Annotated in this window: 200 protein-coding genes, 3 tRNA genes, 2 rRNA genes, 1 other RNA gene and 2 pseudogenes (2 of these 208 only partly in view); 110 read left to right on the top strand and 98 right to left on the bottom strand. The window is 61.5% G+C overall.

The window, feature by feature from the left end:
- Positions 1–542, bottom strand: partial view of a DUF2459 domain-containing protein gene (locus ABVV53_RS04270; RefSeq protein ID WP_353983143.1) — the 5' portion only. Its footprint begins 187 nt before the window's first position; only the first 542 of its 729 coding nucleotides appear in the window; its start codon is at positions 540–542; its stop codon lies beyond the left edge, outside the window.
- Positions 515–1,408 carry a 50S ribosomal protein L11 methyltransferase gene (locus tag ABVV53_RS04265; RefSeq protein WP_353983432.1) on the bottom strand — a complete coding sequence of 298 codons (894 nt, stop codon included), beginning with the start codon at positions 1,406–1,408 and terminating at the stop codon, positions 515–517. The genes ABVV53_RS04270 and ABVV53_RS04265 overlap by 28 nt, the downstream gene beginning before the upstream one ends.
- A 199-nt stretch (positions 1,409–1,607) precedes the next feature.
- Here ABVV53_RS04265 and sdhC point away from each other — a divergent pair, with 199 nt between their 5' ends.
- From sdhC to sdhA, 3 genes are read left to right on the top strand one after another with little or no spacing between them, the layout of a single operon-like run.
- Positions 1,608–2,003 carry a succinate dehydrogenase, cytochrome b556 subunit gene (gene sdhC / locus ABVV53_RS04260; protein WP_353983142.1) on the top strand — a complete coding sequence of 132 codons (396 nt, stop codon included), beginning with the start codon at positions 1,608–1,610 and terminating at the stop codon, positions 2,001–2,003.
- A gap of 23 nt (positions 2,004–2,026) precedes the next feature.
- Complete coding sequence (gene sdhD, locus ABVV53_RS04255) at positions 2,027–2,410, top strand: succinate dehydrogenase, hydrophobic membrane anchor protein (RefSeq protein WP_353983141.1); 384 nt, start codon at positions 2,027–2,029, stop codon at positions 2,408–2,410.
- 1 nt (position 2,411) lies between these two features.
- Positions 2,412–4,268, top strand: coding sequence for a succinate dehydrogenase flavoprotein subunit (gene sdhA / locus ABVV53_RS04250; RefSeq protein ID WP_353983140.1), 1,857 nt, complete (start codon positions 2,412–2,414; stop codon positions 4,266–4,268).
- 304 nt (positions 4,269–4,572) lie between these two features.
- Here the strand turns inward: sdhA and ABVV53_RS04245 are convergent, their stop codons facing one another.
- Both ABVV53_RS04245 and ABVV53_RS04240 read right to left on the bottom strand, forming a co-directional pair.
- On the bottom strand, positions 4,573–5,355 hold the full coding sequence (locus ABVV53_RS04245) for an enoyl-CoA hydratase-related protein (protein WP_353983139.1): 783 nt from the start codon (positions 5,353–5,355) through the stop codon (positions 4,573–4,575).
- Between the two features lie 12 nt (positions 5,356–5,367).
- Positions 5,368–6,348 carry an NAD(P)H-dependent flavin oxidoreductase gene (locus ABVV53_RS04240; RefSeq protein ID WP_353983431.1) on the bottom strand — a complete coding sequence of 327 codons (981 nt, stop codon included), beginning with the start codon at positions 6,346–6,348 and terminating at the stop codon, positions 5,368–5,370.
- Between the two features lie 206 nt (positions 6,349–6,554).
- Here ABVV53_RS04240 and ABVV53_RS04235 point away from each other — a divergent pair, with 206 nt between their 5' ends.
- On the top strand, positions 6,555–7,448 hold the full coding sequence (locus ABVV53_RS04235; RefSeq protein ID WP_353983138.1) for a M48 family metalloprotease: 894 nt from the start codon (positions 6,555–6,557) through the stop codon (positions 7,446–7,448).
- A gap of 144 nt (positions 7,449–7,592) precedes the next feature.
- A complete protein-coding gene (locus ABVV53_RS04230; protein ID WP_353983137.1) occupies positions 7,593–9,026 on the top strand; it encodes an aromatic ring-hydroxylating oxygenase subunit alpha in 1,434 nt (477 codons plus the stop codon).
- A 145-nt stretch (positions 9,027–9,171) separates the two neighbouring features.
- On the opposite strand, the gene ABVV53_RS04225 is transcribed toward ABVV53_RS04230, so the two are convergent.
- Entirely contained in the window at positions 9,172–9,966 is a 795-nt protein-coding gene (locus ABVV53_RS04225) for a LysR family transcriptional regulator (protein ID WP_353983136.1), read from the bottom strand.
- 71 nt (positions 9,967–10,037) lie between these two features.
- Positions 10,038–11,279, bottom strand: a complete 1,242-nt coding sequence (locus ABVV53_RS04220) for a CaiB/BaiF CoA transferase family protein (RefSeq protein ID WP_353983135.1) — start codon at positions 11,277–11,279, stop codon at positions 10,038–10,040.
- A 178-nt stretch (positions 11,280–11,457) separates the two neighbouring features.
- Between ABVV53_RS04220 and ABVV53_RS04215 the strand changes: the two genes are divergently transcribed.
- From ABVV53_RS04215 to ABVV53_RS04200, 4 genes are all read left to right on the top strand, one after another.
- A complete protein-coding gene (locus ABVV53_RS04215) occupies positions 11,458–11,844 on the top strand; it encodes a VOC family protein (protein ID WP_353983134.1) in 387 nt (128 codons plus the stop codon).
- A gap of 22 nt (positions 11,845–11,866) precedes the next feature.
- Positions 11,867–12,649 carry an SDR family NAD(P)-dependent oxidoreductase gene (locus tag ABVV53_RS04210; RefSeq protein ID WP_353983133.1) on the top strand — a complete coding sequence of 261 codons (783 nt, stop codon included), beginning with the start codon at positions 11,867–11,869 and terminating at the stop codon, positions 12,647–12,649.
- A 243-nt stretch (positions 12,650–12,892) separates the two neighbouring features.
- Positions 12,893–13,306 (top strand): hypothetical protein, encoded by a 414-nt coding sequence (locus ABVV53_RS04205; RefSeq protein WP_353983132.1) that lies wholly within the window; start codon positions 12,893–12,895, stop codon positions 13,304–13,306.
- A gap of 438 nt (positions 13,307–13,744) precedes the next feature.
- The gene (locus ABVV53_RS04200) at positions 13,745–15,025 is read left to right on the top strand and encodes an MFS transporter (RefSeq protein ID WP_353983131.1); all 1,281 of its coding nucleotides are present in this window, start codon (positions 13,745–13,747) and stop codon (positions 15,023–15,025) included.
- A gap of 39 nt (positions 15,026–15,064) precedes the next feature.
- On the opposite strand, the gene ABVV53_RS04195 is transcribed toward ABVV53_RS04200, so the two are convergent.
- The 4 genes from ABVV53_RS04195 to ABVV53_RS04180 all read right to left on the bottom strand — a co-directional run bounded on the left by ABVV53_RS04195 (position 15,065) and on the right by ABVV53_RS04180 (position 18,110).
- On the bottom strand, positions 15,065–16,234 hold the full coding sequence (locus ABVV53_RS04195) for a thiolase family protein (protein WP_353983130.1): 1,170 nt from the start codon (positions 16,232–16,234) through the stop codon (positions 15,065–15,067).
- Positions 16,235–16,639 carry a Zn-ribbon domain-containing OB-fold protein gene (locus tag ABVV53_RS04190; RefSeq protein WP_353983129.1) on the bottom strand — a complete coding sequence of 135 codons (405 nt, stop codon included), beginning with the start codon at positions 16,637–16,639 and terminating at the stop codon, positions 16,235–16,237.
- Positions 16,640–16,757: 118 nt separating this feature from the next.
- Positions 16,758–17,558 (bottom strand): alpha/beta fold hydrolase, encoded by an 801-nt coding sequence (locus ABVV53_RS04185; RefSeq protein WP_353983128.1) that lies wholly within the window; start codon positions 17,556–17,558, stop codon positions 16,758–16,760.
- 57 nt (positions 17,559–17,615) lie between these two features.
- Entirely contained in the window at positions 17,616–18,110 is a 495-nt protein-coding gene (locus ABVV53_RS04180) for a flavin reductase family protein (RefSeq protein ID WP_353983127.1), read from the bottom strand.
- 331 nt (positions 18,111–18,441) lie between these two features.
- On the opposite strand from ABVV53_RS04180, the gene ABVV53_RS04175 reads away from it, so the two are divergent.
- The 6 genes from ABVV53_RS04175 to mmsB all read left to right on the top strand — a co-directional run bounded on the left by ABVV53_RS04175 (position 18,442) and on the right by mmsB (position 24,447).
- Positions 18,442–19,866: an aldehyde dehydrogenase family protein gene (locus ABVV53_RS04175; protein ID WP_353983126.1), complete on the top strand. Its 1,425-nt coding sequence runs from the start codon at positions 18,442–18,444 to the stop codon at positions 19,864–19,866.
- 122 nt (positions 19,867–19,988) lie between these two features.
- On the top strand, positions 19,989–20,507 hold the full coding sequence (locus ABVV53_RS04170) for a YajG family lipoprotein (RefSeq protein WP_353983125.1): 519 nt from the start codon (positions 19,989–19,991) through the stop codon (positions 20,505–20,507).
- A gap of 20 nt (positions 20,508–20,527) precedes the next feature.
- The gene (locus tag ABVV53_RS04165) at positions 20,528–21,670 is read left to right on the top strand and encodes an acyl-CoA dehydrogenase family protein (protein ID WP_353983124.1); all 1,143 of its coding nucleotides are present in this window, start codon (positions 20,528–20,530) and stop codon (positions 21,668–21,670) included.
- A 25-nt stretch (positions 21,671–21,695) separates the two neighbouring features.
- The gene (locus ABVV53_RS04160; protein WP_353983123.1) at positions 21,696–22,739 is read left to right on the top strand and encodes an enoyl-CoA hydratase/isomerase family protein; all 1,044 of its coding nucleotides are present in this window, start codon (positions 21,696–21,698) and stop codon (positions 22,737–22,739) included.
- Positions 22,736–23,518 carry an enoyl-CoA hydratase-related protein gene (locus tag ABVV53_RS04155; protein WP_353983122.1) on the top strand — a complete coding sequence of 261 codons (783 nt, stop codon included), beginning with the start codon at positions 22,736–22,738 and terminating at the stop codon, positions 23,516–23,518. The genes ABVV53_RS04160 and ABVV53_RS04155 overlap by 4 nt, the downstream gene beginning before the upstream one ends.
- A 59-nt stretch (positions 23,519–23,577) precedes the next feature.
- A complete protein-coding gene (gene mmsB, locus ABVV53_RS04150) occupies positions 23,578–24,447 on the top strand; it encodes a 3-hydroxyisobutyrate dehydrogenase (RefSeq protein ID WP_353983121.1) in 870 nt (289 codons plus the stop codon).
- A gap of 247 nt (positions 24,448–24,694) precedes the next feature.
- Here the strand turns inward: mmsB and ABVV53_RS04145 are convergent, their stop codons facing one another.
- From ABVV53_RS04145 to ABVV53_RS04130, 4 genes are all read right to left on the bottom strand, one after another.
- A complete protein-coding gene (locus ABVV53_RS04145) occupies positions 24,695–25,237 on the bottom strand; it encodes an NUDIX hydrolase (protein WP_353983120.1) in 543 nt (180 codons plus the stop codon).
- Complete coding sequence (locus ABVV53_RS04140) at positions 25,234–25,905, bottom strand: TPM domain-containing protein (protein ID WP_353983119.1); 672 nt, start codon at positions 25,903–25,905, stop codon at positions 25,234–25,236. Before ABVV53_RS04140 ends, ABVV53_RS04145 begins: the two co-directional genes overlap by 4 nt.
- A 14-nt stretch (positions 25,906–25,919) precedes the next feature.
- Positions 25,920–26,681: a TPM domain-containing protein gene (locus ABVV53_RS04135; protein WP_353983430.1), complete on the bottom strand. Its 762-nt coding sequence runs from the start codon at positions 26,679–26,681 to the stop codon at positions 25,920–25,922.
- Between the two features lie 64 nt (positions 26,682–26,745).
- Positions 26,746–27,351, bottom strand: coding sequence for a LemA family protein (locus tag ABVV53_RS04130; RefSeq protein WP_353983429.1), 606 nt, complete (start codon positions 27,349–27,351; stop codon positions 26,746–26,748).
- A gap of 165 nt (positions 27,352–27,516) precedes the next feature.
- Here ABVV53_RS04130 and mscL point away from each other — a divergent pair, with 165 nt between their 5' ends.
- Together mscL and ssrA are read left to right on the top strand one after the other, a co-directional pair.
- A complete protein-coding gene (gene mscL, locus ABVV53_RS04125) occupies positions 27,517–27,996 on the top strand; it encodes a large conductance mechanosensitive channel protein MscL (protein ID WP_353983118.1) in 480 nt (159 codons plus the stop codon).
- Between the two features lie 58 nt (positions 27,997–28,054).
- Positions 28,055–28,397, top strand: a transfer-messenger RNA (tmRNA) gene (gene ssrA / locus ABVV53_RS04120).
- A gap of 53 nt (positions 28,398–28,450) precedes the next feature.
- On the opposite strand, the gene ABVV53_RS04115 is transcribed toward ssrA, so the two are convergent.
- Positions 28,451–28,750, bottom strand: a complete 300-nt coding sequence (locus ABVV53_RS04115) for a hypothetical protein (protein WP_353983117.1) — start codon at positions 28,748–28,750, stop codon at positions 28,451–28,453.
- A gap of 276 nt (positions 28,751–29,026) precedes the next feature.
- Between ABVV53_RS04115 and ABVV53_RS04110 the strand changes: the two genes are divergently transcribed.
- Complete coding sequence (locus ABVV53_RS04110) at positions 29,027–31,141, top strand: malate synthase G (RefSeq protein ID WP_353983116.1); 2,115 nt, start codon at positions 29,027–29,029, stop codon at positions 31,139–31,141.
- Positions 31,142–31,166: 25 nt separating this feature from the next.
- Here ABVV53_RS04110 and rsmA read toward each other — a convergent pair whose 3' ends face one another.
- The 4 genes from rsmA to ABVV53_RS04090 all read right to left on the bottom strand — a co-directional run bounded on the left by rsmA (position 31,167) and on the right by ABVV53_RS04090 (position 36,831).
- Positions 31,167–31,988, bottom strand: a complete 822-nt coding sequence (rsmA, locus tag ABVV53_RS04105) for a 16S rRNA (adenine(1518)-N(6)/adenine(1519)-N(6))-dimethyltransferase RsmA (RefSeq protein ID WP_353983115.1) — start codon at positions 31,986–31,988, stop codon at positions 31,167–31,169.
- Positions 31,985–32,992: a 4-hydroxythreonine-4-phosphate dehydrogenase PdxA gene (gene pdxA / locus ABVV53_RS04100; protein WP_353983114.1), complete on the bottom strand. Its 1,008-nt coding sequence runs from the start codon at positions 32,990–32,992 to the stop codon at positions 31,985–31,987. The genes rsmA and pdxA overlap by 4 nt, the downstream gene beginning before the upstream one ends.
- Positions 32,993–32,999: 7 nt before the next feature.
- The gene (locus tag ABVV53_RS04095; protein ID WP_419956749.1) at positions 33,000–34,301 is read right to left on the bottom strand and encodes a peptidylprolyl isomerase; all 1,302 of its coding nucleotides are present in this window, start codon (positions 34,299–34,301) and stop codon (positions 33,000–33,002) included.
- 232 nt (positions 34,302–34,533) lie between these two features.
- Positions 34,534–36,831, bottom strand: a complete 2,298-nt coding sequence (locus ABVV53_RS04090) for an LPS-assembly protein LptD (RefSeq protein WP_353983113.1) — start codon at positions 36,829–36,831, stop codon at positions 34,534–34,536.
- Positions 36,832–36,946: 115 nt separating this feature from the next.
- On the opposite strand from ABVV53_RS04090, the gene ABVV53_RS04085 reads away from it, so the two are divergent.
- From ABVV53_RS04085 to ABVV53_RS04070, 4 genes are all read left to right on the top strand, one after another.
- Positions 36,947–38,410: a leucyl aminopeptidase gene (locus ABVV53_RS04085; protein ID WP_353983112.1), complete on the top strand. Its 1,464-nt coding sequence runs from the start codon at positions 36,947–36,949 to the stop codon at positions 38,408–38,410.
- Between the two features lie 18 nt (positions 38,411–38,428).
- Positions 38,429–38,866: a DNA polymerase III subunit chi gene (locus ABVV53_RS04080; protein ID WP_353983111.1), complete on the top strand. Its 438-nt coding sequence runs from the start codon at positions 38,429–38,431 to the stop codon at positions 38,864–38,866.
- 80 nt (positions 38,867–38,946) lie between these two features.
- A complete protein-coding gene (ndk, locus tag ABVV53_RS04075) occupies positions 38,947–39,369 on the top strand; it encodes a nucleoside-diphosphate kinase (RefSeq protein ID WP_353983110.1) in 423 nt (140 codons plus the stop codon).
- Positions 39,370–39,474: 105 nt separating this feature from the next.
- Positions 39,475–39,720 (top strand): hypothetical protein, encoded by a 246-nt coding sequence (locus ABVV53_RS04070; protein ID WP_353983109.1) that lies wholly within the window; start codon positions 39,475–39,477, stop codon positions 39,718–39,720.
- Positions 39,721–39,883: 163 nt separating this feature from the next.
- Here ABVV53_RS04070 and purN read toward each other — a convergent pair.
- Positions 39,884–40,417, bottom strand: a pseudogene (gene purN, locus ABVV53_RS04065) (phosphoribosylglycinamide formyltransferase); the annotation flags it as partial.
- Between the two features lie 176 nt (positions 40,418–40,593).
- Between purN and ABVV53_RS04060 the strand changes: the two are divergent.
- A complete protein-coding gene (locus ABVV53_RS04060; RefSeq protein ID WP_353983107.1) occupies positions 40,594–41,664 on the top strand; it encodes an AI-2E family transporter in 1,071 nt (356 codons plus the stop codon).
- 3 nt (positions 41,665–41,667) lie between these two features.
- Here the strand turns inward: ABVV53_RS04060 and purM are convergent, their stop codons facing one another.
- Positions 41,668–42,783: a phosphoribosylformylglycinamidine cyclo-ligase gene (purM, locus tag ABVV53_RS04055; RefSeq protein WP_353983106.1), complete on the bottom strand. Its 1,116-nt coding sequence runs from the start codon at positions 42,781–42,783 to the stop codon at positions 41,668–41,670.
- 70 nt (positions 42,784–42,853) lie between these two features.
- On the opposite strand from purM, the gene ABVV53_RS04050 reads away from it, so the two are divergent.
- From ABVV53_RS04050 to ABVV53_RS04035, 4 genes are read left to right on the top strand one after another with little or no spacing between them, the layout of a single operon-like run.
- Entirely contained in the window at positions 42,854–44,140 is a 1,287-nt protein-coding gene (locus ABVV53_RS04050; protein ID WP_419956748.1) for a heavy-metal-associated domain-containing protein, read from the top strand.
- A 13-nt stretch (positions 44,141–44,153) separates the two neighbouring features.
- On the top strand, positions 44,154–44,765 hold the full coding sequence (locus ABVV53_RS04045; protein WP_353983102.1) for a P-loop NTPase family protein: 612 nt from the start codon (positions 44,154–44,156) through the stop codon (positions 44,763–44,765).
- A gap of 45 nt (positions 44,766–44,810) precedes the next feature.
- The gene (gene epsC, locus ABVV53_RS04040) at positions 44,811–45,524 is read left to right on the top strand and encodes a serine O-acetyltransferase EpsC (RefSeq protein WP_353983100.1); all 714 of its coding nucleotides are present in this window, start codon (positions 44,811–44,813) and stop codon (positions 45,522–45,524) included.
- A gap of 6 nt (positions 45,525–45,530) precedes the next feature.
- On the top strand, positions 45,531–45,893 hold the full coding sequence (locus ABVV53_RS04035; RefSeq protein ID WP_353983098.1) for a DUF2794 domain-containing protein: 363 nt from the start codon (positions 45,531–45,533) through the stop codon (positions 45,891–45,893).
- Positions 45,894–45,900: 7 nt separating this feature from the next.
- Here the strand turns inward: ABVV53_RS04035 and ABVV53_RS04030 are convergent, their stop codons facing one another.
- Positions 45,901–46,812 (bottom strand): SDR family NAD(P)-dependent oxidoreductase, encoded by a 912-nt coding sequence (locus ABVV53_RS04030; protein WP_353983096.1) that lies wholly within the window; start codon positions 46,810–46,812, stop codon positions 45,901–45,903.
- 137 nt (positions 46,813–46,949) lie between these two features.
- Between ABVV53_RS04030 and purS the strand changes: the two genes are divergently transcribed.
- Both purS and purQ read left to right on the top strand, forming a co-directional pair.
- Positions 46,950–47,186 (top strand): phosphoribosylformylglycinamidine synthase subunit PurS, encoded by a 237-nt coding sequence (purS, locus tag ABVV53_RS04025; protein WP_353983094.1) that lies wholly within the window; start codon positions 46,950–46,952, stop codon positions 47,184–47,186.
- Entirely contained in the window at positions 47,183–47,863 is a 681-nt protein-coding gene (gene purQ, locus ABVV53_RS04020) for a phosphoribosylformylglycinamidine synthase subunit PurQ (protein ID WP_353983092.1), read from the top strand. The genes purS and purQ overlap by 4 nt, the downstream gene beginning before the upstream one ends.
- 17 nt (positions 47,864–47,880) lie before the next feature.
- Here the strand turns inward: purQ and ABVV53_RS04015 are convergent, their stop codons facing one another.
- The 5 genes from ABVV53_RS04015 to ABVV53_RS03995 all read right to left on the bottom strand — a co-directional run bounded on the left by ABVV53_RS04015 (position 47,881) and on the right by ABVV53_RS03995 (position 55,078).
- On the bottom strand, positions 47,881–50,220 hold the full coding sequence (locus ABVV53_RS04015; protein WP_353983090.1) for a putative bifunctional diguanylate cyclase/phosphodiesterase: 2,340 nt from the start codon (positions 50,218–50,220) through the stop codon (positions 47,881–47,883).
- 47 nt (positions 50,221–50,267) lie between these two features.
- The gene (gene glmS, locus ABVV53_RS04010; RefSeq protein ID WP_353983088.1) at positions 50,268–52,091 is read right to left on the bottom strand and encodes a glutamine--fructose-6-phosphate transaminase (isomerizing); all 1,824 of its coding nucleotides are present in this window, start codon (positions 52,089–52,091) and stop codon (positions 50,268–50,270) included.
- Positions 52,092–52,270: 179 nt separating this feature from the next.
- Positions 52,271–52,489 carry a hypothetical protein gene (locus ABVV53_RS04005; RefSeq protein WP_353983086.1) on the bottom strand — a complete coding sequence of 73 codons (219 nt, stop codon included), beginning with the start codon at positions 52,487–52,489 and terminating at the stop codon, positions 52,271–52,273.
- A 75-nt stretch (positions 52,490–52,564) separates the two neighbouring features.
- The gene (greB, locus tag ABVV53_RS04000) at positions 52,565–53,044 is read right to left on the bottom strand and encodes a transcription elongation factor GreB (protein WP_353983084.1); all 480 of its coding nucleotides are present in this window, start codon (positions 53,042–53,044) and stop codon (positions 52,565–52,567) included.
- Between the two features lie 69 nt (positions 53,045–53,113).
- Positions 53,114–55,078: a lytic transglycosylase domain-containing protein gene (locus ABVV53_RS03995; RefSeq protein WP_353983082.1), complete on the bottom strand. Its 1,965-nt coding sequence runs from the start codon at positions 55,076–55,078 to the stop codon at positions 53,114–53,116.
- Between the two features lie 98 nt (positions 55,079–55,176).
- On the opposite strand from ABVV53_RS03995, the gene dapA reads away from it, so the two are divergent.
- From dapA to alaS, 6 genes are all read left to right on the top strand, one after another.
- Entirely contained in the window at positions 55,177–56,058 is an 882-nt protein-coding gene (gene dapA, locus ABVV53_RS03990; RefSeq protein ID WP_353983080.1) for a 4-hydroxy-tetrahydrodipicolinate synthase, read from the top strand.
- Between the two features lie 105 nt (positions 56,059–56,163).
- Positions 56,164–56,646 carry an SsrA-binding protein SmpB gene (gene smpB, locus ABVV53_RS03985; RefSeq protein ID WP_353983078.1) on the top strand — a complete coding sequence of 161 codons (483 nt, stop codon included), beginning with the start codon at positions 56,164–56,166 and terminating at the stop codon, positions 56,644–56,646.
- Positions 56,643–57,227 (top strand): DUF2062 domain-containing protein, encoded by a 585-nt coding sequence (locus tag ABVV53_RS03980; RefSeq protein WP_353983076.1) that lies wholly within the window; start codon positions 56,643–56,645, stop codon positions 57,225–57,227. The genes smpB and ABVV53_RS03980 overlap by 4 nt, the downstream gene beginning before the upstream one ends.
- Entirely contained in the window at positions 57,224–59,662 is a 2,439-nt protein-coding gene (locus ABVV53_RS03975) for a hybrid sensor histidine kinase/response regulator (protein ID WP_353983073.1), read from the top strand. Before ABVV53_RS03980 ends, ABVV53_RS03975 begins: the two co-directional genes overlap by 4 nt.
- Positions 59,663–59,903: 241 nt before the next feature.
- Complete coding sequence (gene recA / locus ABVV53_RS03970; protein WP_353983070.1) at positions 59,904–60,977, top strand: recombinase RecA; 1,074 nt, start codon at positions 59,904–59,906, stop codon at positions 60,975–60,977.
- A 200-nt stretch (positions 60,978–61,177) separates the two neighbouring features.
- Positions 61,178–63,847, top strand: coding sequence for an alanine--tRNA ligase (gene alaS / locus ABVV53_RS03965; RefSeq protein ID WP_353983068.1), 2,670 nt, complete (start codon positions 61,178–61,180; stop codon positions 63,845–63,847).
- A 34-nt stretch (positions 63,848–63,881) separates the two neighbouring features.
- Here the strand turns inward: alaS and ABVV53_RS03960 are convergent, their stop codons facing one another.
- The 4 genes from ABVV53_RS03960 to cpdR all read right to left on the bottom strand — a co-directional run bounded on the left by ABVV53_RS03960 (position 63,882) and on the right by cpdR (position 67,877).
- Positions 63,882–65,654 carry a cation:proton antiporter domain-containing protein gene (locus tag ABVV53_RS03960; RefSeq protein WP_353983066.1) on the bottom strand — a complete coding sequence of 591 codons (1,773 nt, stop codon included), beginning with the start codon at positions 65,652–65,654 and terminating at the stop codon, positions 63,882–63,884.
- Between the two features lie 215 nt (positions 65,655–65,869).
- Positions 65,870–67,093, bottom strand: coding sequence for an NADP-dependent isocitrate dehydrogenase (locus ABVV53_RS03955; protein ID WP_353983063.1), 1,224 nt, complete (start codon positions 67,091–67,093; stop codon positions 65,870–65,872).
- Between the two features lie 247 nt (positions 67,094–67,340).
- Positions 67,341–67,415 (bottom strand) — tRNA-Val (locus ABVV53_RS03950).
- 87 nt (positions 67,416–67,502) lie between these two features.
- Positions 67,503–67,877 carry a cell cycle two-component system response regulator CpdR gene (cpdR, locus tag ABVV53_RS03945; protein WP_353983061.1) on the bottom strand — a complete coding sequence of 125 codons (375 nt, stop codon included), beginning with the start codon at positions 67,875–67,877 and terminating at the stop codon, positions 67,503–67,505.
- 156 nt (positions 67,878–68,033) lie between these two features.
- Between cpdR and ABVV53_RS03940 the strand changes: the two genes are divergently transcribed.
- On the top strand, positions 68,034–68,975 hold the full coding sequence (locus ABVV53_RS03940) for an N-formylglutamate amidohydrolase (RefSeq protein WP_353983059.1): 942 nt from the start codon (positions 68,034–68,036) through the stop codon (positions 68,973–68,975).
- Between the two features lie 195 nt (positions 68,976–69,170).
- On the opposite strand, the gene ABVV53_RS03935 is transcribed toward ABVV53_RS03940, so the two are convergent.
- Together ABVV53_RS03935 and ABVV53_RS03930 are read right to left on the bottom strand one after the other, a co-directional pair.
- The gene (locus ABVV53_RS03935; RefSeq protein ID WP_353983057.1) at positions 69,171–69,944 is read right to left on the bottom strand and encodes a SapC family protein; all 774 of its coding nucleotides are present in this window, start codon (positions 69,942–69,944) and stop codon (positions 69,171–69,173) included.
- A gap of 111 nt (positions 69,945–70,055) precedes the next feature.
- Positions 70,056–71,477, bottom strand: coding sequence for an FAD-binding oxidoreductase (locus tag ABVV53_RS03930; RefSeq protein ID WP_353983055.1), 1,422 nt, complete (start codon positions 71,475–71,477; stop codon positions 70,056–70,058).
- A gap of 140 nt (positions 71,478–71,617) precedes the next feature.
- On the opposite strand from ABVV53_RS03930, the gene ABVV53_RS03925 reads away from it, so the two are divergent.
- Positions 71,618–72,232 (top strand): hypothetical protein, encoded by a 615-nt coding sequence (locus ABVV53_RS03925; RefSeq protein ID WP_353983053.1) that lies wholly within the window; start codon positions 71,618–71,620, stop codon positions 72,230–72,232.
- 166 nt (positions 72,233–72,398) lie between these two features.
- Positions 72,399–73,787: a DEAD/DEAH box helicase gene (locus tag ABVV53_RS03920; RefSeq protein WP_353983051.1), complete on the top strand. Its 1,389-nt coding sequence runs from the start codon at positions 72,399–72,401 to the stop codon at positions 73,785–73,787.
- Positions 73,788–73,944: 157 nt separating this feature from the next.
- Here the strand turns inward: ABVV53_RS03920 and ABVV53_RS03915 are convergent, their stop codons facing one another.
- The 3 genes from ABVV53_RS03915 to ABVV53_RS03905 form a co-directional block, all read right to left on the bottom strand.
- Positions 73,945–76,245 (bottom strand): ATP-dependent helicase, encoded by a 2,301-nt coding sequence (locus ABVV53_RS03915; RefSeq protein WP_353983049.1) that lies wholly within the window; start codon positions 76,243–76,245, stop codon positions 73,945–73,947.
- A gap of 837 nt (positions 76,246–77,082) precedes the next feature.
- Entirely contained in the window at positions 77,083–77,628 is a 546-nt protein-coding gene (rsmD, locus tag ABVV53_RS03910; protein ID WP_353983047.1) for a 16S rRNA (guanine(966)-N(2))-methyltransferase RsmD, read from the bottom strand.
- Positions 77,625–78,536 carry a pseudouridine synthase gene (locus tag ABVV53_RS03905; RefSeq protein WP_419956742.1) on the bottom strand — a complete coding sequence of 304 codons (912 nt, stop codon included), beginning with the start codon at positions 78,534–78,536 and terminating at the stop codon, positions 77,625–77,627. The genes rsmD and ABVV53_RS03905 overlap by 4 nt, the downstream gene beginning before the upstream one ends.
- A 95-nt stretch (positions 78,537–78,631) precedes the next feature.
- On the opposite strand from ABVV53_RS03905, the gene ABVV53_RS03900 reads away from it, so the two are divergent.
- Positions 78,632–79,975 carry an AmpG family muropeptide MFS transporter gene (locus ABVV53_RS03900; RefSeq protein ID WP_353983045.1) on the top strand — a complete coding sequence of 448 codons (1,344 nt, stop codon included), beginning with the start codon at positions 78,632–78,634 and terminating at the stop codon, positions 79,973–79,975.
- A 14-nt stretch (positions 79,976–79,989) separates the two neighbouring features.
- Here ABVV53_RS03900 and ABVV53_RS03895 read toward each other — a convergent pair whose 3' ends face one another.
- From ABVV53_RS03895 to radC, 10 genes are all read right to left on the bottom strand, one after another.
- Positions 79,990–81,288 carry a bifunctional folylpolyglutamate synthase/dihydrofolate synthase gene (locus ABVV53_RS03895; RefSeq protein ID WP_353983042.1) on the bottom strand — a complete coding sequence of 433 codons (1,299 nt, stop codon included), beginning with the start codon at positions 81,286–81,288 and terminating at the stop codon, positions 79,990–79,992.
- A 42-nt stretch (positions 81,289–81,330) separates the two neighbouring features.
- Positions 81,331–82,116, bottom strand: a complete 786-nt coding sequence (gene trpA, locus ABVV53_RS03890) for a tryptophan synthase subunit alpha (RefSeq protein WP_353983040.1) — start codon at positions 82,114–82,116, stop codon at positions 81,331–81,333.
- A 1-nt stretch (position 82,117) separates the two neighbouring features.
- Positions 82,118–83,362, bottom strand: coding sequence for a tryptophan synthase subunit beta (gene trpB, locus ABVV53_RS03885; protein ID WP_353983039.1), 1,245 nt, complete (start codon positions 83,360–83,362; stop codon positions 82,118–82,120).
- A 79-nt stretch (positions 83,363–83,441) separates the two neighbouring features.
- The gene (locus ABVV53_RS03880; RefSeq protein WP_353983037.1) at positions 83,442–84,086 is read right to left on the bottom strand and encodes a phosphoribosylanthranilate isomerase; all 645 of its coding nucleotides are present in this window, start codon (positions 84,084–84,086) and stop codon (positions 83,442–83,444) included.
- 57 nt (positions 84,087–84,143) lie between these two features.
- The gene (locus ABVV53_RS03875; protein ID WP_353983035.1) at positions 84,144–84,899 is read right to left on the bottom strand and encodes an SIMPL domain-containing protein; all 756 of its coding nucleotides are present in this window, start codon (positions 84,897–84,899) and stop codon (positions 84,144–84,146) included.
- Positions 84,900–85,005: 106 nt separating this feature from the next.
- The gene (pyrF, locus tag ABVV53_RS03870; RefSeq protein WP_353983033.1) at positions 85,006–85,686 is read right to left on the bottom strand and encodes an orotidine-5'-phosphate decarboxylase; all 681 of its coding nucleotides are present in this window, start codon (positions 85,684–85,686) and stop codon (positions 85,006–85,008) included.
- Between the two features lie 17 nt (positions 85,687–85,703).
- Positions 85,704–86,054: a LapA family protein gene (locus ABVV53_RS03865; RefSeq protein WP_353983032.1), complete on the bottom strand. Its 351-nt coding sequence runs from the start codon at positions 86,052–86,054 to the stop codon at positions 85,704–85,706.
- Positions 86,055–86,128: 74 nt separating this feature from the next.
- Positions 86,129–87,442 (bottom strand): adenylosuccinate lyase, encoded by a 1,314-nt coding sequence (gene purB, locus ABVV53_RS03860; RefSeq protein ID WP_353983030.1) that lies wholly within the window; start codon positions 87,440–87,442, stop codon positions 86,129–86,131.
- A gap of 50 nt (positions 87,443–87,492) precedes the next feature.
- Positions 87,493–88,227 (bottom strand): NRDE family protein, encoded by a 735-nt coding sequence (locus ABVV53_RS03855; RefSeq protein ID WP_353983029.1) that lies wholly within the window; start codon positions 88,225–88,227, stop codon positions 87,493–87,495.
- A complete protein-coding gene (radC, locus tag ABVV53_RS03850) occupies positions 88,227–88,952 on the bottom strand; it encodes a RadC family protein (RefSeq protein ID WP_353983028.1) in 726 nt (241 codons plus the stop codon). The genes ABVV53_RS03855 and radC overlap by 1 nt, the downstream gene beginning before the upstream one ends.
- Before the next feature lie 52 nt (positions 88,953–89,004).
- On the opposite strand from radC, the gene ABVV53_RS03845 reads away from it, so the two are divergent.
- The 8 genes from ABVV53_RS03845 to ABVV53_RS03810 all read left to right on the top strand — a co-directional run bounded on the left by ABVV53_RS03845 (position 89,005) and on the right by ABVV53_RS03810 (position 95,639).
- On the top strand, positions 89,005–92,193 hold the full coding sequence (locus ABVV53_RS03845; RefSeq protein WP_353983026.1) for an intermembrane phospholipid transport protein YdbH family protein: 3,189 nt from the start codon (positions 89,005–89,007) through the stop codon (positions 92,191–92,193).
- Positions 92,190–92,459, top strand: coding sequence for a YnbE family lipoprotein (locus tag ABVV53_RS03840; protein ID WP_353983025.1), 270 nt, complete (start codon positions 92,190–92,192; stop codon positions 92,457–92,459). Before ABVV53_RS03845 ends, ABVV53_RS03840 begins: the two co-directional genes overlap by 4 nt.
- Positions 92,459–92,863: a YdbL family probable chaperone protein gene (locus ABVV53_RS03835; protein WP_353983024.1), complete on the top strand. Its 405-nt coding sequence runs from the start codon at positions 92,459–92,461 to the stop codon at positions 92,861–92,863. The genes ABVV53_RS03840 and ABVV53_RS03835 overlap by 1 nt, the downstream gene beginning before the upstream one ends.
- Positions 92,864–93,058: 195 nt before the next feature.
- Positions 93,059–93,379, top strand: coding sequence for an AtpZ/AtpI family protein (locus ABVV53_RS03830; RefSeq protein WP_353983023.1), 321 nt, complete (start codon positions 93,059–93,061; stop codon positions 93,377–93,379).
- Between the two features lie 59 nt (positions 93,380–93,438).
- The gene (locus tag ABVV53_RS03825) at positions 93,439–94,227 is read left to right on the top strand and encodes a F0F1 ATP synthase subunit A (protein WP_353983021.1); all 789 of its coding nucleotides are present in this window, start codon (positions 93,439–93,441) and stop codon (positions 94,225–94,227) included.
- 39 nt (positions 94,228–94,266) lie between these two features.
- Complete coding sequence (locus tag ABVV53_RS03820; RefSeq protein WP_007013775.1) at positions 94,267–94,491, top strand: F0F1 ATP synthase subunit C; 225 nt, start codon at positions 94,267–94,269, stop codon at positions 94,489–94,491.
- A gap of 91 nt (positions 94,492–94,582) precedes the next feature.
- Entirely contained in the window at positions 94,583–95,077 is a 495-nt protein-coding gene (locus ABVV53_RS03815) for a F0F1 ATP synthase subunit B family protein (protein ID WP_353983018.1), read from the top strand.
- On the top strand, positions 95,070–95,639 hold the full coding sequence (locus tag ABVV53_RS03810) for a F0F1 ATP synthase subunit B family protein (RefSeq protein ID WP_353983016.1): 570 nt from the start codon (positions 95,070–95,072) through the stop codon (positions 95,637–95,639). The genes ABVV53_RS03815 and ABVV53_RS03810 overlap by 8 nt, the downstream gene beginning before the upstream one ends.
- A gap of 151 nt (positions 95,640–95,790) precedes the next feature.
- On the opposite strand, the gene gloB is transcribed toward ABVV53_RS03810, so the two are convergent.
- The 4 genes from gloB to aroA all read right to left on the bottom strand — a co-directional run bounded on the left by gloB (position 95,791) and on the right by aroA (position 100,586).
- Positions 95,791–96,552 carry a hydroxyacylglutathione hydrolase gene (gene gloB, locus ABVV53_RS03805; protein ID WP_353983015.1) on the bottom strand — a complete coding sequence of 254 codons (762 nt, stop codon included), beginning with the start codon at positions 96,550–96,552 and terminating at the stop codon, positions 95,791–95,793.
- 152 nt (positions 96,553–96,704) lie between these two features.
- Positions 96,705–98,558 carry a 30S ribosomal protein S1 gene (rpsA, locus tag ABVV53_RS03800; RefSeq protein ID WP_353983426.1) on the bottom strand — a complete coding sequence of 618 codons (1,854 nt, stop codon included), beginning with the start codon at positions 98,556–98,558 and terminating at the stop codon, positions 96,705–96,707.
- 79 nt (positions 98,559–98,637) lie between these two features.
- The gene (locus ABVV53_RS03795; protein WP_353983014.1) at positions 98,638–99,258 is read right to left on the bottom strand and encodes a (d)CMP kinase; all 621 of its coding nucleotides are present in this window, start codon (positions 99,256–99,258) and stop codon (positions 98,638–98,640) included.
- Positions 99,255–100,586, bottom strand: coding sequence for a 3-phosphoshikimate 1-carboxyvinyltransferase (gene aroA, locus ABVV53_RS03790; RefSeq protein WP_353983425.1), 1,332 nt, complete (start codon positions 100,584–100,586; stop codon positions 99,255–99,257). The genes ABVV53_RS03795 and aroA overlap by 4 nt, the downstream gene beginning before the upstream one ends.
- A 220-nt stretch (positions 100,587–100,806) precedes the next feature.
- Between aroA and ABVV53_RS03785 the strand changes: the two genes are divergently transcribed.
- From ABVV53_RS03785 to ABVV53_RS03750, 8 genes are all read left to right on the top strand, one after another.
- Positions 100,807–101,127: an FYDLN acid domain-containing protein gene (locus ABVV53_RS03785; RefSeq protein ID WP_353983013.1), complete on the top strand. Its 321-nt coding sequence runs from the start codon at positions 100,807–100,809 to the stop codon at positions 101,125–101,127.
- A gap of 141 nt (positions 101,128–101,268) precedes the next feature.
- Positions 101,269–101,344 (top strand) — tRNA-Ala (locus tag ABVV53_RS03780).
- Between the two features lie 253 nt (positions 101,345–101,597).
- On the top strand, positions 101,598–103,025 hold the full coding sequence (gene ffh / locus ABVV53_RS03775; RefSeq protein WP_353983011.1) for a signal recognition particle protein: 1,428 nt from the start codon (positions 101,598–101,600) through the stop codon (positions 103,023–103,025).
- Between the two features lie 30 nt (positions 103,026–103,055).
- Entirely contained in the window at positions 103,056–103,529 is a 474-nt protein-coding gene (gene rpsP / locus ABVV53_RS03770) for a 30S ribosomal protein S16 (protein WP_353983009.1), read from the top strand.
- A gap of 9 nt (positions 103,530–103,538) precedes the next feature.
- A complete protein-coding gene (gene rimM / locus ABVV53_RS03765; protein ID WP_353983424.1) occupies positions 103,539–104,042 on the top strand; it encodes a ribosome maturation factor RimM in 504 nt (167 codons plus the stop codon).
- Positions 104,032–104,832, top strand: coding sequence for a tRNA (guanosine(37)-N1)-methyltransferase TrmD (gene trmD, locus ABVV53_RS03760; protein WP_353983008.1), 801 nt, complete (start codon positions 104,032–104,034; stop codon positions 104,830–104,832). The genes rimM and trmD overlap by 11 nt, the downstream gene beginning before the upstream one ends.
- Complete coding sequence (gene rplS / locus ABVV53_RS03755; protein ID WP_353983006.1) at positions 104,829–105,197, top strand: 50S ribosomal protein L19; 369 nt, start codon at positions 104,829–104,831, stop codon at positions 105,195–105,197. The genes trmD and rplS overlap by 4 nt, the downstream gene beginning before the upstream one ends.
- 326 nt (positions 105,198–105,523) lie before the next feature.
- Positions 105,524–105,796 carry an HU family DNA-binding protein gene (locus ABVV53_RS03750; protein ID WP_353983004.1) on the top strand — a complete coding sequence of 91 codons (273 nt, stop codon included), beginning with the start codon at positions 105,524–105,526 and terminating at the stop codon, positions 105,794–105,796.
- Positions 105,797–105,912: 116 nt separating this feature from the next.
- Here ABVV53_RS03750 and ABVV53_RS03745 read toward each other — a convergent pair whose 3' ends face one another.
- The 4 genes from ABVV53_RS03745 to modA form a co-directional block, all read right to left on the bottom strand.
- The gene (locus ABVV53_RS03745; RefSeq protein ID WP_353983002.1) at positions 105,913–106,914 is read right to left on the bottom strand and encodes a zinc-dependent alcohol dehydrogenase family protein; all 1,002 of its coding nucleotides are present in this window, start codon (positions 106,912–106,914) and stop codon (positions 105,913–105,915) included.
- 114 nt (positions 106,915–107,028) lie between these two features.
- Positions 107,029–107,745, bottom strand: coding sequence for a sulfate/molybdate ABC transporter ATP-binding protein (locus tag ABVV53_RS03740; RefSeq protein WP_353983001.1), 717 nt, complete (start codon positions 107,743–107,745; stop codon positions 107,029–107,031).
- Positions 107,738–108,406: a molybdate ABC transporter permease subunit gene (gene modB, locus ABVV53_RS03735; protein WP_353983000.1), complete on the bottom strand. Its 669-nt coding sequence runs from the start codon at positions 108,404–108,406 to the stop codon at positions 107,738–107,740. The genes ABVV53_RS03740 and modB overlap by 8 nt, the downstream gene beginning before the upstream one ends.
- Positions 108,403–109,188 carry a molybdate ABC transporter substrate-binding protein gene (gene modA, locus ABVV53_RS03730; protein WP_353982998.1) on the bottom strand — a complete coding sequence of 262 codons (786 nt, stop codon included), beginning with the start codon at positions 109,186–109,188 and terminating at the stop codon, positions 108,403–108,405. Before modA ends, modB begins: the two co-directional genes overlap by 4 nt.
- 109 nt (positions 109,189–109,297) lie before the next feature.
- Between modA and ABVV53_RS03725 the strand changes: the two genes are divergently transcribed.
- Entirely contained in the window at positions 109,298–109,666 is a 369-nt protein-coding gene (locus ABVV53_RS03725) for a winged helix-turn-helix domain-containing protein (RefSeq protein ID WP_353982997.1), read from the top strand.
- A gap of 34 nt (positions 109,667–109,700) precedes the next feature.
- Here the strand turns inward: ABVV53_RS03725 and ABVV53_RS03720 are convergent, their stop codons facing one another.
- Together ABVV53_RS03720 and ABVV53_RS03715 are read right to left on the bottom strand one after the other, a co-directional pair.
- Complete coding sequence (locus ABVV53_RS03720; protein ID WP_353982996.1) at positions 109,701–110,624, bottom strand: DNA-binding response regulator; 924 nt, start codon at positions 110,622–110,624, stop codon at positions 109,701–109,703.
- Positions 110,621–112,276, bottom strand: a complete 1,656-nt coding sequence (locus ABVV53_RS03715; protein WP_353982995.1) for an ATP-binding response regulator — start codon at positions 112,274–112,276, stop codon at positions 110,621–110,623. The genes ABVV53_RS03720 and ABVV53_RS03715 overlap by 4 nt, the downstream gene beginning before the upstream one ends.
- 33 nt (positions 112,277–112,309) lie before the next feature.
- On the opposite strand from ABVV53_RS03715, the gene ABVV53_RS03710 reads away from it, so the two are divergent.
- From ABVV53_RS03710 to ABVV53_RS03690, 5 genes are all read left to right on the top strand, one after another.
- The gene (locus ABVV53_RS03710; protein WP_353982994.1) at positions 112,310–112,453 is read left to right on the top strand and encodes a hypothetical protein; all 144 of its coding nucleotides are present in this window, start codon (positions 112,310–112,312) and stop codon (positions 112,451–112,453) included.
- Between the two features lie 600 nt (positions 112,454–113,053).
- Positions 113,054–113,479 (top strand): c-type cytochrome, encoded by a 426-nt coding sequence (locus ABVV53_RS03705; protein ID WP_353982992.1) that lies wholly within the window; start codon positions 113,054–113,056, stop codon positions 113,477–113,479.
- Between the two features lie 56 nt (positions 113,480–113,535).
- Positions 113,536–114,021 carry a (2Fe-2S)-binding protein gene (locus tag ABVV53_RS03700; protein ID WP_353982991.1) on the top strand — a complete coding sequence of 162 codons (486 nt, stop codon included), beginning with the start codon at positions 113,536–113,538 and terminating at the stop codon, positions 114,019–114,021.
- Positions 114,018–116,198: a xanthine dehydrogenase family protein molybdopterin-binding subunit gene (locus tag ABVV53_RS03695; protein ID WP_353982989.1), complete on the top strand. Its 2,181-nt coding sequence runs from the start codon at positions 114,018–114,020 to the stop codon at positions 116,196–116,198. The genes ABVV53_RS03700 and ABVV53_RS03695 overlap by 4 nt, the downstream gene beginning before the upstream one ends.
- A gap of 203 nt (positions 116,199–116,401) precedes the next feature.
- The gene (locus ABVV53_RS03690; protein WP_419956747.1) at positions 116,402–117,892 is read left to right on the top strand and encodes a tetratricopeptide repeat-containing sulfotransferase family protein; all 1,491 of its coding nucleotides are present in this window, start codon (positions 116,402–116,404) and stop codon (positions 117,890–117,892) included.
- Between the two features lie 101 nt (positions 117,893–117,993).
- Here the strand turns inward: ABVV53_RS03690 and ABVV53_RS03685 are convergent, their stop codons facing one another.
- Complete coding sequence (locus tag ABVV53_RS03685) at positions 117,994–120,408, bottom strand: TonB-dependent receptor (RefSeq protein WP_353982988.1); 2,415 nt, start codon at positions 120,406–120,408, stop codon at positions 117,994–117,996.
- A gap of 313 nt (positions 120,409–120,721) precedes the next feature.
- On the opposite strand from ABVV53_RS03685, the gene ABVV53_RS03680 reads away from it, so the two are divergent.
- The 6 genes from ABVV53_RS03680 (at position 120,722) to ABVV53_RS03655 (ending at position 127,226) form a co-directional block, all read left to right on the top strand.
- Positions 120,722–121,447: an extensin-like domain-containing protein gene (locus ABVV53_RS03680; protein WP_353982987.1), complete on the top strand. Its 726-nt coding sequence runs from the start codon at positions 120,722–120,724 to the stop codon at positions 121,445–121,447.
- Positions 121,448–121,685: 238 nt separating this feature from the next.
- Positions 121,686–122,417 carry a response regulator transcription factor gene (locus tag ABVV53_RS03675; RefSeq protein ID WP_353982985.1) on the top strand — a complete coding sequence of 244 codons (732 nt, stop codon included), beginning with the start codon at positions 121,686–121,688 and terminating at the stop codon, positions 122,415–122,417.
- Positions 122,417–123,742, top strand: a complete 1,326-nt coding sequence (locus ABVV53_RS03670; protein ID WP_353982983.1) for an ATP-binding protein — start codon at positions 122,417–122,419, stop codon at positions 123,740–123,742. The genes ABVV53_RS03675 and ABVV53_RS03670 overlap by 1 nt, the downstream gene beginning before the upstream one ends.
- Before the next feature lie 181 nt (positions 123,743–123,923).
- Complete coding sequence (locus tag ABVV53_RS03665; RefSeq protein ID WP_353982981.1) at positions 123,924–124,613, top strand: carbonic anhydrase; 690 nt, start codon at positions 123,924–123,926, stop codon at positions 124,611–124,613.
- A complete protein-coding gene (locus tag ABVV53_RS03660; RefSeq protein ID WP_353982980.1) occupies positions 124,610–126,148 on the top strand; it encodes a SulP family inorganic anion transporter in 1,539 nt (512 codons plus the stop codon). The genes ABVV53_RS03665 and ABVV53_RS03660 overlap by 4 nt, the downstream gene beginning before the upstream one ends.
- A 226-nt stretch (positions 126,149–126,374) precedes the next feature.
- Positions 126,375–127,226 carry a TorF family putative porin gene (locus tag ABVV53_RS03655; RefSeq protein ID WP_353982979.1) on the top strand — a complete coding sequence of 284 codons (852 nt, stop codon included), beginning with the start codon at positions 126,375–126,377 and terminating at the stop codon, positions 127,224–127,226.
- A gap of 78 nt (positions 127,227–127,304) precedes the next feature.
- On the opposite strand, the gene ABVV53_RS03650 is transcribed toward ABVV53_RS03655, so the two are convergent.
- Genes ABVV53_RS03650 through ABVV53_RS03640 form a run of 3 tightly spaced genes read right to left on the bottom strand, consistent with a single transcriptional unit; the run spans position 127,305 to position 129,831 of the window.
- Positions 127,305–128,012, bottom strand: a complete 708-nt coding sequence (locus ABVV53_RS03650; RefSeq protein ID WP_353982978.1) for a hypothetical protein — start codon at positions 128,010–128,012, stop codon at positions 127,305–127,307.
- 5 nt (positions 128,013–128,017) lie between these two features.
- Complete coding sequence (locus ABVV53_RS03645) at positions 128,018–129,241, bottom strand: toxic anion resistance protein (RefSeq protein ID WP_353982976.1); 1,224 nt, start codon at positions 129,239–129,241, stop codon at positions 128,018–128,020.
- Positions 129,242–129,300: 59 nt separating this feature from the next.
- Entirely contained in the window at positions 129,301–129,831 is a 531-nt protein-coding gene (locus ABVV53_RS03640; protein WP_353982973.1) for a hypothetical protein, read from the bottom strand.
- A gap of 51 nt (positions 129,832–129,882) precedes the next feature.
- Between ABVV53_RS03640 and pdhA the strand changes: the two genes are divergently transcribed.
- From pdhA to ABVV53_RS03620, 4 genes are all read left to right on the top strand, one after another.
- On the top strand, positions 129,883–130,950 hold the full coding sequence (gene pdhA, locus ABVV53_RS03635; protein ID WP_353982972.1) for a pyruvate dehydrogenase (acetyl-transferring) E1 component subunit alpha: 1,068 nt from the start codon (positions 129,883–129,885) through the stop codon (positions 130,948–130,950).
- Positions 130,950–132,383, top strand: a complete 1,434-nt coding sequence (locus ABVV53_RS03630) for a pyruvate dehydrogenase complex E1 component subunit beta (RefSeq protein WP_353982970.1) — start codon at positions 130,950–130,952, stop codon at positions 132,381–132,383. Before pdhA ends, ABVV53_RS03630 begins: the two co-directional genes overlap by 1 nt.
- Positions 132,384–132,766: 383 nt before the next feature.
- The gene (locus tag ABVV53_RS03625; RefSeq protein WP_353982968.1) at positions 132,767–133,432 is read left to right on the top strand and encodes a squalene/phytoene synthase family protein; all 666 of its coding nucleotides are present in this window, start codon (positions 132,767–132,769) and stop codon (positions 133,430–133,432) included.
- Positions 133,433–133,456: 24 nt separating this feature from the next.
- Positions 133,457–133,918, top strand: a complete 462-nt coding sequence (locus ABVV53_RS03620) for an EF-hand domain-containing protein (RefSeq protein WP_353982967.1) — start codon at positions 133,457–133,459, stop codon at positions 133,916–133,918.
- Between the two features lie 6 nt (positions 133,919–133,924).
- On the opposite strand, the gene trmFO is transcribed toward ABVV53_RS03620, so the two are convergent.
- The 3 genes from trmFO to gyrA all read right to left on the bottom strand — a co-directional run bounded on the left by trmFO (position 133,925) and on the right by gyrA (position 138,496).
- Complete coding sequence (gene trmFO / locus ABVV53_RS03615; RefSeq protein ID WP_353982966.1) at positions 133,925–135,256, bottom strand: methylenetetrahydrofolate--tRNA-(uracil(54)-C(5))-methyltransferase (FADH(2)-oxidizing) TrmFO; 1,332 nt, start codon at positions 135,254–135,256, stop codon at positions 133,925–133,927.
- Between the two features lie 73 nt (positions 135,257–135,329).
- Complete coding sequence (locus tag ABVV53_RS03610) at positions 135,330–135,683, bottom strand: DUF952 domain-containing protein (RefSeq protein ID WP_353982964.1); 354 nt, start codon at positions 135,681–135,683, stop codon at positions 135,330–135,332.
- Positions 135,680–138,496, bottom strand: a complete 2,817-nt coding sequence (gene gyrA / locus ABVV53_RS03605) for a DNA gyrase subunit A (RefSeq protein ID WP_353982962.1) — start codon at positions 138,494–138,496, stop codon at positions 135,680–135,682. The genes ABVV53_RS03610 and gyrA overlap by 4 nt, the downstream gene beginning before the upstream one ends.
- Positions 138,497–138,804: 308 nt before the next feature.
- On the opposite strand from gyrA, the gene ABVV53_RS03600 reads away from it, so the two are divergent.
- On the top strand, positions 138,805–140,199 hold the full coding sequence (locus ABVV53_RS03600) for a hypothetical protein (RefSeq protein WP_353982960.1): 1,395 nt from the start codon (positions 138,805–138,807) through the stop codon (positions 140,197–140,199).
- Positions 140,200–140,257: 58 nt separating this feature from the next.
- Here the strand turns inward: ABVV53_RS03600 and ABVV53_RS03595 are convergent, their stop codons facing one another.
- Positions 140,258–140,923 (bottom strand): carbonic anhydrase, encoded by a 666-nt coding sequence (locus ABVV53_RS03595; RefSeq protein WP_353982959.1) that lies wholly within the window; start codon positions 140,921–140,923, stop codon positions 140,258–140,260.
- A gap of 65 nt (positions 140,924–140,988) precedes the next feature.
- Between ABVV53_RS03595 and lipA the strand changes: the two genes are divergently transcribed.
- Entirely contained in the window at positions 140,989–141,942 is a 954-nt protein-coding gene (gene lipA, locus ABVV53_RS03590; protein ID WP_353982958.1) for a lipoyl synthase, read from the top strand.
- The gene (locus ABVV53_RS03585; RefSeq protein WP_353982957.1) at positions 141,942–142,400 is read left to right on the top strand and encodes a type II toxin-antitoxin system RatA family toxin; all 459 of its coding nucleotides are present in this window, start codon (positions 141,942–141,944) and stop codon (positions 142,398–142,400) included. Before lipA ends, ABVV53_RS03585 begins: the two co-directional genes overlap by 1 nt.
- On the opposite strand, the gene ABVV53_RS03580 is transcribed toward ABVV53_RS03585, so the two are convergent.
- Genes ABVV53_RS03580 through ABVV53_RS03570 form a run of 3 tightly spaced genes read right to left on the bottom strand, consistent with a single transcriptional unit; the run spans position 142,361 to position 144,551 of the window.
- The gene (locus ABVV53_RS03580) at positions 142,361–142,864 is read right to left on the bottom strand and encodes a CinA family protein (protein WP_353982954.1); all 504 of its coding nucleotides are present in this window, start codon (positions 142,862–142,864) and stop codon (positions 142,361–142,363) included. The two genes, ABVV53_RS03585 and ABVV53_RS03580, sit on opposite strands and share 40 nt — an antisense overlap.
- A gap of 2 nt (positions 142,865–142,866) precedes the next feature.
- Positions 142,867–143,388 carry a hypothetical protein gene (locus ABVV53_RS03575; protein ID WP_353982952.1) on the bottom strand — a complete coding sequence of 174 codons (522 nt, stop codon included), beginning with the start codon at positions 143,386–143,388 and terminating at the stop codon, positions 142,867–142,869.
- An 11-nt stretch (positions 143,389–143,399) separates the two neighbouring features.
- Entirely contained in the window at positions 143,400–144,551 is a 1,152-nt protein-coding gene (locus ABVV53_RS03570; protein ID WP_353982950.1) for a bifunctional 2-C-methyl-D-erythritol 4-phosphate cytidylyltransferase/2-C-methyl-D-erythritol 2,4-cyclodiphosphate synthase, read from the bottom strand.
- A 75-nt stretch (positions 144,552–144,626) separates the two neighbouring features.
- On the opposite strand from ABVV53_RS03570, the gene dusB reads away from it, so the two are divergent.
- From dusB to hflX, 7 genes are all read left to right on the top strand, one after another.
- Entirely contained in the window at positions 144,627–145,643 is a 1,017-nt protein-coding gene (gene dusB / locus ABVV53_RS03565) for a tRNA dihydrouridine synthase DusB (protein WP_353982949.1), read from the top strand.
- Positions 145,640–146,773, top strand: a complete 1,134-nt coding sequence (locus tag ABVV53_RS03560; protein WP_353982948.1) for a two-component system sensor histidine kinase NtrB — start codon at positions 145,640–145,642, stop codon at positions 146,771–146,773. Before dusB ends, ABVV53_RS03560 begins: the two co-directional genes overlap by 4 nt.
- A complete protein-coding gene (locus ABVV53_RS03555; protein ID WP_353982947.1) occupies positions 146,770–148,185 on the top strand; it encodes a sigma-54-dependent transcriptional regulator in 1,416 nt (471 codons plus the stop codon). The genes ABVV53_RS03560 and ABVV53_RS03555 overlap by 4 nt, the downstream gene beginning before the upstream one ends.
- Before the next feature lie 59 nt (positions 148,186–148,244).
- Positions 148,245–150,488, top strand: coding sequence for a sensor histidine kinase (locus ABVV53_RS03550; RefSeq protein ID WP_419956741.1), 2,244 nt, complete (start codon positions 148,245–148,247; stop codon positions 150,486–150,488).
- A gap of 3 nt (positions 150,489–150,491) precedes the next feature.
- The gene (gene ntrX / locus ABVV53_RS03545) at positions 150,492–151,886 is read left to right on the top strand and encodes a nitrogen assimilation response regulator NtrX (RefSeq protein ID WP_353982946.1); all 1,395 of its coding nucleotides are present in this window, start codon (positions 150,492–150,494) and stop codon (positions 151,884–151,886) included.
- Between the two features lie 130 nt (positions 151,887–152,016).
- Positions 152,017–152,571, top strand: a complete 555-nt coding sequence (hfq, locus tag ABVV53_RS03540; protein WP_353982944.1) for an RNA chaperone Hfq — start codon at positions 152,017–152,019, stop codon at positions 152,569–152,571.
- Positions 152,572–152,614: 43 nt separating this feature from the next.
- Positions 152,615–153,934, top strand: coding sequence for a GTPase HflX (gene hflX, locus ABVV53_RS03535; protein ID WP_353982943.1), 1,320 nt, complete (start codon positions 152,615–152,617; stop codon positions 153,932–153,934).
- Here hflX and mazG read toward each other — a convergent pair.
- The gene (gene mazG, locus ABVV53_RS03530) at positions 153,911–154,702 is read right to left on the bottom strand and encodes a nucleoside triphosphate pyrophosphohydrolase (protein WP_353982941.1); all 792 of its coding nucleotides are present in this window, start codon (positions 154,700–154,702) and stop codon (positions 153,911–153,913) included. The genes hflX and mazG overlap by 24 nt on opposite strands.
- A 742-nt stretch (positions 154,703–155,444) precedes the next feature.
- Here mazG and ABVV53_RS03525 point away from each other — a divergent pair.
- From ABVV53_RS03525 to ABVV53_RS03510, 4 genes are all read left to right on the top strand, one after another.
- Positions 155,445–156,971, top strand: coding sequence for a PAS domain-containing sensor histidine kinase (locus ABVV53_RS03525; protein ID WP_419956740.1), 1,527 nt, complete (start codon positions 155,445–155,447; stop codon positions 156,969–156,971).
- Positions 156,961–157,575 carry a response regulator transcription factor gene (locus tag ABVV53_RS03520; RefSeq protein ID WP_353982939.1) on the top strand — a complete coding sequence of 205 codons (615 nt, stop codon included), beginning with the start codon at positions 156,961–156,963 and terminating at the stop codon, positions 157,573–157,575. Before ABVV53_RS03525 ends, ABVV53_RS03520 begins: the two co-directional genes overlap by 11 nt.
- 85 nt (positions 157,576–157,660) lie before the next feature.
- The gene (locus tag ABVV53_RS03515) at positions 157,661–158,077 is read left to right on the top strand and encodes a response regulator (protein WP_353982938.1); all 417 of its coding nucleotides are present in this window, start codon (positions 157,661–157,663) and stop codon (positions 158,075–158,077) included.
- A 209-nt stretch (positions 158,078–158,286) separates the two neighbouring features.
- Positions 158,287–158,802, top strand: a complete 516-nt coding sequence (locus ABVV53_RS03510) for a GNAT family N-acetyltransferase (RefSeq protein ID WP_353982937.1) — start codon at positions 158,287–158,289, stop codon at positions 158,800–158,802.
- Positions 158,803–159,435: 633 nt separating this feature from the next.
- Here ABVV53_RS03510 and ABVV53_RS03505 read toward each other — a convergent pair.
- Genes ABVV53_RS03505 through ABVV53_RS03465 form a run of 9 tightly spaced genes read right to left on the bottom strand, consistent with a single transcriptional unit; the run spans position 159,436 to position 167,565 of the window.
- The gene (locus ABVV53_RS03505; protein ID WP_353982936.1) at positions 159,436–159,618 is read right to left on the bottom strand and encodes a hypothetical protein; all 183 of its coding nucleotides are present in this window, start codon (positions 159,616–159,618) and stop codon (positions 159,436–159,438) included.
- A complete protein-coding gene (locus ABVV53_RS03500; protein ID WP_353982935.1) occupies positions 159,615–160,394 on the bottom strand; it encodes an MBL fold metallo-hydrolase in 780 nt (259 codons plus the stop codon). Before ABVV53_RS03500 ends, ABVV53_RS03505 begins: the two co-directional genes overlap by 4 nt.
- The gene (locus ABVV53_RS03495) at positions 160,391–161,167 is read right to left on the bottom strand and encodes a TatD family hydrolase (RefSeq protein WP_353982933.1); all 777 of its coding nucleotides are present in this window, start codon (positions 161,165–161,167) and stop codon (positions 160,391–160,393) included. The genes ABVV53_RS03500 and ABVV53_RS03495 overlap by 4 nt, the downstream gene beginning before the upstream one ends.
- Positions 161,167–162,732, bottom strand: a complete 1,566-nt coding sequence (gene metG / locus ABVV53_RS03490) for a methionine--tRNA ligase (protein ID WP_353982932.1) — start codon at positions 162,730–162,732, stop codon at positions 161,167–161,169. Before metG ends, ABVV53_RS03495 begins: the two co-directional genes overlap by 1 nt.
- Before the next feature lie 25 nt (positions 162,733–162,757).
- Positions 162,758–163,735: a DNA polymerase III subunit delta' gene (locus ABVV53_RS03485; RefSeq protein WP_353982931.1), complete on the bottom strand. Its 978-nt coding sequence runs from the start codon at positions 163,733–163,735 to the stop codon at positions 162,758–162,760.
- On the bottom strand, positions 163,732–164,358 hold the full coding sequence (gene tmk / locus ABVV53_RS03480) for a dTMP kinase (RefSeq protein WP_353982930.1): 627 nt from the start codon (positions 164,356–164,358) through the stop codon (positions 163,732–163,734). Before tmk ends, ABVV53_RS03485 begins: the two co-directional genes overlap by 4 nt.
- Entirely contained in the window at positions 164,355–165,500 is a 1,146-nt protein-coding gene (locus ABVV53_RS03475) for a D-alanyl-D-alanine carboxypeptidase family protein (RefSeq protein ID WP_353982929.1), read from the bottom strand. Before ABVV53_RS03475 ends, tmk begins: the two co-directional genes overlap by 4 nt.
- 60 nt (positions 165,501–165,560) lie before the next feature.
- Positions 165,561–166,547 carry a septal ring lytic transglycosylase RlpA family protein gene (locus ABVV53_RS03470; RefSeq protein ID WP_353982928.1) on the bottom strand — a complete coding sequence of 329 codons (987 nt, stop codon included), beginning with the start codon at positions 166,545–166,547 and terminating at the stop codon, positions 165,561–165,563.
- Positions 166,531–167,565 carry a lytic murein transglycosylase gene (locus ABVV53_RS03465; RefSeq protein WP_353982926.1) on the bottom strand — a complete coding sequence of 345 codons (1,035 nt, stop codon included), beginning with the start codon at positions 167,563–167,565 and terminating at the stop codon, positions 166,531–166,533. The genes ABVV53_RS03470 and ABVV53_RS03465 overlap by 17 nt, the downstream gene beginning before the upstream one ends.
- A 154-nt stretch (positions 167,566–167,719) precedes the next feature.
- On the opposite strand from ABVV53_RS03465, the gene ABVV53_RS03460 reads away from it, so the two are divergent.
- A tRNA-Ser gene (locus ABVV53_RS03460) sits at positions 167,720–167,809 on the top strand.
- A gap of 128 nt (positions 167,810–167,937) precedes the next feature.
- On the opposite strand, the gene ABVV53_RS03455 is transcribed toward ABVV53_RS03460, so the two are convergent.
- The 5 genes from ABVV53_RS03455 to ABVV53_RS03435 all read right to left on the bottom strand — a co-directional run bounded on the left by ABVV53_RS03455 (position 167,938) and on the right by ABVV53_RS03435 (position 177,362).
- The gene (locus ABVV53_RS03455; RefSeq protein WP_353982925.1) at positions 167,938–169,629 is read right to left on the bottom strand and encodes a hypothetical protein; all 1,692 of its coding nucleotides are present in this window, start codon (positions 169,627–169,629) and stop codon (positions 167,938–167,940) included.
- Between the two features lie 538 nt (positions 169,630–170,167).
- Complete coding sequence (locus ABVV53_RS03450; RefSeq protein WP_353982924.1) at positions 170,168–171,835, bottom strand: alpha-amylase family protein; 1,668 nt, start codon at positions 171,833–171,835, stop codon at positions 170,168–170,170.
- Positions 171,832–173,412 carry an alpha-amylase family glycosyl hydrolase gene (locus tag ABVV53_RS03445; protein ID WP_419956739.1) on the bottom strand — a complete coding sequence of 527 codons (1,581 nt, stop codon included), beginning with the start codon at positions 173,410–173,412 and terminating at the stop codon, positions 171,832–171,834. Before ABVV53_RS03445 ends, ABVV53_RS03450 begins: the two co-directional genes overlap by 4 nt.
- 234 nt (positions 173,413–173,646) lie before the next feature.
- The gene (locus ABVV53_RS03440; RefSeq protein WP_353982923.1) at positions 173,647–174,099 is read right to left on the bottom strand and encodes a tRNA (cytidine(34)-2'-O)-methyltransferase; all 453 of its coding nucleotides are present in this window, start codon (positions 174,097–174,099) and stop codon (positions 173,647–173,649) included.
- A 92-nt stretch (positions 174,100–174,191) separates the two neighbouring features.
- Positions 174,192–177,362: a helicase-related protein gene (locus tag ABVV53_RS03435; RefSeq protein WP_353982921.1), complete on the bottom strand. Its 3,171-nt coding sequence runs from the start codon at positions 177,360–177,362 to the stop codon at positions 174,192–174,194.
- Positions 177,363–177,619: 257 nt separating this feature from the next.
- Here ABVV53_RS03435 and ABVV53_RS03430 point away from each other — a divergent pair, with 257 nt between their 5' ends.
- On the top strand, positions 177,620–178,840 hold the full coding sequence (locus ABVV53_RS03430) for an MFS transporter (protein WP_353982920.1): 1,221 nt from the start codon (positions 177,620–177,622) through the stop codon (positions 178,838–178,840).
- Positions 178,841–178,872: 32 nt separating this feature from the next.
- Here ABVV53_RS03430 and ABVV53_RS03425 read toward each other — a convergent pair whose 3' ends face one another.
- Positions 178,873–180,039, bottom strand: a complete 1,167-nt coding sequence (locus ABVV53_RS03425) for a GGDEF domain-containing protein (RefSeq protein ID WP_353982919.1) — start codon at positions 180,037–180,039, stop codon at positions 178,873–178,875.
- 104 nt (positions 180,040–180,143) lie between these two features.
- The gene (locus tag ABVV53_RS03420; protein ID WP_353982918.1) at positions 180,144–182,135 is read right to left on the bottom strand and encodes a hybrid sensor histidine kinase/response regulator; all 1,992 of its coding nucleotides are present in this window, start codon (positions 182,133–182,135) and stop codon (positions 180,144–180,146) included.
- Between the two features lie 244 nt (positions 182,136–182,379).
- Between ABVV53_RS03420 and ABVV53_RS03415 the strand changes: the two genes are divergently transcribed.
- The 6 genes from ABVV53_RS03415 to ABVV53_RS03390 all read left to right on the top strand — a co-directional run bounded on the left by ABVV53_RS03415 (position 182,380) and on the right by ABVV53_RS03390 (position 193,880).
- A complete protein-coding gene (locus ABVV53_RS03415) occupies positions 182,380–183,402 on the top strand; it encodes an SDR family oxidoreductase (RefSeq protein WP_353982917.1) in 1,023 nt (340 codons plus the stop codon).
- 245 nt (positions 183,403–183,647) lie between these two features.
- Positions 183,648–186,773, top strand: coding sequence for a response regulator (locus ABVV53_RS03410; protein ID WP_353982916.1), 3,126 nt, complete (start codon positions 183,648–183,650; stop codon positions 186,771–186,773).
- A 10-nt stretch (positions 186,774–186,783) separates the two neighbouring features.
- Positions 186,784–187,650 carry a CheR family methyltransferase gene (locus ABVV53_RS03405; RefSeq protein ID WP_353982915.1) on the top strand — a complete coding sequence of 289 codons (867 nt, stop codon included), beginning with the start codon at positions 186,784–186,786 and terminating at the stop codon, positions 187,648–187,650.
- The gene (locus ABVV53_RS03400; RefSeq protein WP_353982914.1) at positions 187,640–189,490 is read left to right on the top strand and encodes a response regulator; all 1,851 of its coding nucleotides are present in this window, start codon (positions 187,640–187,642) and stop codon (positions 189,488–189,490) included. The genes ABVV53_RS03405 and ABVV53_RS03400 overlap by 11 nt, the downstream gene beginning before the upstream one ends.
- A gap of 658 nt (positions 189,491–190,148) precedes the next feature.
- Entirely contained in the window at positions 190,149–190,946 is a 798-nt protein-coding gene (gene purC / locus ABVV53_RS03395) for a phosphoribosylaminoimidazolesuccinocarboxamide synthase (RefSeq protein ID WP_353982913.1), read from the top strand.
- 87 nt (positions 190,947–191,033) lie between these two features.
- Positions 191,034–193,880 carry a M16 family metallopeptidase gene (locus ABVV53_RS03390; protein WP_353982912.1) on the top strand — a complete coding sequence of 949 codons (2,847 nt, stop codon included), beginning with the start codon at positions 191,034–191,036 and terminating at the stop codon, positions 193,878–193,880.
- Here ABVV53_RS03390 and ABVV53_RS03385 read toward each other — a convergent pair whose 3' ends face one another.
- Positions 193,881–194,762, bottom strand: a complete 882-nt coding sequence (locus tag ABVV53_RS03385; protein ID WP_353982911.1) for an isocitrate lyase/PEP mutase family protein — start codon at positions 194,760–194,762, stop codon at positions 193,881–193,883.
- A gap of 145 nt (positions 194,763–194,907) precedes the next feature.
- Here ABVV53_RS03385 and ABVV53_RS03380 point away from each other — a divergent pair, with 145 nt between their 5' ends.
- The gene (locus ABVV53_RS03380) at positions 194,908–196,782 is read left to right on the top strand and encodes a cation:proton antiporter (protein ID WP_353982910.1); all 1,875 of its coding nucleotides are present in this window, start codon (positions 194,908–194,910) and stop codon (positions 196,780–196,782) included.
- Positions 196,783–196,804: 22 nt separating this feature from the next.
- Here the strand turns inward: ABVV53_RS03380 and ABVV53_RS03375 are convergent, their stop codons facing one another.
- Positions 196,805–197,476 (bottom strand): HAD-IA family hydrolase, encoded by a 672-nt coding sequence (locus ABVV53_RS03375; RefSeq protein ID WP_353982909.1) that lies wholly within the window; start codon positions 197,474–197,476, stop codon positions 196,805–196,807.
- Between the two features lie 59 nt (positions 197,477–197,535).
- Between ABVV53_RS03375 and glmU the strand changes: the two genes are divergently transcribed.
- Entirely contained in the window at positions 197,536–198,900 is a 1,365-nt protein-coding gene (gene glmU, locus ABVV53_RS03370) for a bifunctional UDP-N-acetylglucosamine diphosphorylase/glucosamine-1-phosphate N-acetyltransferase GlmU (protein WP_353982908.1), read from the top strand.
- A 187-nt stretch (positions 198,901–199,087) separates the two neighbouring features.
- Positions 199,088–199,549, top strand: coding sequence for a hypothetical protein (locus tag ABVV53_RS03365; protein WP_353982907.1), 462 nt, complete (start codon positions 199,088–199,090; stop codon positions 199,547–199,549).
- A gap of 62 nt (positions 199,550–199,611) precedes the next feature.
- Here the strand turns inward: ABVV53_RS03365 and ABVV53_RS03360 are convergent, their stop codons facing one another.
- Positions 199,612–200,274 (bottom strand): outer membrane protein, encoded by a 663-nt coding sequence (locus tag ABVV53_RS03360; RefSeq protein WP_353982906.1) that lies wholly within the window; start codon positions 200,272–200,274, stop codon positions 199,612–199,614.
- 241 nt (positions 200,275–200,515) lie between these two features.
- Between ABVV53_RS03360 and rlmN the strand changes: the two genes are divergently transcribed.
- The 6 genes from rlmN to ABVV53_RS03330 all read left to right on the top strand — a co-directional run bounded on the left by rlmN (position 200,516) and on the right by ABVV53_RS03330 (position 206,604).
- Positions 200,516–201,784 carry a dual-specificity RNA methyltransferase RlmN gene (gene rlmN, locus ABVV53_RS03355; protein ID WP_353982905.1) on the top strand — a complete coding sequence of 423 codons (1,269 nt, stop codon included), beginning with the start codon at positions 200,516–200,518 and terminating at the stop codon, positions 201,782–201,784.
- Between the two features lie 174 nt (positions 201,785–201,958).
- Positions 201,959–202,288, top strand: a complete 330-nt coding sequence (locus ABVV53_RS03350; protein ID WP_353982904.1) for a glycine zipper 2TM domain-containing protein — start codon at positions 201,959–201,961, stop codon at positions 202,286–202,288.
- A gap of 225 nt (positions 202,289–202,513) precedes the next feature.
- Complete coding sequence (locus ABVV53_RS03345) at positions 202,514–203,269, top strand: SDR family oxidoreductase (protein WP_353982903.1); 756 nt, start codon at positions 202,514–202,516, stop codon at positions 203,267–203,269.
- Between the two features lie 139 nt (positions 203,270–203,408).
- Positions 203,409–204,656, top strand: coding sequence for a cyclopropane-fatty-acyl-phospholipid synthase family protein (locus tag ABVV53_RS03340; protein ID WP_353982902.1), 1,248 nt, complete (start codon positions 203,409–203,411; stop codon positions 204,654–204,656).
- A 71-nt stretch (positions 204,657–204,727) separates the two neighbouring features.
- Positions 204,728–205,942 carry an argininosuccinate synthase gene (locus ABVV53_RS03335; RefSeq protein WP_353982901.1) on the top strand — a complete coding sequence of 405 codons (1,215 nt, stop codon included), beginning with the start codon at positions 204,728–204,730 and terminating at the stop codon, positions 205,940–205,942.
- A 140-nt stretch (positions 205,943–206,082) separates the two neighbouring features.
- Positions 206,083–206,604 carry a septal ring lytic transglycosylase RlpA family protein gene (locus ABVV53_RS03330; RefSeq protein WP_353982900.1) on the top strand — a complete coding sequence of 174 codons (522 nt, stop codon included), beginning with the start codon at positions 206,083–206,085 and terminating at the stop codon, positions 206,602–206,604.
- Positions 206,605–206,778: 174 nt separating this feature from the next.
- Here ABVV53_RS03330 and acs read toward each other — a convergent pair whose 3' ends face one another.
- From acs to paoA, 4 genes are all read right to left on the bottom strand, one after another.
- Positions 206,779–208,728 (bottom strand): acetate--CoA ligase, encoded by a 1,950-nt coding sequence (gene acs, locus ABVV53_RS03325; protein ID WP_353982899.1) that lies wholly within the window; start codon positions 208,726–208,728, stop codon positions 206,779–206,781.
- Between the two features lie 75 nt (positions 208,729–208,803).
- On the bottom strand, positions 208,804–211,008 hold the full coding sequence (paoC, locus tag ABVV53_RS03320; protein ID WP_353982898.1) for an aldehyde oxidoreductase molybdenum-binding subunit PaoC: 2,205 nt from the start codon (positions 211,006–211,008) through the stop codon (positions 208,804–208,806).
- A gap of 4 nt (positions 211,009–211,012) precedes the next feature.
- Positions 211,013–211,963, bottom strand: coding sequence for an FAD binding domain-containing protein (locus ABVV53_RS03315; protein ID WP_353982897.1), 951 nt, complete (start codon positions 211,961–211,963; stop codon positions 211,013–211,015).
- Positions 211,960–212,592 (bottom strand): aldehyde dehydrogenase iron-sulfur subunit PaoA, encoded by a 633-nt coding sequence (gene paoA / locus ABVV53_RS03310; RefSeq protein ID WP_353982896.1) that lies wholly within the window; start codon positions 212,590–212,592, stop codon positions 211,960–211,962. Before paoA ends, ABVV53_RS03315 begins: the two co-directional genes overlap by 4 nt.
- Before the next feature lie 331 nt (positions 212,593–212,923).
- Between paoA and ABVV53_RS03305 the strand changes: the two genes are divergently transcribed.
- From ABVV53_RS03305 to fcl, 4 genes are all read left to right on the top strand, one after another.
- Positions 212,924–213,601, top strand: coding sequence for a TetR/AcrR family transcriptional regulator (locus ABVV53_RS03305; protein ID WP_353982895.1), 678 nt, complete (start codon positions 212,924–212,926; stop codon positions 213,599–213,601).
- Between the two features lie 186 nt (positions 213,602–213,787).
- Positions 213,788–214,081: a hypothetical protein gene (locus ABVV53_RS03300; protein WP_353982894.1), complete on the top strand. Its 294-nt coding sequence runs from the start codon at positions 213,788–213,790 to the stop codon at positions 214,079–214,081.
- Positions 214,082–214,322: 241 nt separating this feature from the next.
- Positions 214,323–215,387 (top strand): GDP-mannose 4,6-dehydratase, encoded by a 1,065-nt coding sequence (gene gmd / locus ABVV53_RS03295; protein ID WP_353982893.1) that lies wholly within the window; start codon positions 214,323–214,325, stop codon positions 215,385–215,387.
- A 3-nt stretch (positions 215,388–215,390) separates the two neighbouring features.
- Positions 215,391–216,374, top strand: a complete 984-nt coding sequence (gene fcl / locus ABVV53_RS03290; RefSeq protein WP_353982892.1) for a GDP-L-fucose synthase — start codon at positions 215,391–215,393, stop codon at positions 216,372–216,374.
- Between the two features lie 126 nt (positions 216,375–216,500).
- On the opposite strand, the gene ABVV53_RS03285 is transcribed toward fcl, so the two are convergent.
- The 4 genes from ABVV53_RS03285 to ABVV53_RS03270 are packed head-to-tail and all read right to left on the bottom strand — an operon-like array spanning position 216,501 to position 220,086.
- Entirely contained in the window at positions 216,501–216,935 is a 435-nt protein-coding gene (locus tag ABVV53_RS03285) for a nuclear transport factor 2 family protein (protein ID WP_353982891.1), read from the bottom strand.
- A gap of 24 nt (positions 216,936–216,959) precedes the next feature.
- Positions 216,960–217,535, bottom strand: a complete 576-nt coding sequence (locus ABVV53_RS03280) for an SRPBCC family protein (protein WP_353982890.1) — start codon at positions 217,533–217,535, stop codon at positions 216,960–216,962.
- Positions 217,532–219,235 (bottom strand): FAD-binding protein, encoded by a 1,704-nt coding sequence (locus tag ABVV53_RS03275; protein WP_353982889.1) that lies wholly within the window; start codon positions 219,233–219,235, stop codon positions 217,532–217,534. Before ABVV53_RS03275 ends, ABVV53_RS03280 begins: the two co-directional genes overlap by 4 nt.
- A gap of 38 nt (positions 219,236–219,273) precedes the next feature.
- Positions 219,274–220,086, bottom strand: a complete 813-nt coding sequence (locus ABVV53_RS03270; RefSeq protein ID WP_353982888.1) for a TauD/TfdA dioxygenase family protein — start codon at positions 220,084–220,086, stop codon at positions 219,274–219,276.
- Between the two features lie 179 nt (positions 220,087–220,265).
- On the opposite strand from ABVV53_RS03270, the gene ABVV53_RS03265 reads away from it, so the two are divergent.
- From ABVV53_RS03265 to ABVV53_RS03255, 3 genes and pseudogenes are all read left to right on the top strand, one after another.
- The gene (locus ABVV53_RS03265) at positions 220,266–222,110 is read left to right on the top strand and encodes a flavin-containing monooxygenase (protein WP_353982887.1); all 1,845 of its coding nucleotides are present in this window, start codon (positions 220,266–220,268) and stop codon (positions 222,108–222,110) included.
- 239 nt (positions 222,111–222,349) lie between these two features.
- On the top strand, positions 222,350–222,910 hold the full coding sequence (locus ABVV53_RS03260) for a TetR/AcrR family transcriptional regulator (RefSeq protein WP_353982886.1): 561 nt from the start codon (positions 222,350–222,352) through the stop codon (positions 222,908–222,910).
- Positions 222,911–223,139: 229 nt separating this feature from the next.
- A pseudogene (locus tag ABVV53_RS03255) lies at positions 223,140–223,610 on the top strand (recombinase family protein); the annotation flags it as partial.
- Between the two features lie 290 nt (positions 223,611–223,900).
- On the opposite strand, the gene ABVV53_RS03250 reads toward ABVV53_RS03255, so the two are convergent.
- Positions 223,901–224,098 carry a hypothetical protein gene (locus ABVV53_RS03250; protein WP_353983451.1) on the bottom strand — a complete coding sequence of 66 codons (198 nt, stop codon included), beginning with the start codon at positions 224,096–224,098 and terminating at the stop codon, positions 223,901–223,903.
- Positions 224,099–224,246: 148 nt separating this feature from the next.
- Here ABVV53_RS03250 and ABVV53_RS03245 point away from each other — a divergent pair, with 148 nt between their 5' ends.
- Complete coding sequence (locus tag ABVV53_RS03245; protein ID WP_353982885.1) at positions 224,247–224,429, top strand: hypothetical protein; 183 nt, start codon at positions 224,247–224,249, stop codon at positions 224,427–224,429.
- A 123-nt stretch (positions 224,430–224,552) separates the two neighbouring features.
- On the opposite strand, the gene rrf is transcribed toward ABVV53_RS03245, so the two are convergent.
- Both rrf and ABVV53_RS03235 read right to left on the bottom strand, forming a co-directional pair.
- A 5S ribosomal RNA gene (rrf, locus tag ABVV53_RS03240) occupies positions 224,553–224,667 on the bottom strand.
- A gap of 137 nt (positions 224,668–224,804) precedes the next feature.
- Positions 224,805–227,448, bottom strand: a 23S ribosomal RNA gene (locus tag ABVV53_RS03235) (it continues 147 nt past the right edge of the window).

Here is a 227,448-nt window from a genome sequence, read left to right as displayed (position 1 = left end):
AGATCTGAGGTGCCATATCCGGGGTGTCGCTGCAGCGTTCCACCAGAGAAACTACTCTCGATGGAGGCGACGAGTGCTGCATATTGCGCGGCAGATAAACGGACCGGGCGCAGATCTTCGGACGCTGCCGGTCGCATATAGTAGACCACGTGAGCCAAACCCTTGCCTCCGCCAGTCAGAATTCGAAGAATCGCGCTCGCAGAGAGGTCCCACCAGGTTGGCGTGTTGAGAAATACCTCGCGCTCGCCCCAGCTTATCGAGACGTGGGTATAAGGCCTATTCGGCTCCACCAGGTCACTTGATGGAAAGTCTTCCCGCCAGTCTTTGATCGGGGTGACCACAGGCAGGACCAGTGCAGTGTGGACGCCGTTCGTTTCTACGCCAACAACGTAGTCTGCCGAGGCCGGTTCTCTCCACGCTGCATTACGCGGGACGGAGGATCCGATCCAAGTCGCCAGCAGGTAAGATGCAAGCACAAGACCTAGCGCGGCGCCTATGAGCCGCAGCCACCGGATCAGCCGCGCAACCGGCGCCGCAGCCAAAGGATCGACCAGTCTCCCGAAACGATGCGGGCAGCCAAGCGTAGCCCGGCGCGTCGGCAGGCGGCGCGAACCGCGTCCTCCTGGCTGTTGAGCAAGCCCGCGAGCAACAAGTGGCCGCCCGGCACCAAAGCCTTGCCGAACTCGGGAGCGAGCTGGACAAGCGGGCCAGCTAGGATATTTGCGATTACCAGGTCATAGGGGCCTCGCGCGTGGATCAACGGATGGTCGAGCCCGTCTGCGATCGTCATGACGAGAGCGCCGGGTCGCGGTCCCAGGGGGATATCGTTGGCCTCCGCGTTCTCCGCGACGACATCGGCGCAGACTGCATCAATGTCGCTGGCAGTTGCACTCGCGCGCGGCCACAGTGCCATCCCGGCAAAGGCCAGCAACCCGGTACCCGTCCCTACATCCAGCATGTTGCGCACCAGCACGCCACGCTGCTTCATCGCATCCAACATGGCGAGGCACCCGGCTGTGGTCTGGTGATGTCCAGTGCCGAACGCCTGGCTGGCGGGGATGGTGAACTCTACTGTACCCGCGTCACTCTGCGGCAGATGCTCGGGCGTTCGCACGACGAACCGACCGGCGCGAATAGGCTCCAGGTCCGATTGGCTGCGCGCGACCCAATCCTCCTCATCCAGTGACTCAACGAGTATCTCCGGGACCCCGTCTACAAACAAATCGGCCACGGCAGATTTGTCTGCATTTGACGGCCTGCGTGGTAGCCAAGCTTCGAGCTTCCAGTCGTCCGGTCGGTCATCGGCCAGTTCTGTTCCGGCAAGCACGATCTCGGTATCCCAGTCGAGCTGGTCCTCGTGCGCCAGCAGCGCCGCTTCCACGGCCTCGCGCCCGGCGAGGATGGTCATCTTATAGGTGCGACTCACAGAACTTCTTGACTGATATGTGTGGGTGGGAGGGGATCTCTTACGTGTACCAGTAGCGGTTGGCCAGTGGGGTGCCCGAAAGGCTGCCGTGCAAGCCTTGCACGGTGCGGCAATTCGGCTAAGGGGTGGGGCAACAGAGCCGGCGCAGCTCTGCTGTAAGAATTAGGGGACTCGATCAAGCATGGCTCAGCAAGCCGGGACCAGGAACCGTCCGCTTTCACCGCACCTGCAGATCTGGCGTTGGGGGCCGGGGATGGTATCGTCTATCCTGCACCGCGCCACTGGCGTCGCAGCCAGCGTGGGCATCCTTGTGCTGCTCTGGTGGCTCGGTGCCTTGATTAGCGGCCCGGAGGCTTACGCAGACTTTGTCGCTTTGGCCACCAACCCGATCGGCATCATCGTGCTCGTAGGCATCAGCTATTCGGTGATCGCCCATGCTATCACCGGAATTCGCCACTTCGTGCTCGATACGGGTGCAGGTTACGAATTGGGCCAGAACAAGCGGTGGGCCAACATCAGCACTGCGGCGGGCATCGTGCTCACCATTGTGTTCTGGGTCTTGCTGCTGCTGCGCTGAGGTCGGGTTCAAGGAACGAGAAAATGGGCAACGGGACTTCAATCGGACGCGTTCGGGGCAAAGGCTCGGCGCATAATGGGGCGCATCACTGGCTGCTCTTCCGCTACACTTCAGTCGGCAGTCTTCTGCTGACCGTGTGGTTCGGTGCATCGCTGGTGATGATGCCGAGCCTCAACTATGTCGCGGTGCGCGAGTGGCTGCTTTCGCCCGTGGCGGCGACTGCCATGGCGCTCTTCATCGTCGTCAACATCTGGCATGCGCAGCTTGGCCTGCGCGTGGTGATCGAGGACTACGTGCATGAGGAAGGCAACAAGTTCGCCTCGCTCCTCGCGCTCAACCTGATTTGTTTCGCAGCGGCCGCTTTCGGTCTGTTCTGCGTCATTCGCCTTGCGCTTGGAGGCGCTTGAAATGGCCAATCCTTCGCCGACTACGCCTGACACCACTCCGCTCGGCGCTTCCGGGCGTCCCGCCTACCAGATCATCGACCACATCTATGACACTGTGGTCGTGGGTGCAGGTGGCTCGGGCCTGCGCGCCACGATGGGTGCTGCCGAAGCTGGCCTGAAGACGGCTTGCATCACCAAGGTTTTCCCGACCCGTTCGCACACGGTCGCGGCTCAGGGTGGCATTGCGGCTTCACTGCAGAACAATACACCGGATCACTGGACCTGGCACATGTACGACACCGTCAAGGGGTCGGACTGGCTGGGTGACCAAGATGCGATCGAATACATGGTCCGCGAGGCACCCCAGGCTGTCTACGAGCTGGAGCATGCGGGCGTTCCGTTCAGCCGTAATGCCGATGGGACGATCTATCAGCGTCCATTCGGCGGCCACATGCAGAACATGGGCGAAGGGCCCCCGGTGCAGCGCACTTGCGCCGCCGCCGACCGTACCGGTCACGCCATGCTGCACGCGTTGTACCAGCAGTCGCTGAAGTACGCGGCAGACTTCTTCATCGAGTACTTCGCGATCGACCTCATCATGGACGGCGGCAAGTGCGTCGGCGTGATCGCAATGTGCATGGACGATGGCACGATCCATCGATTCCGGTCGCAGTCCGTGGTGCTTGCGACAGGTGGCTACGGCCGCTGCTACTTCACGGCCACGTCCGCTCATACTTGCACGGGCGACGGTGGCGGCATGGTGCTGCGCGCCGGCTTGCCGATGCAGGACATGGAGTTCGTGCAGTTCCATCCGACCGGCATCTACGGTGCTGGCGTGCTCATCACCGAAGGCGCGCGCGGCGAGGGCGGGTACCTCACCAACTCCGAGGGTGAGCGCTTCATGGAGCGCTACGCGCCTTCCGCGAAGGATCTCGCAAGCCGCGACGTCGTGTCGCGCTCGATGGCGCTAGAGATTCGCGAAGGCCGCGGTGTGGGCCCAAACAAGGACCACATCTTCCTCCATCTCGATCACATTGATCCCAAGGTTCTCGCCGAGCGTCTGCCGGGCATCACCGAGAGCGGCAAGATTTTCGCTGGCGTCGACCTGACTCGTCAGCCGCTGCCCGTCGTGCCGACCGTCCACTACAACATGGGCGGCATTCCCTGCGATTATAACGGCCGGGTGATGACAATCGGCCCAGACGGCGACCCGGAAACACCGGTGCCCGGTCTGTTCGCTGTCGGTGAGGCGGCCTGTGTATCCGTCCACGGCGCCAACCGCCTGGGTTCGAACTCGCTGATCGACCTCGTCGTATTCGGACGTGCTACGGGGCTTTACCTCAAGGAGACGATCAAGCCCGGCGCTGCACAGCCGGAACTCCCAAAGAGCTCGGCGGACATGGCGCTTACCCGCCTCGATCACTTCCGTCACGCCAAGGGTGGGTCGCCGACCGCGCAGATCCGGTCCGAAATGCAGCGCACCATGTCGCAGCATGCGGCCGTGTTCCGCAATGACGAGTTAATGGCCGAGGGCAAGGCAAAGCTGGCGGCCACGTACAAGCGGATGGAAGACATCCACGTGACCGATCGCGGCCTGATCTGGAACTCCGACCTAATCGAAACGATGGAGCTCGACAACCTGATCAGCCAGGCGACCGTGACACTCCACGGCGCACACAACCGCAAGGAAAGCCGCGGTGCTCATGCGCACGAGGATTTCCCGAACCGCGATGATGCAAACTGGATGAAGCACACGGCAGCCTGGTTCGACGGCTGGGGTGGGAAAGGCGGCGAAGTGCGCCTCGATTACCGTCCCGTCCACGAATACACGCTTACGGACGATGTCGAGTACATCAAGCCGAAGGCGCGCGTGTACTAATCATGAAATCTCCTCACCGGTGTCTCGGGCGATCGAGTCTGGGCTGTCGGTGAGGTCTGATCTCACTACAGACTAGCGATTGTCGCCGTTTTTGCGGATCGGCATTGCCGATGGAGCCGTCGCATCCGGCGAAGTCATGTTCGCGACCTTCCGGGCGCCAGGACTGAGCTGGGCGTCTGACCTGCGTGCAGACTTCTGCACATATCCAGTACTCGCACCCTGGCCTCCGGGCTCACCGGCGCCGCTGCAGACGGATGAGTGGAAATGCTGTTTGCCCGCCTGCAGCCTCTATCCTGCCGGCGGTCTAGCGACCCTTGAAGCTGGGTTTGCGCTTCTCGACAAAAGCAGCGACTCCCTCAAGGAAGTCTTCCGTGCGGCCGGCATCGCGTTGCCCACGGCGCTCCGCATTGAGGGCAGTTTCAAAGTCGCAATCGAGCGCGTCCCAAGCCATACGTTTGATCATACCAAGAGAGCGCGGACCGTCTGCCAGTTGCTTCGCCAGGGTCATCGCCTCTTCATCGAGCTGCTCGTCGGGCACGACTTTGGTGGCAAGGCCCCACTCCAGCGCGGTCTTGGCATCGATCTTCTCGCCCAGAAGCATCATTCGCATAGCCCTGACCCGGCCAACGGCTTTGGCCAGCAGCCAAGTCGCGCCACCGTCGGGCACTAGGCCCACATGCGCGAAAGCGCAGAAGAAGAACGCGTTCTCGCTCATCAAAACGATGTCGCCCGCTGCCGCTAGTCCCGCGCCGTAGCCAGCCGCCGGACCGCGAATGGCGGTAATCACCGGCTGCTCCATGCGCTTGATCGCCATCTGTACCGGATTGAACACCCGGTCCAGCTGACCCCCGACGTCGCGACGGGAATCCGCCAGCATGTCCTTGGCCGCCGCGAGGTTTGCTCCCGAGCAAAAGCCTTTGCCTTCCCCGGTGATCAGCACGGCGCGCGATTCCTGCGCGGCGCGATCAAGCGCATCCACCATCTCGTGGCCCATTGCCTCGGTGACGCCGTTCATCGTGCTGGGGTCGTTCAGCGCAAGGCGTGCAACGCGATCTTCGAGCGAATAGAGGATGTGCTGGTAAGTCATGGCATCCGTCCTTTAGACGAGCATTGCGTTCATGCGAGCTTTCACGATCTCCTCGGCCCCACCGATGATCCGGTCCATCAATTCCTGGCAGGTGGGAATATCGTGGATCAGCCCTTGAACCATACCGGCCCAGAAGATCCCCTTTTCGAGGTCGCCGGTCTGCAGCAGCTCGCGCCCCACAGCGCCCGCGACGTAGGGTTGGATGTCGTCGAAGGTTGCGTCGGGGCGGGCGGAGATCTCGACCACTTTGTCGGACACCGAATTTTTGCCCACGCGCGCGGTATTCTTGAACTTGCGGAAGATGAGGTTTGTGCCGCGCTCATCGTTCTCGATGTATTTGAGCTTCACGTTCTCGTGAATGGGGGCTTCCTTGGTGGCGCAAAAGCGTGTTCCCATGTTGACGCCCTCTGCGCCGAGAGCAAGCGCCGCCACGAAGCCGCGGGCATCGCCAATCCCTCCGGAGGCCAGCATTGGGATCTTCACCTTGTCCGCAGCGGACGGGATCAGGATCAGGCCGGGAATATCGTCTTCGCCCGGATGACCCGCGCACTCGAAGCCGTCGATCGAGATGATGTCGCACCCGTTGCGTTCAGCGGAGAGGGCGTGGCGTACTGCGGTGCACTTGTGGAGGACCGTGATGCCGTGCGGTTTGACCATCTCCCAGATCTCCCGGACCTGCTGAGTGCCGGCCGTCTCGATGATCTTGACGCCGCCCTCAATGGCGGCCTGAGCATAGCCCTTGTAGTCCGGCGGCAGGATCGTCGGGAAGACGGTGATGTTCACAGCGAACGGCTTGCTGGTCATGGAGCGGCAGCGCTCGATCTCGTCACGCAATGCTTGGGGGCTGGGCTGCGTAAGCGCAGTCAGCGTACCGAGACCGCCGGCGTTTGAAACCGCGCTCGCCAGTTCGGCGTAGCCTACGCCCTGCATGCCGCCTTGGACGATAGGATGCTCGATCTCGAGCATCTCTGTGATGCGGGTCTTGAACGCCATGTTCGCCTCTTCCTCCCTGGCTATACTGCTGGTGTAGTGCCGATGCTGCAGCCTTTGTCCGTAGCGCGCTCCTGCTGCAAGTCCGTTCTCGCCCGCCATCGCACTGGCGGCGTCCGGGTAATTGAACGGCAAGTCTCGGTGCACGTTGATATCAACGGATCGCCTCCCAAATTTCAGTAGGTGCACATGCTGGAGGCTGACGCGAGGTGAATGGACTGAAGACGACGATGCTGCTGGCGGCGCTGACGGCGCTGTTTATGGCGCTTGGCTACCTGCTCGGCGGAAGTGGCGGTGCGTTGATCGCGTTGGTCGTGGCGGGCGGGATGAACCTCTTTACCTACTGGAATGCCGACCGGATCGTGCTGAAGCTGCACGACGCGAGAGAGGTCGATGCGCGCAGCGGGTCCGATCTTTACGGCATCGTGGCTGACTTGGCTCAGAGAGCCCGCTTGCCGATGCCGCGCGTCTACCTTGTGAAGAGCGACAACCCGAATGCCTTTGCCACCGGACGCAATCCGGAAAACGCTGCCGTGGCCGCCACTACTGGTCTGTTGCGGATGCTCAGCCGCGAAGAGATCGCCGCAGTGATGGCGCACGAGCTGGGGCACGTGCATAACCGCGACACACTGGTCATGACATTGGTTGCCACAGTCGCAGGCGCCATCTCGATGCTGGCCAACTTCGGCTTGTTCTTCGGTGGCAGCGGGGGCGAGGATCGTCCGAACCCGCTGGTGGCGATCGCGGCCGTCTTCATGGCGCCCTTCGCAGCGATGATCGTGCAGATGGCGATCAGCCGCACGCGAGAATTTGGGGCAGACCGCGCTGGCGCGGAGATATGCGGCGATCCGCAGGCCCTTGCATCCGCGCTCGCAAAGATCGCCGGCCCTGCGCAGCATGTCCCCAGCAATGCAGTCATCCGCAACCCCGCGGCGGCTCAACTCTACATCGTGCCGACAAGCGTGTCCGAGATGTTCTCGACCCATCCCGCCACTGAGCGGCGGATTGCTGCCCTGCAGGCAATGGGACCAGTCGTCACTTTCGCAAGTCGTGCTCCGAAGAGAACCGGTCGCTCCGCACTCGATCCAAACCGTGGGTCCTGATCAGGCATACGGCGGTCTGGTCGGGAGTGCTGCCGGGGAGAGGGATGAACGTCACGGCGATCCGTGCCGGCAGTTATTGCGTTGCGCTGTCTGTGCTATACACACGTTCAGCAAATCATGACTCGCAAAGAATGAGGTCCGGGAGTGCTCAAGACACCTGAAGGCGGCGTGCGTTCCGTCCCGTTTCCGATCGAGGATCCCGAACGGATTCCAGCTCAGCGCTACTACGATCAGGAGTTCTACGATGCGGAACTCGAGCATCTGTGGCCGCATGTATGGCAGATGGCCTGCCGTGAGGAGCAACTGCCCGAAGTCGGTGACTGGGTCGAATACGAGAACGTCGGCAAGTCCGTCATCGTGGTGCGCACGACGAACGGCATCAAGGCGTTTCACAACGCCTGCCGCCACCGTGGCGTGCCGATCGCCGGTGGCACCACGATCGGCTCCTCGCACGCGACGGCGCATGGCAACTGCGCCAAGAGCGGGTTTGTCTGCCCCTTCCACGGCTGGCGCTGGAACATGGATGGCGAAAACACGCTGGTTTATGGCAAGCACTTGTTCTCGGACAAGCAGCTTAACGCCGAGGAGATCAATCTGATCCCCTGCCGCGCTGAAGTCTGGGGCGGCTGCGTGTGGATCAACCACGACGACGATGCGCCGTCGGTGAAGGAGAGCCTGGGCCCGGTCGCCGACCGGCTTGAGGCGCACAACGTCCAGCATCTGAAGGCCGAATGGTGCTACGGCACCGTTCTGCCGGCCAACTGGAAGATCGCCATGGAAGCCTTCATGGAAGGCTACCATGTCATGCAGACGCACCCGCAGCTGCAGCATGCCGCGCCGATGATGTACGACTCCATGTACAAGATCGAGCGTGGCCCGTTCCCGCAGATGGCAGATCCCGAGCTCTCGCATGTCGAGAATCAGGAGCTTCAGGTCCGTTCAATGGAACTGCTGAGCGAAGGCATGTCGGGCATGATCCACGAAAAGGAAGTGGATATTGCCCGCAGCATGGTCGGCGTCGAGGAAGGTCTGCCTGAGGACAAGAACCAGGCGGTGTTTATGTGGCTGGGCATGGTCATGCACCAGATCAGCGAGCGGCTGAAGGAGAAGGGGGAACCGATCCCCGACTTGTGTGCGGTTTCTCAGACCGACCCGATCAGCGCGGTCGAGTTCCTGTTCCCACACTATTTCCTGCTGCCGTATTTCAGCAGCATGTCGGCGTATCGGATCCGTCCTCTTGGGCCGGAGAGCTGTTTCTTCGAGATTTGGTCGCTGACTTTCTTCCCGGAAGGGGAGGAGCCCGAGCCTGTTATGGAGGCGACAGTGCTGCCGTTCGACAGCCCGGACTTTCCGCCCATCCCGCGGCAGGACTATTCGAACATCCCGCTCCAGCAGAAGGGTCTGCATGCGAAAGGGTTCGAGTTCATGCGCCTGTCGAAGAACATCGAAGGCCTGATCAGCAATTACCAGCGGATCATTGACGGGTACTTGGCGGGCGTTCCGCACGAGAACCTGGCCAAGGCCAACCATCTGCTCGGCGGCAATTTCGACGGCAAGATCGAGGAACTCGGCTTCTAAAGAAGCTTGAACAAACTGGCGTCGCGCTGATGAACGGTGCGGCGCCAGATCGCGTTTCTTGCCACACGAAACGTCCGGCGGGCAAATCACCTTCGGGCAGCAGTGGGAGCCTGCGGCGCAAAACGCCACTCAGCCCCTTTTTCTTCTATGCGGGGTTATCTGTAAGAGCTGCGATCAGCGCACGCACTTTCTTCTGGCGCCACTGTGGCGGTGGCGCGACGAGCCAGTAGCCACGACGGCACGGCTCAGAAGGACCAAGCTCGGCAATCCGGCCCGCCGCCTGCATCTCCCGCGCGAGCAACGAAGGCACACGTGCCTTGCCCAGCCCGGCCAGCGCGGCAGACATCGCTTGCCCCGCATCGCCGACAATTATGCTTGGCGACTCTTCGCCCTCGCCGCCAGGTGCGGGGTCGCCGGGCCAGCCTATCCAGTCTCCCTCGCCCACGAGCACGCGCTCTGCCGCGCCGAGGGGCATCCCTTCGAGATCACCTGGACCTTCGGTCCAGCGGACGGCGAGGTCGAGGTTCGCTTCGGTGAAGTCCGTCATTTCTCCGTCCACCAAGATGAACCGGACCTGCGGATTGCCTGCCCGGAACGCCGCCAGCCGCGATGCCAGCCAAGCAGCAAAGAACTCCCGTGGTGCCGCAATCGTATAGACGTGGCTCGACTGCCCCGCCTGCATCGCTTGCACCGCGCCCTCGAAGTGCAGGAAACCGGTCCGGAGTGCCTCCAGCCCGGCGCCGGCTTCGTCGGTGAGTTCCAGTCCCTTGCTGGTACGGCGGAACAGAACCACTCCGAGTACGTCTTCAAGCGCGCGGATCTGCTGCCCTACCGCTGCGGGCGTTACAGCCAGTTCGTCCGCCGCCCGCGTGAACGACAGGTGGCGCGCGGCGGCGTCGAACACGCGCAAGGCGTTCAGGGGCAAGTGCGTGCGCTTCATGACATCTTACTACGGCTGCACGGCGGCAGGAGCAATGGATGGCCGTCCGCTACTCCCTCCGGCCGTTCCGATCAGATGACCTTGGCTTCCTGCAGTGCTTCGACGGCAGCAGCGTCATAGCCGAGTTCGCCCAGGATCTCGCGCGTGTGCTCACCCAGCATCGGCGGTGCCATGCGGATCGTGGCGGGGCTTTCCGACATTTGTGCAAGCGGGCTCTGGATCAGGTCTACGGAACCGCTTTCGGCATACGCGTGCGGCGTGGTCGCGCGCAGCTTACGATGCTGGACCTGCGGCTCTTCCCAGACGTCAGGCAGCTCATTGTACCTGGCAGCAGGAATACCGGCACCGTCCAGCTTGGTCTGAACTTCGGAGACCGTGAACGGGCGGCTCCAGGCATTGATGATCTCCATCAACTCGGCGCGATTGGTCTTGCCGCGCTTCAGGTTGGTATCGAAGCGCGGATCGCCATTAAGCTCCGGCTGCTCCATCAGCACCGTCAGCCGCCGCCAGTGCTCATCGGTGCCCGCCGTCAAATATATAATCCCGTCGGAGCAATAGATGAGATCGGCCGGACCGCCGCCGTTGCCCCCGTTCCCGAGGCGCGGCGGTGCGTTGCCGCTGATGAGGTAGTCCTGCATGATGTGGCTGACCATGGCGACGGAACTGTCGAGCAGGGCAATATCGATATACTGCCCCTCGCCAGTGCGGTTCCGGTACATCAGCGCACCCAGTATGGCGAGAGCGGTGTTGTGGCCCGTCACGAAGTCGACCAGGCTCGGCCCAGTCTTGAGCGGGCCGGCCCCGGGTTGCCCTTCGGGAATGCCGGTCACCGCCATCATGCCGCCTGTCGCCTGGAACAAGCCATCGTAGCCGGGCAGGGCGGCCATCGGTCCTGACTGGCCAAAGCCCGTCACCGAGCAATAGATCAGCCGCGGATTGATTGCTTTGAGACTTTCGTAATCAAGCCCGAAGCGCTTCAGATCGCCAACCTTGTAGTTCTCGATGAGCACGTCGGCGGTCGCGACGAGCTTGCGGATGATCTCCTGGCCTTCTGGCTTGGAGTGGTTGAGCGTGATGGAGCGCTTGTTGCGATTGGAAACGGTGAAGAAGCTGGAGTGCCGCGTCTCAAGGCCGTCCTTGCCTGGCACCCAGGAGAATCCATAGCCGCGCCCGTCGTCTCCCACGCCGGGCCGCTCCACCTTGATCACATCGGCGCCCAGGTCGCCCAGGATCTGCGCGCCGACGGGCGCTGCGAACACGCGGCTCATGTCAATGACGCGTATGCCTGCCAGTGCGCTCTTGTCGGTGCTCATCGGTTCCCCTCGCGTATAATCTTGTCTGACTCGTGACCTTCCTACTCGGCGCGCGGGGCGGGGTGAAGGGGGTAGCTAACCAACGCTGTTGTTCACAGCCTTCTCGACGGAGCAACGGCACGCCGCTATCAGTCCTGCGGAAACCAGAGGCCATTGCGGCCGTAGGCAGGAGAGAGACATGATCGGATACGTCCTCGTTGGCAGCAGCGACTTGCCCAAAGCGCTCGACTTCTACGACAAGCTTCTTCCGACAATCGGCGCCGGAAAGGTCTTCGATCATCCGAGCGGCGGACGTGTCTACGGCGTCGCTGCGGATAAGCCGATGTTCGGCGTCGTCGCACCGGCGAATGGCGAAGCGGCGAGCTTTGGCAACGGCACGATGATCTCCTTCCTGTGCGACACGCACGAACAGGTACAGTCGCTATACGACAAGGCTTTGGAACTTGGTGGCAGCAGTGAGGGTGCGCCTGGGTGGCGAGGCCCCGAGGATGGCTTCTATGGCTGCTACTTCCGCGACCTCGACGGAAACAAGCTCTGCGCCTACCGCACCGGCCCTGTCGCTTGAACGGACCGGAAGGGACACGGACATGAAGGTTGCCATCATTACCGGAGCAGGCAGCGGCATCGGCCTTGCCACAGCCAAGATCTTGCACGGAGAAAGCTTTGCAATCGTTGGCGTCGGACGCAGCAAGGACAAGCTCGCGACCCTCGAAGCGGAGATCGGCAACCCCGATCACGTGCTGTCGATCAGCGCGGACGTGACTGATCCGGCTGCTCCGAAGACGATCGTGCAACAGACGCTTGACCGTTTCGGACGCATCGATGCGTTGGTGAACAATGCAGGCGTCGGAAGCCCGAAGCCGCTGGATGAAACGGACGATGAGACGCTCGACTACTTCCTCGAGATAATGCTGACTGCTCCGTTCCGGCTATGCCGTGACGTCATTCCGCACTTGGGTGAAGGTGCAAGCGTGGTCAACGTCACCTCCACTTTTGCTCATATCGGGGGCCGGCGGGGCGGCGCTTACTCGGCCGCCAAGGGGGGGCTTAAGTCGCTCACTGAGCACATGGCTTGCGAGTACGGTCCTCGCGGCATTCGTTCGAACTGCGTTGCGCCGGGAGTTACCATGACGGACATGGTCGCGCATCGCTTCGAGGACGAAGTGTTCAAGCGCAGCAACGTGGAAACCACGCCGTACCCACGGCTTGCGAAACCTGACGACATTGCCAACGTGATCGCTTTCCTGTGCCTGCCGGGGAGCGAGATGATCAATGGTCAATCGATTGTCGTCGATGGCGGTTGGACTGCCACGAAGTATTTGTCGCCCCGAGTGACCCGTACGAAGTGGATAGAGCCGGATCCAGCTTGATGGGAAGCTCCAAGCGGCGTCACTGGCGTGGCTCCGCCACTGGCGTGGCTCCGCTCAACCGAATTGTTTACCTGAATATTTGGCTCAACTATTGTTCAGCTAAATGAAAGATGAGGTTGAGCCGTTTTCTGGAAGCGACGAGGGCAAGAACTTAAAGCACTCTTCAGATCTTTACTCTCCGCAGTCGCCAAGCATGGCGGCTCCCGCCGCAAGAAAATCGCGGCACTATTTTGGAGAGTACATATGCGTAAGATTCTGTTTGGTTCGATCGCAGCTCTGGGTCTCGTCGCAGCACCTGCCATGGCGCAAAACACCACCGGAACTGTCGGCGGTGGTGTAGCCGCATCGACACCTGATGGGTCGGTTGCCGGCGGTGCCAATGCAGGCACTCAGATGCGTAATCACGATCGGAAGGATCGCACGCCCTCGACTGGGGTAGATCGCAATACGGGAGCGGCCACTCACGGCTCAGGCGCCGTCTATACAGACCGAAACCCTGCGACGGGTGGCGCGAGCGCAGGAGGTGTCGCAACCGGCGATCAGCAGACATCGACCGGGGTCGGCGCTCATGGCACCACAGACCCGATGAATTCGGCCGGTGAGGTCCATGGCGACGCTACCGCGACCTCGACGATGCCTACCACAATGCCGAACTGATCGGACTAGCCATGACGGGGGCGGGCGATGCCCGCCCTCGTCTCAAGTTAAGCATTCCATAACTGCGCTGCTTTTCGCGTCCGCTACGGCCGCCAGCCCAGTTCAAGTGGCAACTCCCACTAACCTCCCCAGTGCATAGGTCGTTCGCGATTGCAGGATGATAGTGGCGCTGCTGAGCGCCCCATGCGCCGACATCCTCGATTGAAGAAGATAGGACGAGACGTCTGATCCTTCCTGCTTCAGTGCGACATGTCGCGCTCACCGTCGAGCAATTCTGGCCAGCGGCAGAGCGGACGTTGGTCCCTGATTTGCCAGTACCTGCACCGCACTACGCTCAAATGGTCAGGACGTGGCTGCTTCCACTAAAGAATTTGGCGCCTGCTCAGTTTGACGATACGGCGGTCGCAGATGCCGCGGATTGACGGCACACTGGGGAGGATGGCTTTGGCAGTTTGGAGCGAGGCCGCACGTGCGGAGTTCAGGCGGCATTGGCGGCTCCTCCTTGCCGCCGCCATTGGCTTTTCGTTCACTTCGGTAATCACTGCCTCCACCGGGCTCTTCATCGAACCGATCAGCCGGGAGTTCGGCTGGAGTCGCGCTCTGGTGTCTTCGGGCGTGTCGATCACGGCAATCCTTGCTTTCCTGGCCTCCCCGCTGTTCGGCACGTTCATCGACAGGTGGGGTACTCGGCGCATGGCCATCCCCGGACTCGTGCTGATGGCGCTGGTGATCGCGTCGCTCAGTCTTCTGACAGGCTCGACTTTGCAGTGGTTCATCGTCTGGACGATCTATGGCATCGCGACCCTGGCGACGAAGTCGACGGTCTGGACGGCTGCTGTGAACAGCACGTTCGACGCCGGACGAGGTCTTGGTCTTGGTCTTGTGCTCTCTGGCAGTGCGCTGGCCCAAGCCATCTCGCCACCATTGGCGGATTTCCTCATTGAACGCTTCGGATGGCGCAATGCCTTCGTGTGGTTGGGGCTGGGCTGGGGCTCACTGGCAATAATTCTCTGCTTCGCGTGGCTCCGGGACGGGTACGACATCAGCCGCCGCGCTCGCCTTGCCGCAGGACCAGAAGGAGCGAATGCGCCGCTTCTGAACGTGCCTGGCCTTTCTGTTGCGCAGGCCTGGCGCGACCCTAACTTGTGGCGGATCGCCATTTCGACCTTCATCATCATGACGGCCACCATCGCGCTGGTCGTTCACCAGATCCCTATCCTTAGCGAAGTCGGAGTGGATCGAACCACGGCTGCTGCTTACGCAGGTATCGCCGGCTTAGTCGGTATCCTTGGAAAGCTGGTAACCGGAGCTCTGCTCGACCGCTATCCTGCACGCTGGGTGGGCGGCTTTACGATGCTGGCCACTTCGACCACATTCGTTCTGCTGCTGTGGCCAGGAGCGCCGACCGGCGCGATCGTGGCGGCAATGATGATCAACGGTTATGCCGGCGGCACGAAGCTCCAACTCGTCGGCTATCTTACCGCGGCTTACACGGGCATGCGTAAGTTTGGGACGATCTTCGGAGCGATGGCGAGCCTGATCGCTGCGGGCTCAGGGTTAGGTCCGGTGCTCGGCGGCTGGATCTACGACACTTGGGGAACGTACACGCCGCTGTTGTGGGGCGGTTTCGCTCTCATGCTGCTGAGTTCGTTTCTGCTCTTCGGACTGCGAGCCTATCCCGAGTGGAAGAAGCTCGAGGGAGCTGCCGCCGCTGCCTGACCGCGCGCCGCACTAGCGACACACGGTCAGCACAGGACCTTAATCGCGCGCCAGTAGCAAAGCCGCGGCGAGGGGGCCGCCGCCCGAGGTTGCTACTGCGACCTTGGGCTCTCCCGGGATCTGCCGCTCGCCGCCTTGCATGCGCAGCTGGGTGACCGCTTCATGAGCGAAGCCGAAGCCGTGGAGCCGGCCTGCGCCCAGCTGCCCGCCCGCTGTGTTCATCGGCAATTCACCGTCCCGGGCAATGCGGGTACCGCCTTCTATGAACTTGTGGCCTTCACCCTTCTCGACGAAGCCCAATCCTTCAAGCCACGTGATCGGCAGGAACGCGAACCCATCATAGAACTGTACGGTATCGACATCCTCCACGGTGTAGTCGGTCCGCTTCCACAAGTCCGCGCCGGTCTCATAGGCGGCAGGCCATTCCACCTGATCCCACGAATAGCGATCCACCGAACCGGCAGTCGCCGCAATGCGGATCGGAGTCGCCTTCACTTCGTCCAGCGCGTCGCCTGCAGACACGATGATCGCGGTGGATGCATCCGAGAAGCGATCGCAATCGTAAAGGCACAGCGGCGTGGAGATCATGCGCGCATTCATGTACTTGTCGAGGGTGAGTTCTTCCTTGGTGATTGCCCGAGCACGCGGGTTCAGCATCGCGTTCTTCGAACCATTGATCGCGATCTGGCCCAGCTGCTCACGCGTCATGCCGTAGCGGTGGACGTGGCGTGCAGCGTACTGCGCCGTCCAGCAGGCCGCTGAAGTGGCCCAGAACGGGCTTGTCCACTGCGAGGCACCGGAAACAGTGTCCTGCTTCATTCCGGCCATGTACGTGGCTGGGTCGGCCATACCCCCCGCTTCGTAGACCGTGCGGAAACAGAGCACGTGACGGCAGATGCCTTCCTTCACGGCCCATGCAGCCATGGCTATGGCAGCAAGCTGAGCGGGCTGCTCCATTCCGCCCATCTGCCACTTGGACTTGATGCCGAGTGCCTCGATGATCTCGTCCGTGCCGACTGGCGAAAAGGCGAGGTAACCGTTGGCCTTCCCCGGGAAGGAGAACACGCCATCGATCTGATCGAAAGTGAGCCCCGCGTCCGCGACGGCTTCCCGGGCGGCGTCCACGGTCAGCAGCAGCGGGTGGCGCGGCAGGCGGACGCCGACGTCGGACTGACCGATGCCGGTGATGTAAGCTTCGCCTCGTGCCATTTAACCGACCTTCTCGAACAAGGGATAGAAGATGCCGTCCTGTTCTTCGAACACGACCCGCACCTTGTCATCGAACCGCACTTCGTCGACCGGCGAGCCGACGATATTGGTGGTAAGATAGACGCCCGGCACGCCGTCGAGCCGGACACGTGCGATGACATAGGGAACTTCGAGGTCCTTGGCCCAAGGCTGATGGTTGACCGTCATCGTGTCGACCGCACCCGTTCCGGCGACCGCTTCGGGCGCAATGTTCTCCGACTGGCAGTGGCGGCACAGCAGCTTGGGCGGATGTGTGTACTGGCCACAGTCGTTGCAATGCACGATCAGCAGCTTCCCTTCGGCGCCGCCGGTCCAGAAGGCGCGGTTCTCTTGGTCCAGCTTTGGCTTTGGCCGTGGTGGATTCATGGCGATGTCTCTCCCTTACTTAAGGAACAAGTCGGGGCAGGGCGGGCCGCTCGTCAAGAGTGGCATCGTGGCCGAGTGGATTGATCGTGCGGGCGGACGAGCTCTTCCTTTGAGCGGCCTATGTCGCGTCGCTTTTTGCGGATCTTTCGCTTTGCAGAAAGGAAGCCAGCTCCCCGGCGATCTCCGTTGGCTTCTCGATGACCAGCATGTGCCCCGCGTCCGGATAGTCGATCCTGCTCACGTGAGGCATGGAGGCGTCGATCAGGTCTGCCTTCAACCTAAAGTCGAACACATCCTGCTCGCCGGTGAGCAGGAGCGTGGGTTGGGTTATGCCGTGCAGGCGCTCTAGCATGGGGAACTCTTCACGCTGATTGTCTTGAACCCATTGCCGCCCCGAAAATGCGGCGATGGAGCGCCGCAGATCTTCGCAGCGCGGGCTCTTGCGCGCCGACGCGAACAGTGGATGTTCCCACCACAGCGAACGGGCGCTTTCGATGTCGCCGGCGCGCGCCCGGCGCCCGATCGCCTTCCACAGCTCGATCCATTCGGGGCTCCATGACCAACCAGCGAGCATAGGGCTGACCAGCGCCAAGCTCCGTACCCGGTGTGGTGTGAGAAGCGCACAGCCCAGAACGGTCGCTCCTCCTAACGACACGCCGCAGAGGTCGGCCCGTTCGAGGCCGAGATGGTCAAGCACGGCCACAAGATCATCCGCGTGTGAGAAGGGGCTGTCTTTGACCGGCTCCGAATCGCCGAAGCCGCGTTGGTCATACGTGATGATTGGCAGGTCGGGCGGGAGTGCCTCGATGACCGGTGTCCAGTCGTGCCGAGAGCCGCCAAACCCGTGAACGAGTATAAAAGGGGTGCTACTACTCCCGCGTCGGTGCCCGCCAATCAATCTCGCGCCTTCGGTGTTCACGACAAAAGGGTGCATCATCTCTCCTCGGCGCGCTGCCGCTTACCCGCCTTCAATCGATTACATCACTTCGGCAAAGCCACCGTACCTGCCGCGGTGGAACAGCATCGGATCTTCCTCGCGCGTGCTCTCCATGCGCAGCACTTCACCCATGACGAACCAGTGATCTCCTGCTTCCGTCACGGAGTAGAGCCGACACTCGATGCTTGCGATCGCGTTGGCGATAATCGGCAGCTTGTGTTCGGACAAAGCGTATTGGACGCCCACGAACTTCTGGTCTCCTTTGGCGCCCACTGCACGGCAGACATCCTGTTGATCGCTGCCCATCACGTTCACGCAGAAGTGCCCGGCCGCCTCGATCAATGGCCACGAGGTAGATTTTTTGTCAGGGAAGAAGCCGACGAGCGGCGGCTCAAGCGAGACAGAGGTAAAGGTGCCGACCACCATTCCAGCGGGCCGGTCCTCCACACCCATGGCGGTGATGACGCAGACCCCGGTTGGATAGCTTCCAAGCACTTGGCGAAATTCTGCCGGATCGATCGTAGTCTTCGTCACTCGGAGTTCCTCTTGCACGCGTCGTGGTGTTCGCCATTGCGGCGCGCCGTTCGCGATATCGGCCTTTAAGCTCTCTCGTAAAATGGCAGGGCAGGGCTCCGTTGCCAATCCACCGTGAGGAGAGATCAGCAGCGCGGTAACAAGGTAGCCATAGCGCCTCCTCTATGACCCCGTGAAACAGAACTGCGGGGCGCCGTTCTTAACTGCGCGATTAAAAAGGGTGTTGCGAGCGGCGACGCGAACGTGCAGTGAGCCAGAGACCATTGGACTGCCCAGGTTCTGCGGTATCATGATCGCGGCGCCTGATATCGGCCTTGAAGGGATGACAAGCATGGCTACCGCAGAAAAAACCGCCGATACTCCTGTCGCCAACGAGGTTGCAGAGCTCATTGCGCGCTCGCGCAAGGCGCAAGCGCAGATCGAGAACGCGACCCAGGAGCAAGTGGATACCTGGATCCGCGGCATGGTCTATGCCGTTTGCAAGCCCGGCACGGACGAGGAAATCGCGCGAGAGACGGTTGAGGAAACGCAGCTCGGTAACTACGACGGCAAGTTCAAGAAGATCTCCGTGAAGACTCGCGCTGCGCTGATGGACATCATCGACGACAAGTCTGTCGGCGTGATCGAAGAGATGCCTGAGCGCAACATCGTGAAGATCGCCAAGCCGGTTGGTGTGATCGGCGCGCTTTCGCCCTCGACCAATCCTGAGGCGACCCCGGTCATCAAGGCGATCAACGCGGTCAAGGGCCGTAACTCGATCATCATCTGCCCGCACCCGCGCGCGAAGTTCGTCAATGCCAAGATATGCAACCTGATGCGTGAGGCACTCGAAAAGCTGGGTGCGCCGGCCGACCTGGTGATCCCGATTGAACAGCCCTCGGTTGAGCGCACCAACGAAGTGATGAAGCAGTGCGATCGCATTCTCGCCACCGGCGGTACGCCGATGGTGAAGGCGGCCTACAGCTCGGGCACTCCGGCGCTTGGTGTCGGTGTTGGCAACGCGGTCATCACCGTCGATGAGACCGCGGACCTCGACGATGCAGCCGAGAAGATCCTGCTGTCCAAGACGCTCGACTTTGCGGCATCGTGCTCGTCCGACAACGCCGTGGTCCTGCTCGACGCGATCTACGATACCATGCTGGAAAAGCTGAAGGCCAAGGGCGGCTTCATCATTGAGGGTGAGAACAAGACCAAGCTGCAGAACGCAATTTGGGAAGACGGCGAGCATATCAACGCCAAGGTCGTGGCGCAGTCGCCCAAGTTCATCGCGGACTATGCCGGGTTCGAAATTCCTGAGAACACGGCGTTCTTCATCGTGCCTGAGACCGGCTACGGCCCTGACTACAAGTTCTCGGGCGAGAAGATGACGGTGACCATGGCGCTCTATCGCGCCAAGGACATCGACGAGGCTATCGAACTGACCAACGCGATTCAGTCCTACCAGGGCCAGGGCCATTCCTGCGGCATCTACTCGACGAGCGACGAGAACATCCAGAAGCTGGCCGAGGGAACCAAGACGAGCCGCGTGATGGTTAACCAGCCGCAGTCGGCCTCGAACTCGGGCAACTTGTGGAACGGCATGCGCCAGACCTTCTCGCTGGGCTGTGGCTCGTGGGGCGGCAACGCCACGAACAACAACGTCTCGTGGCGCGATCTCATCAACGAGACTTGGGTGTCCAAGCCGCTTGCTACGCCCAAGACGCTCCCGAGCGACGAGGCGCTGTTCGGCAAGGACATCATCGCAGCGGTCGGCTGATAGCACCACCGCTCTTTCGCCATTCCCGCAAGGGCAGGGTCCATCTGCAAATTTACGGCATCGCCGGCAGCAGGCAGGCCCCGCCCGTGTGGGATGGCTCACGATGGGCGAGGAGAGGACGGATGAAGGCCAGACTGCCGCTCGTTACGTTAGCCGCTACTTTGGCACTCTCCGCTTGTTCGAAGAGCTCGGACGAGCCGGAGGTAGTCGCCAGCACACCGGCAGTGGCGGAGACCGCGCAAGTGGTTCCTTTGGCAGAGCCGGTCGAGAGCGAGGCTGCCCCAATGCCTTCAGCGACCCCGAGCGCCAGCGACGCTGCTGCGGATGACGCTATCCCGCCGGCCATTCACGGGCGCTGGGGGCTCGTCCCTGCAGATTGCACGAGCAAGCTCGGCGACGCGAAGGGGTTGCTCACTGTCTCGGCAAGGCAGCTCAAGTTCTACGAGTCTGTCGCCAAGCTCGACCGGGTCAAGGAAGTCGAAGGCGGCCGTATCCGGGGAGCCTTCACCTACTCGGGCGAGGGGCAGACCTGGACCCAGGACGTCGTTCTGGATGTGCAGGACGGCGGAAAGACACTCATCCGGCGCGACTACGGCAAGGACGCCTTGCCCGGTCCACTTACGTACACCCGCTGCACCTGACCTGCGGCACAGGGGGATCTATGACCGACCAGTTTGCTTTGACCGAAGACCAGCTTGCGATTCAGGAGACGGCGCGCAAGTTCACCGCCGACATGATCACGCCCTTCGCGGCGGAGTGGGACGAGAAGCAACACTATCCCGTGGACGTCTGGAAGGCTGCGGGTGAACTCGGCTTCGGCGCCATCTACGTCTCTGAAGAGAGCGGCGGTATCGGCCTTGGCCGGCTCGAAGCTGCGCTCATCATGGAGGCGATGAGCTATGGCTGCGCCGCCACCAGCGCCTACATCTCGATCCACAACATGGCCGCGTGGATGATCGATACCTTCGCAAGTCAGGAGTTGAAGGATCGCTACCTTCCGCAGCTCGTCACGATGGAGAAGATTGCCAGCTACTGCCTGACCGAGCCGGGTTCCGGCTCCGACGCCGCGGCCCTCAAGACATCTGCGCGGCTCGACGGCGATCATTACGTGGTGAACGGCACCAAGCAATTCATCTCGGGCGCCGGCTACAACGATGTCTATGTGGTCATGGTGCGCACTGGCGAGCACAAGTCCAAAGGCATCACCTGTTTGGTCGTGGACAAGGACACACCGGGCGTCAGCTTCGGCGCGCCTGAGAAGAAGCTGGGCTGGAACGCTTCGCCGACGGCGCAGGTGATTTTCGAGGATGCACGCATTCCTGTCGCTAACCGTGTTGGCGCCGAGGGTGAGGGATTCGGCTTCGCCATGGCTGGGCTGGACGGCGGTCGCATCAACATCGGTGCGTGCTCGCTGGGCGGCGCACAACGGTGCCTGGATGAGGCGATCCAGTACGTGAAGGACCGCAGGCAGTTCGACCAGCCGATTGCTGACTTCCAGAACACCCAGTTCATGCTGGCGGACATGGCCACCGATTTGGAAGCCTCGCGCGCACTGCTCTATTTCGCGGCTGCCAAGATCACCGCCAATGCGCCCGACAAGTCGCGTTTCTCCGCGATGGCCAAGCGCCTCGCTACGGACAATGGCTCCAAGATCGTGAATGACGCACTGCAGCTGCTCGGAGGCTATGGCTACCTCAAGGATTATCCGATCGAGCGGTTCTGGCGAGACTTGCGCGTTCACTCGATCCTCGAGGGGACGAACCAGGTCATGCGCATGATCGTCGGGCGCGACTTGCTGCGTTAGTGGCGCCGGAAATAGGGGTTTCCGAATGACGGACGAACTGCTCACGCGGCGCGATGGCGTCGCAGGCTATCTCACGCTCAACCGGCCAAAGGCGATCCACGCGCTTACGCAGGACATGTGCACAGCCATGATCGACGCACTGCTCGCCTGGCGCGACGATGCAGAGGTGAAGGTTGTTATTCTGGAGCACAGCGAAGGAAGAGGCTTCTGCTCCGGCGGCGACATTAACCTGCTGCGCCAGTCTGCCCTTAATGATGGCGGCGCGTCTGGACGGGCCTTCTTCTTCGACGAGTATCGCCTGAACCATCTGCTGTTCACCTATGAAAAGCCGGTGGTGGCGTTCATGGACGGCATCACCATGGGCGGCGGCGTCGGCATCTCGCAGCCGGCCAAGTACCGTGTGGCGACGGAGAACACCCGCTTCGCGATGCCAGAGACCGGTATCGGCTTGTTCCCGGATGTAGGCGGCGGCTGGTATCTCTCTCGTCTCGATGGGCGACTGGGGCAGTATCTTGCCCTCACTGGCGCCCGGCTCGACGGCGCCGAGTGCGCGTGGGCAGGCCTGGCCACACACTACATGCCTGCCAGCGCCCTTCCAGAGGCCAAGCAGCGCATTGCGGCGGGGGATGAGATCGGCGACGTGCTGAACTCGCTTGCGATCACCCCGCCCGAGCCGAAAACCGCCGCCGCCGCCGCCCAAATCCGCAAGCACTTCGCGTCTGACGAGTTGGAAGACATTTTTGCGTCTTTGATGTCCGATGACAGCGAATGGGCGGCCAAAAAAGTCGCCACTCTGCGCGCCAAGAGCCCGCAGGCTTGCAAGGTCGCGCTTCGTCAGCTCGCCGAGTCAGCCAAACTGACTGACTTCGCCGACAACATGGCGATGGAATACCGGCTTGGTGCCCGGGTGTTGACGCGGCCGGACTTCGCAGAAGGCGTCCGAGCAGTGATCGTGGACAAGGACCACGCGCCGAAATGGAACCCCGCGACGCCGGAAGGCGTCACCCCAGACCAGCTGGACGCGATCTTCGCGCCGCTCCCTGCAACCGAGGAATGGAGGCCACTATGAGCTACGAAACGATTCTGGTGGAACAGAAGGGCGGGGTCACGCTGATCACGCTGAACCGGCCCAAAGCGCTGAACGCGCTGAACTCGACCGTGCTGGCGGAGCTGATCGACGCTTTCGCCAAGTTCGAAGCAGACAAGTCGCAAGGGTGCGCTGTCCTCACCGGGTCTGGCGACAAGGCTTTCGCCGCTGGCGCCGACATCAAGGAAATGGTCGAGAAGCCAGGCGCTGACTTCTATGCCGAGGATTTCTTTGCCGGCTGGACGACTCAGCTCGTGAAATCCACGCGTAAGCCCTGGATCGCCGCTGTAAACGGCTTTGCCCTGGGCGGTGGTTGCGAGCTGGCGATGATGGCGGACTTCATCATCGCGTCCGAAACTGCCAAATTCGGCCAGCCTGAGATAAGACTTGCGGTCGCGCCCGGCATGGGCGGCACGCAGCGGCTTACTCGTGCGATCGGCAAGGCGAAGGCGATGGACATGTGCCTGACGGGTCGCAACATGGACGCCGAGGAAGCAGAGCGCTCTGGTCTGGTCAGCCGTGTGGTGCCGGCAGACAAGCTGTTGGAGGAAGCCCTCAAGGCGGCCGAGCAGATCGCCGGCATGCCGCCGCTTGCCGCGATGATGAACAAGGAGATGGTCAACATCGCCTTCGAGACAACGCTCGACACCGGCTTGCTGATGGAACGTCGCATGTTCCAGATCCTAACCGCCACCGAGGACAAGACCGAGGGCATGACTGCCTTTGTCGAAAAACGTCCCGGTGTCTGGAAAGGCAAGTAAAAGGAGCACTCCGTTCGATGCGGACGGATGTTTAGCTTGGCACGACGTTGGAGACAGCAATGAAGATCGCGTTCATCGGCCTTGGCAACATGGGTGGCGGCATGGCCGCGAACCTCGTCAAGGCGGGGCATCAGGTCTCGGCCTTCGATCTTTCCGAGGAAGCGCTTGCCCGTGCCGAGGAGAACGGCTGCAGGACTTTCCGTACAGTGCCTGATGCTCTTGCCGGTGCTGAGGCTGTGGTTACGATGCTGCCCAACGGCGGCATCGTTAAGGCAGTCTACACTGCCGATGTGATCGCGAAGGCCCCCGCCGGGGCTCTCTTCCTCGACTGCTCCACGATCGACCTCGCAACGGCTCGGGAAGTCGCTGAGTTGGCGGAAGAAGCTGGCTACCACATGGTCGATGCGCCCGTTTCCGGAGGCATAGCCGCTGCAAACGGAGGCACGCTCACCTTCATGGTCGGCGGCAGCGATGCGGCCTTCGAAAAGGCAAAGGTCGTGCTCGAGCCCATGGCCAAAGCCGTGATTCACGCGGGCGCGATCGGCAGTGGGCAGGTTGCCAAGATGTGCAACAACATGCTGCTGGCTATTCACATGATCGGCACCTGCGAGGCGCTGGCCCTGGCCGAGAAGGCGGGCCTTGATCCGCAGAAGTTCTATGAGATCAGCTCGAAATCCACCGGATACAACTGGTCCCTGAACGACTACACCCCTGCTCCCGGAATTGGCGCCAAGAGCCCGGCCGATAACGATTATCAAGGCGGCTTCGCTTCCGCCCTGATGCTGAAGGACTTGCGCCTGGCAATGACGGGAGCGCAGACTGCGGGCGCCACCGTTCCGCTCGGCGAGCATGCGACAAAGATCTACGAGGCGTTCGTCGAGGCGGGTAACGACGGTAGGGACTTCGGCGCGATATTTACCACTTTGTGAGCGAGGGAGGCGCGTCCTTCGCCTCTCTGATCAGTCGATTACTCCGGCCGTTGCCCTCGACGTCTCCCCAGTTCGAAGTGCGGCAGGCGCATGCCCTTGGTGCGACTGGTGAGGTGATAGCGCCGGCACAATTCGCAACGATAGGATCGCAGCGGAAAGGGCGCTTTGAAGGCACTGGCAAGTGCCTCCTCCTCAGTCGCATAAGTTGCCTTCTTGCGACAGATGCCTGGCCGAGTGCGCATGTCACTCAGGTGAGAATAGCCGAGCCCAGCAGCGTGAGAATCTTCACATCAATGGCGTAGCCTTCGCCACGCCACCGCGTCACCGCCTCCGGAATCTCCGCCAGCGGCACGCGGTGGACCACAATGTCCTCGCTTTCCACTCCACCGCCTTCGCCCACTTTCACCAGATCGTGGGCGCGCAGCAGGGTGAAGCTCTCGCTCACCATGCCGGGGGAGGAGAAAAACTCGCCGATCACCTCCATGCGGCCTGGTCGATAACCGGTTTCCTCCTCAAGCTCACGAGCTGCGGCGGTGCTGGCATCCTCGCTCTGATTGTCGTCGTGGTCGCCGACAAGCCCAGCTGGCAGCTCCATACACCGTCGCCCGAGAGGTACCCGATACTGGTCAACAAGGATGACGTGATTGTCTTCATCAACGGCAAGGATCACCGCCGCGCGGATACCTCTGGCACGGCCCACATACTCCCAGCGCCCCCGTCGGCGCGCCGTGATGAACTTGCCCTGCCAGACCACTTCCTCTGCGGCATCGGCATCTACGATGTGTGTCATACTTCGATCAACCTGTCCGGAAGCTCGTTGGTGTCAGTCGTGTTGTGCGGGAAGTGCTCTGCGAGGAGAGCGCCAATCCGTTCCACCGCCGTGCATATTCCTCCGGCCACGTCGCCCTTACGTACGTCGGCGAGCATCGCCTCAAGCGCGTCGCACCAAACGTCCGCTTCTACTTTCGTCGCAATGGCCGCGTCTGCAAGCACTTCCGCGCGATGCTCCCCCATGGAGAGATAAATCAGAACACCTGTTCGCGCTCTCGTGCGCTGCTCTGCGCCGATCCGAAAGGCGCGCATGGCACGTTCGTGAACCCGTGCGGCCTTGATGGGACCGGGAATCAAGAAAAAACGCAGTCCTGAAAGGAGTTGCAGCAGCATCGTCGCACCGAACGTTAAAGCCGCTGTAACAGCAGCGACGGTGAACAGCTCTCCGGGCGCCCACGCGTGGACCCACCCCCCCAGCAACCACTCCACAAGGTAGAGGTACAAGCTTGGGGAAAGAGCAAGCGCGGCCAGTGCGATCAGGGCGACCGCTGCGGCCCAGGCGAGTGCAACGTCAGTATAGCCATCAGATCGATCCGCGAGGATGGTCACGATTTCGCCTGACGTGCCGGCTTCTGCGCGTGCCACCGCTTCACTGACGCGAAGGTGCTCGCTCGCGCTTAAAATCATGGAACGGCTCACACTCACCAGCCTCCGCTTGCGCCGCCGCCGCCGAAGCTGCCGCCGCCGCCGCCGAAGCTGCCGCCAAAACCACCTCCGAACCCGCCGCTGCCGCCAAAGCCGCCGCTGCCGCCGGAGAAGCCCCCCGGCACGAAAATGATGGGCGCTCCCCAGCCACGCCGTCTTCTCCGGCCGCCAAACCCAGTGGCCGCGCGCGCGATTGGCAGGATGAAGAACAACAGGATGAAAATCAAAGGTATGAGAGCACCGAGCGAAATGCCGTCGCTGCTTCTTCTGCTTTGCTGCTCCGCCTGTGCCGCGATCTCTCGCGCTTGCTCCGGCGGGAGCGCGAGCTGCTGTATGATCGCGTCCGCCCCCGCTTCGATTCCGCCTGGCATGTCACCGGCCTTAAAGCGTGGCACAATCTGCCGGTTGATGATCAGGAATCCCATGCCATCGGGCAGTACGCCCTCCAAGCCGTAGCCGGTTTCGATGCGGAGCTTGCGTTCGTTCGGGGCGACAATCAACAGCACGCCGTCGTTGCGTTCCTTGTCGCCGATTCCCCATGTTCTTCCAAGTTGATAGCCGTAGTCGGCAATATCGTAGCCTTGCAAATCCGGGATCGTAGCGATCACGAACTGTCGTTGCGATTGTTGCTCCAGACCCGCAAGCTTTTGAGTAAGCCGTGCCTCGACATCGTCCGGGATGATGTTCGCCGCGTCGGTAACGCGGCCAGTCAATCCGGGAAACTGCGGCTCCGCCAGGACAGGCGACGCCAGCAGCATTCCCACGCAAAGCAGCACTGCGCTGACCAGGGACCTGATACTCACGAGCAGGCGCGCTCGTCGTTCACATCTTGCCTTCCAGGCTTGGCGCCACCTCGGCGCCAGGAGTGACAGCTTGGTAGGGTACCATCGCTCCGGCTCCGCGCAGGCGGGCACCGATCATGGATGGGAACGTCCGCACCTCGGTATTGTAGTCCTGCACCGCCGAGTTGTAGTCCCTGATGGCTACTCGAATGCGGTTCTCCTGCCCCTCAAGCTGAGTCTGCAGCATCTGGTAGTTCAGAATCGACTTGAGGTCCGGGTACCGTTCGACGCTCACGAGGAGGCGACCAAGGCTCTGGCCAAATTGCTCCTGTGCCGCCTGAAACTGCTGCATCTTCGCGGGATCGTTCAGGTCTTCGGCACTGACTTGCACGCTTGTTGCACGAGCGCGAGCATCAGCGACGCCGGTGAGAATTTCCTTCTCCTGCTCCGCTGCTCCCTTGGCGACGGCGGCAAGATTGGGTACCAGGTTTGCACGCTCCTGAAAGGCCGCCTGTACGTCGGCCCACTTGGCCCTCGCGGCCTCCTGCTTGGTGGGAACGCTGTTAAACCCGCACGCGGTGAGGCTCAACACTGCCATGACGACAAGCAGCGCCTTGGCTGCCCGGGGCAAGCGAGTGCACGACATGAATGACTGCGGCATTCAGCAAGTCCTCCAATCCGGACGCCGCCTTACGCGGCCCCTCCTTTGCGGAATAGATAGCGAACGCGCGCGCGCGCGCAAGCGCGTCTTCGCCTTGCGCCCTGCAAGGCGCTGCGGCACGGGGGGCTCCATCGCAGTTCAGGGGTCGACATGACTTTGCTCGACGAGTTCAAGAAATTCATTGCGCGTGGCAACGTCCTGGATCTGGCCGTGGGAGTCATGATCGGCGGCGCGTTTGGGAGGATCGTCACGTCACTGACTGAGAACGTGATCATGCCGCTGATCGGATGGGCGTTTGGAGACATTGATTTCTCAAACTACTTCATCAGGTTGGGTGAAGTGCCTGAGGGGTATTCTGGAAGCCTCAGCGATTTCGCCGCGTTAAAAACCGCAGGTGTGGCGATGATCGGCTATGGCGAGTTCCTCACCCAGATTATCAACTTTCTGATCATCGCTGCGGTGCTGTTCATGTTGCTCCGTTCCGTGAACCGGCTCATCGAAAGACTGGAGGTCGAGAAGAAGAGGGTCGCTGAGACCGAAGCCGCGCCACAGGTTACTACGGACCCGCAGCTCGATGTGCTTAAGGACATTCTCAAGGAGCTGAGAGCGCAACAGTCGCTGCGCAGCTAAGCCTGGTGTGGGCATTCCCATAAGACTGCGGATGAGAATGAGAAATCTGGCACGCCCAAGGCTTCACATTCGCGGTCTGTGCGCTATATGGGACCTGTCGGCTTCAGCCGGCTATGGCGATAAACTGCAGCGTGCAATAGGCGCAGCGGACCCGGGGGCAGTACCCGGCGGCTCCACCACCTTCCTCGTTGTCGCGAGGGAAATGACGGGGCCGAACCAGGATCGACGTGTGTTGAAAGGCGTTGTTTTCGCTCGGGCTGAGTAACCCGTTCAAGGCTCAAAACTCATAAGTGCCAACGACAACGAAGCACTTGCTCTCGCGGCGTAATTCTAGGGGCTAACGCCCTGAAGTTACAAAGTTAGAACGCGGTTGGACCCACCGGGCAACAGAAGGGATTCCAGCGGTTCGGAGCGCACCGGGCAACAGAAGCGCTCCACTTCCCCTTAAATCTCGTCATGGTAGGCTGTGCGTCTGGCAATCGTCAGGCATGGAGGGCTTCGCGTCTCCTGTCGTATGGCTGTCCCCATATGCAGCAACTGCCCTCTGCTCGTAGCGCAGGCAGTCCAGGATCTTGGCGCCTGCCATGAAAACTGAGCCCGTGCAGGCCAGGAACAGCAGCTTGCCACCAATTCCCGGATAATGCTCGAGGTACGCGCCTCCACGCTCCACTGCCCCAAGTGCGAGGGCAAAGATGATCATGAAGGCTTCCAATCGCGTCTTGATGACGAACAGACGGCCGATCTTCTTGAGCATCACCATTCTCTCGTTCGTGCCCTTTGTCCGTATACTAAGCAACGCTCGTGCCATGTCCCGGTTGCCGCCGAGTGCGCGAGTTAAGATCAAGTTGGCTGTAAAGGTTTCCGACAGGTTAAAGCAGCTCGACACTGCCGCGCCGTTGCGTGATCGGCGGTGACAGTTGCCAACTTTGGCCATGTGGGCCATAGCCGCGCTTGTTCCTTCCCCAGGATATGATTGGTGTTCCACTCAAGCTGCCGCGCCCGCGCGCAGCGAACATGGTTGCGAGGACATATGGCGAACAGAGTTGATCGTTGCGGACTTCAGGTCGATGCCGCGCTGGCGCAGTTCATCGAGGCTGCGGTGCTGCCGCCGATTGGCCAGAATGCAGAGCGCTTCTGGTCTGGTTTTGCTGATTTGTTGAGCACGTTCGCGCCGCGCAATCGGGCGCTCCTGCAGCGGCGCGACGCCTTGCAATCGAAGATCGACGCATGGCACGTCGCCCGTGCCGGCAAGCCGCTCGACCAAGTCGAGTACCAAGGTTTTCTGAAAGAGATCGGGTACCTCGTGCCGGAGCCCGAGGCGTTCAGTGTCACCACGACGAATGTGGATCCCGAAATCGCCACGATGGCAGGCCCCCAGCTGGTTGTGCCCGTGCTCAACGCCCGCTTCTTGCTGAATGCCGCCAATGCGCGGTGGGGCAGTCTCTACGACGCCTATTACGGCACGGACGCGCTCGATGCGGACCCCGCGCAAGGTAAGGGGTACGATCCGATCCGCGGCGAAGCCGTCATCCGTGCGGGCCGTGCCTTTCTCGACAAGGCGGTGCCTCTTGCGAGGGGCTCCTGGAGCGATACCGAGGATGCCGCGACAGCTGAACTTGCTGACCCCGCGCAATACTGCGGCGCGACCGACAAGGGCGTGCTGTTCCGCAGCAATGGTCTGGCGATAGAGGTCGTGATCGATGCGGCCGATCCTATTGGCAGCACGGACAAGGCCGGGATTGCGGACATCGTGCTCGAAGCCGCGCTCACCACCATCGTCGATCTGGAAGACTCTGTGGCGGCAGTCGACGCAGACGACAAAGTACAAGCCTACTCCAACTGGCTCGGCGTTATCCGTGGCGACCTCACCGGCACGTTTGACAAGCGCGGGCAAACGATGACCCGCGCTCTCGCCCCGGACAAGACGTTGACCACGTCAGATGGGGAGACTGTGAAACTTCCGGGCCGCAGTCTCCTGTTCGTGCGGAACGTCGGACACCTGATGACCAATCCAGCAATCCTCTTAGCCGACGGGTCGGAGATCCCCGAAGGTATCCTGGACGCGGTAATCACGAGCGCGATCTCTACGCAGGATGTGAAAGGCCTCAGCAAGTTCGGCAACAGCCGCGAGGGCAGCATCTACATCGTGAAGCCCAAGATGCACGGTCCGGAGGAATGCGCTTTTACCAACGACTTGTTTGATGTTGTTGAGGATCTGCTTGGGCTTCGACGGCACACCGTCAAGGTTGGTGTGATGGACGAGGAGCGTCGCACCAGCGCGAACCTTGCTGCCTGCATTCATGCGGTGAAAGACCGCATCGTCTTCATCAACACCGGGTTCCTCGATCGCACTGGCGACGAGATACACACCTCGATGCGCGCCGGTCCGATGATTCGTAAAGGCGCAATCAAAGGCAGCACCTGGATACACGCTTACGAGAAGCGCAACGTGGCCATCGGCCTGAAGCATGGCCTTTCCGGCAAGGGGCAGATCGGGAAGGGCATGTGGGCCGCTCCCGATCGCATGGGCGCGATGATGAGCGAAAAGATCGGTCACCCCCGGACGGGTGCCAATACTGCGTGGGTGCCATCACCAACAGCGGCGACGCTCCACGCAATGCACTACCACGAGGTCGATGTTTTCGACGTTCGGCAGGACAAGGCGATCGAGGTGATTCCGGCTCTCGACGAACTGCTGGCAGTTCCGCTGGCCGATGGAGTGAACTGGTCGGAGGACGAGGTTCGGGAAGAGCTCGATAACAATGCGCAAGGACTGCTTGGCTATGTCGTGCGCTGGATCGATCAGGGCGTGGGCTGCTCCAAGGTGCCTGACATCAACGACATCGGCCTGATGGAAGACCGCGCGACACTGCGCATCTCAAGTCAGCACATGGCAAACTGGCTGCTGCATGGCGTCTGCAGCGAAGAGCAGGTGATGGATTCCCTCAAGCGCATGGCTGCAACAGTGGATGCGCAGAACGCCGATGATCCGCTCTATGAACCGATGGCAGGCAATTGGGACAGCTCGCTCGCCTTCCAGGCTGCCTGTGAACTTGTCTTCAAGGGCGTCGAGCAGCCCAACGGCTACACAGAACCGCTGCTTCATGCCTGGCGCCTGAAGAAGAAGGCAAAGGCAGCCGCCTGAAACGGGTTCTACGCGCTCGCCCGGTTCAGCTCAGAACTCGGGCGAGCGCGACGAACTCGGCGACCGTCAGCGTCTCGGCACGCCGCTGAGCGTCAATCCCTAGTGTTGCGAGCGCCTCGAGTGCGCCGGGCAAGCCTTTCAGGCTCTGGCGCAGCATCTTACGCCTCTGGCCGAACGCCGCCTCCGTGACGCGCTCAAGCATCCGCATCGACACCCCTGCCGGAACTTCTGCCGGCTCCACGTGGACGATCGCAGACATCACCTTGGGGGGCGGCGTGAAGGCGCTGCGATGAACCTTCATCGCCAGTTTTGCGCGCGAGCGCCACTGTGCCAGAACGGCAAGACGGCCATAAGCGCTGGTGTCAGGCGCTGAAACAATCCTGCGTGCGACTTCCTCCTGGAACATGAGCGTCAGCGACGTCCATTGTGGTGGCCAAGCCTCCCCGGAGAGCCACCCTGTAAACAACGCTGTGCCGACGTTGTAAGGCAAGTTAGCGACAACGGCATAAGGGCCGTCGAATAGCGTGGCGGGATCGATCTTGAGTGCATCTCCCTGGATGACGCGCAGGCGCCCAGGGAAAGCCTCCTCGACTTCGGCGAGAGCCGGCATGCAGCGACGATCCATCTCGATCGCGGTCACATGGGCGCCGGCGCGTAGCAAGGCCCGCGTGAGGCCTCCGGGGCCGGGACCGACTTCTAGAACGTGGCGACCCTCCAGCGGCCCGGGAACAGCGGCGATGCGGTCGAGCAATCGCTCGTCAAAGAGGAAGTTCTGCCCAAGCGCTTTGCTGGCGGAGAGGCCGTGTCGTGCGATCACTTCGCGCAAGGGAGGGAGGGGGAGGGTCATCGCTCCCGCCGGTAAGAGGCGCACTCGCCAGCCATTCGCAGCGCGGCGATAGTGGCGCCAGCACTCGCTTGTCCTGTTCCAGCAATACCGAACGCGGTCCCGTGATCGGGTGAGGTGCGCACGATCGGCAGGCCCAAGGTCACGTTCACGCCTTGGTCGAAATCAAGCGTCTTGATCGGTATCAGCGCTTGATCGTGGTACATGCAGACCGCCACGTCGTAGCGGCCACGCTCGTGTGCTGCGAAGAGGGCGTCTGCGGGATGAGGGCCGCTGACGGCAAAACCATCCTGCCGGAGCAAGTCGAGTGCCGGCCCGATCACGCGTTGCTCTTCGGTGCCCATCCGCCCATCCTCCCCGGCATGCGGGTTGAGCCCGGTGACGGCAATGCGCGGCTGCTCCACGCCAAAGTCGCGTCTCAGCGAGGCGGCGACTACGCGTATTCGACTCACGATGAGATCAATGGAAAGCAAGCTCGGGACATCGGCCAGGGCGGTATGCACGGTGAGCGGCACCGTCCGGAGCGACGGACCGGCCAGCATCATGACGGCGGCCTTACGCGATGTGCCGCTTGCGTCTGCCACAAACTCGGTCTGTCCCGGTTGCGTGAAGCCGTGACGAGCCATGTGTGACTTGGCGATCGGTCCAGTTACGATGGCGCTCGCTTCATGGCGGACAGCCAGCGCGGCGGCCTGGGTGAGCGACGCCAAGGCGAACCGCGCGCCTTGTTCGTCTGGCTCGCCGGGGCGGTACTCTGCGTCATGCCCTCCCAGGACCGGCAACCCGCGCGAGAAAGCTTCCGCAGCCTCCGACGGGTGAGCGATCGCAGTTACACGGAGGGACAAACCTCGGCGTTCGGCGGCGCTAGCCAACACACTGGCGCCTCCGGAAGCGAAGAACGGCAGCAGCCGTTCGCTCTCCCGCCGAGTCCAAGCCTCGGCGACGAGCTCGGGCCCGACCCCGGCCGGATCGCCGAGCGATACCGCAATCGGCGCCAGCCGCGTCACAGACCGCTCAGTTGTATTCGATCACCGCATCGCGGCGAAGGTCACGCAGGTACATCTGCGCGCGCTTGTTGATGCGGTCGTCCTCGAGCTGCGACATCAACTGCTCAAAGTTCGGGCCTGATGCGCTCACCGCATCGTCGCGCCCGCACAGCATCAGAACGCGCACACCCTCGGAGATAGAGCCGAACGGCGGCGAGGTTTCACCAACATTGAGCGACAGGACGGCATTCTGCAAAGGCCCGGGAAGATCGCGCGCACGAACCTGATCGTTGGCGACGACCTGAGCACCCAGCTTTGCGGCGACTTCATCGACGGCGCCGCATCCCTTCGCGCCCGCCATTGCCTGCGCGAACGTCTTGGCCTTTGCGGTTGCTTGCGCTTCGCTAGTCCCCGAAGGGAAGCTGATCGACACCTGCTTCAGCGCCAGCACCGCGTCACGCGGGTCGGCGGTGAGAACCTTGCGCCGATCAATCATATAGATGATCGAGAAACCGCCGGGCACGGCAACGGGGCCCACGAGTTGCCCGGTGTCGAGATCGCTGGCGACTTGGGCAAGCTCATTGGGCAGCTGCGCGAGCCGAATCCAGCCGAGATCACCGCCCACGGCTGCCGTAGACGCCTGCGAATACTGGCGCGCGTAAGCGACGAAGCTGCCCCCCTGACGCAGTTGATCGACGATGCGTCTCGCGTTCTCGAGAACCTGCTGCTGGTCCTCCTGATTTGCTGCGAGATAAATCTCGCCGATGCGATACTCGTCGGTCCCCTTGGCTGCCTCCAGGCGGTTCATCACCTCTCGCACTTCATCTTCGGACACGTTGACGAAGGGCGCAACGTTACGGCTGAGCAGGCGCTGCCAGGACAGTTCGCCGCGGATCTGCCGCTTGAGCGAAGCGGGCGAGGAACCGACGCGCTGCAGATAGTCGTCCATCGCGCCGGGATTCTGGCCGAAGTTCTGCGCGGCGACGCGAGCATACGTCTGGTCGATTTCTTCCTGCCTGACCTGAATATCAGCGGCCGCCGCGGCCTGGATCTGCAGCGTTTCATCGATGAGGTTGCGGAGCACCTGCAGTCTCAGCCGCGCGCGCTCTTCTTCGCTCACCTTGTTCTCGTTCGCTGCGAGGATCAGTGCGAGACGATGATCGACGTCGGTGCCGGTGACTACGGAGCCATTCACCACCGCGGTGGCGCGGCGCAGATTGGGATTGTTCTCCGTGAAGATCTTGATGTTCTCGGGGATCGTGATCTCCCCTTGCGCATCGTTCTGTGCCACGACAGCCGGACCAACGAGCACGCTCGCGAGCCCGGCAATCGTAAGGGACCCGGTCCTCAAGCCATTCCAGATGCTGGTTTTCACCTTGTCTTCAATCCCGTCCTGGGCCGCATCGCGGCCTGATCCGTAAGCATCGCTCGTGCTGAAAAAGTGCCCCGCACGTCCGATCCCCGTCGATGGAGCAGCGCGGCTTAACCGAAAATGAGCATGGCGGATAGCGCCATTGCAAGCTTCTCGGGCCTTGCCGCTGATGAAAGAGTAAGCTCCGCCGTTAGCGGAAGCCCAGGTTCTTAAGCGCGAAGTGGATCTGGAACGAGTTACCGCGCCGCGCGTCGCCCGTGGCCTGATAATCGCGCCGCCAGGTGAGGGAAAGTTCAATGCAGTCATCCTCGTAAGCCGCGCCGATCCGGGTGCGCAGAGGCTGGAAGCCATCGGACCCGTAAATGGGATCGTCCTGGATCCTGGTCAGGTTGACGACGGCGGAGCCGAAAACCGACCAGTAATCGGCAAAGCCCGCCCGTCCCGCCAACCGAACTTCCTCGCGGTCGCGCAAGTCTCCGAGGTTGGGGGAAATATCACGGTTCAGTCGGGTATAGCCCGCTTCGATGTAAGTTCGTATAGAGCCGACTGTCGCGTCGATCTCGTTACGGCGAACGGCGAAGCTGTCTTTGTCCACTCGGTAGCGGTGGGTGACGCTGACGAAATCCCGATAGCGCACTTCGGTGCGGCCGACGATGTCCGAAACCTTGTTCGATAGCCCGGTGCCATCGGGCAGGATCGAGTCCTGGTTGCTCAGACGGATGGACTGGCCGACGTTCGCCTTAACGCGCCAGCGCGGCCGTTCGAACTGCCAGTCGACACCGTACGTGAACCGCACCCCGTCCTCGACCCGGTCGTACCCAGGGAACCGATTGAGGGCGAACAGATTGCTGTCCTCCAGGTCGACCGCGCGCGCATCCTCGTTCGGGATTTCAAGGTTGGGCGTGTCGGGGGTGGCAACCAGTTGAACACGCGGCGTAAGCACTTGCGTGCCGCCAAAGATGGTGCCCACCAGCGGCCATCTTACGTCCACGGCCGCCGTGGCGATGCCCCGGCCTTGCCACCCCTCTTCGCCTCGATAGAGATCGACCGTGGTCAGCTCGTTGTCGCTGGAGTGGTAGACGTCGCCGCGCAGCAGGCCGGTCACCGTCACCTCCTGACCCCATTCCGTCAGTCGCCGCAGCGACCATTGCGTCCGTGCGAATGCCCGTTGTGTGTCCTGTCCGTCGGCGCGGGTCAGCGCCAATGTGTTTAACTGCGTCTCTATCGTGCCGCCCAGCAACGGGTCGGCAAAGCGATGGCGGTAATCGATCAGCGGGAAGGCGACCGGGATCTGGCCCTGCGATACTCCCCTGCGCATCGTCTGTGTGCTCCAGCCTGAGATAGAGAGGTAACTGTCCCGATCGATCCGCTCGACCTCGATCATGGACCGCAGCCGGTCGTCGCGGCTGATATCGTAGCGGCGCAAGAACGTGCGGTCGGTGGCACGCCGGATGGATGCAGTCAGGCTCCAGATCGGGTCGAACTGCAGCTTGCCGTTCGCGAAGATGTAGCCGCGAAAGTCGCTTTCTGACCCGGTCGCGCCGCCCGCGATGGGAATACGGCTGCTTGCGGTGGCGTAGCCGGTGATTTGATACGCGCCCTTTTCGGTCAGTGCACGGTATTGGCCCGAAATCATCGGCGCGGCTTCTGTAAAGATGTGGGCAGTGGCTGTAAGATCGCGATTCTTTGCGATCTGCCAGTAATAGGATCCGGCCACCTCAAGGCCGTTAGAAGGGGACGACCGGATATCCGGCACCAGGAGGCCGGAAACCGATCCACCTTCCGTCGAGATACGCAGCCCTGGGAGGGGAAGCTGGATGAGGTTGAAGACTTCCAGCCGGGCGCCCCGGAAGGTTATCCGCCCCGCCGTATCGTCGTATACCACTTCGCGGGCCGTCACTCGCCAACTGGGCTCTTTGGGGCAACCTTCGGCGTCTTCGACGGCGCAGCCGGTGTAGGCCGCCGACGTGAGGATGACGTTCCCGTTGTCTATCCGCCGTCCTTGCGCAGCGGCGAGCCGCCCGCCCTGGCGCATCGCGATCAGCAGGTGTTCCATCGCACCGGTCTTGAGCTCGTCAGTCAGTTCGACGCGGTCGGTAAAGAGCTGATTGCCGTTCTCGTCGACGAGGCGGACGTTCCCGCTGGCGACGATCTGCCCGGTCTCCTGATTCCAGTTGACGGTGTCCGCGCGGACGGACTGGTCGTCGCGACGCAGGACTACGTTCCCAATCGCCGTCACCTCTTCGGAGTTCTGCGCGTACTCGACCTTGTCCGCGGCAAACGCGATCGGGATCTCGTCGCCGGACGCCGGGGGCGGCGCAGGGGGCATGGCCGAGGCCGGCTCGTCGGGAAGTGGCCTGGCGATGTCCTGTGCCCACGTCTGCGTAGGCAGGGTAAGGGCGATGAGACCGGCCGTTAGCGTGCTCAGCGGGAGCGGGCGCAAGCAGCGGGACGGGGCTTGCGGCGGAGACGACAGAGCTGGGGGCATGGCTTGCCTATCGCACCGCCCGTGCCTAACTGCAATCCGCCGCTGAGGTGAACTGCAGCTTTGTGATGCACAGCGGTAAGCCGGTCAGCCCGATACGATTTCCCAAGGAGAGCGCATGAAGATCCAGTTCCTCGACGCGAGCGAGACGCCCGGTACCGGCATTATCGTCCGCCCTGTCAACCAGGACGCTGTGCCTGCGGAGCTGGAGGCGGTCTTGGTCGAGGGTGCCAGGCAGTCGCGCTTCACCGGCAAGTCCGGGCAACTGTTCGAGGGATTTGTCGAACGAGACGGCAAGGTGCAGCGTGTGGCGCTCGTGGGGCTAGGCAAGGCCGACGCCGATGAGCGAACTTCCTTTGCGGAGCAGGCCGGCGCGGCTGTCGCCGCCAAGTACCTGACATCTGGAGAGACGGCGTTGGCAGTGGACCTGAAGGGGTCGGGTCTTGACGCCGGTGACACTGCTGCCTTCTTGCTCGGTGCGCGCCTGCGCACGTGGCGGTTCGATGCGTATCGCACCAAATTGGGTGAAGACAAGAAGCCGAGCCTGAGCGAGATCGCCGTGATCGGGGCTCCCGAAGGCGTTGCTGCAGAGTGGGCCGTGGAGGAGGCGGTCGCCATCGGCGCCGAGTTCACCCGCGAGCTGGTTACCGAGCCCGCCAACGTCATTTATCCTGGGAGCTTCGTGGAACGTTGCCGCGCACGCATGGAAGGCACCGGGCTTGAGATCCGTGCGCTGGGCGAAGCCGAGATGCGGGAACTCGGCATGGGTTCCCTGCTGGGCGTGGCTCAGGGGTCCGAACGGGCGCCGAGCCTGCTGGTGATGGAATGGAAGGGCGGCGAGGCAGGGGCCAAGCCGATCGCGTTTGTCGGCAAGGGAGTGACCTTCGACACCGGCGGCATCAGCCTTAAGCCACCGGCTGGCATGGAAGACATGAAGTGGGACATGGGCGGCGCAGGCGCCGTCGCCGGAACCATGCTCACGCTGGCGTTGCGAAAGGCCAAGGCGAATGTGATCGGCGTCTGCGGTCTGGTTGAGAACATGCCCGACGGAAAGGCCCAGCGACCTGGCGATGTCGTCACTTCGATGTCGGGCCAGACGATCGAAGTCATCAACACCGACGCCGAGGGCCGTCTGGTATTGTGCGATGCCCTGACCTGGGTGCAACGTGAATACACGCCGACGCGTATCGTCGATCTCGCCACCCTGACTGGGGCGATCATCGGCTCGCTCGCGCACGAATATGCTGGCCTGTTCTCAAACAACGATGCGCTGGCCGCCGATCTCGCCGCTGCGGGGGAGGCCACGAACGAGAAGCTCTGGCGTTTCCCCATGGGTCCCGCTTACGACAAGCAGCTCGACAGCCCGATTGCGGACATGAAGAACGTCGGCTCGAGATTCGGCGGCTCCATCACGGCGGCGCAGTTCCTCAAGCGCTTCATCGAGAACGACACGCCTTGGGCGCACCTCGACATTGCGGGAACTGTCTGGGCCGACAAGCCAGGAGCTACTTGGGACAAGGGTGCGACCGGCTTTGGCGTACGCCTGCTCGACCGCTTCGTGCGCGATACGATCGAGAGCTGAGGCGGTCTCGTAGCAGCTGTGTCTCGCGTCGACTTTTATCAGCTTTCCCGAGATCCGGTTGAGCGCGCGTTGCCATTGCTTGCGCGCGCGACGCTCAAAGCGGGGGAGCGGATGCTGGTGGTGTCCGGCGATGAGGCGCAGCTCGGCCGAATTGGCGAGGGGCTCTGGTCTTTGCCGGACACGTTCCTCGCCAATGGACGCGCTGGGCAGCCGCACCAGGACCGTCAGCCCATTTTGCTCTCCGATGAGATCGAGCCCGCCAACGGCGCACGCTTCCTTGCTCTGGCCGACGGTATCTGGCGGGAGGGAGCACCGGGCTTCGCACGCACTTTCCTGATGTTCGATGACACCACAGTGTCGGCCGCGCGCGATGTCTGGCGAATGTTGCGCTCGCGCGAAGAAACAGAGCGTCACTTCTGGAAACAGGAAGGTGGGCGCTGGATCGAAGCGGGGTAGGCTCGCCTTGCGGGACTTCGCTTTCCCGGCTAGTGGCGCGCGCAACCTGAACAAACGATCCTTCGCAAGGAACTCTGCAAATGGCGACTACCCGCACCTTCTCGATCATCAAGCCCGACGCCACGCGCCGCAACCTGACCGGCGCCGTCACCAAGATGTTGGAGGAAGCCGGCCTGCGCGTCGTCGCATCCAAGCGCATCCAGATGACGAAAGAGCAGGCCGAAGGCTTCTATGGCGTGCACAAGGAGCGTCCCTTCTTCAACGATCTGGTCTCATTCATGACTTCGGGTCCGGTGGTCGTTCAGGTGCTTGAGGGCGAAGACGCCGTAAAGCGCAACCGCGACGTCATGGGCGCAACCAACCCTGAGCAGGCTGCCGAAGGCACCATCCGTAAGGCTCTCGCTGAAAGCATCGAGGCCAATACGGTTCACGGCTCAGACTCAGAAGAGAACGCCAAGATCGAGATCGACTTCTTCTTCAAACCCGACGAAATCGTCGGCTGAACCTTCGAAAGGTTCGGATAATCAGAAGGCCGCTCCGTGAGGGCGGCCTTTTGTATTTGGTGCCGCGCATATCACTCGGTTATTCTGGACCAAAGGAGATAGTGGATGGAAGGCATGGGGGACGCAGGCGAGACCTGCCCGTTCGAATTCAACTTCGATCCCGCGACCTTCAAGGTTGGTGACACCGTCAGCTACCGTGTCACCGGAAGCCTCGACGGCTTTCCCTTCGCGGGCACCTTGCTTGAAGTGCACGACGATTATGTCGTCATTGCGGGTGACCTGAACGATCCTGACGTCCGCTACAAGGGTACGCGTGAGAGCCGACCGGTTGTGGATCAGTCCCAGGTCTGACTGGGAACTGGATGGAGGCGCGCGCCTATCCCAATCGCCTCGATTGAGCCGTGCGCCCAAATCAGTTGCCGCGGAGATACGCGGCTGGAAGTACCGAGCCTCACGCTTTCCTCAGCGGCGGGCACTGCAATCCAACGCGTACGCTCGCGCGCTCCCGCAATCAGTCCAGCGGAGTCTCACGTCTTACCAGGGTCGCAAGGCAACGCGCATAGAGCTGATGCTCCGCAATCAGCACGCGCGCCCCGAGCGTGTCGGCCGTATCTCCCGGCATGATGGCGACAGGTGTCTGACCCAGAATGGGCCCGCAATCGAGCTCATGCGTGACGAGGTGAACCGTTACCCCGCCATGGCTGTCTCCAGCCTGCAATGCCCGCTCGTGCGTGTGCAGCCCGGTGTACTTGGGCAGCAGCGAGGGGTGGATGTTGACCATGCGTCCCTGCCAACTCGCGACAAATCCAGCGGTCAGGATGCGCATGTACCCGGCGAGGGCCACCCATTGGGCACCGCTGGCGCGAATCGCCGCATCCATTGCGGCGTCGTGCTCCTCACGAGCCATGCCTTTATGAGACAAGGCAAATGTTGGAATGCCTTCTGCTTCGGCCAGACGAAGCCCGGAGGCGTCCGGTTTATTGCTGCCGACCAGCACCAACTCAAAAGGACAGTCGTCCGCTCTGCTTGCGTACAGCAGTGCAGCCATGTTGGTACCACTGCCGGAGATCAGCACGGCAATTTTCGCGCGCGGATGGCTCAAGCTGTCCGCTCCAAGCGGAACACCGTGTGCTCTTGGCACGTTTGCGTCTTCATGGTTGCTTCTCGCGTCTCGGCTTCAACCGCCGCTCCCTATGCGCTCGCCCTTGTTCGGGCAACCGGCTGATGGATGTGCCCTTCAGGCCCAAGCCCGAGGATGTGGCCTACTTGCGCAAGTTGGGCTGGACCATTCTCGTCGCGGCGGTCCTGCTGGTCATCTGGCGCACCTCTGATCTGCTGCTGCTGGCCTTTGGTTCGATACTGGGGGCCGTCATATTCCGCAGTGCGGGGCAACTGCTGCAGCAGATGGGGCTCAGAAGCTGGCGCCTCGCACTGGGGCTCGGCACCTTGCTGGTGCTCGCGCTGTTCGGAGCGATTGGCTATTTGCTGACGGTTCAGTTCGGCAGCGAGATCGCGGCGATGCTTGGCAACTTGCCCGGTACGCTGCGTTCAATTGAACAGGGGCTCTCGACCACTGCGGTGGGCAAAGCGCTCGTTCAGGCGATCGACGCTGCCTTTGGCGGAAGCAGACTTGCCGACGGTCTGGGCGATCTGGTTCGCGGTGCTGGCGAAATCATGCTCAACTTCATTCTCGTGGTCGTCGGCGCCATGTTCATTGCCGGAGACCCGCGTCCCTACCGCAATGCCGTCGTGCTGCTCACGCCGAAGGCTGCGCGTGCGACAATGGAGCGCGCCATTACCGAGATGACCTTTGCATTGCGGCTCTGGTTGAAAGCGAAGCTGATCACGATGCTCCTTATGGGCACGTTGATCGCGAGCTCGCTGTGGCTCGCCGGCCTCGATTCGTGGGCGGCGTTAGGCCTGCTTGGCGGCTTAAGCGAATTCGTCCCCTACGTTGGTCCAGCTGCGGCGATGGTGCCGGGTATCGGCCTCGCCGCCGCGGCCGGAGGCTCCACCTTGTGGCACACGGTGCTGGCTTATGCGGCGGTTCGCCTGATCGAGGCGTGGATGCTGACGCCCTTTATCAACCGCCGCGTCGTCAGCATTCCACCTGCGCTGACCTTGTTCACCATCCTTGGCGTGGGTGCCGTTTTCGGAGTCTACGGGGTATTCTTCGCAGGCGCCTTGCTGGTCGTCGCGTTCGTCGGCGTGCGGGAGTTCTACCTGCGCGACACGCTGGGGGAGGACATAGAGGGGGTCCCAGGCGGCATGGGCGAGGACAAGACGGCGGCCTAGGCCTTAAGCGTCGTGATCGGCGCTCCACGGTGCTCGGGCCGACCATGTCTCGGCGCGGCCGCTCACCGTGCAGCCGCGCTGGCCGCTGCGGATCTCGCCGACGCGCCAGACTGTCTCACCTGCTTCGGTCAACGCCTCCGCAACTGATTCGCTGTCTTCGGCTGCAACGGCAAGGATCATCCCGATGCCGCAGTTGAATGTGCGCGCCATTTCGCCAGGTTCGATGTTCCCTTGTGCCTGCAGGAAAGACATCAGCCGCGGCTGCTCCCAGGCGTCGGCATCCACATGCGCGCGCAAGCCCTTGGGCAGGACCCGAGGGATGTTCTCCAGCAGCCCCCCTCCGGTTATGTGGGCGAGTGCGTGAATCTTGCCGCCGCGGATCAGGGGCAGCAGGCTCTTCACGTAAATGCGCGTCGGCTCGATCAGAGCATCGATCAGCAGCAGTTCCGGATCGAACAGGGCAGGGCGGTCCAGCTTCCAGCCTTTGTCGGCCGCAAGGCGCCGCACCAGCGAGTAGCCGTTGGAGTGAACGCCTGAGGACGCGAGGCCTAGCAGAACGTCCCCCTCGGCCACTTTGTCGCCCGTCAACTGCTCGCCGCGTTCAACCGCACCGACGCAGAAGCCCGCGAGATCATAGTCTCCGGCCGCATACATCCCCGGCATTTCCGCCGTCTCACCCCCGATAAGCGCGCAACCTGCCATACGGCAGCCTTCGGCGATACCGGCGACGACTCGCTCTGCGATGCCGTTCTCCAGCTTGCCCGTCGCGAAATAGTCCAGAAAGAACAGCGGCTCGGCGCCCTGCACGATCAAGTCGTTGACGCACATGGCGACCAGGTCGATGCCGATCGCATCATGCCGGTCATAATCGATCGCCAGCTTCACCTTGGTGCCCACCCCGTCGTTCGCGGCGACGAGCAGGGGGTCCGAGAAGCCGGCGGCGCGCAGATCGAAGAAGCCGCCGAAGCCGCCGAGTTCGGCATCGGCACCCGGGCGTGCGGTTGCTTTCGCAAGTGGAGCAATCGCTCGGACGAGCGCGTTCCCGGCGGCAATCGAGACGCCGGCCTGCTCGTAGCTGTAGCGGGGCTGGTTCGGAGTTGAGGAGCTATCTTCGGACATCGTCGAGCGCCTAACGCTTTACTGCTTGGATTTCCATCTGCGTTTGGGCAAAAGGCCGGCGGTTTTGATGATGACCACGGCAATTCCCCACAAGAACCTGCGCAAACGGATCGCGGAAGCCGGCCCTCGGGCCAAGGCTGCGATTGTTATGTGCAGCTTCGCTACGCTTGCGCTCGCCGGATTCGGTGCAGCGCGCCTGACCGCCCAAGTCGAGGGAGATCGCGGCATCCCGCCGGTTGCGAACTCCGAAGACATTCAAGTCAACGGGATCGAAGTCGACGTCGCCGGCAAGAGCGGTGAGGAAGCCCGTATCGAGGGCTGGAAGCAAGCGCAGAAGACGGCCTGGGAAAAGCTGAATGGTCCGGTCATGTCCACCGAGGCGATTGACGCTATGGTGACCGCTGTCGTGATCGAGCGAGAGCAGATCGGGCCCCGCCGCTACGTCGCGCGGCTCGGCGTCGTCTTCGATCGCGCCAAGGCGGGGCAATACGTTGGTGGTGGTGAGGGCGGGGGCATGCAATCGGCCCCGATGCTGGTGTTACCGATCCTTTATTCCGGCGGAACGCGCCAGGTTTTTGAAGTTCGCACCGCCTGGCAAAAAGCTTGGGCCGAGTTCCAGGCTTCTGGAAGCCCCGTCGATTACGTGCGGCCCACTGGCCTTGGCGGCGAGTCGCTGATCCTGACCGCCGGGCAGCCGGGCCGTCGCAGCCGCCTCTGGTGGCGCAATATCCTTGATCAGTTCAACGCCGCTGATGTGGTGGTGCCAGTCGCCAAGCTTGAGCGGCAGTGGCCCGGTGGGCCCGTACGTGGCACGTTTACTGCGCGCTTCGGTCCCGACAACGAGGCGTTGGAGAGCTTTACGCTAACGGCTCGCGACGACGAGCACTTGCCGCAAATGCTGGCACAAGCGGTCGTGCGAATGGACGCAATCTATCGCGATGCCCTAATGCGCGGGCAACTCGTACCCGACCCTACGCTGATGAGCGGTAGCATCGCCTTCGATCAGGCACTCGGAGAGTTGCGCACGCGCCTCAAGGAGCGCGAGATTCGGACGGCGCCTCCACCGACGGCCCCTGCGCCTGCAGCCACGATTACATCTGAGCCCGTCCCTGCAGCGGAGATCCAGAACGTGACGGTGCAGTTCGTCTCGCCTGACGCAGCGGCGGTCGACGCGGCGCTCTCGGCCGTGCGGGGCGCGCCCGGCGTGCAGAATGCCCTGACCACGAGTCTTGCAATTGGTGGCACCTCCGTCATGCGAGTCTCTGTTGCTGGCGACACTGCGGCTCTGATCGCGGCGTTGCGGTCCCGGGGATGGCAGGTCGCCGCAAACGGTAACGTGCTCAGGATCAGTCGCTAGCCGCTGCGGTCGGATGCGTCAGATCGCACTACCGCTGAAGCCGTTGGAAAGCGGTGCGCCCCGAATCGTCATTGGCAACGCCAATGCTGCGGTGGTGGATGCTTTGACCGGTACGGAGACGTGGCCGTTTCACACCGCAGTGCTGGCGGGGCCGCGCCGTTCGGGCAAGTCGCTGCTGGCGCGCTGGTTCGTCGAGAGCGGCAAAGGCGAGGCGCTGGACGAGGCGGAGACGATGGACCCTGCAGAGGTGTTCCACCACTGGAATCGAGCGCAGCAAACCGGGCGCCCCTTGCTCATCGTGACCAACGCGGCTCCGGGCACGTGGCGGATTGCTCTTCCCGATCTCGCGTCTCGCCTGGGCTCCGCGCTGCACTTGGAAATAGGCACTCTCGATGACGCGATGCTCGCAGAACTGATTGCGTTGCACGGGGAGATGCGAGGTCTGGTACTCGACCAGGCTGCAACAGAATACCTTGTGCCGCGGTGCGAGCGTAGCCATCTGGGCGCAGAACGGCTGGTCGAGACGATCGATCGGCTCAGCTTGGAACGCAAGCAGGCCCCCACGCTGTCGATTTGGCGAGAAGCGCTGAGCGAGGCTATAGGGCACGGCAAGAATGGAACCTAACGCCCGAGGCTTGCGTTCCGCGGCGATAGGCAGGAGTATCAGGTGATGTTAAACCGGCTGATCCGCTACCTGGACTCCGTCGTCGCGCGCGACCCCGCGCCGCGATCACGTTGGGAAGTCTTGCTCTATCCCGGCGTGTGGGCGCTGTTCTGGCACAAGATCGCGCACCGTCTGTTCAAGGCACGGTTGTTCTTTCTTTCGCGCGCGATCAATCACATGTCGCGCATGTTCACCGCGATCGACATTCACCCCGGTGCAACGATCGGCAAAAACTTTTTCATCGACCATGGCTTCACCGTCATCGGCGAGACTGCAGTTATCGGTGACAACGTGACGATTTATCAGTGCGTCACACTGGGCGGCACCAACCCGACGAGTGGCAAGCCTGGCAAGCGTCACCCCACTTTGGAAGACAATGTGATCGTCGGCTCGGGCGCACAGATACTCGGGCCGATCACGGTTGGTCGCAGAGCCCGGATCGGCGCTAGCGCCGTTGTCACTGAGGACGTGCCGGAGGGGGCGACGATGATTGGGCTGAAGGCGCGCTCAACACTTGTCGCCGCAGAGACCTGGGCCAAGGACTTCATGCCCTACGGCACGCCATGCAAGGAGCCTTGCGAGCCTTCGGGAGTGCAGCGCGTGGAGCAGCTCGAGCAGGAGCTGGTTCGTCTGCGCGAGCAAGTAGAGGCGCTTGCAGCTCAGAGCACGGTACAGAGCGATACCGTGCAAGCCGCTTCGTCAGGCCTGACGGGAACCTGATCGGGAATGGCCGCAAGCACAGCCGGGCCAACCGGCGCCACCGTCATTGCTTTTCCTGGAGCTCGCCCGCAGCAAGTTGGGTTTGATCGGCTGGAGCTTCAGCGCATCCTCGATCTCTACGGTCGAATGGTCGCTGCCGGAATGTGGCGCGACTATGCCATGGACTTCGGCCGGGATGCCGCCAACTTCTCAGCTTTTCGCAGAGCCGCAGAACGCCCGCAAGCCAGGATTGAAAAACGACCCTCATTGCGTGGCAAGCAAGGCATGTGGACCCTTTTTGGCGAAGCAGGGCAGATCCTCAAGCGCGGGCACGAACTCGCCGGCGTGCTGGTTCCGCTAGAACGCAAGTTGCTCAAGATTGTCGACTAAGCGTCGGTCAGATCTTCGGAACCGAGCGCCCAAGCATCTCTAGCGTCCGATAGGACTGCTCCATTCCGTTCGCCACCGGGTGCCCCGGCTGCTGATCGGCAATGCGAGACCAAGCACTCGCCACGCCCTCTGCCGTCCGCTCGTCTTCCGGCAAGAGGATGCCGTCGGCCATTGTCACCCAGCTGCCCTGGAAGACGCCTCCGCCCGCGCCGAGGATGGCGCCGTCAGGTGCGCTATCGCTAACGAGGAAGACGGCCGCAGGCGTGACGTTCTCAACCCCGAAAACCTTGTAAGCGTCGTCGGGGAAGATGTCCTCCGTCATCCGGGTGCCGGCAGCGGGTGCAATGCAATTTACGCGAATGCCGTACTTCGCGCCCTCGAGTCGCAGCGTCTGCGCCAGACCGACGATGCCGAGCTTGGCGGCTGCGTAGTTTGCCTGACCGAAGTTGCCGCCCAGACCAGCCGATGATGTGGTCATTAGCACGCGTCCGTAGTGTTGCTCGCGCATCACGTTCCAAACGGCCTTCGTGGCGTAGGCGGTGCCAAGCAGGTGGACGCGGATCACCATTTCGAAGTCCGCCGGGTCCATCTTTGCGAACGTGCGGTCTCTCAGGATGCCGGCGTTGTTGATGAGGATATGGATTGCGCCCCAGGTCTCCACGGCACAGGCAGCCATGGCCTCCATCTGCGCGAAGTCGGAAACGTCGCCGCCGTCAGCAATCGCCTCGCCTCCGGCAGCGCGAATCTCCTCCACTACCTGCATCGCGGCCTGCGAACTGCCTGTGCCATCGCGCGCGCTGCCCAGATCGTTCACAACTATCTTGGCACCGCGGCGTGCCAGTTCCAGTGCATAGGCACGGCCCAAGCCATTTCCGGCACCCGTCACAATGGCGACGCGATCGGCAAAATCGATGTTCATGCATCAGCGATGACATGCGCTTGCGAGCCATTCAATCGCAAAGCAACGGAAAGGGCGCGGGTGACTTGCCCCGAATCAAAGGCGGGACCATATGCGCCTTACCTCCCCCCCGCCCGTGAATGCGAAAGGTCCGAGCGATGAAAGTGCGCGTCTATGTCAGCCTCAAGCCCGGTGTACTCGACCCGCAGGGCCGCGCTATCCATCACTCGCTGGAGGGCCTGGGGTTCTCAGGCGTCAACAATGTTCGGGCCGGGCGTTTGATCGAGCTCGATGTCGACGACGGCGTCTCGGACGAAGCCCTCGATGAGATGTGCCGCAAGCTGCTCGCGAACATGGTAATCGAGAACTATCGTGTAGAGAAGGTGGCGGCATGAGCGACTTTCGCGCAGCGGTCATCACCTTCCCCGGGTCCAATTGCGACAGGGACATGGCGACTGCGCTGGAGACAATCTCCGGCGCAGCTCCCATTCGCGTCTGGCACGGCGATGCCGAGTTGCCTGAGCGGCTCGACTTCATCGCGCTGCCCGGTGGCTTTTCTTACGGCGATTACCTGCGGTGCGGGGCAATCGCCTCGCGATCTCCGGTCATGCAAGCTGTAGTCGAGGCCGCAAACCGCGGCGTCCCCGTACTCGGCGTATGCAACGGCTTTCAGGTGCTGACAGAGAGCGGTCTGCTTCCGGGTGCGCTGCTGCGCAATTCGGGCATTCGTTTTGTCTGCCGAGAAGTCGCTCTCAAGGTTGAGAATGCCGACTCGCTGTTCACGAGTGGATATGAAGCGGGACAGATCGTTCGCATTCCCGTCGCTCATCACGACGGTAACTACTACGCTGACGATGCCACACTCGACCGGCTTGAGGGTGAGGGCAGGGTGGCATTCCGCTATGCCGACGAGATAAACGGCTCGGCTCGTGCAATTGCCGGGCTGCTTAACGGTGCAGGGAACGTGCTCGGCATGATGCCGCACCCCGAGCGGGCGATCGAGGCAGCACAAGGCGGCAGCGACGGACGGGCCATGTTTGAAAGCGCGATGCGCGGTCTCGTCGGGGCCTGATCGGCAGAAAGCGCGGATCAGCCAGTGCTGGAAAGGCGGCTGTCGAACAGCTCCAGCGCGTCCGAGGCGGGCATCGGATATCCGAAGTAGAAGCCTTGAATCTTGTTGCAGCCCAAGCTTCGTGCGACGTCCAATTCTGCAATGGTCTCGACGCCTTCGGCGGTGGTCGAGATCCCGAGGCTGTTTGCCATCGCCACGACAGCGCGGATGATTGCCAGACACTCGGAGTTCCCGACCGCTGCGCCCTGGACGAAGCTGCGATCCACCTTGATCGTGGAGAAGTGCAGTTCCCGCAGATACCCAAGGGACGAGTAGCCCGTCCCGAAATCGTCGAGCGCGACTGTGCAGCCGAGCGCCATAATCTCCTCAAGCGCGGTTCGCGCAAGATTTGCGTCGCGCAGGAAGATGCTCTCGGTCACCTCGATCTCGAGCCGCTGCGGAGTGAGCCCACTGTCTGAGAGCGCACGAACTATCACTGCGGAGAAGTTCGGGTCCAGCAGTTGCTCGCCCGACACGTTGACGGCGATCCGCACGGCATCTGGCCAGCGGATCGCTTCCAGGCAAGCTTTACGAAGGACCCATTCCCCAATCGGGATCACCAGCCGTGTGTCTTCAGCCACGGGAACGAACTTGCTGGGGCTCACCAGCCCGTGCTGTGCGTTGTTCCAGCGCAGGAGCGCCTCCAGCCCCACGATGCGCTCGTGCTGAGCGTCGACAACCGGTTGGTACTCCAGTTCAAACTCGTTCGCCTGCAGTGCTGTGCGTAAGGCGGCCTCAAGTTGGCGGCGCTCTTCCGCCACAGCGTGCAGCGACGGTTCATAGGTGAAGTGCGCATTTCCGCCGGCATCCTTGGCACGGTAGAGTGCCAGATCAGCGCTGCGCATCAGGGTCTCGCCGTTGGCACCGTCGCGCGGGCCCAGAGCGGAGCCGACCGATGCGCCTACGAAGAGCATATGGGGTTCGATGCCGTAAGGCTGCGACAACTCGTCGATGATCCGCTGTGCCGTGATCGCCACATCGGCGGCGTCACCTACATTGTCGATGACCACGGCGAACTCATCGCCGCCCAGCCGGCAGCACGTCTGGTTCTCAATCATCTGTCCGCGTAGCCGCTCCGAAACGTGTGCGAGGAGCTGGTCTCCCACCTGGTGTCCCAGCGTGTCGTTCACTGTCTTGAACCGATCCAGGTCGATCATTAGGAAGGCGCATGTGGTTCCGCGTTCTCTGGCTTGCTCCAGCGCCTTGCCCAGTACCTCGGTCAGCATCAGGCGGTTTGGCAAACCGGTGAGCGTGTCGTAGCGCGCGAGGTAAGCAATTTTCTCCGAGCTTAGACGAGCAGCGGTCACGTCTGAGCCCACCCCCCGGAAGCCCGCGAACCGCCCGTACTCGTCGGTTTTTGGGGTTCCCGAGAGTTCCCACCAGCGAGGCGTGTCACCGATCGTGACCTGCACCAGTAAGTCAGAGAAGCTTTCCCGACGGTTCAGTCGCTCTGCCAGATCAATAAGACTCGCGTGAACGGCGACGGGGTTCTTGCCCTCTCCAGCCAGCAGCGCCAGAAAGTATTGACCCTCAGCCTCCTGCGGTTCCCGAGCGAGCGCATAGGCGAAACGCCGTGACGCCGATCGCACCCGCCTGGTAGTGTCGATTTCCCACAACCAGTCTGCGTCGCTGTCCTCGAACTCCCGCAGCAGAAGCGACACCACCTCCTCGTTTTCCTGCAGGACCGCAAGCGCCCGCTTTGCGGTTCTATAGCGTCGGCCGCTCTGCACGATGCCGGCCGCGCTCAGTAGGGCGAACGCAATGGCGGTGGCGCCCATTCCGAACTGTCCGCTGGCGAGGAACGTCGCGATGTGCAGAGCGCTCAGCGTGCCCGCGAGCAAGATGGAGAAGCTCGGGCTACCCGGCAGGAGCATCCCTGAGGCGGCGATGAGAAATGCGCTCACAGCCCAGAGTTGCACTTGCAGCTCGAGATTCCCGACCTCGGCGACCATCCACACAAGCGTTGACCAGGTGCAGACGTTCAGACCCGACGCAATGATATACGGTCGGAACAGGCGTGGAACTCGCCTTCGTCTATTCGCCTCCAGTCCGCGCTCGAGCTTAAGGATGCAGATCAGCGTGGTGGCAAGCAGCACCGTCCAGCCGAGCAGAAGGGAGACCGGAAGATATCGGTTCAGGACACAGATGGCCGCGGAAGCTGCCGCGCATTGGATCACCGTTCTGTTCAGGATCGCCGCGCGGATACCATCGCCCCGCAACTCCTCGAAATCTCGCCGATATTCCTCTCCGACGCGGCACAGCTGCCGAGTCGCTGGGCGAGCGGGGTATGCAGGGGAAGAGGGACGCTTGGCTGGCACCAGCAGCTTCTACTCGCCCTCAGGTTAGTGGCAGGTAAAGGGTGCTGCTATTCGACTGTCACGCTCTTGGCGAGGTTGCGTGGTTGATCGACATCTGTGCCTTTCACGCAGGCTACGTGATAGGCAAGCAACTGCACCGGCACCGCGTACACCAGCGGTGCGATGAGCGGGTGGACCTTGGGCATCTGGATGGTGGCGATACAGCCATCCCCGGCCTCGGCTATCCCGTCCGCGTCGGAGATCAGCACGACCTTACCGCCCCTTGCGCGCACTTCCTGCATGTTGCTCACGGTTTTCTCGAATAACGGCCCCGAGGGCGCGAGAACAATTACCGGCACTGCTTCGTCGATGAGCGCGATGGGGCCGTGCTTCATTTCACCCGACGCATAGCCCTCGGCGTGGATGTAACTGATCTCTTTCAGCTTCAACGCGCCCTCCAGCGCGAGCGGGTAGTCCGGACCGCGTCCAAGGTACAGCACGTCGCGCGCGGGTGCGATCAGGTGCGCCATTGCCGCGATCTCTTCGTCATGGCTGAGTGCAGCGTTCAGGCACGCGGGCGTTTCGACGAGATGCCGGACGATCTCGATCTCTTCGTCCCGATCGATCCGGCCGCGCAACACGGCGAGGTGCGCAGCCAAAGCGGCGAGCACGGCCAACTGGCAAGTAAAGGCTTTGGTCGAGGCGACGCCGATCTCCGGCCCCGCGTGAGTGGGCAGCAGCAAGTCCGCTTCCCTCGCCATCGAACTGGTTGGCACATTGACGACAACAGCGATCGTCTGCCCCGCAGCCTTGCAATGGCGCAGTGCTGCCAGCGTGTCGGCAGTCTCGCCTGACTGCGAGATGAAAAGCGCCAGCCCGCCCGGTTCCAGCACCGGGTCCCGATAGCGAAACTCGGAAGCGACATCGATGTCGACCGGTAGACGGGCGAATTGTTCGAACCAGTACTTGGCTACCATACCCGCGTAGTAGCTGGTGCCACACGCGACGATCGTCACACGGTTGATCTTCGAAAGGTCGTAATCGATCTGGGGCAGGGCCACGGACTGGTCCACCTGCCTGACGTAGCTGTGCAGCGTCTGGGCAACGACCGTCGGCTGCTCGAAGATCTCCTTTTGCATGAAGTGGCGATAGTTGCCCTTCTCGATAGCCACTGCCGAAGCTCCCGAGGCGACAATCTCGCGCTCAACGGGGTTGTTGTCGGCGTCGTAGACCTGTGCGCCTTCGCGCGTGATTACGACCCAGTCGCCTTCTTCGAGGTAGCTGATGCGCTGTGTCAGCGGCGCCAGCGCGAGCGCGTCGGAGCCGAGGTACGTCTCGCCATCGCCGTAGCCGACGACAAGCGGGGACCCGAGCCTCGCGCCGATCAGCAGGTTCGGATGCTGCCGGAATGCGATCGCTAGGGCAAAGGCACCCCGCAGCTGAGGCAGAACGGCCTGGACCGCATTTTTGGGGGAAAGTCCTGCCTCCACCTGCTCGGAGACAAGGTGCGCCACCACCTCCGTGTCGGTCTGGCTTTCAAAGCTGCGACCTCTGGCTTCAAGACTCTCCCGCAAAGCGCGGAAGTTCTCGATGATGCCGTTATGTACAAGCGCCAGCTCGGCAGTGGCGTGAGGGTGGGCGTTGGCCGCTGTTGGACCGCCGTGCGTTGCCCAGCGCGTATGAGCGATGCCGGTGAAGCCTGGCGCATGGTTCTGCGCTAACTCCCGCACGAGATTGATCAGCTTGCCCTGCGCGCGGCGGCGCACCAGCTCTCCCTGGTGGACGGTGCAGACGCCGGCGCTGTCGTAACCGCGGTATTCCATGCGCCTGAGGCCGTCGACTAGCCGGTCTGCGACCTCATCTTTGCCGACGATCCCGATAATGCCGCACATGAGAAACTTGCCTTCCTTGAGGGGAGAGCCTGATAGCCCTTCGCTTACCGTGTCGCTGACACCCGCCCGCGCGAAGCACAGGCGGGTAGTAGTCTCACAATCGCGTTCGGGCCGATAGCAGAGCTTTTCTCCGCGCGCAGCTGTTGTCGGCGCCTGAGAGCTAGGAGCGAGAGGGCTGTTTAAGCGCCGCCGGAAATGCGGTTGTCACTGCGATCGACCGCCGTACGCAAGCGCCGCGCGGTCGCAAGCGCCTTCGCCTGCTCCTCCGCCGAACAATCGGCTTCGACGACATCTTCGAGGCGATCCGCGGCTTTGCTCAACATTGATTTGAGCGCTTCCGCTTCCGCCCTCGCATTGCCGAGAGCGTGACGCAGTTCCTCTTCACTCTTTTGGCTCACGACGCCCCCCTTAGAACGATGCATCTTAGTAGGTCTGTTGCGCCAAGCCAAGTGCCCCTCGGGCCAGCATGAAGGTCACGGATAGGCAATCTCGAGGACTTCCCATTCCTTTTCGCCGGAGGGCAGGCGCACGATCCTCAAGTCGCCTACAGCGGCGCCACGCAGGGCCCGGGCCAGAGGAGCGCTCCACCCGACCCGGCCTGCGCCGGCGTCCTGCTCGTCATCGCCGACAATGGTGAGCGTCATGCGCTCGTCCTCCTCGTCTGCAAGCGTGATTGTCGCGCCGAAATAGACGCGGGAGCGATCCTCCTGCGACGCGGGATCGACCACTCTGAGCGCCTTCATCCTTCTGGCGAGATGTGCCAGTTCCCGGTCAATCTCGCGCATCCGCTTTCGGCCATACAGATAGTCGCCATTTTCAGAACGGTCGCCATTGCCGGCCGCCCAGCTCACGATCTCTACGATCTCCGGCCGCTCCTTACCGAGTAAATGATCGTAGCGGGCTCGCAACGCGGCCATGCCGGCGGGAGTGATCGGGGGACCTGCGGGTTTCATGCGCGCTGCCTGTGACGTGTAACAAGTCTCGACGCCACCCTGTTCTCGGGGGAGCGTCTCGATTCGTCCTCAGCCGGGAGTGCGCTTGCCGAGCAGATTGCTCAGCGGCGTTTCGCCTCGATAGTACCCACGTTGCGGTTGAAGGCGCTGGTAGACCACCGCGTTCTCGAGAACGCGAGTTATGTAGTTCTTGGTCTCATAGATCGGGATCCGCTCGATCCACTCGATCCAGTCGATGCTACCTGTGCGGGGATCGCCATTGGCGCGAATCCACTTGTTCACGTTCCCTGGACCGGCGTTGTACGCACCCACGGCCAAAGGAGTGGCGCCTCCGTAATAATCCATCATGCGTCCGAAGTAGCCATCGCCCAGCCGCACATTGTAGGTTGGATCTGAGATCAGCGCGTCCACGCTGTAGCTCAGCCCCATCTTGCCCGCCTGTTCTCGCGCAGTTCCGGGCATCAACTGCATCAGCCCTCGGGCGCCGGCATGGCTGATGGCGTTCTGGGCGAACTGGCTCTCCTGGCGCGTCATCGCATGCGCCATGATCCAGTTCGTGCCGGCAGGGACCGGCATCTCTGGAAATGCTATACGACCGAAGGCGGCGTAGCCCTCGGCATGAGCGGACTGCCCGAGAATCACTCCCAAATCGCGCCGGCCGATTTCCCGGGCAAGCTCGGCCACAAGAACGTAGTCGGTTTCTGTCTTTGCTTGATCGGATATCTCGCGGAAGAACTGCACGCCGGTCCGCCAGTCGCCATCGCGTGCTACGTCCCGCACGGCGCGGGTGATCGGCTTGGCATGGAAAGCGGCGCGTTCGGCAGCGCTCGGCCGCGCTTGGGGCATCACGTCCAGATTGGGGATCGGCCGACCCAGCCGCTCCAGCGAGAGCTGGCCGTAGAAGTACTCAGCGTACTGCGCCGCCATCTCGAAGTAGCGTTTTGCCCCAGCGCTGTCTCCGGCCTCGGCTGCGGCACGACCCGCCCAATAGAAGCCCTTTGATCGTGTGCCAGGCGTCTGCGCGGCTGCGCCATAGCGATAGAAAAGCGGAGCGGCCCGGCGTGGGTCGCGAAGCTCCCACAATGCCTTCGTACCACCAAGCCAGACCAGCGAGGTGTAGTCGTCGCGAAGGCGAAAGGAGAGCTTGGAGATGTCGGTGCCCGGCGCAAAAGCATCGTCAATGGAGGCCGCAATGCGGACCGCGGGATCTGCCCCGGCGCCTCGTGCGACGGTCAGCAGTTCTCGCACCCACTTTTCGGCTTCGAGGGCAGGGCGCTCGAGCGGCGCCCGGGTCGCCAACAAGCTGATCGCGGCGGGTAGATTGCCGCTTTTGCGGGCTTGCGCCGAGCGATTATACACATAGCCGGGATCCCGCAGAAGACGGGCGTTTACAGGCAATCCCAAGGAACCGGGCGCTGCACCTTGCAGAAGGGAGAGTCGCTCCATGAAAAGATTCCGCTGAGCGGCCGATACGAAAGAGACTTGGCGTTCCGCCTGCGCCGTTTCGTTCTGCCAGAGCAGCGCATCCATTCGCGCGTCGTGATCGGCCGGGCTGAGACGATCCCGATAGAAGGACATGAGCGTCGCTTCGTCATTTGCCGACAGAGATCCTCCGCGCCAGGCGGCAACCGCCTTTTCGGCTGCGTCCGGCCGCCGCATGTAGGTCAGGGCAGTGGCGTAACGCCCAGCAGCCTCGCTAGAAAGTGGCGGAAAGCGATCGAAGAACGCGACAAGCATGCCGGGGTCCGGTGATTCGCTGCTGAGCGCCTTTTCCGCATAGCCGCGGATCTTCTCTTCCTGCGGGTACCCAGGATAGCTCATCAGGAATGAGGCGTAGGTGCCAAAGCCGAGGCGACTATTGGCAACGAGCGTCCTCCATTGCTCGACGGACTGGTGCGTTGCCAGATCGTGCGACTGCATCTGAATCGCGCGGGCGCGATCCCAATCACGGCCCTCCTGAGCCAAGGAAGCCGTGGGAACACAGATCGCTGATGTCAGCAGGAGACAGGTGGAAGCACGCAGCATGCTGGACATTTTGGAAAAAGGCTCCTTATCAGGCGCTGAACAAACGGCCGGCTCCTCTCTTGGCGCCGATAATGCCGTCTTGATGACCATTGGCAAAGGCGAAGTCCATGTTCTCGGGTTCGATTCCGGCACTCGTCACCCCCTTCCGCGACGGCGCATTCGACGAAGCTGCATTCCGCAAGCTAGTCGATTGGCAGATTGAGAACGGGTCTTCTGCGCTCGTTCCTTGTGGCACCACGGGCGAGAACTCCACGCTCTCCAACGCCGAGCACCATCGCGTTATCGAAGTCTGCCTTGAGCAAGTGGCCGGTCGGGTCCCGGTGATTGCAGGGTGCGGCAGCAACGATACGACGAACGCACTTCTCCACATGAATTTTTCAAAGAAGAGCGGAGCAGCCGCCGCCTTGGTCGTCGCGCCTTACTACAATCGGCCGAGTCAGGAGGGATTGCTTGCACACTTCTCCCACCTGGCAGAGAATTGCGATCTGCCGATCGTGCTCTACAATGTGCCCGGCCGCACCGTTACCGATCTTAAGCCCGAGACCGTGTGCGAACTCGCGCGGCGCTTCCCGGATACGTTCGTCGGGATCAAGGACGCCAGCGGTGATCTCTCCCGCGTTACCGATCACCGCATGGGCATTGGCAGGCAGTTCTGTCAGTTGTCGGGAGACGACGAGCTTGCTTTGCCTTTCAATGCCGCTGGGGGTGTCGGTTGCATTTCGGTCACGGCGAACGTCGCGCCGGCTCTATGTGCCGAGTTTCAGGCTGCCTGCGCTGCGAACGATCTGGACTTGGCGCGTCAACTCAACGACCGGCTCTACCCGCTGCACTACGCCATGTTCGAGGACAGCTCACCGGGACCCTGCAAGTATGCCATGAGCAAGGTTGTTGACTGGATCGCCAACGAACTGCGCCTGCCGCTCATCCCCTGCGGGGAAAAGGCCATGAAGGCTGTCGATGCCGCTCTCGTGCATGCTGGCTTGGTCTGAACGAAGGCAACGACTGTTCTCGGGGCGGCGCACACACGAAGTTTTTTGTCAGGTCGCCGTTCCTGATTTCTTTTCGGGCGGGGTGCACCTACATCCCGCATCATCATGGCCCGTCCCCAAAGCAAAACGTTCGATAAAGTGAAGAGTGTGGCGGAGAACCGCCGCGCCCGCTTTGACTACCACATCGAGGATACCTTCGAGGCTGGCATCGCGCTCACCGGCACCGAAGTGAAGTCTCTGCGCTTCGGCGAAGGTTCCATCGCTGAAGCCTACGCGGAAGTTCGGGGTGGCGAGTGTTGGCTCGTCAACTCGAACGTGCCGGAGTTCAGCCACGGGAACCGCTACAATCATGAGCCGAAACGACCGCGAAAGCTGCTGTTGCACGAGCGCGAGATTGCGCGTTTGCAAGGAGCAGTTGAGCGCAAGGGAATGACACTCGTTCCATTGTCGGTCTATTTCAATGGCCGTGGCCGCGCAAAGGTCGAACTCGCGCTTGCACGCGGCAAGAATGCCGCCGACAAGCGAAACACGATCAAGGAGCGCGATTGGAAGCGCGAACAAGCGAGGATCTTGCGAGACCACGGATGAGCACGCTGTCTTCCCGCTTGTCGCGATGGTTTCACGCGCAAATGCCGACGCACGAGCAATTGGCAGCAAACCGATTCACTGCACCTCTCGCGCGGAGGCAGGATCTCTTTCGCTTCACGCGCCGCTCTGTACCGCGCGGCGTTGCAGTTGGGCTTCTTGTCGGCATCTTCGCGCTGATACCCGGCATTCAGATTATAGGTGCCGCTCTGATGTGCGTGCCGGTGCGGGGAAACATTCCGTTGGCTGCGGCCATGACCTTCCTATCCAATCCGGGAACGACTCCCCTGATACTTGCCGCCGCGATCTGGCTTGGAAATCGCATGGGCTATCACGCCGATCTTTCGACGTTCCATGCGCTTTATGAACGCGGCGCCAGCGCGCATGAATGGCTGTACTGGCTTCTGTCCGATGCCGCGCCATCCCTCGTGGTGGGGCTCTCGATCCTCTCGGTTGGAAGCGCTGCATTAGGGTACCTCCTCGCGGTGTGGTTCTGGCGCGGGTGGATCGGACGCAAAAACAAAGCTCGGCAACTTCGGCCGGCTCGTGGCCAGGGCCTAGACCCGCCAGGGGGCGCCGCATGAACAACGCAGCGGCTCCAACTCGTGAGGGCCGCGACCTCCTCGTGTTAGGGTTGGCACTCGCCGTCAGCGCCGGGATTGTCTGGCTGGTGACGAACGATCCCATCGTCGTGTCTGCTTACTTCGCGGCGGTGCTTGCACTTGGTGCCGTCGCGCTCACGGCGGGACGGAGGCGTGCGCCTACGCTCGTAGAGGAACTCGCCGCGCCGGACTGGTCGGTTACGGTTGCCGCGGTCGAGCGCCCGGACACCGCCATTGCTATCACGGATCGCGCTGGGCGCCTGGTATGCGCCAACTCTCTTTTCGAAACTTGGTTCGGCGCTGCCAGCGCGCCGCCCCGACTTCCGGTAGACGATGCCTCGCGAGAACGGCTGGCAGATGCAGTGCGCGTCGCGTGGCGCGATGGCAATGCGCAACTTACGCTGGCGAGCGCCGAAGAAGATGGGGCGTTCGGGCCCCACCGTTGGTCGACGGAAGCTCAGCGAGCCGGACGGGGGGAGGACTTCCTCGTTTGGCGCTTCACTGCGCAGTTCAAAGGAGACCCTCTCTCCGAGCTCACTACGCACCTTGAGGGCAAATTCGGGCTTGCTCTGTCCCAGGCCGGCATCGCTGCGGCAGTCGTGGAGCCCGACGGTCAGATCCGCGCAACCAGCATCGGCTTTGCCGAGCGCGCTGCGGGTGATCCTCAGGCAGACCTCGTGGGGCAGGATTTCGTCAGCATGCTGAGGCAGGAGGAGGGCGACCGCCTTGTGTGGGCTCGTGATGGGCAGCGCGCGACGCCGCTGATGCTCTATCACGTGCCCATCGCGGATCCCGATGCGGCGGTTCGACCAGATCCGCTGACGATTCCCTCACTCATACTAGTGGTCGATGCCGGGCTGGGTATCGGGGCGGGCGAAACCACCGGAGCGGCCGTGCCGCATCTGGAGGCCTTGTTGGGCCAATTGCCGCTGGGCCTTGCGATGGCGGATCGCGACGGGCGGCTCTTGTTCGCCAATCCAGCTTTCATGCGCGCGGCGGGGCGCGAAGGGCAGCAACCTCCGACGTACCCCACCGATCTTGTGGTAAAAGAGGACAAGCGCACGCTCTCTGAATCGATCCGGCGATTCGGCCACGGCTCTGCAGCCGCAGGAGACATCGCCGTCCGCCTGGCAGCGCAGCCCGACGACCCTGTGTCACTCAGCCTTGCGGGCGTCCGAGGGCTGGGAGAAGCAGCTGTGCTTTTGGGACTGACCGATTCGTCCGAGGAAACCCGCCTTAAGCGGCAGGTGGCGCAGGCCACGAAGATGCAGGCGGTCGGCCAGCTGGCTGGCGGCGTCGCGCATGACTTCAACAATGTGCTGACGGCAATCCTCGGGACCTGCGACCTGATGCTGATGCGGCACACTCCGGGCGACTCGGACTACGATGATATCCAGCAGATCCGGGCGAACTCGAATCGTGCCGCATCGTTGACTCGGCAGTTGCTGGCTTTCTCGCGTCAGCAGACGCTGCGTCCTGAGATCCTGCAAGTTCCAGACATTGTGGCCGACGTGTCGCAGATGCTTCGGCGGCTGATTGGCGAGAAGATCCAGCTTGTCGTCACTCATGACCGGGATCTGGGGCCCGTGCGCGCGGACCCGACACAGCTCGAGCAAGTCATCGTCAACTTGGCGGTCAACGCGCGCGACGCAATGCAGTCCCGGGGAGACGGCTCGGGGCGGCTCACTTTGTCAACGATGCGCGTCAGCGCCGCCGACGTGCGAGCCATGCGCAACGACATCATTCCGGTGGGGGATTATACCGCACTTTGTGTGGGAGACACCGGCAGCGGTATTCCGCCCGAGCATCTCGGCAAGATCTTCGAACCTTTTTTCACCACTAAGGAGCAGGGGAAGGGCACCGGACTCGGACTTTCGACAGTCTACGGCATCGTGAAGCAATCCGGCGGTTTCATCTTCGCAGACAGCGAAGTCGGCAAAGGAACGACCTTCAAGGTCTACCTGCCGGTGGAGCACGGGACCCCAGGCTCACAACGAACGCCCGTCAAGGCGATCGAGGCTCCCCGCCAGTGGGCAGGCGGAGGTCGTATCCTTCTTGTCGAAGACGAGGATCCGGTGCGAGTCGTTGCTGAACGCGCACTCATTCGCCAGGGATATCAGGTCACCTCCGCGCGTGACGGGGAGGAAGGGCTGGAGCTCGTGAAGCAGGGAGGCAGCTTCGATCTTGTGGTCAGCGACGTCGTCATGCCCACGATGGACGGGCCGGCAATGGCACGCAGCATCCGAGAGCTCGCGCCCGTCCTGCCGGTGCTGTTCATGTCCGGCTATGCTGAAGAGCAACTGCGCAAGGAGATCGGGCTCACGCACTCTTGGTTTATGCCGAAGCCCTTTTCGGTCCAACAACTGTCGGAGAAGGTCGGCGACATCCTGGCGCAAACAAAGCAGCGGCAATCCTGAAGCGAAGCCGCGCCCCAGCGGCGACGAAGCTGTGGAAATGCAGGACCCGCCGATGTTCCCAGCGGCAGCTGTGCTTTGGTGGACCGGGACGTCGCAAGCGAGCAGAACAGCAGGCTTTTCAGGCGAGTGGTCGATCTTGACGGAAGACAATGTTCGCCTCTTGTTCTTAAAGAACAAATGGGATACATGAGGCTGGTGACGTTGACCTTTCCGGTCAGCCAGGTAGCGAAGGGAAAGTGACATGGCTGCTCAGCTCAAGCTGATCCAGGAAGGCAAGGAAAAGGACGCAATGGACCGGCAAAAGGCCCTTGAAGCGGCGCTCGCACAGATTGACCGTGCTTTCGGCAAGGGCAGCGCGATGAAGCTGGGCTCCAAGGAGGCGATGCAAGTGGAGGCGATCTCCACCGGCTCGCTCGGGCTGGACATCGCGTTGGGCGTAGGCGGTCTGCCGCGCGGTCGTGTAATCGAAATTTATGGGCCGGAAAGCTCCGGCAAAACAACGCTGGCACTGCACTGTATTGCAGAAGCGCAAAAGGTAGGCGGCACCGCTGCCTTCATCGATGCAGAGCACGCGCTCGACCCGGTCTATGCAAAGAAGCTGGGCGTAAACATTGATGAGCTGATTGTCTCCCAGCCTGATACGGGCGAGCAGGCGCTGGAGATTACTGATACGCTGGTGCGGTCGAACGCGATTGACGTACTGGTGGTGGACTCCGTTGCCGCGTTGGTCCCGCGGGCGGAAATCGAAGGTGAGATGGGTGACAGCCACGTGGGCCTTCAGGCCCGCTTGATGAGCCAATCACTGCGTAAGCTCACCGGCTCAATCAGCCGATCGCGCTGTATGGTGATCTTTATCAACCAGCTGCGGATGAAGATCGGCGTGATGTACGGCAACCCGGAGACGACCACGGGCGGCAATGCACTCAAGTTCTATGCCTCGGTTCGCCTCGACATCCGTCGCACCGGTCAGATCAAGGACCGAGACGAGATCATCGGTAACGCCACTCGCGTGAAGGTGGTGAAGAACAAGGTCGCGCCGCCATTCAAGCAAGTCGAGTTCGACATCATGTACGGCGAAGGTGTGTCGAAGATCGGCGAGATTCTCGACTTGGGAGTTAAGGCCGGTATCGTCGAGAAATCAGGTGCCTGGTTCAGCTACGACTCGATCCGGATTGGTCAGGGGCGTGAAAACTCCAAGACCTATCTGAAGGCTAATCCTGAAATCTGCGACAGGCTCGAGAAGGCCATTCGTGCAAAGACAGAAGGTCTGGCAGAGGAAATGATGGCTGGACCTTCAGAGGAAGACGACATCTAAGTTTTCAGGGCGTTGGCGGCCTACATGGCCAAGAAGATCGCCAGCGTCCCGAGAAAAGCTCCGTTTCAAGACAAAGCGGCTCTCCTTTCAAAGCTTGGGAAAGGCTGAGCAGGTTTTTTTGTGGTGCGGTGGTGCGTCCGATTACGCTGATCGTGCGTTCGCGCTTGCCGCATGAATGAGGCCGGTTTATCCGCACCACCATGCGCTCGACTAACGAAATCCGCCGCTCTTTTCTCGAATACTTCGGCACGCAGGGGCACGACGTGGTGCCCTCCGCGCCGCTGGTCCCTTATAACGATCCCACGTTGATGTTCGTCAACGCAGGAATGGTTCCTTTCAAGAACGTTTTTACGGGCCTTGAGTCGCGCGAAACTCCGCGCGCCACGTCGTCGCAAAAATGCGTTCGCGCGGGCGGGAAGCACAACGATCTCGACAACGTCGGTTACACGGCCCGGCATCATACCTTCTTTGAAATGCTGGGTAACTTCTCCTTTGGTGATTACTTTAAGGAGCAGGCGATAACCCACGCTTGGACTCTTCTGACAAGAGTCTGGGGTCTGCCTGCCGAAAAGCTCCTTGCGACGGTGTACCACACCGACGACGAGGCGTTCGCGCTCTGGAAGAAGATCGCCGGCCTGCCCGAAGAGCGGATCATTCGCATCGCCACGAAGGATAACTTCTGGGCGATGGGAGACGATGGCCCCTGCGGCCCTTGTTCCGAGATATTCTACGACCACGGTCCTCAGATTCCTGGTGGTCCACCGGGATCGCCAGACGAGGACGGCGATCGTTTCGTCGAAATCTGGAACTTGGTCTTCATGCAGTTCGAGCAGGCTGCAGGCGAAATCGTCGGCGATCTTCCCCGTCCCTCAATAGATACAGGCATGGGTCTTGAGCGGGTTGCGGCCGTCATGCAGGGCGTGCACGACAACTACGACACGGACACGTTCAAGGCGCTGATCGCAGCCTCGGAAAGTCTCACCAGTGTTCCTGCGGCAGGCGCGCAGCGCGCTAGCCATCGCGTTATAGCGGATCATCTGCGGTCGAGCGGGTTCCTTCTAGCGGATGGTGTGCTCCCTTCCAACGAGGGCCGAGGCTATGTGCTTCGCCGCATCATGCGCCGCGCCATGCGCCATGCTCACCTGCTCGGAACGCACGATCCGCTGATGCACCGCCTGGTGCCAGCTCTCGTCGCGGAAATGGGGCAAGCCTACCCGGAACTTGGCCGCGCACAGCCGATGATCGAAGAGACGCTTGAGCGCGAGGAGATTCAGTTCCGCCGCACGCTTTCCAACGGCTTGCGATTGCTTGACGAAGCTACAGCGGGAATGGACGAGGGTGCTGAACTGCCCGGCGACACCGCGTTTCGTCTCTACGACACCTACGGTTTCCCCTATGACCTTACTGAGGACGCTCTGCGTTCGCGTGGGATCGCGGTAGATCGGACCGGGTTCGATGCGGCGATGGCACAGCAAAAGGCCGCGGCGCGTGCGGCCTGGAAGGGCTCTGGTCAGTCAGCCGACAACGAGATCTGGTTCGACATCGCCGAGCGCGAAGGTGCCACCGAGTTCACAGGCTATAACTCGACTCAAGGCGAGGGGCGCGTCGTCGCACTTGTTCGCGACGGCAAGGAAGTGGCTTTCGCCGAGGCGGGCGAGGAACTTGTGGTGCTGACGAACCAGACGCCATTCTATGGTGAAAGCGGTGGTCAGGTCGGGGATGCGGGTCTTATTGTGACTGCACCGGGTGCTACGGCTGGCGAGCTCAAGGTCGCCGTGAGTGACACTTCTAAGCCACTGGGTCGTCTTCACGCGATGCACGGCAAAGTGGAAGTGGGCCGGGTCGCGGTCGGCGATACCGTACAGTTGGTGGTCGATGGCGAACGCCGCGATGCCGTTCGCGCCAACCACTCAGCCACGCACCTACTGCATGCTGCTCTGCGGCACCGTCTCGGCGATCACGTGACTCAGAAGGGGTCGCTGGTTGCGGCCGAACGTCTGCGGTTCGACTTTTCCCATACCAAGGCGCTCACTGACGAGGACATCGCGGCGATTGAAGCGGAAGTGAATGCCGAAATCCGCCATAACGAGAGCGTCACGACTCGGCTTATGAGCCCCGACGACGCGATCGCAGCCGGAGCTATGGCGCTGTTCGGCGAAAAGTACGGCGACGAAGTGCGCGTGCTTGCAATGGGCCGTCAGACCGGCAGCCGGAACTACTCCGTTGAGCTGTGCGGTGGCACCCACGTCAACGCGACTGGGGACATAGGCGTATTCCGCATCGTGGCCGAGAGTGCAGTCTCTTCAGGCGTGCGCCGGATCGAGGCACTCACTGGCGAAGGCGCACGGCGTTGGCTCGTGCAGCGCGAAGAGGCACTGAAGAACGCGGCCGGCTTGTTGCGCACCACTCCGGAAGATGTCGAAGGTCGAGTGGCCGCGCTGTTGGAAGAGCGGCGCAGGCTGGAGCGGGAACTGGCGGAGGCCAAGCGTGCCCTGGCCCTCTCTGGAGGCGGCGCGAACGCGAATGCCGATACTGTGGACGAGGACGTTGGAGGCATCAAGTTCTCGGGTCAGGTGTTGGAAGGGTTCGATCCCAAGGAACTGCGAGGGCTGCTGGATCAGGCGAAGCAGCGGCTCGGCTCGGGTGTAGCCGCGATCGTCGCGGTCAACGATGGTAAAGCTAGCATTGCCGCGGCAGTTACGGATGATCTCATCGGCCGTGTCAGTGCCGTTGAACTCGTGCGGAAAGGCGTAGAGGCGCTGGGCGGCAAAGGTGGCGGCGGACGCCCTGATATGGCGCAGGGTGGTGGCCCGGATGGGTCCAAAGGGGCAGAAGCCCTTTCGGCGATCAAGGCCCTCATGACGGAGTAGGCGGTCGACCTCCGGAGCTGCTGCTCGGCTTTATTCAGGCTGACCGGTCGTGTAGCGATGAACTCTTGAGGCTGGGCTTCTCAGTGAGCCCGCCCTCTTCCATGAGCTGTTCCCGCAACTGGTCTCGTTTCTCATGAATTGAGGCAATGACCGGGCCCATGGAGACCCCGAGGTCGACAAGGACGGCTTCCGACAGTTGGAGTGAACTCTCCAGCGTCTCCGGAACAGCCTGGCTGGCTCCCGCCTGATACAATGCAGCCGCATGCGTGGTGTCGCGAGCGCGGACGATGATCGGCAGATCAGGGTAGGATGCGCGCAGATTGCGCACGAGGCGTTGCGCCGAAACTGGCTCGTCCATTGTCAGGATGACAGCGGTCGCTTGTTCAAGGTTGAGACGCGCAATGGCGTTGCCGCGCGCGGCGTCGCCGAACGTCACGGCGTAACCGAGGCGCCTGCCTTCCGTGACGAGATCGGCGTCCGCATCGACAGCCACATAGGGTTTTCCGTGGGCAGCAAGCATATCAGCGACGAGCTGCCCCACGCGTCCGAAGCCCACGATCACGGCCCGAGGCTCTTGCTCGTCGGGGAGCCTCTGTTGTGGCTCAATGGTATCGACGCGTCCCGCCATGTAGCGGCCAACCATCGCCAGCAGAGGCGTCACGGTAAGGCCGAGGGCAGTGACGATCTGCCAGAACTGTTCCGTAGAAGGCTCAATCAGTTGAGCCGCAGCGGCAGCCGAAAGGACAATAAGCGTCGTCTCCGAGGGGCTGGCCATGAGAATGCCCGTTTCGGCCGCAGTCCCGCGCCGAGCGCCCATCATGCGAAGGAGAGCAGCGGTGACGGTCGCTTTGAGCGCGATCACACCGCAAGTCGCCAGCAGGATTTTCAAGATGTCGCCCGCCACGACGGCCAGATCGATGCTCATGCCCACCGTGATCAGGAAGATGCCGAGAGCCAAGCCCTTGAACGGCTCGAGGATGTTCTCGACTTCGCCGTGGTATTCGGTCTCGGCGATGAGCAATCCCGCGATGAGTGCACCCACGATCGGTGACAGGCCCGCGGCGGCGGTCGCCAGCGAAGCGAGAATGACGACAAGGAGCGACGCTGCAAGGAACAGCTCAGGGCTCTTGGTGCGTGCGGCTTGCGCGAAAAGTGGCGGCAGCATGTAGCGCCCGATGACGAGCAGCCCGAGGATGACAGCGGTACCTGTGGCGAGCGTGCTCATCAGTCCATCCATGCTGTCTTGCGCGGCGGGGCCGAGCGCGCCAAGCACGAAGATGATCGGGACAAGCGCCATGTCTTCGAATAGGAGCATGGCGAGCGCCGCGCGTCCCACTGGCGTGGCTCTGTTCGTGATCCTGAGAACAAGGGCGGTCGATGAGAGCGCCAGCGCTGCGCCGAGCGCGAGGCCGGCAGTGGGGGACTGCCCCAATCCCGTAAGGATAGCCGCCAAAGCAGCACCGATGCCCAACAGCTCGAGTGAACCCAAGCCAAAGACTTGCTGACGCATTTGCCAAAGGCGCCCGAACGAGAGTTCGAGTCCGATGGAGAAGAGCAGCAGAATAATTCCGAACTCAGCGAAAATGTCGAGCCGGTCGGGATCGGATATCGTGACGTGATAGAGCCATGGGTGCTCGGGTACGAGCTTGCCCAATCCATAGGGGCCGACGAGCAGCCCGATCAGGATGAACCCGATCACCGGTGTGATCCGGAACCTCGCGAAGATCGGGATCACTGCACCAGCCGCGCCCAGAATGACGAGGGCGTCTGACATAACGGGTGTGTAGAGTTCGGTGCTGGCGGCCATGCGCTAGCCACTATGGCAGCATGGGTGCCGTTGTCACTGTCGAGTGCAGCAGAATCGGTAAACGCGCCAAGGTTCGGGTAGAATGCTGCGGGCGCTATTTGTGGTGGTGCCGCGTTTTCGGCTCATCACTGCGGGGACTGAGTGAGTCCCAAGGCTGTTCCCTCCATCGGCGCGAGATTGTTAGTTTCACGCCGATGGAGGGGAACTGGTTTAGCTTACGCCCAGCTTGCCATCTCGGTTTCGAGGTTCTTCACGATTTCCTCGAAGAACTGCTCGGTGGTCATCCATGACTGATCCGGGCCAATCAGCAGAGCGAGGTCCTTGGTCATCTTGCCGCTCTCGACGGTCTCAATGCAGATGCGCTCGATCGTCTCGGCGAACTTCACGACTTGCGGAGTATCGTCGAACTTGCCGCGGTACATTAGGCCGCGAGTCCAAGCGAAGATCGAGGCGATCGGGTTGGTCGAGGTCGCCTTGCCCTGCTGGTGCTGGCGGTAGTGGCGCGTCACTGTGCCGTGTGCAGCCTCGGCTTCGACGGTCTTGCCGTCAGGCGCCATCAGGACCGAGGTCATCAGGCCAAGGGAGCCGAAGCCCTGCGCCACTGTGTCGGACTGCACGTCGCCGTCGTAGTTCTTGCAAGCCCAGACGAACTTGCCCGACCACTTGAGAGCGGACGCGACCATGTCGTCGATCAGGCGGTGCTCATAGGTGATGCCGGCCGCCTTGAACTGCTCCGCAAAACCTTCCGTATCGAACACTTCCTGGAACAGGTCTTTGAAGCGGCCATCATAGGCCTTCATGATTGTGTTCTTGGTAGAGAGGTAAACCGGCCATTTCAGATTGAGGCCGTAGTTGAATGAAGCGCGTGCGAAGTCTCGGATCGAATCGTCGAGATTGTACATCGCCATCGCAACGCCGGCGCTGGGGAACTTGAACACCTCAAGGTCCATGTTCTTGCCGTCCTCACCCTCGAATACCAGGCGCAGCGTGCCGGGGCCGGGGATCAGCGTATCAGTCGCGCGGTACTGGTCGCCAAAGGCATGGCGGCCGACAACGATGGGGTCAGTCCAGCCCGGCACAAGCCGCGGCACGTTCGAGATCACGATCGGCTCGCGGAAGACCACCCCGCCCAGAATATTGCGAATCGTGCCATTGGGCGACTTCCACATCTTCTTGAGGCTGAACTCCTCGACGCGCGCCTCGTCCGGCGTAATCGTCGCGCACTTCACGGCAACGCCATACTGCTTCGTGGCGTTGGCGCAGTCGATAGTGACCTGATCACCGGTCGCGTCGCGGTTCTCGATCGAAAGGTCATAATACTTCAGATCGATGTCGAGATAGGGAAGGATGAGGCGTTCGCGTATCCACTCCCAGATGATCCGCGTCATCTCATCGCCATCCATCTCGACGACCGGATTCTTGACCTTGATCTTTTCCATTCAAACTCTCCTGGGGTGAGGATTTTCGCGGCTTCTTAGGCAGAGGGCGGACGCTTAGCAAGGCAAGTATCGGGAGGGCGATCCTGCTTGCGAGGCGGCGCCGCTTGGGCGGGCGGATGGCTTCCGCAGCGCGCGACTTGCGAGCATGCGGACAACTTCCCGGCGCTGTAGCCGCGCAGACGGCACATGCTCTGCTGCTCCAGAACGAAAAAACCCGCTGAGCCTTTCGGCTAGCGGGTTCTTCGAATGGTGGGCGTAGCAAGGATTGAACTTGCGACCCCTACGATGTCAACATAGTGCTCTACCACTGAGCTATACGCCCGAACACCATTCGCTCTCCAGGCGGCATCGCCGTCGGAGGAGGGCCCTTTACCGGCGCCTTTCTCCAGATGCAAGCCCTGATGGAAGCTTAAATTCGGGCCTGCTCTGAAACGCTGAATACGCGTTGCACTTCAAGCACAAGGTCTCGCAAGTGGAAGGGCTTGGAAAGAACGCGGGCCTGGGGAGCTTCCCTGCTGGCCCGCAAGCTTACAGCTGCAAACCCCGTAATGAACATGACCTTGGTGTGCGGCGCGATTTCATTGCAGCGCTGCGCAAGTTCGATCCCATCCATCTCCGGCATGACGATGTCGGAGAGCAGAAGATCGAAACTTTCGTTCTCCAGTAGAGGAATCGCCTCGGTCCCGCGGTCGACTGCGGTCACCTCGTAACCGGCGTTTTGCAAGGCACGCGACAGGTACGTGCGCATGGCTTGGTCATCTTCTGCAAGCAGGATGCGGATCATCGCCCTCTCGTTCGGAAAAATTGTGCCACGGCCCGCCTTGGCCGCGGCGCCGTCGTATCACTCTAGGAGTTAAAATTCTCGTCCGCCGTTGCGACTCGTGCGCTCAGGCGTTGTCTTCTTTGACAGTCGGAGATGAACGGGACAGCAATGGCAGTCATGCCTGATAACGATTCGCATGAGGTAGCCGGTGGCCGTATTCCCGGCGCGCCGAGCGTGAGCGCTTTTCGAGTTTGGGGTGCAGAGCCGTCTATCCTTCCGGTGCTGATTGCAGTGCCACATGCCGGCCGCGCCTATCCGCGTTCACTGCTACGAGATATGCGACACCCCGAATCAGCAGCTCTGAAGCTGGAGGACCGCTACGTGGACAAGCTAGCGGTGGCGGTGGCGCATCGAACCGGCGCCGCTTTGCTCGTGGCCCAGGCACCTCGTGCGATGATCGATCTCAACCGTGCGCCAGATGACGTCGATTGGGAAATGTTCGACGGAGCAAGGCTTAGCAGTGGGGCGTTCGGCTTACCCACGCAGCGGGTCCGAAGCGGCCTTGGCCTTATACCGCGCAGGCTGCCAGGCATTGGAGAGCTTTGGCGCCGCCGCCATGACGAGGCGGACCTCGTTGAGCGTATCTCAGGGGTTCACGAACCCTATCATGCGCAGCTTGGTACCATACTGAAGAGTATTCGGGAGCGGTGGGGGGCGGCATTGCTGATCGATCTGCACTCGATGCCGCCGCTCTCCGGGGGGACGGGGCAGGGACCGCCCGAGTTCGTCATTGGTGACAGGTTCGGTGCGTCGAGTCATGGGAGCGTTATCGGTGGTGCATTTGCCTTCCTCGCGGAGTGTGGAAGGCCTGCGGCTCATAATCGGCCTTATGCTGGTGGCTACGTCCTCGACCGGCATGCAGCACCGGCGAAAGGCATCCACGCGCTTCAGATTGAGATAGACCGCAGTATCTACCTAGATTCGCGCCTTGCCGAGCCCGGCCCGGGCTTCGAGAGCGTAATAGAAGTATTGACCGGGCTAACTCGCCGCCTGTCGGGCATCGTGGCCGAACTAGCTCAATCCAGCGGCGAGCGCGACTGGCCTCTCGCAGCAGAGTAAGCTCTGCACTTCGAGCATTCCCCAAACAAAAAACCACCCCGCGCAGATGCGCGAGGTGGCCAAGGTTCAGGGAGGAGGTGCACGAAGTGCACCAACTTCACCAAGCCATGAGGGCAGCATTGGCGAAGCGGCACCGATATAGGCTCGGAGTCAGAGCCTTGCAAGCCCGAGTGATACACTCAGGAAGAGTGGCTATCAGGAGGACTGCTGTGGCAGTGCCGGCCCTTTACCTTGCGCGATCTGCCGACCAAAGATGTCGCGCACCAGATCCAGCGAGAACAGATGGGCGTAGATCAGCGCCAGCAGTCCGCTCTGGTTCCAAGTTCGCAGAATATCTCCTCTGACTTCGCGCAACTTGTTCTCATCGACCATGCGGAACCCACGGTAATTGACGGGCTCACCAGTGCCGATCTCAATGTTCAGCTCACCGTCCATAAGCAAATTGTGCTTCTGAAGCTCGGCCATGAAGTTTGCAGTCTTCTGCCCGGCTATCTCGAACTGCTCACAGAACTTGAGAGTATTCTGGCAGGCCTCGCTGGGGTTGTTGCCGTCGAACAGCGGCTGGCCGTCCTCGAACTCACCGACCAGATCGCTGGTCGGGTCGACACAAAGCGAAAGTTCATCGGAGTTGGGCTGTACGCGCGCGAGAAGGAAGGGGTAGCGGCGGACGTAGGCGGGCATGTAGATCGGGGAAGGCACCGTGCCGTCTTCCTCAACGAATACGTTGACGCCTTCATTCATGCCCATAAGCGCGATCGGAAACGGATTGTCGCCGGCAGAGAACACAATGGGGAAATGGCGTTGCGCCATCGGAAACTCTTCCACGGTGAGGGGCACCGTGTTGACGCCGGCAAGCCATTTGGCCTTGTCGGTGGAGCGGCTCTTCCAGTTCGCATGCTCCTGCGTGCTGAGAAGCACCAGGTCGTTGTAGAACAATGGGAGGGAAACGTTCTGCGGCGCGCTGGCCATCATTATTCTCCGGAAATGGGCGCGATCGTGTAGGCTGCCCTTAGGGAATGGTCGAGTTGCCTGCAAGCTGCGGCGGCTGTCGTTCCGCTGCCGCCTCGGTCAGGGTTGTGCTCAGACGAGCTTGCCGGGGTTCAGAAGACCTTCGGGGTCGAGAGCGCGCTTCACTTGGCGCATGAGGTGAAGAGCGACGGGATCCCCCAGGCGGGCCAGTTCGTCCCGTTTGAGCTGCCCGATGCCGTGCTCAGCCGAAATCGATCCGCCCCACTTCGTGACGAGATCGTGGACTTGGCGACTGATCCTCTTGCCGTCACTTTCCTGCCAAGCATCGCGGTCCGCGCCGCCCGGCGCTATCACATGGAAGTGGACGTTACCGTCGCCCAGGTGCCCGAACGCGATCGCCTCGGTGCCAGGCCAAGACGCCTCCATTTCTCGCACGGCCGCATCGATGAAGTCAGGCATCCTTTCGACGGGAACCGAAATATCGTGCTGCACAGCCGGACCGCGCTCCCGCTCTGCGGGTGAGATCGAGTCGCGGATCAGCCAAAAGGCTTCGGATTGTGCCTCGTTCGCGGCGATGACTGCATCATCGAGCAGCTCGCTTCCAAAGGCCTCCTCCAGCATCGCTTCGCACGACTCGCGAAGGTGATCGGCGTTGGCTTCATCCGCCACAACCTCGATTAGGGCGTGCCAAGGGTGCAGTCCGGCGAGGGGCGCCCGCGCTGCGGGCACATGGTCAAGGACAGCCTCAAGGCTCGCCTGCGGCAGAACCTCGAATCCCTCGAGAGATTCGCCTGCAACATCCTCACAATGCAGCAGCAGAGCGCGCGCCGCCTGGATGGAGGGTACTCCGGCCCAGATCACCACGCGCTCGGCTATGGCCGGCACCAGCTTCAGCGTGGCCGCGGTGACGATGCCCAGAGTGCCTTCCGAGCCGATCAGCAACTGCTTCAGATCGAAACCGCGGTTGTCCTTCTTGAGCGGGACGAGTGTCGAAAACACTTGGCCATCCGCCAGGACTGCTTCCAAGCCAAGCACGAGCGCGCGCATGGAACCATGCCGCAGCACCTGGGTGCCGCCAGCGTTGGTGGAGATCAGGCCGCCAACTGTAGCGGAGCCCTTGCCGCCCAAAGTCAGAGGAAAGCGCAGGCCCTTTTCAGCAGCAGCTTCGTGGAGCGTCTGTAGAATGACGCCGGCTTCACAAGTGACTTTCCGGCCCTCTAAGTCAATCTCCCGGATACCGTTCATCCGTCGCAGCGACAGCAGTATCGCTTCCCCACTGCGGTCCGGCGTCGCCCCTCCGGCCATCCCGCTGTTTCCGCCCTGCGGCACGATAGGAATGCGATGCTCGGCGCAAAGCCGCACAAGCGCGGATAGTTCGGCCGTACTGGCGGGCGAGGCCATTGCCCGCGCGCGCCCTTGGAACCTTCCTCGCCAATCCGTCAGCCAGGGTTCCACGAGATCTGCATCGCAAGTGATGCCGCGCGGGCCCAAGCTGGCAAGGGCGGCATCGAAGAATGTCTGCTGTCCAGTCATGAGGCTATCTATGACATCGTAAAGCCCGTGTGCCTACCGGCAGGAGACCGAAGTCTCGTGAGCCGCCACGTGACTTCAGGCAAGATGTTGGAGTTTAAGGCAAGATGTTGGAGTTAAGGGGCGGTTCAAGTTCTAAGCCTATGTCGGGCGTGCTGCTTTCCAAGCATCCGGGACGTGCCAGACAGATGATCTTCGCCGCTGCCTTGCTTTCCCCCTGGCTGCTGTTTTTCTCAGCAAACGGGCATGAGAGAGAGTCGCTCCAGGACCGTGCCGGCAGTTTGGCCGAGTCTGTTCCCAAGGAGCTCACCCACGGCCCCTATCCGACCGGGGTATTGAAATCCGTTCCCTCCTTCCAGCCGGAGAGCGCGTGGCAGGTTCACATAGAGCGACGCTTGATCATCCGGGTTGCGCCCCGGGCACTTCTGCCGGCTCCACAAGATGTCGTCGCGGTGATGCCACAGCGCCCTGCGATGCCCCGTTTCACTGAGCGCAAGATCGGTAAGTGCCTGCCGGTCTCTGGCATTCTTGGGGTCGAACCAAGCGGAGCCAGCAGTCTTGTCCTGCACATGCGCGACCGTCGCTTGATCAGCGCTGAGCTTGCCAAGAGCTGCCTTTCCCGCTCGTTCTACTCCGGGTTCTATCTTTCGCGCAGTCCTGACGGGATGGTCTGCGTTAATCGCGATACCCTGCATTCGCGTAGTGGCACGGCGTGCAAACTGTCCCGGATCCGGCGACTGGTCCCGGACGAGGACTAAACAGCTTTTTTGCGCTGGTGGACAGGGCTAAACGGGCGGAAAAACTTGACTTTGCTGCCTTGTAAGGCTTAGGGCGCGGCAAGCGTGTGCCGCAGCCGCGCAGCATCGGCGCGTGCCGGTGCGGCCTGCTCGCACGGAAGCAAACTTTCCGGAAAACCCTAAGCCTATGAACTTTGCCGATCTCGGCCTTTCAGACAAGTTGCTGCAAGCGGTCGAGGAGGCCGGTTACACAACGCCAACTCCGATCCAGGAGCAGGCAATTCCGCAGGTCCACATGATGCGCGATCTGATCGCCATCGCTCAGACCGGTACCGGAAAGACGGCCAGCTTTGTCTTGCCGATGATCGACATTCTCGCCAGTGGCCGCCGTCGCGCGCTCATGCCGCGCTCGCTAATTCTCGAGCCCACGCGTGAGCTTGCAGCGCAAGTTGCTGAGAACTTCGAAAATTACGGCAAGAACCACGATCTGAAGATGGCGCTGCTGATTGGCGGCGTGCAAATGGGTGACCAGGTAAAGGCGCTGACGGAAGGCGTCGATGTTCTGATCGCCACTCCCGGCAGGCTGATGGACTTGTTCGAGCGGGGCAAGATCCTGCTTACGGGTTGCTCACTGCTGGTGATCGATGAAGCAGACCGCATGCTCGACATGGGCTTTATCCCCGATATCGAGAATATCTGCACCAAGCTGCCGCCGAACCGTCAGACTCTGCTGTTCTCCGCAACAATGCCGCCGCCGATCAAGAAGCTGGCGGATCGGTTCTTGACCAACCCCAAGTACATCGAAGTCGCGCGACCCGCGACCGCCAACACGAACATCGTTCAGCACAAAGTAGCCGTGCAGACCCGCAAGAAGCGCGAGGTCCTGCGCCACCTGCTGCAGACCGATGACGTGACCACCGCCATTATCTTCTGCAATCGCAAGACGACTGTTCGGGAGCTCAACAAGAGCCTGCTAGGCCACGGCTTCTCGAGCGGTGAGATCCACGGCGACATGGACCAGCCTGCGCGTCAGGCGGAGTTGCAGCGGTTCAAGGATGGCGTGATCAACATTCTCGTCGCATCGGACGTCGCCGCTCGCGGCCTTGACGTGAAGGGCGTGAGCCACGTCTTTAACTTCGACACCCCCTGGCACCCTGACGACTATGTTCACCGGATCGGGCGCACCGGTCGCGCTGGTGCGACAGGGCGCGCGTTTACCTTCGTGACTCCCGAGGACGCGGAGGCGATCCAGAACGTGGAGAAGCTGACGGGCGGAAAAATCCCGCTTTTCAATGCCGAACGCGCGGACGACGCTCCGAGCGAGAAGCCGCAGCGGGCGAAGCGTGAGCGTTCCCGCGGGGAGCGGCCTGCTCGTAAGCCGCGCAAGGAAGCGCCAGTCGGACAGGACGCTGAAGAGCGCCTCGTCCATCAAGGCGCCGAAATCCCAGCGAATGAGCTAAAGCCGGAGCGGCAGGAGCGCCGGCCGCGTGGTGCGCAGGAAGGGCAAGCTGACCTGCCGAACGAAGGCTGGAATGGCCCCGTTCCCGAATTCCTGCACGTCTCTGCTCTTTCCTGACGCGATACGGCAAGCCGGACCGGCCGCGCCGCTTTACCTTACGGCATAGACTGGCCGGATGAACTCCAAAGCAGATCATCCGCGGAGCGGTCGGCGCCGTGTGTCCGGAGCCGTGTGTGCGGAAGGCTGACGTTCTGCGGGTACAGAACGTCTCGGGTTAGTCAGCCAGTTTGACGAAGCTGTCTATCACTCGCTTGCGTCCTGCCTGCTCGAAATCGATCTCCAGCTTGTTGCCCTCTTGAGCAGCCACGACGCCGTAGCCGAACTTATCGTGGAACACACGAGTACCGGTGCCGACATCGCGGCGAGGCTTGGCGGCGAAGCTCGCTGCGGAGCGCGTGGTTTCGACGATACGCTTGGGGGCAGGGCTATACTCCTGCGCGGCCGCCCGCTGCCAGCCGGGACCCCGCGTCATGGTACGAGAAGGCTGAGCCCGCGCGACGTCGGCAAAGGGATCGCCATGCTCAGACCACTGCGCGCGCCACAGCGATGCACCACCGCTCATGGTCGTTTCTTGCACAACGTGATCCGCAGGTAACTCGGCGACAAAGCGAGACGGTATCGAACTGGTCCACTGCCCGTAGATACGGCGGTTCGCCGCGTGGATGATCGTGCAGCGCCGCCGTGCTCGCGTAATCGCAACATATGCGAGGCGCCGCTCCTCCTCCAGACTGGCGAGGCCGCCTTCATCGATGGCCCGTTGTGAGGGGAACACGCCTTCTTCCCAGCCCGGTAGGAACACGTGTTCGAATTCCAGCCCCTTGGCGGCGTGCATCGTCATGATCGTGACCTTCTCGGTCTCGTCCGCAGCCTCGTTGTCCATCACCAGGCTGACATGCTCGAGGAAATCGCCGAGCGTGTCGTACTCCTCCATAGCCCGCGCAAGTTCCGCGAGGTTCTCCAGCCGCCCCGCTGCCTCAGCCGTCTTCTCCGCTTGGAGAGCGTCCGTGTAGCCCGATTCATCCATGACTGTGCGGAGCAGGTCGGCCGGGCTGACAGTGCTCGAAGTGTCGCGCCAACGGGCGAAATCGCGCATCAACGCAAGAAAGGTGTTGCGTGCGCGTGCGGGCAGTTCGTCGCTGTCGGCGATCTCGATGGCGGCTGCGGCGAGGGGTATGCCGCGCCGGCGAGCATGGACGTGGAGCTTCTCCAGCGCTTTTGATCCCAGCCCCCGCTTCGGGGTGTTGTAGATGCGTTCAAATGCAAGGTCGTCGGCAGACTGCGCAATCACGCGCAAATAGCCTAGCGCGTCGCGGATCTCCGCACGCTCGTAGAACCGAAAGCCGCCTACGATCCGATAGTTGAGGCCGATCTGAATGAAGCGGTCTTCAAACTCGCGAGTTTGGTATTGGGCACGCACCAGGATGGCCATTTGGGCGAGAGTGGCGCCCTCGCGCTCCAGCCGCTCGATTTCCTCTCCGATGCGGCGCGCCTCTTCAGGACCGTCCCATACGCCGATCACCCTCACGGGATCGCCGGGGTGTCGCTCAGTCCACAGCGTCTTGCCCAGACGCTCACTGTTCTCGCTAATCAATCCAGAGGCTGCCGCGAGGATCTGGGGAGTGGAGCGATAATTCTGCTCCAGCCGGATCACTTTTGTGCCGGGAAAGTCCTTTTCGAAACGCAGGATGTTGGCGACTTCGGCGCCGCGCCACGAATAGATAGACTGGTCGTCATCGCCCACCACGCAGATGTTCTGCCGTCCCTGCGCCAAGAGCCGCAACCAGAGATACTGCACCTGGTTGGTGTCCTGATACTCGTCCACCATGACGTACTTGAAGCGCTGGCGGTACTGCTCAAGCACCTCGCGGTCCTGGCGCAGGATGTTCAGCATGTGCAGCAACAGATCGCCAAAGTCGCATGCGTTCAGCGCCTTCAGCCGATCTTGATAGAGCTGGTAGAACTTCTGTCCTTTGCCGTTGGCGTAGGCCTCGTTCTCTCCCGCGTCCAAATCTGCCGGATTGAGGCCGCGGTTCTTCCACCGGTCGATGCAGCCGGCAAGCTGCCGTGCCGGCCAGCGTTTCTCATCCAGACCCTCTGCCTGGATGAGCTGCTTGAGGAGGCGAAGTTGATCGTCGGTGTCGATGATCGTGTAGTTGCTTTGAAGCCCAACCAATTCCGCGTGGCGTCGCAGCATCTTGGCAGCGATCGAGTGGAAGGTGCCGAGCCATGGCATCACCTCCACCGCAGGGCCGACCATGTGGCCGACGCGCTCGCGCATTTCGCGAGCGGCTCTGTTGGTGAACGTTACGCACAGGATCTCGGAGGGCCAAGCCAGACGAGCGCGAACGAGGTGCGCAAGTCGAGTCGTAAGCGCGGCCGTCTTCCCAGTGCCGGCCCCCGCCAGCATCAGCACAGGCCCTTCGGTGGTCAGAACCGCCTCTCGTTGAGGAGGGTTCAGACCGTCGATCAGCGGGTCTGAAGAGGCAGCGGAAGCGGGGAAGGTGGGCGCGGTCACGCGTGAACAGCTAGGGAACGGGCCGGCGCTGCGCAAGGCCACTTGGGCGATTCGCGGGAACATCTCTCTCCCTCACACGTCGTTTGAACTCGATCATTGGCACTGGAGATTAACAATGCGCATGTTCCTGCTGAGCGGTGCTGCCGCATTTGCTCTCACGGCGTCGCCGGGCTTTCTTCTGGCGCAAAGCACTGCGGGCACCGGTACTATGCAGCCCACTTCCGACAGCACCGCACCCATGCCGACTCCGGCGCCTACACCGCCGGGCACAATGTCGGCCGGTGCTGCTGCTGGTGGATCTGCGACGAGCATGAGGACCGCAGAGCAAAACTCCGCGTACTCGACGTGGCCTTCCGATCGGCAGAGGGGTTTCGACACTCTGCCTCCAGAACAGCAGGCATACTTCTGGACGCTCCAGCCTCAAGAGCAGGAAGGCTTCTGGGCGCTGACACCAAGCCAGCGCGGTCGAATCTACAACATGTCGCCGGACCAACGAGCGCTGGCGTGGCAGTCAATTATCCAGCAACTTCACGGCATGGTTCCCACGACTCCGCCGGGCCAGGCGAACCCGCCGGGCCGAGGAATCCCCACAGCTGGCGTGCCGAACCCACAGGATGCGAACCAGGCAGCACGCCCGGCAATGCCAGCGGACGAGAGCTACGAAGGGGGGGCCTACAAGGGTGCTCTCACGCCCCCGCCAGCGCCAGCGATGAACAAGGATTATCCGGTCTGCAGCAGGACCGTCCAGGACAGTTGCCGAAACCCGGGCAGCAAATAACGCCCCCCGGAACTGTCAGTATGACGCGAACGAGAGGGAGCTAACGCTTCCTCTCAATCTCAGGTGGCGCGCATCAAGTGGAGCCGAGCCTTGCCGACGTCGCGTACCGCATCGACCGTGTAACCCTTTACGTTTACGTTCTCCGCGCGTGAAGTTTCGAGGCTGACCCAGGCTGAGGGGGATATCCAGCCGAGACGCGTCAGCTTGTCGACCGCGACTGCGCCCGCCCCGGAGTCATACGGCGGATCCAGTAGAACTAGGTCGAGTGGTTCGCTGCGAGCGGTGCCCAGCGACATCACTGACGACGCGCGGACATCGCAACGATCCTGTGCGTGGAGGTTCGCGATATTCCGGCGCAGAGCACGGATCGCACCCGGCTCCTGCTCGACGAAGACACAGTGAGCGGCCCCGCGGGAAAGCGCCTCAAGCCCGAGTGCGCCGGAGCCGGCGAAAAGATCGGCCACCCGCAGGCCTTCGAAGCTGCCTAGCCTGCTGGTGAGCATCGAAAAGAGGGTTTCGCGAGTCCTGTCCGAGGTGGGGCGTGTTGCCTCCCCTTCGGGTGCCACGAGCTTGCGACCGCGCCACTCACCCGCGATGATCCTCATGCTTTTGCCCCCAGCGACTTACGGAATATCTCGATCTGCTTGGGCGGGATCTCAACCGCCGTCCCCTTGGGCAGTTCGTCGAGTGCGAAAGGACCATAGCCGACGCGGATCAGCCGGCTGACTTCCAGGCCAAGATGTTCCAGCACGCGACGTACTTCGCGATTCTTGCCTTCGGTAAGGCTCAGTTCGATCCACTGATTGCGACCGGTCCTGCGCTCCATGTTTGCGTCGATCCGGCCGTACCGCATACCCTCGATCTCGACGCCTTCGATCAGCTCTTCCAGCTGTGCCTGGGTCACCGCACCGAATGCACGGGCGCGATAGGTGCGGGTAACCCTGGTCGCAGGAAGTTCGAGTAACCGCTTGAATTCGCCGTCATTGGTGAGAAGCAGCAAGCCTTCAGTGTTGTAGTCAAGCCGGCCGACCGGCATCACGCGGCCAGCGCCAGGAGGCAGGGCGTTGCGCAGCGCGGTGTAGATCGTCGGACGTCCCGCCGGATCGCGTTCTGCGGTGATCAGGCCTGCGGGCTTATGAAAGGCGAAAAGCCGCGTCGCCTCCGCAGCTTTGACTGGTTGCCCATCAACGCTGACGCCTCGCAAGTCCTTGAGGAGCGTTGCAGGAGTGGTCACGACCTCTTCGCCGATCTTCACCCGTCCATCCACGATCATACGTTCAACCTCGCGGCGGCTGGCGACGCCTGCGCGCGCAAGAAGCTTGGCAATGCGTTCCCCTTCACGCCCGTCTTCTCGCAATGGGTTCGACGTGGTGCGCGCCGGTGCATTCGGGTTTGCGGTAGAGGGGCGCTTCGGGCGCGGCGCAGGAGGCTTGGGGAATGGGCCGCGCGGAGAGGGGGGCGCGCCGCGAGGTGGGCCGCGGCGGCTGCCGGGTTTACGGGGAGGCTGGGACATTCGCCCGCGCATAGCTGTTGATCGTGCAATCATCCAGCCTTCCCATTGCCGAAGCCGGCGTTATGCATGCGCTCTTTACACGGGAAAGGACCGGCGTGGTCGAAGCGATCAAGACGGAGACTCCGCGAAAAGGGATTTGGCAGTCGGTTCGCCCCTATTTCGAGAAGGAGTCGCTCGGCGCTCTGGCGCTTGGCCTCTCGTCTGGCTTCCCATTTGCCATGATAGGGGCAACGCTCACCACTCGGCTGGCGCAGAATGATATAGAAAAGTCCACGATAACAGCGTTCACGCTCGCCTTCTTGGTCTATAACCTGAAGGTTTTTTGGGCGTGGATCGTCGATGGGGTGCGCCTGCCACTGATCAGCCGCATGGGCCAGCGGGTTTCGTGGATGCTGGTAGCGGGCTTGTTCGTCATAGCGGCAACGGTGAACCTAGCACTGGTCGATCCATCTACGGACCTGGCCGGTACTATAGTTGCCGCGTTGTTGGTGGGGATAGCGGGAGCGACCTTCGACATCGTCATCGACGCTTACAGGATCGAGACGCTCAAGCCCTATCAGCTCGGCACTGGTTCCGGCATGAGCCAATATGGCTGGCGTCTTGGTTCAGCGGGCGCTGGCGCCTTGGCGCTCGTCGTTGCCGGGCGGTACGGGTGGAGTTCAGCGTACATAGCCTGCGCCGTATTCGCCGTTCCCGCTATGGCGACAGCGCTGCTGCTGGGCGAGCCGGAGCGGCGGCAGGTCGTCATCGAGCGCAAGGGCGTTCGCGAAGTCTGGGCCTCCATCGTCGGCCCCTTCGTGGAGTTCTTCGCGCGGGCGGGAGCCTTGCTGGTCCTGGCCTTCATCCTCGTTCATAAGATCGGGGATACGCTGGCCAACCTTACATTCCGCCTGCTGTTCAACGATCTCGGCTTCAGCAACGACGAGATTGCCATTTACGACGTCGGCTTCGGATTTTGGGCATACCTGATCGGTATCTTTATCGGCGGAGCCGCCTACTCGCGGTTGGGGCTCAAGCGGTCAGTGTTCATAGCGCTCGTGCTGATGGGGATCTCCAATCTCAGTTTCGCCCTACTCGCGCAGGCGGGGCATTCGAACTGGGGAATGGCCGGCGCCATCGGGTTTGAAAACATCGCCAGCGGCTACGGCGGCGTTGTGGTCGTCGCCTACTTCTCGGCTCTGTGCGACCTCAGGTTCACAGCGACTCAGTATGCGCTAATCTCTGCCGCAGCGAGCGTGGTCGGGCGTTTCCTGACCGGAACGACGGCAGGCTCGCTGATCGAGGCAATCGGCTATGTAAACTTCTATCTGCTCACAACTGTTGCGGCGCTGCCGGGCATCGTCCTGTTCTGGTGGATGATGCGCAACGGCTTGGTAGACGCGGCTATGGGAACGGCAGGCGAAGTTCAGGCGCCGGACAGCCGGGGTAGCGCGGGCTGAACTCGAGGTGAGGCTCAGTCCGGGATCTCGTCATTTGCCTTCAGCACTTCACCCGCGAGGTAGAGCGAGCCTGCGATCAACACAGGCAGTCCGTCCGGCGGCAGATTGGCGAGAGCTTCCTCGATAGTCGCTGCGGCGGTGGCAGCTGGCCCGAATGCCTCCGGGGGGTGACTGTCTTGTCCCGGTACGCTCACCACTTGGAGGCGTGCGATACTGTCGTTCAAAGGCGCCACTACGGCGCGAGGGTCCTTGTTCGCGAGCATCCCGATAATCAGATGCAGGCGCTGGTCCCTGAAATGCTCCGCTATCGCGCGGCCAGCGTCGGGATTATGCCCACCGTCCAGCCAAACCATCCGGCCAGTGGCGTATCGGGTTAGCGGCCCCTCCGCGAGCAACTGCAGCCGCGCGGGCCAGCGTGTCTGTTCGATACCACGCGCCATTGCCTCGGCCGAGACGCTGACTCGATCCTGATGCCGCAGCATGGCAACGGCCAGTGCTGCATTCTCGATTTGGTGCAGACCCGGCAAAAAAGTCGGCAAAGGGAGGGACAGTGATCCGTGGCGATCGCTGTACTCGATCACGCCCACGCTGGTGCAATCCCAGTCTCTGCCTCGCATGTGCAGCGGCGAGCCAGTCATTGCTGCGGCGCGCTCGATTTGGAACTCCGCTTGTTCGGGATAGCTCAGCGTACAGACCGGGGAGCCGGGCTTGATGATCCCGCCCTTCTCGAAAGCAATGCGGGCAAGAGGATCCGGGGGTGTCCCCTCCTCAGGCCGGAGGAGAAAGGATTCGTGGTCGATGCCAAGCGTGGCAATGCCGATGGCCGCCGGGTGGCGCAGGATGTTCGTTGCGTCAAAACGGCCGCCAAGACCCGTTTCGATGACGCAGGCGTCGGCTGACTCTCGGGCGAAGGCGAGGAACATCGCGGCCGTGGTCACCTCGAAGAAGCTAGGGCCGAGATCTTTGCTGGTATCCAGCACTTCCTCAAGAAGCGATGCCAAGTGGCTATCGGTAATTAGTTTTCCAGCAATCCGTATGCGTTCGTTGTAGCGTACAAGGTGAGGCTTGGTCGCGGCGTGAACCGTTAACCCCTGTGCCTCCAGCATGGCGCGCAAATACGCGCAAGTTGAGCCTTTTCCGTTCGTTCCTGCGACGTGAAAGATAGGCGGCAGACTGTTCTGGGGACTACCGAGTCGCGCCGACAAAGCGCGGATCGTGTCCAGACCGAAGCGCCCCTGCGGCAACGATAGCGCGGCAAGGCGATCAAGTTGGCGCTGTACTTCGGGCGAATCGGAGCGGGCGAAGTCCTTCACGAAGCATCCCTGTCCTGCTGCAATCTCGCGCTCCCGCGCTGACTATGCTACTTCGCGGGCCTTGTGGACAGCGTCGGACAGCGTCGCCGTGAAGGCCCGGATAGGCTCTGCAGCTTGTGCTCCATGTTGCTTTACCAAGTCGACAAAGGCGGAGCCGACTACCACGCCATCCGCGATCCGGGCGATTGCATCTGCCTGTTCGGGGGTGCGCACGCCGAAGCCAACCGCGACGGGTATGTTGCTGGCAGCCTTCAACTTGCGAACGGCTTCGTCGATCGAGGTCTGTGCGGCTTGCTGCATGCCGGTGATCCCCGCGACGGAGACGTAGTAAAGAAAGCCGGAGGAGCCCTCCAGCACTGTCGGCAGTCGCGCCGCATCAGTGGTTGGGGTGGCGAGGCGTATCAGCGAGACACCAGCCTCACGCAGGGCAGGTCCGAGATCAGCGTCCTCTTCGGGAGGAATATCCACGCAGATGACGCCGTCCACACCTGCACGAGCGCACTCTACCGCGAACCATTCAGGACCGCGGATGGTCATCGGATTGGAGTATCCCATGAGGACAAGAGGCACTTGGGGATGGCGTGCGCGGAATTCGGCGGCCATGCGGAAGATGTCCGCAGTCCGCGTGCCAGCGGCAAGGCTGCGAATGTTTGCTTCCTGGATCGCGGGCCCGTCTGCCATCGGATCGGTGAAGGGCATGCCCAGTTCGATCACGTCCGCTCCCCCTGCGACGAGCGCGTCGAGGTTGGCGGCTGTATCGCCATCCCCTGCAGTGATGAAGCAAACGAGCGCCGGCCCATTCCCAAAAGCGGTTGCAAAGCGGCTCATGTCAGAGATCAACTCCCAAGTGCTCCGCCACTGTAAAGATGTCCTTGTCGCCGCGACCTGAGACGTTGACGACGAGGAGCTTGTCGGAGTCCATGGTCTTTGTGATCTCGGGCAGCGCCGCGAGAGCGTGAGCGCTTTCCAGCGCGGGAATGATGCCTTCAAGGCGACAGCAGAGTTGAAACGCTTCAAGCGCCTGATTGTCTGTGATCGGCACGTACTTCACGCGGCCGCTTTCATGCAGCCATGAGTGCTCAGGGCCGAGGCCGGGATAATCGAGGCCGGCACTGATCGAGTGTGCCTCGGTAATTTGGCCGTCCTCGTCCTGCAGCAGATACGTGCGGTTGCCGTGAAGGATGCCGGGCTTGCCGCCGGTGAGGCTGGCTGCGTGCTGTCCGCTTTCGATTCCATGACCCGCGGCTTCCACGCCGATCATTGCAACGTCGGGGTCATCAAGGAACGGATGGAACATGCCAATGGCGTTCGATCCCCCGCCGACGGCTGCAAGCAACATGTCCGGGAGGCGTCCCTCGGCTTTCAGCATCTGAGCGCGAGTCTCAGTGCCGATCACGCTCTGAAAGTCGCGCACGAGTTCGGGGTAGGGGTGGGGACCTGCGGCAGTGCCGATGATGTAAAAGGTGTCGTGCACGTTCGCGACCCAGTCGCGCAGCGCGTCGTTCATCGCGTCTTTCAGCGTCTCTGCGCCGCTAGTGACGGGCCGCACTTCGGCGCCGAGTAGCTTCATGCGAAAAACGTTGGGCTTCTGGCGCTCCACGTCCTTTGCGCCCATGAAAATGGTGCAGGGCAAGCCGAAGCGGGCGGCAACGGTAGCAGTCGCCACGCCGTGCTGACCGGCACCCGTTTCGGCGATGATGCGAGTCTTTCCCATGCGCATCGCCAACAGAATCTGGCCGACGCAGTTGTTGATTTTGTGCGCGCCGGTATGGTTGAGTTCTTCGCGCTTGAAGTAGATCTTCGGGCCCTTGCCCTCAGGCGCGAGGGAACGAAAATGGTCCGTTATGCGCGGCGCGTAGTAAAGAGGGCTGGGGCGGCCGACGAAATGCTCCAGCAGATCATCAAACTGGGCCTGGAATGCCGGATCAGCCTTGGCGGCGCGGTATTCCTTCTCGAGACCAAGGACCAGCGGCATCAGAGTTTCCGCGACATAGCGGCCACCGAAGCGGCCGAAGTGGCCTTGATCGTCGGGCTGGTTGCGGAAGCTGTTCGCTTTTGAGTTCTGAGCGGTCATAGTGCGTCGCGCCTAAGCCAATGCGCAGCCGCTGTCCACGGCCCTAAGGGCCACCAGGCAGTCACCCCTGCTTTGCCCGTCAAGCCGCGCGCGCAGCCGAGCAGAAGGCCGAGATCAGGTCTGCATCCTTCACCCCCGGGGCAGATTCCACTCCGGACGAGGTGTCTAAAAGCGGAGCCCTCGTTCGCTGGAGCGCATCGGCCACATTGCGGGGCGTCAGACCGCCGGCCAAGCCCCAAGCCACAGCCCCGTTCCACCCTGCCAGCAGCGACCAATCGAAGCTGAGACCCATACCGCCCGGCAAGGTGCCCGCAGGTGTTTTGGCGTCGAAAAGCACCAGATCGACCGCGTCGGCGTAAGTGTGTGCTCTCTCCAAGTCAGCGGCACTGCTGATCGAGACTGCCTTCCACACCGGGAGACCAAAGCGTGCCCTCACTTGTGCAGAGCGCTCTACAGTTTCGCTACCATGGAGCTGAATGGCCGAGAGGCCGGCAGCTGCAACGGCTTCTCCGATGAAGGAATCGTCCGCATCCACGAAGAGGCCAACTTTGCCGATCCTTCCTGCTGCCCGGTCGCCTAGCGCAGCCGCCTCGGCCATAGACACGTTGCGGGGACTACGCTGGCAAAAAACAAAGCCAACGTGATCGGCGCGCGAGCGGATCGTCGCATCAAGCGCCATGGGAGACTTGATGCCGCAGATCTTTATGGCAGGCGCCTGATTCATGCAGCGCCCTTAGGGCAAGCTGCCGCGCCGCGCAAAGGTGCGCGGCGCGATTACGGTTCACGGTGCGAGTTCGAACTGCACCGTGACGTTGACGGCGTTCTCCAACACTCCGCCCATGACCGGCGGCGGCGGAGCATCGGCGCGCTGCGCTGTCACCTTCATCTCACGGTACATAGCGGGTTGTGGTGCGTAACTACCGGCCTCACTGATCGATGTAATACCGGCCACGCGCAGACCGGCGGCTGTCGCGTAAAGCTGCGCCCGCTGACGCGCGACTTTCATCGCTTCGGCGCGGGCTTCATCAAGGGCGGCCTCTGGCTTGGCGAGCATGAAGTTGGGGCCATTGACCTGATTCGCGCCGGCAGAGACGAGCGCATCGATGACTTTGCCATAGTCACCCAGCTTGCGCTGCTTGACCGAGACGTTGTTGGTCACCTGATAGCCGACGATCCGCTGCTCCTGCTCCACATAACTCCCATCAGGAAGCCGTTTCGGTTGAGCGTAGACCGGGTTGAGATTCAGGTTGCTCGTCTGGATGTCCCGGTCGGCTATGCCAGCTCGCTTCAGGCCCGCGATGACCTGAGTCATCTTGCGCGAGTTCTCCGCAAGGGCCCCGCTAGCGGTGTCGCCCTGAGTGGTGACGCCTGCGTTGAACAGCGCCATGTCCGGCTGCTGTGTCGAGGTGCCCTCGGCGGTCACGGTCAGTAGCGTATGTCCGGCAGCAATCGAGGGGATAGGCGCGGGCACTTGCGCGAGGGCGGGCGTACCCAGAGCGGCGAGCGTCGCCGCAAAGGCGATTGAAATAGGCTTCATGTGAGTTCCTCCATCCACTGCCTGGCCGAACGATCTGAGGCTGGTCAGGTTGCGCGAGGCTGAACCGATTAACAAAGATGATGCCCCTTGCCGCGTGGCAGCGGTGTCAGAGAGTCGCCTCGATGGCCCGTGCCGCCGCCAGCGGATCGTCGGCGCGGCTGATCGGACGGCCGACTACCAGAACGGACGCGCCGGCGTCGCGAGCCTGGCGAGGAGTCACAGTCCGCTTCTGATCTCCCGTTTCCCGACCGGTGTCCGGGCGCAGGCCGGGAACCACGAAGAAGCCGTCCTTCCACTGTTGGCGGACGGCACCGACTTCATGTCCAGAGCATACGACGCCGTCGAGGCCCGCAGAGTGAGCCAGTTCTGCCAGGCGGAGCGCCTGGTCATGTGCGCTGCAGGACAGACCAGTGGCTGACAGGTCCCTATCGTCGAGGCTGGTGAGGACCGTGACCGCCACAACCTTGCAGCGCTCGTCGGCGGCGGCCTTCGCATCCTCCATCATCGCACGGCCACCCGCGGCGTGAACCGTGACGATTGCGGGCTCCAGCACGTGAATTGCCTGCATTGCAGCTGCCACGGTGTTTGGAATATCGTGCAGCTTGAGGTCCAGGAAAATTGGCAAACCCAGCTTATGCAGCTCCATCACGCCATGATGGCCGTGAGCGCAAAAGAACTCGAGCCCCAGCTTGATCCCGCCGACATGGCCGGCGACCTTTCGCGCTAGAGCCTCCGCAGCGTCGAAGCGGGGAAGGTCGAGCGCGAGGTAGACGGGATTGAGGTTCATTTCTGCCGTTTCCAGAGTCAGGCTTCGGGACCCGCTGCACTTCGATTCGCTGCAGGTTCGGGGATGGATGTCGTTGTTTCTTCCAGCGTGCTGGGTACCGGAGCCGAGCTGGTGGCCAGCATCGTGTTCTCGAGCGAATGGATGCGCCGCTTCAGGCGCCACTTTCCGGTCCGATGAACAAGCCACATTGGCACCGCGCCCAGGAGAAAGAACACCAGCGCCACGATCCCGACCGGCCACTCGAAGTGGACGTAGTTCCCCCCGTCCAGCGGCCAGAAGTTGACCGGTACCTTGGTCCAGTTCATCGCGATGAAAGCGACAAGGATCGCCGTCAGTATGATCCAGACGATCGTGCGGATGATCTGCATGGTCTCGCTCCCTCCCGCCTCAGAGCACGATGCTAAGCGTTAACATCGTGCTTGGGAACCCTGAACGGGCAGCCTCAGCCGCCGAAAACGCGAACGAAGATGCGGTCCACTTCCTTGAAGTGATATCCGAGGTCGAACTTCTCCTCGATTGTCTGGGCAGGCAGAGCTGCAGCAACCTCCGGATCGGCCTTGAGGAGTTTCAGCAAGGAGAGCTGTCCGTCGGCTTCCCAAACCTTCATCGCGTTGCGCTGAACGAGGCGGTAGGATTCGTCCCGGCTGAGGCCAGCTTGGGTAAGGGCAAGGAGGACGCGCTGCGAGTGCACAAGGCCGCCCATGCGATCGAGGTTCTTCTGCATCCGCTCGGGATAGACCAGCAGCTTGTCGATCACGCCGGTTAGACGGGCGAGCGCGAAGTCGAGGGTGATCGTCGCGTCGGGGCCGATGAAGCGCTCGACGGAGGAGTGGGAGATATCGCGCTCATGCCAAAGCGCGACGTTCTCCATAGCGGGAAGCGCGTAAGAGCGAATCATGCGGGCCTGCCCCGTGAGGTTTTCGGTGAGTACCGGGTTCCGCTTGTGCGGCATCGCGCTCGAGCCCTTCTGCCCTGGCGAGAAATATTCCTCCGCTTCAAGAACTTCGGTGCGCTGGAGGTGGCGAACCTCGATGGCCAAACGCTCGATGGAGCTGGCGATGACAGCCAGTACGGCGAAGAACATCGCGTGGCGATCGCGCGGAATAACCTGGGTGGAAATCGGCTCGACTTCGAGGCCCAGTTTCTCGGCGACGTATGCCTCCACCGACGGGTCAACGTTGGCGAAAGTGCCCACCGCGCCGGAGATGGCGCACGTCGCGATCTCCTCGCGCGCGGCGACCAGGCGCGTCCGGCAGCGAGCGAATTCGGCATACGCTTGCGCCAGCTTCAGGCCGAATGTGACGGGTTCCGCGTGGATGCCGTGGCTGCGACCGATGGTGGGGGTGTACTTGTGCTCTTCGGCGCGCCGCTTGATGGCAGCGAGGAGGGCGTCGAGATCCTCCAGGAGGATATCTGCCGCACGGGCGAGCTGAACGTTCAGCGTGGTATCCAGCACGTCCGAACTCGTCATACCCTGGTGCATGAACCGCGCTTCCGGGCCGACTTGCTGTGCCACCCAATCAAGGAAGGCGATGACATCGTGCTTGGTGACGGCTTCAATGGCGTCGATCGCCGCAACGTCGATCTTGGGGCGGGTCGCCCACCAGTCCCAGAGTGCCTTCCCGGCGCTTTCCGGTACAACGCCGAGCTCACCCATCTTGACCGCCGCGTGTGCTTCGATCTCGAACCAAATGCGGTAGCGCGCTTCGGGCTCCCAGATCGCGGTCATCGCGGGACGGGCGTAGCGGGGTACCATTGCGAACTCCTTCGGCTGTCATTGAAGGCTGCTCGCCTTCGTCGGAGCCGCTAGGAGGCGGGCCAGCGAAAGTCCAGCCGGGTTTCGCCAGTCGTACTTCCGAGGGAATCGAAACGGCGCTCGACGATCATGCCACTGCCGCCGCTGTCGATGGCGACGACGGTGGAACAGCGGGTGCCATAAACGCCGTCACGGATGAACACCGGAGCGAACCGCGGCTCGGGCCCTTCCCGGGGACGGGCGAGAGTCGAGTCAGGCGTTTCTGAGCGCATGGAGACGAGCAGGGCGGCTACATCGCTGCTATCCTGCGCCATCCATTCAGACACCGCAGCTTCAACCCGTCGTGTCTTGGGCCACCGGTCATGAAAACCACCGTTAGAGAGACCATGAACACCTGGAGCCAGTGGTGCGGTGCGCACTTCGGGAAAGTTAGACAGGAACCACGCATCCGCACCATCGACATGAATGACATTGAACGCATTCATGTCAGCGACGTGCTCGGGAACGCGACCTTCCAGCAAGTCAGTGACGAGTTTTCCGCGCGAAGGCCGATTGGGCTGCGGGCCTTCGGGTTGGCGGAAATTTGTCACGAGAGCAAAGCGGCCTGCCTCGTGAATGCCGAGCCAAGTTCCGCCGCTTGTGAGGTCGCGGCCTGCGATGATGCCGGGCACGTCGTCCCAAGCGGCGAGCGGAGCAGCAGGTCGAGCGTGGAATTCATCACGGTTACCCGCAACGACCAATCGCCACCGTGGATGCGCCTTCCATGCGACTGCGGCAACGCACATCAGATCAGTCCCTTAGCGCGCAGCGACACGTGCCCTTCGCGACCAATCACGATATGATCGTGTACGGTTACGCCCAGAAGCCGACCCACTTCGGCTATGCGATTGGTGATTTCGATATCGGCCCGGCTGGGCTGCGCGTTCCCGCTGGGATGATTGTGGACGAGAATCAGCGCCGTGGCACCCAGATCAAGGGCCCTGCGGATGACCTCTCGGGGATGGATTGCCGCTTCGTCGATCGAACCGTCGCCCACATGCTCATCGAGGATCAGCATGTTGCGTGCGTTGAGGTATAGAACGCGGACCCGCTCGCGGGTGAGGTGGGCCATATCGATAGTGAGGTAATCGATCAGCGACTGCCAGGAGCCGATCACCGGTGCCTCCCGCACGCGCTGGCGCGCCAGGCGACGCGCCGCCAGCGTGACGACCTTGAGCGCGGCGGCTGTTGCCTCGCCCATCCCGGGATGAGCCGCGAGTGTCCGCGCATCGGCGGTGAGCACACCCGCAAGGGAACCAAAGCGGTCCAGCAATGTTCGAGCGAGCGGCTTCATGTCCCGCCGTGGAACTGCCTGCATCAGTAGCAATTCGATAACCTCGTGATCGCCAAGCGCTTCGTCGCCGCCCTCCAGCAGACGCTGCCGCAGCCGCCCGCGATGGCCGCTGGCGTCCTGGCCGGGAGGCGGCGGAGCATCCTGGGGTGCTCCGAAGAAGTCGGGTTCGTCAGCCATCGTCGGGGAATTCATTGCCTTTCAAGGTTCGCCAGCGCAAGTGAGGCAACGGATGGTTGAAGAGGACAATTTGCCGGCCGAGGAAAGCTCGATGCAGCCGCCCAGGAGGCGGCTTCGTTTGCTGCTGGGCGGTGCATTGCTCGTGCTGGCCCTCGTGCTTGCGTACGCTTGGCTGAGCCGGAAGACGATCGCGGGCGACTATATAGCGGGCCAACTCTCTGAGTTGGGTCTCGCGGGCACCTACGAAGTCACTGCGGTCGGTCCGGACGAGCAGATCATCCGCAACCTTGTGATCGGCGATCCGGACAGTCCAGACCTCACCGTCGCAGAGGTGCGAGTGGCAACCCGGCTGCGATTCGGCCTTCCCGGCATCGGCCGGATCACGCTGGTGCGGCCGCGGCTCTATGGCAGCATTGAAGGCGGCCAGCCAAGCTTCGGCGCTCTGGACAAAGTGCTGTTCACCGGAAGCAAAGAGCCTTTCCGGCTGCCTGACCTCGACATCGCGGTCATCGACGGGCGAGCTGCAATCCAGACGGATTACGGGTCGGTTGGTATCAAGCTTGATGGCGCGGGGTCGCTTCGCAACGGATTCACGGGCGCGATGGCAGCGGTAGCTCCCAGGCTCGCCCTCGACGGGTGCACGATCACCCAAGCGACCGCATACGCCCGGATAACAGTGAAAGCCGAAAGGCCGCGTCTTTCAGGTCCGTTGCGACTGGACACTCTAGAATGTGCTGAACCGCGCCTGCGACTTGCCAGAGGCGGCATGAAGGTGGACGTCACTCTCGGGCAGTCTCTCGACAGCCTCGAGGGGCAGCTTGAGCTCAGGACCGGCCGCGCTAAAGTGGAAGAGAGCGCCCTCCAGCGGCTGGGAGGTGCAGCGCACTTCACGTATCGCAATGACCAACTGACCGCACGGTACGATCTTTCCGCCAGGGATCTGCGTACGACGAACGTCACTGCAGGGCGCATTCAACTCTCCGGGCGTTTGCGAGCAGGGCCGCGATTGGCACGGCTCCAGATTGAGGGCGATGTCGAGGCGAGCGACGTGGCCAGTGGTGCGATGCTGGATGGCGTCCTCGCGCGAGCGCAACAGGGTGGGGAGGGCACGTTGCTCGCACCTCTCCTGGCTCGGTTCCGCAGCGCGCTGGCACGCGAATCGCAGAACAGCACTCTTGATGGCAACTTCCTCGCGCGGGGCAGCAAGGACGGGTTTTCCGTCGTCGTTCCGCGCGCGAGTCTCCGGGGCAGGAGCAGGCAGGCACTGCTTGCGGTTTCGCGGGTGCAGATTCTCACGAAAGACGATGCCTTGGCACGCATCAGCGGAAATTACGCCACAGGGGGCGAGGGCTTGCCGCGAATCGCCGGACGCGTCGAACGGACAGAGAACGGGAACGTGGCGGTGCGCATGCAGATGCCCGAGTACCGCGCCGGTGACGCCAGTCTCGCACTACCGAAGTTTGCCGCAGTTCAATCTTCCGCTGGCGAGTTCAGCTTTGCCGGTGAAATGCACATGAGCGGCGATCTCCCCGGCGGTCGCGCAGAAAACTTGATTCTGCCGGTTGATGGCGTCTGGGCGGGCGGCTCGCTCGCGCTCTGGCCCAAGTGTACCGAGGTGCGGTTCGATGGCCTTTCGGTCGCCAACCTCTCGATCGATCGGCGCCGGCTGACCGTCTGTCCTGTGCGCGGCCGCCCGCTTGTGCGCCTCGCTTCCGGGAACGTGAACGTTGCCGGCGGAGTCGCTGCGCTCGATCTGACCGGCCGGCTCGGCCAGACTCCGATTCGCATCGCCAGCGGACCCGTCGGATTCGCCTACCCCGGCCTGATAACTGCCAGGCAAGTTGATGTCAGCCTCGGACCCGTCGACACTGCGTCGCGCTTCCGTATCGCAAGCCTCACCGCTCGCGCAGAGCAAGAGCTGAGTGGCAGCTTTGACGGTTCCGACGTCTTGCTCAACGGTGTGCCGCTGGACCTGCATAACACGCGCGGTGATTGGCGGTATGCCGGCGGTGTCCTCACGTTGAGCGATGCCGCCTTTCGACTTGAGGACCGCGAGCAGGTCGATCGCTTTCAGCCGCTTGTCGCCCGCGATGCGAGCCTTACGCTGAAGAACAACGTGATTGAGGCTCGGGCGCTTCTACGTGAACCGCAGAGCGACCGCTCGGTCGTGCTGGCGACGATCCAGCACGATCTTTCCACCGGCCGCGGCCGTGCCGATCTTGCGGTTGAGGGTGTCACGTTCGACAAGGATCTCCAGCCTGAAACGCTCACCACTCTGGCATTGGGCGTCATTGCCAATACCGAAGGGAGCGTGCGCGGGCGCGGCCGGATAGCCTGGAACGAAGTGGGTGTGACCAGCACCGGCAGTTTTTCTACGGACAAGTTTGACTTCGCCGCCGCCTTTGGCCCGGTCCAGGGTGTGTCGGGAACGATCCGATTTACAGATCTCCTTGGCCTCGTCACGGCGCCGGACCAGCGGCTGCGCGTCGCATCGATCAATCCCGGCATTGAGGTCAATGAGGGCGAGATCACGTTCGCACTGCAGTCGGGCTACGTGGTGGATGTCCGGGGAGGGCAGTGGCCCTTTATGGGCGGAACTCTCCGGCTGTTGCCGACACGGATGATCGTCGGGAGCGATGATGTGCAACGCTATACGCTGGAACTGACCGGCGCCGATGCCGCTCTGTTCGTGCAGCGTCTCGAAATCGCGAATCTCAACGCGACGGGCATCTTCGACGGCACACTTCCGCTTGTATTCGATCAGAACGGCGGCCGCGTGGTCGACGGCCTGCTTAACTCCCGGCCACCCGGCGGCAACGTCTCTTACGTGGGGGAGCTCACGTACAAGGACCTGTCGCCGATGGCTAACTTCGCCTTCGATGCGCTGCGCTCCCTCGATTACCGCGAGATGAGCATCGGCATGAACGGCGCCATCGAGGGAGAGATCATCACGCGTCTGCGCTTCTCGGGCGTTACGCAGGGCGAGGGCGCTTCTCGAAACTTCATCACGCGGCGGATCGGTAAGCTGCCGATCCAGTTCAACGTGAACCTGCGTGCTCCGTTTCTGCAACTCATCACGTCGTTCAAGTCGCTCTACGACTCTTCGTATGTCCGCGATCCGCGCTCGCTCGGCTTGCTCGATGCCGACGGACGTCCGCTGCCGCGGCTCAGAACCCCCAGCGTAACGATCGACACCTCGGACAACCCCATTCAGCCTCCCGCAAGCGAGACAATGCCATGACGTTCCGACATCTGACCGCCTCCAATCCGCCGACGTCACGAGATGGCGTCCGGCAGGAGCGATCAAAGACGGACAGCTTAAGCCGCTGCGGCATCGCAGTGGCGGTGTTGCTGGGAGGTGCGATGGCGCTGGCAGGCTGCATTTCGGTGAACGCTCCCGACAAGCCCATCGTCATTGAGCTGAACATCAACATCAAGCAGGAGGTAATCTACCGCCTTGCTGAAGACGTGAAGCAGAACATCGAAGCCAATCCGGAAATTTTCTGATGAAACACCTCGTTCAATTATCCTTGCGCCGCTGGAGCATCTTGGCTGGCGCTGCTGCGTTGGCGGCCACTGGCGTTGCTAGTCCAGTCTGGGCTCAGCGCGATCCGGCTTACGCGGCAGCACGCGCCGCTGGTCAGATCGGTGAGAAGCCCGACGGCTACCTTGGTGTCGTGGGCGGAGCCTCGCCTGACGTTCGCGCGCTCGTCGATAAGATCAACATCCAGCGCCGCGCCAATTACACGCAGCGGGCTTCCGCGCAGAACGCTACTGTCGAGGAGTATGCCTTTACCCAAGGCTGCATCCTCATCCAACGCACCGCTCCTGGCGAAAAGTACCAGGCTCCGGGCGGCGGTTGGCAGACGCGCGGCTCTGGCGCCCCTGAGCGCGATCCACGTTGTCCTTGATCGGCTTCGGAGCGGGGATGTAGCTGTAGCGTCTAGGCCGCAGTACCAGCGCACCTTGGACACATGCTCGGGATAAACCCGATCATCGCTGCTGCACTGGTTGACTTGGTACTAGCCCCATCTTAATGGGCCGGTGCCTACGGCGGGCAGGTCGTCGGGCGTGTCACAAGTTCCTGATGAAAATGGGGGGCTGGCATGAACGATGATGCTGACGCACGAGATCCTGTTGGCGAGGATGCGCGCATTAATGCGCTTGACGAGCGGCTTCGTAGCGCTCGAGAGCGTGAGGGTGAGCGCATCAAGACGGCGGGGAACCCGGAGTCGGACGATAGTTATCGTGCCGGAAACCGTGTTCTCGCTGACTTGTTGGGGGGTATCGTGGGAGGCGTGTTCTTAGGCTGGGTGATTGATCACTTTGCCGGAACCGCGCCCTGGGGTCTGTTGGTGATGATGTTCCTTGGGATCATCGTCGCTTTCAGGAACATCATCCGGATGTCGAACCGGCGTTCCGACTGATCCTGCTGGATTTGCTCGGGCGCTGTTGCGCATGTTCTAGGTAAGGCAAGAGGCAAGACGTGGCAGCCGAGGCGGGCAAAGTCGATCCGATGCATCAGTTCACTATCGAACCCCTGTTCGGTACGGAGAGCTGGCAGATCGCAGGCTACCATATACCCTTCACCAACTCAGCGTTGTGGATGGCAATATCGGCTGCTCTGCTGGTGCTATTTGTTGCTGGCGGCATGAAGCGGCAGCTTGTTCCCGGCCGATGGCAGATGGCCGTGGAAAGCTTCACCGGCTTCATTGACGGCCTGCTCGCAGCAAACGTCGGTCCGGCCGGGAAAAAGTATGTCCCGTACCTCTTCTCGCTGTTCATGTTCATCCTGTTTGCGAACTTCCTCGGACTGCTCCCGCTTGGAGTGATCGGGCTGCACGCATTCACGTTCACCAGTCACTTTTCGGCCACGGGTGTCCTCGCGATCCTGACCTTTGCGATCGTGATCATCGTTGGCTTTGTGCGGCACGGTTTGCACTTCTTCTCACTGTTCGTGCCCCACGGTACGCCGTTATTGATGATCCCTCTGATCTTTGTGGTCGAGCTGATCTCATTCCTGGTTCGTCCGTTCAGCCTCGGCTTGCGACTGTTCGTGGCCATGATGGCCGGGCACGTTCTGCTGGAAGTGCTCTCCAGCTTCGTCATCAGCAGCGGCAATGCGAATATCGGCCTGTTTGCGATAGCCGGTCTGCCCAGCTTCATCCTCATGGTCGGTATCTGTGCGCTCGAGCTGCTCGTCGCCGGCATCCAGGCCTATGTTTTCGCGCTTCTCACCTGCGTCTACTTGAACGACGCTGAGAACCTTCACTGATCTTTCTCGACTAACGGTTTTAAAAAGGGAGTTTTTGAAATGGACGCAGAAGCTGCAAAGCTGCTTGGTGCCGGTCTCGCTGCAATCGGTTGCGGTCTCGCCTCCATCGGCGTGGGTTCGGTTTTCGCCAAGTTCCTCGAAGGCGCGCTGCGCAACCCGGGCGCTGCCGACGCGCAGCAGGGCCGTCTGTTCATCGGCTTCGCCGGTGCCGAGCTTCTGGGCCTGCTCTCGTTCGTCGTCGCGGCGCTGCTGATCTTCGCCTGATCAGTTGAACGTTGGTGCTGGCTGCATCGCCCTGAGGCGATGCAGCCGCGCCGCCCGCGCGAGTATTACCGTTTCCAGACAGGGCTGATCCATGCCTCAGATCGCACAGCTGGGCGAATTCTATGCCAGCCAGATCTTCTGGCTGCTCATCTTCTTCGGCCTCATCTTCTTCGTCGTGGGACGTGGAATGGTGCCCAAGGTGATGGACACCGTCGCACAGCGAGACAACCAGATTGCTGATGACCTCGCCGCCGCCGAACGCGCTCGCGCTGAAGCGGATGCCGAGGAAGAAGCTTGGCGTACGCGTGAAAACGCTAACCGCGCCGAGGCGCAATCAGTAATTGCAGAGGCTCGCGCAAAGGCGGCCGCTGCTTCGGCCGAGCGCCTTGCCGTAGCGCAACGCGTGGTTGACGAGCGGCTTGCCACCGCAGAAGTTCGCATCTCCGAGGCGCGTGTTTCTGCCGTCGCAGAGATTGAGAATGTTGCGGCTGACGCGGCCCGTGACATTGTGAGCCGCATTGCTGGTCTCTCGGTTGAGGAAAGCGCCGCACGGTCCGCAGTCAAGGAAACGATGGCTCATGGCTGATACTGCAATGCCTGAAGCGGAACATGGTATTCCCGCCGAAAACGGTGTGCACGCCGGCGTTGAAACTCACCATGCCGAGCCGTTGCTACTGGGAGTGGCGCCGCCCGTTGCGGTTGTCAGTGCCTCGATGCTGGTGCTTATCCTGATCGCTCTGTGGAAGGGCGCTCACAAGATGGTGACTGGCGGCCTCGACGCTAAGATCAATGAGATCAAGGCTCAGCTGGCAGAGGCTAAGGTGCTTCGTTCCGAGGCCGAAGCGCTCCGCAGGGAGTACGCTGACAAAATTGCTAACGCCGAGAAGGACGCGACGTCCATGATCGAGCACGCGCGGCATGAAGCCCAGGCAATTGTTGCTAAGGCCGAAACGGATACCCGCGATTTGATTGCCCGTCGCGAGAAGATGGCGGAGGATCGCATTGGTGCTGCCGAACTGGCTGCGTTGGCCGAAGTCCGCGCCAAAGCTGCGTTGGCTGCCACAGGTGCAGCGCAAGATCTGATCCGCCGCAACTATACGGCGGAAGCGGATCGAACTCTGGTGGAGCAGTCGATCAGCACGATATGATCGTTTTCGCTTTCGCTGAGTGACGAGAGGCCCTCATCGTTGATGAGGGCTTTTCTTTTGTCCTCTCAAGTTACGCTCGCAAGGCGCCAAACTCACCATCTCAGCGGATTGCCGGCGATCGTTGGGGCGCGAGTTGGCGGCGTAGAAAACGTCAGAAATTATCCTTGGCTGCCCGCAGAGCGGCGAACGTCGCTACCGCGTCCCCGCCTTCTGTCCACCTGCCTTGAAGATGCGGATCATCAGCGCGCAGGAACGGGTTCGTGGCAAGTTCACGCTCCAGCCGTGTAGGCACCGTTGGTAGATCGCGCGCGCGTCTAGCGGCGATCTCCCTTGCGTACTCCGCCAGCGCAACATTGTCGGGGTCGGCATGCAGCGCAAAGCGGGCGTTTGATGCAGTATATTCGTGTGCACAGTACAGCAGAGTCTCAGGCGGCAGCGCCTTGAGCCGCGAGAGGCTTTGCCAGAACTGGGAGGGTGACCCTTCAAACATGCGACCGCAGCCAAGAGCGAAAAGCGAATCCCCCACAAATGCGAGGTGAGCTTCGGGCAAATGGAAGGCCACGTGACCCATGGTATGGCCACCGACGTCGATGACGCGCGCGCTGTAGTCTCCGATCCGGACAATGTCGCCATCTCGCACCGCACGATCGATGCTCTCGATCTTCGACGCCTCTCCTTCGGGAGCGATGACCTGGCAGTGCGTGGCGGCCTTGATGGCGGCGTTTCCGCCGGCGTGGTCCGGGTGCCAATGCGTGTTCCAAATCTGAGTGATCTGCCAGCCTCGGTGGCGCGCCTGGCTCAGGTACTCGTCGGCGTCCGGCGTGTCGATGCAGACGGTCTCCTGGCTTTCCGAGTCATGCAGCAGGAAGCCGTAGTTGTCGGACAGGCACGGGAACTGGTGGACTTCGAGCATCACATATCTCCTCGTCGAGCGGTTCTAGCCGTCTCAACGCAAAGAAAAAGCCCGCTCGGCGAACCGGACGGGCTTTTGCTTGTGGTCTAGGTCTCGGCCGAGGCCGACAGGATGCGCAGGCGACGTCCTGGAACGCCGCCTGAGCTTTGGCCTTAGCGGTTCTTGAGCGCCTCGCCGAGGATGTCGCCGAGCGACGCACCCGAGTCCGACGAACCGTACTGTTCAACGGCTTCCTTCTCTTCGGCGAGCTGGCGCGCCTTGACAGAGAAGTTGGGCTTCTTGGAGCGATCGAAGCCGATGACCATGGCGTCGAGCTTCTGACCCACCTGGAAGCGATCAGGACGCTGTTCGTCGCGATCGCGGCCGAGGTCGGAACGCTTGATGAAGCCAGTGGCGCCATCGTCGCCGGCCTGTACTTCAAGACCGCCGTCCCGAACTTCGAGGATCGTGACCGTGACGACTTCGCCACGACGCAGCGAACCAGTGCCGCCGGTTGCGACGCCGCCAGCTGCCGGAGCACCACGCTCGAGCTGCTTCATGCCGAGGCTGATGCGCTCCTTCTCGACGTCAACGTCGAGAACGACAGCCGAGACCTGCTCACCCTTGCGGTGCAGAGCCAGCGCGTCTTCGCCCGAGATGCCCCAAGCGATGTCGGACATGTGGACCATGCCGTCCACGTCGCCATCGAGGCCGATGAACAGACCGAACTCGGTCGCGTTCTTGACTTCGCCTTCGACCTGCGAACCAACCGGGTGCTTCTCGGCGAAATCTTCCCAGGGGTTGCCGATGGCCTGCTTGAGACCAAGGCTGATGCGACGCTTCTCGGAATCGACTTCGAGCACGACGACGTCGACTTCCTGCGAGGTCGAGACGATCTTGCCGGGGTGGACGTTCTTCTTGGTCCACGACATCTCGGACACGTGGACGAGGCCTTCGATGCCCGGTTCCAGTTCGACGAACGCACCGTACTCGGTGATGTTGGTGACGGTTCCGTGCAGCTTGGCGCCGACCGGGTACTTGACGGTCGCACCTTCCCAAGGATCGCTCTCGAGCTGCTTCATGCCGAGCGAGATGCGCTGCGTCTCGGAGTTGATGCGGATGATCTGCACCTTGACGGTGTCACCGATGTTGATGACTTCGCTCGGGTGGTTGACGCGCTTGTAGCTCATGTCGGTGACATGGAGCAGGCCGTCGATGCCGCCGAGATCGACGAACGCACCGTAGTCAGTGATGTTCTTGACGACGCCCTCGATCACCTGACCCTCGGTCAGCTTGTCGATCAGCTCGCTGCGCTGTTCAGCGCGGGTTTCCTCGAGGACGGCGCGGCGCGACACGACGATGTTGCCGCGGCGGCGATCCATCTTGAGAATCTGGAAGGGCTGGGGGATGTCCATCAACGGGCCGACGTCGCGGACCGGACGGATATCGACTTGTGAGCCAGGCAGGAAGGCTACGGCGCCGTCGAGATCGACGGTGAAGCCACCCTTTACGCGGCCGAAGATCACACCGTCCACGCGCTTGCCTTCGCCGAACTCGCTCTCAAGCTTGTCCCAGGCGGCTTCGCGGCGCGCACGGTCACGCGACAGCATCGCTTCGCCGTCTGCGTTCTCGACGCGGTCGACGTAGACTTCGACTTCATCACCGACCTTCAGGCCGTGATCGTCTTCGCCGCGGGCGAATTCGCGCAGTGACACGCGGCCTTCGCTCTTGAGGCCGACGTCGATGACGGCCTTGTCGTTTTCGATTGCGGTGATGGTGCCCTTGACGACGCGGCCCTCAAAGCCTTCATCGCCGGCTCCACCAAGCTGCTCGTCGAGCATTTTCGCGAAATCATCGCGAGTGGGATTTGCCATAGTGGCCATGCTTAAGTGTCTCTCTTGTGTTGTTTTTTCCGGCCAGGCGGTTGGTTCCGCCGGTCTTTCCTCCGCTGCCGCACCATGCGGACAAGCGGGCCAAAAAGGGCCGAACTGCCGCGGCGGCCGAACACCGGTCGCGGCGTCCTTCAGAGTCGGTTGCCCCTGTCAGACCGGCGGCGCTTATGCCTCTAAGGCGTCAAAAGCAAGGAAAATGGCGGATGCTTCGGGTTCACTCCCGGCGCGCCTCCGTTGCGGCAATCGCGGCTGCAATCGCCTGATCGCGCCCGAGGTCTGAGGTGTCCAGGAGGATTGCGTCGGCAGCGGCGAGGAGGGGGGCATCGGTGCGCCCGGTGTCGCGTGCATCGCGGGCGATGAGGTCGGCGGTGATCTCCTCAACGGTGATCCCGCGCCCCTGCTGCTGCATCTCGAGGAAGCGGCGTTTCGCGCGCGCTTCTACGCTTGCGGTCACGAAGAGCTTGATCTGGGCATCCGGGGCAATGACCGTGCCTATATCGCGGCCGTCCAGCACAGCGCCTCCAGGCTGGAGCGCAAACTCGCGCTGGCGCTTGAACAGCGCCTGCCGCACCTCAGGATGAAGGGACACGCGGCTCGCGAGACCGCCGGCAGCCTCAGAACGAAGCTCGGGATCCGCCAGCAGTGCATCCGGGAACGCCGTCGCTGCAAATGCATCGTCGCTATCGTCGGGATTGCCGCCGCTGAGGGCGCATTGCCGACCGACCGCGCGATACAGCAGGCCGGTGTCGAGATGGGGCAAGCCGAAGTGCGCCGAGATGGCTTTGGCGATTGTACCCTTTCCCGATGCGGTCGGACCGTCGACAGCGACGATCATAGGGCGTCCTCTTCTGGGGCGAGTTGTGCCAGCATGGTCTCGAAAGCAGGGAAGCTGGTGGCGATCGGGCGCGTATCGTCGATCTCTACACCGGCGCGGCTCGCCAGGCCTGCAACGGCCATCGACATGGCAATGCGGTGGTCGAGATGCGTTTCCACGGTAGCTTCGGTTCCTGTAAGGAGGTCGCCGCCCGACCCATGTATGCCCAGCCCGTCCGCGCGCTCCTCCACACGTGCACCCGCAGCCTGGAGAGCGGCTGCCATGACCGCGATGCGATCGGACTCCTTCACGCGAAGTTCTTCGAGTCCCGTCGTGATCGTGGTGCCCTGTGCGAGAGCCGCGGCGACGAAGAGCACTGGAAACTCATCTATCATGCTGGGAGCGAGCGCCGGATCGACCTCGATGCCGCTCAGCGTGGAGTGGCGCACGCGCAAGTCTGCGACGGGTTCGCCGCCCACCTCACGCCGCCCCAGTTCCTCGATCGAACCGCCCATGGCTCGCAAAACTTCAATCACTCCGGCACGGGTCGCGTTAAGCCCGACGTTCTCGATCACCAGGTCGCTGCCGGGTACGATCAGACCCGCGACGAGGAAGAAGGCGGCGGATGAGGGGTCTCCGGGCACGTCTATCAGCTGGGGGCGCAGTTCGGCATCGCCCGCAACAGTTATGACACGGGTTCCATCCGCTTCGACATCCACGCTCAAGTCTGCGCCGAAGCCTCGTAGCATCCGCTCCGAATGGTCACGCGTCGGCACCGGTTCAATGACGGTCGTTCTTCCGGGGGTATTGAGGCCCGCCAGCAGGATCGCGCTTTTCACTTGCGCTGAGGCGACCGGAAGACGGTACGAAATCGGCACAGCCGGGGAAGCGCCTCGTAGAATCAGCGGTAACCGTCCTCCGACGCTGGCTGTCACGTCCGCACCCATTTGCGACAATGGCTCGATCACGCGCCCCATCGGTCGCTTTGACAAGCTCGCGTCGCCAACGAACGTCGCTTGAAGCGGATGGCTTGCGAGTAGTCCCATAAGCAGGCGCGTTGATGTTCCCGAGTTGCCCATGTCCAGGGGCGCCTCTGGCTGGAGCAGGGCGCCCACGCCAACGCCGTTGACCACCCAAGTGCCATCCCGCTGGCGCTCCACGTGTGCTCCCATAGAGCGCATTGCGGCGGCGGTGGCGAGCACGTCCTCGCCCTCGAGCAGGCCTGAGATGCGGCTCTCGCCCACTGCAAGCGCAGAGAGCATGATCGCGCGATGGCTGATCGACTTGTCTCCGGGCACGCGCAGACGGCCTTTCAACGGTCCTGTCGGCCGGAAGCGGCGGGGACGCATGAAGGCGGTCGGATCGCTGGTCACTGGGAGGCTTTCGTTCAATGGCTTTCGCCGTGAGGCGCAGCGGCGCTGGAGCGCGCGGCTTTTGACAGCGGGCGTGGCGTATGGCAAGGCGCGCGCCCTGATGCGGCTCGAGCGGCTTGATTTCGCTGCAGAGCCTTACCATCAAGTACAGGATTTTCGCGCACGCCGTCCGGCGCGTGTCAGATGAGGAATTTTCATGGTCAAGCCTGAGTGGGGCGCCAAGCACGGCTGCCCGAAGTGCGGCACCCGATTCTACGATCTCGGCAAGGATGATCCGGTCACTTGTATCGAGTGTGGCAATGCCTGGAATCCAGAGCCTGTGCTCAAGTCCAAGCAGCCTGTGGCCTTTGAGGAAGTCCAGAAGAAGGAGGTCGTCGAGGAAGAGGATTCTGATCTCGCCGATGAGGATCTCGACATCGACGAGGACGGCGATTCGCCGGATAACGACGTTGACCTTGGAGGTGACGACGATCTCGGCATTGGCGCAGCCGATGACGAGAACGAGCACGAGACCTGATTGAAGCAGGGCAGCGGACGCAAAAAATTCGTTGCTTGAAAAATCCCCTTGCCAACCTCGGGGGTCGCCACTAGAGGGGCGGCCTCCCGAGGTTGAACTCGGGGCGGAGGACCTCCCAGGGTCCGACCGGATGAATGGAACGGGGCCGTAGCTCAGCTGGGAGAGCGCTACAATGGCATTGTAGAGGTCAGGGGTTCGATCCCCCTCGGCTCCACCATTCTCTTTAGGTATGGCGACATTTGGTCCATGCCGGACTGAGAACGATAGCCTTCTGCGCTTCTTGAGCTCGTGATCTGCTTGGATCGCTCCACTCCGGCTCCAGGAAGGCCAGCTCTCACTCCGGCCTGAATCAAATCTCACCGTGTCCGCTAGCTCGATAGAGTTGGCGGGGGTGACTATTTACGCGCTGGCTGACGAGGTTTCGTCCGCCGGCGTTTTTGGCGTTTTACGCTGCAACTGGAGTGGACGCGATGTTCGACAGCCTTTCCGATCGCCTCGGTGGTGTGTTCGACAAGCTGCGCGGGCGCGGCGCGCTCAAGGAGCAGGATGTTCGCGATGCCATGCGCGAAGTGCGCATTGCGCTGCTGGAAGCGGATGTGGCGCTTCCGGTCGTGCGCCGCTTCGTCGATCAGGTCACCGAGAAGGCGGTCGGCCAGGAAGTGCTGCGCTCGGTCACCCCCGGTCAGCAGGTCGTCAAGATCGTCAACGATGCCCTGATCGAGACGCTGGGCGGCGAAACCACGCCTGAACTCGATCTCAACGCCAATCCGCCAGTCGTGATCATGATGGTCGGCCTGCAGGGCTCGGGTAAGACCACCAGCACTGCCAAAATCGCCAAGCTCCTCAAGGAGAAGCACGGCAAGAAGGCGATGATGGCCTCGCTGGACGTCAACCGGCCCGCCGCCCAGGAGCAGCTCAAAGTCCTCGGCGAGCAAGTAGGCGTCGCGACCCTACCGATCATCCCAGGCCAGCAACCGACAGAAATTGCGACGCGTGCGTTGCAGTCCGCGAAGTTGCAGGCTTTCGATGTCCTGCTTCTGGACACAGCCGGACGCCTTCACGTCGACCAGCAACTGATGGACGAGATGAAGGCGGTCTCGGCGATCTCGGCTCCGCGCGAGACGCTTTTGGTGGTCGACTCGCTGACCGGCCAGGACGCTGTGAACGTCGCGCAATCTTTCTCCGGGCAAGTGGACCTTACTGGCGTCGTGCTCACTCGCATGGACGGCGATGCGCGCGGCGGTGCGGCGCTCTCGATGCGCGCTGTCACTGGCAAGCCTATCAAGTTTGCCGGCACGGGTGAGAAGCTCGACGCGATCGAAGTCTTTCATCCAAGCCGTGTCGCCAATCGCATTCTTGGCATGGGCGACATCGTCTCCATCGTCGAGAGGGCGGCCGAGACCATCAAGATCGAAGACGCCGAGGCGCTCGCCAAGCGGATGGAGCAGGGCAAGTTCGACATGAACGACCTGCGGATGCAGCTGAAGCAGATGCAGAGCATGGGCGGGCTGGGCGCGCTTGCGGGCATGATGCCCGGCATGAAGAAAGCCAAGGCGGCGATGCAGGCGTCCGGAATGGACGAGCGGGTGCTGCTGCGCATGGACGCGATTATAGGCTCGATGACAATCAAGGAGCGCGCCAATCCTGCGCTGCTCAATGCCAAGCGCAAGATCCGCGTCGCCAATGGCTCCGGAACGCAAGTCCAGGACGTCAACAAGCTGCTCAAGATGCACATGGAAATGTCCAAGGCCATGAAGCAGATCAAAAAGATGGGCGGCCTCAAGGGGCTCGCTGCCATGTTCGGCAAGGGTGGGCTCGATGCCGCCATGCCGGGGCTCGGCGGCGCCATGGGAGGAGCGGGTGGGATCCCGGACCTCAGCAAATTCGGCAAGAAATAAACACAAGTATTTGTAAAGAAAGGTTGAACAATGTCAGTTGCAATCCGTCTGTCGCGCGGTGGCGCGAAGAAGCGCCCTTACTACCGGATCGTCGTCACCAACTCGCGCTCGCCGCGCGATGGTAAGTACCTGGAGCAGGTCGGCACCTACAATCCGCTGCTCGCGAAGGACGACGAGAACCGCACGAAGTTCGTTGAGGACCGCGTGCGCTACTGGCTCGGCGTTGGTGCGCAGCCGACTGATCGCGTTGCGCGCATGCTCGACAAGGCTGGCATCAAGGAGCGTGCGGCGACCAACAACCCGAACAAGGCTGAGCCCGGCAAGAAGGCCAAGGAGCGCGCCGAGGAGAAGGCTGAGAAGCAGCGCGAGGCCGAGGAAGCCGCAGCAGCAGCTCAGGGCGTTTCCTCCGAGCAGCCGGCTGAGGGTGCCGTAGCGCCCGCTGCCGAGACCCCGCAGGTCGAGAGCACCATGGAGCCCGCAGAGGGCGCCCCTGACCAGGCGTAAGCCTTGGCCTTGGCACCTGACAAACCTGTCACGCTTGCCGCCGTCGCCGGCGCGCATGGCGTCACCGGTGAGGTTCGCCTCAAGCTGTTCGGAGAAGGCGTGGCGGCGCTGAAGCGCTACCGCGCCTTCAACGGCGCCAGTCTGACGCTCGAAAAGCTCCGCGATGACGGTAAGGGTGGGGCTATTGCGCGGTTTGCGGAAGTCTCGGATCGGACTGCGGCCGAAAAGCTGCGGGGCACGACCCTCACCGTGCCGCGCTCGGCCATGCCGCCGCTGCCGAAAGGCGAGTATTACCATGCAGACCTGCTCGGTCTCGCTGCCGTTTCGACCGACGGCGAGCATCTCGGCACATGCATCGCCGTCGAGAACTTTGGCGCGGGAGACGTGCTGGAGATCGAACGGGTGGCGGACGACACCGGGAAGCGCCGCCGCTTCATGGTCCCCATGAACGAAGCCGCGGTGCCCGAGTGGGACGAGCAGAGGCTCGTAGTTGCGGCAGCCTATGTCGAGTAAGTTGCAGGAGCCGTCAGGTGGCGCAGGATACGTGTCGGCTCCGTCTCCGGCTTTCGCCGCCACTGTCCTGACGCTGTATCCGGAGATGTTTCCGGGACCGCTGGGGCTCTCACTTGCTGGCCGGGCCCTCAGTGAGGGAAAGTGGTCGCTCACGCCCGTTCATATCCGCGACTTTGCAGCCGACAAGCATCGCACGGTGGACGATACGCCTGCAGGTGGCGGCGCCGGGATGGTGCTGCGAGCCGACGTTCTCGCGGCCGCGATCGACTTTGCACGTGGGCTGAGTCCCGCGGCGCCAGTCATCGCCATGACACCGCGAGGAAAGCCGATCACCCAAGCTCGCGTCCGGGAACTCGCGGCGGGGGCGGGCGTCACCGTGCTCTGCGGTCGTTTCGAGGGCTTCGATGAGCGAATCTTTGAAGGCCGCGCGGTCGAGGAGATCTCAATCGGCGACATGGTACTCTCGGGAGGCGAGCCGGCTGCGATCATGCTCCTGGACGCTTGCATTCGGCTGCTTCCCGGCGTAATGGGCGCGCCTTCCAGCGGGGCCGAAGAGTCGTTCGAAGACGGACTACTTGAGTACCCGCACTATACCCGTCCCGCTGAGTGGGAGGGGCGCACGATCCCCGAAGTGCTGCGATCGGGGGATCATGCGAAGATCGCCGCCTGGCGTAAAGCCAAGGCGGAGGATGACACACGGTTACGCAGGCCGGACCTTTGGGGGCGTCGCAGGGACGCTCGGGTCCAGTCTGCCTCTGGCGCGCAGCGAAACGAAGGAACAGGCACATGAACCTGATTCAGCAGATCGAAGCCGAGGAAATCGCCAAGGCGGCTAAGGCTATTCCCGAATTCCGTCCCGGCGACACCGTTCGCGTCGGTGTGAAGGTCGTCGAAGGCACGCGCACGCGTGTGCAGAACTTTGAAGGCGTTTGCATCGCCCGCTCGAACCGCGGCATGGGCTCGAACTTCACGGTTCGTAAGATGAGCTTTGGCGAAGGCGTGGAGCGTGTGTTCCCGCTGTACTCGCCGAACATCGACAGCATCGAGGTCGTGCGTCGTGGTGTGGTGCGTCGTGCGAAGCTTTACTACCTGCGCGGCCGCACCGGCAAGCGCGCGCGTATCGCTGAGCGCCGCGACGTCCGCAACGAGGCGTAAGCCTTCTACGCACGTCAACAAGCTAGAAGGAAGGGGCGGGCATATAGGTTGCCTGCCCCTTCTATTTGGCATGAGTTCATATTTCCAGCTTGCGTATACGGTGGCTGGAGCGGTGCCGATGCTCTGTTGCTGGCGCCGTGAAGTTGCCTCGGGGCCGGTCATCTGTGCCGAAAAAGGCCGCCTAAACGTGATAAATGGCGGCTAGAACGTGGCTTTTCGCTTTGACAGCGGCCAGAAAAGACGCTCAATTCCGGACCCATTCGCAAGACGAATCCAGTTTTCTTCACCGATTGGCTGTTCCACTGAAAGGCTAGGGGGTTCCCATAATGAACAAGAACGATCTCATCAGCGCTGTAACCGACTCAAGCGGTCTGTCGCGCAACGACGCCACCAAGGCTGTCGAAGGCGTGTTCGACGCTATCACCGGTGCGCTGAAGAGCGGCGACGAAGTTCGACTGGTCGGCTTCGGCACCTTCTCGGTAGCGAAGCGCAAGGCCTCCACCGGCCGCAATCCGCGCACCGGCGAGGCGATGGAGATCAAGGCATCGAGTCAGCCTAAGTTCAAGGCCGGCAAGGGCCTGAAGGACGCCGTAAACTAAGCTTTGCGCTGAGCGGGCGGAGCCCGAGGCGTTAAAGAGGTTCGGACGCCGCATCTGCCCAGGCAGGTGCGGCGTCTCTCGTTTGAAGGCGTCTCTTTAGAAGCGGCGGCAGCAGCCTACAGCAGGTTGACGCCAATCTTACCGAAGAAGCTACCGCCTTCGAGGTGCCGGTAGGCATCAGCAAGCCGGTCAAGGTCATAGACGACGTCAATGACGGGCCGCACCCTGTGCTGCACCATGAAGGCAGTCATCGCCTCGTGCTGTTCGCGACTGCCCACGCCTACGGGAGCCAATCGGACGGACGAGTCGGTCCGGTTCCAACTGAAGTCTGATCCCAACATACCGATGGCGGAGAGCTGCCCGCGTGGCATGAGCAGGCTGGAGTTGTCGTCGAACTGAACGGCGCCAACGGTATCGATCACGTTGGCAACGCCACTGCCGCCGATCTCCTTGCGCACAGCGCTGGCCCAGTCCGGCTGCTTTTTGTAGTTAATGCACAGGTCCGCGCCGAGCGAGGCTGCTCGCGCGAGCTTGGCATCGGACGATGAAGTGATAGCCACCTTCGCACCGATCGCCTTCGCAAGCTGCAGAGCAGCGATAGCTACGCCACCTGTGCCGTGGGCGAGCACCCACTCACCGGACTGCGTAGGGCGGAATGCCGTCAGGGCTGACCAGGCGGTGAGTGCTGCACAAGGCAGCGTCGCGCCTTCAAGATCGCTCATAGGGTCAGGCAGTTTGCACAGACTCTCTGTGTCAAAGACGGCGTATTGCCGCGCGACGCCGTCGATGGGACCGCCGAGCATACGCGGATCGGGTGCGCTTCCGGTCAACCAAAAAGGCGCGAAGATGGGCGTAACGCGATCTCCAGGGCTGACCCGCGTCACACCGTGACCCACTGCCTCCACGACCGCGGCTGAACAGGAGAGGGGAACTACCTGGGGCTGCTTGCCCAGACCCGGAATGAGGCCCTTGGCGACGATCAGATCACGATAGTTCAGAGTGGCCGCCGTGATGCGAATGAGAGCCTCACCCGATCCCGGCTCTCGCACATGAGCTTGCTCGATCGTGATCGTTCCGATGCCTTGGCCGCTGCGGATCGTCGCCTGCTTCATAGTCATCGCACTCCCTTCAAAGCCGTCGCGCTTCTGCTTGCCGGCTTGTCCTATGATGGCCGCCCAGGAAGGGAAAGGGTGGAGAGCCTGGATGCACCGGGTGCGCCAGGCCAGCTTGGCTCAGAGCTCGGATTTCAGCCAGCGGGAGAGATGGGTGTGTGGGGTATCCAGCAACACACGCGTGGGGCCCTGCTCGACGGTTACGCCATCACGCATATAGCAGATCTGGTCTGCGCCACGGGAGGCGTCTTCCACGTCATGGGACACGATAATAATGGGCATTTTAGTCGACCTGCGGATCTCTGCCAACAAGGAATGCATCGCCCGGCGTGTGGGATGATCGACCGCAGAGAAAGGCTCGTCGAGCAGGAGCACGTGGGGATCGCGGGCTAACGCCCGGGCAAGCGCCACGCGCTGTTGTTGCCCGCCTGACAGTTCGCGCGGCAGGCGGTCTGCAAAATCGCCCAGATGAACCCTATCCAAGAGCTCGAGGGCGATTGCTTCGCGTGCTCGGCGCGGCTGGTCGAGCATCGCCTCTGACACATTGGAGAGTGCGGTCTTGTGCGGGAACAGTGCATAAGACTGGAAGACAACACCGACGCGACGCCGTCTTCCCGGCACGTTGATGCCCTGCTGATGATCGAACCATATCTCGCCGTTGCAGACGATCCGACCTTGAGGGGCTTGATATAGACCAGCGATCGCGCGCAGGGTCGTTGACTTGCCCGCTCCCGAGGCACCCACCAGAGCCAGCGTCTCACCTGAGGCCACCACAAGCTCAACCGCGAGAGGGATGGGCGCGCTTTGCCGCAGGGTGATGGACAAACCTTTAGGCACGCTTCCGACTCCTTCCACCCAGCACGAAGCTAGCCGTGACGGCAATAAGCGAGATAGCCATCAGCAAAGCGGCCATGCGCGCTGCAGATGCGTTGTCGAACGCCTGCACGCGATCGTAGATCGATAGCGCCAGAGTGCGTGTCTCGCCTGGGATCGATCCGCCGACCATCAACACCACGCCAAATTCGCCCAGCGTATGGGCAAAGACGAGCACCGCTCCGGTGACGATGCCCGGCCATGCGAGCGGAAGCTCTATGCGCCAGATGGTCCGCCAGAGCGAATGCCCGCATGTCGCCGCAGCGTCGCGCAGGTCCTGCCCGATCGCTTCGAACGCGCGCTGGGTCGGTTGAACGGCAAAGGGCAGGTTGACCAGCACCGAGGCGAACAGCACGCCTTCGAAACTGAACACGAGAGGCTGACCGAACATGCTGATCCAGCCGTGGCCGACCGGCGACTCAGGACCAAGACCGACCAGCAAGTAAAAACCTATGACGGTCGGAGGCAGGACGAGAGGCAAAGTGAGAGCAGCTTCAATCGCGGCGCGCCCGCGTAGCCGGGTGGTCGCCAGCCAACGCCCGACCACCAAGGCAATGGGGGCCAGGATCACAACTGTCAGCACGCCTAAAAGCAGGGAGAGTCGAAGCGCCTGCCAATCCATCATGCCCGCGGCGGTTTCGGTAAGGCGAAACCGTGGCGCGCCAGTATCGCACGTGCAGGTGCTTGCTGCAGGTATAGGTAGAAGCGCTGCGCCACGGAACCAGCCCCCTTCATCAACACCACTCGCTGGCGCAACGGCTGATGCCAGGAAGCCGGCAGCAAGGCGAAATCCGCCCGTGCCTTGAACGCGGGGTCGAGCACCAGTGAGTACGCCACGATGCCCCCTTGTGCTCCGCCAGAGATCGCGAACTGCAGTGCCTGAGCCACGTTCTCGCCCAATACCAACTTGCGGGAGAGGGGTGGCCATAGTTTCGTGTGCTTCAGCGCCTGCGCCGCACGTTCGCCATAAGGAGCGTGCTCGGGGTTAGCGATGGCAAAGCGGGCAATCTTACCCTGGCGCAGTGCAGCCCTGAGGCCGGCCAACTTGCTATCGACGAGCAGCGGCGAACCTTTTGGCGCCACCAGAGCCAGTCTTCCGACTGCGTAAAGCTGACCCGTACCCATCGTCTTTCCCGCCTTCGCCAGCTTGAGAATGTAGTCCTCATCGGCCGAGAGGAAGAGCTGAAACGGCGCTCCTTGTCGGAGTTGGCGGTAGAAGTTGCCCGATGATCCGAAGGTCAGTTTGACCTGCTGACCGGTGTCGCGCCTGAACTCTGCCGCTACGGCAGCCAGCGCAAGGCGCAGGTCCGAGGCTGCGGCTATGTTCGGTACTGGCTGTGCCCAAGCCATCGGAGACACGGCAAGCGCGAGCAGGGCTAACCCCCAACGCATCAGCGTTTGAATCATGATCGGTTACGCACGCCTCAACGATGTATGTAATGGCATACATCGCAGGAGCGGGGCGAACGTGTCAACGCAGATGACCGTACCAGAACGAAAGGCTATGCGTTGCGACATGGCAAGCGAGACTGGCAATGCTGTGTTGAAGCTGAAAGCGCAGGTGCTGGTGGGCGATACGATTGCGCTCGGTCCGGGCAAGGCCGCCTTGCTTGAGGCGATTGACCGGGAGGGCTCGATAGCGGCGGCAGGGCGATCTCTGGGCCTCAGCTATCGGCGCACTCGCGACATGATCGATGTGCTCAACGCATCCTGGCAGGCGCCCCTTGTCTACACCGTGAAAGGGGGGCAACGTGGCGGAGGCACGTCTTTAACTCCGAGGGGCCTCCTGGTGCTGGAGCGTTACCGGGCCTTGGAGGCGGTGCTCGAAGATGCCGCCAGTCGCTACCGAGAAGATCTGCTGGCGCTTGCGACGACGCCGACTTGACGCAAGCGGTGGACCTGCATTCGGTGAGCAGTGGCTACTGCGTGATGACACGGACCGCGAAGGCCGCAGCCGCTGCACGTGTTTCGACACCGAGTTTTGCGAATACCTGCTCCAGATGCTTGTTCACGGTGCGCGGGCTAATGGACAAGATTTCACTGATCACCCGGTTAGGCTTGCCATAACTGATCCAAAGCAGCACTTCGGCCTCACGGAGGGTCAGCTGGAAATGCTGTTGCAGGCGGCCGATATCCGCTTTGGGGTCGATGAGGTTGATCCGCACCAGGAGCTCTTCGGCGCGGGCGCGGCCCACCACCACCATTTCCAAGCTCTGTCCGCTTTCCCAGTCCACCCGGTGCGTTGTTCCTGGCACGAGTTCCTCGTGGGTGAGCCGGGCGAGCGGCCCAAAAAGGATGCTTGGAACCGCCGCTTCACAGCGACTCCATTGTGGCGCCAGTTCCTGCACCAATTTCTCTGCGGTGGGCGTACACCAAGCCAGGCGCCCGTCGTCCGCAAGCGCCAACAGGCTGCGTCCCGTGGCATCGAGAGCATACTGGCTGCCTTGCGCGATGCGCGCATTCGCCATGTGGACTTTCACGCGCGCCAGCAGTTCCTCGACCACGATCGGTTTGCGCACGTAATCCACTCCGCCACACTCCAGGGCGCGGACCACATGTTCCCTTTCGGTGAGGCCTGTCATGAAGATCACCGGCACATTCGAGCCGCCTGGAAGCGCCTTGATGGCTCGCGTCGTCTCGAAGCCATCCAGGCCCGGCATGACAGCATCCATGAGGATCAGATCCGGGAGCACGTGCTGGAGGAGTTCGAGGGCCGCGTCGCCGGTAGTCGCCACCAGCACCGAAATACCCGCTCCTTCCAGAGTGTCAGTGAGGAAACGCAGCGATTCCTCTGTATCGTCCACCACGAGAACTGTATCGTGGGGCGGTGCAATCGGTGTCATCTGAAAGCCCTCACGGTTTTGAGCAACATCTTGAGATCGAAGCGATCCAGCTGTCCGTGCAGTCGCGCTGCATGAGGGGCGGCCTCAGGAAACCGGGCCTCCAGTTCGCGTATGGCCGATTCTACCCCGCGCACGTGCCCGATAATGGCTGCTCGTTCGATTTCCGCGCGGATTTCGGCTGCAGCGCTCGGTAGCGGTGGCAGGTCTTCAACGGTCGAGAGGTGAGCGCCCCCCTCAGAAGCCGCGCCGACCCATTGCAGCGAAAGCAGGTCGGAGACGGCATCGAGGATAGCGTCCAGTTCGACCGGCTTCTTGAGGAAGAGATCGTGGTGGGCGCGGCCGTCCCGTCCCTGCTGAAACTCATGTGCGTTTGCGGACACCATGACGATCCGACACTCCGGTCCCAGTTCTGCCCTGATCTGGGCGCACACGTCCCAGCCGTTCTGGCCTGGCATAGAGATGTCGAGCAACACGAGATCTGGCCTTTCCTGCACTGCGATTTCGAAGCCGCGCATTCCGTTTGGAGCATCGAACACGACAAAACCAAGCGGCTCCAGTAGACTTCGGATTACTGCCGTCTGGGCGGGGTCATCATCCACGACGAGGACCTTGCGGCGCTTGCCTTCGTAGCCGGTGAGGCTTTCCGCAGGTGATGGGTCGGGCTGGGCCGTGGCGACCTGGCCCAGCATAAGCTTGACGGTGAATTGGGAGCCCTTACCCGGTTCGCTTTGGACGGCCAGGTCGCCGCCCAGTATTCGAACCAGAGCGTGAGTGATCGAGAGGCCCAGGCCGACCCCTTTCTGCCTGTGGGCGTCGGGATTCCCGCCGCGCTCGAACGGTTCGAATATCTGTTGAATGTCGTCTTGAGAAATGCCGATGCCGGTGTCGATCACGTCCATGATGGCAAGTTGACTGCGATATTGCACGCGGAGGGTAACCGAACCCCTTGGTGTAAACTTGATGGCATTGGATAGCAGATTGATCAGGATCTGGCGCAGGCGTTTCTGATCAGTCCGCACGAAATCCGGCAAGTGTTCGGGGCGTTCGAAGTGAAACGCTATGCCCTTTGCGTCCGCTTGGGGGCGAAACATGTTGGCGATCTGATCTAGGAGCGCGGGAAGCCGAACGGTATCCATCGAGATGCGAAGCACGCCGCTTTCGACCTGCGAAATATCGAGGAGGCCTTCGACGAGGTTCGTCAGATGCTCGGAGCTTCTACGGATCACTTTGGCTGCATCAGAAGGGCTGACATGAAGGCCGCGTTCAAGAAGTTGAGAGTAACCGTAGATCGAATTCAGCGGAGACCGTATCTCGTGGCTGACACTGACGAGGTAACGGCTTTTGGCCAGATTGGCGGCCTCGGCGACTTCTTTCGCCTTCTTCAGTTCCCTTTCGGTCTGGTGATGCGCCTCAACCTCCTTTAGCAGCAAGTTCACCCTGTGCTCGCTCTTCTTCAACGCTGTTTTATCGCGCGCATGAGCCCGCATGACAGCGCAGGCGATCACGGCTGGCAGCAGCGAGAGCGCCAGAAACAATCCGATACGGGCTCCAGAAACCTGTAGAGCGACAATGACCGCAACAATGATGGCGACTACCACAAGCGCGAACCGCCCCGTGATGGTGTTCAAGCGGTCTGGAGTACGGTCGGCCATCAGCCGCTATTCGAAAGCGACGAGGAAGGTGAAATGGCCGAAGCCGATGCCGGGGTGGCACAAGGGGCGATCATAAGCCGCACCGCAGCAAGGCTGATCGTCGCCCAACCACAGGACAGCGCTTCCAGCTTGCGCGTGCTTTTGCCCGCCAGGAAACCTGTTGCGCTACTCGGCTGAACGACAAGCGCATGCGGACGGGTGCTTGGCGCTCCGTCCGCCCGGAAGGCGGGGGCATGGTTCTCAAGCCTCATATTTGCGACCCTCTGGTGGTAGAGGATTTCTTCACCTCGACCTTGGGCGGCGTGAGAATGCAATGGCATGGGGCGTTCGACGTATTGTTCCCGCTGCGGCAGGTTCTTCGTTTCATTCCACGCCGGTTCAAGAACCACAATGAAAAAAGGTCCGAGCGGAAGCCCGGACCTTTAGGTTATATCAGGGTAGGAAAGCCGTTGTAAGTTCCCGTCCGTGCTGAGAGCAGCGCATTCGGATAGGCAACGGCCAGCCTGCTGGGGCCTCTAAACCAGATTGCCACTCCCGCTCTACGTCAAATGCCCCATCCAGGGTCGCGATGGCCGACGCTAGGGAAGATTCCGGTCGCGTTGCTGTTCCTGATGGTCGTTTCCACCACTGTGTTGGTCGCCGCGTCGTGCGCAACACGCCTCTGTCTGCTGCGCGGCAAACGACGAGAGAAGGAACTGTGCATTGATAAACCGAAAACAGAGGCGGGAGACCTTTTTGCGTCTTGGAAAGGGAGTGGCGTTCGCGGGCATGCTTGTCATGATCGCAGCCGCATTCGCACCAGCGCACGCGGGTCCTTCAGCGGCGCCATCGCCGTACTCAATGGCCTGTCAGTCCTGCCATAAGCCGGACGGTAGCGGCGTGCGCGGCGTGTTTCCCCGCATTTCCAGCCGCCTGGGAGCAGCGGCGCAGACCGCAGAGGGCCGCAAGTGGCTGATAGCAACGGTCCTGTTCGGGCAGTCCGGTGCGATCGTGGTGGACGGCAAGCCCATCCGTAGCGCCATGCCGGCGTTTGCTCGCCTCTCGGACAGCCCGGTGGCTGAGACACTGAACTGGCTCTTGGCCGGCGCAGGCAAGCCCTTCAACGCGGCCGAAGTCGCAGCAATGCGGGCGCAGCCTGGAATGAGCGCGGCCAAGGTCGGCCAGATGCGAGCCGGGCTCGCCAAAGCAGGTACGATCAAGTGAAGAAGCCCGGCCCCGCGCCTGCGCCGCGCCATGCTCTGCAGACTGAGGATTGAAGGATGGCGGTCGATTTCACGTTAAATGGAAAGCGCACCAGTTTCGATGTCCCCGCAGACAAGCCGCTGCTGTGGGTGCTGCGCGAGGATGCTGGTCTCCCAGGCACTAAGTTCGGGTGCGGGGCTGGACTGTGCGGCGCCTGCACGGTGCATCTCGATGGTGCAGCCGTTCGCTCCTGCATCACTCCGGTCGGTTCGATCGGGGGCCAATCGGTTGTCACCATCGAGGCTGTGGCGCAAACCGACCCTGGCCGTCGCGTAAGCGGAGCTTGGAACAAGCTCGACGTACCGCAGTGCGGCTATTGCCAGGCTGGCCAGATCATGAGCGCGACAGCACTGCTTTCACAAACTCCTCGCCCGGACGAGGAAGAGATTGATGCGGCGATGTGGGGCAACCTGTGCCGTTGCAGCACTTACGTTCGCATTCGCGAAGCGCTCAAGAAGGCTGCCGCAGGCGGCGAAAGCAATGCGGTACAGGTGAGGGGGTGAAAAGCGCTGTCCTCAGCCGCCGTAACTTCATCACCGCTTCGCTCCTCGCCGGAGGTGGGTTGCTGTTCGATTTCTCAATGCCGATCGCCGCCGCAGTGCCTGGGGGGCAGGCGCAACATCTCGGCGCCTTCATTCGGGTCCTGCCGGGAAATCGCTTCGTCATAGGCGGGAAGAACGCTGAGATCGGACAAGGCGCCAAGACCTCGCTGCCGATGATGATCGCCGAGGAGTTCGATGTCGACTGGAGCCAGGTCAGCGTTGAGCAGACGCATGCTGATCAGACGCTGTTCGGGGCACAAAGCGCCGGTGGCAGCCGCACTACGCCGCGTGAATGGCTGCCGATGCGACAGGCCGGAGCGGCAGCGCGGGCTATGCTTGTGGCGGCGGCAGCGCAGAAGTGGAACGTGCCCGTCGACGGCTTGACCACTGCTGCCGGTGTGATCAACGAGCGCAAGTCCGGTCGGGCCATGACGTATGCCGAAGCGGCTCCTTCGGCCGCGCAGATATCTCCTCCTGGCCTCGCCACGCTGAAGCTGAAGGACCCTGCGCAATTCCGTATCATCGGCCAGTCCATACCTGGCGTGGATACGCCGGCGATTGTAGCCGGCAAGCCGCTGTTTGGCATCGATGTTTCCCTGCCAGGCATGCTTCATGCGGTGCTGGAAACCTGTTCTGCTGTAGGCGGTCGCTTCATCGCAGCCAATCTCGACGAAGTGCGGGCTCTGCCTGGCATCATGCATGTCCTGAAGATCGAGGGGGACGGCGAAGCGGAGTCGCTGCTTGACGGCGTGGCCATCCTCTCCAAGAGTTGGTGGAGCGCCAACCAGGCTCGCGAAGCGCTCAAAGTCCAGTGGGATACCAGCGCACAGGAAAGTTTCTCGACAAGTCGCTATGCGGACCAGGCAGCGGCCGCCCTCACAGGCGAAGCGCACGCGGAAATCGTCAGCAAAGGCGATGCAGAGAGCGCCTTTGCTGCAGCAGCGCGGGTAGTCGAGGCGCGCTATGAGTACCCGTTCCTCGCCCACGGCACGCTGGAACCGCAGAACGCAACTGCCCTGTTTCGCGACGGAGCGATTGAGATCTGGGCGCCCACACAGAACCCGGAAGCAGGGCGGGCGCTAGTTGGCAGGGCGCTCGGCCTCGCGCCCGAGAAGATCCGCATCAACCTGACGCGGGTGGGCGGCGGTTTCGGACGTCGGTTAATGAATGACTATATGGTGCAGGCTGCTGCCATCGCAGCACAAGTGCCCGGCGTGCCGGTGAAGCTGCTTTACAACCGCCAGGATGAGTTCCGCCGCGACTTCTTCCGGCCTGCAGGCTGGCATAGGCTTGCCGCCGCGCTCGACACATCGGGGCGGGTGACTGCATGGCGTGACCACTTCGTCACCTTTGGCAGAGGCGGCAAGCCCGCGCGTGCCGCTGACATGCCGGCCTCCATAGTACCGGCCAGTCTGCTGGAGAACGTAGTGCTGGAGCAATCGCTGATCGAGACCAACCTGCCGACGGGTTGGTTGCGCGCTCCGGGATCGAACGCCTTGGCCTTCGTGACGCAAGGCTTCCTGGACGAGGTGGCGCAGGCCGCGGGCAAGGACCTTCCGACACTGATGATAGAGATGCTGGGAACACCGCGCCTGATTGAGGGCGAGGGCAGGGGGCCTGCACTCGCCACGGGCCGGGCACGCGGCGTAATTGAAAAAGTCCTTGCCATGGCCCACTGGGGTGGACGCGAGCCACTGCCGCCTGGACGGGGCCGCGGCTTCGCATTCTACTTCAGCCATGCCGGCTACTTCGCGGAAGTCGTGGAACTAACGGTGACGGACGCTCAGATCGGCGATATGGAAGTTTGGGTCGCCGGCGATGTCGGCAACCAGATCGTCAACCCGCTCAATGCGCTGCATCAAGTCCAGGGCTCCGTGATCGACGGATTGGGCCAGGCGCTCGCCGGACAGAAGATCACGCAAGTGGATGGGGCAGTGGAGCAGACAAACTTCGACGGGCATCCGTTCCAGCGCATCGATGCCACCCCGCGGATCCATGTTGAGTTCGTTCGTACTGACAATGACCCCACCGGGCTTGGGGAACCTGCGCTGCCACCGGTGATACCGGCGCTCGTGAACGCCATTCACTCCGCGACGGGCAAGCGGGTGCGCAGCCTTCCCGTTGACTTATCGGCATAGCGCCAGAACATAAGGTGCAATGGGGTGTCACAGCAAAGAAGGCGGCGGAAATTGGCTTTTCTTGAGGGCAGGCGGTTCAATCGGCTCCGGACGCTCGAATGTCTCGTCGGCGGCATAGAGGCTTTGGTTTGAACCACGTGCTCGACGCGCGCTCGGCGCTCTCGCGGGGCGATTTGCCTGCGGCAGGCGAAGCGGCTCGAGCCATGATATTGGCTCAGCCGGAGAAGAGCGAAGGCTACTTCCTGATCGCCATGGTGGCGGCCGAGGCCGGTCAGGTGAGGAAGGCACTTCCCTTGGTCGAGCGGGCGCTTGCGATCGAGCCGCGCAATCCCGAGTACCTCGCGCAATACGCGCGCTTGCTCATCCTCTTACGACGGGACGGCGGCGCAGCGGCAGCGGCGCGGACGGCGCTTGACTGCCCCACTGATGATGCGCGTACGCTCGACACTCTGGGATGCGTCCTGGTCCGTCTCGGTGATCACGAAAGCTCCGTTCAACCGTTTAAAAATGCGGTGCTGCTGGAACCCGGCAATCTTGATTACCGCTATAATCTGGCCGCGGCTTGTGGCTTCACAGGGCGGGTCGATACCGCGCGCGCAGAGTACGAGACGATCATTGCAGCAGAGCCTGGAAATGCGCGAGCGCACTACGCGCTCGCCATCCTTTCACGCCAGACGCCAGAGACAAATCACGTCGATCGGCTGGCTGCTGCTCTTGATGGCACAAGCGAACCGCAGGACCAGCTGCGCCTCCGGTATGCTCTTGCGAAGGAACTGGAAGATATCGGCCAGCCGGAGCGCGCGTTTACGGCGCTCTCCAACGCCAACACAGAGCATAAGAGGCGCATCGGCTACGATTTCGCGCAAGATGACGCGATATTTGACGCCATCGAAGCCGCTTTTGCCTCGCCTCTCACGGATGAGATGCACGCTGGTCCGTCCGAGGCGCCTATCTTCGTCGTGGGCATGCCACGGACCGGCACCACGTTGGTTGACCGCATCCTCTCGTCACACCCGAAAGTGGCCACCGCCGGAGAACTGCAGGCCATGCCGCTGGCGGTGAAACAGGCTGCGGGGACACGCTCGCGGCAGGTGATTGACGCGGAGACTATCAGAGCTGCAATGCAGGCTCCTGCGAACCGGATCGGTGAGCTCTACCTCGCTCGGGCGGCGCACCATCTACCTGCCCGTGCACACCGGTTCGTCGACAAGTTGCCCGCCAACTTCCTCTACGTCGGCCACATCGCTCGCAGTCTACCTCAAGCGAGCATCGTGTGCCTCAGGCGTCATCCCATGGACACGATTTGGAGCAACTTTCGTAACCTCTTTGCTAGCCAATCGGCGTACTATGCCTACTCCTATGACCTCCTCGACACGGCACGCTACTACGCGCGGTTTGATCGGTTGATGCGCGTTTGGGAGCGCCTTTTTCCAGGGCGGGTGCTCCAGTTCAGCTATGAGGCTTTGGTGGACAACCAGGAGGAGCAGACACGCCGGCTGCTTGAACATTGCGGTCTTGAGTGGGACCCTGCCTGCCTGTCGTTCCACAAGAACCGCGCCGCGGTGGCCACGCCGAGTGCAGCGCAAGTGCGGCGCGGCCTCAATGCGGAAGGAATAGGTCGCTGGAAGGCTCATGGCGAGCACATGGCGGCGGTGCGCGGTTTCCTGGAACGGCAGGGTATCTCAACAGTGTGAAAGCCGTGTACGCGCAGGCAGTATGCTTCGAAGCTTTGCAAGGCTAAACGGAAGAGGGCGGAGGTGCTTTCGCTTCCGCCCTCTCGTGCTTGCAAGTCAGTTCAGAACTTGACCCGGCCTTCCAGACCGATCACGCGCGGCGTGGCGACGCCGCGCGCGTAGTACCGCCCAATCACGCCGTCGTTGATGATCTGGCTGCGGGTCAGATCCTGAGTAACTCCGGTGATGGCGTACTTATTGAAAATGTTGTTGGCGAAGACCGAAAATTCCCACTGCTCGATGCTATACGTGATGGAGGCCCGGTGCATCACGTAAGAGGGAAGGCGCTCGCCACCACCTCGCGCACCGGGCGTGGTCAAAATGCCCCCAGTGTAAGTGGCCGTCCAGTTGAGCGCCAAGTCGCCATCGGGCATTGGCACTGTGTAGATCGCGGCAAGAGCACCGGAGTTCTTCGCCGAACCGGGAAGCCGGTCACCCGAAAAAACCGTGCCCGAACCCGTTTTGGGGTTCAGCAGATCGGGCACGTCTTCGGTCAGCTTGGCGTCGAGATACGAGTAGTTGCCGCGCAGGAGGAATTGGGGACTGATCCGCGCATTGAACGAGAGGTCGACGCCCTTCGACTTGGCCTTGCCGCCGTTGGCGGTGATGCCAATGTTGCCGTTGATCGTGGAACTGCTGAGCTGGATGCCGTCCCACCATACCTGGAACGCGGCCAGGCTGGCATTCAGGCGCCCCTCCAACAGGCTGGCGCGTACGCCCACCTCCAGGTTTTTCACCTTGTCCGGCCCATAGCTTAGCTCATTCGGCAAGGCGCACAGGTTCTGTCCAGATGGGAGCTGAACTCCCGGCGCGCCCGGATCCTGATCTATACAGGGAACGACCCGGTTCACACCGCCAATGCGGTAGCCCTTGCTGTATGTCGCATAGGCCATCAGGTCCTGGGTGAAGTTGTAGGACGTGTTGAACTTCCAGACGAACCCGTCGTCGCTGGCTTCACCGCTACGCATGCGCGAAGGAGCAATAGCCAGGCTGGGGTAAGGCATCCGCCTGCGACCAGCGGGAGTCATAGGCGTATCCGCGCCGCCGGTGATCGAGGTGTCATACGTGAAGTATCGCCCACCGGCCGTGATCTGCCACGCTTCGGTGGGATGGAAGGTCAGTTCTCCAAAGACGGCCACTTCCTCCGTCTCAGAATCGGTGAAAGACACGTATTCCGCACCGTCCGGTCGCACGAGTCCATCGTAGAACCCGCCGTAGAGCGCGCTGCCCGTGGGGGATGCCGCGAACTGCGGGAAGCCCGGAAGGCGCTCGACGCCGTCGGCTCGGTATTTCATCAGGTTGTAAAACCCACCCACGACCCAGTTGAAGGGACCGTCGTGAGTCGAAACGAGCCGGACCTCCTGGTTGAACTGTTTGCGGGTGGTGTCGCTTGTTGTGAAGCCAGCAAAGGAGGGGAACAACTCGTAGTCATAGTCGAGGTCAAGCAGCAGGTCGGTGACATCGCTTACCGTGTGGTTCTTGGTTTCGGTCCAGGCCGTTGTCCAGACCGCCTGCATGATGTCACCGAGCTCAGCCTGCATCTCCAGGCTGATCAAGTGCGACCGGCGCTCCGCCGGCTCAGCATAACGTGCAGCATTCTCGTATCGGCCTTCGCCGAGCACGCCAAAGGTATTGGCTTGGTCGCCTCCCGTCTTGGTCTGCTGGAAGGCATACGTGAGATACGCGCTGAAGCTGGGCACTGTAAGGCCGAGCTGGTTACGTGTGGTGATCGTTTTCTCGTAGTTCAAGTCTTTGCGGGGCGCGACGTTGGCATCCTTGTCCGCTTGCGAGCCGAGGGGATTTGTCACCGGTCCCGGCTGGGGGAGCGAGACGCCGGGCTGTTGTACAATGAACGGATAATCGATGAAGCCTGGGTCATCGTAATAACCGGTGGACGTGCGAAACGCGAGGATATCAGAAATGATCGGCAGGTTTATGGCGGCGTCCGCGACGTAGCCAACGCCGCTGGAGTGCGCCACGTCATAGGCGCGGCCGTGCACTTCGGCCGAGAAGCCGCTCGCGTCCGGGCGATTGGGGATATAGCGGATAGCTCCGGCGAGGGTGCCAAGGCCATAAAGAGTTCCCTGCGGCCCCAGCAGCACCTCAACTCGCTGCATGTCGATCAGCTTGAAGTCGAGATAAAGGGGAACCTCCCCAAGGTAGGTGCCAACGGCACTGTCGAAGTTGGCTCCCGTCGGGCTTGCTCCATCTGCGGACAGTCCGCGCATGACGATTGTGGCGGCGCCACGAGGACCGGTGTCCGTGACAGTAAGGCCGGGCGTGAAGGCTCCGAGATCCTTGACGTCGTCTAGCCGCTCGCTTTCAAGCTGCTCGCTTCCAAGTGCGGTGATGTTGATCGGCGTCTGCATGATGTCGGTAGCACGACGAGTGGCTGAAACGATAATCACGTCATCGTTTGGGGCACCCGCTGCGCTGGCCTGCGCTAAGGCGGGCGCAGCCGCCAAAGAGCTAGTCATGATCGTAGCGCAAAGCAGTGCGACTTTTGTTCTTGTGCCTGTCGGCATTAAAATACCCCCTGGAACTCGTTTCGATCCCGCGCTTCAGGCTGGCCTTCCCCAGGTTGCCGGCCCGTATGCTGCGAACGTTTCCTAATTTGCAGCGGCAGGCTCTTTCTTCGTGATTGCAGCGTAGGATCATGGCTCCTCAGCACTAATGGGGTATTTGACGTACGGTCGGCCGCGTGGCTGAAGCTTGGTTGGCTCGCTGCCGACCGACGAAGTGGGCAGAAAAGACGTCGGAGCCAAGCGAGCCGGCGGGAGTTCCCGTCTGATGCGCTTCGCCGTCGATCACCTGTTGCTTGGGGGCTTGCTCTTGCTGGCAGCGATAGTGGGAGGCCGCGCCTGGCTTCGGGACCACCCGCACCTCGATCCCTGGGTGCCGCTGTCGCTGTCCGACGATCCCGACGGATGGGTCACCAAACGGAAGATCGCCCAGATGCGCGCAGATCCTGCTGAGTGCCGCGCCTTCCTGGAGCGAAGCGACGTCGCGTTCACTCAGCTCGCGCCCACCGGCGAGGGAAGCTGCCGGCGAGAGGATCGCCAGGTGCTCGCGCGCGATGTCTCCCGCGGCCTCGACCTGCAGCCGAGTGGAGCACAATCCACCTGTGCAGTGGGTGCCGGGCTCATCCGCTGGCTGCACCATGGTGCTCAACCTGCGGCCCAAACGATCCTGGGATCGCGCATCATCGCCCTCGAGCACTACGGGACCCATAATTGCCGCCGGATCGGGGGGGGTGACACCGGAACATGGAGCCAGCATGCGACGGGAAACGCGATCGATATTTCTGGATTCGTCCTTGCCGATGGTCGACGCATTGTCGTGCAGCGTGACTGGTCGGGGGAGGGCCCTGAAGCAGCCTTCCTGCGTGCCGCACGCGACACGTCATGTAACGAATTCTCGACCGTTCTCTCGCCCGACTACAATGCAGCTCACACCGATCACCTTCACCTCGATCAGGCTCAACGAGGTCCGGGAGGATGGTCCTTCTGCCGCTGACGGGTGGCGATCGTCCGGCCATTTTAACTTCGGCGGTCGATCGCGCGGCAATCCGCCAATTGCTTGAACCGGCAGTGGCCACGAACCAAGTTCAGGGTGCCGGCTCGGATGTTGTCTCCTGCGACCAGTTGTGGAGCATGCCCTCAAGGCGTCTTGTCTGGCGCAGGGGGGCGTCTACTTAACGCAGTGCGATTCAAAAATCATGATCGCTCATGCGCCCGGATAACGCTAGGAACCGATGACAGCTCCGCAGACCATTTTGCTTGTCGAAGACGACGGCGCCTTGCGCACTCTGACGGCACGTGCGCTGCGCCAAAGCGGCTTCCATGTCCTGACGGCGGCCACCGGCGCGGAGATGTGGATCACCCTGCGCGAGACCCCGGTCGATCTGATCGTGATGGACATCATGCTTCCCGGCACTAGCGGGCTTGATCTGTTCCGGCGTTTACGGCGGGAAAGCGACGTGCCGCTTATCTTCGTAAGCGCGCGCAGCAGCGAGGAAGACCGGGTCTTGGGCCTCGAACTTGGAGCCGACGACTACCTGATAAAGCCCTTTAGCACACGCGAGCTTGCTGCACGCGTGAGCGCGGTTCTGCGACGGGGCAGCAACACCAATGAAAACGGCGGCGACCTTCAGGCGGACGGGCGGGCACCGGACACGATCCACTTCGATGGCTGGCAAGTCTCGCTCGCAAGGCGTGAACTCCGCACCGCGTCCGGTGCTATCGTGGATCTGACGGGGGCAGAGTTCGACCTCCTCATTACTTTCCTCGGCTATCCGCAACGCGTGCTCGGTCGAGAGAGGCTGATGGAGTTGTCACGATCGCGTATCGGCGACAGCTCCGACCGCAGCATCGACGTGCTCGTCAGCCGATTGCGTCGTAAGCTGCAGGCCGATGGCTGCGAGGCTCCGATCGTCACGGTGCGTGGGGTCGGGTACATGCTCAAGGCGGACGTGAAGCGCGGCTGATGACTGCCAGGATCGTCGCGATCTTCCGGCGTTGGGGCTTGCCGGAACGACTTTTGACGGTCCTAATCGTGGTGCTCGTGGTCGACTTTCTGGCGAATTCATTTGTGCTGGAGCGGGTCAACTCCTTCGAGCTTCGTCGCGACGATGCCGAACGGATCGCCGAGAATCTGGTGCTGGCCACCAGAACACTGGAGCGAACGCCGCCCGCAGAACGCGATCTCGTCGCCCGTACGCTCAGCACCCCGCGCTTCAGGCTCACGCTTGCTTCCCCTGGATCCCCGATCCGGGGTGCCATGAGCTTGGGAAACTTGCGCTCGCAGGTTGTATCCATCGCGCCAGAGCTGGGGTTTGGCGATCTCGAATTGCACCTCGAAGGGATCCCGGACAAAGGCAATATCGGCGGCTTTGTCCGGCTTTCCGACGACAGTGTGATGGTTTTCCATACCCACGCCAATGCCGCATGGAAGCTTACCATCGGACGCATCGTCAGCCTCGTGTTGCCGACCCTTCTTCTGATCGCGCTCGGATGGGTGCTCTTGCGTGCGACTCTCATGCCGCTGCAACAGCTGATCAGCGCCTCGCGACATCTGGGTACAGGGCCGCCGCAGCCGGTGCCCGAGCAGGGGCCTGACGAACTGCGCAGCCTAATCCGTGCTCTGAATGAAATGCAGCAGCGCATCCACCAATCGCTTGTCGACCGCACGCAAACCATGCTGGCGATTGGGCACGATCTCAAGACGCCGCTCGCTCGGATGCGACTGCGCCTGGATGATGAAAGCATCGGTCCAGAAGCGCGGGACGGCCTGAGTAAAGACATCGAAGAGATGCGCTTGCTGCTGGAATCCATTCAGGCCTATGTTGAGAGCGACGGTCGCTCCATGCCACAAGAGCGGATCGATCTTGCCGTGATGGCCGAGACGCTCGTCGATACAGCCGCAGACCATGGCGCATCCGCCACATACCACGGCGTGCCCAGCCTTGTGGTGAAAGCGCGGCCGGTTTCCATCCGCCGCGCGCTGTCCAACCTTATTCAGAACGCCTTGCACTACGGAGGCAATGCACGCGTCACTGTGCGGCGAGAAGGTGGAGCCGCCGAAATCATCGTGGACGACGATGGCCCCGGCATTCCGGAGGACCGCATCGCAGATGCTCTGCAGCCGTTCGTCCGGCTCGACGCTGCCCGCTCTCGCGATACCGCCGGAATGGGGCTTGGTCTGGCAATCGTCCGCAAGGCGGTCGCAGCCGAGGACGGCAGGCTGGACTTGCACAATCGGCCCACGGGAGGGCTGCGCGCGACTATCACGCTCCCCCTGGCGGAAAGCTGAAGCGACTGGTTTGGCCGCCTCGCCCCTCAAGCGCGACCAAGTGACAGTCTGATCCGCTCCGCTGCGATGCAGCAAAACTTCGTTACGTTTGCGTCGAAGGCAGGACAAGCGTGAGCCTTAGATCTCGATGAATCCTGCGGATCACATCCGCGGTCAACACCGACAAAAAAGGGTCACGAGCGTGAACGAGTTGATTGGACGCGTCTTCAGCTTCGAGAAGACCACATTTCCCGCCAGTAGCGAGCTCTTCACCAAGCTCGCCACGGATGGCCAGGCGCCTAAGGCACTTATGATTTCGTGTGCGGACTCCCGCATTGTTCCCGAGCAGATCATGCAGGCACAGCCGGGTGAACTGTTCGTGTGCCGCAACGCCGGGAACATGGTCCCGCCCTTCGCAACTCAGAATGGCGGTGTTTCCTCCACTGTCGAGTATGCTGTCGTCGCACTTGGCGTTCACGACATCATTGTTTGCGGACACTCTGACTGTGGCGCCATGAAGGCGCTGAGCAACCCGGTTGGGCTTGAGGCAATGCCCAGCGTCGCCGCCTGGCTGCGTCACGGCGCTGCAGCCGAGCATGTGGTAAGCACCTGTCATCCAGGCCTCGTCGATACAGAGCGCGCGCGCGCCATCAGTCTGCAGAACATCATCGCACAGATCCAGCACCTGCGGACGCATCCATCCGTAGCGGCAGCTCTTGCGCGCGGTGAGATGGCGCTGCACGGCTGGTTCGTCGACATCCGCGCCGGTCAGGTTCTCGGCCTTGATGGCGATACTGGCCAGTTCCTTCCTCTGCGCGAGGACAGCGAGCTGCCTGTTGCCGTTCCAGCCCATGTGCGCGCTGCGGCTGAGATGGAGGAAGCGGCCGAATGACCGTGGCATCAACCGCGCCGGAAGGGCGTTCTGGCCCCTTCGCCCATTTTTCTCGCGACTTCACTGCTTCTATTGTCGTCTTCCTTGTGGCGATGCCGCTTTGCATGGGCATCGCGATCGCTTCGGGGGTCCCCCCGGAGAGGGGACTCGTCACCGGGATCATCGGTGGTATCGTTGTTGGTCTAATTGCCGGATCTCCGCTGCAGGTGAGCGGGCCGGCGGCAGGGCTCGCGGTCATCGTTTTCGAGTTCGTTCGTGAGAATGGTCTTGAAGCGCTCGGTCCTGTCCTGCTGCTCGCCGGCATTCTCCAGCTGGTAGCCGGCTGGCTGCGACTGGGCGGCTTGTTTCGGGCTATCAGCCCAGCAGTCGTGCACGGCATGCTCGCCGGCATTGGCGCGCTAATCGTGATCGGTCAGTTCCATATCTTGTTTGACGAGCGGCCGCTGTCGAGCGGACTTGAGAACATGGCGATGATGCCTGCTCGCGTGCTTGGCCTGAACTTTTCCGATATCGCCGCTACCGAGATCGCCTTGGCTCTTGGCCTATTGACCATTGGCGTGATGCTGGGCTGGGAGAAGTTTCGCCCCAAGTCGATGTCGCTTGTTCCCGGCGCTTTGCTTGGTGTTGTGGCTGCTACGGCTGTCGCCTGGTTGCTCGGCCTCACTGTCGCGCGGATCGAGGTGCCTGCATCGCTCGCCGCCGCGTTCGCCCTGCCGACCAGCGCTGAATGGTTCTCTCCGTTGGCTAGCCCTTCGCTGATCCTTGCAGCCGTTGCGATCGCATTTATCGCCAGTGCCGAGACGTTGTTGTCCGCCGCTGCGGTGGACCGCATGCACGACGGCGTTCGTACGCAGTACGACAAGGAGCTTCGCGCTCAGGGCGTGGGCAACTTCCTGTGCGGTGTCTTCGGAGCGCTTCCGATGACGGGCGTGATCGTGCGCAGTTCCGCCAACGTGCAGGCAGGGGCGAAGACTCGCCTTTCGACGGTGCTTCATGGTGTCTGGATTCTCGGCTTCGTGGCGCTGCTGCCATGGCTGCTGCGTGAAGTGCCGATGGCCGCGCTTGGCGGCGTGCTGGTCGTGACCGGCTGGCGCCTGGTAAGCCTCAAGCATGTCCGACACCTGTTCAAGGCTCACGGATATTTGCCGGCGACGATCTGGACGGTGACCTTTGTCCTTGTCGTCACGACAGATCTTCTGACCGGCGTGCTGGTCGGCTTGGCGCTGTCTGCGGTGGAGCTTCTGCCGCACTTTAAGAACCTTCGCCTGAAGGTGCGTGAACATCGGGAAGGCGACGCCACTCGTGTGGAGCTCGACGGTGCTGCCACCTTCATTGGGCTGGCGAAGCTGAATGCGGTGCTGGAGAAGCAGCCGATCGATCGTCCTATCCACCTGGATCTCAACGGGGTGAACGGGATGGACCACACGACCGCGGAAACGCTTTCGGAGTGGATCAGCCGCCGTCGGCATAGCGGTCAGAAGGACCTCGTCACTGGCCCTGAACATCTGTTGCGGCCCTTGCCTGTCGCTACCTAACGGTACATCGTCCGAACGGCTGTCGATACGTCGCACAGCCACAGCCTTCCGGGCGGGTCCAAGTGACCCGCCCTTTTTATTTCGCCACTCCTTTCGGGCAGCTTGACGCGCTGAGCCGATGCAGTTTATTTATGCCGCACTGCAGCGAAACGGGCCCGCCACGTAGCGAAGGTCTGGCGCGGCAGCGCAGGGTGGAACACGCACAAAACATGAGGGTGTTCCAACTATGAAATTGCGTCTTCTCGCCGGTGCCGCCGGTATGTTCGCAGCTTGTCTCGCAACCGCCAATCCCGCTTTGGCCCAGGAAGAAGTTCCGGGTGAAATCACTGTGTCGGGTAGCGCTGCTCTGGTCAGCGATTATCGTTTCCGTGGCGTCTCTCAGACGGACGAGGAGATGGCGGTCCAGGCAGGCCTGACGGTCGCGCACGAGAGCGGCTTCTACGTCGGAACATGGGCATCGAACCTTTCGGGCTGGGGCACCTTCGGCGGCTCGAACATGGAACTCGACCTGTTCGGCGGCTACTCTATGGAGGTCGCTAGCGGAGCGACGCTGGACGTCGGTCTCACTTGGTACATGTACCCCGGCGGCGCATCGACCACCGACTTTGCCGAGCCTTATGTCAAGCTGAGTGGAACGATGGGTCCGGCAGCGGTTCTCGTAGGCGTAGCCTACGCCCCGAAGCAGGAAGCCCTCGGCCGCGCGTACCTCAGCGGTGCATCTTACGCCACTGGCGTGCCAGACCGTCCCGGTGCGAAGTCGGACAACGTTTATGTCTGGGGCGATGTCAGCAGCGGTATCCCGCAGACGCCGCTGTCGGTGAAGGCTCACCTCGGCTACTCCAACGGTAACTCGGGTCTGGGCCCCAACGGCACCAGCATCGCTCCGACCGGCGAGTACCTCGACTGGATGCTCGGTGCCGATTTCGCCATTGGCCCGGTAACGCTCGGCGCCGCCTACATCGACACGAACATCTCGAAGTCGGAATCGGCTTATCTCCAGCCGAACTTCTCCTCGACAAAGAACGGCTCAAGTATCGCCGGCTCTACAGTGGTGTTCTCACTAACTGCTGGATTCTAAGCACCGTTCACGAACGTGAGCCGCTCGTCCCGACGGGCGAGCGGCCATTCTGGCATCTCGCGTTCAGCTACGGGTGCTCTAAGAATTCTCGTTGCCGCTCGTGGTGACGTACTTGCTTTCCAAAAAGCGACCGCGCACCGCGAGTGAATCGAGATCGTTGCGAGAGAGATCAAATGACATCGCCTCGATCTCTCGCGCTATCACATGGAGACCGTCGGTGACTTGCGCTGCAGGGGTCGAGCCGGCGTGGTCCCGCCCTCGCAAGCCGGCAGGGACGCGGGCGTAGCTGTCCACCAGGCTAGGCAGGTGCTCTGTCAGCAGTTTGCGTACCTCACGTGAGGCGGGCGACGCTGGATCAAGAGTCTCCAATTGCGGTGCAAGCTGCTCCAGTCGCGCACCGATCATGTCCACGGCATCCAGGGCTGGCGGAGGCAACGCGTTCCGGCGGCTTTCCAGCCACAGTTCGGTTGTTGCGGCAAGCTCTGGCAGATCCGCTTCGATCAAGTCTTCCGCACGCGCGCGCGGCGTCGGGGGATAGATCGCCAACACGCAGAACGTGACGAACGAAAGCAGCATCGCCAACAGATAGGCATTGTCGGGAAGGCCACCGAAGCCGATCCCGGCGGCAATGGTCGCCAAGGCTATTGCCACCACGGCGGCGATAGCTCTCCGCAGCCGCCTCATACGCCATTGCCAACGCTGCTGGCGAGCACGACGCAGTCGCAAGGCGCGCTGCTTACGCGCCTCTCGGAGGATCGACAAGGGAACGGGGCGGCGCTCAGCCATATATCTTAGTCCAGCGCGTCCAGCAGGCTGCGATTGGAAGCGCCAGCCTTGATCTCCGCAGTCGCTTCTGTCTGGCCCTGCGCTCGGGCTATGTAAGCCTTTGACTTTCCAACCTCGCTCTCAAGGGCGGTGACCGTCTGCTTCATGCTGTCGAGAGCCTTGAGCTTGAAGGTGTCGATCGAGTCCATCGTAGCGTAAATGTTCTGAAAAGCGCGGCTCAACGTCTCAAGCGGGATGGTCGCACCGGCGGCCTGCTCATGGATGCGTGCGGTGTTATCTCGCAGCATTTGGCCGGTAGCGTCGATGATGTTCGCGGTCGTTGTGTTGAGCGCGGTGATCTGGTCAAGCACCAGCTTTTGACTGGTCATCGCCTGCGCTACCGTCACTGCCGTCCGCAGCGCACCCACGGTCGTGGTCGATGCCCGGTCCACGCCCTTGATAAGCTCCACGTTGTTCTTCTTGACCAAGTCGAGCGCGAGGTAGCCTTGCACGGAAACTGCCATCTGAGTCAGCAAATCCTGGGTGCGCTGACGCACATAGAACAACGCGCTCTCACGCACGGCCTTTGCTTTCGCCGGGTCGGTTGCATCGAGTGCGGCTGCGCGGTCTTCCAGTTCCTTGTCCAAAGCCTTGGACATGAAGATCATCTGTTCAAGCCTGCCGAGTGCTTTCCACAGGTTCTGCCGCTCCACATCGATGGCGGCATTGTCCATCAGCAACTCGTCCTTGCCGTTTTGCAGACGAGCAAGAATGGCGCTGATGTGGCTTTGCGCGCTCTTGTAGCTGTCGAAGTAGTTCTTCAGCTTGCTTCCAAAGGGGATAACTCCGAACAGCTTGCGCGGCCCGAGCAGATTGCCTTTGCGCGAGGGATCGAGATCCTCCACGGTCCTGCGAAGTTCCGCCAAGTCTGCGCCTACACCGCTTGTCTCGTCCATTGCCCGGACCGGGCGATCAAGGAACCGGTTCGACTGGCCCGCGGCTTCCGCAATTTCACGGCGGCCCATGCTGGTGATCTGATCGACGCGCTTGCCGAACTCGGGCGAGTTCGCATCCTGGGCAACGAGATCTTTCACAAACTCTGTCACGCGTGCCTCAAGCTTGGACTTCTGCTCCTCACCCACGGGCACCAGTCCGGCGGCACGTTCAGGCGCTACCGCCGGCACAGGATCGGGCGGCGTCAACTTAAGTTCGTCCACGGTGGCGGTTGCCGCCTCGCTCGCCGCTGTCATTGTCTGCTAGTGCTCCGCCTGTGGTCGATCTCGCTGGAATCTAGGAGCCGTGGGGGAAATCACAAGCGAAACGCGCGCAGAGAAGGTGCTCGCCCATACGGTCGATCCGAGAACGACAGCCGCTTACCAGTGCCGTCAAACGACGAGCGAACAAGATTGCTACTCAGGCGAACTCTACTATCTTGAATCGTAGCCGTTTTTGTGATCTTCCTCGTGGCATGAGAAGCGCTGGCCGTGAGCCTAAATTCGCCAGGGATCGTGCCGTTCAGGCAGGGGCACTTGCTGCCCTCCTGATTATGGGCGGTTTCGTCGTGGCTGGCCCAAGTGGATTTTTCGCGTGGAGCGAGAACGAACACCTGTTGGCCGAGCACGACGCGCGCATTCGCCAGCTCTCGGCTGAACGCGATCAGCTGCGAAACCGGGTTCGTCTGCTGGATCCAAGCAATGCTGATCCGGACCTTGCCGGAGAGTTGCTGCGCAGCAATCTCAACGTCGCGCACCCCGATGAAATGGTCATGCTGCTTCCTCAGCAGCCATAAGTATCTGTCGGTAAGCGGCCAAATTGCCGGATTGCCCTTTTTCTGCGTCAAGCAGGAGCCTATACCCCTCGCCTGACTCGCATCCAGCCAGGGATATGCCCGTTGCCGAAAGTCCAGACGCCGTTACCTGAATCGAACCAGCAAGACGAAGACTTCGCCTTGCGCAGCCTGGCTGAAGCTCATTCCGCCGACCGCCGATATCAGGCGAGCAAGGAGGAATTGCTGCAGTTCTATGAGCAGATGTTGCTCATTCGACGCTTTGAAGAGAAGGCGGGGCAGCTTTACGGCCTTGGGCTGATCGGAGGGTTCTGTCACCTCTACATAGGCCAGGAGGCGGTGGCCGTCGGACTGCAATCCGCGCTCACCGGCGGCCTGGATTCGGTCATCACCGGCTACCGCGATCACGGCCATATGCTGGCCTACGGAATCGACCCCAAGGTCATCATGGCGGAACTAACGGGCCGCCATTCCGGCATCTCGAAAGGGAAGGGCGGCTCGATGCACATGTTCAGCGTCGAGCACCGGTTCTACGGCGGGCACGGCATCGTCGGCGCACAGGTGCCGCTCGGATCCGGGCTGGCCTTTGCGCACAAATATCGTGGCGATGGCGGAGTGACGCTGGCCTACTTTGGCGATGGCGCCGCCAACCAGGGCCAGGTCTACGAGAGCTTCAACATGGCAAGCCTTTGGAAGTTGCCGATCATCTTTGTCATCGAGAACAATCAGTACGCGATGGGTACGGCGGTCAACCGCTCGTCGGCAGAGACGCACTTTTACCGCCGCGGCACGGCGTTCCGGATCCCTGGGATGCAGGTCGACGGCATGGACGTTCTTGAAGTGCGCAAAGCGGCTGAGATCGCGCTCGAGCATGTGCGCGGCGGTAATGGTCCGGTGCTGATGGAGCTGAATACCTATCGTTACCGGGGGCACTCGATGTCCGATCCCGCCAAGTACCGCACGCGGGAAGAAGTTCAGGGAGTGCGCGAGAAGCGCGATCCGATTGAGCATGCGAAGAGCGAACTGATTGAGATAGGTGTGTCGGAGGCGAGCCTGAAGGAAATTGACAAGCGCGTTCGAGCCAGTGTCGGGCAAGCGGCTGACTTCGCCGAAAGTTCGCCTGAGCCGGATGCCTCCGAGCTTTACACCGACGTGCTGGTGGAGAGCTACTGATGCCGATCGAGCTCAAGATGCCGGCATTGTCGCCGACGATGGAAGAGGGCAAGCTCGCCCGCTGGCTGGTGAAAGAAGGCGATGAGGTGTCATCTGGCGACCTCCTTGCCGAGATCGAGACCGACAAAGCCACAATGGAGTTCGAGGCCGTGGACGAGGGTACGATCGGGAAGATCGTCGTCCCCGAAGGCACAGAAGGTGTGAAAGTCGGTACTGTAATCGCCGTTCTTTCCAGCGAAGATGAACCAGCAACGGCAGAGCCCAAGAAGTCGGAAGGCGGATCGGATGATGACCGCAGCGGGCAGGGCGCCAAGACCGAAGCCCCCGAGCAACAACTGAAAGCTGACGAGTCCGACGCAGCCAAGGGCGACAGTAAGCTTGCGACCGGCACCGCTCAACTTGGGAGCGAGGTAGCGCCTGCAACAGCAGCCGAGATACCTGCTGGCACGAACATGAAGACTTCCACGGTTCGCGAAGCTTTACGCGACGCGATGGCCGAGGAGATGCGCCGCGATGAGCGAGTCTTCGTCATGGGCGAGGAAGTCGCAGAGTACCAAGGTGCGTACAAGGTCACGCAGGGATTGCTTGACGAGTTCGGACCGCAGCGTGTGATTGATACGCCCATCACCGAGTACGGGTTCGCGGGCATCGGAGCCGGTGCCGCCATGGGCGGGCTCAGGCCCATCGTCGAGTTCATGACCTTCAACTTCGCCATGCAGGCAATCGATCACATCATTAATTCGGCTGCGAAGACCAACTACATGTCGGGCGGGCAGATGCGATGCCCTGTCGTATTCCGCGGACCGAACGGTGCTGCCTCCCGCGTCGGGGCGCAGCATTCGCAAAATTTCGCTCCGTGGTACGCGTCCGTTCCTGGTCTGGTGGTTATTGCACCGTATGATGCTTCAGACGCCAAGGGTTTGCTCAAGGCGGCGATCCGCTCGGAAGATCCCGTCGTGTTCCTGGAAAACGAACTGGTCTACGGTCGCTCCTTCGAATTGCCCGAGCTTGACGATCATGTTCTGCCGATCGGCAAGGCACGGGTGGTGCGTGAGGGTAAGGACGTGACCATCGTCTCCTATTCGATCGGCGTGGGAGTCTCTCTGAAGGCAGCCGAGCAGCTGGCGGCTGAGGGGATCGACGCGGAAGTACTCGATTTGCGGACACTGCGTCCCCTGGACAAGTCCGCAGTACTCAATAGCCTCAAGAAGACCAATCGCCTCGTCGTCGTCGAGGAAGGCTACCCCTTCTGCTCCATCGCATCCGAGATCATCGCGATATGCATGGAAGAGGGTTTCGACGATCTCGACGCGCCAGTCCTGCGCGTCTGTGACGAAGACGTACCGCTTCCTTACGCCGCAAACCTCGAGAAGGCCGCACTGATCGATGCCGCTCGCGCTATCGAGGCGGTCAAGAAGGTCTGCTACCGCTGAACGTTTTACGGTCTCCTGCGCTGGACGCTCAGGAGACCGTGCTCGTGAACTTGCTGCAGTCCATGACCGGGTTGGCGGGTAAAGTCTGATAGATCTGGCTCAGGTCACGGCTCGATCGAACCGTGAATGAGATCAACAGTTCTTCGCCTCGTTGCAGGCGAAGGTGAAACGGTTCTCCACGGTCTGGGTCAGCGTAAGCCCTGAACCATCTTTCCAGGCGCTGCGACAAAGGTCCGATGCGGTAGGTTCCGCACATCGCATCTTCTGGCTTCAGCCCTTGCGTAACGGTGATGGTTAATGGCGGACTGCCGCGGCTATCTTTTCAGAGTGTTCGGCTGACGGGGAACTTCCTTCTCCGGCTCACTCAGCCTACACGGCCCCGTATGGAATTGACGCCTGCCCCGATCGCATCGTTACCTGCCGTTTCGCGACTGGCGCTTGTCTACGCGCCGGCGTGGGCGCGAGAACGGACGCTGGCGGTGTTCGCGCTTGATGCTCGACTGGCAGATCTCATTCGAGGATCGAGCGAGCCGATGCTGGCCCAGCTTCGACTCGCGTGGTGGCGAGAAGCAGTTGCTCGGCCTGCATCCAGCTGGCCCGAAGGAGAGCCGATCTTCAGTCTACTCCGGAGCTGGGTAGACCAGCACAGCCCCCTCACATCGCTAATCGACGGATGGGAGGCTCTCACCGCGCATCCGCCGCTGGGGGAAGAGGCAGTCAGAGCTTTCGCACAGGGCAGAGCAGCGGCGTCTGGCGCACTGGCGCGTGTCCTAGGAAGCGTAAAAGAGGAAGACGCAGCCACGTCGTTGGGGCGGATCTGGGCTCTTGAGGATCTCGCAATGCGCCTCAGTCGAGAGGACGAGCGCAAAATAGCGCTTGCGCTTGCAGCCGAGCAACCGGTGGCACTTCCTCGCACTGGGCGAGCGCTGCGGCCCCTACGCGTGGCGGCCGCTCTCGCGCGGCGGCGACGCCTGGCGGGGAGTGAAGCTGGAGCTGCATCTCCCCGTGCCGTCTTCGAGGCGTTGCGGCGGGGATTGCTGGGCCTCTAGGGCATTGGGGAGAAGGGGGCGACAATGAATCGGATAGTTCTGGGTGCCGTAGCAGCCCTGTTGTTCGTGGGGGCCGGCCTGTTCTGGCTACAGGGCAGGGCAGAGGTTGAGCGCGGCGCTCCTCCGCCGCTGCCGCAGCTCGCATCGGCGCCAGAGCCCGACGCCTTGCCTTCCGCAGATGTGGCAGGATTAAAGGGTCCCGCCCCGCCTGAGGTTTCCGAGCTGTCGGGTGAGGATCGTCGCTTCGGGCGCTATGACCGGAACAGCGACGGTCGCATCACGCGCAACGAATTCCTGTCACCGCGCAGCGCTGGCTTTCGCAAGTTAGACAAGGACGGCAACAACTTGCTGACGTTCGAGGAATGGGCTGTTGTCACGGTCGACAAATTTGGTGCTGCCGATGGAGACAACGATCTAATCCTAACGCGGGACGAATTTCGCACGACGGCGCCACCCCCTCGCGCCAAACCCAAGTGCGCCTGCTAGCGACCGTCAGGCCGCGATCAGCGGCTGAGAGATGATCCAGCTTCCCAAGTCCTGCTTCGCACGATCGGTATATGCTTCCTTGCGCTGCTTCTTCTTCACCTCGTGCATGGGTGGGAACAGGCCAAAGTTGACGTTCATCGGCTGGTAGCTGTCCGCCTCCGCGTCCCCGGTAATGTGAGCCAACAAAGCACCCAGCGCAGTCGTTCGCGGTGGGGGCGACCAGGATTGATTGGCAACCTGTGCGGCAGTCATAAGACCCGCCATCAGGCCCACTGCGGCGCTTTCGACATAGCCTTCGCATCCGGTTATCTGGCCGGCGAAGCGAATGTGCTCCGCGTTCCCGAGGCGCAGCTGTGCGTCCAGCAGAACCGGAGAGTTCAGAAAAGTATTACGGTGCAGCCCGCCTAGGCGAGCGAACTCCGCGTTCTCCAGCCCGGGTATCGTCCGGAACAGACGGATCTGCTCGGCATGCTTCAGCTTGGTCTGAAAGCCTACCATGTTCCACAGCGTACCCAGCTTGTTGTCCTGCCGCAGCTGGACGACGGCGTAAGGCCAGCGACCGGTGCGCGGATCATCCAGACCCACCGGCTTCATCGGTCCGAACCGCAAGGTGTCGACCCCGCGCTCGGCCATGACCTCCACGGGCATACATCCGTCGAAGTAAGGCGTATTGGCCTCCCACTCCTTGAAAGATGTCTTGTCGCCCGCCAGCAGGCCCGCATGGAAGGCCAGGTACTGGTCCTTGGTCATGGGGCAGTTGATGTAGTCCTTCGTCTCGCCCTTGTCCCAGCGGGACGCCATCCAGCACATGTCCATATCGATGCTGTCGCGGTACACGATTGGCGCGATGGCGTCGAAGAAAGCGAGGCTCTCGGAGCCTGTCCGTGTGCCGATGCTTTGCGCCAGTCCCGCAGCGGTCAATGGACCGGTAGCGATGATCGTTAGGCCTGAAGCCGGGACCTCGTCCACCCGCTCACGTACGATCTCCAAGGTCGGCTGGGCGGCGAGTGCTGCCTCCACTTCGGCGGAAAACACGTCGCGGTCGACTGCCAGCGCGGAACCGGCGGGGACCTGGGCTGTCGCCGCCGCAGCCATGACCAGCGAATCTAGCCTGCGCATCTCATGGTGGAGCAGCCCGACCGCGTTCTTCTCGTCATCGTCAGACCGAAACGAGTTTGAGCAGACCAGTTCGGCAAGAGCGTCCGTCTGATGCGCCGGCGAGCGCTCTCCGGTGCCGCGCATCTCCGAAAGACGCACGCGCACGCCGCGTCGCGCAAGTTGCCAGGCGGCTTCGCTGCCGGCGAGGCCGCCGCCGATGATGTGAACGTCATGTGTCATAATGCGCGCCTAGACCCGTGGAGGGCAACGATACAAGAGGTTGTGACGGCGCGAAGGGCACTCGGCGAGCAGCTCAGCCGGTGACAGGGAGCCTGATCTTCCCGTCAGGCAAACGCTTCAACTCACTATAGGCGATCACCGCCGAGAGCGGCAGAGATCCGTAGATGTGCGGGAACAAGGCCCCCCCGCGAGAGGGCTCCCACCGAACGCTGTCGGCGAGAGCTGCCAAATCCACCGCCGCCAGATGCAGGTTCTCCTGCCCGCCGAAGTGCTTGGACACGGTCTCGTCCAGCTGCTCCGCGGTCGACAAGTGGATGTAGCCATCGGCCATGTCGACCGGAGCTCCCGAAAAGACGCCGTCTCGCTCGAGTTGCTCCATCTGTTCGGCGGTCAGGACCTTGTAGGCCACAGTGACGGGCGCACTCATTCCCCGGCATCTCCGCTGGAGTTATCTTCGTCGTTCTCGTCCAGATCGTCGCGGTCGACCGTGGTCGGGATCTCCGTCTCGTCCGATGCACGCGCGACCATCTCCTCGACGATGGCGGCTTCGGCTTCGTTTTCAGGTTCGTCGCTTTCGTCGATGCGGACGGCGCTCACCACATGCTCGCCGTTTGCCACGTCAAACAGCTTCACCCCGGCGCTTCCGCGGCCGATCACGCGCAGAGTGTCCAAGCCTATGCGGATCAGCTTGGCCTGGTCAGTCACCAGCATGAGCTGATCTGCCTTGGTGGCAGCAAAGCTGGCCACCACCGGACCATTGCGTGCGATGTTGTCGATGTTTGTAATGCCCTGACCGCCGCGGCCAGTGCGACGATACTCGTAGGCGGAGGACAGCTTGCCATAGCCATTGGCGCAGACCGTGAGGATAAACTGCTCCCCAAGCGCCATTTCTGCGAACCGGTCACCATCAAGGTCCGGCTCGCCGTCCCTTTCCGCCTTCCACGGTGCGAAGCGCAAGTACATTTCCCGCTCTTCCGCGGTGGTGCCGACGCGATGCAGGATCGAAAGAGAAACGACCTCGTCGTCTTCCTTCAGGTTCATGCCCCGCACACCCGTGGACGTGCGGCTCTGGAATTCACGCACGTCATCGCCCGCAAAGCGGATCGCCTTGCCTTGTCGCGAAGCCAGCAGGACGTCGTCCTCGGCTCCAAGCAGCGCAACGCCAATCAGACGGTCGTCCGAGCCTTCTTCGAAGCGCATCGCGAACTTGCCGTTGGAAGGGATGTTCGCGAACGCGTCCATGGCGTTGCGGCGCACATTGCCCTTGGCGGTGGCGAACACCACGTGGAGCGCGCCCCAGGTGCCTTCGTCCTCCGGCAACGGCAGAACGGTGGCGATCGTCTCATCCTTGTCGAGAGCAGGGAGCAAGTTGACGATCGGGCGGCCGCGCGTGGTGGGTCCACCCTCGGGCAGGCGCCAGACCTTGAGGCGGTAGACTTTGCCCGATGTTGAGAAGAACAGCACCGGATTGTGCGTCGAGGTGACGAACATCTCGGAAACGACGTCCTCGTCCTTGGTCGCCATGCCCGCGCGGCCCTTGCCACCGCGGTTCTGAGCGCGAAAGGTAGAGAGCGGCGTGCGCTTGATATAGCCGTCCATGGTGACGGTCACCACCATGTCGTCGCGCTCAATCAGGTCCTCGTCGTCGATACCGTCCGCCGCGGCGACGATCTCCGACATGCGCGGCGTGGCAAAGGCCCGTACGGCCTCCAGCTCCTCACGCATGACCGCGTAGAGTTTCACCCGGTCGGCCAGGATCGCGAGGTATTCCTCGATCTTGAGCGCCAATTCCTTAAGCTCGTCGCCGATTTCATCGCGGCCCAGAGCCGTCAGGCGATGCAGACGCAGGTCGAGAATGGCCCGCACCTGAGCCTCGGACAAGCGGTAGCTGCCGCCGCTTTCCTCTGCGTTCGGCTCGATGGCTTCGACGAGGCGGATGTAGGGCGCGATATCGCCGATCGGCCATTCGCGCGCCATCAGGCGGGCACGAGCCTCTGCAGGATTGGGAGCGCCGCGAATGATCTTCACGACCTCGTCGAGGTTCGACACGGCAACGACTAGGCCGAGCAAGATATGCGCTCGGTCGCGCGCCTTGTTCAACTCGAACTTGGTGCGGCGGGTGATGACCTCTTCACGGAACTGGATAAAGGCCTGGATGATGTCGCGCAGCGACAGCGTCTCCGGCCGCCCGCCACGGATGGCCAGCATGTTGGCTGGGAAGCTCGACTGCGCAGGCGTGTGACGCCACAGCTGGTTGAGCACCACTTCAGGCGTCGCATCCCGCTTGAGGTCCAGCACCATGCGCACGCCTAGGCGGTTGGACTCGTCGCGGATGTCGGCAATGCCTTCGATCCGCTTCTCCTTGGCCGCGTCGGCGATCTTCTCCACAAGCCCGGACTTGCCGACCTGGAACGGGATCGAGGTCAGCACGATCGAGCGCGCACCCCGGTTCGAGCCGCGTCCGTCCTCGATCTCATAGCGGCAGCGCATGATGATCGAGCCCCTGCCGGTGAGGTAGGCAGCGCGTGCGCCAGCCTTGCCCAGGATCAGCGGAGCGGTCGGGAAATCGGGACCGGGAATGATCTCAAACAGTTCCTCGGCGCTGATCGCCGGGTTCTCAATGTACGCCAGGCAGCCGTCGATCACTTCGCCAAGGTTGTGCGGCGGGATGTTGGTGGCCATGCCGACCGCAATACCGCCAGCGCCGTTGACCAACAGGTTCGGGAAGCGCGCCGGCAGGACCTGCGGCTCCTGACGCGAACCATCGTAGTTGTCCTGGAAGTTGACCGTATCCTTATCGAGGTCTTCGAGCAGGAAGTTGGCCACGCGCGCCAAACGCGCCTCGGTGTAACGCATCGACGCCGGCGGATCGGGATCCATCGACCCGAAGTTGCCTTGGCCGTCGACCAGCGGCACGCGCATCGACCAGTCCTGGGTCATGCGCGCAAGCGCGTCGTAGATCGAGCTATCGCCGTGCGGGTGGTAGTTACCCATAACGTCGCCGACGATCTTGGCGGACTTGCGGTAAGGACGGCCAGCGACGAAGCCGCCTTCCTGGCTGGCGTACAGGATGCGACGGTGCACCGGCTTCAAGCCGTCGCGCACGTCTGGCAGCGCGCGAGCCACGATCACGCTCATCGCGTAATCGAGATAGCTGTTCTTCATCTCGTCGACGATGTCGACGCGGGTGTACTCGCCCGAGGGGCCAGTCGGCTCCAGAATATCGGTGTCGTCGCTCACGCGCTCTTATCGTTTCTCTGTTGCGGAAATATGCGAGCCGTCGCCCTAGGCCAAGCAGCGGTGGAATGCCAGTCATGCCTCTGTCGCGGAGTCTCGTAAGGTTCCGTTTTCCACACCTGACCTGCACAAGGCACCGGCTGGAACCGTAAGATGCAACTATAGGCATTCAATTCGCGTTCACAGCGCGGCTCATAGAACGGGTACATGGTTGTCACGGCGAGCTTGGCTCGCCATGATCGATGAAGATTTCAAAGCTGGGCTGCTCGTGAAAACGTTCGGCTCAGCAAGCATGAGAGGAGTTGGCCTGGATGGCTCGCACGTTCCTTATTTCCCGTATTGCTCTCGCTGTGGCTCTGTCGGGCGGGCTCGCTACCGCCGTGGCGCCGCTGCCGGCTGCTGCTGCGCCCAAGCAGGCGAAGGCCGGTTCATTCTCCAAGGAGTTCGCGGCTGCGGCTGCCGAACTGGACAAGGCCGTCAGCGAGGCATCGGGCAACCCGACCGTCAAGGCAGCGAGCGACAGGGCCGCCGCTGCACAGGACCAGGCGGCCAAGTCAGCTGCTGCAGCTGAAGTTGATGCGGCTCTGGGCGGAGCGGACGCCAAGCTTGCAGCTATCGCGGCTGTCGCAACCACGCCGATGGACAAGATCAAGCTTGGCGAGATCACCCGTAACGTCGGCGTGTTGAAAGGCGATGTCGCCCAGCAGCACAAAGGCTTGGTGATGATGCTCGACAGTGGAGCGGCACAGCCGGATTCGCTGGGTCAGCTACAGTGGCTCGCGGGCGTCACCGCCTACCAGTCGGGTGACTATGCCGGAGCCGTGAAGTACCTGAAGCCGGCTTATGATTCAGGCTATCGCGATCAGCAGGGCATGATCGATCGGGTTCTGGCCGACGCGTACAAGCGCACCAACAATACCGGCGCTGCCCTGCAGATGGCCCAGCAAGAGATCGAGAAGGCCAAGGCCGCCGGCACCACGCCAAGCGATGCCGCGCTGCGCACGGCGCTTCAGGCCGCTTACGACGCGAAGCAGGCCGGGCCTGCGATCGATTTGTCGGCTGAGCTGGTACGCTTTCATCCCGGCCCGCAGAGCTGGAACACCGCTTTTCAGGTGACCCGTGCACTCACCACGTTGGGCGCGCAGGAGAACCTGGACTTGATGCGGCTGATGGCCCGTACAGGAGCGATGAGCAGCAAGTCCGATTACCTCAGTTATATCCAGGATGCCGACCCCCGGCGCCTCCCCGGTGAGACGCTGAAGATCATCGATCAGGGCGTATCGTCCGGCAAACTGACCTCCGGCGACGTCGCAGAGGCTCGTGGCATGGCACAGGGACGCCTTAGTGCAGACCGCGCTTCCCTCGCATCCTACGAGAAGGACGCACGTGCTCCTTCGGCAAACTTCGCCAGGATCAACGGCGCGGCCGATGCTCTCTTGAGCTACGACCAGCCCGCGAAGGCGGAGGAACTCTATAAGCTCGCCCTGCCCAAGGCCGGCGCTGAGAAGGACCGCGTGCTTACCCGGCTTGGCATCGCGCAGGCAGACCAGGGCAAGTATGCCGAGGCGCAGAGAACTTTCGCACAAGTCGGCGGCGCTCGCGCACCGGTGGCGAAGCTCTGGACCGCTTATGTTGCATCAAAGGCTAATCCGGCAGCAGCCACCGCTGGTACAGCTCCGACAGCGGCTGCGGCGCCTGCGAGCTGAGGTAAGCGACGCGACGTTTAACGAGGGCGCCGGGAGACCGGCGCCCTTTTTTCTTGGCTCACTTTTGGGCGACGAATTCTCCGGTGCTCTCGTCCAGAAGATGAAGGATGCCATCGGCGATTGGGAAGAAGGCGCCGCGCAAACGCAGATTGCCTGCCTTCACCTTGCTGTTGACGCAGGGGAAGGTCATCAGGTTCTCAAGGCTCACGCGCACGGCCGCTAGTTCCATGGCGCGCTCAGCTTCCCGCCCTTCGGTGCCGTAGTTCTCGGCAACAGGCACTCGCGCTTCGTCCAGCAGCGAGATCCAGTCTGCGATGAAGCCGCCACGTCCGGGTTCCGTTCCGTGCATGGCCTGAGTCAGCGCAGCCTTGCAGCCGCCGCACATGCCGTGGCCCAGCACCATGATCTCTTTAACCTTGAGTACCTGCACCGCGAATTCCAGTGCTGCGGAAACGCCGTGGTGCCCCGGTGTCGTCTCAAACGGTGGCACTAGCGCGGCGACGTTACGGACTACGAATATCTCGCCAGGATCAACGTCGAAAATTTGCGTCGGATCAACCCGGCTGTCGGAGCAGGCGATAACCATCACCTCAGGCTCTTGCCCTTCCTTCAATGCTGCCCAGCGCTCTCGGTGCGGGGCCCAGCCGATTTTTCGAAAGCGCTGATACCCCGCCAGCAGATGGTCGAGGACGGGGTCGGGGACGTTTGCATCGGATCTGGTCATGCTACGCTTGATGACTCCGGTCTTTCGCACTGGCAAGGGGCGGCACATGCGACTATCTGGGCCCCATGAATGATCTGTCCTCCCCGCCGAGCGTGAATCCCGAAAATCAGCCGCGCCCGCGCAAGCCCGAGTGGATCCGCGTCAAGGCTCCCACTTCCAAAGGCTACGGCGAAACGCGCCAACTCATGCGCGACCTGAAGCTGAACACGGTCTGCGAAGAAGCGGCTTGTCCCAACATTGGTGAATGTTGGACGAAGAAACACGCCACGGTGATGATTCTGGGCGACACCTGCACGCGGGCCTGCGCCTTCTGCAACGTGAAGACCGGAATGCCTGGGCGCGTCGACAAGGATGAGCCCGCGCATGTAGCGGAAGCGGCCGCTAAGCTCGGGCTGGAGCACATTGTCATCACCTCGGTCGACCGTGACGACCTTCCCGACGGCGGCGCTTCGCAGTTCGTCAAGGTGATCGAGGAACTGCGTCGCAACACACCGCAGACGACGATCGAGATCCTCACGCCTGACTTCCGCGGCAAGATGCGGCGTGCGGTAGAGGCTATCGTTACGGCCCGTCCCGATGTCTACAATCACAATCTGGAGACGGTTCCTCGGCTCTATCCAACCATTCGGCCAGGCGCGCGCTACTATGCTTCGCTACGTCTGCTTGAAGAGGTCAAGCGCCATGACCCTTCGATCTTCACCAAGTCTGGAGTCATGCTCGGACTGGGCGAACAGCGCCTTGAGGTTCATCAAGTGATGGACGACATGCGCTGCGCGGACATCGATTTCCTCACCATGGGGCAATACTTGCGCCCGACGCCCAAGCACACTGAGGTGATCGAGTTTGTAACGCCCCAGGCGTTCGCGGCCTATGGTGCGATTGCTCGCGCCAAGGGGTTCCTCCAGGTCGCATCGTCACCACTGACGAGATCGAGCTATCATGCTGGCAAGGACTTTGCCGAAATGCGCGCCGCTCGTGAGGCTAAGCTCGCCCGTGCGGCCTTGGCGGAGCAGCGCTAATGCCGGGGATTCACCAGACGCGGCGACTTCCCTACACGGCAGAACAGATGTTCGACCTGGTAGCCGATGTAAGCCGTTATCCCGAATTCTTGCCATGGGTCGTGGCGACGCGGGTACGATCGGACAGCGAAACCGAAATGATCGCGGACATGCTGGTCGGCTTCAAGGCGCTGAAGGAGAAGTTCACGTCTCGTGTCGAGAAGGTTCGGCCTGAGCAGCTTCGTGTGCACTACATCGACGGGCCGCTACGCGATCTCGACAATAGTTGGACGTTCAGGCCCACTGAAGAAGGCTGCGAGGTCGACTTCTGCGTGGACTTTGCTTTCCGCAACCCCATCTTCGAAAGGATTGCCGGGCAATATTTCGACCGTGCGTTTCGGAAGATGGTGAGCGCGTTCGAAGAGCGCGCGGAGCAGCTTTACGGTAGTAAGAGTTCCAGCGCGACCAGTGTCGCCTGACGGCGGATCTCACCCCGGTCCTTTCCGTCGAGAAGGCGCTGCTCGGCGTTGATCTCTTCCACGCTTTCGCCCCGGCGAGCACAAGCGAAAACCACTGTGCCCACCGGCTTCAGTTCGCTGCCGCCACCTGGTCCGGCAACACCGCTGATAGCAACGGCCACGTCGGCGTCGCTGCGGCTTAGCGCGCCTTGGGCCATGGCCCAGGCCGTTGCAGGCGAGACTGCACCGAATGCTTCGATGATATCGTCGGACACGCCGAGGAGTTGGCCCTTGGCTTCATTGGAGTACGTGACGAAGCCTCGATCCAACACGGCCGAACAACCTGGGACTTCCGTGAGAGCTGCACATACGAGTCCGCCAGTGCAGCTTTCGGCAACGGCTATTTTGCGGCTAAGCGCAGTGTTTTCCCGAACGACTTGCTCTGCAAGTGCAACGACGTCGTCGGAGAGGATCGCCGATGCCACGCTTAGCTCTTGCACACTGAGAACAGGTTGGTCCGGCCCTGACCCGTCTTGCCGGCCAGGCCGAACACGATGCTGATCAACTCAGCAGTGCTTTGAGGGGGTAGGGGGGCAAGCAAACCGACGACCCTGTCGATCTCACCGCAGTGCTCGAGCGGGATCTGCTGGGCGACCATACCCTCGATCAGCGCATCCAGCATCTGCTGCAGTGAAGGGTCGGGCAGATTCGCCAACATGGCGCTGCTTTCGTTTCCTTTGCCCATCTTGAGAAAGGCAGCTTTCGCAGCAGGCCAGTTCTGCGACCTGCGTGCGGAGTAGCGACCCGCCAGTTCGCTTCCACCGCTGCGCAGGAAGGAACCGTTGCCAAGAGTAGGAGCGCAGCGTTTTGTGGTGCCGGTGATCGCGCTCGGCAGAGCAAAGGCTGTGAGGGAAGAGGCTTCCGCTGGCGTGAGGCAGGGCTGCGCGGCCTGAGCTAGCGCAGGGCAAATGGCGAGGATAGCGGCACAGGCGGCTGCGAATTTGCGCATGGATCTGACCTTCAGTTTGTGACGAGGCTTGCCACGGCTTGTGCGGCGACACCTTCGCCACGACCGGTAAACCCGAGTTTCTCGGTTGTGGTTGCCTTAACGCTTACAAGATCTCGCGCGATACCAAGGATCGCTGCGAGCCGATCACGCATGCGTTCGCGGTGTGGGCCGATCTTGGGAGCCTCGCAAACGATGGTCACGTCTACATTGCCGATGCGATAGCCCGCTTGCGCGACGAGAGAGGCTGCGTGCTCCAGGAAGCGATCAGAGGACGCGCCGCGCCATTGAGGGTCGGACGGCGGGAAGTGGCTGCCGATGTCCCCGGCGCCAATCGCTCCCAGAAGTGCGTCTACCAGAGCATGGATCGCGACATCCGCATCGCTGTGTCCTGCGAGGCCTAAATCATGCTCGATCCGGACCCCGCAGAGCCAAAGCTCCTCGCTCTTGGCAAGGCGATGAACGTCGTAGCCCATGCCCACGCGCACGAGCGGAGCGCCTGCATGAAAGTCGGAGGCAACAGTGAGCTTGTGCAGGGCTTCGTCTCCTTCGACGAGTGTCACGGCTAGGCCCGCGGCCTGAGCGACCTGCGCATCATCACCGGCGGTCGTGGGGCCTTCCCAGGAACGGTGCGCAGTCAAAATATTTTGGAAGTGGAAAGCCTGCGGCGTCTGCACCCGGCGCAAGGCCTCGCGGGGCGCGGGCGCTCCCATCAGGCTTCCATCTGCATAAGCAAGGCTGTCGATCACCGGCAGGACCGGGATGGCCCCGGCATGATCCTGCAAGGCCGCTCGGAGGCGATCGATCAGGACGCCAGACAGAGCAGGACGGGCGGCATCGTGGATGAGAACATGCGCAGGTGACTCGCCTACCAAGGCTTCAAGACCGGCGCGAACCGAATCCTGCCTGCTGGCACCCCCGGTCACGAAGCGAACGTCTTCCGCAATACCGGCGAGCGCATCACGTGCGACCTCGGCAGCATTCTCGGGAATCACCACGATCACAGGAGCCACGCCACTTGCTAGCAGAGCCTCTACGGAGTGCCGGACCACAGGTTTGCCGCGCCAGGAGGCGAACTGCTTCGGCAGCGGCTGGCCCGATCGGAGCCCTTTTCCGGCCGCAACCACGACGGCGGCCGCATGTAGTGAATGGGTGTCCCCGAGCATGATGATCGCGGGTAATCCCTTGATGGCTTCCGGGCAATCCACTATGTGACTGCCTGTTTTTTAGGCACCCTGACCATGACCGCACTTGCAACACCCCCGGCTCTCAAGCCCATTCACGTCGGTCCGATCGAGGTCGGGTGCCCGGTTGTGCTCGCCCCCATGACCGGCGTCACCGATCTGCCGTTCCGCAAGCTGGTGCGCCGCTTCGGCTCGGGACTGAATGTGACCGAGATGATAGCCAGCCCCGCTGCCATCCGTGAGACGCGCCAGTCGGTCCAGAAGGCTGCCTGGGATCTGTCGGAGGAACCTGTATCGATGCAGCTTGTCGGCTGCGACCCCATACAGATGGCGGAAGCCGCGAAGTTGTCCGCCGATCGAGGCGCAGCCATCATCGACATCAACATGGGCTGCCCGGTCCGTAAAGTGGTCAATGGAGAGGCTGGTTCGGCATTAATGCGCGATGTCAATCTGGCGGCTGCGTTGATCGAAGCGACAGTCAAGGCTGTGGACGTGCCGGTCACCGTGAAAATGCGAATGGGCTGGTGCCATGACAGTCTCAACGCTCCCGAGCTGGCGCGCATAGCGCAGGACCTTGGCGCCAAGATGATCACTGTCCACGGCCGCACCCGCAACCAGATGTACAAAGGCAGCGCAGACTGGAGTTTCGTGCGCCGGGTGAAAAACGCCGTCACCGTGCCGGTTCTCGTGAACGGAGACATCTGCGGTATTGAAGATACGGCGACTGCGCTCGAGCAATCAGGCGCCGACGGCGTGATGATCGGACGCGGGGCTTATGGCCGGCCTTGGCTGCTGGGTCAGATCATGCACTGGCTGCGCACCGGCGAAGAGATGGCCGCTCCCAGCATCGGCGCCCAGTTCGAGCTGATCTGCGAGCACTACGATGAGATGCTGTCGCTCTATGGGCGCGACACGGGCGTGAAGATGGCGCGCAAGCACCTGGGCTGGTATACTAAGGGATTGCCCGGATCGGCAGAACTGCGCAACCGCGTCAACTTCATCGATAGCCCGGACGAGGTGATCCGAACGCTAGCCGAGTTCTACGCGCCGTGGTGCCAGCGCAAAGCGGCATGAGCGAGCCGGCGCGTGGTGCGATCCCGGATGCCAGTCGGCAGCTAGGGAGCCTGTCCCATGCAGTGATACTGCTTGAGCCTGGCCAATCCATTGCCTCTGCAAATCCAGCTGCCGAGCAGTTCTTCGGTCAAAGCCTCCGCAGACTGGTCGGCAAACGGCTCGGCAATATCCTAACACTAAGCGACGCGCGATTTTTCGAGCGTATCGCCGATGTGGAGACGCCTGTATCGGCTCGCGAGATCGTCGTCAGGATCAAGGATCGAGCCACCCGTCGTATTGACATCAACGTGGCCCCCGTCGCCGATTGCCCAGGTTGGCAGGTGCTGACCATACACGACAACACGCCCACGGAGGCTCTTGGCGACGACTCGGGTGGCGCTGACAATGCCGCTTTGCGCGGGCCGGAGATCATGGCTCATGAGATCAAGAATCCTCTCGCCGGCATTCGGGGCGCCGCACAGCTGCTCGCGCGCCGTGTGGACGACCGCGACCGGGCGCTGACGGACCTCATTACCTCCGAAGTTGACCGCATTGCCACTCTGATCGATCGCATGCAGCACCTTAGCCGCCGGACACCCCCGGTGGTGGAGCCCTGCAACCTTCACGAGGCCGCACGTCGCGCAATTGACGTGCTCAAGGCAGGAGACCTCGCAAACACTGCGCATCGCATTGAGGAAGAGTTCGATCCCTCGTTACCCGCGGTGCTCGGCAGCTCCGATGGGCTGGTTCAGGTCATGATCAATCTGTTGTCGAATGCGCGCGAAGCTTGCTCCGATCAGGACACAGGCCGTGTTGTCATTCGCACCCGCTTTGCCAGCGGTCTGCAACTCCATGCCGCGGAATCCGGCAGGTCCGTCCGCCTTCCCGTTGAACTGCGCGTGAGCGACAATGGCCCCGGCGTACCCGCAGCAATGCGCGAACACATCTTCGAACCGTTCGTGACCACCAAGAAGGCGGGGCAGGGTCTTGGCCTGCCCCTCGTCAGAAAGCTCGTGCGCGACATGAACGGACGTATCAGCCATGAGCGCGATGAGGCAGGCGGCTGGACCCATTTTCGCATCCATCTCCCGCTCGCCCGCGAAATCAAGCCGCGTACGGCCGACAAGAACAAGGACAGGGGGCGCGCATGACCGTTCTGCTCGTAGAGGACGATGTCTCGATCGCCTTGGTGATCACCGCCGCGCTCGAAGCGGAGGGATTCCCGGTGGTCCACTGCGATACCATCGCAGAGCGCGACAAGCTTCTCACGGAACGCTCTTTCTCAGCGCTGGTGACAGACGTGATGCTGCCCGACGGCGACGGCATCGAAACGCTCTCGAACGTCTCTCGTGGCCGCCCCGACATGCCGGTAATCATCCTCTCTGCGCAAAATACGCTGGATACAGCAGTGCGTGCCACCGACACCGGAGCATTCGAGTACTTTCCCAAACCCTTCGATATCGATGAACTGGCCAGAACCGTGCGTCAGGCCGTTGGGGCCAGCAGTTCTTTGCGGGTAGGCGGCAGCGAGCCGGAAGGAGACGGATTGCCGCTCGTCGGCCGCAGCGCGGCGATGCAAGCTGTGTTCAGGATGATCACGCGGGTTCTCCGAAATGATCTGACGGTCCTCATCCTTGGCGAATCCGGGACGGGCAAGGAGCTGGTGGCTGAGGCTGTTCACCAGCTGGGCCATCGCCAATCCGGCCCTTTCATCGCTGTCAATACAGCTGCCATTCCCGCCGAACTTATCGAGAGCGAGCTGTTCGGACACGAGAAGGGTGCCTTCACGGGGGCCGTCGCGCGCCACATCGGGAAGTTCGAGCAAGCTGCAGGTGGAACGCTGTTCCTAGACGAGATAGGCGACATGCCCATGCAGGCGCAAACGCGTCTGCTGCGGGCTCTGCAATCCGGCTCTATCCGCCGGGTGGGTGGACGTGACGAAGTGCGCCTGGACGTGCGCATCATCGCGGCCACCAACAAGGACTTGCAACCCCTCATTGCCGCGGGACTGTTTCGCGAAGATCTCTACTACCGTCTGAACGTGGTTCCCATCTCAATGCCGCCGCTGCGAGAGCGTCCCGACGACATCGAGGCCTTGGCAAAGCATTTCCTTCAGCTTGCCAGTGCCGAGGGACTGCCGCGACGACAACTTACACCCGGTGCGGCCGGTCTCCTCAGCCAGCAGCCCTGGCGCGGCAATGTGAGAGAACTGAAGAACTTCATCTTTCGCCTTGCGCTGCTAGCTCGGGAGGACTTGATCGACGTCGATACTGTTGCGCCTCTGCTACCCTCATCACCGGGGGAGCCCCCCCAGAGCGGGAGCCAGAGTTCCAATCTCGACCAGGCAGTAGAGCTTTGGCTTTCCGCAAATCATCCCAGCTCAGGATCCATCTACGAGACGGCGCTGGCGGCCTTTGAGCGACCTCTCTTCGCGCAAGTCCTTCAGCAAACAGGCGGGAACCAATTGCGAGCCGCTCAGGCGCTCGGGATCAACCGCAACACGCTTCGCAAACGCTTGGCAGACCTTGCCCTTGACCCCGAGAGCTTCGCTCGTAGGACCTGATAAGCAGTTCGTAGAATAGCCTTGCGAAAAGGCCACAGTAGTGTTGTAGCAGCGCAACCATGAATGCAGATGTGAAGACCAGGCGCGCATGGCCGCCGCGATGGTGGCGGCGGGTGCAAGTTGCAGCACGCCGGGCGAACTTCTTTGGCGTCATGGTGATAACCGCGATCGTGGCGTTCCTCGCGATGACGACGGTCACGTTCATCGCGCTGTTCACGAACGCGAACAACGGCGAATTCCTCTCCTCGAACATGACCGCCACGCTGCTGGTCGGAACGCTTGTGCCAGCGCTGGCGATACTGGTCCTGCTTGGGCGCTGGATGGCCCTGCGTCGCGCGGCGCAGACGATTGGCGGCACCGGTCGCATGCACGTGCGACTGGTTTTCATCTTCTCGATTATTGCGGCGGTTCCAACGCTTCTGGTGGTGATCTTCGCGTCTTATTTGTTTCAGTCGGGCGTCGAGTTCTGGTTTTCGGACAGTTCGCGTGGCCTGCTAGAGAATGCCAACAAGCTTGCACGCGGCTACTACGAGCAGGCCCAGCGAGACGTCAGTCAGGAGTCGCTGGCCATGTCCAGCGATTTGCGCGACTTCCTCAGCCAGGAAACGGTCGCTTCGCCCGAGTTCCCGGAGTTCCTCTATCTGCAGGTGCGCAACAGAAAGCTCGACGAATCCGCTATCTTTCAGAAAGGGCAGGATAAACAGCTCCGGACCGTAGCTATTGTTGATCCGAAGGGGGAAAACGAAGCGGAAGCAATACGACCGGAGATGGTCCGACGCATAGATGCCGGAGAGCCCTTCGTAGTCGAGGCAAACGCGAACAGGATCGTCGCTTTCACACCCATAGATCGCGGCGCCGGGATCTATCTCTACACCTCTCGCAGTTCGGACTTACTCGCTTTCAGCCAGGGGCAGCGGGCCGAAAATATCGTGAAGGGTTATGAGATGCTGACGAGCCGCGCGCGGCTCTATCAGCTGCGCTTCAATGTCGCGTTGTTTATCGCCTCGCTGGCGCTGGTAGGACTGTCCGTCTGGTTCGCACTGCGGTTCGCCGATCGCCAGGTGAAACCGCTGTATGAACTCGTCGATGCAGCACGGCGCGTAGGGGGCGGAAACTTCGCCTTGCGCATAGAAGGGCGCACCGGCGCCGACGAGATCGGGCTGCTCAACCGCGCCTTCAATCGCATGACTGCGCAAATCGAAAAGCAGACGCAAGCCCTGTTGGGCGCCAATCTTCAGCTTCAGGACCGGCGGGTATTCATCGAGGCCGTCCTCGAGTCAGTGACGGCCGGAATCATATCGGCCGGGGCTGACGGGGCGGTGACACTGATGAACAGCACGGCCCAGAAGCTGCTTCTCGAGCAGGAAATGCCGGGTCCTCTCGGATTGCCGCTGACTGCGATCGCTCCTCAGATCGCGACGCTCGTGGCAAGCGGTAAGCCCGGCGGCATCGTCCAGTACAACAAGAACGGTGAACTCCTTACACTGGCCGTCAAGATCGCGCGGGACGCGACTGGTCACGTCATCACTTTCGAGGACATCACCCGTCAGTTGCTGGATCAACGGCAGGCAGCCTGGTCAGACGTGGCCCGCCGCATCGCCCACGAGATCAAGAACCCGCTGACGCCCATTCAGCTTGCCACCGAGCGGCTCAGCCGCCGATACCGCAAGCAGATCACGCAGGATCCTGAACTGTTCGAGGATCTCACCCGCACGATCATCAGGCAGGTCGGGGACTTGCGTAAGATGGTGGATGAGTTCTCTTCCTTCGCTCGCCTGCCCAAGCCCAACTTCCGTCCTGAGGACCCTGCAGCACTCGTTCGCCAAGCCCTGTTCCTTCAGGAGGTCGCGCACCCCGACGTGGCTTTCACCTTCGCGAGCGAGGGCGAGGTTCCGGTCATCGGCTGCGACCGCCACCAGTTCGGACAGGCCATGACGAACGTGCTCAAGAACGCGATCGAGGCTGTCGAGGCCAAGGGCAGGGATGCGGGAGACGACTACAAGGGCAAGGTCTCTGTCGCTCTCGAAGCTTTGCCAAAGGCGGTGGAGGTCCGGATCACCGACAACGGAATTGGTCTGCCTCAGGACCGTGAGCGCATCATCGAGCCTTACGTGACGACGCGCGAGAAGGGCACGGGGCTCGGCCTCGCGATCGTGAACAAGATCGTGGAAGAGCACGGCGGCGAAATGACGTTCACGGCCGCGCAAGGTGGCGGCACCACAGTTACAATGCGCTTCGCATCCGATCCGCTGGCACAAGTCGGCACTTCGGATGCGGGGGAAGTGAAAAGCAGGACGGAATAGCCGATGCCGATCGATATCCTGATCGTTGATGACGAGCGCGATATTCGCGAACTGGTCGCTGGAGTGCTGAGCGACGAGGGCTACGAATGCCGCACGGCAGGCGACAGCGCCAGCGCCCTTGCGGCATTGGACATGCGGCGCCCCTCGCTTGTGCTCCTGGATGTCTGGCTCCACGGCAGCGCCATGGACGGACTGGAGGTGCTGGACGCGATCAAAGCGCGAGAACCGGAACTGCCTGTCATCATCTTCTCAGGCCATGGCAACATCGACACGGCGGTGGCCGCGATCAGCCGGGGCGCGGCGGACTTCATTGAAAAGCCTTTCGAGTCGGAGAAGCTGCTCCACCTTGTCGCGCGCGCCACCGAGACGGAGCGCTTGCGGCGCGAAAATGCACAGCTACGGCACGATTTCTCGAACTCGGAGGAGTTCACTGGAAACAGCAGCGCCATCAATCACGTTCGCGCTACGCTCAAGCGGGTGGCAAACACCGGCAGCCGTCTGCTGATCACTGGTCCCGCCGGCGTGGGCAAGGAAGTCGCGGCCCGTTTGCTTCACGCATGGAGTTCGCGTGCGGGGAACGCTTTTGTTTCGGTCAACTCGGCCAGGATCACACCCGAACGCTTCGAGCAGGAATTGTTCGGCGAGGAGGTCGACGGCAGCCTGCTTCGCCCGGGAATGCTGGAAATGGCCGATGGCGGCACACTCTACTTCGACGAGATCGCCGACATGCCGCTCTCGACCCAGGCTCGCATTTTACGAGTTCTCACCGATCAGGCCTTTGTCCGAGTGGGCGGTACCCGCCAGATCCGCGTTGACGTGCGTGTGGTGTCCTCCACTTCGCGCGACCTTGAGAAGGAAATCGCCGAGCGGCGTTTCCGCGAGGATCTGTTTTATCGCTTGAACGTCGTGCCCGTCACCGTTCCGGCTCTGAGAGACCGGCGAGACGATATTCCCGCACTGGTGGAGCACTTCTTCACACGCTTCGCCAGCGAGCAGGGAGTCGCGGCTCCCGAGATTGGTGTCGATGCTATGGCAGCCTTGCAGGCTTATGACTGGCCCGGCAACGTGCGCCAATTGCGCAACGTGGTGGAGCGCACCGTCATCATGACGCCCCGGGACCGCCTGGAGCGGATCGAGGCCGACATGCTTCCGCCAGAGGTCTTCAACAGTCGTGGAGAGGGCGATTCCCGCGTTTCCGTGATGATGAGCGCTCCTCTGCGCGAGGCGCGGGAAAGCTTCGAAAGAGAGTACCTGCGCGTGCAGATCCAGCGCTTCTCCGGCAATATCTCGAAGACCGCGTCATTCATCGGGATGGAGCGGTCGGCGCTTCATCGCAAGCTCAAGCTCCTGGGTATGTCAGAGCGGCGGGACGCTGAACTGGAAGGAGAGGACCGCTAACCTCGCCCCGGCGATTTTCGCGTTTACTGCGCTGCAGCAAAACAGTACCATGCCGCATGACCGGTCAGCAGCGAGGTGCTGGCCAGATTGCGGACCGTATAGACGGCTGCCAACAAAAAAGGAGACTGCAATGAGTGGGCGTACTCTTTCGGCCCGTCCCAAGGCGGCTGCGCCGTCACCGCCGGAAGCCGCTGCAGCAGTGGTGGCAGCGAAGGGGCAGAACCTCCAGGACCAGTTTCTGAATCTCCTGCGCAAGAACAAAACGCCGGTTACGATGTTTCTCGTAAAGGGCGTAAAGCTGCAGGGCATTGTTACGTGGTTCGACAACTTTTCCATTCTTTTGCGTCGGGACGGGCAGTCGCAGCTCGTGTACAAGCACGCGATCTCCACGATCATGCCAAGCACGCCTGTCGATGCACGTCAGTTCGCAGGTGGGGTAGACAGCTCCAAGAAGGTGCGGCTGCTGCAGGATGTATTTCTGTCCAGCGTGCGGACTGCCGGCGTTCAAGTGACCATGTTCCTCGTGAACGGTGTCATGCTGCAGGGGCGCATCGCTTCGTACGACTTGTTCTGCATGATGCTGGAGCGCGAGGGTTACGTGCAACTTGCCTACAAGCACGCGGTGTCAACGATACAGCCGGTTACACCCGTGGATCTTCAGGCGCACGAAGAGGACGAGGACTGATCACTACTCGGCTTTCCTGCTCGCCAATGCTGGGTGAGGCGCTGTGAACGACGAACCACAAGGTGAGGTCGCGCGCGGCGCACGTGCCCTGGTCGTCTATCCGCAATTGCGCGGAAACCGCGAGCAGGATGCTGACGCGCGTCTGGAAGAGGGGAAGGGTCTGGCACTGGCTATTGGCTTGGTGATTGCCGATGCCTTTACCATCCCCATTCGCGAGCCGCGCGCCGCCACTTTGTTCGGCGAAGGGCAGATCCAGAATATCGGAACGGCATGCGAGCAATCGGAAGCGGAGCTTGTCGTCGTCGACGGCTCCCTTTCCGCGATCCAGCAACGTAACCTTGAGGAGAAGCTCAAGCGCAAGGTGATCGACCGTACAGGCCTTATCCTGGAGATCTTCGGCGAGCGCGCTGCCACTGCCGAAGGTCGCCTGCAAGTGGAACTCGCCCATCTCGATTACCAAGCCGGCCGGCTTGTCCGCAGTTGGACGCACCTTGAGCGCCAACGGGGCGGCTTCGGCTTTCTCGGCGGCCCCGGTGAGACCCAGATCGAGGCTGACAGGCGCCTTATCCGTGATCGCATGGCGCGTATCCGCCGCGAGTTGGAGCAAGTGCGCCGAACTCGCGGTCTTCACCGCGACAGGCGGGAGAAAGCACCTTGGCCGGTTGTCGCGCTCGTCGGCTACACCAACGCAGGCAAGTCGACGCTGTTCAATCGCCTGACGGGCGCCGATGTGATGGCGGAAGATCTTCTTTTCGCAACGCTCGATCCGACGATGCGAGCCATACGCCTGCCCGCCGTCGAAAAGGCGATCCTGTCCGATACTGTGGGCTTCATATCCGACCTTCCGACCCAGCTGATCGCCGCGTTTCGGGCGACGCTTGAGGAAGTTACCGCGGCCGACGTTATTCTTCACGTACGCGACATCGCGAACGCGGAGACGGAAGCCCAGAAGCGGCAGGTGCTAGAAGTGCTCACCGGTCTCGGTGTCATTCCGGAGGAGGGGGGTGAAAGCGCAATCCCCATCATCGAAGTCTGGAACAAGTGGGATCTCCTCGACCCGACCAGAGCGAGCGAGTTGAACGAGATTGCCAAGGATCGCGGCGTTGAGCACGTGGTCCCTATATCAGCGCTCACGGGCGAGGGCTGTGACGAACTGTTGGCCGTGGTCGGACACGAACTGACGGCGGATGCGAAGATCTACAACTTCGTTCTTCCGGCGGAGGATGGCGAGCGCCTGGCGTTCCTGCATGCTCGCGGCGAAGTTGTTTCGGAGCAAATCGAGGAAGGCGCCGAGGAGGGGCCTCGCGTTAAGCTCCAAGTGCGGCTGAGCGACCGCGAGCTAGGACGATTCTCCGCACTCTGAAGCCTTGGCGGCCAACCAATAGCTTTCCTGCTCTTCCAGCGTCAGGTGCCCGAAATCACGTCCTTGATTGATGGCTGCCGCCTCCATCCAGCGGAAACGGCGCTCAAACTTCGCATTTGCAGCACAGAGAGCGTCTTCCGGAGCGATACCATGCGCGCGAAGGTAGTTCACAGTGGCGAAGAGCAGGTCACCTGCTTCGATGAGCCGCTCAGGCGGGGTGGCGGCTTGGTCAAGCTCCGCCAGTTCCTCAAGAATCTTGGCTCTTGGTCCTTCTGGATCGGGCCAATCGAACCCGACCCGGGCCGCTCGCTTCTGGAGCTTCTCCGCACGGACCAGAGCTGGAAGTGCCAGAGCTACGCCGTCAAGCGCGCTTGTCGCTCCCGCTGCGCTGCGCTCCGCCGCCTTGATTGTCTCCCAGCGCTGGGTCTGATCGCCGCCAGACGGGTCGGCGCCAAAGATGTGCGGATGGCGAGCCTCTAGCTTATCGCTGATGGCAGTGGCGACATCTGCGAAGGCAAAGTTGCCGTCTTCCTCAGCAATGCGGGCGTGGAACACGACCTGCAGCAATAGATCTCCAAGCTCCCCGCGCAGATCGTGCAGATCGGCACGCGCGATCGCGTCGGCGACCTCGTAGGCCTCCTCGATCGTATAGGGCGCAATCGTTTCGAACGTCTGCCGGCGATCCCATTCGCAGCCATCAACTGGATCGCGAAGGCGCGCCATGATGGTTAGCAGGCGGTCAATCTGGGTGTGAACAGCGCTTGTCATGCGTAAACCAACTCTGAAAAGAAGCAGCTTCGGGACGGTTCAAATGGGACTGATCGAGTTGCGCTTGCCAGATCGCACATGAGATAGCCGCTGAAAAGATTTTCGACAGCACGTATGCGGAGAACTGTTGTGGAGCGTAGCCCTCCAGCCAGCGGAGTCGCCGCAAAACGCATCGTGGCTGATTATATGCACGAAGTGATGACAGGCTCATGCGGCATCTTCGAACAAGCCAGACAACGTGTGCAAGGCGATCATGCGCTCCTCATCGGTGGAGAAGACCCTGACCTTCGCGCGGCTGGAGGGCAGGCTTATGACAGGCGCGTTGGTAGCACGAGCATCTTGCCCGAAAGCTATTCGAAGTCGAGCGCGCGAACTGCGCTCGTCAGGTCGAGGTGGCCCGCCTTGGACGTTTGATAGAGAAGAAGGATCGGGAAGCTCAACAGCACTATCCCTGAATTGGTCGCAGCGGGGTTCTTCTGAACAGGTGTCTCGGGGCGGTAACGTGCGCATCAAGGCGACGAAAAGTTATAGGAGCGCCGTGGCTGGAGGACGCAGGATTGCTATGTTTGCTGTTGAAACAATCGCGAGGCCAAGCGGCACTTCAGTTTATGCAGGATAACGGGACATATTTTTCGAAACTTGGCGGACCGGCTTCCTTGACGTGCGGTCCGGCGGCCCGCGACCGACCGGAGCTGTCAGACACTGTCCGTGGCAGTGATAGCCGGGCGTCGATTCTGCACGAATGGCGGATCCCTGCGATGCCTGTATGATCAACCCGGAAGATCTGGCCCTGCTCATCAACGGGGTCCAGGGCTATGCGATCTTGATGCTCAATCCTGAGGGGAAGGTGGTCATCTGGAACGAGGGTGCGCGCCAGCTCATCGGCTGGAGCCAGGCCGAAGCCGTCGGAAAGCCAGTCTCGTTCTGCTATCCTGCTGACGCTGTCGCACAAGGGCAGCCTGATGCTGATCTCTCTCTTTCGCAGGCGCAGGGGAGGGCCGAATTCGATGCCTGGCGGGTCCGCAGCGACGGATCCGAGTTCCTGGCCCGCGTATCCATGACGGCTCTGCGCAATGCGGACAACAGCCTCCGCGGCTTCGCCGTTGTGGTGCGCGACATAACTGATAAGCGGGCCAACGACGTTGCTCTTCAGACCAGCGAGAACCACCTGCGCTCGATCCTCTCGACCGTTCCGGACGCGATGATCGTTATCGACGAGCGAGGCTTTATCCAATCGTTCAGCGCGGCTGCCGAGCGTCTCTTCGGTTATGACGCAGGGGAGGTCGTCGGCTCGAATGTCAGCGTGCTGATGCCCTCGCCGGACCGCGAACGTCACGACGGTTACCTCGAGCGTTACTTGAAAACCGGTGAAAGGCGCATCATCGGCATAGGGCGGGTGGTCTTCGCCCAGCGCAGGGACGGCTCAACCTTTCCGATGGAGCTCTCGGTAGGTGAAGCGACCGGCGAAGGCCAGCGGCTGTTCACCGGGTTTGTCCGCGACATCACCGAACGCCAGCGAACCCAAAAACAGCTTGAGGAACTCCAATCCGAGTTGATCCACGTAGCCCGCGTCAGTGCTATGGGCACTATGGCCTCGACGCTCGCCCACGAGCTCAATCAACCGATCACGGCAGTTGTCAATTATGTCGAGGCGGTACGGGATCTTCTCGTAAATGCGGATGCCGAGGACCTTCTCATGATCCGAGAGGCGCTGGCCGACGCGGCTGGCGAAGCAATGCGGGCCGGCCACATCGTTCGCCGTCTGCGGGACTTCGTCGCGAGGGGCGAGGTTGAAAAGACCGTTGAAAAGCTGCCCTTGCTCATCACCGAGGCGGCCGCGTTCGGTCTGATGGGCGCAAGCGAGAAGTCCATAGATACGCGCTTCGACATGGACCACGATGCCGCCGACGTCCTTGTCGACAAAATCCAGATCCAACAAGTGCTGGTCAATCTGGTCCGTAATGCGGTGGAGGCGATGGGCCATTCGAAGGAGCGGGTCCTCACAGTGAGTACTGGCCCCGATCAGGCTGGATTCGTGCGTGTGACGGTTTCTGATACCGGCCCGGGCGTGGCCGCCGAGGTAGCCGCGCAGCTCTTCACGGCCTTCGTCAGCACGAAGACAGACGGTATGGGCCTGGGGCTGTCGATCTGTCGGACAATCGTCGAAGCGAATGGTGGCCATATCTGGATGGAGCCGCGGCCCGGCGGTGGCTCGTGTTTCAATTTCACCTTGGTAAGAGTGGAGCCGGAGAAGTCGGATGGCCGATAAGCGTACAATTCACATCGTTGACGATGAAGACGCCATTCGGAAGTCGGCCAGTTTTATGCTCAAGACCTCCGGCTTTGAGGTGGCGGCCTGGGCCTCGGGTGTCGAGTTCTTGAGGAATGTGAAGAACGCCCGGCCCGGATGTATCCTGCTCGACGTCCGCATGCCCGAGATGGACGGTCTCGAAGTGCAGCAGATGCTCATCGAGCGTGGCGTTGCCATGCCAGTGGTCATTCTCACCGGACACGGAGATGTTTCTATTGCAGTGCGGGCCATGAAGGCAGGCGCGATCGATTTCATCGAGAAGCCTTTCGAAAAGGCGGTGCTCTTATCTGCGATCGAGAGCGCCTTTGAGCGACTCAACGATGCCGAAGAGCGCGTAAGCCGCGCGGCGGACGCCAATTTGCATATTGCGGGGTTAACCGCACGCGAGCAGGATGTGCTCAATGGTCTTGCGCAAGGCCTCCCCAACAAGACAATCGCCTATGACCTCGGCATATCGGCTCGCACAGTCGAGGTGCATCGTGCCAATCTGATGACCAAGCTCAACGTCAGGAGCCTCTCCGAGGCACTGCGTATCGCCTTCGCGGCCGGCATGGGCGGCTGATATCCGGACGTTTACGTAGCGACGGCGGGCCGGGCCAACGGCATCTTGCTGAGCCTGGCAATAGCGTCGGACTTGGCGGTGTTTGATGGTTAGCGACAAGTTATCGGGGGCTGCCCCCAAGCGGCCGCGTTTACTTCTGGTGGAGGACGACGCCGGCGTACGCAGATCGCTGCAACTGCTGCTGCAAGCCAAGGGCTTCGACGTGCGTGCCTATGCCACCGGCGCCGCCTTGCTGGCCGATCCGTCCAGCATCAACGCCCGTTGCATCGTTGCTGACTACAGTATGGACAATATTGACGGCCTGGAGGTCCTGTCGCGCCTGCGCACGCGCGGGTGGGTGGGGCCTGCGGTTCTGATCACGGCATATTCGTCACCCACGCTTCAAGAGCGCGCTTGCGCAGAAGGGTTCAACGTTGTTCTGGAGAAGCCCTTCCGCGATCATACGCTTGTCGAGACTATCAACAGGCTTTCAGAGCAGGAGCCCGAGGATGAGCGGCCTTGACGAACAGTTCTCGAATGCCTCGATAGGTGCAACGGCTCGGCCGTTTTGCAGGCCGTCTCCGCGAGGAAGCATGTATCCGGCCTTCCCGCGCTTAAGATGATGTGTGAACCTTGGGAAACCCGTTGTGTGCATGGCATGTTCACTGCTCGTGGGGCTGAGCGGACCGTAGTCGCCCATGCCGGTGAACACATAAAGGCAAGGAACGAGTGATGGCAGAAAACGAACAGTCGCGCACCATGGAAACCCGATCAGGCCTGAGCCTGCATGTGCGGCCGGTCAGCAGCGACGATGGTCCCCTGCTTAGGGCCTTTTTCGCCAAGGTTACTACCGATGATCTGCGATTCCGCTTCCTCTCCTGTATTCACGGAGTCTCCGACGATCAGATCGCGATGATGACTGATGTCGATCACAAAGGGACCGAGGACTTCTTGGCTTTTAAGGACGACGGTACTTTGGTGGCAACCGCCATGGTAGCCAAGGATGACTCCGGCAAGCGTGCAGAAGTGGCGATTGTCGTGAGAGCTGATTACAAACAGAAGGGCATCGGATGGGCAATGCTCAATATGGCAGCGGATTACTCAAGAGCGACAGGCGCTGAGAGGCTAGAGTCGGTCGAAAGCCGCCAGAACACGTCTGCCCTTAGCGTGGAGCGCGACCTGGGGTTTTCAGTGAAGCCTTATAACGACGATCCGACACTGGTTATCGTAACAAAAGAACTCGTGTAAATAGGGTGACACAGGTGGCGACTTGTCAAACAGAAGCGGCAACGGCGGCCGGGTAACGTGACACTGTCGGCGCTCCGGGCGTAAGCAAACCCGTCCCTTGTACTCGCATTTGCCACCTCCGTGGCCCAGCGCTGCTGTCACCGGGGCAATATGCCTTGGTTCGGCTGAGCCGCTTTGGAACGTTGATTTCGAGTGCTTCTCCATCGGTTTCGGCAACCTATGACGAGAGCCTTGCTCGACCATCGCTTGGCTGGCTAAATCCACGCGACTATGCGGGGGCTATCGCCGCTCGGGCGGCCGAATGAATGCCGGATACTCACCCTTAGGTTGAATGAGACATCGACAAATCTTCGTTTTTAATAGATCCAGAAGCATCGAATGTCCGGATTAATGTCTTATCTTTCAATAATGTTCCGGATTCCACGGGTCACGACCACCATGTAGTGTCAACGAGCTGTCGAGGTCAAAGGCGCCAGCACCGAGGATGAGGCTTTCGCCATAGCCGTCGCGGAGTTCGAGAGGCTCGAGGGCTTCTATCTGGAGCTTACAACCACAGCGACCGATAATATATATTATGTTAAATGATTAGCTGAGAAGTAGCAGCTTGACCCCGCGCTTCATCAGGAGCGTCCGTCATCGCGCGACTTCAAGTCCCAGCGTCTGAGCCAAAAATACGACGCCCACTATGATGACGACCCAAACGAGAGCCATCGTAAGCCGCCGTCCCGGAACCATGGGCTGCGCCCGCAGTCCTCGCCAAGCAAGGACAAGTGCTCCCACGACAATCACAATTGAGACGATCAGGTCAGCTCTCATGCGTTAAGCACCATCCCGTCATAGCCGACGAGCACGTGTCCGGGCACCTCGTCAGACAACGTTGCGTAGTCCATACTCTTGTCAAGATGCGTAAGCACGGCTCGGCGAACCCGCGCGGCATCTGCCAGTTCCAAAGCCATGCCAAGGTGCGCGTGTGTCGGGTGCGGTTCACGGCGCAGACAATCCACGACGAGAATGTCGCAGCCCACAAAGAGATCCACCATACTCCGGGTAATTTCGCTGAAATCCGTGGCGTAACCTACGGATTTCCCGTCACAATCAAATCTGTAGGCGGTTGACTGCGCTGGCCCATGCGTCATCTGGCAATTGGAGACGCCGAAACCTTCACAGATCCGGAGGTTCTGCAAATCGTCCAGTGACGCGATTGTGGGATAGCCGAATTGGCCAGCGAAGACATACCCGAAGCGCTGCCTTAATCGGCGCGCCGTCTCAGAGGCGGCGTAAGCCGGAATGGGTCCGCCGCGGCCGTAGCGAAGCGGGCGCAGATCGTCGATCCCATGGCAGTGATCCGCATGGTCGTGAGTCCAGAACACTGCATCCACCCGCGTGATGTTGCAGTTCAGCAGCTGACTTCGCAAATCGGGTGAGGTGTCGACAAGAAGCCGGCTACCTCGTTCATTCTCCACGACGATCGAGACCCGGCTTCGGCGGTTGCGCGGCTCCGCGGGATCGCAGAGGCCCCAGTCGATGCCTTCTTCTCCTCCGAGCCGCGGCACGCCCGTGGAGGTTCCGCTGCCGAGAAGTGTCACCTTCATATCGCGGCCTTCTTGAAAAGCGCGAAGAAGTTACGGGTTGTAGTCTCAGAAAGACTCTCAAGACTGACGCCGCGCAGACCCGCTACAAACCGAGCGGTGTCGGCTGTAAAGGCAGGCTCGCAAGCGCGTCCGCGATGTGGCACCGGCGCAAGGAACGGCGCATCCGTTTCCACCAGTAGCCGCTCCTCGGGCAGTTGCGCAGCAACTGCTTGCAAGTCCTTCGCATTTTTGAAGGTGACGATGCCAGATAGCGAAATCGTTAGGCCTTGTTCCAGCATGAGGCGCGCGAAATCTGCCGATGCGGTGAAGCAATGGATCAATGCAGGGAAAGTGCCCTTGGCCATTTCATCCTCGATGATGGCCGCCGTATCCGCTTCCGCATCGCGCGTGTGAACGATCAGCGGCAGTCCAGTCGCGCGTGCAACGCTGATGTGGGTGCGGAACAGAGCTTGCTGAACTTGCCGATCCGACTTGTCGTAATAGTAGTCGAGCCCCGTCTCCCCGATCCCGATGACCTTCGGATGAGCCGCTGCTTGCATCAATGCAGCTTCGCCCAGGTCGGCATGTGCGTCAGCCTCATGTGGATGGATGCCAACGCTGGCCCACACGTCCCCTTCTTGCGCGGCGGTTCCGATCACGGCGTTCCACTCGGAACGGCGCGTTGAGATATTAAGAAAACCGCCGATTCCCGCGTCTCGCGCCCGGGCCAGGACACCTGCCCGATCCTCGACCAAGCCTTCGTATTCGAGGTGACAATGAGAATCGATCAGCATCAGGTGCTCGCACTCTGGGCTGGTTCAGGGATTTCCAACCGCGGGAAAACACCGACGGGCTGGGCAATGCGGATGCCGCTTTCCGCCAGCCTTTCCAGCCAGAGTCCGTCAGACAAGGCCTGGTAGTCTCGCTCATTCGGTGCGACACCCATCTGGTCCAGCAGCTTGTCGATCGCTGTGGGAACGACGGGCCGAACAGCGATCGCAAGGCTGCGCACGCAACGCAAAAGCGTCATCAGCACTGCTTCCATACGCTCCGGATCGGTCTTGCGCAGAGTCCAGGGCGCCTGCTCATCCACGTACTGATTGCAGGCAAACACTGCTCGCATCCAGGACTCAAGACCATCGCTGAAATCAAGGTCGAGGAAGGCCCGGCGCAGCCCCGTGATACCTAGCGCCACTGAGTCGCCTAACGCCACATCCGCATCTGACAGCTCAAAACTCGTGCGCAATTCACCGCCCATGTTTTTGAAAATCATGGATAAAGTCCGCTGAGCCAGATTGCCGAAGCTGTTCGCAAGCTCCGCATTCACGCGGGTGACGATCGCCTCGGGCGAGTAACTGCCATCCTGACCGAAGGCGACTTCGCGCAAGAGAAAGTAGCGCAACGTGTCCACGCCGAACTGATCTGCGAGCGCCAGCGGATCGGTGACGTTGCCCAGCGACTTGGATTCCTTCTGCCCTCGATTGAGCAGGAAACCGTGCCCGAAGACTTGCTTGGGAAGCGGGAGTCCAGCGCTCATCAAGAAAGCGGGCCAATAGACGGCATGGAACCGGACAATATCCTTGCCAATCAAGTGGAGATCCGCTGGCCACCATTTTTCAAAGTCGCCGGTCTCATCCGGAAAACCGAGGCCGGTAATGTAGTTGGTCAGCGCATCCACCCAGACGTACATGACGTGACCGTCACTGCCGGGTACGGGGACACCCCAGTCGAAGCTGGTGCGCGAAACGCTGAGATCGCGCAGCCCCCCTTCCACGAAGCGCGTCACCTCGTTGCAACGGCTTTCCGGACGAATGAATTCGCTGCGGTAAAGCTCGAGCAGGCGATCCTGGTATTTGGATAAACGAAAGAACCAGCTCTCCTCAATCGTCCACTCAACGGGCGTGCCCTGCGGCGAAAGCTTTTCGCCACCCTCACCCGCAATCAGCTCGCTTTCGTCGTAGTAAGCCTCGTCGCGTATCGAGTACCAACCCTCATAGCGGTCAAGATAGAGGTCACCGGCGGCTTCCATGCGCCGCCACAACTCTTGCGCTGCAGATTGATGCCGCTGCTCGGTCGTTCGGATGAATGTGTCATAGCCAACATTCAAGGCATCACACATCACCTTGAAATAAGACGACATCTCGTCTGCAAGCTCAGCAGGCGTGATACCGAGGTCCCGGGCTTTCTGCGCCATCTTCAAGCCGTGCTCGTCCGTGCCGGTCTGGAAACGGACGTCGAAACCTTCCGCCTTGCGGTGTCGTGCGATGACGTCGGCCGCAATCGCCTCATAGGCGTGGCCGATGTGCGGCCGGCCGTTTGGATAGCTGATGGCGGTAGTGATGTAGTAAGGCTCAGCCATGCGCCGTTGCGGCTTTCTGTAACTGTCAGGTCTGGTGAGCAGCTTCTCTAGGCATCGCGGCAGATGCCAGCAACCCGCCAATCTCTAATATGAGCAGGCCTGAATCGAAATTATAGGTGGGCGCTTGAGCAGACAGGCGCGTCAGCGCAGCGTGCGCTTCGATGACGGCCGGCTGACGACGCGACGCAGCGGTGGGCAATTCGGAGGCGAGCGTCGCTCGCGCCAGTTCGAGCGTGGCAAGTTGCCGATCCCGAGATGGCCTTGTCCCCATGGCGTCCGCCAGCGCGCCTCGCAGAAGAAAATCACTGTCTCCGTCCGACATGATCTGCTGCATCAGCCGGTGAACCTTGCTCAGACCGTGCTCCACGAAAGCAAGCGCGACACCTGGAGAACCCCCGGCGGCAGCAATGGCTTGCTCGCGTAGAGTTGCTTCTGCCTCAGGAAACTCGCGGCGGAGCACCACGTCGAGATTTTCTGCCGAAAGAGGCGCAAAGCGCAGCACGCGGCAGCGGGACCGGACCGTCGGCAACAATCGGCCTGGCTGATGAGCCACCAACAGGAAGAAAGTGCCGGCAGGCGGCTCCTCTAGCGCCTTCAGCAATGCATTTACGGCGCTCTTCTCAAGGTCGTCAGCGGGATCGACGACGATAGCTCTGAGATTTCCCATCGTAGGCTTTGTGGACAAGCGTCGAATCATGCTTCGGACCTGATCGACACTGATGTTCCGCTTGGACTGGTACGGCTTGCCTTCCGCCTTCTTCTTGGCCTCGTCGTCGTTCGCAGGTAAATGCTCGAGAATGTGGATGTCGGGGTGCGTCGAGGGACTGACAACCGCCCCCTCGCCAGCCCCTACCAACTCAGCCGCGGCCGCGCGGGCGAAGTCGCCCTTCCCCAACCCCTTCGCACCGGCAAGTAGCCAGGCGTGGTGCATGCGCTCGGATGCAAGCGCTGAAACCCACTCCTGCCAGGCCGCTTGCTGACCGATGAAGGTGGAACTGGTCACAGCAGCCGCTCAATAGCCTGCATTATCAAGGCGTGAGTGGCCTCAGCCGTGCCATTCCCGTCGACAACGGCGAAGCGGTCGGGCTCCTCCTGCGCGATGCGGACGAATGCGGCAGCCACACTTACGTGATAGTCCCGCGGTCTGGCGCCAATGCGGTCGCTTACGCCTGCGTCACGCACGGTGAGACGCTGCTCCGCGATCTCAGGTGCGACAGTCACCAGAACCGTGAGGTCCGGCAACAACCCGTTGCTGCCGATCTGGTGCAGCTTGCAAATATCCTGGTCGCTTAGCCCCCCGGCGCCGCCCTGATAAGCACGACTGGAATCAACAAAGCGGTCGCAGATCACCCATCGTCCGCTTGCGAGTGCGGGCCGAATGAGCCGCTCGACATGATCCGACCGCGCGGCTGCAAAGAGCAGTGCTTCGGCTCGCCAGTTCCAGCCCTCTCCTTCGTTCGCGAGCAGAAGCTTGCGAATGGCCTCAGCCCCACCTGTCCCGCCCGGCTCCCGGGTAAGCACCGCCTCGATAACACGCTGGCGCAAGGCATCGACCAGCAAGCGTGCCTGGGTGGACTTTCCGGCGCCCTCCCCTCCCTCGAACGCAATGAATCTGCCGGTGCTCATGAGAAGATGTTCATCAAGCCGTTGCGCATCCTCGCCAGCACGCCTGCCGCAGGCACTTCTTCGGCCGCGTAGAGAGGAATGCGCGACGATTCGACACCATCGACCTGCACCTCAAGCTCGGCAACTTGAGCACCCTTAGCGATCGGCGCGACGAGTGGCCCACGATAGTGAAGTTGCATCCCCACTCGCGAAGGCGAATAGCGCGGTACTGTTGCGTAGAGCTCCCGGTTCGCGACGAGAGGCACGGATGCGGCGGAACCATCCTGCACATCGGCTCTGGCGACGATCGCCGCTTTGTCGAACAAGGGGTAGCTGCGCCACTCCGAAAAGCCCCATTCGAGCAGGGCCTTGGCGGCCGCGTCCCGGTCGAAGTGCGTCCGCGCCCCTGCCAGCACCATGACCAGACGCCGGCCGTTGCGCTCGGCCGAGCCGAGGAAGTTGTATCCTGCCTCCCGCGTGTACCCGGTCTTGATCCCATCGGCTCCGGGTACAACGCCCACGGTCGGGTCATGGCTGCGCATGGATATGTCTTGCCAGCGATAGTGCTTCTGTCCCGAGAAGCGCTTGTAGAGCTCCGGGTAACGCATCGTCATAGCGTCGGCGAGGCGTACCAGGTCGCGGGCGCTCACGAAGGTTTGGCCTTCGTCCATCCAGCCGTTGGGTGTGTTATAGTGACTGTGCGTCATGCCGAGCCGCCGCGCGGCATCATTCATCATCAGAGACCAAGTCTCGACCGATCCGGCATAGCCGTGCGCCAGCACCATCGATGCGTCGTTCGCTGACGCGGTCATGATGCCGTGCAGCAGCGCGTCTGTGCTAACGGGCTGGTTCGGCTTTAGGTACATCGAGGTGCCCTTGGCAAACCACTCTCGAGATATCTCCGGGGGCACAAAAAACGTGCGGTCGAGAGGCAGGCGCCCGGCGCCGATCTCCTCGAAAGCCACGTAAGCGGTCATCACCTTGGTAACAGATGCCGGAAGGAAGCTCACGTCTGGCCGCCGGGCCACCAGTACCTCGCCAGAGCCGAGGTCCACCAACATGCTCACAGGCACGCGAGCAACTTCAGGGGGTACCGGAGGATTGGCGGCAAGGGCGCCGGCAGGCACCGCCAGCGCAAGAATAAACGTAAGCAACCGCTTCAAGACCCGCGAACTCCCGGACACCGCCCACCGCGGTGTTGCCAGCGAGCGGCTCAGGTAGCCTCAGTCCGCACGCTGGATTCGCGCATCGCTATAGCCTGCTGCCCTGGCCTTCTCCAGCGCTGGCGCGGCTTCTCCACTGCTCTTGAACGGTCCAAGCCGCACACGCCAGTAACGACCGGCAGTGCTGACATACCCGCCAAGCTCTCCAGCCACCCTCTCCGCCCGTTCCGCGGTGGAGAACGAAGCGACCTGAACCGCATGCGTCCCCTTGGCGTTGGAGGCCTTGTGCTCTGCCGGTTGAACTGCCCCGAAGGGCGCCGCTTCGGGCTTGAGCGCCTCGGTGGACGGGCTCGCAGATGGGACAGAGGCTTTCCCGAGAGTGGTAGAAGCCTTAGGCGGAGCCTTGAGAGCCGCTTTCAATGGCGCGCTTGACGCAGCCGGAGTCTGAGCCGGCAGGGCCGACGAAGACAGGCTGGGCGATGGCGTGAGCGGGTCTTGCTCCGAGAGCTTGCGGCGCAGCACCTTGAGGAGCGAATCCGGCGTATCCATGCGCTGCAACGCGGCCCCACCAGTGCGCAGCCGGGCGCGCTCGACCTCGGGGGGATTGACCCGACGAACCCGCACAGCTGCTTTAGAACCGACCAAAATGCCCAGTTCCTGCGCCGCCGCCGAAGAGAGCGCGACGAGCCGATCGTTGACCATGGGGCCGCGCTCTATCAAGCGCACCAGAATAGTGCTTCCGGTGTCCAGCGACGTCACTTCGACATAGCTCGGCAGTGGCAACGTCTTGTGCGCGCCCGAAATACCCGACGGCCCCTCTTGCTGGACGCTGGCATAACCCACTGCATCGTAGTTAAGCTGGTCGACTGGCGTCCAGGTCGTGTCCGCGATCTTGTAGGGTTCACCGACCACAACCGGATAGTCCTCTGCCGGACCGATCGGTGCTGCTGCAGCTGCCGGCTCTGGCTGTGCCTCGACCGTGATCGCATATCCGCTTGCCAGCAACAGAGCTGCCATCGGCAGGGCGCGGCTAACGGGCAATCTCATCGGCTAGTAACCCCACGGACAATGCATAGTAGTTGGAGCAATTGTACTGCAGGATGACTCGATAATTCCCGGTTAACAGATACGCCGGCGTGCCGGGGCCGTCGGGCTGAAACAGGGACGCAAGCACGTCCTCGCCAACGGGCTTTAGCGGCGTGACCCCCAACCGGCGCCACTCCGCAACTGTTAGCCAACGGCCATGACGGGCGTGGACGCGATCGCAGGTCGGCGCTGAAAGGCGGGTGGCGGCGCTGGCGGCCGGGAAGCCGGCGGGCACCGACGCGGCTACGCCCCAAGGCTGACCGGGGCGCCAGCCGGCATCGCGGAAGTAATTGGCTATGGACGCCAGGGTGTCGGCGTCACTGCTCCAGATGTTCGCACTGCCGTCGCCATCGCCGTCCACCGCGAGTCGAAGATATACGCTGGGAAGGAACTGAGGATTCCCGAAGGCACCGGCCCAGCTGCCTTTAAGGCGGCTCGTCGGAACGCCTTGCTCGACCATCTTGAGAAGCGCGATCAGTTCTCCCTCGAACAGGGCCCGCCGCCGCCCTTCCCACGCCAGCGTGGCCAAGGATCGAGCGAGATCAAAATCGCCCAGGTAGCTGCCGTAGTTGGTTTCGTGCCCCCAGATAGCCATCAGCACCGAACCCGGCACTCCATAACGCCGCTCGATGGTGGGCAGCAGGTGCGCATTGCGGGCGTAGTTGTCCCGCCCGCGAGCGATCCTCGCCGCATCGACGTGCCGGACGATATAAGGTGCCGTGGGCGGCGGCGTGCTACTGCGCGACGGTTGTCCGGAATCAAGCTCGATTACACGCGCGTTTGGCGTCAGCCCCGTGAGTACGCGATTGATAGTCCCGCTGCTGACCCCTTCGCGTCTTGCGCGCGCCGCGACGGTTTCAAGATAGACATCGAAGCCTTGCCCACCCGGCTGCGCTTGCGCCGCAGGTAGCGACAGATTCAAAAGAAGTGCGCAAAGCAAACTGTGGCGCACCAGGCGAAGCGGAAAGCGTCGTCTCATATTCTCATCCGATCTCGCACAAATGCTTGGCTATGGGAATGCCGGATTTGCTCGGATCAGCGTGCCGGGGCCACCCCTCCCCTCCATGAGAACGCGCGTAAAGGATGCTTCGGCTTGCACCCTGCCGCCATTCGGCTATGCGCTTCTTCAGGCGGGACAGGTGGCCGAGTGGTTTAAGGCACCGGTCTTGAAAACCGGCGTGGGTGCAAGCTCACCGTGGGTTCGAATCCCACCCTGTCCGCCAACTACCCCCTCCGGCAAGTTCCTCAAGATCCCCGTGGCTTTATAGGAAGTGCTCGGGCAGCCGCTAGGCCACCCGAGCAGCATTGCGGTCGTGCGGAACTCGGGCTGAGGCCCTCCACCCGTCCTCATTCACGAGGCCAATGAGCTGACTTCCAGCCTCTGGCCGTCGTACTCGACGTATCCACCCGATAACGGCACACCAGATTCGTCAGGAGCAAATACGATCTTGGTCGGTTCGTAGAAGTCTGTTGCAGGGCCGAACGTCATCTTCAGCTTCATCACCCCTGGCTTGGGGCCCGTTAGTGCCACGTCGGCGATGTAGGTAGAGTTGCCGCGCGGGTTGTTCTGCATCGTCTCGCGTCCATTGTAGACATGCTGCCCGTCGTCACTGAAATTGAAGTAGGTCTTCTCGATCAAGCCTGTCGGCGTGCGCCGGTAAACGAGGTGGCCCGACTGCTTGCCATACACCTTCGCATCGATGTCCCGCGTCTTACCAGCATAGCTCTTAGCGACGGACAAGTCGCTCGAGGCATAGGCCATATTCTCGGGAGTGGGTTGTACGCGGACCGCAGGACCGGGCTTGTAGTCAAGCAGGCGGACTGCTTGCATACGTCCGGGCTGACGGGCGCCTTCCTCGCGACGTTCTCCCCGCTGCCGCTCGATCCACATCGCTTTGGTACTGCTGGGGTGCCACGACAGCGGAGAGCCGAACACCCAGTCCTCTTGGACGTTGAGATTGGTACCGACGTACCCCTCCTTCATTTTGGACGGATCGATTTCGATCAGCGCGGGACCGATGTTGCCGCTGCGCGTCTGCCGGACACCAGAGACCGAGTAGTTGTAGGCCAGCGAGTTGAGCCCCATGTTGAGACCATCGGGATAAGGGCGCGGTAGAAGATCGAGCACCGCCAAATTTGTCTTGGGCGAAAATCGCGAGGTCATTACGACCCCGAGTCGCTCATCCGGCGAAAAGATCGTTGTCTCGTCGTAGCCTGGTGTTTCGGTGATCGCCTCGACCTTGCCGGTGGGCAGATGAAGCACCGTGGAGTCCGCCAGGTCGCGGTGGCGCATGCCTGCCAGCGAAATGCCTGTGCCGCCATGTACGAACTGTTTGACCTCACCGCCGCGCAACGGCTGCGGGATCACGCCATCGGCATGCTTGGGATCCGGCTCGAACGGATCTATTGTGCTTACAATCCGGGTCTTGGCGATTTTGTACCCGGCCGGTGTGCGCTTCAACTCTCCGGTAAAAACCATCGCCGAGTAGTTCGAGAACAGCGTCGTCCAAGACACATGCTTGTTGTCAGGCGCCACAATCATTTCCGACCAGCGGTGACTGATGTGGTCGCCGTCCGCGATCTCGGCCGGATATTCAACCGGAAGCAGCTTTGCATCCTTGCAGGTCTCGAGGCTGGTGGTGCATTCGATTACGTGGTCGCCGGTGAATATGCGCTTGTTATCGGCGAACACCATGAAGCGAATGCCGTTATCCTTCGGGCGTTCTGGCAGCGCCTGAGAGAAGAACGGACGAAAGTTTCTGCCGTCGTCATCCTGTGTGGCCAGCATGATCTCGCGGCGAGGTTGGTTAGGGTTCTCGGCGTAGGAAACGAGCACTTTGCCCGACGGCGTGTAGGTGGCGCTGCGGAAGGCCAGCTCTGGATCAAACGGAATAGTGAACACTTCGTAGCGGCCGATCGCCCCAGCCGTACCCGTCTTAGCGGGCAAAGTCCCGCCGACGCTTTGGGCCCCGGCGGACCCCACTGCGATCGCAAAGAAAGAAGTGAGGGCTGCTCCAAGCACGACACGGCGTTCCAATTTCATATGCATCCTCCTGTGTTTCTTTCCACCAACTTCGCCTCGATCGTCGGCATTGGCTCAGGCGTTGCACTGCTTTGCGAGCAAAAGAAGGGCAGCTGCCCTACACTCCGCGGTCGCTCTGCTCTGTCGCGATCATCGCTGAAATCCTGGCGAAAAGGCGTGATCGCATCCGCCAACCAGCGCAACGACAGGGACAAACGGCAGTTAGAGACGATCGTGCCACGTTTAGGTTGCCCGTTTCCGAAGTCGATCAGCCACCTGTACGTGATCCCATCTCAAGCGGCTTCTGGAAGTTTGTAATCTTTTGTAGCCACAGTTCCTGTTCCCCCGCAGGAGCGCTCACACATACGTCATGTGAATGATGCGCGTCGCGCGTTGGCGCAGCGCCAATTCCTCAGGTCGAGAAAAAAACATCCAGGCGTGGCGGCACGGCTGGCGAAGCCTTTTCACTAAACAATGGAACACGAGTCACAGATCATTGCCGCTGACAACCTTATACCGGCCTGTCGATAATCCTCATGAAGCGGTCCCAAGCTCGGCTCTAGTGCTGTGACCCCGGCGCATGGACAAGCTCATCTAGTCCGCCAAAGCGGAACCAGCGATACCCATATGGCTCAATCTCGAAACGATAGTTGCCGCTTTGATCAGCTTCACATCGTACGTTTGTCTGTAAGCAGACAAGCTCACGCTTGTCAGACTTTTGTTGCAAGCAATCCAGCTCGAAGTGGACACACTCTTCAGCGACATTGTGGATGAACACGGAAGCTTCACCTTCCCATTCGTACCCCACCGCCAGAATACTCTCCGGTGTCTCCAGCACGGTGCAGCGGCCTCGGCCGATCTCGGGAAGTTCCTTGCGAAGCCGAATGGCCCTTTCGGTCCAGTTCAGAAGTGAATCGGGCTCACTTCTTTGGCTCGCAACGTTGGTCTCGTGAAAGCCAAACGGGCCTGTCTCGATCGGCGGCCGCACGGTCTCATCGTTGGCAGAAAACCCGCCGTTCTTTCCGGAAGACCACTGCATGGGCGTGCGCACTGCGTCCCGCTCGTTCAGGTCGAGGTTTTCACCCATCCCGATCTCGTCGCCGTACCGCAGTACAGGCGTTCCGGGCAATGTCAGCATCAGACTGTAGGCCAACTCAAGCCGGGCTCGGTCGCCCTCAAGCATCGGCGCCAGCCGGCGGCGAATGCCGCGTCCGTAAAGTTGCATTTCCGGTTCTGGACCGAACTGCTCGAACACGCATGAGCGTTGCTCCTCAGTCAGGCGCCCCAAGTCGAGTTCGTCGTGGTTCCGCAGGAAGTTTGCCCATTGAGCAGTTTCAGGCAGCGGTAGCGACGCACGCAATGCGTCCTTCAGCAAGGCTGTCTTCCCGCTGGCCAAGGCGTAGAACTGCGCCTGATTTACGGGGAAGTTGAACACCATGTGCAAGCGGTCACCCGTCGCACCAAAGTAGTTGAGCGCTTCCTCGGGCGGGATGTTTGCTTCGGCAAGCAGCACCGCGTCGCCCTTGCGCCATTGCGCCATTGCACGAATGTCCCGGAGCAGATCGTAAGCTGGCGAGGGATCGCAGACATTGATGCCGTCTCTCGCGATAAGGAATGGCACTGCATCCACGCGAAAGCCAGAGACACCGAGCTGTAGCCAGAAGGCTACGATCTTCAGGATTTCAGCCTGAACTTCAGGATTGGCAATGTTCAGGTCGGGCTGGAAGTTGTAGAACCGGTGGAAGTACCAGGCCTTGGCCTTTGGGCTGTAGGTCCATGTGGACTCCTGCACCCCGGGGAAGACAACGCCTTCTTCGGCATCCTCCGGCTTTTCGTCAGCCCAGATGAAGTAGTCTCGGTAAGGTGAATCCGGGGTCTCCAGAGCTGCTTGAAACCAGGGGTGTTGATCCGAACAGTGGTTAACCACAAGGTCCATGATGACCCGCATACCGCGCTGGTGGCATGCATTTACGAACTCGACGAAATCTCCCGGTGACCCGTAGCGAGAATCCACTCCGTAATAGTCCGCTACATCATAGCCGTGGTCCCGATGAGGCGACGGTTGGAATGGCGCAATCCACACCGCGGTGACTCCCAACCCCTGAAGATAATCGAGCCGGCGCATGGCCCCGCGAAGGTCCCCGGTTCCGTCGCCGTTAGCGTCAAGATAGGCATCCAAGGAGAAGCTATAGATGACCGCGTTCTTGTACCAGAGGTCGGGGATCATTCGGCATCCTTGATCTTGAGTATAACACCCTCAGCGCCTGCCAGGTTAGCAGGCACCTCATTTAAGGCCTGAGCGCTGCGCACGGAAAGAAGGACGCGCGCGGCTTTCCACTTGTCAGGCAAGCTGAGTTCGACGGGCTCGGACGACAAGTTCAGAATGACGGCTATGCTAGCCCCGCGTTCATAGGCAAGCACGTCTTCGTCCATGTCGATCCTGCGGTAGGCACCGCTCAGCAAGTCGGGCTCGATGCTGCGAATGTGCAGTAGAGCGCGATGCAGGTTGAGGAGCGATGCCGGATCTTGTCGCTGAACAGCAGCATTCCGCTCCCTCCAATCCTGCGTCAGTGGCAGCCACGGTTTACCGTCGGAGAAACCGGCGACGGGTTTATCAGACCACTGCATCGGCGTGCGCGATCGGTCGCGGTTGAAACTCACACCCGGCTCGTTGATCGCCGCAGGGTCGAGTACTTCCTCTTCTGTCATATCGACGTCGGCAATGCCGATCTCGTCGCCGTAGTAGAGGGTTGGCGTACCGCGCAGGGTCAGCAGCAGCATGGCCGCGACCCGCGCTTGCGCTTCGCCGACCCGCGCGGCGATGCGAGGTTGGTCGTGATTGCTCAAGACCCAGTTGGGCCACCCACCCTCCGGCAGGGCACTTTCGTACTCGTGGATCAGGGACCCAATCGCATCGGCGTTCCAGGCGCATTGGATCAACTGGAAGTTGAAAGGCAGATGGACTCCGCTGTTGTCGCGGCCGTAGTACGTCATCAGCCGCTCGATCGGCAGATATATCTCACCAATCAGGAGACGATCGTCGTAACTGTCTATCACCGCCCGCAGTTCGGCGATGACATCGTGCACTTCTGGTTGATCTGCTGAATATACTTGCAGGTACCGATCAATGTCTGGATGACTTGCGTCGTAATGGGGATTGAGAGGGTTGTCTCGGAACTCGGCGTCTTTGATGAGGTGCCAGATCACGTCGACTCGAAAACCGTCCACGCCCTTGTCCAGCCAGAAGCGAAGCACATCGCGCATTGCCGCGCGAACATCGGGGTTGCGCCAGTTCAGGTCCGGCTGCTCAGCCAGGAATGCGTGATAATAGTATTGGTCAGTGTGCTCATCCCACTCCCAGGCGCTGCCGCCGAAGTTGCTCATCCAGTTGTTCGGCGGCCCTCCATCGGGCGCTGGATCATGCCAGATGTACCAATCCCGCTTTGGATTATCGCGGCTGGACCGGCTCTCCTGAAACCACGGGTGCTGGTCTGAGCTGTGATTGGGCACAAAGTCGAGCAGCAGCTTCAACCCACGCGCGTGTGTCTCTTCAAGCAAACGGTCGAACGCTGCCATGTCACCAAACACGGGATCAATGTCGCGGTAGTCCGACACGTCGTAACCAAAATCCGCCATCGGCGACCGAAAGATTGGCGAGAGCCACACAGCTCCAACCCCAAGGTCGGCTATGTGGTCCAGCCGGCGGCAAATACCCTCTAAGTCGCCGATCCCATTCCCATCCGTGTCCTGGAAGGATCGTGGGTAAATCTGGTAAAGTGCGGCCTCGCGCCACCATCCGCTCACGCTGATTTCCTTTTCACTGCTAGGCTGGCTCTCGCGGGGAGTTCTACCGCGCGGCCATCGTCCGCCGATGTTTCGGTAACCTCAACTGTCAGCGGCTTGCCTCCATTCACGACCGGCGTCAGGTTGTAACCGCCGGACCCGCGCGGCGTTCCCCGAGGTCTAGCCGCGCTCTCGGTGGTAGCGCGATGCGTCAACAGGAGCAGATCAGTTCTTTTGTGCCCTGCCGCAGGCCGCCTAAGTCGGTAAACTCGCCGTCTGACGAAGCGCTTCACCGAGCGCGAGCGCTGCCGACGTCGCGAGGTTCATAGAGCGGACCTGCGATCGCATGGGTATGCGCAGCCGGGCGTCGCAGGCATCCGCCACCTCAGCGGGTACGCCGGCACTTTCCTTTCCGAACAGCAGGATATCGTCCGAACAGAAAGCAAAGTCATAGGGTGATTGCTGCACCTTCGTGGTGAACAGCAAGATGCGGCTAGCGCCGACGGTGGCCTTGAAAGCGTCGAAACCAGCGTGACGGACTATGGTGACATGATCGATATAGTCCATCGCTGTCCGACGTACTCTTCTGTCATCCCACTCGAATCCCATCGGCTCAATGAGGTCGACGTCTATCCCCATACCCGCGCCTAGGCGCAGAATGGCGCCCACGTTTCCAGCGATTTCCGGTTCAAAAAGTGCTATCCGCATGAAGACCGATTGGCTCCGGCAGGCGCATCATGCAAGCCTCCGCGCGATCTTACTCCAGCCTCTTGGTACCCTCCTGCTATTTTGCGCATTACCTAACGGACATACGCGGCCAGCTCTCCATCGATCACCAATGCGTCCGACAAGACCGACTCCGCCCGCGCAAGCCGCTGCAGACGGTCTTCGATCTCTTCACTGAGGAGCCAGCGGTCGCCCTTCTTCTGCAATGAGCCGAGGCTGGGCAACTCCTTGTCGCGCGGCGTGAACGCGATCGCTGCAGGGCCGACATCTATTCTCTCGATCTTAGCCAATCGAGCCAGCATGCGCACTCTGGTGAAGGCGAGTAGCTGTTCGGCTTCCTGGGGCAAGTCACCGAAGCGATCCACCAGCTCGTCCTCGTAAGCTTCCAAAGCAGTGATTTCGTCAATTCTGGCGAGACGTACATATAGGCCAACCCGAACGTCTTCGTCGGAGATCCAGTCAGCTGGGAAATGCGCTGCGGTTTCAGCGTGAATGACGGGCGTCCATTCATCCACTCTCTCGCCTCGCGCCTCGCGCAACGCGTTCTGGAGAAGATGCTGATAGAGATCGACGCCGATAAGCTTCATGTGCCCAGTCTGCTCGTCGCTGAGCAGGTCGCCGGCTCCCCTCATGTCGAGGTCGCGGGCGCTGATCGCAAAGCCTGCCCCCAAGCCATCGAAGGCCTGCAACGTCTTTAGTCTCGCGACGGTCCGCGAAGCGATCTGGGCGTCGGGAGCCGTTAGCAGATAGAACTGCCCCCGACGAGCGCCTCGGCCTACGCGTCCACGAAGCTGGTGGAGTTGAGAAAGGCCGAAGCGATCCGCCTTCCAGACGATCATGGTATTCGCCCGGGGAACGTCGAGCCCCGCTTCGATGATGTTGGTCGCAAGCAGGACATCGCCCTCGCCGCGTGCAAACGCGACCATCGTCTCGTCGAGGGTCGCGCCGGGCAGCTTGCCATGGGCCTGAAGCAGGTTCAGTTCGGGTGCGAGCTTTCCGAGTTCTTCGGCCATGGGGGCCATGTCCTCGATCCGGGGGACGACCACAAAACTCTGCCCACCTCGGCTGCGTTCACGCAGCAATGCCGTGCGGACATTCTGCGGCGCGAAGGTTGCCATGCTCGTGCGGATCGGCTGCCGGCGGGCTGGAGGGGAGGCGATCACCGAAATCTGCTGTAGCCCGACAAGTGCACTCTGCAGTGTGCGAGGGATAGGAGTAGCGCTGAGCGTCAGGACGTGTTCCGCCCCAAGGTGGTGAAGCTTCGCCTTGTCCGCGGCACCAAACTTCTGCTCTTCGTCGACAATCACCAGTCCGAGATTGCTGAAGCGCACCCCCTTGCCCGCGACTGCGCCTGTACCGACCACCACTTGAATCGAGCCGTCCTTGAGACCTGACACCACCCGCTTCTTCTCAGCGGCGCTGGCGAGGCGTGATAGGCCGGCCACGACGAGCCCGGACTGAGCAAAACGAGCTTGAAAGGTTTCCAAATGTTGTCGCGCGAGCACTGTTGTGGGTGCTGCAATGGCCACTTGCGCGCCGGAGAGCGCAACGAGGGCGGCCGCGCGAAGTGCCACTTCGGTCTTCCCGTATCCGACGTCACCCACCACCAGGCGGTCCATCGGACTTCCTGAGCGCAGGTCCGCTTGGACCGCTTCAATGGCGCGGGCCTGGTCCGCTGTCTCAGTAAATGGGAAAGAGGCGACGAACCTCTCGTATTCGGCCGGCTCGGGGTCGAACACGGGAGCCGTCCGCTCAAGCCTTTCGGCAGAGAGCTGCACCAACTGCTGTGCCGTCTCAGCAATCTTGGCCGATACGTCTGCCCGCCGCTTCATCCAGGTCGAGCCGTCGAGCTTGTCCAGGCTGACGGCTTCCTCATCACTGCCGTATCGCCAGATTTTGTTGGCTTCAGTCGCTGCCACGAGCCTGCGCGATTCTCCGGCGAAGCGGAGCACGATCGCGTCGCCCCCTTCCCCAGGCAGCCGCTCAAGCCCGGCTACGACGCATACCCCATGGTCCTCATGGACCACAACATCGCCAATCCGTATCTCGCCAAGCTCGAAGAACTGCGTCTCGGCAGCAACGCTTGAGCTCGTTGCTCTTTGCGCCCTGCTGCCGAGGAGGTCCGCGGCAGCAACGACGAGCAGGTCGGCGTGACGAAAGCCCTTCGCGATCGGCATCTCCAGCATGAGCAGCGCACCAGGGACGGCTGCGACGGCCTCGGCCCAGCTGCGCACCTGCGTTGGTGCAGCTGATAGAGCCTTTGCCACTCGCCTTGCCAAAAAGCGCAGGTCCCGTTCAGTGCCCACAAGCAGGACTTTGTCACAGGAGGCCAGCGTTTCCCTTGCTAGGCTGGCGAAAGCGCCCAGGGGAGACCGGCTCTCCACAAACCGCGGAACGCTCCCTGTGGCTCCTTCCACCACATCGATTTGCGGGTGAGTAGAAAGAGCGGCTCGCCACTGTTCATCGGAGCAGATGTCCTTGAAGGCGGGGTTCGGGGCTCGCCGCTCGGCATCGGCGGCCAGTGCCAGGAACTGCCGTCGGCGCTTATCAGCGCCGTCGTCAATCCAGGCCGCTGCGGCGGGTAAGTGATCTAAGAGACTGACCCCTTCGCCGAGTGCCGGTTCGGATGCCCTTCCGAGTTGGAGCCTCTCACATTCTTCAATCGTAAGCTGTGATCCCGCATCGTAGCGGCGGATGGATGAAATCCGCCCTTCTTCCGCCTGGATGCGGTATGGCTCCCCTGCGTCGGCCGGATAGACGTCGATTACCTGGCCGCGAAGGGCCAGTTCGCCAGGCTCGTCGACCCGGTCGTCGCGGATGTAGCCGACGCTTTCCAACTCTTCCGCAAAGCTCGGCAGGTCCAGCTTGTCTCCAGTCCGGATTACGGGCGGCGCCGTGTCGAAGTGGTGGGGTGACGGGTACAGACGAGCAGCCGCCTCGCCAGTAGTCACCAGCGCTATGCGTGTTCTCTCTTCTGAAGCCGCGAGTTGCCCTCTGATCCTCCTGAGCGCTGTGGTTCGTTGTCCCACATTGGAAGGTGACGGCGGCGCGTTCTCCCCCGGCAAGGCGTCACTGCCGGGACAGTAGAGCACTAGATCGTCCGGAGCGCCCGCTGCGAGGGCTTTCGCCACCTCGACAGCGCGCGGCTCGTCGCGGGCGATGAAGATAACGTCGTCGGACGAGAGTGCGGCCAGCAGATTTGCCACGACCTCGCCTACCGTCAGCGCTTCTTCGATGTTTCTCAATGTGTCACCGCCTCTACAACATGACGGCGGCAGAGCCACTCGCGCACGGATTGCAGCAACGGTAAAATGATGCCCCTGTTCCAAGCAGAGGGCCGCCGATTTGCTGCAATGGCTAAACTTCGGCAAAGCCTGCTTCAAAATTGAGATCGCAGCAGTCCGACTTGCAATCGGGATGGCGACTGTCGCACTGGTTGACCAGTGTGCAACCGATCCCATTTAGCATCCTTGCTGCACTGCGGCGTCAGCTGGAAACCTTCATGAGCGCACCTTCTCGTTCCGCCGCCCGTCCTGCGGGTTTGGTACATTTTGCCCTCGCCCTGGGCGGATTCGCGATCGGCACGACCGAATTCGCCACAATGAGCCTGCTGCCCTTCTTCTCGAAGGGCTTGGGCATAGACGAACCGACCGCAGGGCACGTAATCAGCGCCTACGCTCTTGGTGTCGTGGTCGGTGCGCCCCTCTTAGCGATCATGGGCGCGCGGCTTAGCCGCAGACGCCTTCTGGTGACACTCATGTCGCTGTTCGCGATCGCAAACGCTCTCAGCGCGCTGGCTCCGACGTATGGCTGGATGCTGGTTTTCCGCTTCTTGAGCGGACTACCGCACGGCGCCTACTTCGGAATTGCCTCGCTCGTCGCGGCTTCACTGGTGCCCACCGAGAAGCGCACGCAGGCCGTAGCGCGTGTGATGCTGGGGCTTACTGTCGCGACGATTGTCGGAGTTCCCTTCGCGAACTGGCTTGGACAGGCTTTTGGCTGGCGCTGGGGCTTTGGCGTCGTGGCCTTCTGTGCCCTCGCTACTGTGGGTATGGTGCTGGCGGTCGTTCCACACGATCAGCCTTTGCGCGAGGCCAGCCCTTTGCGTGAGCTGGGTGCCCTGCGGAGACCTCAGGTGTGGCTGACCCTCGGCATAGGAGCCATCGGGTTCGGCGGCCTCTTTGCGGTCTACACGTATCTTGCCTCCACGCTGATTGAAGTCACCGGGACGTCGCCCGCGGTGGTGCCGCTGGTCCTGGCGGTGTTCGGTATCGGTATGACGGCTGGCAACTTGATCGTGCCGCGCTTCGCCGATCGCGCGCTGATGCCAACGGCTGGGGGTCTGCTTTTGTGGAGCGCCGCCGCGCTGGCGCTCTACCCCTTTGCCGCGCTTCATCTATGGTCGCTCATCCCGGTCGTGCTCGCTATCGGCTTCGGGGGTTCACTCGGAACGGTGTTGCAAACCCGTTTGATGGATGTCGCAGAGGACGCGCAAAGTCTGGCTGCGGCGCTGAACCACTCCGCCTTCAACGCGGCAAACGCGCTCGGCCCGTGGCTAGGCGGCTTGGCAATTGGGGCGGGGTTTGGCTGGGTTTCCACTGGCTGGGTCGGCTGCGGCTTGGCACTCGGGGGCTTTGTGATATGGTTGGTGTCGGTAGCAACCTCGCGTGAGAAGCGCGGGCACTTGGATCAGGCCGGTGAGCAGCAGCCTAACGCTGCCTAAATTGCTGGACACCTTTCGCTCCGCCGAAGGGTCTAGGCCGCCTTCAGGTGCATCTCGCACCGGTTACGGCCACTCTCTTTTGCGAAGTAAAGCGCTCTATCAGCCTCCCCGCGGAGCGTCTCCAACGTGCTGCCTTCGGCAGCAATGGTCGTACCTAAGCTGGCGCCAATCTCGATCATGATCCCGTCAAGCTCGAAAGGCTCTGCGAGCGCGCTTACGACGCGTTCAGCAAACGCTGCCGCCTGTCTCGCCGAAACCTCGGATTGGAGGATGACGAACTCGTCACCACCCACTCGTGCAAGGGTATCCTCCGGACCGAGCAGACGTGAAATTCTCCCGGTCACCGCAACAAGCAGTGCGTCACCCGTGGCATGGCCGTATCGATCGTTCACCGGCTTGAAGCGATCGAGATCCAGGCAGTGAAGAGCAAGGTTTGCCGCTCGCCCGCTCGCCGCGGCAGTCGCAAATCTCTCCGACAGGAGCAGGCGGTTGGCCGCTCCAGTGAGGGCGTCTGCGTGCGCAACCGAGTGATATTTGCACCTGGTAACCAGAAGCTCCACAATCACGCGTTGCGCTTGCAGAGATGTTGCGATTCCGCCCAAAACAAAGGCGCCCAAAAACAGAACAATCACGCCGTTCAGCTGCATAACGGCCGGATCGGCTTCGGAGAGTCGAGGTATGATCGCCAACAGCACCGGTATCATCAGCGCTACGAGCGTCGCGCTGGTCATGCGGGCACGAAAGCCGCTCCTGCTCACCAGCCCACATCCGAACCCTAGGCAGAGCACGTAGCCTAACGTGTCCACCCGAGGATCGGCGCTCCGGATTGCTTCTGCGCACAGGAGACCCAAGAGCAGCCCGAACAGAACGCTGCCTGCGCCATACTGCCGTTCCCAACGCTTGCCTTCCGCAAGGGTGAAGAACTGGCGCTTCTTGCGCCTGCGAAATAACTCCATGTGCAGGAGCCGCAGAAGACCTATTGAGACCGCCGCATAGGTCAGCACGAGCGAAACTGACGTGCCGGTCTGATTGTGGATCACCCAGCCGAATGCACCGACGGAACTCGTCATAATGATGAGCGGCAGTCGAAACATGAACAGCAAGTCCACCAGTTCTAGATAGACCTTGCCTAATGCATCTTCAGAATGCGGCGTCGATAAGTGCGGGGCCATGATGTTCTCCAGCACAGCCTTGATCACGACCCAACGTAAATCTATCGTGCGCCGGGCGCGCGTAGTCCTACGTAGCGGATTGCACGCGGAACCCTTCTAGCAGCCTCCGGACTCCGTTTCGCAGCATTCGCTCAGGTGGAAAGCTGCGGACCAACAGGTACGCCGCCTTGCGCTCCTGCGTGCAGCGGAGGCTGCATCAGGCAAACCCGCTGAGGAATTTTGACCTCTTCAATCAATTCCAGAATGGCCTGCGCTACGGCCTCAAACGTATAAGGCTTACGCATGATAGGAAATTCGCGCTGATCAATCGGTATGAATTGCTTGCTGCTGTATCCGCTTGCCAAGAGGATTGGCAGCGCAGGGCGAGTCCTTCTGATCTCCTGAGCCAGTTCGATACCCGTACGCCCCGGCATCACGATGTCCGAGAATACCAGGTCCACCGCGTTGTTCTCCAGCAAGGCCAGTCCCTCGTCAGCATCACACGCTTCAATTACATGGCAGCCGAGATCCTCCAGCAGTTGCCTGCCGAAATAGCGGACATGTTCGCTGTCTTCTACCAACAGGATCGTGAGCCCCTCTGGCAACGAAATATTGCTCTGCTCCATCCCGCGGCCTTTTACCGGCTTATCAGTGCGAGGAAGCCGAATATCCAGAGTGGTGCCGTGGCCTACTTTTGAACTGATCTTGACCGATCCGCCAGACTGAACCGCGAACCCGTGGAGCTGCGACAACCCGAGGCCGGTCCCCTTCCCTGCCGGTTTGGTCGTGAAGAATGGCTCGAACACCCGGTCCAGCTGCTCGGGTGAAATGCCCTTGCCCATGTCGCTGATGGACAGGCTCACCATTTCATTATTGCCTTCGCGCACATTCCGAGTCGATATCGTGATCTTCCCTCCCGACGGCATGGCGTCGCGGGCGTTGACTACAGCATTGAGCAACGCCGTCTCGAGGCCGGTCGGGTCAATCTCGATGCGCCAGAGCGCAGGCGCCAGGTCGAGTTCGAGTTCGTACTGGCTGCTCAACGTGCGCTGCAGCATTTCGCCCAGTGCGTCGAGCCGAACGCTGAGGTCTATCACCTCGGGTTCGAGCGGCTGGCGGCGTGCGAAGGCCAGCAGCTGAGCCGTGAGGCTGGTCGCACGCTCGGCTGTTTCCAGTAGAACGTGCAGGTAGCGCGTGCGTTTCTCCTCAGCGAGGTCCTTCTTACGCAGCAACATGTCGGCCGTTCCTCGCACGACCGTCATGAGGTTGTTGAAGTCGTGGGCAATGCCGCCTGCAAGTTCCCCAAGCGCCTGCAGTTTTTGAGATTGCAGTAGCGCCTCTTGCGTCTCCCGCAGTTCCTCCTCGGCCCGCTTCTTTTCCGTTATGTCGCGTGTGACTTTAGCAAAGCCGATGTGCTCGCCGCTGTCTTTGTAGATAGGCTCAAGCATGACGTGAGCCCAGAACAGCGAACCGTCCTTACGTACGCGCTGCGCCTCCGCCTCGAACTTACCCTCGCGCAACGCGGTCTCAAGTGCCGCGGCCGGCGCTCCTCTTGCGCGATCCTGCTCCGTGTAAAAACGCGAGAAGTGCTGCCCTACAATCTCCGAAGCATTGAAGCCCTTGATTGTCTGAGCGCCAAGGTTCCAGTTGGTGACATGCCCGGTAGGGTCCAGCATGTATATCGCATAGTCACGCACCCCCTGCACGAGCATGCGGAACTGCAACTCGCTGTCGAACAGCGCCTGTTCTTTCTGCCGCTTTTCCGTGACGTCCCGAGTCACCTTCGCGAAGCCGAGGAGTTCACCGTCCTCACCTTGAATGCGATCGACGACGACGTGGGCGAGAAACTTGGTTCCACCCTTGCGCACCCGCCATCCTTCCGCTTCGAAGCGCCCTTCTCGGGCGGCCGTATCCAGGATGCGAGAAGGCAGGCCATCGCGGCGATCTTCGGCGAGAAAGAACTTGGAAAAGTGCTCTCCCAGCACTTCCTCTGCCTCGTAGCCTTTGAACCGACGAGCGCCTGCATTCCAAGTGGCGATGCGGCCCGTGGGATCGAGCATGTAGATCGCATAATCGGTGATAGAGTGGACCAGCAACTCCAAGCGTTCATCCGCGATGTGCCGATCAAATGTGGATTGCGCCATTCAAAGTCCTCAAGCGTGAACCCACCTACGACCCTGGACTGCCCATGTGGGCAATTGAGAGCGATATCAAGCGACTTTACCTTAAGCTTGCCAGAGTTTTGACTTGCGCACCGGCAACAACATCTGGCGCCCGGCTTCGTCGCCAAGCTCAGGACGCAGCATGTCTAAGCGAGAGCCCGGTACTCCAGCCCTCGACTGAGAGTTGGAGTGTGCAACATGGGCCGGCTTCAGTCGTTGACCAGAAATGCCAGAACAAAATCGAAATCCTCAACAGAGCGGACCGGTGATCGTCATCACCGGTGCATCCGCGGGTGTGGGCCGTGCGGTCGTTCGCGAGTTTGCCGGAGAAGGCGTGCGGATCGCCCTCATTGCACGGGGCCGGGACGGACTGGAGGCAGCGGCGCGCGAGGTCCGTGAGGAAGGCGGAGAGGCGCTCGTACTGCCTCTGGACGTCGCGGATGCGGCACTCGTCGAAGCGGCGGCTGAGAAGGTGGAGAATACGTTTGGTCCAATAGACATCTGGGTGAACGCCGCTTTCGCGGGCGTGCTAGCGCCGTTCCTTGAAACATCCTTGGAGGATTACGAGCGGGTTACGAAGGTGACCTACCTCGGCCAGGTGCATGGCACTCATGCGGCACTGCGCAGAATGGTGCCGCGCAACCGCGGCTCCGTCGTGCTTGTCGGGTCGGCACTCGCCTATCGCGGCATTCCTCTTCAGTCCGCTTATTGCGGCGCGAAGCACGCAATCCAGGGCTTCCACGATTCCATTTGCTCCGAGTTGATCCATTCACGCTCGAAAGTGCATGTCTCGATGGTTCAGTTGCCCGGCGTCAACACGCCTCAGTTCGACTGGATTCGCACCACAATGCCGCGCGAACCCAAACCAGCGAGCCCACCGTATCAGCCCGAGGTCGCGGCGCGTGCCATCAGCTGGGCTGCCCGTCACCGACGCAAAACCGTGATGCTAGGCTGGCCAACACTGCAAGCCATTTGGGGTGACCGTTTTGCTTCCCCGCTGCTCGACCGTTATCTCGCCTGGACCGGCATCTCTGGGCAGCAAGACAAGACTCCCGTCTCGCCGGACCGTCGCGACAACCTGTGGGAGCCAGTACCCGGCGACCGCGGAGCCCACGGCCGCTTCGATTCCACGGCGCGCGAGTACACCACGCAGTTCTGGCTGAGCCGCAACCGAGTGGCGGTGGGGATCGGTGCTGGTCTCGCAGGTCTGGGGCTCCTCGGAACGCTCGTGAAGGGTCGCCGCAGGTAAACCGCGACCATCACTGTGGTATGTCGGGCTGAAGGGGAGTTCGACTGCCACCGCGCAACTGCTGGCAAACGCATGCCTTTGCTTCGGGCGCATAGACCGCTAGAGCGTCCTCGAAGCTCTCTAGTGCTGGATCACTTCTGACGGGAACCGAAACCCCAGAAGTGAGTTCCAAGCTGCGTTGAGGTGGGTCGCGGGGCAAGGGGAGCGCGGTCCCGCTTTCTTGTCCCATTCCCCAGAGACTGACGATGCCGGCCAACAAAGGCTACGTTTCCGGATACCTGCTTTACTTCTTGCTTCCAGTCTTGCTTGTCGCAACCTTCTTGGCCGACACAAATGCGCCACTCGGGCGAGCGCTCTGGATCACGTACATGATTCCCACGGTGCTGGCATATCTGGCGCAGCATCGTGTGGCGCCGTTGGCAACCGCGCTTGCGGGCGTGGCGCTGTGTGCCGTCGGCTTCGTGGTCGCTCCTCCCGGCATTGACCCAAGTGTTGCGCTTTTCAATCGAGGCGTTGGCGGCGTGGCCAATCTCGTGCTGGCCGTGATCGGAATGGTTTTCATCTCCTATCGCCAAGCGAACCGTAGGCAACAATGGCTGCGGGACGGAGAGGTTGCGCTTACCAAATCCACCTCCGGAGATCTCACGCTGGCGGAGGTGTCGAAGGCGACGCTCGCCTGCCTCGCAGAGCGCTTCGGCGCCTCTGCCGGTGTTATTTACGTCCGTGACGGCGGCGTATTCCGACGCACCGCGTCGTACGGTGTTCCTGAGAGCGCCAACATACCTGAGGAGTTGAACGAACGCGACGGCCTCCTTGGAGAAGCCATTCGCACTGGTGAAGGGCGTGTCATTAGTGATATCCCGGCGGGCTATCTCGCCTTCGGCAGCGCACTTGGCAGCGCTCCGCCCCGCGCGCTGGTGATCGGCGCCACGGTGATAAAAGGCGCCGTCAATGAGGGCTTAGTCAATGCCGTCATAGAGCTCGGGTTCCTGCAGCAGCCGGGCGCCCGCGTTGAGGATGCGCACGAGTTCCTGCAAGTTGTATCCACCACGCTTTCGACAACGATCCGATCCGCCAAGTACCGCGCGCGACTACAAGTGCTTTTGGCGGAAACACAGCAGCAAGCCGAGGAATTGCAGGCCCAGAGCGAAGAACTGCGCACCACCAACGATGAACTGGAGGCGCAGAGCAAGCAGTTGATGGCTTCGCAGGCGCAGCTTGAGGACCAGCAGGCAGAGCTTGAACAGTCGAACGCGCAGCTGGAGGAGCAGACCGTTTCATTGGAATCTCAGCGAGACGAGCTTGCCCGCGCTCAAGCCTCGCTGAAGGCACAGGCGAACGACCTGGAGCAGGCGAGCCGGTACAAGTCGGAGTTCCTTGCCAACATGAGCCATGAGTTGCGCACCCCGCTCAACTCGCTGCTCATCATGGCGCGGCTCCTCGCGGACAACCGGCAGGGCAACCTGAGTGATGAGCAGGTCCGCTTCGCCGAGACTATAGAGACCTCTGGCAATGACCTGCTCACGCTGATCAACGATGTTCTCGATATCTCGAAGATAGAGGCCGGCCGTCTTGAACTGGAACCACGGCCGGTAGAGATTGCCTCGCTGACGAACAAGCTTCGGGCTGGTTTTGCGCCCTTTGCCGAAAAGAAGGGGCTCAGGTTCCGCATCGAGACTGCACCTGCCACCCCCAGGGAGATCGAGACCGACTCGCACCGGCTCGAACAGATCCTGCGCAACTTCCTGTCAAATGCGATCAAGTTTACCGATCGGGGCCAAGTCTCCCTCGAGATCGTGCCCCGAGAGGGCGGCCGGGTGTCTTTCACGGTGCGGGACAGCGGTCCTGGTATCGCAGCGGACCAGCACGGAGCTATTTTCGAGGCGTTCCGGCAGGCCGAGGGCGGGATCAGCCGCAAGCATGGCGGCACGGGTCTGGGGCTGTCGATCTCGCGCGAACTTGCGCAGTTGCTTGGCGGCGATATCCGGCTCGAGAGTGCTCCTGGCCAAGGCAGCGCCTTCACGGTGGACATTCCCATGCACTTCCACCTGGGGCAAAGTGCCACGCCCGGCGGTCTTGAGGCTACGATTCGTCGCCCCACGCCTTTGCCCTCGCCAGCGCCCACACCGCCGAGAGCAAAGGGAATGCCCATCTGCGATGATCGTGAGACGCTGACCGGCGATTCTCGCGTCATTCTGATCGTGGAGGATGATCCATCCTTCGCCCGCATCTTGTGCGACATCGCTCACGAGGTAGGGTTCCAGTGCCTTATCGCCGGGACCGCCGACGAAGGCGCGTTGCTGGCGCGCCAGTATGTTCCGCATGCGGTCATTCTCGACATGCACCTGCCTGATCACACCGGCCTTTCGGTGCTGGACCGGATCAAGCGCGACACCCGGACGCGCCATATTCCCGTGCACGTGGTCTCAGCGGACGAGGACAACAGGGCAGCTCTTGCCAGCGGTGCCGTGGGCTACTTGTTCAAGCCAGTCAGCCGCGACGATCTGATGGGCATGCTCGAAGGCCTCGAACTGCAGATGGATCAGCGGCTGCGCAGGGTTTTGGTCGTCGAGGACGATCACAACCAGGCTGAAAGCATCCATCACCTATTGGCATCACGCGATGTCGAGACGGTGGAAGTCCACAGCGCCGCTGCCTGCCTGGAGAAGCTTGGCAGCGAGACGTTCGACTGCATGGTCCTCGACCTGAATTTGCCGGACATGCCGGGACTGGATCTTCTCGAGCGACTGTCAGACGACGAGAGCGTCGGCTTCCCTCCAGTGATCGTCTACACCGGACGCGATCTTTCCTCTGCGGAAGAAATGCGGCTGCGGCGCTACTCAAAGTCGATCATCGTCAAGGGTGCGAAAAGTCCCGAGCGTCTTCTGGACGAAGTGACCCTCTTCCTGCACCAAGTCGTATCAGAGATGCCTGCAGAGCAGCAGCAGATGCTCGCCAAGGCGCTGGGGCGTGATGCTGCGCTGGAAGGCCGGCAAGTGCTGGTCGTCGAGGACGATATCCGTAACGTCTACGCCCTCACAAGCGTACTGGAGCCGCATGGTGTGCAAGTGCGTATCGCGCGCAATGGGCTGGAGGCACTTTCCCAGCTTGCACGGGCCGCCGATGGCGATGGTCGTCCGGTCGACCTTGTCCTCATGGACGTGATGATGCCGGAGATGGACGGCCTCACCTGCATGCGTGAAATCCGCAAGGACCAGCAGTGGTCCGATCTGCCGATCATCGCCCTCACCGCCAAGGCAATGGAACGCGATCATCAGGACTGTCTCGAAGCAGGCGCGAACGACTATCTTGCGAAACCTCTCGACGTGGACAAGCTACTCAGTCTCATCCGGGTGTGGATGTCGCGGTGAGGAACCTTCAATGGTGAAGCTGGCGCCCGAGGCTGTCGAAGATATCGAGGTCGACCTGCTGGTCGAAGCGATTTGGCGGCGGTATCAATACGATTTCCGCGACTACTCGCGAGGATCGCTACAGCGCCGGCTGGTTCGCGCACAGGGACACTTTGGTTGCACGAGCTTGTCCGAACTGCAGCATCTCGTCCTTCGGGATCCCGCCAACCTTAACGTCATGCTGAGCTTCTTGACGATTCAAGTCAGCGACATGTTCCGGGACCCGGATTATTTCCGTGCAATCCGAGAAAACGTGGTGCCGCACTTGCGGACCTGGCCCTCGATAAAGGTGTGGATTGCTGGCTGTGCAAACGGCGAAGAGTTTTACTCTTTGGCTATTCTGTTCAGCGAAGAAGGGCTGGCCGATCGAACCTTGTTCTACTGCACCGATATCAATTCCGCCGCGCTTCAGAAAGCGGAAGCGGGCATCTTCGAGATAGACAGGCTACCTGGATTCTCCCGCAATTATCGCGCGTCGGGAGGGCGAGCGTCGCTTTCTGACTACTACACCGCAGCGTTCGGAGCCGCACGATTCGACCCAGCCTTGCGAAAGCGGGCGGTGTTCGCCGATCATAACCTTGCAAGTGACGCCGTTTTTTCCGAAGTTCAGCTGGTGTCGAGCCGGAACGTACTCATCTATTTTGATCGCCCGCTGCAGGATCGGGCGCTGGGGCTTTTTGCCCAGTCGCTTACGCCCGGTGGTTTTCTTGGGCTGGGCTCGAAAGAAACTGTTCACTTCTCCCGCCACGCAAGCTTGTTCTCCGACTTTGCCTCTTCAGAAAAAATCTATCGCCGTAATGCCATGGCCGCAGCGGGGGAGATGACCCTTGCGGAGTGACGCGATCAAGATCCTGGCGGTAGACGATGTAAAGGAGAACCTGGTCGCATTGCAGGCTGCGTTGAGCCGGTTGGACGCAGAGCTGGTGACTGTCGGCAATGGCTTTGACGCCCTCGAACTGCTGTTGCGTGATGACTTTGCTCTTGCTCTGCTCGACGTGCAGATGCCGGAGATGGACGGGTTTGAACTGGCCGAACTGATGCGTGGAACGGAGCGCACGCGTTCGGTACCGATCATCTTCCTGACGGCCGTTGCGACTGACGAGCGCCGCAGGTTTCGGGGTTTCGAAGCAGGCGCAGTGGACTATCTGCTCAAGCCGCTCGATGTTCATGTGCTCAACTCCAAAGTCGCCGTTTTCGTGGAACTCGCGCGGCAGCGCCGCGAGATCGCGCGACAGAGGGACGAACTGGCAACCGCGCTGGGACGCTTGCGCGCGCATGACGACAACTCCCCGCTCGCGGTCATAGAATTGGACGGCGACCTTCGCATCGTGACCTGGGCAGGCGGCGCTGAGCGTCTTTTCGGCTACCAAGCCGAACAGATGCTGGGGCAGCGCCTGGGCGAGGCATCCTTCCTCCCTGAAGAGGACCGCACGGGGTTTCTGTCTGCCATAAGTGGCTTGTTCTCCGGAGAGGACCAGCGCGAGATGCAGGAACACCGCTACCAGCACGCCGACGGATCTTTGCGCGAGGCGGAATGGTACTGCTCCTCGCTGGCCGGCACAGGGGCGCGGCCACGCAGCGCCATGATCCAGGTACTTGACGTAACCGCACGGCATCGCGCCGAGGAAACACAGCGTCTGCTGGTTGGTGAGCTGAACCACCGCGTCAAGAATACGCTCGCCACAGTGCAAGCGATAGCGGCACAGGGATTTCGGCATGCGCGTTCGCAAAACGAGTTTCGTGACGCGTTTACCGGCCGCATCCAGGCGCTTGCCCGGGCGCACTCGCTGCTGAGCGCAACCACCTGGGAACGAGCCAGTCTGCGCAGCCTCATTGCTGACCAGGTGGCAATCGGTGCCATTTCCGCTGACCGGTTACGGCTGGGCGGCCCTGAAGTGAACCTACCCCCTGAACTGGCGCTTCGCTTCGCCCTTGTACTCCACGAACTCACGACCAACGCACACAAGTATGGCGCGCTGTCAAACGAGATCGGTTTTGTCTCGCTGTGCTGGTCGTTCGAGGAAGGTGGGCTTGCCTTCACCTGGAGCGAGCATGATGGTCCGCCTGTGCAGGAGCCTGAGCGGAAAGGGTTCGGCACAACCTTAGTGACTGGCAGCCTTGCAGGGGAAGGCGCGGAAATTGAGGTAGAGTACGCACTTGAGGGCGTTCGTTGGCGCATGATCCTGCCTTTTGAGCAGCTCCCGCGCGCTGGAACGGCAGATGTAGCTATTGCGCCAGCAGTACAGGCGGCAAACACAACTGCATCCGAGCCTTCGAAAGAGGCACCCGTGCCGAAAGGCGTGCGGGTGCTGGTCGTCGAAGACGAGCCTGTGCTGGCGATGGAATTGATGTTCGAGCTTGAAGAGGCGGGCGCGATACCGCTAGGTCCTGCCTCGTCGTGTGCCCACGCTCTCGACATCATCCAGCGCGAAAGCCCCGAGCTGGCTCTTCTCGACGGGAACCTGAATGGCGAACGCATCGACGTTGTGGCCGATGAGCTTGCAGCGCGTGGTACGCCTTTCGCATTTGTAAGCGGCTATGGCCGAGAACATCTACCTGAGGAGCATGGCAGCCGTCCGGTCATATCGAAGCCGTTCGTCTCTGGAGAGGTGCGCAGCCTGGTTGCGCAGTTGGCCACCGCAGACAACCGTGGACATCTTGAAGGCGCCGTCAACTGACTGCCAAGTGATGGACCCCGGTAAATTCGTGGAAAGCGCGGGAACAAATGTTCCGCCCGGCGCATTCACGACACTGTTCAACGACGCAAATCTCGAGGAGCAGTCCGATGATCTCTTCGCGCTACCAGTCTAGCCGGCCACACGAGTCGGTACTTCCCCGCCCTCAGCTCGATGCTCATGCGCGGCATCGCTTCTATGGCCCTGTTCAGCCGATGCATGAACCGTCTCTTCTCGAGCGTCTGTTCGGACGCCGGTAAGCAGCACTAAGCTTCTCCCCGGTAGCAGCGATGAGCTGCTGCTACCGTTGGCGCTGTATGTGTCGCATTGATGTTCTTGCGTCCACGATGCGTCTTACACAGATACGAAGCCTGGAGAGGGAGGAGCGGCATCACTGCGAGGCTGCTGCATGCCGCTGTCGCTCTTCTCTCCAGCCTTCCGGCATTCTGCGCCGTCTGAGCTACCTCACAAACCGGGTGTGAAACGGTGTTTTGGCACGAGCACCTGCCGGCGCGATAATCCCGCCCCCGCGCCGACTTTGCAATTGAGGGCCGTTCGCTTATATGCCAACGACGAACCCCCGGCCGAGCAGTTCGCGCAATGCGCTCTGCGCGCGCCGGGGTCCGCTTTTGTGAAGCCAGGTATCGAGTAAGGATTGCCCATGTCGCGCAGGCGCCAGATCTACGAAGGCAAGGCCAAGATCCTCTACGAGGGCCCCGAGCCGGGCACCCTCATTCAGTACTTCAAAGACGATGCCACCGCGTTCAATGCGCAGAAGAAAGGCACGATCCAAGGCAAGGGCGTGATCAACAACCGCATCAGCGAGTATGTGTTCACCCGCCTCAATCACATCGGCGTGCCGAACCACTTCATTCGCCGCCTGAACATGCGCGAGCAACTGGTTCGGCAGGTGGAGATCATCCCGATCGAAGTGGTCGTGCGTAACGTAGCTGCCGGCTCGATCTCAAAGCGCCTTGGTATCGCCGAAGGCGAGCCGCTGCCGCACACTTTGCTGGAATATTATTACAAGGACGATGCGCTGGGCGATCCGCTGATCGCAGAAGAGCACATCGCGTGCTTCGGCTGGGCTTCGAACGAAGAAATGCAGGACATCTCGGCTCTGGCCATTCGGGTGAACGACTTCCTTTGCGGCATGTTTTCGGCCATCAACATCCGCTTGATCGATTTCAAGCTTGAGTTCGGACGTATCTGGGACGGCGACTACAGCCGCGTGATCCTTGCGGACGAAATCAGCCCCGACGGCTGCCGTCTCTGGGACATGACCACGGGTGAGAAGCTTGACAAGGATCGCTTTCGTCGAGACTTGGGCGGCGAGGAAGAGGCTTACCAGGAAGTGGCACGTCGCCTCGGCGTATTGCAGGACGACCCTGGGCCAAGCGAAGTCTTCGATCTCAACGCTCATCGTGGCAAGCTGCGCAATAGCAAAACCAGCAAGTGAGGACTGCGCCGCGTCCTGCGTTCATACCGACGCGGGACGGCTAGCGCGCGCTTGTCTTAGTGTTCCGGCTCGGGCAGGTGCCGAGAGATGAGTTTCCGGCTTCGAGCTCTCCTCATCCTGTGCCTTGTGTTCATTTCCGCTCCTGCGATTTCGCACGCACGGGACGCAGGTTCGAGCGCAGCGCAGTGGGCCTTTGAGCCAAACGACATACCCGTTGATCCTGCATTTCGCTTTGGCCGTCTTGCAAGCGGAGTGCGCTACATCATTCGTCGTAACGCGACTCCTGCAGGCACGGCGCTCGTCCGCATGGATGTTGCAGTCGGCTCGCTGGACGAGCGCGAGCACGAGCGTGGTTACGCTCATTTCATTGAGCACATGGCTTTCAATGGCAGCACTCGTGTTGCCGAGGGTGAGATGGTTCGGCTGTTAGAGCGCTACGGATTGGCCTTCGGTGCTGATACGAACGCCTCTACCAGCTTCGACCGCACGCTCTACAAGCTGGACCTGCCTACCAACGACCCGCAACTTCTCGAGATTGCACTGCTGCTCATGCGTGAGACAGCAAGTGAATTGACCATCGAGCAAGCAGCGGTGGAGCGGGAGCGAGGAGTGATCCTTTCGGAAATGCGAGACCGGAACACGTGGCAACTTCGCGATACCATCGCCAACACACAGTTCTTCTATCCGGGCTCGCGCTTTGCGCAGCGCTTTCCGATCGGGACAGCCAAGACACTCAACGCAGCCACGGCGGCCAAGCTGCGCGCTTTTTACAAGCGCACCTACGTGCCCCAGAACGTCACGCTTGTCGTTGTTGGAGACTTTGACCCTGACCTAGTCGAGGCAACCATCCGAGCGCACTTTGGCCGATGGCGCGCACGCAAGCCGAAGTCACAGCCGGATGCCGGTCCGATCCGTACCAGGGATCGCGATCGGACGGCGATATACCTCGATCCAGCAGTATCTGAACGGGTCACGATCGCGCGCAACGGTCCTTGGCTCGATGAACCCGACACGGTGCTGCAAAGGCAAGAGGACCTGCTGCGTCAGATTGGCTACGCTATCGTCAACCGGCGTCTGCAGCGCCTGTCCCGGCAAGCCGATCCGCCATTTCGTGGTGCTGGGTTCGGAACAGGCGACGTGTTCGAGAGTGCCCGGTCCACCCGATTGATCGTAGATACTGTGGACCGCAAGTGGCGGCGCGGCCTGATCGCCGCTGCCCGCGAATATCGGCGCGCGCTGGTTCACGGCTTCGACCCCTCTGAAGTTGCGGAGCAGGTGGCGAATATCCGCACCTCTCTGGAAAGCGCGGCCAGCTCTGCGGAAACGCGCAGTAATGCTGCACTTACCGCCGCGGCTCTGGCACTTATATCCGATCGGGTCGTGCCTTCCACACCCGCAGACGCACTAGCCCGCTTCCGGGACTTTGCCCCCCAGATAACACCTGAGGCGGTGCTCGCCGCTATGAAGCGCGAGGCTGTTGCGATTACTGATCCGCTGATCCGATTTAGAGGCCGGCATGACCCCGCTGGAGGCGTGAAGGCCATCCGCGCGGCCTGGGCGGAGGCGATGAAAGCTGAAGTGGCGATGGCAAGCTCCACTGATCTGGCGGGCTTTGCCTACTCTGACTTCGGTCCGGCGGGAGTCGTCATCTCGGACCAGCGAGAGCCAATAATGGGCGTTCGACAAGTCCGTTTTGCCAACGGCATCATGCTCAACCTGAAGCGGACCGACATCGAAAAAGACCGTGTGCGTGTCAGTCTGTCTCTGGACGGGGGCAACCGGCTCGACACGCTAGTTAATCCGCTTGCGACCGAGATGATACCGTTTCTGAGCGAAGGCGGGCTCGGCCAACACAGCGCCGACGAGCTGCAGACGATCCTCGCCGGTCGCAATGTCAGCGGTCGCCTCCGCACTGGGGGAGAGACCTTCGACGCCCGTGCGACCACCACGCCGCGCGACTTGGAACTCCAGCTGCAGCTCTGGACCGCGTTCATCATGGACCCTGGCTATCGGGCCGAAGGTGAGGTCCAGTACCGACACAACATGAACAACTATTTCGAGCAGCTGCGCGCAACGCCTATTACGGCATTACGGGCAGAACTAGGCGGCATCCTTTCCGATGGCGATCCACGTTTTACTCAGCAGGACGTGAAAGCATACCGCGGGCTGACTTTTGGCAAACTCAAGCGCGACATCTCTGACCGCCTGACTCATGGTGCAATCGAGATCGGCGTTGTCGGCGACTTCGACGAGGACGAGGCGATCGCGCTTGTGGCGGCCACCTTTGGCGCGCTGCCGCCGCGCGAGCCGGCGTTTCGCGACTCCAGCGAACAACCCCCGCGTACGTTTACATCCGATCGGCAGCGCCGGATCGTGCGGCATACCGGGCCCGCTGACCAAGCCCTGCTGCGAGTGGTCTGGCCTACGCGTGACGATACCGATCCAGTGGAGGCTTTGCAGCTGCAACTTCTGGAGCGCGTGATGCGTATCGAACTGACCGAGAGCTTGCGTGAGACGCTTGGCAAAGCCTATTCTCCTAGCGCCGCGAGCGCGCTCTCTCGCACGTGGCCGCAGTACGGCACGTTCAACGTTTCCGCTTCCCTCGATGTGCAGGACGTGCTCGCTGCGCGAGCCGCCATCAGGCAAACCGTCGTCGGCTTACGCTCAGATCCAGTCGACAATGATGTGCTGCAACGTGCACGGCAGCCTCTGCTCGAAGCACTGCAGAATGCTCTCAAGTCGAACGACGGATGGCTCTCCCTGGTCGACCGCGCCCAGAGTGAGTCTGACCGCATCGAGCGTTTCGCCCGAGCAAAGGAGCGCCTGACCGCGATCGAGCCAAAAGATCTGCAAGCTGCCGCGCTGCGCTATCTGGACCCCGACCAGGGGCTGGAGGTGCTTGCCCTGCCGGAAGGCGCGACACCCCCTGAGTGATCAGCGGGCGTGGTTCGGACGCGTCGGCCTGCCGGTGCGCTCGGCCCAATCCACAATCAGATCATCGTATAGTTTCTGGTCAATGAGATCGTACTTTTCCGGGAAATTGGCGAAAGCGTCCATCGCACTTGCGACGCTGCCGGTCTCCATCAGTTCGCGCGCCATGCTCATGTGATTGACGGCTGCGGAAACCCAGCCCCAGCCGGTGGACAGAGTGAAGGCCGTGTCCGGAAGGTTGAAGCCGAGCGTGCAGACAGGGATCGTCATGTGCGGAATCACTTCCGCTTGTTGGGCGGGCGGCGCACTCGCGAAGACGATCGCGTCGGCACCTGCCTCCGCGTAGGCCTTGCCACGCTTGATCGCTTCCTCGATGGAACCAGTCCCGCCGCCGCCGTTCTCGCTGGTGTAGAGTTCATCGCAGCGGGCGATGATGACTAGGCCTGAATCGCCACGGCCTTTGACGCCGGCTTCGATGCGCAACTGCATGTCTTCAATGGAGCACAAACCGTTGATATGTTTCGAGTGCTTGGGATTGACTTCATCTTCCACGTGATAGCCCGCGATGCCCGCAGCGACGTAGCGGCGCGTGAAGTGATATGCGTCGGCAACCGTCTCGCCCAGGGTGTCAGCATCCGCAATGAGAGGGACGTTCATGGCTTGCGCGATCCGACCAGCCTGTTCGATCTGCTCGACCTGGCTGAACACACCGTTGTCGGGAACCGCGTAGTGAAAGGCGGAGCAAGCATGGCCGCCCAGATACGCGGCCTTGAAGCCAACATACTCGACAATCCGGCCGGTGAGCGCGCTATATGCCTCGGCCGCGACAAAGTGCTCACCGCTCTGAAGCAGAGCACGCAATTTCTCTCCAGGTGTCGGCATCATCCTCACTCCCTATCATATCGCGAACGCCAGCACGGAACCTTCGCTTTCCTATGCGGTTGCATGATACCGCTTGAGGCGCAAGCACCTGCGCCTCAAGCCCAGCGGGTTCGAGCGTCAGCAGCGCTATAGGTCAACAGGAGTTCCGGTGCACGAAGCCCTGATGATCGAGATCGCGCTGATCGGCGTCCTTGGCGTTGCCGCCCAGTGGATCGCATGGCGCACTGGGAAGCCTGCCATCGTTTTCTTGCTGGCGGCGGGTATCATTGCCGGACCGGTAACGGGATACATCGACCCGACACGCGATTTTGGTGAGCTGCAACAGCCGATCATCAAGCTCGCCGTGGCAGTGATCCTCTTTGAGGGCGGTCTGCAGCTCAACTTCCGTGACTTGCGAGAGGCAGGCACGGCCGTGAAGCGTCTGATCTTTCTGGGCGTGCCGCTGGGCTGGCTTACCTGCACTTTGGCTGTTCGCGTAGGTGCCGGTCTCAGCTGGGAACTCTCGGCTCTGTTCGGGGGCATCCTGGTAGTCACGGGGCCGACAGTGATCGGTCCTATGCTGCGCGAGATCAAAGTGCCCCGACGAGTTGGCGACACGCTCAAGTGGGAAGCGATCATCAACGACCCGATCGGGGCGCTGCTTGCCATTGCCGTCTTCGCGCAAATGACATTCGCCAACGGCGAACCGGCGCCTGGCGGCATACCCACGGTTCTGGGCGCCACAGTTGGAGCAGCTGCCCTTGGCTATGGCCTGGGCCGTTTCGTCGCCTGGTCCTTCCCGCGCGGGTACGTGCCCGAATATCTCAAGGCACCCCTGCTGTTGGTGCTGGTGATTGCAGCGTTTGTCGCTGCCGATACCGTACAGCATGAGAGCGGGCTGGTGACGGTGACCGTCATGGGAACGGTGCTGGCCAATAGGCCGACATTCTCGAGCACCGCGATGCGGCGCTTCAAGGAGGACCTGACGGTCCTCCTTATCTCGGGCGTATTTATCCTTCTTTCGGCAACGCTGGACTGGAGCATCATCGAGCGGCTGCAGGCGCGCTTTGCGATCTTCCTCGTGCTGCTGATGTTCGTGGCGCGGCCTCTGACTGTCCTTATCTCGCTGCTCGGCAGTGCCCTGTCTTGGCGTGAAAGGCTGTTCATCGCCTGGGTTGCTCCGCGCGGGATCGTGGCAGTCGCGATTACCGGACTGTTCGCGCTGCGCCTGACTGAGAACGAGGTAGTCGGGGCTGAACTGCTGGTGCCGCTCGCCTTCGCCACCGCCATCGGCACGATCGTCGCGCACGGGTTCACCGCAAGGCCATGGGCACGGTTCTTGGGCATCGAGCGGGGCAAAGGTAACGCGCTGATGTTCATCGGCATCAATCGCTGGTCTGCGGCGGCGGCGGCGGCAATGAAGCAAGCTGGCGTCGAGGTCACGATGATCGACAATTCCAGGTTTTCGCTCCGTCGAGTAGCTCGGGAGGACATCTCCGCTCATCGCGGCGATGTTCTGTCTGAGAGTTTCGGACACCAGTTTGACTGGGCAGACTATCACCACGTCCTGGCAACGTCGGATAGCGACGCGTACAATGCACTCGTTTGCTCCGAGCTCGGCCCGGAGCTTGGCTTCGACTCTGTGCTCCAGGTTGCGCCGGACCCGCGGGAGGGCATGACCGTGCCACGCGGCGGAACCTTATTCCTGGAGCCAGTTGATGTGTGCGAGCTGCAGACGCGCATTGCCGAAGGATGGCTATTCAGCCGCACCCGCATTACCGAGCAATTTGACTTGGAGGCCTTTGAGGCGAAGCTGGATCGGCTAGCGCGTCCCTTCGCAGTGGTGCGGCCAGACGGAACCTACGAACTCTACTCGTCCGTGCGGACCCCCGCCCCACATGAAAACGACGAGATTATCTACTTCTCGCCCCGCGAGACGGCGGAAGAACGCAGAACCAAGCATGATACGAAGCTGGAACTCCGAGAGAACCGCAGTGGCCGCGCGGGGCCGTCAGCGGCGGGAGCCGCGCCGCAGAAAGCCTGAACGCATGTTCCTGCAACATGGATCAGAGCTGCTCCAAAGCTGGAACGAGGGCGTCGAAATGGTCGATCACCGCCGCGGCGCCGAGTTGCGAGGGAGGCAGATCGTTGAAACCAAAGCTCACTGCGACGCATGGGATCCCAGCCGCCTGCGCTGCACCAACGTCGAAGGTGCTATCGCCGACGTAGGCCGCCCGCCCTCCCCCGCCTCGAGCGATCATCTCGTGTAGGAGGTCGGGTTGCGGCTTGGCCCTGCCGGGCCCAAGCGTGTCGCCGCCGATGATGGTATAAAAGTGCTGAGCAAGATCGAGCTCCGTCAGAAGCTTAACGGCCAGGCGCTCTAACTTGTTAGTGACAAGCGCAATTCTCACGCCCCGCTTGCTCAACGCTACCAGAGCGCCCCCGCCTCCGGGAAAGAGGTGCGTATGAACTGCGATGTTCTGCTCGTAGTAGGCGATCAGCGCGTCATAAAGTTCGGCGAAGCGCTCCTCCGGCACTGGGCCTCCACTCGCTTCAAGTGCCCGAAGCAGCATCTTACGCGATCCGCCTCCCACAAAGTTGCGCACTTCCGCCGGCGCTAGTGCGGGCCGCCCCTCCTGCCCGACTGCATGGTTCACGGCTGCGGCGAGGTCGCCGTGCGTGTCGAGCAAGGTGCCGTCGAGGTCGAAGCCGACGATCTCAAATGCGAAATCCTTCATCCGTCGGGAAGTGCGCGCTTGTGGTGGAAACGGCAAGCATTTGCTGGCAAATGGCGTCCATGACATCTGCCGCCGCCCCGCTCGCCATCGTTATTCTCGCCGCCGGCAAGGGCACGCGGATGAAGAGTGACCTGCACAAGGTTCTTCATCCGGTCGCAGGCCGTCCCATGCTGGAGCATCTGCTAGCAAGCGCCGCCGAACTTGCGCCGCAGCGGCAGGTCGTCGTGGCCGGGCACGGGCGCGAGCAACTGGAGAAGGCGCTTGGGGGCCGGGCGATCATCGCGCTGCAAGAACCTCAGCTCGGAACCGGGCATGCCGTCCTGCAAGCGAGGGAAGCACTGCGAGGCTTCGAAGGCGATGTGCTGATCCTCTACGGCGACGTGCCGTTCGTGCGTGCCGATACGATGCAGGCAATGATCCAGCGGTTGCATGGGACAGAGGAGCCTCCGATCGTCGTCCTGGGCTTCGAACCTGAGGACCCTCTGCAGTACGGGCGGATCGTGGCAGATGGTGATCGCATCACCTGGATGGTCGAGCACAAGGACGCGACAACCGAGCAGCGCTTGGTCAATCTGTGCAACTCGGGGCTGATGGCCGTCCGTTCGCAAGATCTCTTCGCTCTCCTCGACCGTGTCGGCAACGAGAACGCGCAAGGTGAGTACTACCTGACCGACATCGTGAACATCGCCAGCATGGACAACCGCTATTGCGCGGTCATTGTCACCAATGAGGCCGACGAAGTCGCCGGTATCAACTCGCGCGGCGAACTCGCGCAGGCCGAGGCGCGCTGGCAGAAGCGACGGCGCGAGCAGGCGATGGTCGATGGAGCGACCCTGATCGCACCCGAGACAGTCTGGTTCGCTTGGGACACCAAGCTGGGGCGCGACGTGACCATAGAGCCCAATGTCGTATTCGGCCCCGGCGTCACGGTAGCCGATGACGTGAGTATCCACGCGTTCTCGCATCTGGAAGGGGCGACAATCGAGAGCGGCGTTTCGGTGGGCCCCTACGCCCGCCTTCGTCCTGGCGCCCTGCTCAAGAAAGGCTCGCGAGTCGGCAACTTCGTGGAGATCAAGAAAGCCGTCCTGGGCGAAGGCGCCAAGGCCAATCACCTTACCTACCTCGGCGATGCCGAAGTTGGGAGGGATGCCAACATTGGTGCCGGCACTATCACGTGCAACTATGACGGCTACTTCAAGCATCAGACCGTTATCGGCGACCGCGCGTTCATCGGGTCCAACAGTGCCCTTATCGCGCCGGTACGGATTGGCACGGACGCCATCGTGGCGGCTGGCAGCGCGGTGAGCCGCGATGTCGCTGATGGTGAGCTGCGACTTGTTCGAGCGGAGCAGCTCGTCAAGCCAGGCTGGGCCGACAGCTTTCATGACGCGATGAAGAAGAAGAAGGCGGACAAACCGGGTTGACCATCCAAAGTCGCTGACACCCGCGGATTCGGTCACCATGCATGCGGTGGAGGATCGCGAAACGGGAGAGAAAGTGCTGCACTTCCACCCTTTGCCTAAGCTGGACTGGCGCTTTCACAAGCAGAGACGATCTGCGAGAGGGCGCGGTGTGTTTGCTCGAGCGTGGCTTGTTGCCTGCTGCATCGCGTTGTCCGCACCAGCCTCCGCGCGCGACAGCCTGGGCCTCTATGCCACATGGGGCGCATTCCGCGATCCGATTGCGCCACGGTGCTATGCCATCGCGCTGGCCGATCCTAGCCTGAAGCAGCGAGATTATCAGCCCTTCGCGGCCATCGGAACATGGCCCAGACGCGGTGCGCGCAATCAGATCCACTTTCGCCTTTCGCGCAAACTGGCGCCCAACTCGCCGATCGTGCTTGTCATTGGCGACCGTCGCTTCAATCTAACCGGGGGTGGTGGCGATGCATGGGCGGCGAACAGCAGCGACAATGCCGCGATCATTGCCGCGATGCGCTCAGCTTCACGAATGTACGTTCGCGCGCGCGATTCGCGCGGGCGCGGTTTCGCGAACATCTATCCGCTCGCTGGGGCCGCCTCCGCCATGGACGCGGCGGCGCTTGGGTGTGCCCGCTTGAACCACAATCCCTGAGCTGCAAAAAAAGGGCGGAGCGCGATCGCTCCGCCCTTCTCATTTTACGCTAGACTGACCGTTTAGAAACGATAGCCGACGCTCGCCACAATCTGATGGCGATCCAGATCGACGTCGAAGCGTTCGGTGTCAGGGAAGTCGTCCTCGAAATCGATCTCCGCTTTGGAATAGTTGGAGTAGCGGTATTCGAACTTGGCAAAGGCGTTCGATCCGAGCTTCTGCTCGACGCCAGCGCCGATCCGCCATCCGTCACTATCAATGTTCTCGCGGTATTCGGTCTGGCCGTCGTCAGCCAGGACATCGAAGCGAGCGTTGGTGTAGCCGCCCTTCACATAGACCAGTGTGGTCGGTGCAGCCTTGAACCCGGCGCGCGCGCCGACGTAAATGTCTCGCCCTGTCCGCACGTTGCCAAAGCCGATGCCTTCGTAGTCCCCGGCATCAAAGCCGGTCTTGGCGGTGCTGTCGGTCAATTCGGCCTCGACGCCCACGACGGCGCTGCCGAAGTCGTAGTCGTAGCCCGCGCCGATGCCGTACATGAAACCATCGATGGACTGATCGTTGTCTCTGTTGAGATCATCGTCGACCGTGCTGCCGGCCTTGCTGATGTCGTAGCCGGCAATCGCTTCCACGCGCGGTCCGGTGAAGGACGTCTCGGTGCTCTGGGCCAGAGCAGGAACGGAAACGAGTGCACTGCCGGCTGCGAGGCAGACCATAACTTTCTTCATAATAAGCTCCATCTTCCAGCCGGCTCTAAGCCGCCGGGACCCACTGAATGCTTCATCGGGCGCCGGAGTTTCATGAACACAAGACAACAAGATCGGTGATGCTTTTGCGCAACACTAAAAAGCCCGACACTGTCTCTGCGGCGCTCTGCTGTCGAAAGTTCACTCAGATCAGCCAGTTCGCGTACTCGCGCGCGGGGGTGCCTTCCCACCGACGGGGACGTGCACTATATGGCACCCCATCATGGCCGACACGAACCTCATGCCGATACCGGGGCACATCGACCCGGTGCCACTGCCGCGCGACGTGACCCCGCGCGAAGACGGTCGCGTGGATCTGATCGGGCTGCCGAGAAAGCGGATTGCCGAGCTGTTCGAAACCGCGGGTCTCGATCACAAGCAGGCAAAGCTGCGCGCCAAGCAGGTGTTCCACTGGCTGTATCACCGAGGCGTGGTCGATTTCGATGACATGACTGACATCGCCAAGTCCATGCGGCCTTGGTTGGCGGAGCGCTTCGTGATCGGCCGTCCCGAGATCGTGGAGGCCCAGCACTCCAGCGACGGCACCCGTAAATGGCTGCTGCGCACGGCCGACGCCCATGACTATGAGATGGTATTCATCCCTGACGCGGATCGAGGCACCCTGTGCGTGTCCAGCCAGGTGGGCTGCACCCTCAATTGCCGGTTCTGTCATACCGGCACCATGCGGCTGGTGCGCAATCTCACCGCTGGCGAGATCGTCGGACAGGTGATGCTCGCTCGAGACTCGCTCGGCGAATGGCCGAAGACGAATGGCGACGCGCGCATCGCCACCATGGCGGGGCTCGATGACGAGGAGGACGAGGGCTCCTACTCTTCGGACGGCCGCCTGCTCACCAACATCGTGATGATGGGCATGGGGGAACCGCTCTACAATTTCGACAACGTTCGTGACGCGCTCAAGCTTGTCATGGACGGCGACGGCCTCGCCTTGTCTAAACGCCGGATTACACTCTCCACCTCCGGCGTCGTGCCGAAAATGGCGCAATGCGGCGAGGAGATCGGCGTAAACCTCGCTGTTTCGCTTCACGCGGTGAGGAAGGACGTCCGAGACGAGATCGTGCCGATCAACCGCAAATACGGCATCGATGAGCTCCTGCAGGCCTGTGCTGACTATCCCGGCGCCAGCAATGCGCGGCGCATCACGTTCGAGTACGTCATGCTCAAGGACAAGAACGACAGTGATGAGGATGCGCGCGAGCTTGTCCGACTGATCAAGCACTATAAGCTGCCGGCGAAGGTCAATTTGATCCCGTTCAATCCTTGGCCGGGGGCGCCATATGAGTGCTCGACCCCCGACCGGGTGCGCCGCTTCTCCGACATCGTCTTTGAGGGCGGCATCTCCGCTCCAGTGCGGACACCACGTGGACGTGACATTGATGCCGCTTGTGGTCAGCTCAAGACGGCAGCGCAGAAGAAAAGCCGGGCCGAACTCGACCGGCTCTATGAGGAAAAGCAAGCCGCGATCGGTTAGGGTTTGAATCGTGCCGATTGGCAGGGTCGCTCCGCTGCCGGCACAATCCGTCGCAAGGAACTATCAGGCCATCTCGCCGCCGTGAGAGAGACGATCTGTTCATCTGACGTTGTGGATCACTGAACGATGAGTTGCGTTATTGGATCAACCAAGCGCAACTTGAGGGCAAAGACCATGCGTAAAGCCATCACCGCTGCACTCCTCGCAGCCATCGCCGTCCCCGTCGCCACGAGCACGCCAGCAGAGGCTCGCCGGAACGATGATCGCCGCTACTACAACACGGATAATGGCGTCCGGTACTGGCGCGGAAACAATGGTCGTTACTACTGCAAGAAGCCCAATGGCACCACGGGGCTGCTGATCGGCGGCGTCGCCGGTGCGCTTGTCGGCCGTACGATCGACGGCGGTCGAGACAAGACGTTGGGCACCGTTCTGGGCGCCGCAGGCGGCGCGCTCCTCGGTCGCGAAGTGGAGCGTGGTGGCTCACGCGCGCGCTGCCGCTGACAAGCGCCAAGAAGGCATTTTGCGAAGGCGCATCGCTCCCAAGCGTGCGCCTTTCGCTTGGGCGATGTGCCCAATGCTTTCCTACACCGGCCAAGTATGCTCCAAAGCCAGCATGATGGCGTTGATGATCTCTAGGGCGGTTCTGCAAGGGGCGAAGGGTACTCGCCGTCCCCGGCCCCGTGTTTCCTTCACTGGACACCGGCAACTGCGTCAACTCAAGTCTCGATGGTAGAGCGGCCCGCTGTTCTCGTGACCGGCGGTGCCCGCCGCATCGGCGCCGCCATCGCATCCGCCTTTGGTGCGGCCGGGTGGCACGTCGTCATTCATTACGGCACTTCTGGCGTCGAAGCCGAAGCGCTGGCCGCAAGCCTGCCTTCGGCAGAGACGGTACGCGCTAACCTAGCGGGACAGGGCGCAGCGGCCGCGCTCGGCCAGCAACTTGCGAACCGTCTGAGCGACTGGCGCGTTCTCGTGAACTGCGCAAGCGTGTTCGAACTGGATTATGCGACCGAACTGGCCCCCGGCGTCTTCCGCCGGGCCATGCAGATAAATGCCGCAGCACCCGCAGCGCTCGCGCAGGCGTACCTTTCGCATGGACGCGCCAGTGGCGGGCGGCGGGTGATCCAGATCACTGACCAGAAGATCGCCAATCCCAATCCTGACTTCTTCTCCTACACCATGAGCAAGCACGCACTGAACGCGACTATCGCCATGCTCTCGATGGCGCGATCCGATCCGCGTGATCGGATCTACGGCCTTGCGCCGGGAGCAATTCTGGCGAGCCATGATCAGGCGGAAGTCGAGACCGAACGCTCACACCGGATGAACCTGCTGGTGCGCAAGACAGGTGCAGACGAAATCGCACAAGCGACGCTGTTCCTGGCGCAAGGTTGGCTGCGCAGCGGCGAAACGTTGTACATCGACTCCGGTCAGCATTTGCTTTCGCAGCCCCGCGACGTCTTGTTTCTTGCGCGACAATGAGCTGATCGTCGTCACAAGATCGATGCCGGTCAAGTCTTGCCTCAAGGCAAACACGGTGGCTACTATCTCACAATAAGAGGCTGCGGGGGGCAGTCGCTTCCCTTCGCTCCCCAGCGCTAACAAGGGCGGAATTGTAACATTGGCTAAACGATTGCTGGATCGCTTCCTGGGGCGGGTTGTGCAACTTGGGACCCTCCAAGTCGCGCGCGCCGATGGATCTGTCACAACGTTCGGCTCGCCACGGACAGGTTATCCAGACGTGCGGATCCGTTTTGTCTCGGCAGCGGGCGAGAGGCGGATCCTCCTTGATCCGCGGCTTGGCGCGGCGGAAGCGTTCATGGACGGCGAACTGCTCATCGAGCACGGCGACATTATGGACCTCGTCACGCTGATCCGCGCCAACGGACTATGGGACCGAGGTGGTAGTCTGGAGGCGCCGAGCCGAGCGCGGCGTGTTCGCAACGGCCTGGCCCATACGCTGGAGAGCTTCAACCACGCACGACGGTCCAGATCGAACGTGGCCCATCACTATGACATAGGAAACGCGCTTTACCGGCTGTTCCTCGACAGCGATCACATGCAGTACTCCTGCGCCTATTGGCCCCGCGAGGATATGACGCTGGAGGAAGCGCAGGACGCCAAGCTGGCGCATATCGCCGCCAAGCTGGCGCTCTCGCCGGGGCAAAGGGTGCTAGACATCGGCTGCGGCTGGGGCGGGATGGCGATCTATCTCGCACGCCATGCCGGGGTGACGGTTCACGGCATCACCCTCAGCCAGGAGCAGCTGGTCCTCGCCCGGGAACGAGCGGAGGACGCCGGGGTTGCGGACCGGGTCACCTTCCAGCTCATCGACTACCGTGATCTCGCCGCGCGTGGGCTGCGCTACGACCGTATCGTCTCGGTCGGCATGTTCGAGCACGTGGGCCAGCCGCAGTTCGAGCGCTTCTTCCGCGCCTGCGCCAATATGCTGGCTGACGATGGCGTCATGCTTCTGCACACGATAGGCCGCATGGGCAGCCCCGGATCCACCGACGCGTTCACCCGCAAGTACATTTTCCCCGGCGGCTATATCCCCGCTCTTAGCGAGACACTTGCAGCGAGTGAGAAGGTGCGCCTGATCGCTACCGATGTCGAGACGCTACGCCTGCACTACGCTCGCACTCTGCGCGAGTGGTATGCCCGTTGTGTCGAGCAGAAAGAGGCAATCGTCGGGATGTTTGACGAGCGCTTCTACCGCTTGTGGACATTCTACCTTTCCGGCGCGACAGCTGCCTTCGAAAGCGGCGGCTTGTGCAACTATCAGATCCAGTACGCGCGCTCGCGTCACGCGCTCCCTCTCACACGTGACTACATCGGAAACGCGGAGGCGGAACTGCTCGACCACTGATCCTGCAGCCATTGCGCCGCAGGGCCTGCGCTGGTACCGGCCCGCCGAAAGTGCAACGGAGCCTCCCAGCCATGTCCGAGATCAAGAAGGTCGTCCTCGCCTATTCCGGTGGCCTCGACACCAGCGTCATCCTCAAGTGGCTGCAGGTGACCTATGGCTGCGAGGTGGTCACGTTTACCGCCGATCTTGGCCAAGGCGAGGAGTTGGAGCCGGCGCGTGCCAAGGCCAAGCTGCTCGGCATTCCTGACGCGAACATCTACATCGACGATCTGCGCGAAGAGTTCGTGCGCGACTTCGTGTTCCCGATGATGCGTGCCAACGCTCGCTACGAGGGAGACTACCTGCTCGGCACGTCGATCGCGCGCCCCTTGATCTCGAAGCGTCTGATTGAGATTGCGCACGAGACCGGTGCGGACGCCGTAGCTCACGGAGCCACCGGCAAAGGCAACGACCAGGTTCGCTTCGAACTCTCCGCCTACGCGCTTGACCCCAACATAAAGGTTATCGCTCCCTGGCGCGAATGGGACCTCACCAGCCGCACCGCGCTGATTGCTTGGGCGGAGGCGCACCAAGTACCCGTCCCCAAGGACAAGCGCGGCGAAAGCCCCTTCTCTACCGATGCAAACCTGCTGCACACCTCATCCGAAGGCAAAGTGCTGGAAGATCCCTGGCAGGAGACGCCCGACTACGTCTACTCGCGCACCGTCAACCCCGAACAAGCGCCGGACCAGCCTGAGTACATCACCATCGACTTCGAACGAGGCGACGGCGTAGCTCTCAATGGCGAAGCCATGTCTCCAGCGACCCTCCTGACGGCTCTCAACGAGCTCGGCCAGAAGCACGGCATCGGGCGACTGGATCTCGTGGAGAACCGCTTTGTCGGCATGAAGAGCCGCGGCATGTACGAAACGCCTGGCGGCACCATCTACGCCATAGCTCATCGTGGGATCGAGCAGATCACCTTGGATCGCGGGGCCGCGCACCTCAAAGACGAACTCATGCCGAAATACGCGGAGCTAATTTACAACGGCTTCTGGTTCGCTCCAGAGCGCGAGATGCTGCAGGCCGCGATCGATCACTCGCAGAGCCGGGTGAATGGCACCGTGCGGCTCAAGCTCTATAAGGGCGTCGCCTCGGTCGTGGGCCGCAAGTCGTCCGACAGCCTTTACTCCGAACGACACGTCACGTTCGAAGACGACGCCGGCGCGTATGATCAGAAAGATGCGGCCGGCTTCATCAAGCTCAACGCACTGCGCCTGAGGCTTCTCGCTCAAAGGGGCCGCTGAGAGGATAGAAGTTACCGCGACGTTACCGGCAAAGGATAAGCCGTTTATCGAACACGGTGACTTGCTGACGAAGGGGTGCCCATCTTCGGCGACTGGCTGTATCGCTCGTCTCGCACATGCGGGATCAAGTGGGAACATTAATGACAGCCAAGTCGAAGACGGGTTTCTCCCGCCGGACGGTTGCGCCGGTAGTTGCTTTTGCGGCAGCGGTTGCTCTGCCAATCGTCGGCTTGACGCTGACCTTCGCTACTCCCGCGCTGGCAAAAGAGCAGGCCTCGCTTACTTCGGCTGCTCCCCTCGCGGCCGCCGTTGCGGTCAGTTCAATGGCGGAAGCTGCGCCCCTTGCTAGCGCGGAGCCCGCCTTTGAGACGATCGGAACAGGTATCGCCAGCTACTATGGCCGTGAGCTGGCCGGGAACCGGACTGCCAGTGGTGAGCGCTTCGATCCTTCCGACCTTACAGCAGCACACCGCACTCTCCCGCTCGGTTCCACCGTCCGCGTCACCAACAAGCGGACCGGCGACTCCGTGATAGTCCGCATCAACGATCGCGGTCCTTTCCACGGGAAGCGCCTGATCGATCTGTCCGAGGCCGCTGCTCGCGAGATTGGCCTCCGAGCCGCAGGCAGCGGGATGGTCGAACTTGCCGTGGCCGCCGACTAACACCTCCCCGTTCCATGCGTTGATGTAGATTCATCGGGGTGAAAAAGGGGGAGCGGCGCCGAACTCCCGACCTCCAGCGTGAAGGAAACCGAAGCGTTCCTGGCGCAGGCCGGAACGCTCCAAGAAAGCGACTAAGTCTCGAGCCCGATGTTGTGCTCGGTGGTGTCGCGCTCCTTATCCCTTGCCTGCCATCGGGCGGGACGACAGCAGGTGATCTACCACAGCGGGATCGGCCAGCGTGGACGTGTCTCCAAGACTGCTTGTGTCGTTCTCCGCAATCTTGCGCAGAATCCGGCGCATGATCTTCCCGGATCGCGTCTTCGGAAGCGCGGGAGTGAAATGGATCACATCCGGCGTCGCGATGGGTCCGATTTCCTGACGCACCCACTTGATTAGTTCGGCCTGCAACGCTTCGTCGGGCTGCACCTCCACGTTCGTGGTGACGTAGGCGTAGATGCCCTGGCCCTTTACCGAGTGCGGCATGCCAACAACCGCGGCCTCGGCTACCTTCCGGTGCGCGACGAGAGCGCTTTCGATCTCGGCTGTCCCCATGCGATGCCCGGACACGTTGATCACGTCATCGATACGACCCGTGATCCAGTAGTAGCCATCTTTGTCGCGCCGACATCCGTCACCCGAGAAATAGTAGCCCCGGTAGGTGGTGAAGTAGGTTTGAAAGAACCGTTCGTGATCGCCCCACACAGACCGCATCTGACCGGGCCAGGAATCGGCAATGACAAGGCTTCCCTCGCTTGCCCCTTCCAGAACCTTTCCGTCGCTATCGAGGAGCAGCGGCTGTACCCCGAACATAGGCCGGGCGGCCGAGCCGGGTTTGAGTGCGGTTGCGCCGGGAAGCGGAGTGATCATCGCTCCGCCCGTCTCGGTCTGCCACCAAGTATCAACGATCGGGCAGCGTTCTTCACCGACGACGCGATAGTACCATTCCCACGCTTCGGGATTGATCGGCTCGCCAACAGAGCCAAGCAAGCGCAGGGACTTACGACTTGTTTTTGCCACCCATTCGTCGCCCTCTGCCATCAGTGCGCGCAACGCCGTGGGAGCACCGTAAAAGGTATCCACCTGAAACTTGTCCACCACTTGCCAGACGCGAGAGGCATCAGGGTAGTTCGGCACTCCCTCGAACATCACTGTGGTGCCGCCGTTCATCAGCGGCCCGTACACGACGTAAGTGTGGCCGGTGATCCAACCGACATCGGCGGCGCACCAGAAGATCTCACCCGGTCGATAGTCGAACACGTATTCGTGAGTCATTGAAGCCCACACGGCGTAGCCACCGGTCGTGTGCAAAACGCCCTTGGGCTTCCCCGTCGATCCGGAGGTGTACAGGATGAAGAGCGGATCTTCCGCGCTCATCTCCACCGGCTCACAGTCCGCAGGCTGGTTCGCCAAGGCCGTGTTCCAGTCTATGTCACGACCTTCGACCAGCGGCACGTCCGCGCCGGTGTGCGCCAGAACAATGACGGTCTCTACATCCGGCACTCGCGCCAGCGCCGCATCGACGTTCGCCTTGAGCGGCACCGTCTTGCCTCCACGGCGCCCCTCATCGGCGGTCAGGACGATGCGGCTATCGCAGTCCTCGATCCGTCCAGCGAGTGCGTCGGGCGAGAAGCCTGCAAAGACGATCGAGTGGATAGCACCGATGCGTGCGCACGCTAGCATGGCTACGGCAGCCTCGGGCACCATGGGAAGATAGATCGTGACGCGGTCCCCCTTCCCAATCCCGCGGCTTTTAAGCACGTTCGCGAAGCGGCAGACCTGCTCGTGCAATTCACGATAGGTGATGCGGCGCTCCTGGTCGGACGGGTGATCCGGCTCCCAGAGGATCGCGACAGTGTCGCCACGCTCGGCCAAGTGGCGGTCCAAGCAGTTTGCGGAAAGGTTCAGAGTACCGTCGGCAAACCAGCGAATCCCGAAGTCCGCCTCATGAAAACTCGTCTCCTTCACTTGCGTGAAAGGCTTCATCCAGTCGAGCCGCTTAGCCTCTTCACGCCAGAAGCCCTCAGGGTCCTCGACGGATGCCCGATACATCCGCTGATAGCGCGCATCATCGATCAGCGCCTCTTCGGCCCATTTCTCGGGTACGGGATAGACGGACTGAGACATCGTCACTCTCCTGATTTTTTCATGCAAACACGGGAATCAGCATGCTGGCTTGGTCCCTTGGCAGGGCAGCGGGCATCAAATTGCCTCCGGCTCCGGCAGCCCCTCGAGATACTTATCCAGCGTGATCGGATAATTCCGCACTCGCACGCCGGTGGCATTGTACAGGGCATTCGCAACCGCTGCACCAGGCCCGCAGATGCCGAGCTCGCCAACACCCTTGGCTTTCAGGGGCGAGGAAACGGGATCCTGCGTATCGAGAAACACCACTTCTTGATGCGGAATGTCAGCATGCACGGGCACCTCATAGCCGGCGAGGTCATGATTGACGAAGAAGCCGAAGCGCTTGTCGACGGCGAGTTCTTCCATCAGCGCAGCTCCTGCAGCCATCACCATACCGCCAATGACCTGGCTGCGGGCCGAGAGCGGGTTGAGAATGCGCCCGGCGTCGCAAACAGCGAGCATGCGGCGGACGCGGCACTCACCCGTATAGGCCTCCACTGCCACTTCGCAGAAGTGAGCCGCGTAGGTGCCCACGTCGTAGTCACGCTTGAATTCGCCGAAGGTGATACTGTCCTCGGCTGTCATCGGGCCGGCATCGCTCAGAGCGATCGTGCGGTTGCTGAGGTGGATTTTGCCTTCGGCGAACGTCGCGGTATCCGCGTCGAAGCCCAACTTCGCGCCAATGGCACGCCGCAAGCTGACGCAGGCCGCGTAGGCTCCAGCTGTGGAGCTCGCCGCGCCCCACTGCCCGCCCGATCCAGCTGAAGCGGGGAACCGCGAATCCCCCAACTTGACGGTCACTCGGTCGAGCGAAACGCCCATCGTCTCTGCCGCGGTCTGTGCGATGATGGTATAGCTGCCGGTGCCGATGTCGGTCATGTCCGTTTCAACGGTGATCTGTCCATCGTTGCCCATATGCACCCGGGCGCCCGACTTCTGCACCGGGCCACCGCGGTATCCGGCCGCAACACCCATGCCGACGAGCCATCGTCCGTCGCGCACTTGCCCCGGCTTTGACCGGCGATGCGACCACCCGAACAGATCGGCACCCTGGCGCAGGCAGCGAACAAGATTGCGTTGGGAAAACTTCTTTCCGGGATTGCCCGGCACCGTCTCCGGCTCGTTCCTGATGCGCAGCTCGATCGGATCCATGCCGAGGCGCTCGGCGAGCTCATCCATCGCCACTTCCAACGCGAGGTGTCCTGCGGCCTCACCAGGGGCACGCATCGCATTCCCCTCTGGCAAGTCGAGCGCAGCGACATAGTTCGCCGTAAGCCGGTTCGCACCGGCATAAAGCTTGGGCGTCTGCAGCGTCCCGTCCTCGCCCTTTTCGCCACCAATGTTGCCGGACCAGTTCTCGTGCGCGATGGCGGTAATCCGGCCGTCGCGCTCTGCCCCGATGCGCAACCGCTGGATCGTGGCGTGGCGATGCGTGGTATTGTTCGCCACTAAAGGGCGCTGCAGCGCGATCTTGACAGGCCGACCGGTTGCCTTGGCCGCCAGCGCTGCCATCACCGCGTCAGACCGGATGAACAGTTTTCCACCAAAGCCACCTCCGATGAAGGGAGAGTCGACACGGACGTTCTCCGGCTTGATGCCAAGGATCTCTGCCATGCTCGATTTCGCCCAATCGATCATCTGGTTCGATGTCCAAAGGGTTAGCTGATCTCCTTTCCAAGCCGCGATCGTTGCGTGCGGCTCCATCATCGCGTGCGATTCATCAGGAGTTGTGTACTTCGCGTCCAACTTCACAGGAGCGGCGGCGAAGGCCGCTTCGAAATTGCCCAGTGTCTTGAGGTCCGGCTTGCCGCCCCTTCCCTTCGCGAGGCTGGCGCCCGGCGCCGCCTCGGCCAGATCGAACATTCCGGGCGCGCGATCATAGCGCGTGCGGATCAAGCTCGAGGCGGCTCGCGCCTGCTCGAAGGTTTCAGCGACGACGCAGGCGATCGCCTGGTGATAGTGGGCGATCTCGCCGCCGCCGAACAAGGGCGCGATGTTCCCCTGCCCTTGGCCCACCGGCGCATAATCGGGAGCCGCCACCACTGCGATCACGCCGGGGGCAGCCCGCGCGTCCGCAACGTCCATGGAAACGATCCGCCCTTTCGCAATGGCAGACCCAACGATGTAGCCGTATGCCTGATCGGGCGCGACGTCATGACGCTCATACGCGTAAGGCGCGGTGCCAGTGGTCTTCAGCGGCCCGTCGATGCGCGGTGTCGAGTGTCCCACGATCTTTGCGCGGTCAAACAGGTTTGTTCCCGCAGGTGCGTTGAACTCCATGATGTCAGGCCCTCGTCTGCGCGATCACCGATGCCAGCGTTCGCTTGGCGAGAGGTATCTTGAATTTGTTGTCCTCGGTTGGTCGCGCGTCGGCGAAGACCCGGGATGTCAGCGCGCTGGAGCCTTGGTGCAGCGCGGCTTCCGCAGCCTCGACCCGCCAGGGCTTGTGCGCGACACCGCCGAAGGCAACCCGGCCACTGCCGTCCTTCTGGATCACAGCGGCCACCGAAACGAGCGCAAAGGCATAGGAGGCTCTGTCGCGAACTTTGTGATAGATATGCCGCCCACCGATCGGCTTCGGCAATACAACGGCAGTGATCAATTCGCCGTGCTCAAGCGTGTTATCCCGTTGGGGCTCATCGCCTGGTAAACGATGGAACTCGGCGATGGGAATGGAGCGAGTTTTCCCACCCGCCTTTACTGTCTCAACGGTTGCATCCAGCACGCGCAGCGCCACCGCCATATCTCCAGGGTAAGTCGCGATGCACTGCTCGGAAGAACCCACCACCGCGAGTTGGCGCGAGTATCCGGCAAGGGCGCCGCAGCCCGAGCCGGGCCTGCGTTTGTTGCAGGGCATGTTGGTGTCGTAGAAATAGGGGCACCGTGTGCGCTGCAGAAGGTTGCCCGCTGTTGTCGCCTTATTGCGCAACTGCCCGCTGGCACCAGCCACGATCGCACGCGTAAGCACACCATAGTCTCGGCGCACGCGATCATCCGCCGCGAGAGCCGTATTGCTCACAAGAGCGCCGATCCTCAAGCCACCGTTGGTATCCTCATCGATGCGTGCCAGATTCAGATCCTGAACGTCCACGAGGTGTGTCGGCGTCTCGATCTCCAGCTTCATCAAGTCGAGGAGGTTGGTCCCACCTGCCAGGAACTTCGCGCCCGGGCGGTCCGCAACGATGGCGGCCGCCTGCTCTGGACTCGTCGCGCGCTCGTAAGTGAAACTCTTCACGCCGAGGCGCCTGCGACTTCAGCCATGGCTTCCGCAATGTTCGAGTAGGCGCCGCAGCGGCAGATATTCCCGCTCATCCGCTCGCGTAACTCCATGTTGGAGGGTTTCGGCTGTGAGGCGATGTCGGCTTGCACGTGGCTGGGTATCCCTGCTTCGATCTCTGCCAGCACAGCTATGGCTGAGCAGATCTGCCCGGGCGTGCAATAGCCGCACTGGTAACCATCATGCTTGATGAAAGCGGCCTGCATCGGGTGGAGTTGATCGGGTGTGCCCAGCCCTTCGATCGTGGTGACCTTGTCGCCCTCGTGCTGCACGGCGAGACTGAGACAGGAGTTTATGCGGGCGCCATTCACCAGCACCGTACAGGCGCCGCACTGCCCGTGGTCGCAACCCTTCTTCGTGCCGGTGAGTTTCAGGTGCTCGCGCAGAGCGTCCAGCAGGGTCGTCCTTGGGTCGACTGAAAGAGCGACTGAGTTGCCGTTAACTTCAAAGCTGACCGGCATCGCCTTAGGGTCCCTCTTCTGATCAGCAGCTAACGCGGGCAGCGGTACTGCTGTTATTGCAGCAGAAGCCGCGCTTGCCGCCAGCACGCCTCGCCGCGAGAGGTCGTACTCGCCACATCTTTCCATGACCTGTCTCCTTCCCCAGCCCGTGGGACATGCCCGTCTGTTGCCGAGCATGGCGACCGACCCCACGAGGCAGAAGATCGGACGATGCCGTAACGCACGAGAGCAGTTACGGATGCTTCATCTAGGCACCCGTCTGCTGCGGCGCAATCGTTCCGCTGCCCTTCCGCTAGCAGAGCAGTCTTCAAAGAAGCTCCCTTCCCTTTGCCTGAGTGACGCGCAAAGGTTGCACCTTGCCGCCCCTTCTGCTCACGCGCAATCCGAGGCGCGTTTGCCGGTCTAGCCAGCGCAGCAGCCCTCGTGTGCCCACCTTGATTGCAACGGTCAGATTAACGTGACAGCCATCAACAAGACTTCGTCGACTGCAGCCGAAGCCCGCCCGCGGCAAGGCCGCCCAACCCGCGAGCAGGCTCGGCAGCGCATCGAGCAACTGCTCGACCGCGCGCTCGAAATGTTTCTGGAGTCCGGGTTCGAGTTGACCACGGTGGAAGCGATTGCCGCCTCCGTGGGAATGACCAAGCGGACGGTGTATGCTCGCTTCACCGATAAGCGTGAACTGTTTCGCGCGGCTGTAATGCGCGCGATAGACCGATGGAGTGTCCCGGCCTCAGTTCTCCGCGACGCTGAAACGGACAGCCTCAAGGAAACCCTGACCGCCTTCACCCGCATCCGGATGGAGAGCGCACTGACCCCGATCGGCGTCAGACTTTCGCAGATCACAAATGCCGAAGCGTATCGGTTCCCTGAGATCAAGCGGTGGGTGTACGAAAAAGGTACGCTGCCAGCCCTTCTATTCCTCGCCGATCTGTTGCGCAGGCACGCACCCGCTGGAAGTCTCGACATCGAGCGTTCTGAGGAGCTGGCACTTGCCTATATCACCCTCGCCAGCGGGCCCGCCAGAAGCGCGTCGTCAGGCGGCAGCATGAAACAGGAAGAGCGGGAAGAACGCATTCGCCTCTACGTAACGCTCTTCCTTGGTGGTGTCTGGAGTTGCACGTCGGAGCCACTCTGACCGGCTGGCTGAAGATCTGTCCCCACCCGAGGTGCACCTGCTTAAAGGAACGATTCAGCGTCGACGCTGTTGATGAAAGCAGATGCAGAAATGATGGAATGCAACATACCTGGGGCGACTTAGCGGCTGTGCACCAAGCCTCAACTATCCCGCGATAGCCCCCAGAAAATCGACTGGAGCGAGCGCATGGCAGACGAAGAAAGCACCGACAAGGGCGGCAAGTCCCCGCTGCAGGCGAACGGCGCCGGGCGCCCGAAGGTGCGAAATGACGGCGTGGGCACGACGTCCACTCACGGTCGTACGGAGAGTTCAAGCCAAGGCGGTGCCTATCCCAACCCTCATCAGGGTACAGAGGAAACCAAGGGAAAGGCGGACTTCCACGGAGGGCAGAGCGAGGCAGCTTATCACGGCACCGGTCAGCTGGGCGAAGATGAAGTGGAAGGACAGAAGAACCTTAACTCGGCGTCGAAGGACGACTAACAGTACTCATCATGATGCGTCGCCGACAGTGCGGGTGGGTATCATAGCCTGCAATCCACCGCACTGCCGAGCTGTGTAATGGCAAAGAGAGTACCTAGGTGCGCCTTACTAAAATGTAATGCCCCGCCCACAAGTCCCTGTTCGCCCGTGCCGACAGTCGAAATCCAAAGCTGCCGCCATACCTTTGCTTGTCAGGGCGCTTCAGCTCTGTCATCGAGACCCGCTAAGTGCGGGGGCAAACATGAACGGCAAGGTTGCTTTAATTACAGGCGTGACCGGACAAGATGGAGCATATCTTTCAGAACTTCTCCTGTCTAAAGGTTATACTGTTCATGGAATAAAGAGACGGTCATCCTCTTTTAACACCGGTCGAATCGAGAGCATATATCAGGACCCTCATGTCGAAGGATCCAGATTCCATCTTCATTACGGCGACTTGACTGATGCAACGAATTTAATTCGCATTGTTCAAGAAGTGCAGCCGACAGAGATCTACAATCTAGCTGCGCAAAGCCACGTTATGGTCAGCTTCGAAACGCCAGAGTATACGGCGAACGCAGATGGGATCGGCACACTACGCCTGCTGGAGGCTGTTCGGATACTGGGAATGGAAAAGACCACCCGGTTCTATCAGGCCTCAACCTCTGAGCTATATGGCTTGGTTCAGGAAGTACCGCAGCGAGAGACCACACCCTTCTACCCTCGTTCTCCTTATGCGGCAGCCAAGCTTTACGCCTACTGGATTGTGGTGAACTATCGCGAGGCATATGGTTTCCACGCCTCCAATGGAATCTTGTTCAACCACGAAAGTCCTTTGAGAGGTGAGACCTTCGTAACGCGCAAGATCACCCGAGCAGCGGCCGCGATCAAACTGGGGCGGCAGGAAAGACTCTGGCTGGGCAATCTGGACGCCCGCCGCGACTGGGGCCACGCAAGAGAGTACGTGCGAGGCATGTGGTTGATGCTGCAACAAGAGCAGCCGGACGATTATGTGCTCGCCACCGGCGAAACAACGCCCGTCCGTGAGTTTGTGGAATGGGCGTTTGCCGACGTCGGTATCATCTTGAGGTGGCAAGGTTCCGGCGTCGATGAGAAGGGTTACTGCGCTGAAACCGGTCGATGCCTAATTCAAGTGGATCCTCGCTATTTCAGACCCACGGAAGTGGAATTGCTTATCGGCGACCCCACCAAGGCTCGAGAAAAACTGGGGTGGACGCACCAGACACCCGTGCGGGAACTCGCCCGAGAGATGGTGCAGGAGGACTTGATCACCATGAGAGAAGCACCCATTTCGAAGGGGCTGTGAGAGGTGGCGAAGTTCGACTTGACCGGCAAACGAGTGTTTGTTGCCGGACACCGTGGCATGGTGGGGTCCGCTATCGTTCGACGCCTTGGCCAAGAGAATTGCGAAGTTCTGGTTATCGATCGCAGCGAAGTTGACCTTCGAGATCAGCACGCTGTGCGCAGCTGGTTTGCACGGGAGAGGCCCGAGACCGTGCTTGTGGCGGCCGCAAAAGTCGGCGGCATACTTGCAAACAACATCTATCCCGCTGATTTCCTTTACGACAACGTCATGATCGAGGCGAATATCATAGAGGCATCTCATCGCAGCGATGTCGATAAGCTATTGTTTCTCGGATCTTCATGCATCTATCCCAAGTTCGCTCCCCAACCCATTCGCGAAGACGCCTTGCTGACCGGTCCGCTTGAGCCGACCAACGAGTGGTACGCTATCGCGAAGATAACCGGGATCAAGCTAGCTCAAGCATACCGGCGGCAGTACGGGCGTGATTACATATCGGCAATGCCCACTAATCTATACGGACCGGGGGACAACTTCGATCTTCAGAGTAGCCATGTTTTGCCTGCCTTGATACGCAAGGCGCATACGGCGAAGATTTCCGGTTTAGAGTCGATGGAGATCTGGGGTACCGGCTCGCCAAGGCGCGAGTTCTTGCATGTCGATGACCTTGCGAACGCCTGCATCTTCCTGATGAAAACCTACTCTGAAGAAGTCCATGTAAACGTCGGCACCGGTGTCGACATATCGATTGCTGAACTCGCAGAGATGGTAGCCGCTGTTGTGGGGTTTTCGGGATCTATTGTGTACGATAACAGCAAGCCAGACGGCACACCGCGCAAGTTGATGAGTTCGGATTTGCTGCAAGGATTAGGCTGGAAACCCCACATCGCGTTGAAGGACGGTATCGAAGCGACTTACAATTGGTACTTGGCAGAGGAGGAAACGAACAGACGTATCGGTAGCTCGGGGCCAGTCTGGTTCAGAGGCTGAGGGTGTTGCTTTCAGTGTTCTTGATCTCGACGCGGAACGGTGCGGGGATGCGGTCGGGGCCACTCGCACCGGGCAGCGCCTGTCACGAGTGCACTTTCCTATCCATTGTGCGGGTCTCCGCCGGACTCAGTCTGCGCCGAGCTCTTGCCGCTGCTCTTCGACGTTTGCCAGCAGTGGCAGAATGCGGTCATCGGCAAGGATGGTGCAGTAGTATTCGTTAACGTTCTTGATCAGCCCGTTTTCGAGCGTGAACGCCATGCAGTACTGGTTGCAGTAGTCGACCCCGTTCGCGAGGACGGCATGGCCTTCGAACTCGACAACGACCCGATCCCCTTCTGCCGTGATGGTCTTGAACTCAGGACGCAGGCCGGTCGGGATTGTGTCTTTGAATGCGGCCGTCGTCGCCACGATGATCTCGTAAGGACGCGGGCCCGAGAGCTTGCCGAAACCCTTGGCAACCGTCACCGCATCTGGCGCAAGGCAGGTCTTGGCAGTCTCTGCATCACCGTCGCTGAACGCCTTGATGAAGTTGATGACGGTGGACTTGTTCATTTCACTCATGGCTGCCTCTCCCTCTATGCCGCTTTATCGTGCCGTCCCGGCCGACCGGCCGAACAGCTTTCGGAAAAACGCTCGCAGTCGGCCGATCACTCCTTTTCGACCGGCGACAGGCTTGCCGGTGGTCACCTCCGGCTCTCTTGACACGGTGGCGGAAACTTCGCCGGCCTGCTCGATCTCGGCCTTGAACTGCTCTGCAAAGCTATGCGCGAACTTGGGGAGCAAGGGGCGCCCCATCGCCTCCCACATCGGCGCCATGGGACCAGTGCCCTCCACGCGAACGGCAAGCGCCACCTCGGTCTGGCTGGCCCCCACCCGCCCTGCACGGTACGTGCCGCCACCCTTCACCGGATCGCCTTCCAGGACATACGTGAAGTCCACCTCGTCAGGTCCTGCCCAGCGGTCGACCGTCACCGCGACCCGAACTGTGCGCACCAGCGCGCCTGCCCCGACTTTTAGCGTCCAGCGCGAGCGGTCCTCGTCGATGACATCGCAGTCCTGCAAGCCGGGCATGAGCTTCGCCCAGCCCGGGATGTCGCGTGCATACTGCCACACCCGTTCGATCGGCGCAGCAATGCTGATTGTCTGTTCGGTGTCGATCATGCCAGTGCCGGCCCGCTTTCAAGCTTGCGCTCGAGCAGATCGCTTGGCTTCCCGGCAGCATGGCGGCCGACGAGATAGCCGTGAGTCATGCCGCGCGCATTCGAGATACCGCTTTGCATCACCGCACCGGTGTCGAGCCGCGCCATCGAGTTGCCCGCCACATAGAGGCCGTCGATCGGCTTGTCGTTCCAGCCCATCACACGGCAGTGATGATCGGCCAGCAAGCCCGTGCCGGTGATCCCGCCTCCGCCCATGCGCTTGAGTTCCACCGCATAGAACGGCCCCTGCTCAAGCGTGCCCAGGTTGGGATTGGGCTTGTGATTGAGATCGCCCGTCATCGCCGCGCCCCAGGGATAAGTGCCGCGCTTGAAGTCGGGATCCTCCCCCGCCTCGGCGAAGCCATTGAAGCGTGCGACCGTCTGTTCCAGGCCCTGGGGATCAACGCCGATCTTCTGCGCAAGTTCAGCCAAGGTCTCCCCCTTCACAGCAAGGCCCTCGGGCAGATCTTCTCCGGGCATAAACGAGCCGAAAGGATACTTCCCACGCGCCTGGCTATCGATCACAGCCCAGCATGGATAATTTGGGTGAGTCTGGGTTGCCCCGTCGACAGCATCGACCGCATAGTAGACTGAGCGATAGAACGCCTCGTTGGCGAAGCGCCTGCCCGCGCGATTGACGACAATCGTGTGCGGAAGGCCAAGGAAAGGCAGCGAGCCGCGCCATAGCGGCGCTCCGTTGTCGTGCTCCTCGCCCGGCATATGGATGCCCAGGTTCGCGGGATCGGGCACGCGCGCGATGCGGGCGCCTACGGGTCCCGCAAGGCGGAAGTGCGCGCCGTCGACAGTGCTCATGACCATCGAGACCGGCTCGAGCACGTTGCTGAGCGTCTTGGCGAGGTCGTGGTTACGCTCGTACCCGCTGACCGCGATGACGACGCCGCGATTGGCCTTGATGAACAAGGGCTCGCCACCGCGCACCGCCCGCACGCCGACGATGCGCTCGCCATCGCCGATCAGCTCTTCGGCGCTCGTCCCGGTGTAGAGCGGAATGCCGCGATCCAGTGCGCCCTTGACGAAGTAGGCTGCCAGACCAGGGCCGAGGCACCGCAAGTCCTTGCTGATGCGATCGGCCAACAGCTCGTAATCCCAGCCCAGCATGTTGGCCAATCCGCCGCCGCGGAAGATATCGTGGTGGGTGAAGCCGGCTGGAAGGTGCGGTGTCAGCCGCGTCTTGTGCTGCCACTCGCCCAGGGCCTCGGCCGGGAATGGCTCCACTTCCAGATAGCGGCCCTCAGCAACAGCGTCATTGTTGTGCGGGAAGTAGTAGTCGGGGAAGTTGCGGGTAACTTCCATCTTGAGGCCGATCGTATCCTCAAAGTACTTGAGCGCGACCGGCCCATGAATGGACTGGTTGAGCATGGCGCGTTCATCGCCATACCCCATCGACAGCGATTTCACGTAGCGGAAGCCGCTCTCGGGCGAGTCCTCGATGCCGAGCTCACGCTCGAGGTGATTACCGGGGATCCAGACTTCCCCCATCGAGTATGCCGTCACGCCGCCCACTTCATCGGACCGCTCAAGCACGAGCGAGGTGAGGCCATGGTCCTGTGCCGTGATCGCCGCAGCAAGACCAGCGCCTCCGGAACCGATAGCCACCAGATCGACTTCGACGTCCCACTTCTCGGGCAGGTTCCGTATCATCCGCTCATCCTCTCGATGTCATTCTTATGATTTTGGCCTCACGCGAAGGCTTCTTCACCCAGCAACGTCGTCCGGTGCATCATGCGTCCGCTATCTAGCGGATAAGGCTCCACCCGGTGCAACACGCCGGTATTGTCCCAGATCAGCAGGTCGCCCGGGGTCCACTCGTGAACGTAAACGAAGCGCGGCTGCGTCGTCCATTCGATGAGTTCCTGGATCAGCGCTTCGCCTTCCTGCCGATCCGTGCCCTCAACATGCGAGGCATGGCAGCCGATCACCAGGGATTTGCGACCGTTGCCATGCTTCCACACGAGCTTGTGTGTGCGATCCGGCGTCATGCTCCAGATCGTCCGGTTCTCTTCCGTGGCCTCGACCCCCGCGCGGCTCATCGACACTTGCAGGCTGTGGACAGCACGCAAGCCATCGATCTTGCGCTTCATCTCCTCAGACAGCGCTTCGTACGCAGCGTAAGAGTTGGCGAACATCGTCTGCCCACCATCTTGCGAAAGCTTGCGCCCGCTCAGAAGCGAAGCGAAGACCGGAATTTGGTCATGCGTGCCATCCATATGCCAGAGGAACGAGCCCTTGAGGTACTCGGCTCTCGAATTCTCGCGCTTGTCCAGGGTGACCTTGAATACGCCGTCTTTGCCCTCGTCGCGTACGTCGCCGATGTTTCCGGCCAGGTGGACCTGCTGCTCATCGCTGAGGTTCATGCCGCGTAACACGAGCACGCCGCGTTCGACGAGCAGCTTGCGCAGCGCCTTACCCGTTTCTGGCTTGAGGAGCTCATCCACTCCGACGCGGACCTCAGAGCCCGTGAACTCCGTTAAGTCGATCACTTCGAAACTCATGCACGCGCCCCGGGGCTTTCGCCATTTTGATACTGATGTGGACAATTGATGGACATCGGCCAGCCCTGTCAATCCCAAATGCGGTGCCTGGTGCCAGGTCATCCGCTCCGCTTGACTCCCGCCGTACACGATGACAGCAGAAATGATCGGACTTGTACGATTTACCTGCGGAGAGCGTGATGACCTGCCAGCCCACCAAGGTGCCGCCCGCGGAAGAGCTCGATATTCCCGCGATCCGGGAGCGCTACAACCAGGAGCGAGTTCGGCGCCTGCGCCCAGGAGGCGGGAACCAGTACGTCCGAGCTGACGGCGGCTTTGCCGAAGCCTACGAAGCCGATCCGCACATGCCCGTGGTGCCCCGCGAGACCGTTGATGAGGAGCTCGACGTCGCTATTCTGGGCGGCGGCTTTTCCGGGATCATGGCTGGCGTCCACTTGCGCAACGCCGGCGTGGACACCTTCCGCCACATCGAACACGCGGGCGACTTCGGCGGCGTCTGGTACTGGAACCGCTATCCCGGCATCCAGTGCGACAACGATGCGTACTGCTATCTCCCGCTGCTGGAAGAAACCGGCTGGATGCCATCCAAAAAGTTCTCGGACGGCTATGAAATCCAGGAGCACTGTGCGCGCATAGCTACGAAGTATGGGTTCTACGATCGCGCCTTGTTCCACACGCTCGTCCGCTCTTTGAAGTGGGACGAGACAATCCAGCGCTGGCGGATCGAGACCAATCGCGGCGACGCGATCCGCGCGCGGTTCGTCGTCATGTGCGGTGGACCGCTCAACAAGCCCAAGCTACCGGGCATTCCCGGCATCCGTGACTTCAAAGGCACGCTGTTTCACACAGCGCGCTGGGATTACGATTACACCGGCGGCGAGTGGCGCAACCCCGTGCTGAACAAGCTGGCAGACAAGCGCGTCGCGATTGTCGGCACAGGTGCGACTGCGATCCAGGCGATCCCCTACCTCGCGAAGTACGCCAAGCAACTCTACGTGATCCAGCGCACCCCATCGAGCGTCGACGAGCGTCCGAACCCTCCTACCGATCCAGACTGGGCGAACTCGCTGCAGCCGGGCTGGCAATACGAGCGTCAGAAGAACTTCCACGACGGCGCTGTCAACGGCCTCAAGCCCAGCCAGCCGGATCTGATCTGCGATATCTGGACCGAGATCAACCGCAACATGGCGGCCGAGTTCGAGTGCGAGGGCTGGCCGCAGAACCTGGAGGAGTATGCCGCCAAGCGGGCGGAGATGGACGTGCGGGTGATGGAGCGCATGCGCCGCCGAGTGGAAAGCATCGTCGAGGACGACCAGACCGCCGAGGCGTTGAAGCCGTGGTTCATGTTCAACTGCAAGCGTCCACTTTCGAACGATCACTACTACCCCGCCTTCAACCAGCCAAACGTCAAGCTGATCGACGTCTCCGACACCCGGGGCGTGGAGCGGATGACGGAGAAAGGTTTCGTTCACGAGGGAACCGAGTATGAGATCGACTGTCTCGTCTGCGCCAGCGGCTTCGAGGTCACCAGTGACCTCGAAAAACGCTGGGGTATCCGCACGATCGAGGGCAAGGACGGCTTGTCGCTCTACGAGTACTGGGCAGACGGCTACCGCACGCTGCACGGTACGATGGCGCACAACTTCCCCAATCAGTTCTTCACCGGTTACGTGCAGGGTGGCTTCTTCGCGACCACGACGCACCAGTTCAGCCGCCAGGGCTATCACATCGCTCACATGATCAAGATTGCGCTTGATCGGGGCCTGACATCCGTGGAGCCCACCCTTGAGGCACAGGATCAGTGGGTTAAATTGATCCGCGAGACTGCAATTGACGTTTCCTACCTGCAGCGAGAATGCCCGCCGAGTTACTTCAATAACGACGGAGATACCTCAAAGAACCGCTGGTATCTGGGCGAGTCCTATGGGCCAGGCTGGGATGCGTTCGAACAGTTGGTTGCGGATTGGCGCGCCTCCGGTGATCTGCCGGGCATGATCGTGAAGGCGGCTGAGGTTACGGCATAGCCCCCGCCGCAGAGCTAGCTCTCGTCGCCTTTCGCGACCTGGCATTCGAGCCAGTCTCTCGCCTCTCTAGCTGCTGCGTTGGCCTGAACGGCTACAGCGGCTAGAGGCTAGCCCGGCGATCCACTCAAAAAGTGAATGGGAACAGCAAATTGGGGATGGTGGGTGAGTACGAGAGCAAAGCAAGCAGGAGGTCGCGAGGGCGCCCGCCCTCAGAGAGTGTCGCGCTCATCGAAGAGGAGTTGCTCAACGTAGCTTTGCAGGAGTTCATCCAAGAGGGGTACGGCGGAGCTTCGCTCTCCCGGATCGTGAAGGCCGCACGCATCTCCAAGACGACCCTTTATTCGCGCTACAAGTCCAAAGAAGAGCTGTTTCGGGCCATCATGACCCAACAAGTCGAACGCCTGTCCGTCATCCGCACCTTGACAGCCTCGCCCGCGTTCAACTTGGCCGAGGGCCTGAAGGCCTACGCGAACAGAACGCTTGCGATAAGCCTTGAAGGTGACCTCCTTGCGGTCAATCGCCTCATCTACAGCGAGGCCCACCGGTTTCCTGAACTTGGTCTTGCCGCTGCGGAGCGAACTCAGGTCGGCATCGCGCAGATCGCCTGGTTCATCGAGCAGTGCAATCATCCAGAAAGAACCGTTCTCGCTGAACCACGTGACAACGCGGAGGCATTCATTCTGTTGCTGCGAGGCTGGTACGTCAACGCGATGCTCTCCAGCCGCGAGGTCACCGCCGACGAGCGGGAGCAATGGGTCGGCAGAATGGTGCCCGTGTTCATCGCCGGCTGCAGAGGGTAGCGTCCACTGCCGATTGCCCGCGCGTCCGGGGAGCAACACCACAGGTGGGGCGATTCTAATCCGGACAGTTGATCCGAGCGGCTGAGTTGGCCAAGCTTTCAGCCAATATGCTCAGCGGTGTGCTCAGCCCGATGCTGGTCAAGCTCTTACAAGAGCGCGAAGGGAGAGAGCGACCCTTGTGGCTCGGCTCGCATATGCACCCCCCCTTCGCACGTCAGTTGCGCAGATCATGCCGCCCCTGTCCTACTGCAGCAGTTCACCGCTAAGGCTGACGTGCTGCACGAAACGAGTAACCTCCAAACATGCAGTGTCGCTCGACAAGACCATTGCGCGCGCCGCTACTCGCTTGCTTGGCTCATCACATGCTTCCTTGAACCGCCGCAGGCTCGTCGGCAAAGCGGCACGCGGAGGATTCACCGGCGGCAGCACGCTGGGGTGTGTCCGGGAGATCATTAGTGTCAGGGGTGACGGCGTATGCGAGGATCGATACTCGATCGATCCCGTCGGGGCCGAGCTCGTGCGCTGCATCTTCGAGATGTACGCCGACGGTCTGTCGCTCAAACAAATCTGTCGTTTCCTCGACGAAGCCGGAGTTCCGCCTCCCAGCTCTGGAACGCGCCGCCGCAAAGCCGCCGAAGGGTGGAGCCCTTCCACCCTGCCGGGAAATATCGAACGCGGCGAAGGCATCTTGAACAATCGCCTCTACATCGGCGAGCGCATCTTCAATCGCCGCCACTACATCGAACAGCCCGACGGCAAGGGCGGCTTTAAGAGCCGTCCGCGCGACAGATGCCAGCCTTCTGAAGATCACCGCCGTGCCGGAAGCGAGGATCGTGTCGGACGAACTCTGGCAACGCGTGAAGACAAGGCAGACCGAGGCCCGGGCCGCCCGCGACGCCAAGTTCAAGATCACTGGCAACCCCTCGCTGGCGCAAAGCGATCGATCTATCTGCTCTCAGATCTCGTTCACTGCGGCGAATGTGGCTCTAGCTACATCGCATCGGCAATGGCCGCTGGCGCTGCCGCAGAAACTTCCGCAAGGGCCCATGCGGGAACAATCGGTCGATCAAGACAACAGAGCTTGAAGAACGAGTTCTGACGGGTGTTCACGACCGACTGCTTACGCCCGAACTGATCGAGCGCTACGCCCGGCTTCTGCAGAAAGAGCTCGAACAGGTCAACCGTCAACGCGACAGCGACCGCGATAGGGCGGTGAGCGACCCTAAGCGAAATTCGAGCCAAGATCGCGAAGCTGGTCTAGCGGATCGAGGAGGATGACGATCCTCCCAATTCGCTCATCAGGCGCCTGAGAGAGTGGGAGGCTCAGGAAGAAACATTGGTCGCAAAAGTGGCCTCGGCCCTAGCGGCGAACGTCATCCGTCTGCCCGCCAACTATGCTGCGATCTACAAGCAAGCGCTCGCCGAACTCCACGAGCATCTCGCGGGAGAGGAAGCGACCTATGCTCTTGACACGATCCGGGCGGCGGGCTGCTCCACCCCGCGTGATTTGTGTGGCTGATGGTTCAGCCGGGTTGCGTCTGCTGGAGACGCGACGAGGGCCACGTGGGCCCTCTTTTAAGGCTTTGTCAGCCCTGATTTGTGAATGGGTTTTATCCGATGCGAGTTGCGCGCCTGCTTCAATGCCTGGCGACGTCCTACTCTTCCAACGCTTGAGCGTTAGTACCATTGGCGCTGTCAGGTTTCACGGCCGAGTTCGAGATGGGATCGGGTGGGTCACTGACGCTATGGCCACCAAGCAATGGAGCGGGCGCGCGTTTCGTATCGGGTTTTTAATCGATGGTCCGTGCAGTCTTTTGATGATGTGTATCTGGCTGGTTTATCGTCCGGATCAACGACGCTGCTTTTGGCAGGACTGTCATTGATGGTGGGATCCAACAAGCATGAACAGAGTGATTAGGACCGGTTAGCTCCACAAGTTACCCTGCTTCTACACCCGGCCTATCAACGTGATGGTCTATCACGACTCGATGATACCTAATCTCGAGGGAGGCTTCCCGCTTAGATGCTTTCAGCGGTTATCCCGTCCATGCATAGCTACCCTGCTGCGCGGCTGGCGCCACGACAGGTACACCAGAGGCATGTTCATCCCGGTCCTCTCGTACTAGGGACAACTCCTCTCAAGTATCGACGCCCACGGCAGATAGGGACCAAACTGTCTCGCGACGTTCTGAACCCAGCTCACGTACCACTTTAATTGGCGAACAGCCAAACCCTTGGGACCTGCTCCAGCCCCAGGATGTGATGAGCCGACATCGAGGTGCCAAACGATTCCGTCGATATGAGCTCTTGGGAATCATCAGCCTGTTATCCCCGGCGTACCTTTTATCCGTTGAGCGATGGCCCTTCCACGAGGGACCACCGGATCACTATGACCGACTTTCGTCTCTGCTCGACTCGTCAGTCTCGCAGTCAGGCAGGCTTATGCCATTGCACTCTTGCAGACGGTTTCCAACCGTCCTGAGCCTACCATCGCGCGCCTCCGTTACTCTTTAGGAGGCGACCGCCCCAGTCAAACTACCCGCCACAGAGGGTCCCTGCACCGGCTAACGGTGCGAGGTTAGACATCAGAAAACAACAGGGTGGTATTTCACCTATGGCTCCACGACAGCTGGCGCCGTCGCTTCAAAGCCTCCCACCTATGCTACACAGTTATTTCCTAATGCCACTCTGAAGCTGCAGTAAAGGTGCACGGGGTCTTTCCGTCTAACCGCGGGTACTCCGCATCTTCACGGAGAATTCAATTTCGCTGAGCATATCCTGGAGACAGTGGGGAAGTCGTTACGCCATTCGTGCAGGTCGGAACTTACCCGACAAGGAATTTCGCTACCTTAGGACCGTTATAGTTACGGCCGCCGTTTACTCGGGCTTCAATTCGGAGCTTGCACTCCTCCTCTTAACCTTCGAGCACCGGGCAGGCGTCACACCCTATACGTCGTCTTGAAGCCGACTTAGCAGAGTGCTGTGTTTTTGCTAAACAGTCGCTACCCCCTGGCCTGTGCCCCCTGCTACTGCTTGCGCAATAACAGGGCCTCCTTCTTCCGAAGGTACGGAGGCAATTTGCCGAGTTCCTTCAGGATACTTCTCTCAAACGCCTTGGTATACTCTACCTGACCACCTGTGTCGGTTTCGGGTACGGTCTATACGGTGGGGCTATTTCCTGGAACCATTTCGAAGCCTGACCAATCCAATAAGGTCAGACAACACACATGATCCGTCACACACCACCAGGCCCACGAATATTAACGTGGTTCCCATCGACTACCCCCTTCGGGCTCGTCTTAGGGGCCGGCTCACCCTGCTCAGATTAGCTTTAAGCAGGAACCCTTGGTCTTTCGGCGAGAGGGTGTCTCACCCTCTTTATCGCTACTCATGTCAGCATTCGCACTTCCGATACGTCCACGCTCGGTTACCCTTGCGCTTCATCCGCTTACGGAACGCTCCGCTACCGCGTGATCGTAAACGATCACACCCTAAGCTTCGGTGCATCACTTGAGCCCCGTTACATTTTCGCCGCAGGAACCCTTATTTAGACCAGTGAGCTGTTACGCTTTCTTTAAAGGATGGCTGCTTCTAAGCCAACCTCCTGGTTGTTTTGGGATTCCCACATGCTTTCCCACTTAGTGATGACTTGGGGACCTTAGCTGTAGGTTAGGGCTGTTTCCCTTTTGACGACGGACCTTAGCACCCGCCGTCTGTCTGCCGGACTAGACTCGTTGGTATTCGGAGTTTGGTTAGGTTTGGTAGATCTCGCGACCCCCTAGCCCATCCAGTGCTCTACCCCCAACGGCAATCATCCGACGCTCTACCTCAATAGATTTCGCGGAGAACCAGCTATTTCCCGGCTTGATTGGCCTTTCACCCCTAAACACAACTCATCCGAGAATTTTTCAACATTCAACGGTTCGGTCCTCCAGTGCGTGTTACCGCACCTTCAACCTGGTCATGCCTAGATCGCCGGGTTTCGGGTCTAATTCATCGAACTCATGCGCCCTATTCAGACTCGCTTTCGCTACGCCTACACCTAACGGCTTAAGCTTGCTCGATAAATTAAGTCACTGACCCATTATGCAAGAGGTACGCTGTCACTCCCTATGGAGCTCCAACTGCTTGTAAGCATTCGGTTTCAGGTACTGTTTCACTCCCCTCATCGGGGTGCTTTTCACCTTTCCCTCACGGTACTTGTTCGCTATCGGTCATGTACGAGTATTTAGGCTTGGAGGGTGGTCCCCCCATGTTCAGACAGGATTTCACGTGTCCCGCCCTACTCGAGTCCTTCATTATCACTTTCGCATACGGGGCTGTCACCCGCTATGGCCACTCTTCCCAAAGTGTTCTGCTAGTTGAAATGAAGGCACTGGCCTGGTCCGCGTTCGCTCGCCACTACTAACGGAATCTCGGTTGATGTCTTTTCCTCCGGGTACTTAGATGTTTCAGTTCCCCGGGTTCGCTTCACCAAGTCTATGTATTCAACTCGGTGATACCTTATCCACCTCACTCAACCGTCGCGAACGACGTTC

Source organism: Novosphingobium kalidii (assembly GCF_040534015.1).
GTDB classification, from domain to species: domain Bacteria; phylum Pseudomonadota; class Alphaproteobacteria; order Sphingomonadales; family Sphingomonadaceae; genus Novosphingobium; species Novosphingobium kalidii.
Note: the sequence above shows the minus strand (reverse complement) of the source record. Positions and strands in the feature narration are given on the sequence as shown.

Excerpts from the sequence above, each read along its gene's own strand:
- ABVV53_RS04265 (WP_353983432.1), bottom strand. The coding sequence starts at position 1,408 with ATGACCATCCTCGCCGGGCGCGAGGCCGTGGAAGCGGCGCTGCTGGCG.
- sdhC (WP_353983142.1), top strand. The coding sequence starts at position 1,608 with ATGGCTCAGCAAGCCGGGACCAGGAACCGTCCGCTTTCACCGCACCTG.
- sdhD (WP_353983141.1), top strand. The coding sequence starts at position 2,027 with ATGGGCAACGGGACTTCAATCGGACGCGTTCGGGGCAAAGGCTCGGCG.
- sdhA (WP_353983140.1), top strand. The coding sequence starts at position 2,412 with ATGGCCAATCCTTCGCCGACTACGCCTGACACCACTCCGCTCGGCGCT.
- ABVV53_RS04245 (WP_353983139.1), bottom strand. The coding sequence starts at position 5,355 with ATGACTTACCAGCACATCCTCTATTCGCTCGAAGATCGCGTTGCACGC.
- ABVV53_RS04240 (WP_353983431.1), bottom strand. The coding sequence starts at position 6,348 with ATGGCGTTCAAGACCCGCATCACAGAGATGCTCGAGATCGAGCATCCT.
- ABVV53_RS04225 (WP_353983136.1), bottom strand. The coding sequence starts at position 9,966 with ATGAAGCGCACGCACTTGCCCCTGAACGCCTTGCGCGTGTTCGACGCC.
- ABVV53_RS04220 (WP_353983135.1), bottom strand. The coding sequence starts at position 11,279 with ATGAGCACCGACAAGAGCGCACTGGCAGGCATACGCGTCATTGACATG.
- ABVV53_RS04215 (WP_353983134.1), top strand. The coding sequence starts at position 11,458 with ATGATCGGATACGTCCTCGTTGGCAGCAGCGACTTGCCCAAAGCGCTC.
- ABVV53_RS04210 (WP_353983133.1), top strand. The coding sequence starts at position 11,867 with ATGAAGGTTGCCATCATTACCGGAGCAGGCAGCGGCATCGGCCTTGCC.
- ABVV53_RS04205 (WP_353983132.1), top strand. The coding sequence starts at position 12,893 with ATGCGTAAGATTCTGTTTGGTTCGATCGCAGCTCTGGGTCTCGTCGCA.
- ABVV53_RS04200 (WP_353983131.1), top strand. The coding sequence starts at position 13,745 with ATGGCTTTGGCAGTTTGGAGCGAGGCCGCACGTGCGGAGTTCAGGCGG.
- ABVV53_RS04195 (WP_353983130.1), bottom strand. The coding sequence starts at position 16,234 with ATGGCACGAGGCGAAGCTTACATCACCGGCATCGGTCAGTCCGACGTC.
- ABVV53_RS04190 (WP_353983129.1), bottom strand. The coding sequence starts at position 16,639 with ATGAATCCACCACGGCCAAAGCCAAAGCTGGACCAAGAGAACCGCGCC.
- ABVV53_RS04175 (WP_353983126.1), top strand. The coding sequence starts at position 18,442 with ATGGCTACCGCAGAAAAAACCGCCGATACTCCTGTCGCCAACGAGGTT.
- ABVV53_RS04170 (WP_353983125.1), top strand. The coding sequence starts at position 19,989 with ATGAAGGCCAGACTGCCGCTCGTTACGTTAGCCGCTACTTTGGCACTC.
- ABVV53_RS04165 (WP_353983124.1), top strand. The coding sequence starts at position 20,528 with ATGACCGACCAGTTTGCTTTGACCGAAGACCAGCTTGCGATTCAGGAG.
- ABVV53_RS04160 (WP_353983123.1), top strand. The coding sequence starts at position 21,696 with ATGACGGACGAACTGCTCACGCGGCGCGATGGCGTCGCAGGCTATCTC.
- ABVV53_RS04155 (WP_353983122.1), top strand. The coding sequence starts at position 22,736 with ATGAGCTACGAAACGATTCTGGTGGAACAGAAGGGCGGGGTCACGCTG.
- mmsB (WP_353983121.1), top strand. The coding sequence starts at position 23,578 with ATGAAGATCGCGTTCATCGGCCTTGGCAACATGGGTGGCGGCATGGCC.
- ABVV53_RS04145 (WP_353983120.1), bottom strand. The coding sequence starts at position 25,237 with ATGACACACATCGTAGATGCCGATGCCGCAGAGGAAGTGGTCTGGCAG.
- ABVV53_RS04140 (WP_353983119.1), bottom strand. The coding sequence starts at position 25,905 with ATGATTTTAAGCGCGAGCGAGCACCTTCGCGTCAGTGAAGCGGTGGCA.
- ABVV53_RS04135 (WP_353983430.1), bottom strand. The coding sequence starts at position 26,681 with ATGCTGCTGGCGTCGCCTGTCCTGGCGGAGCCGCAGTTTCCCGGATTG.
- ABVV53_RS04130 (WP_353983429.1), bottom strand. The coding sequence starts at position 27,351 with ATGTCGTGCACTCGCTTGCCCCGGGCAGCCAAGGCGCTGCTTGTCGTC.
- mscL (WP_353983118.1), top strand. The coding sequence starts at position 27,517 with ATGACTTTGCTCGACGAGTTCAAGAAATTCATTGCGCGTGGCAACGTC.
- ABVV53_RS04115 (WP_353983117.1), bottom strand. The coding sequence starts at position 28,750 with ATGCTCAAGAAGATCGGCCGTCTGTTCGTCATCAAGACGCGATTGGAA.
- ABVV53_RS04110 (WP_353983116.1), top strand. The coding sequence starts at position 29,027 with ATGGCGAACAGAGTTGATCGTTGCGGACTTCAGGTCGATGCCGCGCTG.
- rsmA (WP_353983115.1), bottom strand. The coding sequence starts at position 31,988 with ATGACCCTCCCCCTCCCTCCCTTGCGCGAAGTGATCGCACGACACGGC.
- ABVV53_RS04090 (WP_353983113.1), bottom strand. The coding sequence starts at position 36,831 with ATGCCCCCAGCTCTGTCGTCTCCGCCGCAAGCCCCGTCCCGCTGCTTG.
- ABVV53_RS04085 (WP_353983112.1), top strand. The coding sequence starts at position 36,947 with ATGAAGATCCAGTTCCTCGACGCGAGCGAGACGCCCGGTACCGGCATT.
- ndk (WP_353983110.1), top strand. The coding sequence starts at position 38,947 with ATGGCGACTACCCGCACCTTCTCGATCATCAAGCCCGACGCCACGCGC.
- ABVV53_RS04070 (WP_353983109.1), top strand. The coding sequence starts at position 39,475 with ATGGAAGGCATGGGGGACGCAGGCGAGACCTGCCCGTTCGAATTCAAC.
- ABVV53_RS04060 (WP_353983107.1), top strand. The coding sequence starts at position 40,594 with ATGGATGTGCCCTTCAGGCCCAAGCCCGAGGATGTGGCCTACTTGCGC.
- purM (WP_353983106.1), bottom strand. The coding sequence starts at position 42,783 with ATGTCCGAAGATAGCTCCTCAACTCCGAACCAGCCCCGCTACAGCTAC.
- ABVV53_RS04050 (WP_419956748.1), top strand. The coding sequence starts at position 42,854 with ATGACCACGGCAATTCCCCACAAGAACCTGCGCAAACGGATCGCGGAA.
- ABVV53_RS04045 (WP_353983102.1), top strand. The coding sequence starts at position 44,154 with ATGCGTCAGATCGCACTACCGCTGAAGCCGTTGGAAAGCGGTGCGCCC.
- epsC (WP_353983100.1), top strand. The coding sequence starts at position 44,811 with ATGTTAAACCGGCTGATCCGCTACCTGGACTCCGTCGTCGCGCGCGAC.
- ABVV53_RS04035 (WP_353983098.1), top strand. The coding sequence starts at position 45,531 with ATGGCCGCAAGCACAGCCGGGCCAACCGGCGCCACCGTCATTGCTTTT.
- ABVV53_RS04030 (WP_353983096.1), bottom strand. The coding sequence starts at position 46,812 with ATGAACATCGATTTTGCCGATCGCGTCGCCATTGTGACGGGTGCCGGA.
- purS (WP_353983094.1), top strand. The coding sequence starts at position 46,950 with ATGAAAGTGCGCGTCTATGTCAGCCTCAAGCCCGGTGTACTCGACCCG.
- purQ (WP_353983092.1), top strand. The coding sequence starts at position 47,183 with ATGAGCGACTTTCGCGCAGCGGTCATCACCTTCCCCGGGTCCAATTGC.
- glmS (WP_353983088.1), bottom strand. The coding sequence starts at position 52,091 with ATGTGCGGCATTATCGGGATCGTCGGCAAAGATGAGGTCGCAGACCGG.
- greB (WP_353983084.1), bottom strand. The coding sequence starts at position 53,044 with ATGAAACCCGCAGGTCCCCCGATCACTCCCGCCGGCATGGCCGCGTTG.
- ABVV53_RS03995 (WP_353983082.1), bottom strand. The coding sequence starts at position 55,078 with ATGTCCAGCATGCTGCGTGCTTCCACCTGTCTCCTGCTGACATCAGCG.
- dapA (WP_353983080.1), top strand. The coding sequence starts at position 55,177 with ATGTTCTCGGGTTCGATTCCGGCACTCGTCACCCCCTTCCGCGACGGC.
- smpB (WP_353983078.1), top strand. The coding sequence starts at position 56,164 with ATGGCCCGTCCCCAAAGCAAAACGTTCGATAAAGTGAAGAGTGTGGCG.
- ABVV53_RS03980 (WP_353983076.1), top strand. The coding sequence starts at position 56,643 with ATGAGCACGCTGTCTTCCCGCTTGTCGCGATGGTTTCACGCGCAAATG.
- ABVV53_RS03975 (WP_353983073.1), top strand. The coding sequence starts at position 57,224 with ATGAACAACGCAGCGGCTCCAACTCGTGAGGGCCGCGACCTCCTCGTG.
- recA (WP_353983070.1), top strand. The coding sequence starts at position 59,904 with ATGGCTGCTCAGCTCAAGCTGATCCAGGAAGGCAAGGAAAAGGACGCA.
- alaS (WP_353983068.1), top strand. The coding sequence starts at position 61,178 with ATGCGCTCGACTAACGAAATCCGCCGCTCTTTTCTCGAATACTTCGGC.
- ABVV53_RS03960 (WP_353983066.1), bottom strand. The coding sequence starts at position 65,654 with ATGGCCGCCAGCACCGAACTCTACACACCCGTTATGTCAGACGCCCTC.
- ABVV53_RS03955 (WP_353983063.1), bottom strand. The coding sequence starts at position 67,093 with ATGGAAAAGATCAAGGTCAAGAATCCGGTCGTCGAGATGGATGGCGAT.
- cpdR (WP_353983061.1), bottom strand. The coding sequence starts at position 67,877 with ATGATCCGCATCCTGCTTGCAGAAGATGACCAAGCCATGCGCACGTAC.
- ABVV53_RS03940 (WP_353983059.1), top strand. The coding sequence starts at position 68,034 with ATGCCTGATAACGATTCGCATGAGGTAGCCGGTGGCCGTATTCCCGGC.
- ABVV53_RS03935 (WP_353983057.1), bottom strand. The coding sequence starts at position 69,944 with ATGGCCAGCGCGCCGCAGAACGTTTCCCTCCCATTGTTCTACAACGAC.
- ABVV53_RS03930 (WP_353983055.1), bottom strand. The coding sequence starts at position 71,477 with ATGACTGGACAGCAGACATTCTTCGATGCCGCCCTTGCCAGCTTGGGC.
- ABVV53_RS03925 (WP_353983053.1), top strand. The coding sequence starts at position 71,618 with ATGTCGGGCGTGCTGCTTTCCAAGCATCCGGGACGTGCCAGACAGATG.
- ABVV53_RS03920 (WP_353983051.1), top strand. The coding sequence starts at position 72,399 with ATGAACTTTGCCGATCTCGGCCTTTCAGACAAGTTGCTGCAAGCGGTC.
- rsmD (WP_353983047.1), bottom strand. The coding sequence starts at position 77,628 with ATGAGGATCATCGCGGGTGAGTGGCGCGGTCGCAAGCTCGTGGCACCC.
- ABVV53_RS03905 (WP_419956742.1), bottom strand. The coding sequence starts at position 78,536 with ATGTCCCAGCCTCCCCGTAAACCCGGCAGCCGCCGCGGCCCACCTCGC.
- trpA (WP_353983040.1), bottom strand. The coding sequence starts at position 82,116 with ATGAGCCGCTTTGCAACCGCTTTTGGGAATGGGCCGGCGCTCGTTTGC.
- trpB (WP_353983039.1), bottom strand. The coding sequence starts at position 83,362 with ATGACCGCTCAGAACTCAAAAGCGAACAGCTTCCGCAACCAGCCCGAC.
- ABVV53_RS03880 (WP_353983037.1), bottom strand. The coding sequence starts at position 84,086 with ATGAATCAGGCGCCTGCCATAAAGATCTGCGGCATCAAGTCTCCCATG.
- ABVV53_RS03875 (WP_353983035.1), bottom strand. The coding sequence starts at position 84,899 with ATGAAGCCTATTTCAATCGCCTTTGCGGCGACGCTCGCCGCTCTGGGT.
- pyrF (WP_353983033.1), bottom strand. The coding sequence starts at position 85,686 with ATGAACCTCAATCCCGTCTACCTCGCGCTCGACCTTCCCCGCTTCGAC.
- ABVV53_RS03865 (WP_353983032.1), bottom strand. The coding sequence starts at position 86,054 with ATGCAGATCATCCGCACGATCGTCTGGATCATACTGACGGCGATCCTT.
- purB (WP_353983030.1), bottom strand. The coding sequence starts at position 87,442 with ATGGTACCCCGCTACGCCCGTCCCGCGATGACCGCGATCTGGGAGCCC.
- ABVV53_RS03855 (WP_353983029.1), bottom strand. The coding sequence starts at position 88,227 with ATGTGCGTTGCCGCAGTCGCATGGAAGGCGCATCCACGGTGGCGATTG.
- radC (WP_353983028.1), bottom strand. The coding sequence starts at position 88,952 with ATGGCTGACGAACCCGACTTCTTCGGAGCACCCCAGGATGCTCCGCCG.
- ABVV53_RS03845 (WP_353983026.1), top strand. The coding sequence starts at position 89,005 with ATGGTTGAAGAGGACAATTTGCCGGCCGAGGAAAGCTCGATGCAGCCG.
- ABVV53_RS03840 (WP_353983025.1), top strand. The coding sequence starts at position 92,190 with ATGACGTTCCGACATCTGACCGCCTCCAATCCGCCGACGTCACGAGAT.
- ABVV53_RS03835 (WP_353983024.1), top strand. The coding sequence starts at position 92,459 with ATGAAACACCTCGTTCAATTATCCTTGCGCCGCTGGAGCATCTTGGCT.
- ABVV53_RS03830 (WP_353983023.1), top strand. The coding sequence starts at position 93,059 with ATGAACGATGATGCTGACGCACGAGATCCTGTTGGCGAGGATGCGCGC.
- ABVV53_RS03820 (WP_007013775.1), top strand. The coding sequence starts at position 94,267 with ATGGACGCAGAAGCTGCAAAGCTGCTTGGTGCCGGTCTCGCTGCAATC.
- ABVV53_RS03815 (WP_353983018.1), top strand. The coding sequence starts at position 94,583 with ATGCCTCAGATCGCACAGCTGGGCGAATTCTATGCCAGCCAGATCTTC.
- ABVV53_RS03810 (WP_353983016.1), top strand. The coding sequence starts at position 95,070 with ATGGCTGATACTGCAATGCCTGAAGCGGAACATGGTATTCCCGCCGAA.
- gloB (WP_353983015.1), bottom strand. The coding sequence starts at position 96,552 with ATGCTCGAAGTCCACCAGTTCCCGTGCCTGTCCGACAACTACGGCTTC.
- ABVV53_RS03795 (WP_353983014.1), bottom strand. The coding sequence starts at position 99,258 with ATGATCGTCGCTGTCGACGGTCCGACCGCATCGGGAAAGGGTACAATC.
- aroA (WP_353983425.1), bottom strand. The coding sequence starts at position 100,586 with ATGCGTCCCCGCCGCTTCCGGCCGACAGGACCGTTGAAAGGCCGTCTG.
- ABVV53_RS03785 (WP_353983013.1), top strand. The coding sequence starts at position 100,807 with ATGGTCAAGCCTGAGTGGGGCGCCAAGCACGGCTGCCCGAAGTGCGGC.
- ffh (WP_353983011.1), top strand. The coding sequence starts at position 101,598 with ATGTTCGACAGCCTTTCCGATCGCCTCGGTGGTGTGTTCGACAAGCTG.
- rpsP (WP_353983009.1), top strand. The coding sequence starts at position 103,056 with ATGTCAGTTGCAATCCGTCTGTCGCGCGGTGGCGCGAAGAAGCGCCCT.
- trmD (WP_353983008.1), top strand. The coding sequence starts at position 104,032 with ATGTCGAGTAAGTTGCAGGAGCCGTCAGGTGGCGCAGGATACGTGTCG.
- rplS (WP_353983006.1), top strand. The coding sequence starts at position 104,829 with ATGAACCTGATTCAGCAGATCGAAGCCGAGGAAATCGCCAAGGCGGCT.
- ABVV53_RS03750 (WP_353983004.1), top strand. The coding sequence starts at position 105,524 with ATGAACAAGAACGATCTCATCAGCGCTGTAACCGACTCAAGCGGTCTG.
- ABVV53_RS03745 (WP_353983002.1), bottom strand. The coding sequence starts at position 106,914 with ATGACTATGAAGCAGGCGACGATCCGCAGCGGCCAAGGCATCGGAACG.
- modB (WP_353983000.1), bottom strand. The coding sequence starts at position 108,406 with ATGATGGATTGGCAGGCGCTTCGACTCTCCCTGCTTTTAGGCGTGCTG.
- modA (WP_353982998.1), bottom strand. The coding sequence starts at position 109,188 with ATGATTCAAACGCTGATGCGTTGGGGGTTAGCCCTGCTCGCGCTTGCC.
- ABVV53_RS03725 (WP_353982997.1), top strand. The coding sequence starts at position 109,298 with ATGGCAAGCGAGACTGGCAATGCTGTGTTGAAGCTGAAAGCGCAGGTG.
- ABVV53_RS03720 (WP_353982996.1), bottom strand. The coding sequence starts at position 110,624 with ATGACACCGATTGCACCGCCCCACGATACAGTTCTCGTGGTGGACGAT.
- ABVV53_RS03715 (WP_353982995.1), bottom strand. The coding sequence starts at position 112,276 with ATGGCCGACCGTACTCCAGACCGCTTGAACACCATCACGGGGCGGTTC.
- ABVV53_RS03710 (WP_353982994.1), top strand. The coding sequence starts at position 112,310 with ATGGCCGAAGCCGATGCCGGGGTGGCACAAGGGGCGATCATAAGCCGC.
- ABVV53_RS03705 (WP_353982992.1), top strand. The coding sequence starts at position 113,054 with ATGATCGCAGCCGCATTCGCACCAGCGCACGCGGGTCCTTCAGCGGCG.
- ABVV53_RS03700 (WP_353982991.1), top strand. The coding sequence starts at position 113,536 with ATGGCGGTCGATTTCACGTTAAATGGAAAGCGCACCAGTTTCGATGTC.
- ABVV53_RS03690 (WP_419956747.1), top strand. The coding sequence starts at position 116,402 with ATGATATTGGCTCAGCCGGAGAAGAGCGAAGGCTACTTCCTGATCGCC.
- ABVV53_RS03685 (WP_353982988.1), bottom strand. The coding sequence starts at position 120,408 with ATGACTAGCTCTTTGGCGGCTGCGCCCGCCTTAGCGCAGGCCAGCGCA.
- ABVV53_RS03680 (WP_353982987.1), top strand. The coding sequence starts at position 120,722 with ATGCGCTTCGCCGTCGATCACCTGTTGCTTGGGGGCTTGCTCTTGCTG.
- ABVV53_RS03675 (WP_353982985.1), top strand. The coding sequence starts at position 121,686 with ATGACAGCTCCGCAGACCATTTTGCTTGTCGAAGACGACGGCGCCTTG.
- ABVV53_RS03670 (WP_353982983.1), top strand. The coding sequence starts at position 122,417 with ATGACTGCCAGGATCGTCGCGATCTTCCGGCGTTGGGGCTTGCCGGAA.
- ABVV53_RS03660 (WP_353982980.1), top strand. The coding sequence starts at position 124,610 with ATGACCGTGGCATCAACCGCGCCGGAAGGGCGTTCTGGCCCCTTCGCC.
- ABVV53_RS03655 (WP_353982979.1), top strand. The coding sequence starts at position 126,375 with ATGAAATTGCGTCTTCTCGCCGGTGCCGCCGGTATGTTCGCAGCTTGT.
- ABVV53_RS03650 (WP_353982978.1), bottom strand. The coding sequence starts at position 128,012 with ATGGCTGAGCGCCGCCCCGTTCCCTTGTCGATCCTCCGAGAGGCGCGT.
- ABVV53_RS03645 (WP_353982976.1), bottom strand. The coding sequence starts at position 129,241 with ATGACAGCGGCGAGCGAGGCGGCAACCGCCACCGTGGACGAACTTAAG.
- ABVV53_RS03630 (WP_353982970.1), top strand. The coding sequence starts at position 130,950 with ATGCCGATCGAGCTCAAGATGCCGGCATTGTCGCCGACGATGGAAGAG.
- ABVV53_RS03625 (WP_353982968.1), top strand. The coding sequence starts at position 132,767 with ATGGAATTGACGCCTGCCCCGATCGCATCGTTACCTGCCGTTTCGCGA.
- ABVV53_RS03620 (WP_353982967.1), top strand. The coding sequence starts at position 133,457 with ATGAATCGGATAGTTCTGGGTGCCGTAGCAGCCCTGTTGTTCGTGGGG.
- trmFO (WP_353982966.1), bottom strand. The coding sequence starts at position 135,256 with ATGACACATGACGTTCACATCATCGGCGGCGGCCTCGCCGGCAGCGAA.
- ABVV53_RS03610 (WP_353982964.1), bottom strand. The coding sequence starts at position 135,683 with ATGAGTGCGCCCGTCACTGTGGCCTACAAGGTCCTGACCGCCGAACAG.
- ABVV53_RS03600 (WP_353982960.1), top strand. The coding sequence starts at position 138,805 with ATGGCTCGCACGTTCCTTATTTCCCGTATTGCTCTCGCTGTGGCTCTG.
- ABVV53_RS03595 (WP_353982959.1), bottom strand. The coding sequence starts at position 140,923 with ATGACCAGATCCGATGCAAACGTCCCCGACCCCGTCCTCGACCATCTG.
- lipA (WP_353982958.1), top strand. The coding sequence starts at position 140,989 with ATGAATGATCTGTCCTCCCCGCCGAGCGTGAATCCCGAAAATCAGCCG.
- ABVV53_RS03585 (WP_353982957.1), top strand. The coding sequence starts at position 141,942 with ATGCCGGGGATTCACCAGACGCGGCGACTTCCCTACACGGCAGAACAG.
- ABVV53_RS03575 (WP_353982952.1), bottom strand. The coding sequence starts at position 143,388 with ATGCGCAAATTCGCAGCCGCCTGTGCCGCTATCCTCGCCATTTGCCCT.
- ABVV53_RS03570 (WP_353982950.1), bottom strand. The coding sequence starts at position 144,551 with ATGCTCGGGGACACCCATTCACTACATGCGGCCGCCGTCGTGGTTGCG.
- dusB (WP_353982949.1), top strand. The coding sequence starts at position 144,627 with ATGACCGCACTTGCAACACCCCCGGCTCTCAAGCCCATTCACGTCGGT.
- ABVV53_RS03560 (WP_353982948.1), top strand. The coding sequence starts at position 145,640 with ATGAGCGAGCCGGCGCGTGGTGCGATCCCGGATGCCAGTCGGCAGCTA.
- ABVV53_RS03555 (WP_353982947.1), top strand. The coding sequence starts at position 146,770 with ATGACCGTTCTGCTCGTAGAGGACGATGTCTCGATCGCCTTGGTGATC.
- ABVV53_RS03550 (WP_419956741.1), top strand. The coding sequence starts at position 148,245 with ATGAATGCAGATGTGAAGACCAGGCGCGCATGGCCGCCGCGATGGTGG.
- ntrX (WP_353982946.1), top strand. The coding sequence starts at position 150,492 with ATGCCGATCGATATCCTGATCGTTGATGACGAGCGCGATATTCGCGAA.
- hfq (WP_353982944.1), top strand. The coding sequence starts at position 152,017 with ATGAGTGGGCGTACTCTTTCGGCCCGTCCCAAGGCGGCTGCGCCGTCA.
- mazG (WP_353982941.1), bottom strand. The coding sequence starts at position 154,702 with ATGACAAGCGCTGTTCACACCCAGATTGACCGCCTGCTAACCATCATG.
- ABVV53_RS03525 (WP_419956740.1), top strand. The coding sequence starts at position 155,445 with ATGGCGGATCCCTGCGATGCCTGTATGATCAACCCGGAAGATCTGGCC.
- ABVV53_RS03520 (WP_353982939.1), top strand. The coding sequence starts at position 156,961 with ATGGCCGATAAGCGTACAATTCACATCGTTGACGATGAAGACGCCATT.
- ABVV53_RS03515 (WP_353982938.1), top strand. The coding sequence starts at position 157,661 with ATGGTTAGCGACAAGTTATCGGGGGCTGCCCCCAAGCGGCCGCGTTTA.
- ABVV53_RS03510 (WP_353982937.1), top strand. The coding sequence starts at position 158,287 with ATGGCAGAAAACGAACAGTCGCGCACCATGGAAACCCGATCAGGCCTG.
- ABVV53_RS03505 (WP_353982936.1), bottom strand. The coding sequence starts at position 159,618 with ATGAGAGCTGACCTGATCGTCTCAATTGTGATTGTCGTGGGAGCACTT.
- ABVV53_RS03500 (WP_353982935.1), bottom strand. The coding sequence starts at position 160,394 with ATGAAGGTGACACTTCTCGGCAGCGGAACCTCCACGGGCGTGCCGCGG.
- ABVV53_RS03495 (WP_353982933.1), bottom strand. The coding sequence starts at position 161,167 with ATGCTGATCGATTCTCATTGTCACCTCGAATACGAAGGCTTGGTCGAG.
- metG (WP_353982932.1), bottom strand. The coding sequence starts at position 162,732 with ATGGCTGAGCCTTACTACATCACTACCGCCATCAGCTATCCAAACGGC.
- tmk (WP_353982930.1), bottom strand. The coding sequence starts at position 164,358 with ATGAGCACCGGCAGATTCATTGCGTTCGAGGGAGGGGAGGGCGCCGGA.
- ABVV53_RS03470 (WP_353982928.1), bottom strand. The coding sequence starts at position 166,547 with ATGAGATTGCCCGTTAGCCGCGCCCTGCCGATGGCAGCTCTGTTGCTG.
- ABVV53_RS03465 (WP_353982926.1), bottom strand. The coding sequence starts at position 167,565 with ATGAGACGACGCTTTCCGCTTCGCCTGGTGCGCCACAGTTTGCTTTGC.
- ABVV53_RS03455 (WP_353982925.1), bottom strand. The coding sequence starts at position 169,629 with ATGAAATTGGAACGCCGTGTCGTGCTTGGAGCAGCCCTCACTTCTTTC.
- ABVV53_RS03450 (WP_353982924.1), bottom strand. The coding sequence starts at position 171,835 with ATGATCCCCGACCTCTGGTACAAGAACGCGGTCATCTATAGCTTCTCC.
- ABVV53_RS03440 (WP_353982923.1), bottom strand. The coding sequence starts at position 174,099 with ATGCGGATAGCACTTTTTGAACCGGAAATCGCTGGAAACGTGGGCGCC.
- ABVV53_RS03430 (WP_353982920.1), top strand. The coding sequence starts at position 177,620 with ATGAGCGCACCTTCTCGTTCCGCCGCCCGTCCTGCGGGTTTGGTACAT.
- ABVV53_RS03420 (WP_353982918.1), bottom strand. The coding sequence starts at position 182,135 with ATGGCGCAATCCACATTTGATCGGCACATCGCGGATGAACGCTTGGAG.
- ABVV53_RS03415 (WP_353982917.1), top strand. The coding sequence starts at position 182,380 with ATGCCAGAACAAAATCGAAATCCTCAACAGAGCGGACCGGTGATCGTC.
- ABVV53_RS03410 (WP_353982916.1), top strand. The coding sequence starts at position 183,648 with ATGCCGGCCAACAAAGGCTACGTTTCCGGATACCTGCTTTACTTCTTG.
- ABVV53_RS03405 (WP_353982915.1), top strand. The coding sequence starts at position 186,784 with ATGGTGAAGCTGGCGCCCGAGGCTGTCGAAGATATCGAGGTCGACCTG.
- purC (WP_353982913.1), top strand. The coding sequence starts at position 190,149 with ATGTCGCGCAGGCGCCAGATCTACGAAGGCAAGGCCAAGATCCTCTAC.
- ABVV53_RS03390 (WP_353982912.1), top strand. The coding sequence starts at position 191,034 with ATGAGTTTCCGGCTTCGAGCTCTCCTCATCCTGTGCCTTGTGTTCATT.
- ABVV53_RS03385 (WP_353982911.1), bottom strand. The coding sequence starts at position 194,762 with ATGATGCCGACACCTGGAGAGAAATTGCGTGCTCTGCTTCAGAGCGGT.
- ABVV53_RS03375 (WP_353982909.1), bottom strand. The coding sequence starts at position 197,476 with ATGAAGGATTTCGCATTTGAGATCGTCGGCTTCGACCTCGACGGCACC.
- glmU (WP_353982908.1), top strand. The coding sequence starts at position 197,536 with ATGACATCTGCCGCCGCCCCGCTCGCCATCGTTATTCTCGCCGCCGGC.
- ABVV53_RS03360 (WP_353982906.1), bottom strand. The coding sequence starts at position 200,274 with ATGAAGAAAGTTATGGTCTGCCTCGCAGCCGGCAGTGCACTCGTTTCC.
- rlmN (WP_353982905.1), top strand. The coding sequence starts at position 200,516 with ATGGCCGACACGAACCTCATGCCGATACCGGGGCACATCGACCCGGTG.
- ABVV53_RS03350 (WP_353982904.1), top strand. The coding sequence starts at position 201,959 with ATGCGTAAAGCCATCACCGCTGCACTCCTCGCAGCCATCGCCGTCCCC.
- ABVV53_RS03345 (WP_353982903.1), top strand. The coding sequence starts at position 202,514 with ATGGTAGAGCGGCCCGCTGTTCTCGTGACCGGCGGTGCCCGCCGCATC.
- ABVV53_RS03335 (WP_353982901.1), top strand. The coding sequence starts at position 204,728 with ATGTCCGAGATCAAGAAGGTCGTCCTCGCCTATTCCGGTGGCCTCGAC.
- ABVV53_RS03330 (WP_353982900.1), top strand. The coding sequence starts at position 206,083 with ATGACAGCCAAGTCGAAGACGGGTTTCTCCCGCCGGACGGTTGCGCCG.
- acs (WP_353982899.1), bottom strand. The coding sequence starts at position 208,728 with ATGTCTCAGTCCGTCTATCCCGTACCCGAGAAATGGGCCGAAGAGGCG.
- paoC (WP_353982898.1), bottom strand. The coding sequence starts at position 211,008 with ATGGAGTTCAACGCACCTGCGGGAACAAACCTGTTTGACCGCGCAAAG.
- paoA (WP_353982896.1), bottom strand. The coding sequence starts at position 212,592 with ATGGAAAGATGTGGCGAGTACGACCTCTCGCGGCGAGGCGTGCTGGCG.
- ABVV53_RS03300 (WP_353982894.1), top strand. The coding sequence starts at position 213,788 with ATGGCAGACGAAGAAAGCACCGACAAGGGCGGCAAGTCCCCGCTGCAG.
- gmd (WP_353982893.1), top strand. The coding sequence starts at position 214,323 with ATGAACGGCAAGGTTGCTTTAATTACAGGCGTGACCGGACAAGATGGA.
- ABVV53_RS03285 (WP_353982891.1), bottom strand. The coding sequence starts at position 216,935 with ATGAGTGAAATGAACAAGTCCACCGTCATCAACTTCATCAAGGCGTTC.
- ABVV53_RS03280 (WP_353982890.1), bottom strand. The coding sequence starts at position 217,535 with ATGATCGACACCGAACAGACAATCAGCATTGCTGCGCCGATCGAACGG.
- ABVV53_RS03275 (WP_353982889.1), bottom strand. The coding sequence starts at position 219,235 with ATGATACGGAACCTGCCCGAGAAGTGGGACGTCGAAGTCGATCTGGTG.
- ABVV53_RS03270 (WP_353982888.1), bottom strand. The coding sequence starts at position 220,086 with ATGAGTTTCGAAGTGATCGACTTAACGGAGTTCACGGGCTCTGAGGTC.
- ABVV53_RS03265 (WP_353982887.1), top strand. The coding sequence starts at position 220,266 with ATGACCTGCCAGCCCACCAAGGTGCCGCCCGCGGAAGAGCTCGATATT.